Below are 226,579 nucleotides of genomic sequence, written 5' to 3'. Positions count from 1 at the left end.
GGTCCACACGATCCCAGGATTCAGCGTGAGTCGTCCTCCGCTCAGTTCAACGGCGTCCGTGCGACCGAGCAGCGATCTCAGCCGGTGCAGCGCCGCGGCGAACGCCTTGTGCGCAAGATCTGCTTCTTCCTCTGGCCACAGACAGTCCAGGACAGCTGCTTCGGGAACGCCTTCTTCGCCCAGCGCGATCAGCAGACGCAAAGAGTTCCAGGGGGCCGCCTCGGCGCCTTCCTGCCGTGACGGGGCACTTCTCCGCCCACCCGCAAGGTGAATCGCCCCAGCGCATGGATCTGACCGGCCACGGCCAGCATTCCGAACAGCCCGGTCCGGCCTGCCAGCCGTGGCGGTGGATCAGCCTGACGACATACGTGGTCTCCACGTCTTCCCGTAGCGCGAGATCGGCAGCGGACAACCCATGGCTTGACCCAATGCAGATAGTCGCCGTGTCCCGTCGATTCCGCACACCGCCACATCGCCCGTACCAGAACGATCGATCTGTCGACATTTCCGTCGAGTTCCTCGATGCGCGCTTCCACCGCCAGAAGCAAGGATCGAAACACGTCAGCGCGGTGCCGGCGATCGCACGTCGCTGTTCCTCCAGCACCTCGCGCCTCGTTCAACGCGCCGGTCTCAGCCAGACCATAGACGAACGGAATGCCATAGTGGATGCGATAGGACGGAGCGCTGAGCGTTCTTGCAACGGACATGGCACGTTCGCCGCAACGCCGGGCTTGCCAGCCATCCTGGCGATACATCGCGAGCCACGCCGAACAGGCGCTGAGAAGAGCCACCTGCAGTGGTTTTGACGAGTCCACCGATGCTTCGGCACGAGCTTCCAGCGCGGCCGCAGCCTCGAGCCTTCCCCGCGAGGCTTCCGCGCCGCTGGCGAAGTACGCAGCCAGGAACGCGATCTGCCCGAAACCCTCCGCCGCCGCAATCGCATCGGCCTTTCCGCCGAATCGACAGCGTCGGCGTAGCGTCTCCGCGAGGCGGAGCATGCAGGCCTTCCAGAGGTGCCAATGGGCGCGGTCATAGGCTGTCACCTGCGCCTGACCAGCAAGGTGATCGCCCTGCGCTTCAAGCGCCGGCGTCAGATCGAACCGCCCCGCAAACGTTGCGTAGATGGTGAGATACACGGTCGCGAGCAGCCGCTGCCGCGTCGAGGCAGCAACGGGCAGCATCGCCAGCACTGCCGTCGCAGAGTGCTCCAGTTGCCGGTCAGGCCGGGCGAAGAGGCGCGCGATGAGCATCGAGGCGTGGCACCGCAATGTGAGATCGGAGTCGGTGGTTTGGAATCCATTTTCGAGTATCCGGGCGAGTTCATCGATCCAGGGAAGCATGGCCCCGTGATCGGCGGTTGCGTGAAAGATGATCTCGATCATCGCGCAGGCACAGCGCGCCCCGCCCGCGACATCTCGGATCTGCAAGTAGCCGCGATGCGCCATCGAAATCGACGCAAGGGCGCGCAGAGGATCGTCGATCGCGACGGCACTGCCTTCGGCATATTGAATGGTCGGCGAGTCCGCGGCGACCCCGGGGGGAATGCAGGCGATCCACTCGAGAAGCCGACGGTGTCTGCCTTGCCGCAGGCATTCCCGCATCACCGTTTTCGAGCGCCTCGATCGCCACCGGCCAGTCGCCCGAGTCCACGAAAAGATCGACGGCCTGTTCGGGATGGCCGTGGCGCATGCACACCACGCCTGCTGTCCGGCAGGCGTCCCGCCGCTGCTGCAGTGACTGCGTCGCTGCCACCCGGTGGGCGAGAAAATCCCGGAACAGACCGTGGTACTGGAAAATGGCGCTCGACCGCCCCCGTGGCGTGAACGAAAAGGTGCCGGCGGTAGAGAGACGAGATGATCTGTGCTGCGCGAGCGTTGCTCGTCAGGTCTGCAGCCATCGCCGCGCTGAAGAAAGGAAGAATGGCTGTGTCCAGGAGAAAGTCACGCTCTTCCGGAGGCATCTGCTCGAACACTTGAGTCGCAAGATATCCGAACAGTTCCTCGCTGGCAGAGGCGTTACGCCCTCTTGCCGTCTGGTCCTGTCGGCTGGCGCTCTCCAACAACAGGGTTAGGCCGGCGGCCCAGCCGTCAGCCCGTTTCACCACTTCGGCAAGCGCGTCAGCCGTTCCCGTGAAGCGTTCACGCGCGACTGCATGTGCCTCACCGTCTGTCAGGCGAAGGTCGGCGGCATCGATGCGCATGAGGATTTCCTCGGCCGCGGCGCGTGCGAAACAGGGCGGCGGTTCTTCCCGCGAGACGATCACCACGATCGATCCGCCGCAGACTTCCGAAAGGAGGTCCGCCATGATCGGCGCCATGACGGCATCACTGCCGATGTCCTGGAAGTTGTCGAACACGAACACGGAGCGGTCGGGCACGTACCGGAACATGTTTCGGAAGAAGCGCCGCGCGAAGCCCGGGATGTCGGATCTGTACTCTGGGGTCAGATGCGGAAAGGCGTGCCGCAGACGGCGGGAACGACCGAGTACGGCCTCCCTCAGGTAATGAAAGAACGCTGCCGGATCGCGGTCCGCCGGGTCGACGCGGAACCACAGATTTGCCGTCTGGCGAACGTCCAGCCAGGAGGCGACGAGTGTCGTCTTGCCAGCTCCGGGAGGACCGGCCACGAAGATGGATCGCGATTCGGCAAGAGCGCCGTCGAGGCGCTCGAACAGTTGCAGACGGCTGACGGGCCGCCGCAGCCTGGGCTGCATGAGCTTGGCGAGCGAATGGGACGGTCGCACCATGTCTTCCCCGAGGGCACGCGAATGCCGTTGCCGCCGTTGCCCGACGGTAGGCGCGATTATTCCACGCGATTCGAGGCGTCTCTCAAGTGAAGAATCGAGATGAAGAGGAGGGATTCGGCGAGTCTGCGAAGGAAGCGCGGCGTTGCTGGCCGCACTCGTCGTTCACGCCATTCTGTCGATCACATCCAGCCGGAAGCTGCCGTTGGACTGGTACCAGCCCGACGGCGGCAACAGGATGTCGCCCCCGCCCTGCACGCCCAGCACCTGCGTGAGATCGAAGCGTCCCGTGGATTCGTCCACGCCATGGAGAGGCCCGGTCCCGGTCGCTTCGGCGAAGGTCTGCAGGAGCGCCGCCAGTTCGGGATCGTGGAAGTGCCCCAGCCGCACCTGCGCCGGACCGGACGGAAGCGCGACCTGGAACGACTGGACGCGGTAGTTCATCTGGATCCAGTCACGCAGCGGCTCCAGCCCGTCCGGACGCGGGGCACAGGCGGCGCTGGATCATGCCGAACTGCTGCCCGCCCAGGCTGAACCAGTGCCGCGCGAACTCCCGGCGGAAGCCGGCGCGGGTGAAATCGTGCTGGCCCCAAGGCAGCACGCCACCGCGATGCCTGCGGCTTCCTGCGGACGATGCCACCGGCCCTGATGGGCAGGAGTCTGGGAATGCTCGAACGAGAAGATCGAGCCGAATGACGGCTCGTCCACCGTGAGCCGCCGTTCCGTCGTGCCATCGAACGCGGTCTGCGTACCGGAGACGAACTGCGCGATGCGCTTCCACAGTCCGAGGACTTCGCGGCCGCTCACCATGGACGTCCAGTTGTCCACGAACAGGAACGGGCAGAACACCTGCGGCGCCTCGGCGGCGTTGCTGTCCTCCTCGGTCTTGCCCACGAGGATCCGGATCGCCAGTTCGTGCTGCGTGGTGTAGTCCTCGGGATTGCGCCACTCGGTCGGCGGTCCCACGGACCGCATGGCGCCGTAGCGGAGCCACTCGATCACCACCTCGGCCGTCGCGACGCGGTAGCGGAAGTACTGCCGTGGCTATCCCAGTTCCTCGCAACTGTTGAGCAGCGCATCCACCAGGAACTGGAGCCGCTCGGGATCGGCCGTCACCTGAAAGCCGGTGATCGAAACGTCCTCGAACGCAAAGGGAGCAGGTGCGCGCGGATCGATGCGAGGTTCGACGAAGGGCACGGGCTGCGGAATCGGCGGCGTCGCGGCGCGCAGGTCGTAGGGGCCTGTGCAGAGGATCCGTTCGGCGCCTCCGAGCGCGCACGTGTCCGGCGCGAGCGCCTGGGGGCCGGAGGCGAGTCCCAGGTCGGAGGCGAGGTCGATGTTGCGGAACCCGGGAACGGCCGTGACGTTGATGTCCGACGATTCCTCGTCCGAGGCGACGTTGCCTTCCCAGGACAGATACACCGGCGAGTGCAACACGGCCCGGTCGGTCGTGGAGCTTTCGCGGAACTGCAGCAGTCCCGTGGTCGGGTACTGCCAGGACAGCGTGCGTGATCCGGCCGCGGGATGGCGCGCGAAATCGAGGGTCAGGATCTCCGTGTCGAAGTGGGGCGCCGGGTCGCCGGCCGAATAGACATCGGTGCGGACCACGATCCGTGTGCGGCCTGCGGCGTGGGTCACGTCGATCTTCCCGCCCCAGGCCGGATAGCCGAGATCCTGGCGGAAGCGGGACAGAAGCGCGCAGTTGCGGTCGACGAAGACATAGGGGCAGTACATCGCATCCTGTCCGTCCGACTCCCGGCGGACCGGGATGGCCACGAACAGCACCCGGCAGGACGCATCCGGCCAGCGCGGTCCGCTCTCCACCGTGCCGTCCACGTAGTGCAGCCAGACGTCCGGCGAGGGAACGGCCAGCCGGCCTTCCATCCGGGCCGCATTCACCGACCGGTCCACGAGCGTCTGCAGGGCAGCGGCAGTCCCCGCCACACGAAAACTGTTCACGGCGACCGAGCGCAGCTCCAGCAGCGTGGCCATCGCGCCGGATTCAGCCATGGGATCTCGCGCCCATGCCGCTCTCCAGTACGTCGCCGACGATGGCGCAGTCGCAAGCGCCCATGGCCTGCGCGAGTTCGTCGAAGAACGTGCCGGCAGGCGTGCGAAGCCCCGGCGGCACCGAGCCCCGGTCGCGCAACGATCCGAGCACAGACTCGACCAGATGGACCGCGCTCCACGCGCTGAACGCATACGGGTCGGGCGCCTCGAGACGCGAGCGCAGGCGCAGGCCGCCGTAGCGGTCCTCGCCTTCCACCACCACGATCTGCGTGCGGTCCCGGCCCGCCGGCGGCGCCTCCGGCAGCAAACCGATCTGTGCCTGCACGATCTGCTTGAGCGGCCACGTCTGCAAGGGCAGCGCCGCGAGGCTGGCCGCCTGATACCAGGCTCGCCGCAGGCCCTCGGCCTCGGCGTAGGTTTCCACGTTCTCCAGCCTGGCCCCGCCCGCGGCGGCCGTGGCGACGGCCGTCAGGAGATCGGGCAGGCGCACGACCGTGCACGTGGCCGGGTCCGACCGGCCATCGGGCGAGAAATGAAACGTGCGCTCCATCTGTCCGGCCGCGACGGACACGAGCCGCCCCGCCCGGCGGACCGACATGCCTTCGCGCGTGGAATCGAGCAGCGTGGCGAACGAACCGCGCGAGAGCATTCCCGTGGCGGACAACGCCACGCGCAGGACATGCAGGCCGGGCAGCCGGCGAACGAGCCTCGCCGTGAGAAAGTCGGAGCCGGTGACCAGAAAGCCCGCGCCCGGCATCAGCATCACGCCACGCTGAACGGCGTCGACGTTGTAGTCGTCGACCTGCCGGAACGCACCGAACTCGCCGCACAGATCGAGGTAGTGGACGCGGTTGCGCAGACACGCCTTGACCATCTTCGAGGCGATCGTGCCGAAGGGGCCGGCCGCATTGACGACGACCGCCACGTCCGCAAGCGCGGCGTCCATCGCGGCATTGTCGTCGAGCGATGCGGCGACCCAGGGCAGATCGAGCGGCTTTGCCAGCGCCTCCAGTTTCGCCGCATCACGCCCGCCGAGACGGGGCGGCCGGGTCCAGGTGCGGGGCGAGGCGGAACCTTGATCGGCAAGCCAGCGGTCGCGCGCACGCAAGGCGATCAACCGGCCGGTGTAGCCGGTGGCGCCATAGATGAGCACCGCGTTCTTCATCAGTGCGTCCTCGCCAGCACCCACGTCACCATGCCGCGGACGAACTCGCGGTCACGCGACGGCGGCAGGGCTTCGAAGAGGGTCTGGTATTCGTGCAGCGCCGCACCGGCGAGCCCGCGAGCCGTGTCGCGGGCGTAATCGAGCGCCCCCGTGCGCTCGATCAGCGCACGCAGCCAGGACACCTGCTCCGCCGTGCGCCGTTCTCGCGGAACCGCCAGCATGTCCTTCACGGCGATCCGCTCTGCTTCGGTGCCGCGCGCAAGCGCATGCACGACCATCAGCGTGCGCTTGCCTTCCCACAGGTCGCCGTCGATCTCCTTGCCGTAGCGGTGGTCGCCCTCGAGATTCAGGACGTCGTCGGTGATCTGGAACGCCGCGCCCAGAAAGAAGCCGAAGCGGAAGAGCGCGTCGAGATCGGTATTGCCCCGCGTTCCGATCAGCGCGCCGACCCGGCACGGATGGATGGTGGCAAGCCAGCAGGTCTTCTTGAGGATCATCGTGAGGTAGTCGTCGTCCGTCACGTCCATCCGGTTGTCGTGGCGCCAGCCCAGCTCCAGTGCCTGTCCCTCGGCAGACTCCCACGCCATGCGCTCGGTTTCGTCGAAGATGCGCATCGCGAGCTGCGGCCCCAGCAGCCCGACGTTCTCGCGCAGGGGCTTCAAGCTCAGCAGGCTCAGCGAATCGCCGGCATTCAGCGCGAGGGGAAGCCCGTGCTTGCGGTGGAGGGCCGGCTGTCCCCGCCGCTCGTCGCTGCCGTCCTCGATGTCGTCGTGGATCAGCATGGCGTTGTGCAGCAGCTCGATCGCCACCGCGGAAGGCAGCACGTCCTGGATCCGTGCGCCGAAGGCCCGTGCGGTGGCGATGCACAGGCTGGACCGCATCATCTTGCCGCCGCGGCGCGGGTAATCGCAGAGGAGATCGTCGAGGTAGGGCCGGTTGCCGGAGCCGGGGAGGTACCGCTCCAGCGCGTTGCGCGTGAGCGCACCATAGTCATCCAGCACGCTCTGCACGAGTTCCGGCGCATCGCGCAGCCCGGGGTCGGCGATCGATCCCATGCGAATTCTCCTCAGCCCGCCTTGGACGGCTGCGGCGTGTCGCCCCGCTTGCGCAGAGTCACTTCCATCACTCCCACCGGGACGTCGCCAGCCACGACGACCCCGCGATACGTTCCGGGCGATGCCGCACTGCCGATCTGCACCGAGGTTTCCCACACGCCCTCGATGCTGCGTATCGGCGCGATCGTCGTCTCCAGCAGCACAGGCCGGCCGCGCGCGCCCTTGCCGAGCAGGCCATCGCAACGAAGCTCGGTGGCGTCGGTCCGTCCCCAAACCGTGAGGGTGCCCCAGCCCGCGTGCACTTCAGACGCGATGAAGATCCGACCGCCGCGGCCCGTCGCCCCGCCTGCCGTCTGGCTCGCCACTTCACCGAGCATCTTCAGGAATGCAATGAACTGATCGGTCGCCTGACGCAGGAGGGTCTGCAGCTGTCCGCCGGCGCTGCCGTCCGCATTGCCCGCATTCAGCGCTTCATTGAGACTCGAAAGCGAGCTTTGCAGTCCGTTCGCTGCCGCTCGAACGCCGGAGTCCGCCCCCTGTCCACCCATCCACTGGGTCCAGAGCTGCGAGCTGGCGAGCAGGGACTCGACGAGCTGCTGGAGCATTCCGCTCATGGTCCCTGCGGCGCGTACGCTCTGGTTGAGCGCCTCGCCCGCATCGCCGCGTCCCGCGGCCGCGGTGGCACTGCGAAATCCGGCGGCCGCCTTGCGCATCTGCTCTCCGGCCACCTTGTAGCCGCGGAGCACGGCCTGGGTGACCGCATCGTTGGACATGTCCGAACCGGACTCCGGCGCTGCGTCGCGCGGCCGGGACGCAGCCGTGTCGGCATCGGACGCCTCGGCGGGTCTGAAGTAGTTCGCACTCCCCCGGTTCGCCTTCTTGCGCTCCGCGGCGTGCCGCATGTTCCGCAGTTTGGCGCCGGTCGTGGACTTGCTGGATGCGGCCATGGTGGGTCAACGCCTCAGGGATGATCGAATGCGACGATGTCTTCGAGAAGGGGCAGGCCCGTCAGCGCGTGCGACGCGAGCCGCCCGGAAATGACGGCGGCCTCGATGCAGCCGCCGTGAAAGCTGCAGTCCGTCCAGTCGCCGGCGACCGTCAGATTGGCGTACGTGTCGTCCAGCGGAGAGATGCGATACGCAGTGCTGCCGGGAACGGTGAGCACGTAGCGGTCCGACGGATTGACGCAGGTGCTCCAGAACTGGGAGTCGAAGGCGCGCACCGTCGGATCCGGCTCGTCGGGATGCTTCGCGTCCACGAGCACCGACCAGTCGAAGCCGCCGGACCGCGTCCGGACTTCCGGCCACAAGTGATGCATGTGGGTCTCCAGGAACGCGATGGCGTCGTTCTTCAGCGCGTCGCGGAGGCGATTCTCTTCGTCGCGGATCTCCTGCAGGGCACGCGTGCGCTCCCGCGGTGCCATCGCCATGAGATCCGCCGAGCCGTACTTCTTCCAGAGCGCACTGTCCGCCGGATGCGGAAGCTCGGGCCGTGCGCCGCAGAGATAGGCCACCGACAGCGGCATCGGCGATACGGTCCAGTTCTCCGCAGGAACGATGTGCGTCATGTCGCACCAGGTATCGAAGGGCTTCGCGAAGCCGGACAGCGTGAGCGGCGGCTCGGTCCATCCGAGCGCGGCCATGTCCTTGCGCATCCAGAGCTGGAACGCCTGCGTCGCGACGGTCTTCACGTGCTGCTGCATGGCCTTCCACCGCGGCTGCTCCACGAGATTTCCCTTGAGGCAGCGCACCGCTCCCAGTCCCACTGCAAGGACCGCCATGTGGAAGTCCCTTCCCGCTTCCAGCACACGGGGAGCGCCGACGTACCGACGATCGAGCGGCGATTCGAAGTCCTGGTCCCGGTCGGTGTCGGCCGCGAGCTGCGCGTAGTCGGGCCGCGCGGGCCAGGCCCGGATCTTGGCGCCTTCGCCAGCACCGGTGCACGCGATGTCCATGAGCGGTTCGTAGGACGCGCGGCCGCGCGCGAGCGACGCCTGGCGGTGGAAGACGAGGCGGTCGACGAACGCGTTGTCCGGATCGGCCGTGTCGACGTGCACTTCTTCCAGCCGGTGGAAGAACTCGAAACGCACCCCGCGCGCCTTGAGCAGGTCGTACATCGGCGCGAACACGACATCCGCGAGCGACGACCGCATCCGCCAGAACAGGGCGCCGCGGTAGGTGTAGAACATGCGAAGAGCGCAGCGCAGCGCCTGGCCCGCAGCAAGACCCTGCCTGCGGCCGTCCACGGGAACGTCCGCGAACGCCATGTCGTACAGCCCGCGCATGATGGGCGAATCGAGCGACGAGCGCGTGGCGCCGTGACGCTCCAGCCATTCACGTGCATCGAAGTCGTTGATCGCATCCAGGCCCTCCGGCTGCGTCAGCAGGCCGTCCCGGACGATGCCGACCACGGTGGTCATGACCAGATCGATGACCTCGGTCTTGCGCCGCAGCCGCGGATCGATCCTCACGACATCCTCCAGCTGCCGCCGAACGCTCGATGCGAGCGCGTCGACGAACTCGAGCAGGAGGTATTCCTTGCCCGGCAGCGACGCTCGCGCCTTGAGCGCCGTCTCCAGGATGAGCAGTGCCTGCATCGCTCCCGCCGCCGTAGTGAGCGCACCGACGCGCAGGAGGTTCATCATCGATTCCACCAGCAGCCGGGGGCTCAGCTTGACCAGCTCGTCTTCGCCCTTGTCGAGCGCTTCGTCCACCGGCGAACGCCTGCCCGCCGAGGAATCTCCCGCCGACCGGAGCGTGCTGAGCATCAGGGTGCGCAGAAGCAGGAGCGTGCGCGACAGGTAGTTGGGCAGCGTGAACGGGTTGTGGCGCGGATCCAGTGGATCGCCGGGCAGCCCTTCCATCGGCGGAAACCAGGCGGTCCAGGCATCCCACTCGCCATGTCCGGCATCGGAGGCCACCCCGATGTGGGAGTCGGCAAAGAACGCATCGGTCCAGTGTTCGAACACCGACGGCGGGGGGACCGGCGCGCCGGGATACTTCCGGCGGCGGGGGAGGACGGGTGGCGTCCTCACGGCGGTCCTTCAGTTCGGCATAACAGGCCCGCAGCATGCGGAAGGCATTCTCGTAGAAGCCCATCCACACATGCAGGCCGTGTTCCTCGATGCGGTTGGCGGCATCGAGGTTGTGGCCTGCGGCCCCCTTGCCACCCAGTCTGAAGCCTAGCTGGTAGACGGTGATTTCGTATCGGCCGCGATGCTCCGGGCCGGACAGCTCGTAGGCTGCCGTGAGACCTCCCACACCGCCCCCGACAATGGCGATGCGGATCGGCGAGGGGCTGGATGCGGTCCCGCCGGCAGCGGCCATGCGTCAGGGCAACAGCACGGTGGAACCGGTGGTCTTGCGGCCCTCGAGCTGACGGTGCGCATCCTGCGCATCCTTCAGCGCGAAGGTCTGGTTGATCTCGATCTTGACCTTGCCGGACATGACGACCTCGAACAGCTCCTGGGACGCGGCCAGCAGATCGCTGCGCCTGGACACGTACGACTGCAGGGTCGGCCGGGTGACGTAGAGCGATCCCTTCTGCGCCAGCAGGCCGAGATCGAAGGCAGGCACCGGACCCGAACCGTTGCCGAAGACGGCCAGCATGCCCAGAGGCTGGAGGCAGTCCAGGGAACCCATGAAGGTGTCCTTGCCGACCGAGTCGTAGACCACGGGAAGCTTGGCGCCCGCGGTGATCTCCTTCACACGCTCGACGAAGTTCTCGCGCGTGTAGACGATCGTGTGGTCATATCCGTGCGCCTTCGCCAGCGCGGCCTTCTCGTCCGATCCCACCGTGCCGATGGTCGTTGCGCCAAGAGCCTTGAGCCACTGGCCCGCGATCAATCCCACGCCCCCCGCCGCCGCGTGGAACAGCACGGTCTGGCCGGCCTTGACGGGATAGGTGCGGCGGATGAGATAGTGGGCCGTCAGGCCCTTCAGCATCATGGCGGCGGCCTGCCGATCACTGATGCCGTCGGGGAGCGGCACGAGGCGGTCTGCCGGAATCAGGCGGACTTCGGAGTAGGCCCCGGGAGGCCCGCCGCAGTAGGCGACGCGGTCGCCGGGCTTCAGGTAGTCCACTCCGGGACCGACGGCCTCGACCACGCCCGCCCCTTCGAGCCCGATGCCGCTGGGCAGGGGCAACGGGTACAGGCCCGATCGGTGATAGGTGTCGATGAAGTTGAGTCCGACGGCCGTGTTGCGCACCTTCGCCTGGCCTTCGCCAGGGGCGCCGACATCGACGTCTTCGTAGACGAGCACTTCCGGCCCGCCGGTCTTGTGGAATCGCACTGCCTTGGTCATGAATCGCTCCTGTCGTCTCGCCGTCCCGGCGTCTTCAGCGGATGAACTGATCGACGTAGCCCGCGCCGAGTCCGACGGCTTCGTAGTGCTTGCGGCACATCTCGATCTTGGTGAAGACGTCTTCGTAAGCCACCGTGTCGCCCTTCTCGTCCACGTAGATCATCGCGCCGTTCACGTTGAACATGGTGATCATCTCGGGGACCCCCTCGTCCACCGTCAGCGTATGAACCTCACCGGGAGGTTCGTACACGAAGCCGCCTTCCATCGCGACCCAGTCGTGCTCGAGGTAGCGCCAGCTTCCCTTGATGACGTAACCGAATACCGCCATGGGATGACGGTGGCGTGACAGGATGCCGCTCCTGCGCACGCGCAGCAGGTTGAACCAGCCGCCGGTGACGGTGTTGAGCATGAGGGGACGGAACCACACGTCCTTTGCCTGGGGTACCCACACGCGCTCGTCGGTGGGGACGGCAAGGGTGACGATCTCGGATTGCATGCCCGCTGCAGACAGCGGACTCACGATCATCGGTGCATTCAATTCGAACTCCTTGGCTGGCCGGGGTGAAACCCGCAGGCCGGGGATTCTAGCGTGAAGCACCGATGCAGCGCACAACCTTCCCTGCGCGGAGACTGCCGCGGCCTCGCGCATCGACAACGGCGGGTGGCTCTTCGACCTGCGGCCTTTCGCAGCCCCGACTTTCCCGAGCCCGGGGCGAAACGGGTTCAATGGCCGCGGGCGAGGACCCGCCTGCGCAGCCGCATGAACAGGGGCACCAGCCACAGCAGCAAGGTCATGATGCCCAGGGTGCCGGCGATGGGCCGCTCGAAGAACGCCTGGACGTTGCCATCGGCCTTGATCATCGAGGTGATGAAGTTGTCCTCGAGCATATGGCCCAGCACGGCGCCGAGAATGACCGGAGCCACGGGAAACCGGTTCGCCTCGAGGAACCAGCCCAGCACGCCGAAAGCCAGCATCACGCCGATGTCGAACACGCTGTTGTTGATGGCGAAGGCACCCACCATGCAGAAGAGCAGGATGAGCGGCATCAGCACGTTGCGCGGGACGCGCAGCACCTGCTTGTAGGTCTTGATGGCGACCCAGCCCAGCGGAAGCATGAGGAGTTGCGCCATGAAGAACACGATGAACACCGCGTAGATGTTCTCGGGGTTGTTCATGAAGATCGTCGGGCCCGGGTTCATGTTCTTGAGGTACAGCACCCCGATCGCGATGGCCGTGATGGAATCGCCGGGAATGCCGAACACGAAGGCGGGAATCCAGGCCCCGGAAAGCGCGCTGTTGTTGGCGGCTCCGCTTTCGACGACGCCTTCCACGTGGCCCGTGCCGAACTTCTCCGGCGTCTTCGAGAACTTCTTCGATACGGCATAGGAAATCCAGGCGGCGATGTCGGCGCCGGCCCCTGGTAGCGCTCCGATGGCCGTACCGAGCAGGCTGCCGCGGATCGTCGCCATGGGATAGCGTTTCAGAAGCTGCCACTGACCGCGGAAGATGGCGCCGAAGCGATCCTGCTCGAGCCGCATCGGGGGCTCGCGCGAAACGACGAAACGGAAGATCTCCGACACGGCGAACAGGCCGACGAGCATGGGAATCAGAGTGACGCCCCCCGCCAGTTCGGGCCGGTCCAGGGTGAAGCGGGGAAACGCCGCGGGGTTCTCCATGCCCACCGTGGCGATGAAGAGCCCGAGCATCAGGGACACGAGGCCCCGCACGATGCCTCCGGCGGAAATGAAGATGGCGCATGAAAGGCCCAGGAGCACCAGCCAGAAGTACTCGAAGCTCGAGAACTTGAGCGCCACCTCCGCGAGACTCGGCGCCGCGAGCACCAGGATCGTCGTCCCGATGAGCCCGCCGATCACGGAGAACACCAGCCCCGCGCCCAGCACCAGTTCGGCCTGTCCGTTGCGGGTCATCGCGTAGGCCTCGTCGGCGTAGGCGGCCGACGCGGGCGTGCCGGGAATGCGCATCAGCGCGCCTGGAATGTCGCCCGAGAAGATGGCCATCGCCGTGGCCGTCACGATGGCCGCGACGGCCGGCACAGGGGGCATGAAGAACGTGACCGGGACCAGCAGTGCCGTGGCCATGGTGGCGGTCAGTCCCGGGATGGCGCCGATGAACAATCCGTAGAAGGCCGCGCAGGCGATGACGGCGAGGACGTACGGATCGAAGACGAGACCGAACGCGGTCGCGATGTGCTCCATGCCGGTCACCAGGCCCAGGCTTCGAGCAGACCCCAGGGCAACGCCACCCGGAGACCTGAATAGAAGATCGCATGCACCAGCAGCGTCGCGCCGATCGACACGGGAATCGCGACGACGGTCCGGACGCGAATCGCGAGCATCAGCGTGATCAACATCACCGGTGCACAGACGAAGTATCCGAGCACTTCCATGAATCCGGCGCAGACGGCAAGGCCGATGACGATCACGAGAACTGAGAGCAGACGCCGCGGATCGCCGATCCAGTCAGGCCATTCCGCCCAGGTTCCGCGGCCGGAATCGCGCAGACCGTGGACCATCAGCGCAATTCCGCACAGCATGAGCCCGACGGCGGCGGCGCGAGGGAACAGCGAGGGTCCCGGCTCTCCCGGGATCTCGGGAAAGGTCCCGGCGGTTGCGTAGATGGCTCCACCGATGGCAGCAGCAACAAGTCCCGACACGACGTCGTTGACGCGGATCATGCGGGCCTCGATGGACACGCGCCTGCCACCGGCAGGTTGCCCCGGATAGCAGACTGCGCGCGGAGCGGCAGGAACATGAACGGCAAGGGATACGGGGTCGGTGATCCGCGCGGGTACGTGCCCTACTTCGCCAGCCCGGTAGCCTTCATGAGCGCGCCGGACTCCGCGTCCGCTTTCGCCATGAAGTCGGCAAACTCCTTTGGCGCCTTCCATGCCTGACCGAAGCCGCGCGACTCCATGAACTGGCGGTACTCGGCACTGTCGTAGGCCTTCTTCGTGGCGGCGATCAGGCGGTCCTCGATCGGCTTGGGCAGTCCCTTGGGCGCCGCCAGACCGCGCCACACGCCGCTCTCCCACTTGGAGCCGGTGGCGGTCTTGAGCGTGGGCACGTTGGGGAAGAGCCTGGAGGGCTGCTCGTCCATGATGGCGAGACTGCGGACCTTGCCCGCCTCCATCAGCGAACGTGCTTCGGGATGCGAGCCGCACACGACGTCCACACCGCCCGCCACCAGATCCAGAAGCCCGGCGTTGTTGCTGACACTGGGCACCCAGGGCAAGGTCGTGGGATCGACGCCGAGGTCCTTGAGCATGCCGTACATCGACAGATGCCAGGATCCGCCACGAGCGGTGCCCGAACCCTTGAGCTTCCCCGGGCTGGCCTTGATGGCGGCCACCAGGTCGCTCACCGACTTGTAGGGCGAATCGGCACGCACCTGGATGGCGGCCGGATCGATGTTCACCAGGCCCAGTGGCGTGAACGACGCGCCGGTCACCTGCGTGAGGCCCTGGTGATGCATCATCGTGATTTCGGTGGTGATGAGACCGATGGTGTAGCCGTCTGCAGGCGCGGTGGCGATCGTCTGGTGCCCCATCACGCCGCTTCCACCCGTGATGTTCACCACGTTCACCGGTTTGCCGAGATCCTTTTCCATGAGCGCGGCCAGCATTCGCGCCACGGCGTCCGTTCCGCCGCCTGCGCCCCACGGCACGACCAGCTTGATGGGACGCTGCGGATAGTTCGCCTGCGCATGGACGAGCGGCGCGGCGAGAACGAGCACACAGGCAACGAGCCGCGTGAAGAATCGGGCCATCGGAATTTCCTCCCGCAGAAACGAAAAGCGCGCTTCACGAGCGCGCTTTTTCATTCCGCCGCGCGGCGATGCCGCGTCGTCTTGTTTATGAATGCTTGCGAATGAACTCGCGGATGCGGGGATAGATGCTCTCCCGGTACCGGCGCCCACTGAAGATACCATAGTGACCCACGCCTTCGACGAGATAGTGATCCCTCTTGCCGGCCGGAATCTTCCTGCACAGATCGTGCGCCGCCTGCGTCTGGCCCACACCGGAGATGTCGTCCAGTTCACCTTCGATGGTGAAGAGCGCGGTGCGCGTGATGTCTGCAGGCTTCACGAGTTCTCCCCGCACCGTCCACGTCCCTTCCGGGAGCGCGTGCTCCTTGAACACCACACGCAGCGTTTCGAGGTAGTACTCCGCCGCCATGTCCAGAACGGCGTTGTATTCGTCGTAGAAGCGGCGGTGCGCCGCCGCGCTGTCGCCATCGCCGACGATGAGGTGCTGGAAGAATTCCCGGTGCGCATCGATGTGCCGGTCGGCATTCATCATGATGAAGCTGATGTGCTGCAGGAAGCCCGGGTAGACGCGCCGGCCCATGCCGGGATAGTTCGCGGGCACGCGCTGGATCACCCGGCTCTCGAACCACGACAGCGGCCGGCCGGTGGCGAAGTTGTTCACGACCGTGGGACTGCGGCGGGTGTCGATCGGCCCGCCCATCATGGTCATGGTCAGCGGCGCGGTCTTCTCCTTGCGCGACGCCATCAGCGACACCGCGGCCATGACAGGCACCGTAGGCTGGCACACCGAGACCACGTGGACGTCCGGTCCCAGGTGACGGATGAACTCCTGGATGTACTCCACGTAGTCGTCCAGATGGAAGTGCCCCTCGTGCAGCGGCACCATGCGGGCATCCACCCAGTCGGTGATGTAGACCTCGTGTTCCGGCAGCATGGTGCGGACCGTGTCGCGAAGCAGCGTCGCGTGATGCCCCGACAAGGGCGCCACGACCAGCACGACCGGATCCCGGCGTCCCCGGACTGCGCGCTTGAAGTGAAGCAGCTTGCAAAAGGGCTTGACGACGGCTTTTTCGATGGTCACCGGCACGGTCTGGCCGTCCACCACCGTCTCGCCGATGTGCCACTGCGGCTTCTCGTAGCGCTGGACGAGGCGCATGACCAGTTCGTTGGCAGCGGCCATGGTCCGCGAATACGGGGTGTGTGCCCACGGGCTGTGCGGCTGCGAGAACAGCGCGTGGTTGGCGCCGGCGAGAGCTGCGAACGGGGTGAGCAGCGCGTGCTGCCACTCGTGCATTGCATAGAGCATGTATCCGTGACCTCCGGCGTGAAGTCGGTTCCGCGGCCGCATGACTCCGCGGCGACGTATTGCAACGTGTTGTTTTGTCGGAAAGCCGACAGCGCAGCAATGTAGGACCGCCGCTATGGGACGTCAAGATGCTGCAGCGCAGAACAAGCGAAAGCCGGGCCCGGATGGCCGGAAACAGACGGGAACAGACGAGGCAATGCGCAGACCGGCCCGGCAGTGTCCGGGCCGGGCTGGAGCGGTTACTTCTTGTAGGAGTCGTTGGCCTTGCGGATGTTGCCTTCGAGGTCAGCCATGAAGAGCCACTTGACCTGCTCGTTGCTGAAACAATAAGTCTTGCCGTCGGGCCCCATCTGGGTCACGGCGCAGTCGGTCTTGACCTTCTTGCCGTTGACGACGCCCCATGCGCAGTTGTCCCCGAGTTCCCCGGCCGCAACGGCGGTGGATGCGCCTGCGAGCGCCAGGGCCGCGGTGATGACGATTGCCTTCATGTTCTCCCTCCTGAAAGTGACGGATGTTCTGCGACGAAAGTCGGCCAGGCCCCGGGAGGTCATTCCTGCCAGAGGTCCGGCACGACGGCAAGAGTGCCCGGGAAACCCGCGCGAACCTCCGGGAAATTGTCTTGATGTCCCAGGGAAGGGCTCATCAATGTGCGGGCGTCGCAGGCGAGCGCGGAACAGGAGGAGACAGGACGGGACGCGGGACGTCGATTTCCGGCGTGGGCCGGTCAGACCGTGGCGAGCACCGGATCGTCCATGGCGCCCACCTGTTCCCTCAGTTCCAGGATGTGGTCCTGCCAGTATCTTGGCGTGTGGAACCAGGGGAACGTGACCGGAAAGGCGGGATCGTCCCAGCGGCGCGCGAGCCACGCCGCGTAATGCATGATGCGCAGCGTCCGCAGCGCCTCCACGAGGAGGAGCTCGACGCGGTCGAACTCGCGAAACGTCTCGTAGCCTTCGAGCACGGCCGCGAGTTGCGCCTCGCGCGCTGCCTGGTCGCCCGAGAGCAGCATCCAGAGGTCCTGGACGGCTGGCCCCGTGCAGGCATCGTCGAGATCGACAAAATGCGGTCCGTCGTCGGTCCAGAGGATGTTCCCCGCGTGGCAGTCACCGTGCAGCCGCAGCGTGCGCACCGGGCCCGCGGCATCGAAACAGCGTTGCGCCGCGTCGATCGCCATGTCGGCAACGCTTCGGTACGACGGTTCGAGTTCTGCCGGCACGTGCTTGCCCGCCAGGAGGAAGTCGCGGGATTCGCGGCCCAGTCGATCCACGCTGATCGCGAGGCGCGATCGGAACCGTGCACGCCCTCCGACCTGATGAAGACGCCCGAGGAAACGGCCGATCCAGCGGAGCACATCCTCACGGTCCAGTTCGGGCGCTCGCCCTCCGGCGCGCGGAAACACGGCGAAGCGGAATCCGCCATGCCGAAGAAGCGTCTCGCCCTTGGGATCGGCCAAGGGCGCGATGACGGGCACTTCGTCCTCGGCCAACTCGCGTGCGAACGCGTGCTCCTCGTGGATCTGTGCATCGGACCACCGTCCGGGACGGTAGAACTTGGCGACCAGCGGGGCGCTGTCCTCGATCCCCACCTGGTAGACGCGGTTCTCGTAGCTGTTCAGGGCCAGCAGACGACCGTCGCAGCGGGGTCCGGTGGATTCGACGGCGTCCAGGATGATCTCGGGCGCCAGTGTGGCGAAGGGATGAGCGGGTGCCTCCATGACCGGATTCTATGGCGTGCCGGTCCATCTATCGAGTGGAGGGGTCTCGCCAACCCCTTGGACGGCACGCGGCGGGCGCTCGATCGCTCGCGGCGTCCAGCATGCGGACGATCCGGATGCCGCGACGCCGCCGCTTGCGATATCGGTGCAGCGGGCCCCCGGCGGGTGGCTGCCCGGTCGCGTGCTACATTCGAAACGAAGCGGCCTCCGGCCGCGTCCACTCTGCGACGACCCGCCATGCGACTGCCCAGCATCCTTGCCTTCCTCGCCGTCTTCTCCCTCGCCCTGCCCGGATTCGCTCACGGCGACGACCGCTGCAGGCCCGGCATCGTGACCGAGGAGTCGTGGATCGACTCGGACACGCCCGGCATTTCGCTGTATGTCCGCAACAAGCACCCCGGATGCATGGACGTGCGCGGAACCCGCCGCGTGCTGCTGTACGTGCACGGTGCGACGTACCCTTCGGAGACGGCGTTCGATCTTCCTCTGGACGGGTTGTCGTGGATGGAATTCATCGCGCGGGCGGGATGGGACGTGTGGCTGGTGGATCTGCGGGGCTACGGACGGAGCACGAGGCCTGCGGAAATGGAGCGGCCCGCCACGGAGAATGCACCCATCGTGACGACGGATGTCGCCATCCGCGATGTCGGAAGCGCGGTCGATCACATCCTGGCCCGCAGGGGGGTGGACCGTATCGCTCTTCTGGGATGGTCGTGGGGCACGGCCATCATGGGCGGCTACGCGGCCGCACACCCCGAGAAGGTCTCCAGGCTGGTGCTCTACGCGCCCGTCTGGCTTCGCACGACCCCCTCCCCTCTGGCGGGCAGCGGACCCTTGCCGGCTTACAGAACCGTCACGAAAGATGCCGCGCACAAGCGCTGGCTGGCTGGGGTTCCGGAGAACAGGAAGGACGATCTGATCCCGCCGGGCTGGTTCGAGGCCTGGGCCGACGCCACCTGGGCCACGGACCCCTCGGCCGGTTCCGGCCAGTTGCGGGCGCCCAACGGCGTACTGAAGGATCTGCGGGAATACTGGCTGGCGGAGAAACCCTCCTACGATCCTTCCCGCATCACGGCACCCACCCTGCTGACGGTGGCGGAGTGGGACCAGGACACACCGCCCTACATGGCCCAGACCCTCTTCGCAAAACTGACGTCGGCGGCCACAAAACGACTCGTCATGTTCGGCGAGGGCACCCACACGATCATCATGGAACGCAACCGGTCGCAACTCTTCCGGGAGGTTCAGCTGTTTCTCGACGAGGACTTGCCGCGCTGACGCGTACGCCGGCGGAGGTCTGTCGACGGACCTCCTTCGCCACCGCGACCGTTGATCAGCGCCGCTGCCCGCGCGCGTAGAAGAAGAGTCCGACGCCCGCAAGCACCGGCCACAGGATCAGGGGGGGAACCGCCTGCCATGCGGTTGCGCGCGCCAGATCCTGGTTCTGCTGCAACTCGTTGCGGCGGACGGTGGCGGGACCCACCGCATCGCAGCTCTTCGTTTCCGGATGCTCGACGATCACCTCATCGGTATTCACGTCGGCGAAGACCTGGCCCGTGGTCTTTGCCGCGGCGTCGCGCTCCTGCTTGCAGGCTTCCTCGAGCGCATGGACGGTCGACGCTGCCTGGAAAAGAGGCGTCTCGAACGAATCCGCGCCGCGTTTGGCGTAGACCCAGTAGCCGACGTTGACGGTCGCGCCGAGGAAGGCCGCCACGATCAGGAGGACGGCGCCGACCGGAAAGGGATGTTCATTCTTCTGCATGATGCTGTACATCGACTCGCTCGTGCGCAGTGGGCAGCGCATCGGCTCGCCTATCGAGTGTTGACGGCATCGCACAGCGAAAAGGATGCCATGCGATGTTCCCTCGCTCAGGGATCGGAGCGGACCGATTGTCTCATCCCCGCAGGGTCCAGGGGAATTGACGGCTGAGACGCGGGATGACCGGCGCACAGCTCGACGGCGGATTGCCGTTCCTGCCGTCGACGTTTCTTACAGGCGCTCCGGCCTCATCGGTGCGCAGACGCTCGACCCCGTTGGCGGCTCATGCCCGTTCAATGCCCGTGCACCCTTGCGGGTGATGTCCCATACAGGAGAAGACACCATGCCCCGTCCCACCGGATCGCAACGCCGGTTTCCTGCCGTGCACTGCGGCGTTGCGTTCATGACCACCGTTGCGTCCCTGCTGTGCTGCGAGGTGCCCGTGCATGCGGAGAACATCGCCAACGCGCTCACCATCTACAGCAGTGCTCCCGCCGGGGCCGTTCCGGTCGACGCCTACAGGTCAGGAGGACAGACCGGCCATTCCGTACCCGGCTACGCGGTCGTGCGCCACGAACGCGGGATCGACCTGTCCGGGGGCAGGAACGAGGTGCGGTTCAGCGACGTGGCCGGCCTGATCGATCCCACCACCGTGTCGTTCCAGTCCTTGACCGACCCGGCGTCGACACGCGTCATCGAGCAGAACTTCCAGTTCGACCTGGTCTCCTCGGAAAAGCTGCTGCAGAAGTTCGTCGATCGAGACATCGCCGTGGAACAGGTGCGGGGCGACAAGGCGGAGAACTTCCCCGGCACGCTGCTTTCCACCCAGGGTGGACTCGTGCTCAAGCAGGCGGACGGAAGCGTGCGCACGTTTGCGCACAACGCTTCCGTCACGCTGCCCGAGCTGCCTGGAGGGCTCATCACCCGCCCCACGCTCGTGTGGGACCTCTACACCGAAGTGCCGGGCACCCATCGTGCGCGCGTCGCCTATCAGACGGCGGGAATCACCTGGTGGACCGACTACAACCTCGTGTACACCGAAGGCCGGACGGCCGGCGAATGCCGCCTGGACGTCGGTGCCTGGGTGAGCATCCTCAACCGATCGGGCGCATCCTATCCCGATGCCCGCATCAAGCTCATCGCCGGGGATGTGCACCGTGCGCCGGCGGCACCTGCCCCTTCGGCGAAGATGCTGATGCGCGCCGACATGGCGGCCACGGCGGAAGCGCCGCGCGGCTTCGAGGAGAAGTCCTTCTTCGAGTATCACCTGTACACCCTCGGCCGCCCGAGCACGCTGCCCGACAACTCGACCAAGCAGATCGAGCTCTTCCCTGCGGCCAACGGCATCGCCTGCGAGAAGACGCTGGTCTACTACGGCGCGGCCGATTACGGCTACGGCGGCGAACCCTACGTCGACCGCAACTTCGGCGTGGCCTCGAGCCGCAAGGTGGACACCTATCTCAGCTTCCGCAACGGCAAGGAGAATGGCATGGGGGTGCCCTTGCCGGCGGGCCGCGTGCGCGTGAGCAAGCTGGACCACGCGGACGGCACTCTGGAATTCATCGGGGAAGACCGCATCGACCACACGCCCCGCAACGAGACCGTCCTCCTCAAGCTCGGCTCCGCGTTCGACGTGGTCGGCGAACGCCGGCAGACCGACTTCAAGCTGGATACCTCACGCAAGACGATGACCGAGGAATTCGAGATCAGGATCCGCAATCGCAAGGAGGAGCCTGTGCGGGTCGTCGTCCGGGAAACGCTCTACCGATGGAGCAGCTGGAGGATCGTCTCTTCCACGCACACCGCGGAAAAGCAGGACGCCCGCACCGTGCATTTTCCGGTGGACGTGGCACCGGACAAGGAGGTCATCGTCCGGTACGCGGTTCGCTACAGCTGGTAGGCGCGGCCCCTTGCGCGGCGGTCTGGTGCGTGACCTTGCGCCAGACCCAGCCGCCCGGAACGTCCCGGCCGGTGAGCACGTAGCGCAGCACGTTGTCGTTGCGCAGGGTGAGAACCTGCTTGCGCCGCCCGCGGCCACGTCCACAGAAGAGAATCCGGTCTCCCGGCTCGAGCGCCGTCTCCGCGGGCGGCAGCAGAACGAGGCTCCCGTTGCGTTCCAGCGCGAGTGCCAGGACCGGCAACAGATCGTCGCGGAACTGGGGATCACGCACGACTGCATCCAGCGTCACCGCACGAACGCCGAGAATACCCAGCACGGCGGGCGCCTCCGAGGCATCCACCGTGGCGGACCAGATTTCGGGCACCCGCTCGTCGGTGATGCCGGCGATTCTCGCGAGCAGTTCGTTGGCCCAGGCGTTGTCGTGCGCGGACGCGGCCTCGAGGAACCGCGCAAGTGCGGGCGCCATGAGATGGGCGATGCAGGCGTGCACGACAACCATGGCCGGTTGCACGGCCACCGAGGCCCCGGCGGCCTCGAACAGCATGGTGGAGCTGCGCTGGTTGCTCCGCACCACCGTGAAGATGCCCGGAGACATCTGCCGTGCGATGCGGACGATGGACAGATTGATCACGTCGCTGCCGGTCCCGGCGATGATTCCCACGGCGCTGCCCACTCCCGCATGCTCGAGGACCGAGCGCTCCGTCCCCTGGCCGCAGATGGCACCGGCCGCCTGCGCGACGTCGGGCTCGGCCTCCACGATGGTGACGGCGTTGCCTCCCGCCGAAAGACTGCGCGCGGTGCGCGCGCCGAAGCGGCCGAATCCGCACAGGACCCAGTTGCCCACCGGTGGGAACAGGGGCTCGCGCAACGTCTCGTCCGGCGCAGCGGTGAGCCACTCGCGCAGAAGGTAGTGTCCCGGCTTCTTCAGGGCCATGGCGAGATGCTCGCCGAACAACGCGAATGGATCGACGATGTGATCCGTGTCGAACGCTTGCATGGACGACGACGCGAGGTCGGATTCGCAACGGCAGATGACGGGCAGGCCGGGCCGCAGCAGCTTCACCGTGGCCGCCACCGAAAGATTGGCGTGATCGTCGTTGGTCAGCGCCACCACACCGGCGCAATGCGAATGGTCAAGGCCGGCGAGCGCGAGCGTTTCAGGCAGGCGGACATCGCCCACGAGCGCGGGGACGTCCATCCGCAGTGCCGCCAGCTCGGCCTCTTGCACCTTGGCGGCGTTGAGATCGACGATGACGCAGCGCACGCCGCGGTGGTCGAACGTGTCCACCAGTTCGCTGCCGGTTTCTCCATACCCGCAGACCACGAAGAACGGCTCCTGGAGTCGTGCCACCGCGCGGCCGAACCGCTGCGTGGCGAGCACCTGCTGGAAGCCCGGATCCTGGGTGATCTGGATGATCTTGCCGATGGCGTAGAACCAGGACACCACCGTGAGATAGATGGTGAAGATGACCCACATCCGCTGCGCGTCGGTGAACGCGTGCGGACTTCGCCAAAACCGATGGTCGTCGCGGTGTAACTGAGGAAATAGAACGCGTGGAAGAAACTCACCCGCCAGGGCATGCCCTGGCCATCGGCACCGGGAATGAGGACCATGCCCAGGATCGACACGGCGTAACTCACGATGAGCGTAAGCAGCGGCGCGCGCATGCGCCGCAGGGCGAGGAACAGCGCACTGTTCACGGCGGTGCCGGCCTCAGCGCCTGAGCTGCGCCGTCTCGATGATGAGCAATACGGCGGACACGATGTTCGCCACGAACGCGCCACCGGACAATGACACGATGCTCGCCATGGTCTCGGGCCGCAACCCCCCGGGTGCCGCGTGTTCCGCGTAGGCCCAGACGATCGCACCCGCGATGAGCTGAAGGTCAGCGACGAGGCTGGTGGCAAGGTGCAGGGCGCCGACCTGGGTACGATCGCCGAACTTGAGCACCGTCGCGATGAGATTCACCACGATGGCGGCATACATCTCGTAGACGTTGTGCTGGAGCGGATCGTCGATGTCGCCCACGAAGAAACCGAAATTGAGCGTCATCGCGAGAATGATGAAGAAACCGAAGACCACTTTCTCGAGATTCAACTGAGCCCCCTGGAACCGGGATCGCGACCGCTGATTCTCCCACGAAGCATCCGCGAAACGACAGCATCGCCGTCAATGCACGCTCGTGTACGGGGCGATACACTGCACCGGTGAATACAGCTCGCCCGCCCGCATTCGATCTTCGCGCCCTGCCCGACGGATTCCTGGAGGATCCCTACCCTTGGTATCGGCGCCTGCGCGAGCAATCCCCCCTGCTGCAGTTGCCCGACGGATCCTGGTTCGTCACGCGCTATGCGGACTGCGAACGGATCTACAAGGATCCGAAGACGTTCAGCTCCGACAAGACGGAGGAGTTCCGTCCGAAGTTCGGCAGCTCGCCGCTGTATGTGCATCACACGACGAGCCTCGTCTTCAACGACCCGCCCTTGCACACGCGCGTGCGCCGGCTCATCGTCGGCGCGCTCACCGCGCGCGCGATCTCCGACATGGAGCCTGGCCTCGTGCGCCTCGTGGACGGGTTGCTCGACGGCATGCAGGCACGCGGAACGGCCGACCTCATCGACGATTTCGCCTCGGCCATACCGATCGAAGTCATCGGCAACCTGCTGGGCGTCCCGCGTGAAGAGCGAGGCCCGCTGCGGGAGTGGTCCCTCGCCATCCTCGGAGCGCTGGAGCCGCGGCTCACGCAGTCGCAGCTCGACCGCGGCAACCGGGCCGTCGAGGAATTCACGGTCTACCTGGAGTCCCTCGTCCGCCGCCGCCGCGCGGCGCCCGGGGATCCCGAGCGGGACGTTCTCACCCGGCTCATCGCAGGCGAGTCCGGCGGCGAACGGCTTTCCGAGACCGAACTCCTCCAGAACTGCATCTTCCTGCTGAATGCGGGGCACGAAACCACGACCAACCTCATCGGCAACAGTCTCGTCCTGTTCTCGGTCTGGCCGGAGGAAAAGGCAAGACTGATCGAGCAGCCGGACCTCATCCGGTCCGCGGTGGAGGAATGCCTGCGATTCGAAAGCTCGAATCAGATCGGCAATCGCCGCGCGCTCACGGACGCATCCGTAGGGGGGGTGCCCCTGCCGGCAGGCGCGCTCATCACACTTTGCATCGGTGCCGCCAATCGCGATCCGGCACAGTTTCCGGACCCGGAACGCTTCGACATCACGCGCTCGCCCAACCGCCATCTCGCCTTCGGATCCGGAACGCACCTCTGTGCGGGGCACGCGCTCGCGCGGCTCGAGGGCCGCATCGCCATCGGCCGGTTTCTCGCACGGTTCCCCAGGTTCCGTCTCGAGGGTCCGCCGGTGCGCGCGGGCCGCGTGCGCTTTCGCGGATTCCGGTCGGTGCCCTGCGTCCTCGACTGACCCGCCTCCCGCGGGAAACGCCTCAGGAGAGCAAACGACCTGCGAGGCCGGCCGGATGCAAGGGAAGGGGTGCCGCGATTTCCGGCGACAGGCGCACATCGTCCAGGCGGCATTCCTTCAGCAGATCGACGATCGAGCGCTCGACACGGTCGAGATCGTGATGCGCATGGAGCGTCCAGACATGCGACCGCGCCTCCATCTCGTCGAATGGCGAACGAAGATCGATGCGAATCGTCCCGTCGGAACAGGAAGACACGACCGCGAAGGGATCGCCGGTGCTCGAGCGAATCTGCCGGATCGCGCTCGTCGCGAAGAGATTGAAGGACGCTTCCTCGCGGGCGAAGGTGCCTTCCGCCACGGCGCAGTACCAGGACATGGGGGCGCGCGGAATGGCGAGCAGCGAGACGCCGGCGGGCGTCAGCTGCCGTGCAAGCAGGCGCGCCATGGTCATGCCCCAGCGGCCCACTCCGCCCGCAGTTTCCAGGAATGTCGGCGCGTGTCCTGCGGTCACCGACATACCTGCGAGGAAACGGATGTGAACCCTCTCGTCCGCGGAATCGATCTCGACGGGGGCAGGGTGCAGCAGTTCCACGCCGCCCTCGGCTGCGCCTGCGCGGACGAACCGGTGCAATGCGGCCGGCGACTTTCCCGCCGCCTCTTCGCCGGCCCCCCAGTGCCCCGGAGAGGGCGAAGCTCTCGACCGGTCCCAGCGCACCGGCAGCGCGCATGGTTTGCACGATCTCCCCGGTCTCCGCCACGGCCCCGGGGACGACGGCAGGGAAGGCTCCGGCCGTGACGACGAGAACCGGCATCAGGAAGACGCGGGCGGCAAGCGCGAGATCCTCTTCGGTCCCTATCCCGTTCACCGCATCGTCGACTGCACGCGCAGCCAGCAAGGCGGCCCCGGGGACCGTCCCCCTCAGGAGCGAGACGACATCGTCGTCATCACCTCTTTCCAGCGATCTGCGGACGCCTCGGACGAGTCCGGTCCACGCGTGGGAAGACCGGCCCTGGGCACGCGCGTCCCACGCCGATCGCAAGCGGTCATGCAGGGGTTCTGCCGGAAAGTCGGATGCGGGTCTAGGATCGGGAAGCGACGGCATGGCAGCATGAAAGGACGAGGGATCGAGAGACTAGCGCGGATCGACGTTTCGCAGAACCCGAGGGCGCGTGATTCCGCGGAGCGGCCATTGACGGGTCGCGGTGCGCCGGTGACACTCGCCCTGTCTCCTTGCCCACGCCGATACCGCCATGCTTCGCACCTTCTTCGCAGGGACACTCCTGCTCGTTGCCGTTTCGCCCGCGTCGGCCGCGTCGCTCCAGGACGAATTCGATGCGCTCGCCGACCGCGTGGAACCCAAGGTGATCGCCTGGCGCCGGGACATCCACCAGAATCCGGAACTCGGCAACCGCGAATTTCGCACTGCGAAACTGGTGGCGGATCATCTGACATCGCTCGGATACGAGGTCCGCACCGGGGTCGGGAAGACAGGTGTGGTGGCGGTGCTCCGCGGAGGGCTGCCCGGACCGGTGGTGGCGCTGCGCGCGGACATGGATGCGCTGCCCGTCACCGAAGAGGTCGATCTGCCGTTCGCATCGAAAGTGCGGACGACCTATGCAGGCAAGGAGACGGGCGTGATGCACGCCTGCGGACACGACACCCACGTGGCGATGCTGATGGGGGCCGCCGAAGTCCTCGCCGGCGTGCGCGATCGACTCCCCGGCACGGTGAAGCTGCTGTTCCAGCCGGCGGAGGAGGGTCCTCCGCCCGGCGAGGAAGGCGGCGCCGCATTGATGCTCAAGGAAGGCGCGTTCGACGAGCCCCGGCCCGAAGTCGTCTTCGGTCTGCACATCGGCTCGATGCTCAACGCGGGAGAGCTGGGTTACCGGCCCGGGGCGACTCTGGCCGCTGCGGACGTGCTCAAGATCGTGGTGAAAGGCCGGCAGACGCACGGTTCCGCCCCGTGGGGCGGCGTCGATCCGATCGTGACCGCGGCCCAGATCGTGATGGGCTTGCAGACCATCGTGAGCCGGCAGGTCAACATCGCCAAGGAACCTGCGGTCGTGACGATCGGCGGCATCGACGGCGGCATCCGCTTCAACATCATCCCGGATAGAGTGACCATGGTCGGCACCATCCGCACGTTCGACGAAGCGCTTCGGGACGACATTCACGCACGGATCCGGCGGACTGCCGAGAACATCGCCGAGGCCGCCGGCGCGAGTGCCGAAGTCACGATCGAGAAGCCCTACGCCGTCACCATCAACGACCCGGCTCTGACCGCACGCATGCTGCCGACGCTTCAGCGGGTGGCAGGCGCAAGGAACGTCCAGTTGCGCGATCGTCTGATGGGCGCGGAGGATTTCTCGTTCTTTGCACAGCGGGCGCCGGGGCTGTTCGTGTTCCTCGGCGGCACGCCCGCGGGCCAGGACCCCGCGAAGATGGCCTACAACCACTCGCCACGGTTCTCCATCGACGAGTCGGCGCTCAAGCTGGGCGTGCGCACGCTGCTGCACCTCACCGGCGACTACATGGGTAGGCAGTGATCTCCGGCACCCGCCGCCAGGACGGGTGCATTCGTCCGTGGCGGGCGCACGGACCTGCCGGGCGGTCCTTTCGCCGGCGCCGCTACGGGCCGGCCCGGTGAACTTCCTTGCCCATCTGTACCTGTCCCCTCCCGGCGCGGAAGGCCGGCTGGGCAGTCTGCTGGGCGATTTCGTCAAGGGACCGATCGTGTCGAGCGGCTACGAAGGCGAGGTGGCACGAGGCATACGCCTGCACCGCGCGATCGACACCTTCACCGACACCCACCCGGTCGTGCAGGCTGCCAAACGGCTGGTGTCGCCGCAACGAAGGCGCCACGCCGGCATCCTGGTCGACCTCTTCTTCGATCATTTTCTGGCACGTGACTGGCGCCGCTGGCATGAAGAACCGCTTGCCGACTTCGCGGCGCGAACCTATGTGGAACTCGCCGCCTCACCGCAGCCGGTTCCCGAACGCTTCGCCCGGATGCTTCCGGCCATGGCGAGCCAGGACTGGCTCCGATCGTACGAACGCCTGACCGGGGTAGGCAGGGCTCTCGACTTGATGGCGCGACGGTCGGCGGCCGGACTTCCCCTGGCGGGCGGCGTGTCGGAGTTGCATGGCAACCTTCGGGCATTCGAAGAAGCTTTCGAGCGGTTCTTTCCCGACGTCATCCGTCTGGCGGCCAGCCACGGTGCCGGACCGGGCGCTCCCCGGCTTCCCTGACGGATCCGATCCCGCCTCTCCGCGAGCCGGTGCCGGCCGTGGTCCTCACCCGTTCGACCGAGCCGCCTTCCGCCGTGGCACGAATCCGGCTTGGGGTCCCCAAAATTCTTCCATTTTGTTAATTTTGGAGATCCCGCCGTGAACCGCATCACTCAAGTCCTGGGCACTTCCCTGCTGCTTGGCGCCTCGCTGTGCCCCTGGGAAGCCCAGGCCATCTCCCTCGATCCGCCCATGAACCTGGTCTACAACGGCAGTTTCGAGGACATCGAGTCCACATTCATCGGGGACAGTCACGTGAACATGTCGCTGTTGCCCGGCTCCATGACCCTTCCGGGCTGGACGGTGTTCGGCGCGGAACTCGGCTGGGTGGGCATGGGCCAAGGTGACTGGGGTGTCGATGCCAAGGACGGGAACAAGCTGGTCGACTTCACCGGCTATCACAACGACGGCGTCTACGCCGGCGTGACTCAGGACATCCTGACGGACGTCGGTACCGTCTACGAGGTCGTATTCCACATCGGTCGCGGGGGAAACGGCGACGCGAACTATGCCGGGCCCAATGCGGTCCGCGCGATGGCCGGGGATCTGTCCGGCGTCTATCACGACGAGGTTTTCACCAGCTCGGGAGGCACGAGTGATCCGACGGCCTGGGAGCGCTTCAGCTTCCGCTTCACCGCACAGGACATGGTGACGACGATCTCGTTCCAGGGTGCCGGAAAAGGAGGGTGCTGCCTGGTCGGACTGGATGACGTGGCCGTGACGGCAGTGCCGGAACCGGGCACTTATGCCCTGATCGCGACGGGCGCACTCATGGTCGGTTGGCAACTGCGCCGCCGGCCGCGCCAGAACTCCAGGATGATCTGATCCGCCGGCGGGGCATCCGCCCTCCCCTTCAGGAGGCGGCGAGCACGGGATCCTGCCGATTGCCGTCCGGCTCGTCGGCGAAACGCAGGGCAATTGCCTTGAACGCATCGGCAACGGCCAGGAAAGCATCCACGAGTCCGGGCTCGAAATGCCCGCCCCGGCCCTTGACGATCATGTCGATGGCCTGCTGGTGCGAGAAGGCGGGTTTGTAGACCCGCCGCGAGATGAGGGCATCGTAGACGTCCGCAACGGCCATGATCCGGGCAGACAGGGGAATCGTATCGCCCGCCAGCCCCTGCGGATAACCGGTGCCATCCCACCGTTCGTGATGCCCGTAGGCGATCTCGCGGGCATACCGCAGGAAAGAACCCTCGTCCTCGCCGAGCGTCTGCTCGGCAGACACGATGGCATCGCGCCCGTGGACGGTGTGCATCTTCATCACCTCCCACTCCTCCGGGTCGAGCTTTCCCGGCTTCAGCAGGACCGCGTCCGGAATCGCCACCTTGCCGATGTCGTGCAGGGGCGCGGACTTGTACAGCAGATCGATGATCTCGTCCGAGAGCTGACCCTTGTACTGCGGCGTGCCCTGGAGCTTCTGGGCAAGCAACCGGACATAGTTCTGCGTGCGGCGGATGTGGTTGCCCGTCTCGTAATCCCGCGCTTCGGCCAGTGAGCAGAAGGCCATGATCGTGGCGTCCTGGGATGCCACGACCTGCTGGCCGCGTCTTACCAGTTCGTCTGCCTGTGCCTGGATTTCCCGCGTACGTTCGGCGACGATGTACTCGAGATCGAGATTGCGTTCCCGCAACATGCGAGTCGCCCGGCTCAGCTTGAGATGATTGCGCACTCGCGCGAGGGCGACCGGCGGGGAGAACGGCTTGTGAATGAAATCCTCGGCCCCCAGAGACAGACCACGCTCCTCGTCCGCGGCGCTTTCGAGGCTGGTGAGAAAGATCACCGGGATGTCCCAGGTCTGGGGGTTCTCCTTCAGCCGGCGGCAGACCTCGTAGCCGTTGAGCCCGGGCATGACCACATCCAGCAGGATGAGATCGGCAGGCTGCCCCCGGTTGAGGTAGTCGAGCGCCTCGTCACCGTCGTGCGCCGTGTGCACGAAATAGTGGCCCTCCAGGAGGTCCTCGAGCAGGAGCAGATTGTCGGGCTGGTCATCGACGACCAGCACATGAGTATTGCCGTGTCCCATCGTTTCCATGTTGCGTCAGCTCTCGGGAAAACCCGGGCGACCGGCGCCAGCCGCCTTGGCGGGATCTCCGATCTCGCCTCCCGCGCCGCCTTGCCGTGGTCCGGCTCCTGCCGGAATGCGATCCGTATCCTTCAACCCGTACTTTCTCCCCGCTTCCTCATCGCTTGCAAGGCGGCTTCCAGACAGATCGCCAGATTTTCGGCCAACGTCGCGGAAAGCGGATCCTGACTGCGGGCGGCCGACTCGGCCTCTCTCGCCATCGCCTGCAAGGCAGACGCCTTCATGTTGCCCGCCATTCCCTTCAGGCTGTGCGCGATGAATCCCATCGCCTCCAGGTCTCCGTCCTGTCCGGCGGTACGTAACTTTTGCGGCGTGGTTTCGTGAGTCTTGAGCACTGTCGAAACGAGCCTGTCGACGAATTCCCGCCGGCCCTTGAAGTGGGCCTCGAGTGCAGGCCAGTCGATCGCCGGGACTGTTCCCGTATGGTCTTCTTCCGTCCCGGCGCCCGAAGCGGGTTCGGCCTCTGCGGGGAAGGGTGTCCGAAGGGCAGGCTCGGGGCGTTCCGCACTTGCCGTCGAAGTCGGGGCAGCGGGCCGGACTGTCCGACGCGCGTGGCGTGACAAGGCGTCGACCAGCGTCTCGAGGTCCACGGGTTTGACGAGCTGTTCGACCATTCCGGCCGCCAGACAGCGCTCGCGTTCGCCCGGCATTGCATTGGCGGTGAGACCGATGATCGGCAGCCCGGGCGCCACTTCGAGGGCCGCACGCGCGAACCGGTAGCCGTCCATTTCGGGCATCTGGATGTCGGTCACGACGACATCGAAGGCTCGGGGTCCGGCTGCCTTCAGGATGTCGAGCGCCTCGCGGCCGTTCTCCGCCAGTGCAAGCTTGACGCCCTCTCCAGCCAGCATCTCCTCGAGAACCAGACGGTTGACCTCGTTGTCTTCCGCCACCATGAGACGGAGCCCGGCCAGCCTGTTCGTGATGTGCTGGGAAGTGACGGATTCGTCCGACCACCGGCGCGCGGCCAGAAAGAGCCGTGCCCGAAGCGGCCGTTCCAGCGGGGCGGCTCGTGAGCGAAGCGGTTCCGGCACCTCCGTGTGCCGCCCATGCCCGCTGACCACCGCGATCCGTCTTCCTTGCTGGATCTGCCGTGCAAGCCAGGCGGCGAGTTCGGCATCGATCGTCGAGGCGTCGATCGCGAGCAGATCCGACTCGCGATCGAAGGCCGCGGCGACGTCGGTAACGACAACGGTGGCACCACGCGACTCCAGCGCGGGAACGAGGAATTCGAGTTCCTCCTGCGGAAGGCCGACGAGCGCCAGTGTGACATTCTCCGCGGCCGCCGGCCCTGAAATCACCTCCAGCGGCAGCCGCACGTCGAAGCGCGTTCCCGTCTGGGTCTCGCTCCACACCGAGATGTCCCCCTTCATGGCGGCGACGAGGCGGTTGCTGATGGCGAGACCCAGGCCCGTGCCGCCGAAGCGCCGCGTGGTCGAACTGTCCGCCTGCTCGAACGGGCGGAACAGCCTCTCGGTCTGTTCCTTCGTCATCCCGATGCCGGTGTCCATCACGGAGAACTCGAGCGCGCCCGGAACCGTCCGCACCGAGAGCGCCACATGGCCATCGGATGTGAACTTGACGGCGTTCGTGAGGAGATTGACCAGCACCTGCGAAACGCGCAGGGCGTCTCCCCTGACGATCGACGGAAGGTCGGGGGCCTCGGTCACTCCGAAGGTAAGGCCCTTGGCGTACGCCGACTCGGCCGTGAGCGCGACGGCTCGATCGATGACCGTGGCCAGATCGAAGGGCGCCTGCTCGAGGTCGAGCTTGCCGGCCTCGATCTTGGAGAAATCGAGGATGTCATTCACCAGCCCCAGCAGCAACTGTCCGGAGTCCTGGATGCGGCCGAACGTCTCGGCCGTATGCCGGCCGACGTTGTCCCGCAACCCGACCTGCGTGAACCCGAGAATCGCATTGAGCGGTGTGCGGATCTCGTGGCTCATGTTGGCCAGAAAGTCGCTGCGCATCCTGGCGAGACGATTCGCCTCGGCCAGCGCCGCCTCGCGCGCGACCTCGCCCGTCTTGCGCGCGGTGATATCGCGCGCGAATCCGACAGTGCCCAGCACCTGCCCTTCGTGGTCCACGACGGGCGCCTGGTACGTCTCGATCCAGATAGGCTCCGCATCCCCCTGGAGAAGTTCCTCGCGGGTCTTGCGCGACCGCGTGGCGATCACTTCAGCCTCATCCGCAAGGTACCGCTCCGCCACGTCCGGCGGCCACAAACCCAGTTCGAGATCTGTCTTGCCGATGATCTCCGCCACGGAGATGCCCGCCTGCTCCGCAGCGGCGCGGTTCGCGGCGAGATAGCGCCGGCCGGTGTCCTTGAGCCAGACCCGGAAAGGGAAGTTGTCGATGAGGGCGTACAGGTAGCTCGCCTGCTGCTCGAGCTCTGCCGTCCTGGCAGCGATAAGGCGCTCGAGATCCGCCTTGTGTGCCTCGAGTTCGGCCCGGGCCCGCCTCGCTTCGTCGACATCCTGGAGCGTCCCGACCACGCGCAGCGGATTGCCCGACCCGTCGTAGCGGGCGAACGCCGACGTGGCGATCCACTTGGGGCGGTCTCCCGGAACGATCGCGCGGAACTCCGCGTGCATCCGGGTGCCGGTCGCGATGGCATCCTCGATCCGGTTCCAGACGTCCAGCATGTCCTCGGGGTGCATCATGGCCCGGAAATGCTCCATGCGCCCGCCGAACGAATCGATGCCCATGATCGCGTAGCACCGATCCGACCAGAACAGCGCATCCGAGGCGATGTCCCATTCCCATACGCCCATGTGCGCCGCACTCAGGGCGAGGTCGAGCCGCTCGCCGCGTTCGCGCAGATCGAACTCCGCCTGCTTGCGCTCCGTGATGTCCTGCGCAAAGCCGTGCCAGAGGGTACTGCCGTCGGGAACGGACTGCGGCACGGAATGGCCTTCGACCCACACCTCTCCGCGAACCGGATGCCGGAATCGGAATTCCTGGCGCCAGGGCGTCAAGGTGCTGGCGGACAGATTGATCGAGGTGTTGAACGCGGCCACGTCGCCGGGATGGATGAGTTCGAGGAGCCCGGAGGCGTCGTCCTTCAACAACGTGAAGTCCGCTCCGAAGATGTCCTCGGAGTTGGTGCTCGTGAACGGCATCGCCGTACGCCCGTCCGGCCACCGCTGGAACTGGTAGATCATTCCAGGCACGGTGGCGGCAATGCGCGCCAGCTGGTCCTGCAGCCGCAGCTGTTCCTCGCGCGAGCGCTCGCTCGACTTGCGCTCGGTGATGTCCTGGGTGATGCCCACGATGGCGGTCGGCCGGCGCGAATCGCCGGTCACCTCCATGTGCGTCGCCGCCAGGAACGAGATCCAGCGCAGACTGCCGTCGCGGCAGACGATCCGCAGTTCGACACCAAGCCTGCGCGGGCGATCCTCTCCCGGGCCCGGTGCGGCGCACATGCCGTCGAAGTGCGCAACATCCTGCGGATGAACGCGTCCCCTCAGGTCGGCGAGATCGGCGGTGAGCGTCTCGAAGTCGAGGTGGCGCGCGCAGAAGGCATCCATGACAGCATGCCGGGTCGCGAGATCGATCCGCCAAGTCCCGAGCGCGGCCGCGTCGAGCGCCAGCCTGTGGCGCTCCTCGCTTTCCCTGAGCGCTGTCTCGGCCACCCGCCGGGCCTTGCGGTCTTCCGCCTCGCGCAGGCTGCGGCGAATCGAAGGCGCCAGCTTCGTGAGACGGTCCTTGAGGACGAAATCCGACACGCCCATCTTCAGCGACTCGACAGCCTGCTCCTCGCCGATGCTGCCGGAGACGAGGATCACGGGAACGTCGGGCAGACGCGATCGAACGAGTTCGAGCCCCTCCTGGAACGTCATGCCCGGGACGTAGTAATCCGAGAGCACCACGTCCCACCGGTCCTCGGACACGGCGCGCTCCAGATCGTCTCGCCTTGCCACGCGCAGGCATTCCGGCTCCATGCCATCCGCGCGCAGCCTGCGGGAAAGGAGGATGAAGTCCGGTTCGGAGTCCTCCACGACCAGGCAGCGGATGCGTTCCATGGCCAGGCCGCTAGCGGAGGGCCGCATGAAGGCTCCGCGCATCGGCAACGCGCAAAGGGTCGGGCGCGCGGAAGGGTCCCTCGGATCGGGACTCATCCGGCGCAAGCCGGCGACGCAAGGGGAACAGGATGTCTTCGGCCGGATATCCGCACGTCGCCTCCGAGGCCTCGACACCTTTCCGGGAGCCCGTTTTCGGGGCCCCGGACATGAAACGGGTCGAGGTGCTTCCAGACGTCATCGAATTCAGCCTTGAGGCGGTTCGTTGGTCGCGAGCCAGTACACGCCAAGATTGGCCACCTTCTCGGCAAACTCGGAGAACGCGACCGGTTTCCGGACAAAGCTGTTGGCGCCGTCGCGGTAGCTGCGCAGCCGGTCGCTCTCCTCGTCGGACGACGTCAGCACCACGACCGGGGTGAGTTTCGTGCGCTCGTCCGCCCGCATGCGGGCGAGCACCTCCAGACCGCCGATCTTCGGCAGGTTGAGGTCCAGCATCACGATCGCCGGCTGTCCTGCAGCCGAACGGTGGGCGAACTCGCCTTCCCCGAACAGATAGTCCAGGGCCTGCTGACCATCGCGGACCACCTCCACGCCATTGGCGAGATTGACCTTGTTGAGCGCTCGTAGGGTGAGCATTTCGTCCTGCGGGTTGTCCTCCACGAGGAGAATGGTGTGGCGGCTCACGCAGCCCCCCCTTCCTTGTCGGTTATCGGCAGCGACACCCGGAACCTTGCGCCCTTTCCCGGCGCGGATTCGGCAAGAATTGTCCCGCCGTGCCGGTGCACGATGCGCTGCACGGTCGCCAGACCGACACCGAGGCCGGGAAACTCGTCCTGCCGGTGCAGACGCTGGAACGGCTGGTACAGCTTCTTCGCGTGTGACATGGAGAACCCGGCGCCGTTGTCGGACACGCAGAAGAACCGCTTGCCTTCGATCTCTTCCGACGTCACCTCGATGCGAGCCTCACGCGTGTGCGCCGAGTATTTCCATGCGTTGTCCACGAGGTTGCGAACCACGGAATCCAGCATGCGCGGGTCGCCCTCGGCAACGAGGCCGGGTTCCACCCGCCAGTCGACGTTGCGTGCCGGGTGAGCGCGGACCAGTTCCTCCAAGGCACGCGTCGCAAGGCGGGTGATGTCGACACGTTCGCGGCGAAGTTCACCGCGAGTGCTGCGGGAGAGGAGCAGCAGGCCGTCGATGAGATCGCCCATCTGCCGGCTCCCAGCCACGATCTGTTCCAGGTAGTGCCGGGCCTCGTCCTGCAGACCGTTGCCGTAGTCCTCCACGAGCGCCTCGCTGAAGCCGCTCATTGCCCGCAGAGGCGCCCGAAGGTCGTGAGAGACGGCATAGGCGAAGCTTTCCAGCTCCTGGTTCGCGGCGGTCAGTTCGGCCGTCCGCTGTTCCACGCGTTCCTCGAGTTCGGCATTGAGCGCGCGGATGCGGTCTTCGGCTTCGCGCCGGACACTCATGTCCCGCAACACGCCCAGCACGGCCGGCCGGTTTCCGTAGCGGATGCGGCTCGCCCGGAGCTCCAGCCAGATCCGCCGCACCCCATCCTTGCAGACGAACTCCAGTTCGTAGGACGAGGGCGGAGAGCCGGCGCCGGCGATCCGCTGATCGAAGCGGTCGGTCCATATCGTCAGGTACTCGGGCGCGACCACGCGGCCGAAGGGGAGGTCGGCGAACTCCGCAAGCGTGTATCCGAGCATGTTCACGAGAGCGGGATTGGCGAACACGAAACGATGCTCCTGCGCGACGAAAACGCCGTCGGCGAGTGCATTCAGCAAGGTGCGGTTACGCAGTTCGCTCTCGGCGAGCGCCTGCTCGGCCAGCTTCCTTTCGGTGATGTCGATGGAGACGATGCACAGAAAGCGCGCCGCGCCCGCAACGTCGGAGACGGGAAACTTGTGCGACAGATAGTACCGGCGTTCGCCGCGGAAACTCGCCGTCTCCTCGACGACGAGACGGGTGCCGGACTGCATCACGTGAACGTCGTTGGCACGGAACTGCGAGGCTTCTTCCGTGGAAAAGAATTCGAAGTCGGTACGGCCGATCATCCGATCTCGCGCCACGCCGAACTGGGCCTCGCACTGGGCATTGACGAGCACGTAGTGGCCCTCGGGATCCTTGAGAACCAGGATGGCGGGAAGATTGTCGGCGATGGCGAGCAGCCGGTGCTCCTCGTCGCGCAGGCGCGCCTCCACCCGCTTGAGGTGCGTGATGTCTGCGCAGATGGCGCCGAGACCGCTGAGACGCCCGGCGACATCGCGGATCGGAAAGCGGGTGGCGAGGTGCATGGCCCCGTCCGCGGGATGAGTCTGCGCCTCCTCGACCGACGTGGCCGTTCCGCTCTGCACGACGGCCCGGTCCTTGCGCGCCAGTTCTTCCGCGACAGGCCGCGGATAGAGGTCGAAGACCGTGCGCCCCAGCACGTCCTCCGGCGCCCTGCCGAGCGTCTTCGCGCCATGGCCGTTCACCAGAAGAAAACGGCCGTCGAGGTCCTTGACCCAGATGGTCCCGTTCGCATTGTCGACGAGCTGACGAAGGAGCGCCTCCGACCGCTTGATGGCCTCTCGATCACGGACGCTCTGCGTCACATCGTGGATGATGATCATCGCGCCCGCGATGCGCCCTTCGCCATCGTAGTAGGGTTGATACGTGTTCCGCTGCCACAGCACCGAATCGGGATCGAGCTGCCCGCTTTCGGAAGGCGACACCGGATGGCCTCCGCGAAGCCGGGGAATGAGCTCCTCGACCCGGACGGTCTCTCCCTCGAAGACGCGCTGCAGGATCTGCGCGAGGCCGTGCTCCTGCAGGCCCGGCGACAGATCGAACATGTGCCGGCCCAGGACCTCGCTCGATGGCACCCCCGTGTAGCGATCCATGAAGGGGTTGCGCGCAATGCACACGAGGTCACGGTCGTAGACGACGATCCCCTCGCCGATGCTGGCGACGATCTGCTGACTGAGATTGGCGGACTCTGCCGGCGCGAGGTACCCCGGGAATGCGCGTGATCCGCGGCGGGGGCCCGGAGAAAGGGCGGATGCGGGGCCGTCGGCAGGCGCCGTCATGGAAGATTCACCAGTGGCGAGGGACGAGCCAGCCGGCGGCGCACACGACGGTGCACCCGAGGTTCCGCATCCGCAAGCCGTCCGCGAAGCGCTCGCATAGAATGGATCGTCACGATCCCGAACACGGTGAATGAATTCATGCCCGCGACCCAACACGTCTTCGCCATGGGCGGCGCCTTCCTTGCCGACCCGGAGAACAATCTACACCTGGAGCGGTACTTCAAGGAACTCACGGGGCGCGATGCGCCGAGAATCCTCTTCGTCCCGACCGCCAGCGGCGACAACGAGCCCTACCAGCTCCGCTTCTACCAGGCATTCACCCGGCTGGGCTGCACACCTGCCGTACTTCCCTTCTTCAAGCGCACTCCCAGGGATCTCGAGGATTTCGTGCTGGGCTTCGATGCCGTTGCCGTAGGAGGCGGCAACACGCGGACGATGCTCGCGATCTGGCGCGACTGGGGCCTCGATGCGGTTCTGGCGAAAGCATGCGCCCAGGGCATCGTGCTGGGCGGCTCGAGCGCCGGGTCCATCTGCTGGTTCGATCAGGGTATCACCGATTCGATCGCAGGAGCGCTCACCAGTCTTCGTTGTCTGGGGCTGGTGGGGGGCAGCAACTGCCCGCACTACGACAGCGAGACGGATCGCCGTCCGGCCTATCGGGGAATGGTGGCCTCCGGCGAGGTCGCAGATGGTTACGCTGCCGACGACGGGGTGGGACTTCATTTCGTAGACGGCGTCTTTCACCGCGCCATCGCCAATCGTCCCAAGGCGATGGCGTGGTCGGTCCGGCGTACGGCAGACGGCGCCACCGAAACCGCGATCGAACCGGTGCGGCCCGAGGGGTCCGGCGAGGCGATGCCCGCTTAGCCGGTGATGTGTTGCGTTCGGGGCTTTCCCTTCCGGCCCCGCGCGTAGTAACGTGCCCTGCAGGCAGATTCCAAGGGGAACCTCCCCGGGCCGGCCCGCTGTCGAGGGCCCGGCAGCCTCGGGTTCCGGCGGGTCCGGCGTCGCGTCAACGCAACCATGGGAGGGGGCATGGCGCAGTACGATTCCGATTCGATTCGGACGGTGGCACTCGTCGGCCACGGCGCGTCGGGCAAGACGACGCTGGTGGAAGCACTGCTGCATCAGGCAGGCGTGATCCCGAGCCGAGGCTCGGTCGAGCGCGGTTCCACGGTCAGCGACTTCGATCCGCTGGAAAAGAGCTATCAGCATTCGCTGCGAACGTCCGCGGTGCACCTGGACCATGGGGACATCCGTGTGCACGTTCTCGATACGCCCGGCTTTCCCGATTTCGTCGGCCAGGCCATGGGCGCTCTGGACGCGGTGGAGACCGCCGCGATCGTCGTGAGCGCGCAGTCGGGCATCGAACTGGTGACCACGCGGATGATGGAGTGGGCGGCGCAGAGGAAATTGTGCCGCCTGCTGATCGTCAACAAGATCGATGCCGACAACACCGACCTGCCGAAGCTGCTCGAAGATCTGCAGGCCGCCTTCGGCAAGGAATGCCTGCCGATCAATCTGCCCGCCGCCAATGGGACCCGGGTGGTCGATTGCTTCTTCAATCCCGCGGGCGAATCGGATTTCTCGTCGGTGGCCGAAGCGCATCGCCGGATCGTGGACCAGGTCGTGGAGGTCGACGCCGATCTGATGTCGCTCTATCTGGAACAGGGCGAGGTCGCCCCGGAGCAGTTGCACGCCCCCTTCGAGGCCGCGCTTCGCGAAGGACATCTGGTGCCCATCTGCTTCGTCTCCGCGCGCAATGGAGCGGGCATCGCCGACCTGCTCGACATCTTCGAACACCTGCTTCCCACACCCGCGGAAGGCAATCCACCGCTGTTCGTGAAGGGCGAGGGCGAAACAGCCATGGAATTCCGTTCCGATCCGGATCCCGCGAAGCACGTGCTGGCCCATGTGTTCAAGGTGGTCGTCGATCCGTTCGTGGGCAAGCTCGGGATCTTCCGCGTCCATCAGGGCACGGTGACCAAGGACACCCAGCTGTTCGTGGGTGACGGCCGCAAGCCGTTCAAGGTCGGCCATCTGCTCATGATGCAGGGCAAGGACCATGTCGAGATCGACCGCTGCGTCCCCGGCGACATCGGCGCGGTCGCGAAGGTCGACGAGATCGAATTCGATTGCGTGCTGCACGATTCCCACGACGAAGACCACATCCACATGCGGCCACTGGAGTTTCCCACGCCCATGCATGGAATCGCGATCTCGCCCAAGCGCCGCGGAGACGAGCAGCGGCTGTCGGATGTGTTGCACAAGCTCGCGGCGGAGGACCCCACGTTGCGTGTGGATCACGACCCGGTCCTCAATGAAACGGTCCTTCGCGGCCTCGGAGAACTGCACCTGCGTGCCGTCGTGGAGCGCATGGCACAGCAATACAAGATCGAGGTGCAGACCCGGCCGCCGCGCGTACCATACAGAGAGACCATCACGTCGGCCGCGGAAGGCCACCACCGTCACAAGAAGCAGACGGGAGGCGCCGGTCAGTTCGGTGAGGTCTTTCTGCGCGTCGCGCCGTTGCCGCGAGGGACGGGATTCGAATTCGTGGACGAGGTGAAGGGCGGCGTCATTCCCAACCAGTTCATCCCGGCGGTGCGCAAGGGGGTGGAACAGGTCCTGACTTCCGGTCCGCTGGCGGGATACCCCATGCACGACGTCAAGGTCACGGTTTACGACGGAAAGCATCATCCCGTCGATTCGAAGGAAGTCGCCTTCGTGGCGGCGGGCCGGAAGGCATTCCTGGACGCGATCTCCAAGGCGCATCCCATCGTGCTGGAACCGGTGGTCTCTCTGGAAGTGGTGTGCCCCGAGGCGCACATCGGGGAAATCACGGGCGACCTATCGGCGCGACGCGGCCAGGTCACCGGAACCCTCGGGCTTCGGCTCGGTACGCTTGCAGTCACGGGCATGGTGCCGCTCTCCGAAGTGGAGGACTATGGATCGCGGCTCAAGGCGATGACCGGGGGGCACGGCTCCTATGGCCTCACGCTCAGCCACTACGAGCCGGCGCCGCCGGCGCTTCAACAGCAACTTGCCGCCGAACACCGGCAGCACCGCGTCGAGGAAGAGGAATGATGGAGTGCCAGTGGGCGGGATGCGGCTTCCCGGCCCCAGCCGAACGGGGACAGACCCTTCCGGTCAGCCACACGTAGAGAGGTAATGCGGGAGAGCGTGCCCCCCGAAGCGGTATCGGCGAGCTCGCTTTCCGACGCCGGTCACGCAGACACGGCCTTGCGCTGTAGTGGAATCCGACGCGGTTGGAGGATCAGGAGGCGGCCGTCTGGAGCATCCACTCCCAGACCTCGCCTTCATCGGTATCGTGTCCGCGGCCGGTCAGGTGGAACCCGAGCTTCGAGAGCACGGCGGTGGATGCGCTCTCCTCGGCAGGCGTGTGGGCGATGAGCCGGATTCCGGGTTGCACTTCGAAGGCAATCTGCATCAGCGCGATCGCCATGGACGTGGCATGACCCCGGCCCTCGTAGGCGGGGAACGTGTAGTACGCGATCTCGACCCGGTTGCCTTTGGGCGGCGCCTTGAACGCACACGTCCCCACGCAGATGTCGCCCATGAAGGCGAGATACCCTGTCCAGGGGGGGACGAAGCCCACCTGACCGTAGAGTTCGGCCGAGGCGTCGCACGCGTCCTTGGCTTCTTTCGGCAGGCCGGGCACGGGTCCGTCGGGCCTGCCGTTCTGATCGATGGGAACCAGACGGAAACCGTTGGCCGGAGGCACCACCGGTTCGGCCGGACGTCCCGCCGTGTCCGCACCGGCGGCCGGCTCCAGCGCGCCGAACTGGACGACGTCGGTCTCCTGATGATGTCGGTAGAGGCGGCGATGCTGCCTCGGATAGTCGATGACATCGTGGTCGAGCCGCTGGCCGACGACCAGAAAAATGAGCGGATCGCTGCCCTCGTTGATGATTTCGTGCGGGACCCCGTTGGCCGGGTAGGCCAGAAAATCACCCGGACCGATCAGGATCGTCCGGTCCCCCAGGATCGCCGTTCCGCGCCCCGCCAGCACGTAGACACATTCCTCCTCGAAGCTGTGGGCGTGCAACTCGGTCGACCGGTGCCCCGGCTCGACGACCACCATGTGCACACCGAGGTTGCGCAGGCCTGTCACGTCACCCAGCGACTTGTCGATGCAGATGGCATTCGGATTGAGGAAATGCTCAAGGCGGATGCCTTGCATGTTCTGGATATCGAGGGCCGACAGGTACATGGCGATGTGTGGTGGTTCGATTCGAGAGTCTGCCGCGGCAGACCGCCAGACAACGGATGATGCCTACTGCCGCTACAGCCCGGCAGTCGTGCGCCTCATCCGCAAGCGCTAAACGTACCATGACTGCGGCTTCTCCCGCATGCGCATCTCGGCTGGAAATCCGCCGCATCGGCAAATGCGATTCCCTTTGCCGGTCCAGGGTCTATGGCGACGTCTCCGGATTCGCCGAGTACGAGGCCGGCGGCGAAATTCCCCTCAAGTTGCCCGCCACCATGCCGATTACCCCGGCGATGCACGCGCAAAGAGCGGTCGCCCGCTGGTTCGCGACTGCAGTGCCCCGCACGTTTCAAGGAATCGCCATGAGCAACGCCCGCCTGTCCTGCACCGCCCCCGTTCCCGAGAACGCCGATTCGTACGCCCGCCAGCCCGACGGGTTCGTCACCGGCTGGACCGTTTCCGTCGTCTTCGTGCTCGCGCTTCTTGCCCAGAACCCCGTGCTTGGCGCGCTTTTCAGCGTCACCCCCTGATTCGCCGAGAGGAGAGGCGAACATGACCGTCCGCTTCGTGGTGTGCGAGAACCCTTCCCCGGCTCTGCGGAACCCCGGAACCGATCGGGAGCCGATGTCCGGGTGGACTCAAGCAGGCGTCGATTTCAGGCGGCTCACGCTGCCCACTGCACGGACTGCCCGACCCGCAGGCCAAGCGTCGTGGCAGCGTTCGCCGCAGGCATGGCGACCTCTACTAAGCCGAGGCTGTTGACGTACCAGAACGCCTTTCCGGGAGGAGCGTCACCGAAGACGCGCGCATGCGGAATCCGCATGCCGACGAGGCAGAGTTCGCGCGCTTCGGGCAAGTCCTGCCCGCGCAGTCCGGTAAAAGCGTTGCCATAGTGGTCGAGGTAGATGATCTCCGCGAGATCCTCGCCCGGGAGCAGGACCTCGGGCGCGGGTATCTGCTTCACGTTCTCGTTGGGAAATTCCCCGCTTGCCACGGCCGCGGCCATCGGCGCGAACACGTCCCGGCCGTGGAAGGAAACCGAGACACCCTGGGGGTGATCGGCGATGCGCCACACGCTGCGCATGGCGCTCCTGTGCCACAGGACCGAGAACAGCCCATTGTCCGGTCCGACGAAGGTGCGCCCATCTATCCGCGCGACCAGTCCGCTGCGGCGCGTTCCCACCCCCGGATCCACCACCGCGATGAAGACATGGCCCCGCGGCACGCGGCTCGCCAGGGCGGCCAGCAGGTGAGCGGATGCCTTGACGTCGAACGCAGGGGCTTCGTTGAGCAGATTGATCACGCGCACGCCCGGCGCGTATCGGTCCAGGACGGCTTCGACCTGGCCGACGTAGAGGTCCGTCGCGCCGAAGTCGGAAAACAGCATGAGAGCCATGGAAGAACGGTGACGGATGACGACGTGTGAATGGTAACAGGCAGCCATTCGGCGCCCACGTGTCATACCGGCGGAATTTCCATGAATGACGGGCCCCGTCCGCGAGGTACACTTCCCCCCACATACCGGTCGCCCCCGCACCGTGTCGACGGTGCACCGTTCTTGCCGGACGGTACGCGATGGCGGCGTGCTGCACAGAGCAGTCCGGATTCCCCGGCAGCAGCAAAGACGCATGCCGCCGCCTTGATTCAGGGCCTGTCCCGCTCAACGGTCGGGCACCTGCTGCTCACGAGAGAAGGATCTTGATCGAATCCATCATCCGCAGCGCGCTGCAACAGCGCGCCATCGTCATCGTCGTTGCCGTGATACTGCTCTTCTTCGGCCTGGACGCGGCGACGAAGTTGTCCGTGGATGCGTTTCCCGACGTGACCAACGTGCAGGTGCAGATCGCCACGGAAGCCGTGGGCCGTTCGCCTCAGGAGGTCGAGCGCGCGGTGACGATCCCGGTGGAGATCGCCATGACGGGATTGCCAGGGCTCACGGAGATGCGTTCGCTCAATCGGCCTGCGCTGTCCCTCATCACACTCGTGTTCACGGACAAGACCGACCTGTACCTTGCGCGCCAGCTCGTGATGGAACGGCTGATCGAGGTGCGCGATCGCCTGCCGGACGACGTCACGCCGGTGCTGGGCCCGGTCTCATCGGTCCTGGGCGAGGTCTACCAGTACACGCTCGAACATCCCAAGGACGGCAACCGCGCCCTGACCCAGGAGGAGCTCACGCACCGCCGCACCATCCAGGACTGGGTCGTGCGTCCCTACCTGCGCTCCATTCCCGGCGTGGCGGAGATCAATTCCACCGGCGGCTACGTGAAGCAGTATCAGGTACAGGTCGATCCGGATCGCCTGACTCACTTCAACATCCCGGTGAACGCGGTCTACGACGCGCTGAGAAACAACAACTCCAACTTCGGCGGCGGCATCATGCCGCACCATGCCGACCAGTACCTCATCCGCGGGGTGGGTCTGATCCGCACGATGGACGACATCCGTTCCATCGTGCTGAAGGAGGTCAACGGTACACCCGTGCTCATCCGCGACGTGGCCGATGTGCGCATCTGGCACCTTCCCCGGGTGGGCACGATGGTGAAGAACGGCAACACCGAGGCTGCCGGGGGCATCGTGATGATGATCGCGAGCGGCAACGCCAAGGACGTGGTGTCGCGCGTGAAGGCAAGAGTCACGGAACTCAACTCCACGGGCGCGATTCCGGACGGACTTCAGATCGTTCCCTACTACGACCGGTCGGAACTCGTCGATGCCGCGCTCGCCACCGTGGTGAAGGTGCTGATCGAAGGCGTCGTGCTGGTTGTCGTGGTGCTGTTCCTGTTCCTGGGGGATGTCCGCTCGTCGGTGATCGTCGTGGTCACGCTCGTCCTCACGCCGCTGGTGACGTTCATCGTGATGAATCAGGTGGGACTCTCCGCCAATCTCATGTCGCTGGGAGGAATGGCGATCGCGATCGGACTCATGGTCGATGGCTCCGTCGTGGTGGTGGAGAACGCCTTCTCGCATCTCGGCCGGCGAAGCGACGGCTATGTGTCGCGTTCCGCCGTGATCCTGGGCTCGGTCCTGGAAGTGGCCACTCCGGTGCTGTTCGGTGTCGGCATCATCATTCTCGTCTTCCTGCCGCTGATGACGCTCACCGGCATGGAAGGCAAGATGTTCTCGCCCCTGGCCTACACCATCGCCATCGCTCTGGGTGTCTCGCTGGTGCTCTCGCTCACGCTGTCGCCCGCGCTCGCGGCCATCTTTCTCAAGGGTGGCGCGGACCACGACACCAGACTGATCGCGCTCATCAAGAAGCCGTACTTGGGCCTGCTGCACAACACGATGAACAACCCGGTGCTGACGACCGGGATTGCGGTCGCTCTGTTCGTGGGTGCGTTTGCGCTCGTGCCGTTCCTCGGCACGTCCTTCATCCCCGAGATGAAGGAGGGCTCGGTGTCGCCCAACATCATGCGTGCCCCCAACATTTCCATCGAGGAGTCCACGCGCATGGAACAGGAGGCGATGCGGCGGATGATGGAAGTGCCGGGCGTCAAGCTGGCGGTCTCGAGAGTGGGCCGGGGCGAGTCGCCCGCTGATCCGGCCGGGCCGAACGAGGCGGATCCCATCGTCACTCTGAAGCCGCGCGACGAATGGCCTTCGGGCTGGCTGCAGGACGACATTGCCGAAGCCATCCGGCAGAAGCTCGAAGGCCTCCCCGGTGTGCAGATCGTCATGGCGCAACCGATCTCGGATCGCGTGGACGAGATGGTGACGGGCGTGCGGTCCGATGTGGCCGTCAAGATCTTCGGAACCGACATGGACGAGCTTCGCCGCTACGCGGAGCAGGTGGCGGCGATCGCCTCCGGCATCCGCGGCGCGCGCGATTTCCGCATCGAGCGGGTCTCGGGCCAGCAATACCTGCAGCTGATCGTGGACAGGCAGGCAATCTCCCGGTTCGGACTGAACGTCTCCGACGTGCGCGACTTCATCGAGATCACGCTCGGCGGCCGGGTGGCGACGGAGATCTTCGAAGGCGAAAGACGGTTCCCTGCCTCCGTGCGCCTGCCGCTGGACTTCCGCAACGACGTGGCGGACATCGAGGAAACGCTCATGCTCACCTCGGGCCATGCTCGCGTACGCATGAAGGACGTTGCACGCATCGTCGTGGAGGAAGGTCCCGCGCAGATCTCCCGCGAGACGGGCAGAAGGAGAATCGTGGTGGGAATGAACGTGGCGGGCCGGGACCTGGGCGGTTTCGTCGCCGAACTGCAGGAGAAGGTCCGCAGTTCCCTGCCCCTGGCGCCCGGCTATTCCTTCGAGTGGGGCGGGCAGTTCCAGAACATGGAAAAGGCGCTCAAGCACCTCACGCTGATCGTTCCGGTCACCATCGGCGCCATCTTCTTCCTGCTGTTCCTGCTGTTCCGTTCGCTGCGTTACGCGACGCTGATCATCACCGTGCTGCCGTTCGCCTCGATCGGCGGCGTCGTGGGACTGTTCATCACCGGCGAGTACCTGTCGGTGCCCGCGTCCGTCGGCTTCATCGCGCTGTGGGGAATCGCCGTTCTGAACGGTGTGGTGCTGGTCAGCTACATCGAGTCACTGCGCCAAGCCGGCCACACCACGCAGGAAGCCATCGTGGAGGGTGCACGCATGCGGCTTCGCCCCGTTCTCATGACGGCCACGGTGGCGATGCTGGGCCTCATACCGTTTCTCTTTGCCACTGGGCCGGGCTCGGAAGTGCAACGGCCGCTGGCCATCGTGGTGATCGGGGGTCTGCTCACCTCGACGCTTCTCACGCTGGTGGTGCTGCCGACGATCTACCCCTGGTTCGTTCCGAAGGCGCGGGGCAACGACAACGACTGAGACCGGGAAAGGGCCGATCGCCGGCAGCCCAGGCGGCCGGCCCCGGGTCGCGACCACGTGCCCGATCATATTGTCCTCAGGGCGGACCGCCGCCTTCCTCGCGGGCCCGCATCTTGGCCGCGACATAGGCGCCGTGCGGGACGTACAGCAGGTCTGCCACTTTGCGCACGAGATGTTGCTCCCATGCGCTCAGCGCCGTGTCTGCGTAGGCCACCCGCCACATGGCCTCGATGACCTTCTCCTTCTGCTCGGCGGAGAAGTGCCGGTTGAGCAGCGACGTGAACTGGTAGTAGTCCGTGGATTGACGCGCTTCCTGTTCCGCGAGCCTCACCAACTCGTCGGCTTCCTCGGCCGCAAGCCCGAACTTGCCGCGGACGGCCGCCATGATGGCGGCACGTTCGGCAGCGTCGATCTCGCCGTCCATGCGGACCATTTCCACGAGCAGTGCGGCAGTCGCCAGCCTGATCGCATGCGTCTCGTCCGCCTGGCGCGAACCGGCATCCATGCGGGTCTCGAAGAATTCGCGAATGGCCTTCAGCATGAGGAATCCCGACGCCGCTGCTTCGGCTACCGGCGGCGGCGGACCTCGTAGCCGACTTCGCAGTCCTCGTGCGCCTCGATCTTGGCGATCTGCAGATGCACGGCGCACACTTGCGCGTAGTCGAAACACATGGCGAGCACGCGCTGCCCCAGTGTTTCCAGAAGATTGATGTGCCCGGCCCCCAGAATGTCCAGGATGCCCTGCCGCAACTTGTCGTAGTCGAGCACGTCCTCGAGACGGTCGTGCCAGTCGAAAGGCGGTGTGAGATAGACCGCGAGATGAATTCGCAGAGGTTGCCGTCGGGTGCGCTCGCTGTCGTATACGCCGATGTCCGCGTGTGCCACGAAGTTGCGCAGAAAGAGCGTGCGCACGTCATCGTCTTCGCCACGCCACGCCGGCGGCTGGATGTGCAGCAGCGGTTCGTTCATGTCCATCGTCGCCCGTCTCGGCCGAGAGGATGTTGCAAAGGGATGATGCTACACCAATCACCGCTCGCGCCAGCGCGTCGGGTCACTGTTCCGCGACGCGGGTTGCGCCCGTCGGCTTCCTCTACACTCTCCTTACCCCGAACCGATCGCCATGGAGGCCACCATGAACGAAACGAAAGCCGGCTATTCCGACAGTGAGGTCCGCGAAAGACTCGAACGGGACCTGCCTCGGTGGCAGTTCGACGACGGCTGCATCACCCGGAAGTACCGCACCGAAGGTTGGAAAGGCGCCTTGATGGTCGCCAACACCGTGGCCCACCTGGCGGAAGCGGCATGGCATCACCCCGATCTGGTGGTGACCTATGGCGGCGTGGAGGTACGGCTGCACAGTCACGACGCGAACGGAATCACGGCGCGGGATTTCGAACTTGCCCGCCGCATCGAGGACGTCGTTCACTGGCAACCCGCCCGGGAAAGCGGGGCACTCACGGGGACGCCGGTGGACGATCCGCGGTTCCGCTACATCGTCTACGACTGACGCACAAGCCGCCGGTTCTGTCCCTCCGCACCGCGGCACAAGTGGACAGCGATCGGAACCGGCGCGAAAGTGCGGCGGAAACGCATGCATCACGCCGCGTCAGAAGAACTGGCGCCGCAGCCCGCGCCGGTCGCTCGACACGTGGCCGGCAGATCCTCCGCGAGGTCAATGCCGCCGCTGGAAGAAGACGAGTCCTCGCCACAGGGTCAGCAGCCCCACGAGCGCGAAGCCGGTACCGTAGCCGAACCCGATTGATACGACGAACCAGATGACGAGGGGAGAGACGAACACGCCCAGATACGTGAGCGCAAACGATGCGCCGGTGACGGCTGCTTCGTACCCCTTGGGGGCAATGCGCGATACCTCGGAGATGTAGACGCCGTTCCACCCCACTGCAGTGGCTCCGAACACGAACGCCAGCCCCGACACGAGCGCCCAGGGCGTCCGTGCGTCGATCCAGCCGACCGAGAACGCGCAGAGGGACATGCCGATCCCCAGCATCCCCAGCAGCCTCCGGGGCCTGACGTAGTGGTCGGCGACGAAGCCCCAGAAGAGCCGGCCCAGCACCCCTCCGGCCATGGCCACGGACAGTGCAGCGCCTGCGGCCGCGACGCTCACCTTCGCGAGCTCGTGCAGGTAGACGACGAGATAGCTGCCCAGGCACATCTGCATCCCGGAGTACCCGAACGAAGCGAGCGCCAGGTCTCGCAACGGGCGCTGCGCCCACAGCATGCGCATGGGCTCCGCAAGGCGGAGATTCCACAACGGCGCGTCCTGCCGCCGCGCCTTGTCGATATCGGCACGGCCTTTCTGCACGATCGTGGCAAGTCCGATGCATCCGGCCGCGACGCACAATGCCGCGGCTCTCCAACCCGCGGCCGTCAGGACCATCGGGACCAGTGCGCCTGCCAATGCACCGCCGATGGGTACACCGGTCTGTTTGAGCGAAAACACGAAGGCTCGCCATCGTGCGGGAGTTCTGTCGCCCAGGATCGCCGACGACGACGGAGTCACCGGACCGTACCCCAGGCCGATGAGCACCGCACCCAACACGATGCCCGCGATGTGCCCCGTGACCAGCATCGCCGATCCTGCCGCGACCAGCAGCAGGGCGATCTGACTCACGCGCATGGGGCCCAGCCGCACGATGAACCCGCCGCTCAGGAGCGCCGCCGCGGCGGACGCAAGGTAGATGATGGAAGTGACCATGCCTACCGCGGAGGCATCGACGCCCATCTCCACACTCGCTGCGGGTGCGAGCACCGGCGGCGTGAATACGGCGCCGGAAGCAAGCACCTGGATCGCCAGCGTGAGGACGATCGGCAGCACGATGGCTTTCAGAAGGGGCTCCTGTCCCGGCACGGATAACCCGCTACACCAAGCCGAGGGGAAAACGGACGAACGGCTGCGGCAATCCCGGCCCGATGCGCTTACGGCGTTTCACTCTGCCGGCACCAGGCAGAAGAGCCGGAATCGGCACGGGCATGCACACGCATTGCGAACAGGTGCGCGCAATTCCAGCCACCGGCGAATCGCGCCGGAGAGCGACCAAGCCTTCCCGTTCACTCGCCCTTCGATTTCTCCAGGGCCTGGCCGATGTCCCAGAGAATGTCGTCGATGTCCTCGATGCCCACGGACAGCCGGATCATGTCGGGCGACACACCGGCCTTCAACTGCTCTTCCTCGGAAAGCTGGCGGTGCGTCGTGGACGCAGGATGGATCACCAGGGTCTTGGCGTCGCCGACGTTGGCGAGGTGCGAGAGGAACTGGCAGGCCTCGATGAATCGTTCGCCCGCCGCAACGCCCCCCTTGATGCCGAACGTCATGATCGAGCCGGTCCCCTTGGGGAGATACTTCTTCGCGAGAGCACGATAGGGACTCGACTCGAGCGATGGAAAGTTCACCCAGGAAACCTGCGGATGCGATTCGAGGAACTGCGCGACGCGGTTCGCATTGGCCACATGCCGGTCCATGCGCACGTGCAGCGTCTCCAGGCCCTGAAGCAGGAGGAAGGCGTTGATCGGAGAGAGGCATGGCCCCAGCGTGCGCAGCGTTTCCATCCGGCATTTCATGGTGAAGCCGAAGTCACCGAACGTTTCGTAGAAGCGGACACCGTGGTAGCCACGCGAAGGCTCGGTCATTCCGGGGAACTTGCCGTTGTCCCAGGGAAACTTGCCGGATTCGACGATGACGCCACCCATCGTGGTTCCGTGACCGCCCATGAACTTCGTGGCGGAGTGCACGACGATGTCGGCGCCGAAATCGATGGGCCGGCACAGATAGGGCGAAGCAAACGTGTTGTCGATGACCAGCGGAATGCCCGCCTCGTGGGCGATCCCGGCCACCGCCTCGATGTCCAGCACGTTGATGCCGGGATTGCCCATGGTTTCCGCGTACAGGGCCTTCGTCTTCGGGGTGATGGCCTTGCGGAAGTTCTCGGGGTCGTCGGGGTGCACGAACTTCGTGTCGATGCCCATGCGGCGGAAATTCACCTCGAACTGCGAATAGGTGCCGCCGTAGAGAGTGCTCGCCGACACCAGTTCATCGCCTGCCTCCAGCAGCGTGAGCAGCGCGGTCATCTGAGCGGCCTGGCCCGAGGACAGTGCGAGAGCCGCGCGTCCGTTCTCGAGCGCAGCGACGCGTTCCTCGAACACGGCGACGGTGGGATTCGACAGGCGCGAATAGACGTTTCCGAACGTCTGCAGGTTGAACAGGCTCGCCGCATGCTCGGGCGTGTCGAACACGTAGGACGTGGTCTGGTAGATGGGCACCGCGCGGGCACCTGTGGCGGGGTCCGGAATCTGTCCGGCGTGCAGGCAAAGCGTTCCGAAACCGAATTCGTGATCGGCCATGGAGAATCCTCGGTCTGTATCGATCGTGAAGCCAAGCGGGGATTGTAGCGGCGCCCCGCAGCCGGAAGGAGCCGTCAGTAGGGCAACCAGCGGGGCCGCTTGCTGGAGATCACCTTGGTGTTGACGCCGATCCAGTTCAACCCGCCGAACAGACGGGCATGTTCGATCTTCACGCAGCGGTCCATCACGACATCCTGTCCCGCTGCCAGCGCCTTGCGCCTGGCTTCGTCGTTGATCACGCCCAGCTGCATCCAAAGGACCTTGGCCCCGATCGCGATCGCATCATCGGCGATGGGGCCGATGTCCTCGCTGCGCCGGAAGCAGTCCACCATGTCCACGGGAACCGGAATGTCCCTGAGCGACGGATAGCATTTCTGTCCCAGAACCTCCGGATACGAGGGATTGACGGGTATCACCGTATACCCGTGATCGAGCATGTATTTCGCGGCGAAGTAGCTGGGGCGGTACCAGTTGGCGGACAGGCCCACCACGGCGATCGTCTTGCAGGTGCGCAGGATGCGCCGCAGAGTGTTGATGTCGGTATCGTCGGCCATGGTGAGCGGGTGTGGTTGATCGTGAAGCCGCGTTTGTATCAGATTTGGACCGACCGCAGGCAGTCACGAATCATCTGCCCGCCGACTTCACCGGCAGGTCCAGCACCCTTGCGCGTTCCGCTGCATCCGCTCGGGCGAGCCGCCTCGCTTCCTCGTAGAAGCGAGGCAGATCGCCACCCAATGTCTCGAACAGGCGCTCGAACGCCGGCACGGCATCGGCGTAGGTGGCCACGGACGCCACATGCGCATTGGTCAGGGGCTTTGCGAACCAGCGATCGTAGCCGGCGAAGCCGCCCCACTTCCGCTTGAGTTCCTGGTAACCGGCACGAGTTTGGTCGAACACCTTCGATTTCGCGCGCCGCATCTCGTCAGGAGGCGCCGAGCCCGCATAGACCCTGTCCAGTTCCGCGCGCGCGTCCAGGATGAGACGGATGAAGTCTTCCTTGCGACGGTCCATGGACTCGAATTCGATCCGCTCCTGTTCCGTGCCGTTGCGGTCGAGCCACCGCCGCACGCCGATCTGCTCGACGCACGTCGCGAACGACTCGTTGAAGGTGCTGTCCCCGGACACGTAGGCCACCTGGTGGGATGTACGTGTTCAGCACGGGGTCCGCGAACCAGCCCAGTGTCGAATATGCCGGCACGCCGTAGACGAACACGTCGTAACCCTCGGCCCGGATCTGTTCCCCCGCCCGATCGGCCGCCTCGGCGCTGAACCAGCCCTTGTAGCTCACGCAGCCTGCGAAGGGAAAGCACCATTGCCTGGGATGGGTGGAGAATTCGGGCGCCGCAACGACGTTCCAGACAACGAACGGCCGGTGAAGGTCCGCATAGGCCCGGTAGCTGGCATTGTCCGGCAGGCCCAGTTCGCGGCTCGCGAAGGCGCGGATGTCGCGCACTGCCTGCAGCCGGACGCGAAGCTCCGCCGGCGTCCCGGGATCGCCGACCCATTCCTCGATGGGCCGCGCCGCGCGCATCAGCTCCCATTGACCGGCTGCGGCCTGGTAGTAGTAGCCCACCGACGTACAGCCCGGCGACAGCGAAGCAAGCCCGACAAGCAGTGTCCTTCCGATCCAGCCCCGTGACCGCAGGCCGGCTGTGCGCCATGCAGACATGACCATATGGCGGGACGAGCATTCAGGCATCGGTGCACGCGTGTCGGTGGAAGTGGCCATCACGCAGGAAATGACAGATCTGGGTGGCGACGGTTCGCGAAACCAAGAGCCCCGAATGGGTCACGGGCAGTACGAGGTGGTCCGCCAGCAGTGGCGCACGAGTCTCGTCGACTGCCACGGTTCCATCGTGCGGCAACGGAAGGCGGGCGATGGCGCAGCCGAGGCCCAGGCCCGTGCCACCGGCGATCACGCCGATCTCGAGCCTCGGAACTCCGGTCAGAGCATCGCGATGCCACTGCAGGATCGACCTGCCGAGCATCGAACGCGTCCAGCGCCATCGGGCCATGGAGTCGACCGCACGGCTGCCGCCAATGGGGCTTCCCAGAAGCACGGCCCTGCCCGGCGGCAGCCGCGAGCCGGATCGAAGCATCGTGAGCAGCACGAGGCCGCCGAGGCTGTGTGCCACGAAGTGAAGACGGTCCCCCTGCTGTCCGGTCGCGAACCGTGCGAGAGCGCGAGCATTGGCATCCAGATCCACGCTGACGGTGGGATAGGAAAACACCTTCACGCGGTAGCCCGCGCGAAGCAGGCGGTGGCGCAGCAGGCTCATGCTCCAGCCGGAGAACCACAGCCCGTGGATGAGAACGACCGTTTCCACCTTCTCGCTGTCCGCGCGCAAAGATAGGCGATTCTAGGGAAGGTCCTATCGATGTGTGCGGTCTTGTGGCAGTCGAATACGGCGGCTCGCAAAGCGGGAGGCGACGAGACCGGACGTTTCCCGTTGCGGGCGAAGGCGGCGAACGCCGGGCGTCAGCGCGATCCCAGGGATGGGCGATGGGCCATGCACATGCCCCGTCGTTGCACCGTGACGGGACCCTCGCGGCCGATGCCCTGCCTCGAGGACCGCTTGCTACACTCCCGCAGATGCCCTTCGATCCCGCGACACTCGTCGCCGGGCCGGTCATCATGATCATCGCGTACGCGGTGTTCGGCATTTCCGGCTTCGGCTCGGCACTCGTTTCCATCCCCTTGCTCGCGCATTTCCTGCCGCTGAGGACGGTCGTTCCCGTCATCCTTCTGCTGGATTTTTCAGCGGCAATCTATGCGGGGTGGCATTTTCGCCGGGAGGTGGACATCAAGGAAGTTCGGTCCATGGTGGTGGGTATCGTCGCCGGCGCCCTGCTGGGGGTCGCCCTGCTTGCGTATGCACCGGGCGACCGGCTGCTCCTGCCCCTGGGCGTATTCGTGGTCCTGTACGCCACGTACAACCTGTTTCGTCACGACAGGCCGGTGGTGGTGTCGGCAAGGTGGTCCCAGGGAGCCGGCTTTCTGGGAGGGCTGTTCGGTGCCGTGTACGGGGTGGGCGGCCCGGTATATGCCACTTACTTCTCGGGCCGGATACGCGACCCGCTGCGGCTCAGGGCCAGCCTGTCGGTCGTCTTCTCGCTGAGCACGAGTCTTCGGATCGTGCTGTTCTTCCTGTCGGGGCTGCTGCTGGATTCGCGAATCTGGATGACCGCTCTGTTCCTGTTCCCTTGGACGCTGGCAGGCACCTGGATCGGCCGGCGAGTTCAGCCCCGCTTGCCGTCAGCGATCGCGGCACGCGCGGTCGGAGGGCTGCTGGTTCTCAGCGGCGCCTCCCTGATTGCCCGGGCCCTTCAGTAAAACACTGAGTTTGGCCGGATACGCGCTGATCGAGCACGGTCGGGCGTGACTTCCACCGCGAACTCGCGCTCCGCTCGAGAGTCCGCGACGTTCGCAGGACCCGCCGTCAGGCGCCGCGGCCGCTCGCCGGGCAGGTGTTCAGCCCGACGATCGAATATAGCGGACAGAAGCGGAACAGTCCGGTGAGCAGGGGAACGATCCCGATGAGTCCGACGTACTTCAGCGTGCCTTCGGCAACGAAGAACATGGCCAGGAGGGCAATCCCCACCACGATACGCAGCAATCGATCGATACCGCCGACGTTGGACTTCATCGTTCATCTCCTTGGATTGAGTTTCGACACGCGGAATGCGCGCTGAACCTGCCGATGCCGGTTCACCTGCCTTCACGCCTTGGAACATCGCGAATCACGGCATCAGTATCGATTCATCCCGGTCGGGGGTCTGTGACTCAGGTCACCTGCGGGGCGTGAACGGTGCGGCCGACGCCATTACACTGTCCATTCCATCCCTGCCAGAGACGACCATGAAACACATCAAGTGGACCGACATCCCCTACGAAACGGTCAACGACCACTTTCGCCGCAAGCTTGCCTACGACGGCAAGGTGATGATCGGATTGACCGAGGTCGAAAAGGGCTACGTGGTGCCCGAGCACAGCCACCCCAACGAGCAGGTGACGTGGGTGATGAGCGGAACGTGGCAGTTCCGGCTGGAGGGCCGAACGGTGAACGTGGGTCCGGGCGAGATGATCTTCATTCCGGCCGATGTCCCGCACACCGCGGAAGCCGTGGAAACGCTCGTGGCCTACGACATCTTCACCCCTGCCCGCGAGGACTGGCTCACGGGAAGCGACGACTATCTCAGACGCTGATCGACACGTCCCCCGTCGGGCGGGTCTTCGTCATGCAGGAGCCGCGATGCGGCGAAGTCCGCCCGCATCCACGATCTCGATGTTCTCCCGCGACAGCGAAACCAGCCCCTGCTCGGCGAAAGTCTTGAGCAGCCGGCTCACGATCTCCCGCACACTGCCAAGCTCGTCTGCCAGCGCCTGATGCGTCGTGTGCACCACCTTGCCCTTGCCCAGCAGGAGCGCCGCAAGCCGCTGATCGAGCCTCTGGAATGCGACCGCCTCCACGAGTTGCATGAGTTCCGCGATCCGCTCCGAGAAGAGGCTGAAGACGTAGTTGCGGAACGGCTCCTGATCGGAGATCAGGCGGCCGAACACGGGCTGAGGAAGGGCAACCGCCACGACGTCGGTTTCCGCCACCCCCCTGGCGTTGTACTGGACCTTGCCGAGAAGGCAGCTCGTGGTGAGGATGCAGCTTTCTCCGGGCACTACGCGATACAGCTGCAATTCGCGGCCGTTGGCGCCCACTTTCGATACCCGGATGGTGCCTTCCACCAGCATCGGAAACGCCTGGCATGGACTCTTGTCGTCGAACAGGACCGTGCCGGCCTTGACTTGAACGATGCTGCCTTCCTCCAGGAGACGGTCGAGCCGTTCCTCTGGAACGCTTTCCAGCGCCGGGTACAGCGTGCGCAATCGCTGCTTGATCGTGGTCCGGTCGAGTGTCGTCATGGCTCACAAGGCAAAGCGCAACGAGGCACCTGCAAAGCGTCCATCACGCCCGCAACGGCCGGAAGAACTCGCGAATTTCCGCAGCGAGAGCAGCGGGCTGTTCCATGGCGGCGAAGTGCCCCCCCTTGCCCATGACGGTCCATCGCTGGATATTGCGATACAGGCGCTCGGCAACGGAACGGGGCGGACGCAGAATCTCCCGGGGAAACTGGCAGTACCCTGTGGGAACCCTGACCCCATCTTCCGGAATGGGCCACGGTCCGTGCATGCGCGCATAGTATGGCCAGAAGGAGGAGCCGATGGCCCCGGTGAGCCAGTACAGAGTGATGTTCGCCAGCAGATGATCCTTCGAGAACACCGATTCCACGTCGCCGCCGCAGTCCGACCAGGACCGGAACTTCTCCACGATCCAGGCGGCCAGTCCGGCGGGCGAGTCGGTCAATGCAGCCGCGAGCGTTTGCGGACGCGTACCCTGGATCCACTGGTAGCCGGTGTTCTCCTTCAGGAAATGCTCCAGTTCCTGCACGAAAACCTGCTCCTCAGGAGTGGGCGACTGCATCATTCTGGGATCGCGCCGGACTGCCAGCAGGTTGAGGTGGATCCCGCACAGCAGGTCGGGATGGGCGTACCCGAGGCGAGACGTCACGAACGCTCCCCAGTCGCCCCCCTGGGCCGCAAATCGGCGGTACCCAAGGACTTCGGACATCAGCGCGGCAAAGCAGTCTGCGATGTCCTCCAGCGGGAACCGGCGCTGGCCCGGACTGAACGACAAACCATAGCCGGGCAGGGACGGCGCGACAACGGTGAAGGCATCAGCAGGATCGCCGCCGTGGGCCGCGGGATCCGTCAGCAGCGGGATGATGTCCAGGAACTCGAAGACGGAGCCCGGCCAGCCATGGGAAAGGAGCAGCGGACAGGGGTTCGGACCTTTGCCTGGAACGTGCAGAAAATGAACGTCGATGCCCGACAGAGGTACCTTGTACTGGGGAAACGCGTTCAGACGCGCTTCGGCGGATCGCCAGTCGAAACCCGTACGCCAGTAGTCGACGAGTTCGCGGAGGTACGAAACGGACGTGCCGTACGCCCACGGATCTCCGGGGGCCTGGTCGGGATAGCGGGTCAGTGCAAGTCTTGCACGCAGATCGGCAAGCGCCTCATCGGGGAAGCGGACCTGAAAGGGAGTGGGCGTCATCCAGGCAGCAAGCGGGTGTCGTGGGGTTACCCTCCCTGTGCTTTCATCCGCCCTCTCCGTCCAGCGTGCCGACCGAAGCCCGCCGCCTGCCTCAAGCGTCGTTCGCACCTCCGGACATCTTCTTGTTGAACCACACGGCGAACCAGCCGCCCATGACCAGCACGCCCACGATCACCACAAGGCTCATCAGTCCGTAGTCGGTCGACAGCAGATTCTGGAGCATGACCATCGCAGCGCCCTCCTCTTGTTGGAAAGTTCATGCTGCCACTGGCAGAACCGTATCCGTTGTCCTAGATCAAACTGCAATCACCCCCCCGAGAGGAGCGCCATGTTCATACGATTCGATTCCGATGCCGGCACGTTCATCATGCATGCCGAGCATGCCGAACCTCTCATCCGCATGATGGGACACAGCGGCGAGGTGCCTAGCGCACTGCTGGCGAAGGACGTGCCCGCCGCCCTGGATACGCTCCTGAAGGAACTTGCCCGCGCACCGAAGCCGCCCGCACCGGCGGCCGAAGACGACGAGGAGACGTCCGTCACCCTGGATCGCCGTGCGTATCCGCTCATCGAACTGCTGAAACTCGCCGCGAAGAAACGATGCGATGTGCTGTGGTCCGTCGAGCCGGCCGGCTCCATCCGGTCCTAGGGAAGGTCTGATCAATGGTCGCCGATCGCGTGGCAGTCGGACACGGGGCGATGGCAAGGCGGGAGGTGAAAGCGAGATTGGACATCTCGTCGAGCCGACCCACGCCGCCAGCGCCCGTTTCCGTCGCCACCCGAAGGGACGGGACCGGCTACCGGAGGAGTGTATGCGGGTCCGCGAAAACGAGCGCGTGCGGCCCCTAGGACTCGGGCGGCTCCGACCACAGGCGGCCCGCCGTTGCCCAGTCACACTTCCGGACGTCCTCGTAAACGATGTCCACGGCGTCGGGTGAGCACCCCAGAATGCGCTCCGCTTCCCGCGTCACCGCCTGCGCGAATGCGCGCTTCTGTTCTTCACTCCGGCCCTCGAAGAGCCGCACGTGTATGAATGGCATGGATCCTCCCACGATTCGACGCACCTGCTTGCAGGCGCCGGCCGGAGTGTAGCCCGGCGCGTGGGCCGGCGGGTGCTGCACGTCGCGAGGGAGGGGCCGCAAGGGCGGGCGAATTGCCCGCCCCGATACCCGCGTGGGCGGCAGAAGAGACCTGCGCGTGAAGGACGCGCCCTGTCCCTGGACTCCCGGCTGCCGGCAGCGAGGATTTCGATCGGTGTGTGCGGAAGACGCGACACCGGCTTCTCGGGCTTCGGGCGGCGGAGGTCCCGGAAGTCCTCGAGTTCCCACGGGCGCAGTGCGAGCAGCAGCGTGACGGAACGGCGTTCTCCGAGCGGCAGCCGCTTGTGATCTTCGTGAAGTTCTGCGAATTCGTTGGCGAGGCGCCGGAGCTTGGATGCGACGATGCCGACCATGTTCGTCGGCAGCATCGCGTTGATCAGCAGCATGGTTTCGTCGGACTTGTCGAAGTTGGCCCTGAAGTACTCGTTCTGCGCCTTGGCCTTGAAATACTGCTGGATCGGACCGTTCGGCAGCCACGTGAAGGCGTGGGTGACCCGAAGGCGGATGCGGTTTTCGGGGAGCAGTTCAAGGAACCGGATCCGCTCGAGATCGAGAAGCAGGCGGATGCAGTCCGCCTTGGTCAGATCGTAGAGTGCCGTGATCTCGTCGATCGAAAGATGATTGAGCGCGCACACCGCCACGAGCAGCAGCTTCCTGTCGCGCATGATCGCGCGTTCCTGTTCGAGCGTGAGCTGGGAGACCGCATCCTTGCCGCTGTCGGATTCACGGGCGAGTTCGACGAGGCTGGTGCCGGCGAGCAGGCACACCTGTTCGAACCGCTCGAGGGTGAAACCGCCCTTGGAGAAGAGCCGCTTCACGCTGGCTTCGCTCAGTTCCAGACTCTGGGCCACCTGCGCGTAGTTGATCCTCCGGGCGCGCAGCGCGCGCTTCAGTCCGTCGATGAGTGATGTGGTGTCTGCCATGGTCTCGCCGCGTCTCTTTTCGTTCTGATGTGGGGTAACCCACGCCGCGACCGAGCGTTCATCGCCATGCCACTCCCGGACGGCCCGGTGACGGGTCCACGGGATTCGCCGAGCATCCGGGGCTGAAGCGGACGACATCCGCCCATCTCCGGAGGAAATACCTTGCGATCCCGAAATCTGGAAGAGGCATACCGCCTGGCACTGCGTCAACGCTCGGAGGCGAGAACGCGGCTGGCCGCAGCTTGTGTTCCGTTTCTCGTCGACAGCACGTTCCGTGCACGACCGCCCGACGCACCCTGTGCCGGGGGAGAAGCCCCCCCGGAAATCATCGCAGAGGGTGGGAATCGCTGAATGAAAGTAAAGAAACTCGACAATGCCAGGGCCGGTTCGAATCCAGCCGGAACTGCCCGGCCGCGCGGCCGGTTCGTCACTCCGCTCGACCGTCGGCCCGGGCGCGTCACACCGTCCCTACAAGCCCCGTTCCGAGAACCGGGCACGAATGGCTTCGACCCGGCGCCGGTTGACTCCCAGGTCCGAGTGGCCAAGTCTCGACGCGGACCTCACGTGAACGACCTTGGTCTCGGGCGGGGCATAGAATTCCACATCGTCGACGAAGCCCAGCCAGGCAGTCTCGAACTCGGCGTAGAGATAGTCGTCGGATCGCGCGACGATGCGGGCACCCTTCATTCCCGCCACGATCTGGGCGATCGCTTCCATCGCATCGTGGCGGCTCGCCCTGTAACCGAACGGCTCGATGGCGTGAACGCCGCCCTTCACCTGGCTGTGGACGGCATTCGGCGTGGAGGGTGCCGGTTTGAGGCGTCCTCCTCTCACGCCAAGATCCGTGGGCCGTTTGCCGGCCAGCCATCCCATGATCGCGATGGCCTCAGCCTGCGGGGGACATTCCCTTCTGCACGCCCGGACGCGCAGCCATGGCGGTTCCCCAACGATGCAGGTTGGCAAAGCCCCCTGCCGCATCGATGAGCGGCTTGCGGGCCGCGTAGTTGGGATAGAGCGCGAGATCGGCGACGGAGATCTCTCCTGCGAGAAACTCCCTGCCCTCCAACTGCCGGTCGCAATCGCCGAAGAACGTGAGCAGGCGCTGCTTGAAATAGTCGGCATTGGCGGCGCTCTTCTCGGGCGCGGTGTTCTCCAGACGGAAGATGGTGCCGCTGGTTCCGGCCACGTCGCTCGCCAGTTGCAGCATCCACTGCATCGCCACCATCCTGCGCGCGCGTGCGGCAGGGAGAAAGCGACCGGCCCTCTCGGCGGCATAGAGAATGATCGCGCACGACTGAGTCAGAACGAACGGCTTTCCGTCCGGTCCGTCCGGATCGACGATGGCGGGGATCTGTCCGGCCGGGTTGATGGCCAGGTATTCGGCGGTACGCTGCTGTCCCTTCGTCAAGTCGACCCTGTGCAGCCGATACGCAAGACCGCATTCTTCCAGCGCCAAGGAAGCCCGTTGTCCATTCGCGGTCGGCGCAAAGTAAAGATCGATCACGTGCTTCCTCCGGTTGTGCGGAAAGAGGCAAGAGTACACGAGCCGACCACGGGACGCCCTGCCCCGCTTCCGCCGCCATTCGGGCCTCCCGGTCGTCGTGAGCCAAGTATCATTCGTCCGTCTCATCGCCCGCGGACATTCCCTTGCCCCCGACCACCCAGGCTCTCATCGGTCTGAACATCATCGGCTTTGCCCTGCAGCAGATGCTGGGCCCCTGGTTCATGACGATGTTCGCGTTGTGGCCTCCCATCTCGTCGGCGCCGGCCGGTGAGGTGCCATTCCAGATCTGGCAGCCTCTCACGTATGCCTTTCTCCACGGCAACCTGACCCATCTGCTGTTCAACATGCTGGGCTTCTGGATGCTGGGGAGGGACGTGGAGACGGCTTTCGGGTCCGCTCGCTACCTTCAGTACTACCTCGTCTGCGTCGTGACGGCAGCGATGGCCCAGATCATCGTCGTCGCGATCATGGATCAGCCGCCGTTTCCGACGGTGGGCGCCTCCGGCGGGGTGTTCGGACTGCTGCTCGCCTACGGCATGTTGTTTCCCCGTCGCAAGCTGCTGCTCCTGTTTCCGCCGATTCCGATGCAGGCACGCACATTCGTGACGCTGTACGGCCTGGTGGAGCTGGTGCTGGGGGTCACCGGAACCCAATCGGGTGTTGCCCATTTCGCCCACCTGGGCGGATTGGTCGGAGGATTCTTCCTCCTTCAGTACTGGCGTCGGCGTTGGCCGTTCGGATGAGGCCTGCGCCACGGTGGCAGCGCCCTGGGGGCGCTCGCGCGCCGGCCGCGGCAGCCCCCCACGAGACAGGCCGTGCCGGCGTTCGCGCCGTGGGGAGGATTCGCGGTTGATCGTCACAACCGAATGAGGCACTCATCTTGCCTGATGCCGTGGCTTTGCCACGGACCCGGACGAAGACCGCATCGTTCACGGTGACTTTCGGGTGGCCGGACCGCAAGGTACCGGCGCCCGCATGAGAGGCCCGGGGCTTTCGGTCAGACACCAGAACAATCGCGGCCCGACTCACGACGCATGCTGTTCAACTCGTTCGCATTCATCTTCGGCTATCTGCCGCTGACGGCGCTGGGCTTCTTTGTGCTCGGACGACGGTCACCCAGCCTTGCGGCGGCGTGGCTCGCGGTCGCATCCGTGGCTTTCTACGGAATCTGGGACTACCGGTACGTTCCCCTTCTGCTCCTGTCCATCCTGTTCAACTTCGGCGCAGGACACGCCATCGGAACCAGCGGTGCCGGCCGACGCAAGGTCCTTCTGACGTTCGCGGTGGTGGCGAACCTGGTGCTGCTGGGTTACTTCAAGTACGCGGGCTTCTTCGCCTCGAGCCTCGCACAGCTGGCAGGCCGGGAGCCGGTCTCGCTGGACATCGTCCTGCCCATCGGCATCTCGTTCTTCACCTTCACCCAGATCGCCTTTCTCGTGGACACGAGCCAGGGCAAGGTGCGCGAGTACCGGTTCACCCACTACCTGCTGTTCGTCACTTACTTCCCTCATCTCATCGCGGGACCGGTGCTGCATCACAAGGAGATGATGCCGCAGTTCGCGAACGTCGCGAACTACCGGCCACGTGCGGAAAATTTCGCGGTCGGTCTCACTGTCTTCACCATCGGCCTCGCCAAGAAGGTGCTGATCGCGGACAACGTGGCCCCGCTTGCCAATCCGGTCTTCGCCGCAGGCGCCCACCCACCTCTCGTGGAAGCCTGGATCGGCAGCGTCGCGTACGCCCTGCAGCTCTACTTCGATTTCTCCGGGTACTCCGATATGGCCATCGGCCTGTCCCGCCTCTTCGGCGTCCGGCTGCCCCTCAATTTCAACTCACCCTATCGATCGGACAACATCGTCGAATTCTGGCGCCGCTGGCACATGACGCTCTCGCGCTTCCTGCGCGACTACCTGTATATCCCGCTCGGAGGAAACCGGCGCGGCGGTCTCAGCCGGTACCGCAACCTCATGATCACCATGGTGCTGGGCGGCCTGTGGCACGGCGCGGGGTGGACGTTCGTGGTCTGGGGCGCGCTGCATGGCGCCTATCTCGTGGTGAATCACGGGTGGCAGTACGTGAGGCCCCTGCTGGGACTCGGCAGGTCCTTCGGAATTCCCGGCACCGTTCTCGCCCGTGCCGTCACGCTGCTGGCCGTTCTGGTTGCCTGGGTGTTCTTCCGGGCGCCCGACATGGCCACTGCGGTGGACGTACTGAAGGGCATGGCGGGCCTGAACGGCATCGGCCTTCCGGGTTGGGCTGCGCCGAAGCTGCAGTGGCTGGCTCAGAGCGGCCTGCACGTCCGGTTCGACGGCATACAGTGGATCGATTTCGGTTCTGTCGCTGTTCCCCTGCTCATGGTCGCGACCGGGATCGCTCTCTTCGCTCCGAATACTCAGCAGATCGTTCGGGACGCGGCACCCGACGAATTGCGTCCTTCTGCATCATCGCGCATCGATTGGCGACCCTCGCCGCTGTGGAGTGCAGCCGTCGGCATCACCCTGGTGGCGTGCGTCCTCAGCCTCAACAACGCCAGCGAATTCCTCTACTTCCAGTTCTGACCGCCATGGATGCAAGGAACTATCTTCGCTGGCTTGCGTGGTTCACCGTCCCGATTCTGCTGCTGGTGGGCTTGACGAACTACGTGATCGATCCCGAATCGAGCCACAGCCTGCCTGACGAGAACGGTCTGCTGCCAAGATCGACGCACCATTCGGGACACTCGAAGCTGCACTATCTCTATCACCGCAATCCCGAAGTCCTCTACTTCGGGTCATCACGCGTGGTGATCGGCATGCCGCCGGATCCTGCGCTGGTCCGCAACGAGAGCGTCTACAACGCGGCCCTGGCCGGAGCCACGTTCGGCGAGTTCGCGCGCATGGCTCAGCACGCGATGTCCACGGGCACTCCGAAGGTCCTCGTCATGGGGCTGGAGTTTCCACTCTTCCACGACGATGCGGGCGATTCCGGGCTGGATCCGGGTCTCATATCGGGCTCCCGTGCCGAGTACCGCGTACGCCGCATCTTCGCCGACGTGCGCGAAGCGCTGTCCCTCAGCCAGACACGGCACACCCTGCGGTCCGTGCAGGCCCATTTCGCCCATCAGGGCTACGATCCGGACGAACCGCCCGGCCAGCGCACCTCGCACCTGGGGCAGAGCACCGATCACTTCATCGAGCGGATCACGTTGGCGCGGGGCATGTTCGTGCACGCGTTCCAGATCAAGGTCGCGCTGGCCTTCCGGGCACCGCCGTCCGCGGCGAGGGTGAGCGCGGCCATGCGGCGCCTCGACGACGTCCTGAGACAGGCGTGTGAGAGAGGAATCGTCGTGAGGGTTTTCGTGAGTCCGGTGCATGCACTGGCTGAGGACGCCGTTCGTCTCAACGGCGAATGGCGCCGCCAGGAAATCTGGAAGGAGGATCTGGCCCGTTTCGCTTCGCGCTATGGGAAGACCTGCGACCTGAGGGTGGTCGACTTCTCCGGCTACAACAGCGTCACGACGGAACCGCTCGTCAATCTCTCGCCCAAGACGAGCCTCGAGCACTACTGGGAAGCGTCCCACTTCAAGTCCTCGGTCGGCGCCATGATCCTCGGGAAACTGCTGTGGGCGGACGCTCGAGGACCCGAGGATTTCGGGCGCGAACTCCGGGAAGACACCGTCGACGCCGTCAATGCCGCCATCCGCGCCGAGCAGGCCCGTTACCTCGCTCGGAATCCCCACGACGTGGAGACCGCCCGCCGCTGGGCGGCAGAGGGCGTTCCTCCGCGGAAGTAACCCCGGCTCGTGATGATCAACCGTGCTGGAAGGGGGTGCCCATGGGGCTTACGCGCATCCCCCGTGCGAGGCGCTGCCACGGAAGGTCTCCCGGGTCGGCCAGCATCGGCCCTGGCGCCTTGCACACCAGGATCCGTTCGGCGATCGGTGCGAAATCCGCGCGGAAATGCACCGAGCTCTTGTTCACCAGGATCGCTTCGCGTGTCGGCTCGATGCCGATGAAACGATACATCTCCTGATCCGCGAGTTGCGGCTTCTCGCACGACACGATCACCCGGACGCCGCCGATGCGCAGGCACGCGGAGGGGCCGATGTTCATGCGTGCTCCCCGGTAGAAAGGGCCGGTGCAGGTGAAGCGGCCGTCGGACAGCCTCTCGACCGCGAATCGCCCGAAGAATGGCGAGTCTCCGGGAATGCGCGACTTTCCTCCGAGACCGATTTCCATGACGGCGCCCTCTCCGGCCGCGTGCGCGGCGCGAGCGCATTCCGGATCGGCGATCAGGCCCAGGGAGGCCCGCTGCGCGTTGGCGGCCACGAGCGCGCGGAGCATTCCGGTCGTGTCCGAGTTTCCACCGGCACCCGGATTGTCCTGAGTGTCCGCGATGACGACGGGCCGCGACGCGTGCGAAGCAATGGCCATCGCCTGCCGCACGCCGTCTTCGGGAGAAAGGACGTCCACTTCGAAGAGCGGCTCGCGCTCGGCCACCTGCTGCAGCATGGCATCGGCCGCACGCGCGACCGCCTCGCCCTCATCGCCCCAGGCCAGCACCACCGGACCGCACTCCGGAAAATCCGCCGCGGGAAATCCCGACGCGAAGGAGACGCTGGTCACGTGCCGGTTCTCCAGACGGGGCAGGCTTGCGTACACCGAAGCCATGGGATCCATCATCGTGCATTGCGATCCCAGGGGAATCAGGAAAGGCACCCGGCGCGCTGCCACGACGGGACGGCGCTCCCCGTCCAGCCGGCGCTGCAGCAGCGCTGCTGCGCGTTCACCGGTCTCCGCCATGTCAACGTGCGGATAAGTCCTGTACGCGACCAGCGCATCCGCGTGGCGAAGCATCGCCGCCGTCACGTTCGCATGCAGGTCCAGACTTGCCACCAGAGGTACCCGATCTCCCACCACCGCCCGCACCCGCGACAGCAGTTCCCCCTCGCCGTCGTCGAGATGCTCCGTGACCATGGCTCCGTGCAGATCCAGATAGACACCATCCACGTGGCCGGCACGGCGCAGCGGTTCCACGATCAGGGAGACGATCCGCTCGAAGGCATCGCGCGTGACGTGCGCCGAGGGACTGGCCGCTGCCCACGCCGTGGGTACCAGCGCATGACCTGCCCTGCGCAGCGCCGCGACCGCCCCCGCGATGGGCAGATTGATACCTGCCGTCCCATCGAACACGTCGTCAGCCTGCAGCAGCGGCGGCCAACCGCCTCCCGCGCGAACGCATCGAAGTCCGCCTTGCTCGGAGCGAACGTGTTCGTCTCGTGCTGAAACCCTCCGACCGCGATGCGCATTCCGGCTCCGATGGCGTGGTGGAAACGCGCGCATTATCTCCTGCATGCGGCACGCCCTTGCCATTGACGCAACGGGCGGCCGTTTCTGCAAGAATCGCGGCCTCGCACGCGAGGCATCCCTCGTGCGTGCCCGTCTTTCAGCACTGAAAGAAGACCATCGAAACGAACAATGATGCGAAGCGCGCCTCTGCTGGCAGCCCTGTTGACTGCCGCCATGTCCCGTCCGTCCGCGGCCGACACTCCGTCCGACCTTCTCAAGCGGCTCGATCCCACCGACTTCCGGACGCGTTTCGAGACGCGCGTCGAGCACCAGGAAACCCAGGACGGCGGACACCGGGACCTTCTGGTCCCCGGCTCGATTACGCCGTGAGCAAGGCGTTCTCCGTGCGGATCGAGACTCCGGTGCTCCGTTACGATCCTGACACCCGGGCTGCATCCACGCAGCGGGGCTTCGGCGATCTTCTGGTGCGGGGCGCCTGGCGCGTCGCGAGGACGCCCGGGCTGGCGGTGGTCGCCGGGTCCGAGTTCATCTTCGATACCGCCACGGAGCCTGCGATCGGCTACGGCAAGCACGTGGCTGCACCCTTCGTGTTCGCCGCCTGGGACGTCCCCTCCTGGCAGTCCACGATATTCCCGGGCATCCAGCACTACGAGTCCGTCGGCGGACAGGCCGGTAGAGCGCATGTCAGCTACACCCAGGTGCGGCTGTTCATACTCACCCGCTGGCCCAACCGGTTCTACACCGGCATCGAAAATCAGTTCACGATCGACTACGAGCGAGGCAGCCGGGTGGGGTACACCATCGAGACCGAGCTGGGGCGTTTCCTCGACCGGCATTGGGCTGTCTGGATCCGTCCGGGTTTCGCCTTGCTCGGGGACCGCATTCCCTATGTCTACAACTGGAACATGGAACTGGGCCTGCGCTATCTGTTCGACTGACCCGCGCTGCAAGGGGCCTGTTGTCCAAAGGTCAGACGGCCGGATGCCGCCTGCTTCCCCACACCTGCCACAGGGCCACACGGCGGGGCCACCGCAGACCGAAACCACTGCCATCGCCCCTTCCCGCAGGAACATCCGAATGACTCACTCCGACGTGTGCAAGGCCGGACGCACGGAGTGCGCGTGACAGACGGGTCCCGACATCGGATTCGGGTCCGAGGGCATCGCATCGGGCTGCGTCGATGCGAACCCGGCCGGGCAGCGTGACAGGACCCGACGGCACGGTACCCAGCTCGTCCCACACGAGCGTGCCTCCCGGTTCGAGCAGTTGCACGAGTTCCTCCAGCGCGTCCCAAGGCCGTGCGAGCCGCGAGAGCAGGCAGCGCGCGTAGACGAACTGGAAGGACGCGCGCGGCAGGCCCGTGTCGTACGCCGATGCGGCGGCGAACCAGAGATTGTCGAGGCCGGCTTTGACGGCCGCATTCCGGCCTGCCTGCAGGCGCATTTCCTGATCGTCGACACCGACCACCATGCCGGATGCCCCCACTTCGGCCGCCAGGCGCAAGGTGGAAGCCCCCGTGCCGCATCCGATGTCCGCCACACGCATTCCTCGACCGAGTCCGTTACCTCGAAGCAGGCTCATCGTCCGGCCCGCGAGAACACGATCGGAGAGCGCACTGTCGTAAGGAACAGGATCGATGGCGGGCAGAGGAACGTCTTCACCGGCCGTGTCGAATGCACAGAATTTCATCGCAGCTCCACGTCGCTTGACGAACGCCCCGGACAATTCCGGTGCGAACTCGGAGATCCGGACCGGGCATCGCGGCACCGGCTTACGATCGTCCTGGAATGCAGTGTTCCGCCATGCGCCACGCGGAGCCATACCCGGATGCGCATATGCGTGCACGCAGCCGGACCCGCGCTTCACGACGTATCGGAAGCTCAAGTCGGCGGGAGTCGAACCGATAACACCGTGGTGACACGCCGGAATCTGCAGTGCCTCCGGCGAAGACCCTCTAGGAAACGCAGCGTGGACCGTCCCGATGGAAGCATGTTCGGAATCGCCAGGGCCAGCGACGTGCTGTTCAGGGCCGGGCAGGTGCTTGCGTCCGAGTGCGACGCGGCCCGCTCGCTGACGGGACTGGTGGACCTTGCTCGCGAACTGCTGGGCGCTTCGCGGGCGACGCTGATCGGCGGCGAGCCCGACGACCCCCGTGTTCTCGTGGCCGTGCCGGCTTGCCAGGACACGCACCCGACACCGGACATCCGGCGGCGTGCCGAACCTGCAACGCGGACAGAACACCACTCAGGCCCGCTTGCCGATTCCGGAACAGTGGATCGCGTCCCCGTTCAGGTCGGTGGCATCGTCGCGGGAACTCTGGTTCTCGAAAATGTCACCGAGCGAGCGGATGCCGAACCCGTCTACTCGGCATTGCGCGCGCTGGCTGCCCAGATCGGCATGCAGATGTGCCTGATGCGTCACGCAACCGGAACTCGATCCGCAACCGCCCTGTCGCCGGATCCGGATCGCAACGATCGCTTCCTCGTCGAGCTCATCGATACCATTCCGCAGATCATCGTCGTCAAGAACCTGGATGGCCGATGGGTGCTTGTGAACAAGGCGGCCTGCGAGTGGTACGGGAAACCCCGTGAAGCGCTGATCGGCCATACCGACCACGAGCTGCACAGTCCCGAGATGGCCTCCCGCTATGTCGAGGAAGACCGCCAGTGCATCGGCGCGCAGCATCCCACGACGTTCGACGATCAGCGTGCCGATACCTCGGGAAAGATCCACTGGTTCATCAAGACGAAATATCAGCTGACGTTGCCGGATGGCCATGCCTACCTCCTCACCCTGCTCACGGACATCACGGAGCGCAAGAGTGCCGAGGAGCGCGTTGCACGGCACGAGCAGTTCCTGGAAAGCCTGATCGATGCCGTGCCGCAACCCCTGTTCGTCAAGAACGAAGATCGTCGCTATACGCTGGTGAACGCGGCGTTCTGCGACGCGAACGGACTCGACCGCACCCGCGTGCTCGGTGCGCGGGACGAGGATTTTCTTGCCCATGACCGTGCAGCGAGGACGCGCAATCAGGACGAATCCGTTCTTGCCACCGCGAGCCCGGTGGTGGTCGAGGAATCGGAATCCATGGATGGCGATGCGGAGGTTCGTTGGACCCTCATGAGCAAGGCGCTGGTCCGCACCGCGCAATCCGAGCGCTTCGTCGTGGGAATCACCACGGACATCAGCGGACTCAAGCACGCGGAGCAGTCCGCGCACAAGCTCCTGAGAGAGCTGGAGGCGAGCCGCTTCTATCTCAGAACCATCATCAATGCGATGCCTCATCCCGTTTTCGTCAAGGACGCGGCTCTGAGGTGGGTCCTGGTCAACGACGCCTGCTGCCGGCTGCTCGGCAAGCCGCGGTCCGGCCTGATCGGCAGAACCGACAGGGAGATCCGGGGCGATGCCTACGGGGCGGAACGCGAGATCGAGGATCGGTGCGTCTTCGCCGGAGAACCGGGTCAGACTCACGTGTTCGCCGGCGAACTCGAGATTGCGGGACGCAGGAGGTGGTACCTGCGCAGCAAGTCGCTCGTGGAACTGAGCGACGGCACGCGCCTGCTGGTCGGTGTGACGACCGACGTGTCGGGCCTCAAGAATGCCGAGGATCGCCTGCAGGCCGCCCTGCAGGAGAAGGAGGTTCTCCTCAAGGAGATCTATCACCGGGTCAAGAACAATCTGCAGGTGGTGGCGAGCCTGCTGCAGATGCAGAGCCGGTCTCTGGCGGACCCTCGTTTCTCCGCCGCCATCGATGACAGCGTGCGGCGCGTCAGCTCCATGGCGCTGGTGCATGAGCAGCTCTACCGGTCGCGCGATCTGGCGCTCGTCGACTTCGGAGAGTACATGCACACGCTGGTGGAGCATCTGGCCCAGTCGTGGCACGCGCATGCTCGAGGCATCCGGATCATCGCCGACATCCTCGAGGCACCCTTGGGAATCGAGACAGCCATCCCCTGCGGCCTCATCGTGAACGAACTGGTCTCCAATGCCTTCAAGCACGCGTTCGAGGGACGGGCCGGAGGAACGGTGATGGTGCGCTTCCGGGCCGGAGCGGATGCGCGCTCGTGGGTGCTGACGGTCGGTGACGACGGCAATGGCATGGATGCCGCGCTCGACATGGCCCGCAGTGCGTCGCTCGGGCTCAAGCTCGTCGCCACGCTTACCGAACAGCTCTCCGGCGCCCTGGAGATCTCGCGCGAGCGCGGAACCGTTTTCACCATCACGTTTCTCGACGAGGACAAGTCCAAGTGAGCCGGGCACGCATCCTGGTGGTGGAAAACGAAGACGTCATCACGCTGGACATCGAGCACCATCTCACGAGTTTCGGATACGACGTCGTCGGCATCGCCAATTCCGGGGCTCGAGCCATCGAGAAGTGTTCGGAACTCCGGCCGGACCTGGTGCTGATGGACATCGTGATCAAGGGGCGGATGGACGGCATCCAGACGGCTGCGCAGATGCGGTCAAGGCAGGACGTTCCCGTGGTCTTTCTGACGGCCCACAGCGACCGGCTGACGGTGGAACGTGCCGGCGAAGCCGCGCCACACGGCTATCTCCTGAAACCCTTCCGTCCGGATGAGCTGCGTGCCGCCATCGAGGTGGCGCTGGTCAAGCACCGCATGGAGCGCAAGGTTCGCGAATCGCGGCAGTGGCTGGAGAAGACCCTGCATTGCATCGGCGACGGCGTGATCGCCACCGACCAAGGCGGGTGCATCCGGTTCATGAATCCGTCCGCCGAATCGACTCTGGGCCGATCGCGACATGACGTCATCGGGCTGACGTTGAAGGAGGTCTTCGCGCCCCGGGACGAACGCTCCGGCGCACTGCTCGCCGACCCGGTCGAAACCGCGCTGCGCACCCGTGAGGTCGCCACGCTGGAGCGCGACGCGATCGTCGTTCGGCCGGACGGGCGCACCGTCCCTGTGGACGACAGCGCAGCACCGATCCTCGATGACGATGGAAGCGTGATGGGAGCCGTCCTGGTCTTTCGCGACATCACGGACCGACGCAACGCGGACCAGGCTCTCAGGGAGAGCGAAGAGCGTTTCCACAGCGCCTTCGAGCATGCGGCCATCGGCATGGCGCTCGTCTCTCTGCAGGGCCAGTTCCTCCAGGTGAACGAATCCGCCAGCCGCATTCTCGGGCATTCGCGTGAGCAGCTGCTCCAGGGCAATCTGCTCGCGGCAGGCCATCCGGAAGATGCGTCGGGTCTGCGGGAAGACATGCACCTCATCTGGAACGGGCGCATGCCGACTGTCCAGGTGGAACAACGCTTCCCCGGCCGCGACGGCGCCATGGTCTGGACCCAGCTGAGCGTCTCGCCGGTGCGGGACGCCCATGCCAGACCGTTGTATTTCATCGTCCAGATCCAGGACATCACCGCCCGCAAGAACGCGGAGGCACAGCTTGCTCATCTGGCCAACCACGATCCGCTGACCGGCCTGCCCAATCGCAATGCGCTCTCCGAACTGCTTGCGAACGCCATCTCCTCGTCGGAACGGCACCGTCATCGCCTGGCCGTGGTCTTTCTCGACCTGGACGGTTTCAAGCTCGTCAACGACACCCTGGGCCACGATGCGGGCGATCATCTGCTTCGGGTGATCTCCGAACGCCTGCGGTCGCAGTTGCGGGGCAGCGACCTCGTCGCCCGCCTCGGGGGCGATGAGTTCGTGCTGGTGCTGCCGGAGATCAGCCACGCGGAGGATGCAGGCAGGGTGGTGCAGAAGTGCATACGCACCATCGCTGCCCCGTCGATCACGACGGTCATGAACTGAGCGTGAGTGCGAGCGCCGGCATCAGCGTGTATCCGGAAGATGGTGCGAACGTGCAGGCGTTGCTCGTGAATGCCGACAACGCCATGTACCGCGCCAAGGAGCTCGGCAAGAACACCTATCAGTACTACAGGCCGGAGATGACCACGCGTGCCGTGGAGCGCCTCACGCTGGAGCGCGATCTGCGCCGTGCGTTGGGCGCGGGAGAGTTCGAACTGCATTATCAGCCGATCGTCGAACGAGGCCGCTTCGTCGCCATGGAGGCCTTGCTGCGCTGGCGGACTGCCACAGGCCGCCTGGCGGAGCCGGGCGATTTCGTGTCGACGGCGGAGGAATCGGGATTGATCGTTCCGATCGGCGAATGGGTTCTGCGCACCGCCTGCGGACAGGCGAAGCAGTGGCGGGACACGAGCGCACCCGAACTGCGCATCGCGGTCAATCTCTCCGCGAAGCAGTTCCAGGCGCCGGATTTCCTCGCCATGACCCGGTCGATCCTGGACGAGACAGGGCTTCCGCCGGCAGCGCTGGATCTGGAGATCACGGAATCGTCCATCCTGCGGGACGTCGATCATGCGGCGGACACCCTCCGGCAGCTCGGGGCGCTGGGCGTGCGCGTATGGATCGACGACTTCGGCACGGGCTATTCCAGCCTCAACTACCTGCGCAGGTTGCCGCTCCACGGATTGAAGATCGACCGCTCCTTCGTCGCGGGTGCGCCCGGCAACGGAGACGATGCGGCGATCGTGCGCGCAATCATCGCCCTGGCGCACAGCATGCGCCTCAACGTGGTCGGCGAAGGCGTCGAAACCGAGAGCCAGTCCGAGTTCTTGCTTTCGCACGGCTGCGAAACGATGCAGGGGTACCTGTTCAGCCGGCCCCTGCCGATGAGCCGGGTGGGCGATGCTCTGGAGAACAGTAGCCACGTGCTCGCTGCGTGAGCGCCGGACACGTCGACGGCGTGCCGCATCTCATGCCGAGCGGCCGCCCTCGGCAACGGCTCCTTTCAGCGTCACCCTGAAGATGGACCCTCCCCCGGGACGAGGCAGGCACTGCGCTTCGCCGCCATGGAGCCGCGCGATCTGCCGGACCAGCGCGAGTCCCAGTCCCACACCCTCGCCCGACTCCACCGTGCCGGCCGCGCGGTAGAAGGGTTCGAAGATTCTGTCCCGCTCCGCCTCGGCAATGCCGGGGCCCCGGTCCGCTACCTCGATACACGCCCCTTGCGGCGGCCATTCGCCCACGCTGACGTCCGGAACCCGTCCGGGCGCATAGCGCTTGGCGTTCTCGATCAGATTGCGAACCAGCCTTCCGATCGCGCGGCGATCGCCCCTCACGGCAATCGGAACGCCCTTCGCCTGCAACCCATGGGCGGCAGCCTCCTCCGCGACGACGGCCAGCAGATCGAGCGCCTCCGCGTCCGGCACTGCTCCGCGGGCTTCGATTCGGCCGGATTCCAGCAGATCGCCCACGAGATGGTCCAGTTCCGCGATGTCGCGTGCGATGCGCTCGAACAACTCGTCGCGCGGCTGCGTGCGAAGCAGTTCGATGGCCATGCGCATGCGTGAGAGCGGGCTGCGCAACTCGTGAGAAACGTTGGCGAGCAGTGAGCGCTGCGACTGGACGAGACGCTCGATGCGCTCCGCCGTATCGTTGAAACTGCTCGCCAGCCTGGCCACCTCGTCCCGACCCTCCACAGCGACGCGGGTCGACATGTCTCCCTGGCCGAGCGCCTCGACACGGGTGCGCAGCACCTCCAGCCGCCGTGTGAGCCGGCGCACGACGAAGTACGCGCCGGCCGCAGTGGTGACGAGAAGCAACAGCAGCGGCAACAGCAGTCGGTGAGGATGCGGGCGGTGGGGCCCCTGGACGAACACGGTCCGGCCGTCGTCGAGCTTGAGCGCGAAGACGGGGCCATGCCGCTGTCGATGAACGACCCCGCTCGACCGCACGCCTCCTTCGGGCCACGGCAGCGCTTCCCCCTTGACCGCGATGACGCGCCCCTCGGCCGAACGCACCGTCACGTCGCCACGCATGTGCTTGCCGATCCGATCGAGACGGGCCTGCTGCTCCGAATCGGGCGTGAGGGCAGGGCCGAGCGCCTCGGCAACCAGGGCAGACACGCCCTCCGCGAATCTCGGCGCATCCTCTTCGTTCGGCAGCATCCACCAGGCTACCGCCACCAGAGCCGCGAAGAGTGCGAGGATGCCCAGGAGGGCGAGCCAGATCTGCAGATAGAGTCGCGACATGGTTCAGCGGTGTCCGTGGAGCGGTATCACTTCGGTTCGGTCGCAGGTCGCAGGATCCCGGGACAGGACAGATCCAGGTGTGCCGATCCCGCGGCAGTCGGAAACGGGCGATGGCAAGGCCGAAGCCAAAGGCGACATGGAAGCCCCGTTCGTACGACTGGCACGTCTGGTCGCACCGTCTCGCGGATCACCGCCCGCGTCTCGGTCCGGGCACCCCGCACGTCATGGACGGATCGACCCGACTCGGGCAGCCGGCCGATCGGCGCCGGATCCGGCACGATGGCGAAGCGCACCCGTGTCAGTCCTGCGTCCGCGTGAAGACGTATCCCGCGCCGCGAACGGTCAGTATCCGGCGCGGATTCTTCGGATCGTCTTCTATGGCCGAGCGGATCCGCGACACGTGCACGTCGAGGCTCCGGTCGAACGCTTCCGTCACATGTCCCTTCAACTGGTCCATCAGGGCATCGCGCGACATCACGCGGCCCGCGTGCGTCGCCAGGATCCAGAGCAGTTCGAACTGGTGGCTCGTGAGGAAGCGCTCCTCTCCGTCGATGTGTACGGTCCGCGTATCTCGGTCGACTTCCAGACGCCCGAAACGCAGACTCTCGCTCGCCGCCGGAACCGGACGGCCACGGCGCATCACCGCCCGGATGCGGGCGAGAAGCTCGCGCGGTTCGAAGGGCTTGGGCAGGTAGTCGTCAGCGCCGAGTTCCAGTCCGACGATGCGGTCCGCCGGATCTCCCCGCGCCGTGAGCATGAGTACCGGCACCTGCGACCTCGACCGTAGCGACCGGCATACGTCGAATCCGTCGATGTCGGGAAGCATCACGTCGAGAATGACGAGATCGAAGGTGCCGGCGGCCGCCTGGCGCAGCCCCTCCGCACCGGTGCTTGCATGGGTGACGGCGTATCCGGCGGTCCCCAGATACTCCGCCACCATCGCAGCGAGCGCCGCGTCGTCCTCGACGATCAGCAACCGTTCGTGCATGAATCAGGAACGTCCGGGGTCATGCCGGCCGTCGTGCGGGTCCGGCGGAATTCCCGGACCGAAACCCAGTGGACCCCGCATCCTCCGGAGGACGTCGACGAGCGATCTGCGCTGCTCCGGCGTCAGGACTTCGGCGGCGTCCGCAAGCATGCGTGCCATGCGGACCGACGCTCTCTCGGCGATCTCGATCTCGGATCGCCGTGCAGCCTCCAGCCGATCCCGATCCACCGTCTCGCCTGCAAGACTCAGCAACATCGTCTCCCGGTTGGCCACGTGTGTCTCGCGCATGCTGACAATGTCGGCCATGCCTTCCTTCATGATCGTCTTGACCTTCACGCGCTGCTCGTCTGTGGCATTCACGCGGGACAATGCGCGATCCACCCCTGCGGCCATGCGCTCCTTCATCGCTTCGGGTGACGCCGCACCGTGCATCCGGTGCATGCACCTGCCGCCCCATCAGGCACCGTCGTGCCCGTGCGCGAACACAGCCGCGCTGGCTGCCATCATGCCTCCCAGGATTCCGCCCGTCAGCAGGCCGGCGAAGAGACGGCGCCTGGAACGGGGCTGCGGGTGGCTGGAAGGATCGGGTGAACGATCGTCGGTCATGGCAATCTCCTTGTCGATGGTCAGGTGCAGCCGTTGCCGACTGCATGGATTCCATCTTCGACGGGCCCCGTTTCCCGTCTGTGTGCCCAGGGTAAAGTTTCGTGAAGCGCCGCAGGACAGCGTTCCGTGCAGGATGCTCAGAGACGCATGGGCCGCCAGTATCCGGTGAGCTCCAGATACCCTTCTCCCGCCTCCACCCCATCCCGCCACACCCGCACGGCACCTTCCCAGTACACCGTGCCCACGCTTGCCCGCGAATCGAGTTCCTGATCGTCCATCCACGGCTTCAATTGGAGACTCACGGTCGGCAAGGCGATGCGCCATTCCACCGGATACCGCGTACCGGTCCGAGGACTCGTCCATTCGCGCAACGGCTCGAAAACGACATCCGCCGGCCCGAAGACGCGCACGGTCCCGTCCGCGAAGTGGTGATTTCCTCCGGACCAGATCGTCCTGCCGTCCTTGCCGCGGATGCGGAAGGCCATCAGCGCCGATCCATCGTCGAGCCGGACCCCGATCCAGTCCCACCCCGCCGCGTTCTCGCCGAGGATCTCGCTGGACCATTCGTGATCCAGCCACGCGCGGCCCGTCACGGCGTCGGGACTGCCGCCGGTGCGGAGGGTCCCACGGACCTCCAGCCGGGGCCGGCTGTAGTAGTAGCTGGCCTGCGCAGCGAGCGCGCCCTTGCGGCTGTATCCGTTCTCGCCCTGGAGAACCGGGCCGCCCGCCGCACGGAGGCGCAGGTCCAGCTCGAAATCGCGAGCGCGGATGCGGGCCCGATAGTCGTCATCCTGGAGCTCCAGCATCCAGTCGTCGATGTGAACGGCGGTCGTGGCGGTGGATGCCTCCGCAAGCCCGAAGCCCGCTCTGGCGGCCCGCTGGTCGTGCCGCAGCTTGCCGCGAAGCGGGTCTGCAATCGCTGCATGTGCGAACAGCAGCTGAGTCGGCGCGAACCGGCTCGGATTGTCTTCCTGCAACCCCGGGCGGTTGCGGAAGAAGGTGACCTGGAATCCCGACTCGTGTCCGCCGGTGGTCCGGACAATTCCGGTGACGTACCACCATTCGGTGCGGAAGCCGGGATGAGCACCGTGGTCGCGGGGAAACTCGAAACGCCGGCCGGGAACCACACGCTCGTACCGAACCGCCCAGGCGGTTCGCGGCCCGAGGAGAATCAGAGGCAGAAGCAGGGTCTGTCTTCGCCGCATCTCCGGCGGACTCGACCCGTCGGACAACGACGGCTTCGGGTCGATCCCGCCTCGCGACCATGGCCTTACAGTGCCGCCCGTCACGAATTCACAAGTCTTCACGCACGGCCCGTACCGCATCCGTGCCCAGTGCCTGGCGGCCGCTCGCCACGGCCGTGGCCGTGGCGTGGGCGAGCATGGCTGCCTGGAAGGCCCCCAGTCCCAGCCACGGCACGCTCAGCTCCATGCTCCAGTGGAACGATTGCGGATTCACCACATGAATCAGGACGAGGCTCATGGCGAAGCCAAGCAGCGATCCGATGAGGAGCCCGATGAATCCCATGAGGAAGCCTTCGGCCGCCAGGACGCGGCCGATGTCACGCCGCAGGACACCCAGGTGGCTAAGCATGCCGAACTCGCGGCGGCGACCCAGCACCTCGCCGCCGATCGCGCTGGACAGGCCGAGCAGGCCGATGCCGATGGCCACGGCTTCCAGCGCGTAGGTGATGGCGAACGTGCGATCGAAGGTCTGCAGGGATACGGCACGCACCTCGTCGAACGTCGCGACCTCCGCGCCGGGAAGCAGTCGTTCGAGTTCGTCGCGGACTTGGACGAGATCCTGCGGCAACCCGAGCCACAGGGCCGCATCGTTCGCCTGGACATCTCCCGTGAGGGTGACGAAAAGGTGGCGATCGATGAGAATGGCGCCGTTCTGGCGCGCGTAGTCGCGCCATACGCCAGCCACGATGAAGCGGTGGTTCCTTCCGGACAGAGGAATTTCGATGTCCTGGCCCGGCCGCCAGCCGAACTGCGCTGCGGCCGCCTCGTTCACCCATGCCCGCGGCGCATCCGACGATTCGTTGCCGCGCTCGGTGAGGGGCAGTCTGCGATCCGCGTTCTCGGCCGCACCGTCACGGGCGAGCAATGTCACGCGGGCCGCGCCCCCGTTCAGCTGCAGATGGTCCCAGCGCTGGAATTCCGCACGCCGCACACCCGGCATGTTCCGCAACCGCGCTTGCGCCGCCGGAGACAGAAGTGTCGAGTCCCCTCTGCCGGAGCCACGCACATACACGTCCGCCGGCAGGGCGGCGCCGAGCCAACGATCCAGCGAATCGCGGAACGAAGTCACCATGATCGCCATGGCCACCATCAGTCCCACCGCTGCCACGATCGCGGCCAGTCCAGCCGCAGCGCGCATGGGATAGGCCTTGAGTCTCTCCACGGCGAGCATTGCGGCCACGGGCATGCGCCGCGGCATGCACCCAGCGACGATCACGACGATGTGAGGCAGAAGAAGCAGCGTTCCCGCGAGCATGAGTGCCATGGCGCCATAACCGAACAGGGGCAGTCCTCCCACCGGACCCTGCCGTACCGCAAGCGTTGCCGCTGCCCAGCACGCCAGGCCCGGCCACACGGGCGGCATCCGGGAGTACGCCCGCGAATCGTCGCCGCTCTTCAGCGCCGGGGCCGGATCGGCAGCGGCGGCTTCGATGGCGGGGGCAGCGCTTCCTGCAACGGCCGCAGCGAGCCCCACCAGGCCGAACAGCGCCACTCTCGCAGCGTCGATCTGCAGTTCAGGACGGGTACCCGCGAAGAAACCCGCACCCAGATCCGCGCCCACGTAGTGCAGGACAAGGGCGGCCAGGCCGGCGCCACCGAACAGTCCCGCGGCGGTTCCCGCCGCTCCGATGCAGGCGCCTTCGGCCAGAACCATCACCCGGATCTGTGGCCTCGTCATGCCGACCACGCGGAGCAATGCGAGTTGCGAGCGCCTTCTTGCCACGGAAAGCGCCTGGGTGGAGAACACCAGCAGAGCACCCGCGAACAGGGCGACCAGAGCGAGCACGTCCAGGTTGATCCTGTAGGCACGGGTGAGGTCGATCGAAGTCCGGTCCGATCCATCCGTCGGCTGCGCGACGACACCCGCCGGGAGGTCGAGGCCCTCCAGGAACCGGTCGCGGTCGAGGGCCGGATCGATCGAGATGTCGATCCGGGTGATCCTGCCGTGCCGATGGAACAGCGACTGGGCGGCACCGATGTCCATGAACGCCGCGGCGGTGCCGCTCGCCTGGGCGCCGGCATATCCTCCGACGCGCAGCACTCTGGGCCCTTCGCCCGTTTGGACGGTCATCGTATCCCCTGGCTTCAGATCCAGCGACGCGGCCGCGGCATGCGTGAGCAGAACGACATCGGAACGGAGAAGATCGAGGCCGTCGGAAACCGGGCCCGCCGGGCCGGAACCCAGGAGCGCGGCGCGGAACACGTCCACACCCTGGAGTTTTAGGGGGACGTCGGATCCGCTGACCGTCGTTTCCACCTCCAGTACCGGGCTGGCCAGCCGCACCCCGGGCAGGACAGCCATCGCTGGGTAGAGCGATTCATCGAACCCCGAGCGGGGACCCCGGACGACGGCATCGGCGCTGCCCGACAGTCGGCGGGCCGAAGATGCCAGTTCGGAAACGGCAGCCGTGTTGACGAGTTCCACCGCGAGCCCCATGGCCACACCGATGGCAATCGCCAGCACCGAGACTGCGGATCTGCCTGGGTGCTGGCGCAGTGGCCCGATAACCAGGGAGGGCCGCAGGGCCAAGAGAAGATCCCGCACCGATACGTTCACGCCGCCGCCAGCCCGGAGGGTGTCAGCCGGTACACGCGATCGGCGCGGGCAGCGGCTTCCAGCGAATGAGTGACGAGAATTCCGGCCGCACCCTGTGCTCGCACGGCTCTCGCCATCAGGCCGGTCATCTCTGCAGCCGTGGCCGGATCGAGATTTCCCGTCGGCTCGTCCGCCAGCAGCAGGCCGGGTTCATGCACGAGTGCACGAGCGATCGCCACCCGTTGCAATTCGCCCCCCGACAGTTCGCGGGGCATGCTTTCCGCCCGGCCCAGCAGCCCCACGGCGGCCAGCATTGCGTCCACGCGGTGGCCGCCGGGCGAGGGCGCTTCGAGCAACATGAGGGGTAGTTCCACATTGCGGCGCACGCTGAGGTACGGAAGAACGTGAAACGCCTGGAAGACGAATCCGATGCGTCTGCGGCGTAAGCGGGTGAGGCTGTCGTCGTCGAGCGTCGCCAGATCGTGTCCATCGACAAGGATCGAACCGGAGTCCGGGCGGTCCAGCCCGGCGACGAGGTTGAGCAGCGTGGACTTGCCCACACCGGATTCCCCCAGGATGGCGACATACTCGCCGGCGCCAAGTTCCAGGGAAACTTCGTTCAGAACCAGCCGCGGAACGGAGCCCGCGAAGACCTTCCGGACACGGCGGATAGAAAGCATTTCGGGGAAATGAACGGTGGCCTGAGACTCGATCTGCAGTTTCGCACAAGAAATGTGTTGCAATTCCCCTCGGCCCCGATTACTCTCATGGCTCGCAGGATCTCACCGAATATCTCGCTCGTCCGCTGTGCCCCCCCTTGTTCGGAATATCAGTTCGACCAGCAGTGCTGGCTTGATCCGCGCCCGCTCGGGAACCAACCCGACTCCTCAATAGTGTTTTCTGGATGACTCATTAAATGGCAACTGGTACCGTCAAGTGGTTCAACGACTCCAAGGGTTTTGGCTTCATTTCTCCCGATGGAGGCGGCGAAGATGTGTTCGCGCATTTCTCCGCGATTCAAGCTCAGGGCTTCAAGACCCTGAAGGAAAACCAGAAGGTTTCCTTCGACGTCACGACCGGCCCCAAGGGCAAGCAAGCCGCGAACATTCGTCCCATCGAGTGATCGTCGCGTAAGCTGCTTGGAAGAACGCCCGGGAAACCGGGCGTTTTCTTTTGTGGAATCCAGGAACCGGCCGCTTCCCATCGACCCGGCATTGTCCGCGGTCCTGGCGGAAGAGACGGACCGGACCCGGACGGGGCTCATGGCCGTTCACGCCATGTCGAACACGAGCACTTCCGCGTCGCTGGCCTCGCCCAGACACAGTTCCGATTCCTCCGACACCTTCATCCCGTCTCCTTCACGCATCGCCTGGCCGTTGACAGTCAATGTGCCTCGCACCACGTGGACGTAGGCGCGATGAGCACCGGGAAGTGAAAGCCGGACGGCATCCTCGCCGTCGAGAACCGTGACGTAGACGCGGGCGTCCTGATGAATCCGGACGGAACCCTCCGCTCCATCCGGGGACGCGATGAGACACAGGCGCCCTTTCTTCTGTTCCGGTTCATATCGCTTCTGCTCGTAGCCAGGAACGACACCGCGAACAGCAGGCTGGATCCATATCTGCAGAAAATGCACGGGATGCCTGGCCGACGGGTTGTACTCGCTGTGGGTGACACCGGTCCCGGCGCTCATGCGCTGAACGTCCCCGGGTCGGATGACCGATCCGTTTCCCATGCTGTCCCGGTGCTCCAGTTCACCCTCGACGACGTAGCTGATGATCTCCATGTCACGGTGGGGATGGGTACCGAAGCCGCTGCCCGGTGCGACCCGATCGTCGTTGATGACGCGCAGACTGCCCCAGCCCATTTGCGCGGGATCGTGATAGCTGGCAAAGGAGAAGGTGTGGCGGCTGTCCAGCCAGCCGTGGTTGGCGTGGCCGCGATCGTCGGCACGTCTCAGGGTGATCATGGGTTCTCCTGTTCGAGTTGACTGCACGTCGGCTTCCCGTGCATGCGAACACTGTAGGAGCGCAAGGGCAGACTTCCTAGCGAAACGTTCTGCACCGTTCGTTCACGAAATTCGAGCACTCCGGCGGGTCAGCACAGGCGCAGGTTGCCGAACATGATGGCGGCCTCGGGCGAGAAGTAACCGCTCAGAGCTGCTGCCGCGATGAGCGCAGTCAAGGCCACGATCGCGATCCAGCGCAGAAGCCGATACGTACCGGATTTCATGTCGGCGGCTCGAAATCGCCGGCGAGCCGGAGGGGCACTCGTCCTAAGACCCGGCCTGGCCGGCCGGGCGGCAGCCGAGGATCACCAGATCCCGCTCCTCGGCATCGAGGACAGCCACACCGGGGAGCGTTCCCCATGTCTCGAATCCATGGCGCTGGAACAGCTTGAGGCTCGGAGCGTTGTGCCCGAACACGAATGCCAGCAGCGTCCGGATCTGCAGGGCCGGAGACTCCCGCATGGCTTCCGTCAGCAGATAGCTGCCCAGTCCGCCACGCTGATGCGGGTAGTCCACGTAGAGGCTCACTTCCGCCGTGCCGTCGTAGGCTGGACGGCCGTAGAAGGACGAGAAGCTGAGCCACGCAGCCACGTGTCCGTTGAGCTCGCTCACCCACAGGGGACGGAATCCCGGCACGTGCAGGGCGAACCACGCCTCCCGGCTTTCCACGCTGACCGGTTCCAGATCAGCGGTCACCATCCGGGTCGGGATTGTCCGATTGTAGATCTCGACGATCCGGGGAAGATCCGCTCGTGTCGCCGTTCGCCAGGAGAACGCCTTGGTCATGGGGCCTCGCAGACAAAAAAGCCCGGGATTTCCCGGGCTTCGAGTGTGGCAGAAGGGATCAGGGCAGCTGCTCGCTGAGCGACTGGGGCGCGTGCTCGTGGTCGTCCTCGAGCTCTCTGCGCTGCTCTTCCGTCGTCTTCACCTTTCGCACGAGCACCGAATACACCGTCGGAATCACGAAGAGGGTGAGCAACGTGCCCAGCAGAAGTCCGCCGACCACCACCCAGCCGATGGCCTGCCGGGATTCGCTGCCCGCGCCGTGCGAAAGAGCGAGCGGGATCGCCCCGAGCACCATCGCGGCCGTGGTCATCAGGATCGGCCGCAGTCGCAGCGTGGCGGCCTCGACGATGGCATCCATCTTGGCCATGCCCTTGGCGCGAAGCTGGTTGGCGAATTCCACGATCAGAATGCCGTGCTTCGTGATCAGGCCGACCAGCATCACCAGCCCCACCTGGCTATACACGTTCAACGTACCGCCCTTCTCCAGCAGCATGTTGATGTACATCGTCAATGCGGCGCCGGTCATCGCCAGCGGCACGGTCACCATGATCACGAGGGGACCGACGAAGCTCTCGAACTGCGCCGAAAGAACCAGGTAGATGAACACCAGCGCCAGCCCGAAGGTCATCCACAGCTGCCCGCTCGATTCGCGGAATTCGCGTGACACGTTGTCCAGATCCGTGCGGGTGTCCGGTCCCAGCTCGGACTTGACCAGCCCGTCGATGTGATCCAGCACCTGCCCGAGACTATAGTTGCCCGCGACGTTCCCGTTGATGATGGCGGCACGCAGCTTGTTGAAGTGGTTGAGTTCCTTCGGACCGACGGTCTCCTCCAGCATCACCAGGTTCGACAACTGATGCAGCGAACCGTCAGTACCGCGCACATAGATGGCCGTGAGATCGCTGGGCTGCCGGCGCTTGTCGTCCTCGAGCTGCAGCACCACGTCGTACTGCTTGCCCTCATGCTTGTAGCGCGTGACGTCGTAGCCTCCCAACAGGATTTCGAGGGTGTGGCCGATCGTGTCCATGGAGACGCCTAGCGCGGAAGCCTTGTCGCGATCGATCTTCACCGATAGCTGCGGCTTGTTGAGCTTGAGGTCGGTATCCAGGCCGGTGATTCCCGGAAAGTCGCGAAGCTTCGCCATGACCTTGCCGACCTTGCCCTGAAGCTCCTCGTAGCTGTTGCCATAGATCACGTACTCGACCTGCTTGGCGAGAAAGTTCTGGCCGAGCGAAGGCGGATTGAGAGCGAAGGACAAGGCGCCGGGAAGGCCGCCGAACAGCTTGGGTGTAAGTTCCTTCGTGATCTGCTGCTGCGAGCGTGTACGGTCGTTCCATGGCTTCAGCACCGCGAACGCAATGCCGAGATTCACCGGGTTGGGACGTTCGAGACCCGGTGCCACGACCGCGAACATGGTGTCGATCTCCGGAACGTTCTTGGCGATCTCCTCCACGGCATGCACGTAGCCGTCGGTGTACTGCATGCTGGACCCTTCCGGCGTGACGACGAACGCCAGGAAGAGGCTGCGGTCCTCGACCGGAGAAAGCTCCGCCTTCAACTGCGTGAACAGCCAGTACATTGCCCCGATCACCGCAACCAGCACCACCCCGATGACCCACCGATGGCGCAGTGTCGCCTTGAGCATGGAGCGGTAGCCTTCGGTCATGCCGGTGTAGAAGGGTTCGGTCTTGCGGTAGATCCAGCTGTGCTCGTGCTTCAGCATCCTGGAGCACATCATCGGAACCAGGGACAGCGCGACGAAGCCGGATACGATCACCGACGTTGCCACGGTGAGAGCGAACTCCGTCATCAGCTTGCCCGTGTTCCCCTGCGCGAAGGACAGCGGGGTGAACACGGCGGCAAGAGTGATGGTCATGGCGATGACCGCGAAGCCGATCTCGCGCGTTCCCTGAAGCGCCGCCTTGAACGGCTTCATGCCCTCTTCGATGTGCCGGTGCACGTTTTCCAGGACGACGATCGCATCGTCCACCACCAGGCCGATGGACAGCACGACGCCCAGGAGCGTCAGGGTGTTGACCGAGAAACCGAGTACCTTCAGGAAGGTGAAGTGGCCGATGATGGACACCGGAATGGTGATCGCGGGAATGATCGTTGCGCGGAATTCGCGCAGGAAGAAGAAGATCACGAGCACCACGAGCACCAGCGCTTCCATGATGGTCGTCTTCACCGCCTCCACGGAGGCCTCGATGAACTGGGAGGTGTCCACCGCAACCCAGACCTTCATGCCCGGCTGCAACGTTCCTTCCAGCCTGGGGAGGAGCGCCTTCACCGCCTGCGCGACCTCCAGCGTATTGGCAGTCGATTGCTTCACGATGCCCAATCCGAGCGCCTCTTCGCCGCGGACCCGCACGACCTTGCGGTTCTCGTAGGGCCCGGGCGCCGCACGCCCCACATCGCGCAGGCGCACGGGATAACCGTTCACCTCGCGGATGATCATGTTGTTGAATTCCTCCGGCGATCGGAGATCGGTGCGGGCCAGGACGGTGAACTCGCGCTGGGTGCTTTCGATGCGTCCGCCGGGAGAATCCAGGTTCTGCCTGCGCAACGCTTCTTCCACGTCCTGCGCAGTGAGGCCCTGCGCCGCCATGCGTTCGCGGTCCAGCCAGACCCGCATCGCGTACTTGCGTTCGCCCCCGATGATGACGGAGGCCACCCCGGGCAGCGCCTTCAGCGGATCGGTCAGGTACCGATCGGCGAAGTCCGTCAGTTCCATCGGCGTGTGGCGGTCGCTGGTGAAAGCGATCCATACGATCGGCTGTGCGTCGGCTTCGATCTTCGACACCACAGGATTGTCGGCCGCGGCGGGGAGATTCTTGCGGATGCGGGCGACTCGGTCCCGAACGTCGTTGGCCGCGCCGTCGATCTCGCGGGAGGTCACGAACGTGACCGTGATCTGGCTGACCTCTTCCCGGCTCTGCGACTTGATCGTCTTGATGCCTTCGATGCCGGAGAGCGAATCCTCGAGCGGCTGAGTGATGGAACTTTCCATCACCTGGGCCGTCGCCCCCTTGTAGACGGTACGCACCGATACCGTGGGAGGATCGATGTTCGGATACTCGCGAACGGCCATCCGGGTGTACGAAAGATACCCGACGAGCACGATGATCAGGCTCATCACGATCGCCAGAACCGGCCGCTTGATGGAAATGTCCGATAAGACCATGGCTTCGTTCCTCCTGGGTGCCGGCGTTTCAGCTTCCAGCCTTGGGCGAGGCAGGAGCGCCTGCCTTGCCCGCAGCCGCACCGCCAGGTGCCGCGGCAGCGGCCGCAGGCGCCGCAGGCAGCACCATCACCGGCGCACCATCCTTCAATTTCAGTTGACCATCGGTGACGACCATGTCGTCGGGGCCCAGCCCCTGAGCCACTTCCACCTCACCCGGGCGGCGAATGCCCATCTGGATCTTCGTGAGCGTCGCCTTGCCGTCCACGACGCGGAAGACAAAGGTATCGCGTCCCTGCGGCCAGATGGCCTGTTCGGGAATCACGATGGCGTTGGGCCGGGACTCGAGCAGGATGGCGACGCGGCCGAACATGCCGGGACGAAGCTTGCCCTGCCGGTTGGGGATCTCGGCGCGGGCCAGAACGGTCCGCGTCTTCTCGTCCACGGCCGGTTCGAGGGCATAGATGTGCCCTTCGAAAACATCGCCCGGATAGGCATCGGTCCTGACCGTCACCGTTTGCTTCGGATGGATCTTGGACACGTACACCTCGGGCACGCGGAAGTCGAGCTTGAGAGTGCCGGTGCTTTCCAGACGTACGATGTCATCGCCCGCCTTCACGTAGGCGCCCGGGCTGACGTAGCGCAGCCCCACGTTGCCGCTGAACGGCGCGACGACCGTCGTCTTCGCCAGCAGCACCTCGTCGGCCAGGCGCTTCGCGGCTGCCCGCTCCATGCCGCCCTTGGCGAGATCCACGGCCTCCTGGCTGACGAACTTCTGCTCGAGCAGGTCGCGGGCGCGCTGGTATTTTTGCGATTCGGTGCGCGCGTCTGCGGCGGAAGCCGCGAGCTGGGCCTGGTATTCCGCGGGATCGAGCGTGACCAGCTTGGCGCCCTTCTGGACCGGCTGACCTTCCGAAAAGTGCATGGAAACGATGCGGCCGGCGATTTCGGGCCTCACGACGATGGACTCCGCCGCCATCAACGTTCCAACCGCGTTGATCTCGTTCTGGACGAGATCCACCTTCACGCGCTGCGCCTTCACGGGAAGACCCTTGGGCGGTCCGCCGGCGGCGGCAGCCGGTTTGCCATCCCCGGACTTGGCGGCCGCTGGGGCGCCATCGGTCTTGGACCCGCAGCCAGCCAATGTGAAAGAAAGAAGGGAAATACCTACTACGGCGGCACGCAGCGTCATCGGGCCCGACCTCGAACAGATGAATTTATGGAAGGTACCGGGCGCGTGGCAGCGAAAGGACTCCCCCGTATTCGCCATGGCGAGAACCCCGCGCCGGACTAGCTGACTAAAGAGTCAGTTACTCGCCATATGATACTGACTCTTCGCGCCTACCACCATGCGAATCTCTCTGGAAGCACTGCAGACGCTGGACGCCATCGTGCGCAACGGCAGTTTTGCAGCCGCGGCGAGCGAACTCCACAAGGTTCCCTCCGCCGTGACCTACGTGATCCAGAAGCTGGAACAGGATCTCGACGTTCAGCTGTTCGACCGGTCGGGCCACCGCGCCAAGCTCACCGACGTCGGCCGCTCGCTCCTGGAAGAAGGCCGGCACCTGCTGCGTGCCGCCCGCGAAGTCGAAGCGCGGGTCCGCAAGGCGCGCGATGGCTGGGAGCCGGAAATCGCCATTCATGTGGATGAGGTGATTCCGCTCGAGCGGGTGTTTCCCATGCTGGAGCGGTTTTACGCCGAGGGCGCCGTGACGCGCGTTCGTCTGGGAGAGGAGATTCTTGCCGGCACCTGGGACGCCCTGCTGACGGGCCGCGCGGACCTCATCATCGGGGCAACGGGCGATCCACCCAGCGAAGGCGGCTGTTCGCTGCTGCGATTGGGCTCGATGGAATTCGTGTTCGCCGTTTCGCCGGATCATCCGCTCGCCAGCGCGCCCCTGCCGTTGGCTCCCGCGGACATCCGGGGACACCGTTCCATCGCGGCTGCAGATTCCGCCCGCTTCCTGGGACCGCGCACCACGGGCGTGATGCCCGGGCAGGACACGCTCACGGTTCCATCCATGGCTGCGAAGTTGCGCGCGCAGGAACGGGGATTGGGCGTGGGCTATCTTCCCCGGTTGCTGGCCGCGCCATCCGTGAACGCTGGTCGGCTGGTCGTAAGGGAGGTGGCCGAAACAAAGCCTGTGGCGACCGTCCACGCCGCCTGGCGCGGCCGGCCCACGGGCAAGGCGCTGTCCTGGTTCGTACGCACGCTTGCCGAGGATTCGGTGCAAGCCGAACTCCTCGGCTGATATCGGGTACGGCGCTGGTGAAGTCTCGGTAGGTTGTCGGCGTTGCCGCAGACAAGCGATGGCAGGAAGAGGAAACGGTCCCTGCCACCGAGTGCCGAGGTCCGCAGGACTGCAGCGCTTCCACCAGTTGCCGATGGCCGGACGACGCGTGCAGGTCGACCAGACCTTCCCTACGGAAACTCGCCCCGCTTGGTCATGGGGCATGCCCGTGATCCGCTCACGGACACCGAAGCCGAGCGGCTGCGGTCCATCTCGCGGCGCACCTCATCCATGTCGAGCGCCAGCGCCCGCATCAGCATCGCCTCGAGTTGCGCTTCCGGGAAATTCGCAGGACCCGCGAACAATCCCACTCCGCTCCTGAACAGGACGAGAGACGGCGCGCGGTCGATGCCCAGAAGCGACGCGACATCCCGGCCTGCCGCCATGTCGATGCGAGCGCAGCCGACGCCCGGATGGCGTCGAACGAGAGTTTCCACCATCTGGGAAAAACGCACCGATTCCGGCAGCCCGGCGTCGGCGACATCGATGAGGAGATCCCCGCCCGCCGCGACCAGCCGGTCGAGATCGCTTCGCTGGACGATCTGCTCCATGGCGCGCCTCAGTTCGCGGCGGCCGGCTGTTCGGTCTCCTGCGCCGCGATCTCTGCATGGACCTTGGCCATGTCGACCGCCTTCACCTCGGTCACCAGCTTGTCGAACTGGCCGGCCGGCATCGAGCCGGGATTCGAGAACAGGATGACCTTCTCGCGGAACACCATGAGGGTGGGAATCGAACGGATCTGGAACGCCTGGGCGATACCTTGCTGCTCGTCGGTGTTGAGCTTCGCGAAGACCACGTCGGGATGCTTTTCCGAGATCTGCTCGAACACGGGCGCGAACTGACGGCACGGACCGCACCAGGGTGCCCAGAAATCGATGATCACGATGGGGCTGTCGGACACCACCGTATCGAAATTCTCCTGGGTAAGTTCCATCGTGGCCATCTGTTGTCTCCTTCGCGGGGCTCGGCACACCGATCGGGGCAATCGGTAAACCCGATGATACAGCGCAGATGCCACCGTCCAAGATGACGGGGGACACCGACGCCTGCTCTCACCCCTTGTCCAGCGCCCGCTGCGGGACCCGCGTGCCGCAAGGTTCAGTTCGATGCTGCCGGCTTCGTTTCGAACCTGCCGAATCTCAGCAGGACCGCGGGAAGAATGAGCAGGTTGAGGACCGTCGAGGTCACCAGACCGCCCACGATGATCATGGCCATGGGGCCCTCGATCTCGCGGCCGGGCTGGCCGCTGCCCAGTGCCAGGGGCATCAGACCCAGGGACGTCACCAGGGCCGTCATGAGAATGGATGGCAGTCGCTCGGCGGCCCCCTTCAGCATGGTGTCGGCATTCCAGGGCAATCCTTCGTACTCGACGAGATGCTGGTAGTGCGACACCAGCATGATCGAGTTGCGCAGCGTGATTCCGAACAGCGTGACGAAGCCCACCAGCGAACCGAGCGTCATCCACCCGCCGTTCAGCAGAACGGCGGCAACGCCCCCGACCAGCGCGAAGGGGAGATTCAGGAACGTGAGCGAAAGGTTGCGCAGATTGTTGAACGCGAGATACAGCAGAACGAAGATACCGGCGCCCGCCAGAAGGGAATGGAAGACGAGACGCCGGCGCGCTTCCACGGAGGCTTCGGCCTCGCCCTCGATCACCAGATAGTTGCCGGTCGAAAGCCGGAAGTTCTCCGAAAGTGCCTTGCGCAAGTCGTGGTCGAAAGCGTCCAGGTCGCGCGCCTCGATGTTCGCGGTCACCGTCTGGATCCGTTTGCCCCCGTGGTGCAGGATCTTGTAGCGGCCGGCCCCCATGCCGACGTCGGCGACGTCCTTGAGCCGGACCACGGACCCGGATGCGGATCGCAGCGGCAGGTCGCCCACCTGGACAGGCGCCCGGCGGTATTCCGCAGACAGGATGGCCACCACGTCCACCGGGTGGCTCCCGCTGTAGATCTGACCGACGCGCGCTCCTTCGTAGGCGGTCCGGACGGCATCGAGCACCTCGATGGCGGTGAAGCCGTAGGCCGTGAGCCGGTCCTGCTTGAACCGTACCTCCAGCTGAGGCGTTCCGACAAGGGCCTGCACCTGCACATCGCGCGCACCAGGAATAGCCGCCAACCGCTCCGCGACTTCCGCGGCATCGTGGTCCAGCGAATCCAGGTCGGCGCCGAAGATGCTGACCGCCACATCCGCGGGGAAACCCGAGATGGTCTCCTCGATGCGTTCGGTGAGGAACGTGTTCACCGAGAAGGTGACGCCCGGGAAGGCTCCTTGATGCCCGGCAAGAATGGCGCGTATCTCGCTCAGGATGCGCGCCTGCTCGTCCCCGTCCAGCGCGCCGACCTCGACCTCCATTTCGCTGTAGTGCGGGCCGAACGTGTCGGCGCCGTTCTGCGACCTGCCGACCCACTGCGCCACCGATTTCACCCCCTTCACGCGCAGGAGCACCGCGGTGAGCCGGTTGCCGATGCGCAGGACCTCCCGCTCGGACGTTCCCGGAACGGCCGTCATGTGCACGACGTAATGGCCTTCCTTCAACGACGGAACGAACTCGCCCGAGAACAGCGTCACCGCGGAAAGGCCCAGCACGATCACGAAACCAGTGACGCCGATGACGCGGCCGGCATGCCGTTCGATGGCGCGCAGGAGGCTCGCGTAGCCGGGCTTGATACGCCGCACGAACGGCGGATCGGCAGTCTGCAGGTGGCCGCGTCCCAGGAGGAGGTAGCACAGGGCGGGCGTCAGGCTCGTGGCCACGAACAGCGAGGCGAGGATCGCGAGGATGTACGAGAGACCCAGCGGCGAGAACAATTTGCCGCCGATGCCGCCGAAGGTGAGCAGGGGCACGAACACGAGCGCGACGATGAAGGTCGCGTAGACGACCGACCCGCGCACTTCGACCGACGCGTCGAGCGCGACCGTGGCCGGATCCAGCGGCGATCCTGCCAGGCGGTTTTCCCGCAGACGACGGAAGATGTTCTCCGTATCGATGATCGCGTCGTCGACCACCTCGCCCAAGGAAATGGCGAGGCCCCCCAGCACCATGATGTTGATGGGCTGGTCGAGTGCCGCGAGCAGCAGGACCGCACCGAGCAGGGAAACCGGAATGGCGGTGGTACAGATGAAGGCCGTTCGGGCATTGAAGAGAATCAGGAACAGCACGACGACCACCAGGCACGATCCGATCAGGATGTCGAAGCGGACGTTGCGCACGGCGGTCTCGATGAAGTTGGCGGGCCGGAAAAGATCCGCGTGCAGCGTCACCTTCTCCCGGTCCAGCAGCGGCCGCAGGTCGGCGAGAGCCGACTCCAATCCCCGCGAGACGGCGAGCGTGTTGCTGCCCAGCTGCCCCTGGACCATGACGAACACGCCGGATTCTCCATTGATGGCGGCGGCGCTGATGGGCTCGGCGGCACCTTCGACGACCTTCCCCACATCGCCAAGGAGCAGCGTCCGTCCGCCGTCGAAGCGAAGCAGCGCCCGGCCCAGAACCTCGGGCGTCGCGGGCTGACCGGTCGTTACGATGGCGATTCGCTGGTTGGGGCCGGGGATGAATCCGGCGGACACGATGCCCGTCGCCTGCCTTGCGGCCGCGAGGACGTCGGCGAGCGAAATCCCGAGCCGATTGAGCCGCACAGGATCGATCTGCAGTTGCCACTGCCGGACCTGCCCGCCGAAGACGTTCACCTCGGCCACACCCTCGACCGACATGAGGTGCGGCCGCATCACGGTGTCCGCCAGCGTCCGCACTTCGGTGAGCGTTTTCGTCTTCGAAGTCAGTCCGACGCCCAACACCGTGCTGGCCGAGGACGTGAGAGGCGTGATGACCGGAAAGCTCACGCCGGCCGGCATCAGCGGAGCGACGCCCGAAAGACGTTCGGCCACGACCTGACGGTTGCGGTAGATGTCCGAGCCGTCCTCGAACACGACGGTGACCACCGACAGACCGGGAATCGATTGGGACCGGATCGCTTCCAGGCCGGACACGCCCAGCAGGGCATCTTCCAGACGCTGGGTCACGAGCGCCTCGACCAGTTCCGGCGAGAGTCCGGGCGCCTCGGTCTGGATGACCACCTGGGTGGGAGAGAACTCCGGAAAGACGTCCACACGGGCGCGACCGAGCGTGAACAGACCGGAAACGACCAGCATGAGCGCGAACGCGACGATCACGCCCGGATAACGGATCGAAAAACGGACGAGGGACGCGATCATGGAACGGTACGCACCGGCGCCTCAGTCTTCGTTCTCGTTCCGGATCTGATACTCGAGTTCCTCCGACAGGAGGAGCTGAGCACCGACCACCACGACTTCCGTGCCTTGTTCCAGGCCGCTTGCGTTGAACCAGCCGCCGGGAACCAGCCGTGTCGCATCCGCGGGAACCCGTTCGAAGATGTCCTGCTCCTTTTCATCTCGGGCGTAGACCCACGACCGGCCTGCGAACCAGACGATGGCGCTTTCCGGAACCACGACCCCGGCAACTTCGGCAGCGTGCGTCACTGTCTGGCCGGTCACTCGCGAGCCGGCGCGCAGTTCACCCGCGAGTGTCCGGTAGTAGAACGTCGCTCCCGGCAGCCCGGCCTGCACGTTCGGCGAGGGCCCCACGAGGTCTGCCTGCCGGGGTCTGCCGCCTCCGGCCACCTCGACGACGACGCGCTTCGGCGGGTGGGCAGCGTCCACCTCGGGCGGCAGCGTGACGAGAAGGAGCACATCCTGCTGCTCGAGCAACCTTCCGAACATCCGGCCCTCCACGTTGAGCGCCATCTCGGCCACGGCTCTACCCCACTCGGCTGCGAGACCTTCCATGGCGGCACGAAGAGAAGCCTCGGCGGCCGCCAGGCGCTCCTTTGCCGTCTTCCATTCGGTCTCCGCCTGCGCTACCGCCCGTTCCGACACATTGCGATCGTCGGCAAAGAGTTCCCGGGCCCGGCGATATTCCTGCTCGAGCGCGGCGGCGCTCGCGCGGAGCGCGCGGATTTCCGCGGACTGGGTCCGGTAGCGGCCGCGTGCGTCCACGAGCGGGCGGATGTCGAGCACGACACCCTGGAGCGCAGTGGCGCCGCCCGATTCGGCGCCGTGCAGTTTCGCCGTCTCGATGCCACTCGCCTTGCGGATGTCTTCGCCGATGCGCAGGCGTCCCGGGCCGACCTTCTCGTCCAGCGTCGTCTGGGTGCCGATGGTCTCGCCCCGTTCCCGAGTGAGCTGCTGGTACTCGTCCCGGCCGAAGTACAGCGTGGTCCCGGCGAGCAGCAGTACCAGGACGGCAAGCACGATCAGCGGTAGAGCGCGGCGGCGGTCAGTCATTGTCGAGAAGGGCAGGATTGAGAGAGGGATCGGGCTGCGCTGGCACGGCACTCGGAACCGCGAGCAGATCCGGGTTGTCCAGAGGACGCTGCACGGCGTCCTCGAGCGCGGAGAGACCCTGCTGCATTTCCAGGGTGGCCACGATGGCCGCTCGCTCGGTCACGGCAGTCTCCAGGGCGGCCGTGACCACGTCCACACGATCGGCGTAGCCCCGCTCGAACTGCCGGTCGACGCGCCGTTTGCGCTCCCGCGCATCGTTGACCAGTTGCTGCGCCGCTGCATGAGCGGCGACCGCGTGCCGGTAACGCGAGGCAGCAGCCTGAGCCTCGGCGAGGATCGCCGACTGTATGGCGACGAATGCCTTCGCCTCGATCTCACGCCGCAATTCCGCCTCGCGGATCAGCGCGCGCGTTCTTGCAGTCGGCGGCACCACGCTCAGGACGGCCACGGACCAGATGCTCTCGTCCGCGTCCCAGAAATAGCCGGGGGCGAGTGTGATGTCGGGATACTGCCGGGCCACCTCCAGTTTCACCGCCGCCTCGGCGGCCGCGTAGTCCGCAAGCTTGCGCCGCAGATCGATCCGGTGGGTAAGCGCGGTTCGCTGGAGCCCCTCGCCCTCCGGAACGGGGAGCAGGCTGCGAAACCGCCGCGAAGTCGAACTCGACCCGTTCGAGTTCGGCGAGCGGCACGCCGACGGCCTCGGCAACGCCTGCCAGCGCCTGATCCTGGCGCACCGCCGCTCGCTGCAGAGCCAGACCGCTCTCCGCCTGACGGATGCGCAGTGCGGAAACGTCAGCCGCGGACACCATGCCCGCCGAAAGCCTCTTTTCCATGAGGGCGAGAAGCCGGCCGCGCTCGCTGTGTTCGGCATCGAGCGCCTTGCGCGTGCGGTCCGCCACATAGAGATCCACGAAATGCCGACGCAACCGGCTGCGTACCCGCCATGTCGCGACGGCGACCTCGAGCTTCGCCGCTTCCTCGATCCGTTCGAGTTGCTCGGTACGAGCCTGCCGCTTTCCTCCCGTGTCCAGAGGCAGCCCCACCAGCACTCCCATTCCCCAGGGCGTGTCGCCGCCGGATTCCTTGTCGTTGAATTCCGGCCGCGCCGTCAGCGTGTACGGCAGGCGTGTCTTCGACGTGTCCTTCTCCGCTGCGGCAAGGCGGGCGCGCGCCCTCGCGACCTCGATTTCGGGATGATGAAAAACGGCAGCGAGCGTAAGGGAAGAGAGGTCCCAGGACTGCCGAGGCCACGACTGCTGAGACCTGCCCTGCGCATCCAGATAGCGGCGCAGTTCGCCCGAGGCGAGCGAACGCACGGCCAGAGCAGCGGCCGAACCATCGGGGTCCGGGGGCTTGGGGCGGTAGGATTCGCGTGCACACCCTGCCAGCATCAGTGTCACAGCCAGCGCGGTCACGGCGACGCGTTTCATGCCCGTGCCGCTCATGAGACTGTCGTGGCGTGCATGGCCGCCCGAGTGTAACGGCCCGGAGAAACCCGACGCAACGAACTTTGCACAATCGCCGAACGCAGACTTCGAGCGATGACATCGCTGCGGTGCGTCATGCACAATCCGCAAAGCGTCGGCCTCGCCGGCTCACGTACGTTCGAACCGTGCACATCCACTGTCTCATCCTTCCCCGCGGGTTTCCGAAGTGACGGGAACGCTGCTGAACGTTCTGGGCACCCCGCTCGCGGCGTGCAGCTTCGATCCCCTCACCGGATACTTCCGGGACGGATGCTGCCGCACGAGCGCCGACGATGACGGCACGCACGTGATCTGTGCGCGGGTCACTGCCGAGTTCCTCGAGTTCAGCCGAAGCCGCGGCAACGACCTGTCCACCCCGCGCCCCGAGTGGCGCTTCCCCGGACTCGTACCGGGCGATCGGTGGTGTCTGTGCGCTCTGCGCTGGCTGGAAGCGCTGGAGGCCGGTGTGGCTCCCCCGGTCATTCTCGAGGCGACGCACATCGGAGTACTCGCCTACGTCACGCTCGCCGATCTGAAGTATCACGCCTACATCGGCCCTAACGACCCGAGCCGCTGACGATACGAAGGGGCGCGCGGCGCGAGGGCTCGACGTCAGTGCAGTTTCACGTGCGGCTCGGTGCGCCGCGTGATGAGGCGTGCCAGCGTGTCCAGGAAGACCTTGGCGAATCCGTGCAATGCCAGTTCGTGCATCTTGTACAGGGACACGTACATGAGGCCCGCGAAATAGCCTTCGATCATGAGGCTTCCACGCGTGATGCCCCCCATCAGACTGCCGATCGTGCTGTAGTCCCCGAGCGAGACGAGCGATCCGAAATCCCGGTAGCGCCATGGCCGGATCTGCTGTCCCGACACGTGAAGGGGCAGATTGCGCACGAGATGGCTGGCCTGCTGATGCGCCGACTGCGCACGTGGGGGGACCCAGCCCTTCTTCTCCGGCCAGGGGCACGCGGCACAGTCTCCAAGCGCGAAAATGGAGGGGTCCCGCGTGGTCTGCAGGCGGTCGTTGACCACCAGCTGATTGAGGCGATTGGTCTCGAGGCCGGCGAGGTCCTTCAGGAATTCGGGCGCCTTGATGCCTGCAGCCCAGACGGTGAGCTCGGCCGGGACCTCGCGGCCGCTCTGCGTCCTGACGCCGGTCGCCGTCACCTCGGTCACGCGCTCCCCCGTGAGCACGTCGACCCGGATCTTCTTCAGCAATTCGAGCGTCGCCTCGGACAGTCTTTCGGGGAGCGCGGGCAGGACACGCGGCGCCGCCTCGATGATGGTCACACGCAGGTCGCGCTCGGGGTCTATGTTGTCCAGGCCGAAGGACACGAGTTCACGGGTCGAATTGTGCAACTCGGCGGCCAGTTCCACGCCGGTTGCGCCAGCCCCGATGATCGCGACGTGGAGTTGCCACGGATCGCGCGGACCGCCCTGCGCATTGGCCCTGAGGCAGGCATTGAGCAGGCGCGAGCGAAACCGCTCCGCCTGCTCCGGCATGTCCAGCGCGATGGCGTGTGCCTGGGCGCCCGGAGTGCCGAAGTCGTTTGTCTGGCTGCCCACGGCGATGACCAGCGTATCGTAGGGCAGGGCTCGGGCCGGAAGAACCTCTTCCCCCGTTTCCTGGTCCAGCAGCGGCCCGAGCAGAACCTGCTTCCCGCCACGGTCGAGGCCGGTCATGTGGGCCAGCTGGAAATGAAAGTGGTGCCAGCGCGCCTGCGCGAGGTAGTCGAGCGCGTGGTCATCCATGTCCATGCAACCGGCGGCGACCTGATGCAGCAGGGGCTTCCACAGGTGCGTGCGGGCACGGTCCACCAGCGTCACATGTGCCCGGCCGCGGCGGCCCAGCGTGTCGCCGAGGCGGGTGGCCAGTTCCAGCCCTCCCGCTCCGCCCCCGACAATGACGATGCGATGCGGTGCGGCCGCCGCGGTGGGTGATCGGTTCATGGAAAAAGTCCGTTGAAATAACGGGAGCATAGTCCTGCCGCGCGCTCTCTGGCGCGAATCCTGCCTCGGCAGGCGCTTCACTCCCGGGACACGGCCATGGAAGAACGCATCGGCAAGTATCTGCTGCGCAAGGAACTGGGCAGAGGCGCGGCCAGCGTGGTGTACCTCGCCTTCGACGAATTCCTCAACGCCGACCTGGCGCTGAAGATCTATCTGCCGGTGCCGGGCAGCGAGTTCGAAACGGCCGCCGCCGTGCAGTTCGTGAGCGAGGCGTCGCTCGCGGGCAAGCTCGTGCATCCCCACATCGTCACCATCGTCGACGCGGTGGCAGAGCCCGGGCGCCGTTACGTGGCGATGGAGTACGTGGAAGGCGGCAGCCTGCGCCAGTTCACCCGTCCGGACACTCTGCTCCCCGTGTCCGATGTGGTCCAGATCGCGTTCAAGTGCTGCAGCGCGCTTGAATTCGCCTCCCGGCTGGGCGTGGTGCACCGGGACATCAAGCCCTCGAACATCCTCATGGATTCCGGCGGCGACATCAAGGTGGCGGATTTCGGCGCCGCCTTCATCCGCGGAGTGCGAACCACCGAGGAGTTCCAGCTTTCATCGCCTTCGTACTGCCCGCCGGAACAGATCCAGGGTCAGCCGCCGAGCGCTCAAGGGGACATGTTCTCCTTGGGCGTGATGCTTTACGAGTTGCTGACCGGGACGAAGCCGTTCCGGGGCCAGAACGTCGAGGAAACGCTCCGGCAGATCCGCACCGCAAGCCCGGTGCCGCCTTCGGTGAAGCGGCCCGACCTGCCGCCCCTGCTGGATGCCGTGATCGGCCGGTTCCTCAAGAAATGGCCAGGGGACCGGTACGCCAACTGGGCCGAAGCCGCCCTCGATCTGGCGAACGTCGGCCGGATGAGCGTGTACCGCCAGTCGATCCCCGACAGCGAGAAGTTCACGGCGCTGAAGAGCGCCTCGCTCACTGCAGGGTTCGACGATGGCGAGCTGTGGAACACGGTGCGCCATGCGCGCTGGCAGCGCGTGCCGGCACAGCACGTCCTCGTCACGGAGGGGGAACCTGGCGATACGTTGCTGCTCATCGCTCAGGGGAGCGCGAAAGTGATGTCGCAGGGGCGGCTGCTCAACGTACTGCACACCGGCGACTGCTTCGGCGAGATGGCGTACGTGCAGGGCCCCGGGTCCACGCGCAGCGCCACCATCCAGACCACCACCGACACCATCGTGGCCGAATTCTCCCGCGAGAGCCTGAGCGGACTGTCCGCCGAAACGCAGTTGAAGCTGGCCAACACCATGCTGCGTGTTCTGGCCGAGCGCCTCGCCTTCGCCAACGCCCGGATATCGCGGCAGTAGGTCCACGACCAGGCATCTCGACCGCCGACGTCTTGCCGCCACTCGCGACAGATTCGAAGCGGGTGACGCGGCACATTTCTGGGGGCGAGTGCAGGAAGCGTGCAGCAGGACCGGGGCGTCTTGCTGCCGGCAGAGCGGGCTGACCATACGTCCATCGCAATCCCGGAGCCCCGACTTCGAGCGGCCAAGGAGGAAGGACGCATCGCGAGACGTGCGCCACTCGAGCACATCCCCATGCAGACGGGACGCTATCGAGCCGAGCAGTGGTGCCTGAAGAAGTTCACGAGGCGATCGGGACAGATTTGGTGAAGGGTCGGCTGGCCGGTCGTCCCGCGCGCGCCTGCCTGCGATTTGAGGAAACCGTACATCAGACGGTCGTCGTTGTAGTCCCTTGTTTCGCGATACAGCTGCGCCGCGACCACCCCGAGTTCGCGCCTGAACATCATGCAGTTGTTGTCGAGCATCTCCTCGGGGACCTTGCGCCCGGGGTCGTCGCCGACCGATTCGAACCGGTCTACGCCGATGAAGCTTCCATCGGGCGCCCAGATGTTTCGCAACGTGGAAGACCAGTTGAGCGATCCCGCGGCGTCCAGAAGACGCTGGACGTGATCCGGCTCCCACCGGACATCGTCGTCCGCGAACGTGACCCAGGGCGTGGGCGCTGCCATGAGCGCCACCGCCCGCAGCGCCGAGCCGGGTGCCTCACCCTGCCGGCCCAGCCCCCAGGGCAGGACGAGGGCTCTTCGATGGGGTCCATTGTAGGTTTCCGGCGCCGGCGCGCCTTCCGAGCGCGTTTCATCGAACAGCAGCAGATGCAGGATCCGCTCGCCGACCGTCTGTCCATCCACCGAAACGATCAGGTCCTCCAGACTGCCCTTGCCTGTGGTGGGCGTGATCACCGTCACCCAGAACTGCGCAGGATCGATGCGAACGGCGTCCGCGGCGTCGGTGCGGGCCCGGCGGCCGAACAGATCGATCATGAATGCTGCAGAAGAGCGCCGGAACCCCGGCGCGGCCCGAAGAGGCCGCCGCGCCGGGGTCGAACGTCAGACCTGCGGATGTGCGCGTTCAAGTTTGGAATGCAGCTTGTTCAGCGCGTTGATGTAGGCCTTCGCGGATGCGACCACGATGTCGGTGTCCGCGCCGGCTCCATTGACGATGCGGCCCTCCTTCTTGAGGCGCACCGTCACTTCACCCTGCGCATCCGTTCCGCTCGTGATGCTGTTCACGGAAAAGAGCTGGAGTTCCGCCCCGCTCGTGGCGATCGTCTCGATGGCACGGAAGGTCGCATCCACGGGACCGCTGCCGGCTGCCTCGGCGCGTTTCTCGTCGTGCCCTTCGGCCATCACGACCTTTGCCGTGGGCGTTTCGCCGGTTTCCGAGTGGATCATCATCGAGACAAGCTTGAAATGCTCGGCGTCCTGGGCCGCCGCCTCGTCCGAGACGAGCATCTGCAGATCCTCGTCGAAGATCTCGGATTTCTTGTCGGCCAGGTCCTTGAATCGTGCAAAAGCGGCATTCAGGCCTTCCTCGCTGGAGAGTTCGATGCCCAGTTCCTTCAGGCGCTGCTTGAACGCGTTGCGGCCGGACAGCTTGCCCAGGACCAGCTTGTTGGTGGTCCAGCCCACGTCCTCGGCCCGCATGATCTCGTAGGTCTCGCGGCTCTTGATCACGCCGTCCTGATGGATGCCGGACTCGTGGGCGAAGGCGTTGGCGCCGACGATGGCCTTGTTCGGCTGCACGGGAAAGCCGGTGATGCCGGACACGAGCTTCGACGCGGGAACGATCTGCGTCGTGTCGATGCGCGTGTCGCAGGGGAAGTAGTCCTTGCGGGTTCGCACCGCCATGACGATCTCCTCGAGCGATGCGTTGCCGGCACGTTCGCCAAGACCGTTGATCGTGCATTCCACCTGGCGTGCGCCGTTCATCACGGCAGACAGGGAGTTGGCGACTGCGAGGCCGAGATCGTTGTGGCAGTGAACCGACCAGACCACCTTGTCTGAATTGGGAATCCGCTCGCGCAAAGCGCGGATCAGACCGCCGAACTGTTCCGGCATGGTGTACCCGACCGTGTCGGGAATGTTGATCGTCGTGGCACCGGCACGGATGACGGCTTCGAGTATCCGGCACAGAAAGTCGACTTCGGAACGCCCCGCGTCCTCCGGCGAGAACTCGACGTCATCACGAAACGATTTGGCGAGGGTGACCGCCTTGACGGCGGTCTCGATGACCTGGTCCGGCTGCATGCGCAGCTTCTTTTCCATGTGGATCGGGGACGTCGCGATGAACGTGTGGATCCGCCCCGAGTTGGCCTCGCGCAACGCCTCTCCGGCACGCCTGATGTCGTGATCGTTGGCGCGGGCGAGTCCGCAGACCGTGGAATCCTTGATGATGCCCGCGACGGCTCGAACGGCCTCGAAGTCCCCGTTGGACGCAGCCGGAAAACCGGCTTCGATCACATCCACCCGAAGTTTCTCCAGCTGGCGCGCGATGCGAAGCTTCTCTTCGCGGGTCATGGACGCGCCCGGGCTTTGTTCCCCGTCACGAAGCGTCGTGTCGAAAATGATGAGACGGTCGGTCATGGTGTTCTCCTGATCGGTTCCGCGATACCGGGGCGCAGGCCGGCACGAGCAGCGCGAAAACTACAAAGGGACATCGGACTGGTCAAGTCCGGCGACGGGGTACTACGGGGAATGGGGTAGGTTTAGTGTGCGCTTGCGCGCAGCAGCAGCAGCCCGGCCAGCAGGGCGCTGGCGGAAGGAAGAAGGGCAAGTTGGGCGGCTGTGTTCATGGCTGGGGACTATATGTCACTTCATCGGCAGCCCGCAAGCGGATCTTGAGGCCGCACCGTTCGACGGCGGGTCCGCAGGATGCGCGGCCGTCCTTCCGGGAACGGCCTTTGCCATCATGGCGACGGCGTCGGATGCCGGCCTGCGAACCCGGCTCACTCGGCCGCGGGCGGCTCCTCGTGCGAGGGTCCCGCGGGCGGAGGCGGCCGGAAGAAACCGACGGCCGCCATGACGTATCCCGAACCGGCGTACAGAATCGCGATCGTGAACAGCATTTCCGGGAGATTGTCGGACAGGAAGAACACCGCCGCTACGACGAGGGGCACGAGGACAACCTGCCAGAAAGGCACGCTCTTGCGGATGTTGATGTCCTTGCCGCTGTAGAACGGGACGTTGCTCACCATGGTGAAAGCAGCGAAGACCGTGATACCGGCGGCGTACCAGTCCAGTCTGGGCCCCGTGTAGTCGAAGGAATCCATGGCCCACACGAAACCGGCGACGACCGCGGCGGCAGCAGGACTCGGCAATCCCTGGAAGTAGCGCTTGTCGACGACGCCGATGTTCGTGTTGAAACGAGCCAGACGCAGGGCCGCGCAGGCACAGTAGGCGAACGCGGCCGCCCATCCGTACTTGCCCAGTCCGCGCAGCGCCCATTCGTAGATGACCAGGGCCGGGGCGGCGCCGAACGCCACCATGTCCGAAAGCGAATCGAGTTCGGCGCCGAAGGCGCTCTGGGTTCGCGTGAGGCGGGCGACGCGTCCGTCCAGCCCGTCGAAGACCATGGCGATGAAGATGGCCGCCGCCGCCGCGCTGTAGCGGTTGTTCATCGCCTGCACGATGGCATAGAAGCCCGCGAACAGAGCGACTGTCGTGATGGCATTCGGCAGCCAGAAGAACCCCGGTCGGAACTTGCGACGCATCAGCCAGCGGCGCCGAGCGCGAGTTTCATCCATGGAGGTGTCCCCGTCCGTATGCTGGAATTGCCTCGAGTGCGGCCTGTCTGGCGTCATCGCCGGTGGATGTCATGAAGAAGACGGCTCGCTCCCCATGCGTTTCGTTTCGGTTGCCTGTCCCGGCACCGGCCACGAGCAGTGCGGCGGCCCGGACAGGATCAGCGTGTCGCAGACAACTCTGCCACGATCGTGGAGGTGGCGTAAACCTTGTCGCCCACGGCCACACGCGGCGCGGCATCGGCCGGAAGGTACAGATCCACGCGGGAACCGAAACGGATGAAACCGTATCGCTCGCCCCCCTGCCCAGGGCATCGCCGGGCTTCACGTAACAGAGAATGCGCCGCGCGATCAATCCGGCAACCTGTACGCACGTGATGTCCAGATCGTCCGCTGTGCGCAGGTGCAGGGCATTGCGCTCGTTCTCCACGGATGCCTTGTCGAGCGCCGCATTCAGGAAACTGCCGGCGTTGTACCAGCCCTGCACAACCGTGCAATCGACGGGGCTGCGGTTCGAATGCGCATTGAACACGTTCATGAACACGCTGATCTTCAGTGCGTCGCGCTGCAGATAGGGATCGCGAGCCTTGGCAACGACCACGATGCGTCCGTCCGCAGGCGAGAGAACTGCGCGGGCATCGGCGGGGACGGCGCGAGGCGGGTCGCGGAAGAACTGCAGAACGAACACCGCCACGAGCCAGAACGGAACCGACCACGCGCCCAGGAACCAGGTCGCGATCGCCGCCGCGGCGATCGACGCGGTGAGGAAGGGCCAGCCTTCACGAGCGATGAGCGGGTGCGGATAGTTCACGATCGACATTGCGGGCTGAGTGGGCGGCGACCGCGACGCGGTGGAACGCGCCGCGGCCGATTCGATGCGGTAACGTCAGCCGGCCGGATGGCCGGCGTCCCGCATCAGTTGCGGCTCGTATCGACGAGACGGTTCTTCTTGATCCAGGGCATCATGTCCCTGAGCTTGCCGCCCACCCGCTCGATCTCGTGCTCCCGGCCGATACGGCGCATGGCGTTCAGCTTGGTCGCGCCCGTCTGGTTTTCCAGAAGGAATTCCTGCGCGTAGGCGCCGGTCTGGATCTCCTTGAGGATGCGGCGCATCTCGGCCTTGGTCTCCTCGGTGATGATGCGGGGACCGCGCGTGAAATCGCCGTACTCGGCATTGTTGGAGATCGAGTAGCGCATGTTCGCGATACCGCCTTCGTACATCAGGTCCACGATGAGCTTCAACTCGTGCAGGCACTCGAAGTACGCCATTTCCGGCGCATAGCCGGCTTCCACCAGGATCTCGAATCCCGCCTGGATGAGCGCCGTGGTACCGCCGCACAGGACCACCTGTTCACCGAACAGGTCGGTTTCCGTTTCCTCGCGGAAGGTGGTCTCGATCACGCCCGCCTTGCCGCCGCCGATGGCCGCAGCGTAGGACAATGCCAGATCCCGGGCCTTCTTCGTGGAATCCTGCGCGATGGCGATCAGGCAGGGAGTTCCGCCGCCCTGAGCGTAGGTGGCGCGGACGGTATGCCCCGGAGCCTTCGGCGCGATCATGACCACGTCGATGTCGGCTCGCGGCATCACCTGGCCGTAGTGAATGTTGAAGCCGTGGGCGAAGGCCAGCGTGGCCCCCTTCTTGATGTTCGGCTCGACTTCTTCGCGATAGACCTTGGCGATGTGCTCGTCGGGCAGCAGCATCATCACGAAGTCGGCACCTTTCACGGCGTCGGCGACTTCCTTGACACCCAGACCGGCCTTCTTCGCCTTGTCCCACGAACTGCCGCCCTTGCGCAGGCCCACGGTCACCTTGACGCCGGACTCGTGCAGATTGAGCGAATGGGCGTGACCTTGCGAACCGTAGCCAATGATGGTGACCTTCTTGCCCTTGATGAGAGAGAGGTCGGCATCCTTGTCGTAGTACACCTTCATCGTTTTTTCCCCTTTGGTGATTTCGACCATGAGGCGTCGGTAACCGGTGCGTGCGGTCACGGGGGATCGGCCCCGGCCTCCACCATCCACGTCGTCCAACCCTAGATCTTCAGAATGCGCTCTCCGCGGCCGATCCCGGATGCGCCGGTACGGACCGTCTCGAGGACTGCGCCGTCCTCGAGTGCGTCGAGGAAGGCATCGAGCTTTTGGCACGTGCCCGTCAACTCGATCGTGTAGCTCTTGTCGGTGACGTCCAGAATCCGGCCACGGAATATGTCCGCCAGCCGCTTCATCTCCTCGCGATCCTTGCCCGAGGCGCGCACCTTCACCAGCATGAGTTCGCGCTCTATGTGCTCGCCTTCGGACAGGTCCACGACCTTGACCACGTCGACCAGCTTGTTCAGCTGCTTGGTGATCTGCTCGATGATGTCGCCCGAACCGGACGTCACGATGGTCATGCGCGAGAGCGTCGGATCCTCCGTGGGAGCGACGGTCAGCGATTCGATGTTGTAGCCTCGGGCGGAGAAGAGCCCCGCGACCCGCGACAGCGCGCCCGATTCGTTCTCGAGCAGCAAAGCGATGATGTGTCTCATGTTCTTTCCCGGGGCGCGCCTAGACGAGGATCATTTCCGACAGACCCTTGCCCCCCGGCACCATCGGATAGACGTTCTCGGTCTGGTCCGTGATGAAGTCCATGAACACGAGCCGGTCCTTCATCGCGAACGCCTCGCGCAGCGCGCCTTCGATGTCCGAAGGCTTCTCGATCCGCATGCCGACGTGACCGTAGCTTTCGGCGAGCTTCACGAAATCCGGCAGCGCGTCCATGTACGATTCGGCGTAGCGGTTTCCGTGGAAGAACTCCTGCCACTGGCGCACCATGCCCATGTAGCGGTTGTTCAGGTTCACGATCTTGATCGGCGCGCGGTACTGCTTGCAGGTCGACAGTTCCTGGATGCACATCTGGATGGACGACTCTCCCGTCACGCAGGCCACGGTCGAATCCGGGTTTGCAAACCATGCCCCGAGCGCGGCCGGCAGTCCGAAGCCCATCGTGCCCAGTCCACCCGAGTTGATCCAGCGACGCGGCTTGTCGAAACGGTAGAACTGCGCCGCCCACATCTGATGCTGGCCGACGTCGGACGTGACGAACGCGTCTCCGCCGGTGATCTCGTGCAGCTTCTCGATGACCATCTGCGGTTTGATGATGCTGCTCGTGCGGTCGTACTTGAGGCAGTCCCGCGCCCGCCACAGCTCGATCTGCGTCCACCACGCCTTCAGCGCCGCGGCGTCCGGACGTTGCGAACTGGAGGCCACCTGCCGGTTCATCTCGGACAGCACTTCGCGCACATCGCCGACGATGGGGACATCGACTCTGACTCGCTTCGAGATGGACGACGGATCGACGTCGATGTGGATGATCTTGCGTTCTTCCTGGAAGAAATGCTTGGGATTGCCGATGACCCGGTCGTCGAAGCGCGCTCCGATGGCGATGAGCACGTCGCAGTGCTGCATGGCCAGATTGGCCTCGTAGGTGCCGTGCATGCCCAGCATCCCCATGTACAGCGGATCGGATGCCGGGAAGGCACCGAGCCCCATGAGCGTGTTCGTGCAGGGGAAACCCAGGGACCGTACGAATTCTGCGAGTTGGGCCGAGGCACCGCCCAGCACGACGCCACCGCCGCTGTAGACCATGGGCCGCTTCGCATCCAGGAGCAGTGCGAGCGCCTTCTTGATCTGCCCGGAATGCCCTTTGAGCACCGGGTTGTAGGAGCGCATCGACACCGAATCGGGATACGAGTACTCGCACCGGGCCATCGTGACATCCTTCGGAATGTCCACGAGCACGGGTCCCGGCCGCCCGGTGGTGGCGATGTAGAACGCCTTCTTGATGGTGGCCGCCAGATTCCGGACGTCCTTGACGAGGAAGTTGTGCTTGACGCAGGGGCGGGTGATTCCCACCGCATCCACTTCCTGGAAGGCGTCCTGGCCGATGGCGTGGGTCGGGACCTGGCCCGAGATGATGACCATCGGGATGGAATCCGAATAGGCGGTCGCGATACCCGTCACCGCGTTCGTCACGCCGGGCCCGGAAGTCACGAGCACCGCCCCGGGCTTTTCGCATGCGCGGGCGTAGCCGTCAGCGGCGTGCACCGCCGCCTGTTCGTGCCGTACCAGGATGTGCTTGACCTTGTCCTGCTTGAAGATCTCGTCGTAGATGTGCAGTACCGCACCGCCGGGGTAGCCGAACAGATATTCGACCCCCTCATCGGCAAGGCAGCGCACGGTGATTTCGGCGCCGGTCAGTTCCATCGTCGTTGCGGGGGGGTCCCCGACGTCTGCAAAAGGGAACCGCGAAAGATACCGGCAAGGGGTACGCCGGTCAATTCGGGCAGAAATACCGGAAATTCAGGCCGTCAGGGGGACGGCGGGCCGGAGTGTTGCGTCGATCCACTGCCGCCACGACGCATAGAGGGTGGGGTGACGCGCCGCCACGACGGACCGCCGCCACGGGGCGGAAGCCCAGAAATCCTCGTGTTCCAGGGTCCCGACCATGCCTCCGGCTTCCTCCAGCATCAGCGTCCCGGCAGCGTAGTCCCACAGTTTCTGCCCACCGTGCACGTAGATGTCGAGCCTGCCCGCGGCGAGATAGCACCACTCCAGGGTGGCCGCGCCCAGGCTGCGATGCGAACAGTACGGTGTTCCGGCAACGAGTGCGGCACCGAGAGGCTTGGGGATGCGCTTGAAATCGACATTGGCCATGGCGGACCGCAATTCCGGAGCACCCTGCCCGGCGTGGATGCGCTCCCCGTTGAGATAGCTCCCGCCACCACGGTGGGCGGTGAACATCTCGTCCGTCACCGGCGCGTATACGACACCCAGCACGGAACGCCCGGCGCGCATGAGAGCGACCGAAATGGCGAAATAAGGCACTTCGTGAACGAAATTGGACGTACCGTCGATGGGATCCACGCACCACAGGCCTTCAGCGCCGCGATCCCATGCCGCCAGCTGGTCCCCGGCGGTCATCTCCTCACCCAGGACAGGATAGGGAGCAATCGCCTGCAGACGCTCGATCAGCGCCCGCTGCGCACCCATGTCGGCTTCCGTGCAAAGCGTGCCGTCATCCTGCGCCGGTGCGCAACCTTGCGGTATCGCGGCATCACCTGCTCTGCAGCGACAGCCCGCACGACGGCTGACGCCTCGGCCAGAAGGGCGGCCGTGGCGACCTCCGGTCCCGCGTGGTTCACCGAACCCCCGCGCAGCTCGTGGCGACGCGGCCAGCAATGCTCGATACAGACATCATCAGCTTCGTGGATAACCCCTCGGTCGATGGTAGCATGGGGCATACCATGCCGACCGACACGCCCATCAAGAGCGGGGCACGCTTCCACGTGCCCGATCGTCTTGGCCCTGGAGCCGAGCTGCAACTCCCTCCGGTGGCCGCCCATCACGCCCTGCGCGTCCTGCGCCTCGCCGAGAAGGACCCGGTCGTGGTGTTCGACGGCAGCGGCGGCGAGTACCTCGCCACCATCACCCATATTGTGCGCGGGGAGGTCCGGATCAAGACCGGGCGCTTCCGCGCCGAAGGCCCTGAATCGCCCCTCCCCGTCACTCTGGTGCAGGGCGTTTCGTCGGGCGACCGGATGGACTTCACCATACGCAAGGCGGTGGAACTGGGCGTCGAACGCATCGTTCCCGTGTTCACCGAACGCAGCATCGTCAAGCTGGGCGCAGACCGGGTCGACCGCCGGCGGTCCCACTGGCAGGGAATCGTCATCTCCGCCTGCGAACAGTCGGGCCGGAATCGTGTTCCCTGGGTGGAGGAGCCCGCCAGATTCGAGCATTGGTTGGCAGCCCTGTCACCATTGCCCGCCTCCGGGGAGGCGCGCATCTTCCTCGCGGTGGAGGGAAGCAAGAGGCTCGCGGAGCTCTCGCGACCGGATGGGGAAGTCTGGCTGCTGGCGGGACCCGAAGGCGGATTCTCCGCAGCCGAGGCCACCAACGCGGCGCTGCGCGGATTCGTCCCCGTCCGGCTGGGGCCGCGGGTGCTGCGAACGGAAACGGCGGCACTGGCGGCGCTGGCATCGATCCAGACTCTTTGGGGTGACTTCTGAAGGGGCAGACGAGCCCACCGTGCATGCCATCGACCGGGTGCGCCTCGCGAGCAACCCTCCTCTGACGACGGTGGTTCCGGCACGACTTCCTTGGTGTGGAACGAAAAGCCGCCCCGGCCGTCTCGCCCTCGGTCCGAGTGACCTGAGTCACACGCGTGCGCGTTGGCCCGCCCCCCCTTAAACTCGCGGTTCATTTCTCAAGCGCAGCATCAATTCAGGACATATCCATGGACATCCGCAACAGCGTTTTCGTCGTCACCGGGGGCAGTTCCGGCCTGGGAGAAGCCACCATTGAAATGATCGTCGCCGCCGGCGGCAAGGCGGTGATCGCCGACGTCAACAAGACAGCGGGCGAGATGCTGGCGGCCCGCCTCGGCGCCGCCGTCCGCTTCGTGGAATGCGACGTCACTTCCGAGGAACACGCGAGGCGCGCCATCGACACCGCTGTTTCCGCCTTTGGTGGACTGCAAGGTCTGGTCAACTGCGCCGGTGTCGGTGTCCCTGCCAAGGTTCTCGGCAAGGAGGGCCCGCACCCGCTCGACCGCTTCATGAAGATCGTGAACATCAATCTGGTCGGCACATTCAACATGATTCGCCTGGCGGCCGACGCCATGGCGAAGGGTCAGCCCAACGACGCAGGCGAGCGCGGCGTGATCGTCAACACGGCCTCCGTGGCCGCGTACGACGGTCAGATCGGCCAGCCCGCGTACGCTGCGTCGAAGGCGGGGGTGGTGGGCATGACCCTGCCGATCGCCCGCGAACTCGCCCGGTACGGTATCCGCGTGGTCACGATCGCCCCGGGGTTGTTCGAGACGCCCATGATGGCCGGCCTGCCCGAGGAGGCGCAGCGCTCGCTCGCCCAACAGGTTCCTTTCCCATCCCGCCTCGGCCGCCCGTCGGAGTTCGCCCAGCTCGTGGGCCAGATCTGCGCCAACCAGATGCTGAACGGCGAGACCATCAGGCTCGACGGCGCCATCCGCATGGCGGCCAAGTAGCGCCATCCTCGCCTCGAGACCGTCCATGGACCCCAAGTCGCTCGAGAACTTTGTCCCGTGGTTCCGCGCATCGGCGCCGTACATCCACGCCTTCGGCGGTCGCACCTTCGTGATCGCGTTCGGCGGAGAAGTGGTGGCCGACGGCAAGTTCGTCGGCCTGGTTCACGACCTCAATCTGCTCGCGGCGCTGGGCGTCAAGCTCGTGCTGGTGCACGGAGCCCGGCCGCAGATCGAAGAGCGGCTGCGGCGCCGCAAGGCTGACATCCGCTACGTGCACGACATGCGGGTGACAGACGAGGCCGCGTTGCAGGACGTGAAGGAAGCAAGCGGCCGGCTGCGGACCGAGATCGAGGCGCAGCTCTCCGTGGGACTGCCCAGCACGCCCATGGCCAACGCGACCATCCAGGTCACAAGCGGCAACTTCGTGATCGCCCGGCCGGTCGGAGTGGTCGAGGGCGTGGACATGCTGTTCACGGGGGAAGTCCGCAAGATCAGGGCCGATGCGATCCAGCGATGCCTGGACGACGAGGATGTCGTCCTCGTCTCGCCTCTGTGTTATTCCCCGACGGGAGAGATCTTCAATCTCACGCTGGAAGACGTGGCCGCCCAGACTGCGATCGCGCTCAAGGCGGAAAAGCTGCTCTTCCTGATGAACGAACCGGGCATCGGCGCGGGCCGCGGGACGATGCGTACCGAGCTCACGGTATCGGAGGCGGAGCAGATGCTGGGAGAGAGTCGCGGACCGAAGGGCGATGGTGCGATCTACCTGCCCTTCGCCATCCGTGCCTGCAAAGGCGGAGTCAAGCACGTGCATCTGGTGTCGCGGCACGTGGACGATGCATTGCTGCTGGAGCTGTTCACGCACGCCGGCATCGGCAGCATGGTTGCCAGGACCCGTGGGCAGCTGCGGCGGCGACCATCGAGGACGTGGGCGGCATTCTCCATCTCGCCGAGCCGCTGGAAGCCGGTGGCCGCTGGTCAAGCGCTCCCTGCGAGTTGCAGGAGATCGGATCGACCGCTTGTCATCCTGCAGCGACGACCGGATTATCCGCTGCGCCGCTCTCCTCGCGAAGGACAGGCGGGAGAGCTGGCCTGTCTCGCGATCCACCGACTACCCAACGGCGGTGCGGGGGAGAGGCTTCTGCAGTTCATCGAGGCCAAGGCGCGCAAGGCGAAGTTCAAGCGGCTGTTCGTGTTGACGACGCGCACCGCGCACTGGTTCGTCGAGCAGGGCTTCACGGAGGTCCCCGTGGCGGACCTGCCACCTCAGCGCCAGGAGTTCTACAACTATCAGCGCCGATCCAAGGTGCTCGTCAAGACTGTCTAGGAAAGGTCCTCTGGAGTTTGCCGGGCCGCGGCACGCGCAGGCGCGACTCCGCAGCTGTCATCCGGCCGGCGCCCTCCTTTCCCGCGGGCATCCTGACTGAAGCGGGCCCGATCGCCGCCAGCCGATCCAGTAGGCCCAATGCGCGGTTTACGCTCTCCCGGCCTTTCAGGATAATGGCCTGAATACATGGCGCATGTCCGCCATGGTCCGGAGGGACTATTCCATGGCACGCATGGTTCACTGCATCAAGCTCGGACGGGAAGCGGAGGGTCTGGATCTTCCCACCTATCCGGGACCGTTGGGCAAACGCATCTTCGACAACGTCTCCAAGGAAGCCTGGAGGGCGTGGCTGGAGCAGCAGAAGATGCTCGTCAACGAAAACCGCCTCAACCTCGCCGACATCAAGGCGCGCAGGTATCTCGAGGCACAGATGGAGAAGCACTTCTTCGGCGAAGGTGCGGATGAGGCGGCGGGATACGTTCCGCCTTCCAGGTAGGCCTACCGTGAAACAGCCGGAAGTCTCGGTCGCGGATGCTCGACCCGGAGCGCAGGCTGAGGGAACCATCGCGGCCGCACGCGTGCGGCCGCCAGGAGAGCCGCGCTACTTCCTTAATCGCGAACTGGGTCAGCTGGAGTTCAATCGCAGAGTTCTGGCACAAGCGCAGGATCCTTCCGTGCCGGTGCTGGAGCGGCTGCGCTTTCTCTGCATCGTGGGGAGCAATCTGGACGAGTTCTTCGAGATCCGCGTCGCCGGTCTCAAGGCCCAGATCGAGATGGGAGCCGTGGCGGCCGGCCATGACGGCGCATCGCCGCGGGACGTGCTGAACGAAATTGCGGTCAGGCGCACGAAATGGTCGGCCGGCAGTACGCCATCTTCAATGACGAGATCCTTCCGCCCTCGCCCGCGAAGGGATCCGTTTTCTGAAGCGGCGTGAGTGGAACGACGCAGCGGGCATGGATTCACGACTTCTTCATCAGGAGGTGATGCCGGTTCTCGCCCATCGGCCTCGATCCGGCACACCCGTTTCCGCGGCTGCTCAACAAGAGCCTCAATTTCGCGGTGGAACTGTCCGGCAAGGATGCGTTCTTGCCCAATTCCGGCAAGGCCATCGTGCAGGCGCCACGTGCCCTGCCCCGGTTTGGTAAGTCCTCCGGCCGAAATCGCCGAGGTGCGAGTACGGCTTCGTGTTCTCTCCTCCATCCTGCACGCGCACGTGAACGAACTGTTCGCCGGGGATGGAAATCAAGGGCTGCTACCGGTTCCGGTGACGCGCAACAACGACCTGTTCGTGGACGAGGAGGAGATCAAGAATCTCCGCACCGCGCTGCAGGGAGAATTGCCGCAGCGGCATTTTGGCGATGCGGTCCGCCTGGAAGTGGCCGATCTGTGCCCGCCGCACATGTCGGAGTTCCTGTTGCAACAGTTCGGCCTGGACGGGCGCGACCTGTACCAGGTGCGCGGGCCAGTGAACCTCGTACGGCTCATGCAAGTACCCGATCGGGTCGACCGGCCTGAGCTCAAGTTCAAACCTTTCGTCCCGGGTCTGCCTCCGCGTCTCGCCAAGGGCCAGCATCTGTTCGCCGCGATCCGCAAGGGCGACATCCTCCTGCACCACCCGTTCCAGTCCTTCAAGCCGGTGATCAGCTTTCTTGCAGAAGCCGCCGTGGATCCTCAGGTGGTCGCGATCAAGCCAGACCGTCTACAGAGAACCGGCGCCGATTCCGAACTGATGCGCCATCTCATCACCGCGGCCCGGAACGGCAAGGCCGTGACGGTGGTCGAGCTGCTTTACGCTTCGACGAAGAAGCCAACATCAACTGGGCATCGCGCCTCGAGAGGTCGGCGCCCGTCGGTATGGAGTGGTCGGTCACAAGACGCACGCCAAGATGTCCATGGTCGTGCGGCGCGAGGGAAGGAGGCCTGCTTCGCTACGTCCATCTGGGCATCGGCAACTACCACTCCCGCACGGCGACGCTTTATACGGATTTCGGCCTGTTCACGTGCAACCCGGCGGGGTCACGGCAGATGTGAACGATGTCTTCATGCAGCTGACCGGCCTGGGCAAGGCGGGCCACCATGTCCATGTATGGCAGTCTCCCTTCACTCTGCATGCTCGTCTCCTCGAAGCCATCGCGCACGAGGCGGAGGAGGCGCGCGCCGGCAAACCCGCCGGCTCACTGCAAAGATGAATGCCTTGCTGGAGCCGGAGATCATCTACGAACTCTACGAGGCCTCCCGGGCCGGCGTCCGGATCGACCTCATCGTTTCGCGGCGTGTGCGCGCTGCGCCCGGTATTCTGGGGCTTTCGGAGAACGTCCGGGTCCGTTCCGTGATCGGCCGGTTCCTCGAACACAACCGCATCTTCCACTTCCATTCCACCGATTCCGTCTACCTTTCCAGCGCCGACTGGATGGACCGGGAACTTCTTCCGCCGTATCGAGGTCTGTTTCCCCGTCCTGGAGGACAGGCTCAAGCGCAGGGTGATCGCGGAAGGACTGCAGGTCTATCTGGAGGACAACACCCAGTCCTGGATCATGGATCCGGATGGCCAGTATCACCGCAGTGCCGCCCAACAGGGCGGTGAACGCTGCGCACAGATGGAACTGCTCGCGCAGCTCGTCGCCAAACCGGGCGCTCCCGTCTAGAGCGCGGGTCCTGAAGCCGGACTCGCGCCATGGAGATCGAACTCAAGCTGGTATTCGACCCAGGCCGCCCGGGACATCGCGCAGCCCCTGCTCCGTGGTCGCAGCGCTCCCGCCCGTCACGCGTACGCCGCACAGCATCTATTTCGATACGCCCGATGCATCGCTCGCCGCCGCGGGCATGGCGCTCAGGATACGCAGGTCGGGACGCCGCTGGATCCAGACATTCAAGTGCGGGGGCGGCGTCGATTCCGGGCTGCACAGGCGCGAGGAATACGAGGCTCCGGCGCCGGCTGGCATCCTGAATCTCCCCGCGCTTGCCGATACGCCGGTTGCCGCGATGCTGAGCAAGGCGGATTTCATCGATCACCTGCAACCGGTCTTCGTCACCCGCTTCCGCCGCACGACCCGTGATGTGGATTCACCCGCGCCAAATGGCCGAGTTCGCGATGGATCTCGGCGAGGTGATGGCCGGGGAGCGACGCGCCCGATCAACGAGGTCGAGATCGAGCTGCGCAAACGGCAACGTCCGGCACCTCGTGGAGTTCGCGCGGCGTCTGGCGCTCGAGGTGGATCTGCGCCTGGAAAACGTGAGCAAGGCGCAGCGGGGTTACCAGTTGCTCTCTCCGTGCGGAAGTCATGCCGCTACGCGGCAGGCACACCTGCGCTCCACCCCGGCATGTCCGCCACTGACGCCTTGCGCACGATCGTGGAAGTTGCTTGACGCAACTGCAGGGCAACGAGGCGGGCGTGCTGCATTCCCGCCGATCCCGAGTACATCCATCAGGCCCGCGTTGCCGTCCGCCGTCTTCGATCGGCGTTCTCGCTGTTCCGTCCCCTGGTGCCCAGGGAACACGTGATTCGTGTCATGGACCCCCTCCGGAAACTCGGGTTGTCTCTCGGTCAGGCCCGGGACTGGGACGTTTTCGCCAGCACCACCTTGCCACCCGTCCAGGAGGCGCTCGGCCCCGATGGATCCGCCCTGGACGGTCTGGCCGCTCGCGCCGCTTCTCGTCGAGAGGAGGCCCGCGAGCACGCGAGAGCAGCGCTTTCTCCCCGTCTCTACACGCCACTCCTGCTGGACGTGGCCCTGCTCATGCACGAGGCGCCGTGGCAGGCGGACCCGCAGAATCCGTCCGCCGTGCCACCCTTGATCGGCGCAATCGCTCCCGTCCTGCTCCGGCGACAGTGGCGCCGCGTGCACAAGGCGGGCCGTACCGCCGATCGCACGGACGATGTGTCCCCGCACGCCCTGCGCATCGAGATCAAGAAGCTGCGATACGCACTGGAATTCTTCGCATCGCTGTATCCACGCAAGAATGTCAAGGCGCTGGCAGCGGGCTGCGCAGAACCGCAGGAGATCCTCGGATTCTGAACGACGAGGCGGTCTGCGTCCGCCTCCTCGCAGCCTTGAATTCAGATGACGCGCCGTTGTCACATGGGACGGGGATCATCCGCGGCTGGGCGCGGCTCGGGCGCTGACGGCGCTCGATCACTTCGATTCCGCCTGGCACCGGTTCGCCAAGCTCAAACCTTTCTGGTGAAACGCATGCATCTCATTCTCTGGCGCCACGCGGACGCGGTGGATGGCGTGCCCGACCTGGCCAGGCCACTCTCGGCCAAAGGGCACAAGCAGGCGCATGCCATGAGCAAGTGGCTTCGGCCGCGGCTTCCGCGCGGCACGCGCATTCTCGTGAGCCCGGCCGTCCCGACCCGGGAAACGGTCGTCGCCCTGACGCATGAATTCGAGACGGTTCCGGAGCTCGTGCGCGGGGCCAGCCCCGAGGCGATCCTCGCCGCCGTCGACTGGCCGGCAGGCGGCAAGTCCCTCCTGGTGGTCGGACGTCAGCCTCACTCGGAGAAGTCGCCTCCATGCTCCTGGCCGGAACGCCTCTTCCGTGGAGCATCAAGAAGGGAGGCGTGTGGTGGCTGTCCCATCGTACCCGTGGGAGCGAACCCGACCTTGTCCTGAGAGCTGTGATGAATCCGGATTTGCTGGTCTGAAGTGACCTGCAGGCGACCTCAGGGACGATCGGGACGGCGCAACTGCACGGCCCGCGTCCTCGCACGCATCCGGATGTTCAGCATCTCCACGACCACCGAGAATGCCATCGCGAAATAGATGTAGCCCTTGGGAATGTGGAATCCGGCGCCGTCGGCGACGAGCGCCACACCGATGACGATGAGAAACGACAGGGCCAGCATCTTGATCGTGGGGTGACGGTCGACGAATTCTCCGATGGGCCTGGCCGCGAAGAGCATCACGCCAACAGTGATGACGATGGCGAGCACCATCACCGCCATCTCGTCGACCATTCCCACGGCCGTGATGACAGAGTCGAGCGAGAAGACGATGTCGATCACGGCGATCTGGGCCAGCACCCCGCCGAACGAAGCGGCGATCCGCGCAGGCGCGTCGTGGTGCTCCTCGCCCTCCAGTGAATTGTGGATTTCGTGGACGCTCTTCCAGAGCAGGAACAGTCCTCCTCCGATCAGGATGAGATCGCGTCCGGAGATCTCCTGGCCCAGAACGCTGAACAAGGGAGACGTCAGCCGCATGATCCAGGCAAGGGTGAAAAGCAGCGCGAGACGGGACACCATGGCAGCCGCCAGCCCGAGCGTCCGTGCGAGGTTGCGCTGCTTCTCGGGCAACCGGCCGACGAGAATGGAGATGAAGATGATGTTGTCGATCCCCAGCACGATCTCGATGGCCACCAGCGTGACCAGAGCAAGCCATGCTTGCGGATCGTCGATCCAGCCGAACCATTCCATGTGCCGATCCTCGTCGAGTTCGCGCCAGTCTGCCGTCGCCGCGACGGTCGTCCGGGCAGCAGGGCGGACTGCGCGAGATTCGGTTGTCAGGAACCAGACGCGTCGCGCTTCGGACCACGTCGGAGCAATTTGGTTGCCGGGAGGATGACCTTCACGGCTCGATCGGGCCGGTCACTCCGCGGCCGGGTCGACGTCGATGTCCATCTCGTCCAGCGACGGAATGCGCAGTTCGAAGCCCACGCCCTTCCACTCCTTGATCTCGCTCTTGAGCGCAGCCGCCGTCAGGGGATAGCGCTTCAACCACGCCGCGGGAAGATGCACGTCGAAGCGCCTTTCGCGCTGAATGGCTTCCAGGACCGGGACCTCGAGCGGACCGCGCGTGCGGTGGAACAGGCACGCGAGGCGAAGCGCCATGATGAGCGGCCAGTTCGAACTGTTGCCCACCAGCGCCCTCACCTTTTCGAGAGTGCCACGGTGGGCAAGCACCAGCAGTGCGAGCTGCGCCTGTTCCATGCGCGAAAAGCCCGGCATGTCAGCATTGCCGAGAATGTAGGCCGAATGCTTGTGGTAGCCGGTATGGGCCACGGTGAGACCGATCTCGTGCAGCTGGGCCGCCCACGACAGGCGCTGCCGGATGGATTCCTCCGTGGCGAGATTGCCATCCAGCGCCACCAGCAGTTCCAGCGCCAGTGCCTCGACCCGGCGCGACTGCACCGTGTCCACGTGGTAGCGCTTGGCGAACTGGCGCACGGTGGTGTCGCGCATGTCCCGGTGATGGAACCGGCCGAGCATGTCGTAGAGAATGCCCTGGCGCATCGCGCCGTTCGCGAGGATCATGCGGTCGACCCCGAGCTCGGCGAAGATCCCCGCCATGATGGCGAACCCGCCGGGGAGGACCTGAGCGCGATCGGCCTTGAGTCCCAGAGAACTCACCTTGTCCACTTCGCCCACCTTGAGAAGCTGGGTGCGCAATCGGTCCAGGCCCTCCAGCGTGATCTGGCCCTCGCCCCAGCCATTGAAGGCAATGAGGTCCGCGATCGCGCGCGCCGTACCGGACGAACCTACCGCCTGTTGCCAGTGTCCGCGCGAGAACTCGTTCTCGATGGTCTGGATCTCGATGCGCGCGGCCAGTTCCGCCTGGCGCAAACCGCTCTTGGTGATCCGCCCGTCCCCGAAATAGCGCAGCGTGTAGCTGACGCAGCCCATGTAGAGGCTCTCGAGTTTCTGTGGACGATAGCCGGACCCGATGATGAACTCGGTCGAGCCTCCTCCGATATCCACCACCATCCTCTTTTCGGCGGTCGGCGGGAGGCTGTGCGAGACCCCCAGGTAGATGAGCCGCGCTTCTTCCTTGCCGGCAACGACCTCGATGGGGAAGCCCAGGGCATGCTCCGCGCGGATCAGGAACTCGCGTGCGTTCTTGGCAACCCGAAGAGTGTTGGTGCCGACGGCGCGCAGGCGCCGGGAGGGAAACCCCGGAGCCGCTCGCCGAAGCGCTTCAGAGCGGCGAGGGCGCGTTGCTGGGAGGTTTCATCGAGACGCTTGTCGGAGGATAGGCCGGCCGCCAGCCTCACTGCCTCGCGCAAGGAATCGAGAGGGTAGATCTGGTCTTCCACCACCCGTCCGACCTGCAGCCGGAAGCTGTTGGATCCCAGGTCGACCGCGGCGAGCACATCGTGCTCGATGGCGTGTTGCGCAGTACGGGCTTTCGGTACCGCGGCGCTGTCCCCCATGTGGCGTGGCCTCGACGCGGACCGCTCAGGTCATGATCTCGCGTTCGATCTCTTCCACGCTGACGTGGCGGACGTCCTTGCCCTTGACCATGTAGATCACGTATTCGGAGATGTTCTTGGCGTGATCGCCGATGCGCTCGATCGCCTTGGCGATGAACAGGATCTCGATGGAGGCGGAGATGGTACGCGGGTCTTCCATCATGAAGGTGATGAGCTGCCGGATGACCGACCGGAACTCCTCGTCAACGAGCTGATCTTGCCGGACCACCTCCCCGGACGCGGACAAGTCCAGGCGGGCGAATGCGTCCAGGGCCTTGCGCAGCATCTCAGTGGCAATAATGCCCATGCGGCGGATCTCGCCGAACTTGGGATGCAGCAGCCGGTCGGAGGCATGGACGAGCTTGGCCATGCGGGCGATCTTGGCCGCCTCGTCGCCGATCCGCTCGAGATCGGTGATCGTCTTCACGACGGTCATGATCATCCGCAGATCGCTCGCGGCTGGCTGCCTGCGCGCGATGATGGTGCTGCAGTCCTCGTCCAAGGCCACTTCCATGCCGTTGACGCGGTGATCGTTGTTCTCGACGACCGTGCAGAGATCGAAATCGCCGTTCACGAGCGCATCGAGGGCCAGCCGTATCTGGTCTTCCACCAGCCCGCCCATCTGCAACACGCGCGCACGGAGCGCCTCGAGTTCAGCGTCGAACTGCTTGGAAGTGTGTTCGCTATTGGTCATGTGGGGAGCGCCCTCCGTGTACGACAGTGCCTGTACGCCCCATAACGGCAGGACGGTAACGGCTTTCGATGACGATTTCGTGGCAGCGTGCGATGGAAAGGCAATCGGCGACCCCGGCGGGAAGGAGTTCGGCACCGCGAGCAGCCCCAGCGGTCCGGACCTGCAGGCTTCGGGCACCGGATGTGTTCGTGCTTGCGGAACCCCGCTGCTCGCCCGGACGAGCGGAATCTGCGAGGCAGCTGTTCATTGCCAAAGGATCAGCGAGTCCGGGTGACGACGCCATCGTCGGTACCAAGGAGCAGCACGTCGGCGGGCCTGCGGGCGAAGAGGCCCACCGTCACCACCCCGGGAATCTGGTTGATCTCTGTTTCCAGCGCGACCGGGTCGGCAATGCTCAGCCCGTGCACGTCGATGATCACGTTCCCGTTGTCGGTCTGGAACCCGCCTCTCAGCACGGGCTGCCCACCCAGCTTGACCATCTGCCGGCCCACATGCGAGCGCGCCATGGGGATGACTTCGACCGGAAGAGGGAAACGGCCCAGCAGCGGAACCAGCTTGGACTGGTCGGCAATGCAGACGAACTTGCGGGCGACCGCGGCGACGATCTTCTCCCGGGTGAGGGCGCCGCCCCCGCCCTTGATCATGGCGAGATGTTCGGTCACTTCATCGGCACCATCGACATAGACAGGCAGATCGTCGACGTGGTTGAGGTCCAGGACGGGGATGCCGCGGGCAGCCAGGCGCGAGGCGGACGCCTCGGAACTCGCGACGGCGGCGTCGATGCGCGAACGGATGTCGCCCAACGCATCGATGAAGTAATTGGCGGTCGAGCCGGTCCCCACGCCCACGATGCACCCGGCGGGAACATGGGTGATCGCGGCCTGCGCCACGGCTTTCTTCAGTTCATCCTGATTCATGATCGACGGCTCGAAGCGAGCCGCGTGCCACTTGCTAGACCGGAAGCATAGCCCCAAGTTAGTATGCACTCAATGAAGTTCCCTGGGCCGGGCGGTCCGAAACCGGTTTCGCACGCGGGAGACCGAGCTGCGGCGCCGATCGCTCCGGACCGGTAATTCCGCGTCGCGACGGCGCGGTTCGATGCACGGCTGGCGCCCATGAAGTCCGACTATCTCACCCGAATCCTGAACGCTCGCGTCTACGACGTCGCCGTCGAGACACCGCTGGAAGCCGCGCCGCTGCTTTCGCGGAGGCTCGGGCACACGCTGCTGCTGAAGCGCGAGGACCTGCAGCCGGTCTTCTCGTTCAAGATCCGAGGGGCCTACAACAAGATGGCCGGGCTGTCCGCGGCCGCACTCCAGCGCGGGGTCATCGCCGCGTCCGCCGGCAATCATGCCCAGGGAGTCGCGCTGTCCGCTCAGCGCCTGGGGTGCCGTGCCGTCATCGTCATGCCGGTCACCACACCCGGCATCAAGGTCGATGCGGTCGCGGCCCGTGGCGGAGAAGTCCTCCTCGCAGGCGACTCCTACGACGATGCCTACGCGAAGGCGCTGGAGGTGGGGCGCAAGCAGGGACTCACGTTCATCCATCCGTACGACGATCCGGAGGTCATCGCCGGACAGGGGACGGTCGGCATGGAGATCCTGCAGCGGCATCCGGGGCCCATCGACGCCATCTTCGTCGCCGTCGGCGGGGGCGGGCTCATCGCCGGCATCGGCAGCTACGTGAAGAGCCTGCGTCCCGGCATACGCGTGATAGGCGTCGAGCCCGCCGATTCGGACGCCATGACCCGATCGCTGCGAACCGGACGCCGCGTCCGGCTGACAAATGTGGGGTTGTTCGCGGATGGGGTGGCGGTGAAGCAGGTGGGGCGAGAGACGTTCCGGCTGGCGCGGGAAGTCGTGGACGACATGGTCCTGGTGGACAGCGATGCCATTTGTGCGGCGATCAAGGATGTCTTCGAGGACACCCGGACCGTGCTCGAACCCGCCGGAGCGCTGGCAGTTGCGGGCGCCAAGGCCTGGAGCGAACGCCAGCGCAGCCAGGGCAAGACGCTCGTCGCCGTCGCCTGCGGCGCCAACATGAACTTCGACCGGCTCCGGTACGTTGCCGAACGGGCGGAACTGGGCGAACGACGCGAGGCCATCATCGCGGTGACAATCCCCGAGAGGCCAGGCAGCTTCCGCCGTTTCTGCGAGGTGCTGGGGCGCCGCAACGTCACCGAGTTCAACTACCGCTATGCCGATGCCGATGAAGGCCACGTGTTCGTCGGCGTGCAGACGGCCGGCCGTGACGAAATCCGTCAGCTTCTGCGAACACTGGACGGTGCGGGTTTGAAGGCACGGGATTTCAGCGACAACGAAATGGCCAAGCTGCACGTGCGGCACATGGTCGGCGGGCGCGCCCCCCGTGCGGCACACGAGAGGCTGACCCGGTTCGAATTCCCGGAACGGCCCGGTGCACTGATGCAATTCCTCGATGCCATGAGTCCGGAGTGGAACATCAGCCTCTTTCACTATCGTAACCACGGCGCCGCCTACGGGCGGGTGCTGTGCGGAATGCAGGTTCCCCCCCCTGCGCGCGGGGCATTCCGCCGGTTCTTGCGCGATCTCGCCTATCCGCACTGGGACGAGACGGACAATCCGGCGTTCCGCCTGTTCCTCTGATGCGCATCCTCTGGCTGCTCGCGCTCGTCTTTCCGCTCCGGCTTTTCGCCGCTGCCGGCGATGCGGAGTTCCTCGATGCGCGCGATGCGGTGCAGCGGGGGCAGTGGCAGCGCGTCAGCGAGCTGGTCCCGTCGCTGCGGGAGCATCCGCTCTATCCCTATGTGGAACTGTGGCAGCTGAAGGCCAGGCTCAACGAGTTCCCCCGGGACGATGTCAGACAGTATCTCGAGCGTTACTCGGGTCAACTGGTGGCGAACCGCCTGCGGGCCGACTGGCTGCGAGTATTGGCGAAGGCGCAGCAGTGGAATGCCTTCGAGCAGGACTGGAACGCCCTCGTCGACCCGGACACGGATCTCCAGTGCCTCCAGTTGCAGGCGGCTGTGCGGCGGGATAGCCGGGTGCTGGAGGCGAACAAGGCGCGGTGGTTCGCGGGCCGCGATCTTCCGGAGTCCTGTTCCTCCGTGTTCGAGGCCATGTTCACGTCAGGCGTGCTGAAGGACGCCGACATCCTCGCCCGCGCCCGCCTCGCATTCATGGCAGGCAACACAACGCTCGGCAAGGCAATGCTCCAGCGCGCATCCGCCTGGTCCGCGGCCGACGCGAAGCGCCTCGACAGCGCGATCCGCAATCCGGACCGCTACCTGTCCGACAAGCGCCTCGGCACGCGCACCCGTGCCGAACGCGAAGTGGCTCTGTTCGCCCTGAGCCGCGTGGCCTCCAACTTTCCCGAGAACGCGGCGTCTTCCTGGCAGCGCCTGAGCGGTTCGTTCTCCAGGGACGACCGCGAAGCCGGCTGGGGTCTCATCGCCGTGGCTGCGGCACGCAGGCATTCGGCGCAGGCGCTGGACTGGTTCCGCAAGGCGGCCGACACGCGCCTGGACGCGTCGCAGCTGGAATGGCGTGCGCGTGCAGCGCTGAGGGAGCAGAACTGGGAGGAAGTGCTGCGCAGCATCGAGTCGATGGAGCCGGAGTATCGCGACAGGGCGGTGTGGCGCTACTGGAAGGCCCGCAGCCTGCGCAGGCTGGGACGCGAGCCCGAGGCCATGCCGATTCTGGCCGTGCTGGCGGGAGAGCACCACTTCCACGCACAGCTCGCGTCCGAGGAACTCGGTCCTTCGGTCGGCCCCGCTCCCACCTACTACAAGCCCTCGGAAGACGACGTGCGCAACGCCTCGCGCATCCCAGGGATCGCACGCGCATTGGCCTGGTACAGGCTGGGCATGCGATACGAGGGCAATCTGGAATGGATCTGGACCGTGCGGGACCTGGATGACGTCTCGCTGCTCGGCGCGGCGGAACTGGCGCGGCGCGAAGGGTGGTACGAACGCGCGATCGCCACGGCCGACAAGACCAGGAAACTGACCAACCTCGAACTCCGCTATCCCACCCCGTTCCAGGAACAGCTCCGGGCACGGGCTCGCGAGTTCGAGGTGGACGATGCATGGTTGTACGGGCTCATCCGGCAGGAGAGCCGGTTCAATGCGGCTGCACGCTCCGGGGTCGGCGCGTCCGGTCTGATGCAGATCATGCCCGACACGGCCCGCTGGGTCGCCCGCAAGCTGGGCCTGAAGGATTGGCGTTCCGCCATCGACAACACGCCCGATGCGAACATCAGTTTCGGCACCTTCTACCTCAAGCACGTGCTCGTGCAACTCGACGGCAGTCCGGTTCTCGCCTCGGCCGCATACAACGCCGGACCGCGGCGTGCCCAGGTCTGGCGCGCCGCCGCACCCATGGAAGGCGCCATCTACATCGATACGATCCCTTTTCTCGAAACGCGAGAGTACGTCCGCAAGGTCATGGCGAATGCCGTCCAGTATGCGCGTCTGTTCGGGAGGCAGATGGAAACGCTGACGGAGCGGATCGGAACCGTGCCCGCCCGGTCCCCCGGGTCCGATGGCGGCTCCTGACCGACGGGCAGATCGATTCCGCAGCACGATTCCCTCGCGCATCGCGCGGACCTTCCCTAGAATTTTGACGTTCGCCACCCCGTCCCGTCGCGCCGCGACCAGTCCCCGAACATGAACATTCGATCTGTCTGCCTGCTGGGCGGCAGCGGCTTCCTGGGCCGCCACCTCGCCGAGATCCTGACGGCTCGCGGCATCGCCGTCCGGGTGCCCACACGCAATCGCGAACGGGCGAAGGACACGCTGATCCTGCTGCCCACCGTCGAAGTGCTGCGTACGGACATCCACGACCCCCGCGCGCTGGGGGAAGTCGTGCAGGGTTGCGATGCGGTCGTCAATCTCGTGGGAATCCTGCACGACTCGCCGTCTCGCGGATTCCGGGAGACTCACGCGCAGTTGCCGGCGCGAATCGTCTCCGCGTGCCGGGACGCGGCAGTTCCGCGCCTCGTCCACGTGAGCGCACTGGGTGCATCGGACTCGGGTGCCAGCGCCTATCTCCGTTCGAAAGCAGCGGGTGAGGTCGAGATTGCCAGGGCCGAAGACCATGGCATTGCCACCACCGTGTTCCGGCCTTCGGTCATGTTCGGCCGGGGCGACCGGTTCCTCGCCATGTTCGCGGAACTCGCAGCACTTTTTCCCGTGCTCCCTCTGGGCCGCCCGGATGCCCGGTTCCAGCCCGTGTTCGTGGAAGACGTCGCTCATGCGATCGCGTCGTGCCTCGACGACCCGGCCTGCCGTGCGCAGCGCTACGAGTTGTGCGGCCCCACGGTCTACACCCTGCGGCAATTGGTTCAATACAGTGCGGACCTGCGGGGCCTGCACCGCACGGTCATCGGGCTTCCGGATTCCCTCGCAAGCCTGCAGGCGTTCGTACTGGAGCATCTGCCCGGCAGACTCATGTCGCGCGACAACCTGAAGTCGATGCAGACAGACAACGTCTGCGGATGCGCCTTTCCCGCGGTCTTCGGTCTCACGCCGACACCGCTGGAAGCGGTCGCGCCTCTCTACATCGGCCAACGCACGTCGCGCATGCGCTACAACGGACTGCGATCCCGCGCGCGCCGATGAGGACGCGGGGGACGATGCGGTGAAGATCTATCGTGTGGGCGGCGCGGTCCGCGACGAGCTGCTGGGCCGGGAAGTGCAGGATCGCGACTACGTGGTCGTGGGCGCCACCCCCGAGCAGATGATCGAGCTGGGGTACGAACCCGTCGGGAAGGATTTCCCTGTCTTCCTCCATCCCCGCACGCACGAGGAACATGCGCTTGCGCGGACGGAGCGCAAGAGCGGACGTGGCTACAAGGGGTTCTCGGTCCACGCCTCTCCCGACGTAACCCTGGAGGAGGACCTCGCGCGAAGGGATCTCACCATCAACGCAATGGCGCGCGGAGAAGCCGGGGAACTCATCGATCCATACGGTGGTCGCCGCGATCTGGCGGCCGGAGTGCTGCGTCACGTCAGCCCGGCATTCGTGGAGGACCCCGTGCGCATTCTGCGGGTCGCGCGATTTGCCGCCCGGTTCGGGTTCACGGTCGCCGAGGAGACGCTGGTTCTCATGCGCCACATGGTCGACACGGGCGAAGCGGACCATCTCGTTCCGGAACGCGTCTGGCAGGAGATCTCCCGCGGGCTGCTGGAGGATCGGCCTTCCGTCATGTTCGAGATCCTCGCCGAATGCGGCGCCCTCGCCCGCATCGCGGCCTCCTGGTCCGCACTCCTGGACCCACGCAGGGAGAGAGGGCGCGAGATCCTGAACCTGCTGGATCTGGCCGCCGACCAGCGAGGGCCCCTCACGGTCCGTTTCGCCCTCGCGGCCCACCCTCTGGGGCCCGCGCTTCCTGCACTGTGCGCATCACTTCGGGTGCCCAACGACTGCAGCGAACTGGCGGGGCTTTGCACAAGGCACCTGGCGAGCGCTCGTCTGGCGGACCGGCTCGACGCCGAGTCGATCGTGTCCCTGCTCTATGGCGCCGATGCGTTCCGGAGACCAGGCCGATTCTTCGAAATGGTATGGGTGGCGGCGGTCGAGGACGGCAAGAAGCCGGCAAGCTTCCCTCCTGACGCGGCACTGAGGAGGGCGTTGACGCTGGCCCAGACCGTGGACGCGCAGTCCGTGGCGCGTCGACACGGCGGCCAGGACATCGCCGAGCATCTTCGTCGCGCCAGAGTGGACGCCGTCAAGGCCGGAACCAGATGACCCCGCTCCGGGACGGAGCGCTTGAACAGCCGGCACGCCGGCCCATTGGAGGAAGGAAGATGATCGATCTCTACACGTGGGGCACTCCGAACGGCAGGAAGGTTTCCATCATGCTCGAGGAGTGCGGACTTCCCTATCGCACCCACGCGATCAACATCGGCAAGAACGAGCAGTTCACCGCGGAATTCCTGGCCATCAATCCCAACGGCAAGATTCCTGCGATCGTCGATGACGACGGCCCGGACGGCAAGCCGTTCAACCTGTTCGAATCGGGTGCCATTCTCGTGTACCTCGCGGGCAAGACAGGACGATTCCTGCCGGCCCAGCCAGGCCCCAGATGGCAGGCCCTCCAGTGGCTGATGTTCCAGATGGGCGGTATCGGGCCCATGTTCGGCCAGGTTCACCACTTCCTGAGGTCGGCTCCGGAACCGGTGCCTTATGCCATCGAGCGTTACACCGGGGAAACGCGCCGTCTCTACGGCGTGCTGGACAGGCATCTCGGAAGCCATGAGTTCCTCGCCGACGAGTACTCCATTGCCGACATGGCGACCTATCCGTGGGTGGCGCGGCACGAATGGCACAAGGTGGATCTGGCGGACTTCCCCCACGTGAAGAAATGGTTCGACGTGATCGGTGCGCGTCCGGCGGTGGCAGCCGGGATGAAGGTCCCCTTCCTCAACTGAGCCTGAACCTCGCAAAACCTCAAGTTGCCCGGGGAGACGCCGTAAGCCTCAGGGGTTCCCGCTGCGATCGTGGCGGGCCAGAACCAGTGACGGCATGTCGGAAAAGCTCCCCGAAACCATCGGCAAGTACCGGGTGATCCGTGAACTCGGACGGGGTGCGACGAGCTGCGTCTACCTCGCGGAGGACGCCTTTCACGACCGCGAAGTCGCCATCAAGGTCGTGAAGTCTGCCGGAGCGGTCGAGAGCGACATGAACCGCCGTTACCGGCGCGTCTTCATGAACGAGGCCGCACTGGCCGGCAAGCTGAATCACCCGCACATCGTGGCCATCTACGATGCCGCGACCGAGGAATCCATGAGCTATCTCGTCATGGAATGCGTGGACGGCGGTACGCTGGACCAGTACTGCACCCCCGATGCCCTCCTGCCGCTCGACCGGCTCGTGGAGATCATCTTCAAGGCGACGGTGGCGCTGGATTACGCCCATCGCCAGGGCGTGATCCACTGCGACATCAAGCCGGCGAACATCCTCATCCGTGGCGACACGGACATCAAGATCTCCGATTTCGGCGCGTCCTACTTCGGCCAGGCCGAACACACGTTCCTGACCGGGGTGGGATCTCCTGCTTACATGTCACCCGAGCAGGTACAGGAGAAGCAGGTATCGCATCAGACGGACATCTATTCGCTCGGCGTCGTCATGTACCAACTGCTGACCGGGAAGCTGCCGTTCCAGGGGTCGAGCCGCGCCAGCCTTCTCTACCAGGTCATCAACATCGAACCCACGCCGCCGTCGGAACTTAGGCATGGAATTCCCGACGCGCTCGACCAGATCGTTCTGCGGGCGATGGCGAAGTCCCCGGCCCAGCGCTACGGATCCTGGATGGAGTTCGGCCGGGATCTCGCGCAGGCATTCAAGCACCTCACGCTGCCCGACGAAGCGGTATCGGATACCGAGAAGTTCACAGCCATACGCGCGCTGCCATTCTTCCGCGATTTCCGCGACGTGGACGTATGGGAGGCCATGCGGATCGGCCGATGGCATCGCATCGAGGCTGGCACGACGGTGCTGAGCGAGGGCGAGACCGCCGAAGGCTTTTTCGTGCTCACGAGAGGCGAAGTCGAGATCTCGCGCTCGGGCCGCCTGCTGGACACCCTCAAAGCCGGGCAGTGCTTCGGCGAGATTCTCTACTTCGAGCCGGAACCGGCTCCGCGAACGACGACCGTGAAGGTGCGTGAGGTCTGCGTGGCAATGGAACTGCGGGCGCGGGATCTCCGCGCGTCGTCGGATTCCCTCCAGATGCAGTTCAACCGTGCCTTCATGCGGCTGCTGGTCGACCGCCTCGAGAGCCGCGAGTCCCGCATCGTCGCGGAGCAGCTACCACCCTTCGCTGCCTGAACCGCCGTCGGCAGCGGCGCCTGATCACTTGACCAGCAGGACAGGCCGGTCGGACAGGTGGATGACCTTGGTGGCGACGGAGCCCAGCAGCACGCCGGTCACCGTACCCAATCCCCGCGTCCCCATCACGATCAGATCGCACGCCTGTTCGCGTGCCATTTTCGCGATGGTCTCGGCCGGGTCGCCGACCAGGATGTGGTGTTCCATGGCGAGGCCCGAGGCAGCAGCCACGTCACGGGCGGGCGCCAGCGCCGCTTCACCCTCCTCGCCATAGAAGTCGTCCAGCTGTTCGCGTGCCAGAAACATCTTCACGGCACCGGATACGATGGGAGCCTGCACGTTGACGAGAACGAGGTGTGGGGGTTCCCGGCAGACGTCGCGCTGGGCGATCGCGTACTTGAGCGCCCGGAGGGCATTCTCGGAACCGTCGATCGGGACCAGGACTTTTCGCATGCTTCGTCGCCCTGCCGGTCGCTCAGAGAATGCTCTTCAGCAGACTGCCCATCTCGGCGGGATTGCGGGTCACCCTGATGCCGCAAGCCTCCATCACCTCGAGCTTTTCCTTGGCCGTACCCTTGCCTCCGGAGATGATGGCTCCAGCATGGCCCATCCGTTTTCCCGGAGGAGCGGTGACGCCTGCAATGAATCCCACGAGCGGCTTCTTCATGTTGTCCTTCGCCCACAGCGCAGCGGCTTCCTCGTCCGAACCGCCGATCTCGCCGATCATCACGACGGCGTCCGTATCGGGGTCGTCGTTGAAAAGACGCAGGACATCGATGTGCTTCAGACCGTTCACCGGATCGCCTCCGATCCCCACGGCAGTGGACTGGCCGAGGCCCAGCTCCGTCAGTTGCGCAACGGCCTCGTACGTGAGCGTTCCGGAACGGGACACCACGCCGATCCGGCCCTTGCGATGGATGTGACCGGGCATGATGCCGATCTTGATTTCGTCAGGCGTGATGACGCCGGGACAGTTCGGACCGACCAGAACCGTACGGCGGTTCTCCTTGCGCATGCGGTCGCGCACTTCGATCATGTCGCGGACGGGAATTCCCTCGGTGATGCAGATCGCCAGATCGAGATCGGCCTCGACAGCTTCCCAGATCGCGGCGGCCGCCCCCGAGGGGGGAACGTAGATGACCGAAGCGTTCGCGCCGGTCTTCTCCTTCGCATCGCGCACCGAAGCGTAGATCGGAATTCCCTCGAGATCCTGGCCTGCCTTGGTGGGATGCACGCCGGCGACGAAGCAGTTCTTGCCGTTGGCGTAGTCACGGCACATCCGTGTGTGGAACTGCCCGGTCTTGCCGGTCATGCCCTGGGTGACGACGCGGGTGTTCTTGTTGATCAGGATGGACATACGCGGATTCCCTCAGTGGGCCTTGGCAGCGGCCACGACCTTCTCGGCCGCCTGCGCCATGTTGTCTGCGGTGATGATCGGCAGGCCTGACTTCGCCAGGATTTCCTTGCCGAGATGCTCGTTCGTGCCCTTCATCCGGACGACCAGGGGAACGCCGAGCTTGACCTCCTTGGCCGCCGCGACCACGCCTTCCGCGATGGTGTCGCATTTCATGATTCCGCCGAAGATATTGACGAGGATCGCCTTCAGATTCGGGTTGCGCAGCATGATCTTGAACGCCTCGGTCACCTTTTCCGTCGTCGCGCCACCGCCTACATCGAGAAAGTTCGCCGGGCTGGCGCCGTACAGCTTGATGGTGTCCATGGTGGCCATCGCCAGGCCGGCTCCGTTCACCAGGCAGCCGATGTCGCCATCGAGGGAAATGTAGGAGAGGTCGAACTTGGAGGCTTCGATCTCGGCGGGGTCTTCCTCGTCCAGGTCGCGCATCGCCACGATGTCGGGGTGGCGATACAGTGCGTTGGAGTCGAAGTTCATCTTGGCGTCCAGCGCCAGAACCTTGCCGTCGCCGGTGAGAATGAGCGGGTTGATCTCCGCCAGGGAGGCATCGGTCTCCCAGAATGCCTTGTACAGCGCCTGAAGAATGCTGCGGGCCTGGCCGACGGAGGCCTGCGGGATGCCGATCTTCAGCGCCACATCGTCGGCTTCCGCATCGGTCAGTCCGGCCACGGGGTCGACGTAGACCTTGTGAATCTTCTCCGGTGTGTGAGCGGCGACCTCCTCGATGTCCATGCCACCCTCGCTGGAAGCCATTACGCAGACCTTCTGGGTCACCCGGTCCACGACCATGCCCAGATAGAGTTCCTTGCGGATGTCCGCCCCTTCCTCGATCAAGAGGCGGCGCACTTTCTGACCTTCGGGGCCGGTCTGATGGGTGACCAGCTGCATGCCGAGGATCTTCGACGACCACTCCCGCACTTCATCAAGGGACTTGGCGACCTTCACGCCCCCGCCCTTGCCCCGGCCGCCGGCGTGGATCTGGGCCTTGACCACCCAGACCTTTCCGCCAAGGGTCTCTGCGGCCTTGACCGCTTCGTCGACCGTGAAGCACGGAACACCGCGAGGTGTCGCGACGCCGAACGAACGCAGTAACTCCTTGGCTTGATATTCGTGGACTTTCATGGGCTTCTCGGAAATGCCGCAGCGGGTGGCGGCGGGAGGTTGAAGGGGCGAGTATAGCCGCTGCTCCCCCGGGCAGGCACGGGTATGACGCAGTGCAACGACCGCCGGCCGGGGAAGGACAGACGTTCATTTCATTGGGTTTCGGCAGGCGGCGCCGGAACTTCACCCCCGAAATTCACTTCCCCCCTTGTCCGGCCGCGGGCTCGTCCCCATAATTAGCAGCCTCGGCCGGCGAGTGCTAACAACTTGCCGGTCATCAGCCAAACCGCCGACTTTCTAGGAGATAGGCAAATGAAGATTCGTCCCTTGCACGATCGCGTGATCGTCAAACGCCTCGAAGAAGAGCGCAAGACCGCTTCGGGCATCGTCATTCCCGACAACGCCGCCGAGAAGCCCGACCAGGGCGAGATCGTCGCCGTGGGCACCGGCAAGGTGCTGGATGACGGCAAGGTGCGTCCGCTGGAGCTCAAGAAGGGCGACCGCGTGCTGTTCGGCAAGTACTCCGGCCAGACGGTCAAGGTCGACGGCGAAGAACTCCTCGTCATGCGCGAGGAAGACATCATGGGCGTGATCGAGGCCTGAGAGGTTTCGGCCCTTCCGTTCGCACCAGTCAAGCCTTAGGAGATTCCCAAAATGGCAGCCAAAGAAGTCAAGTTTCACGATTCCGCCCGTCACCGCATCGTCGCCGGCGTCAACATCCTGGCCGACGCCGTCAAGGTGACCCTCGGCCCCAAGGGCCGCAATGTCGTTCTGGAGCGCTCGTTCGGCGCCCCGACGATCACGAAGGACGGCGTCTCCGTCGCCAAGGAAATCGAACTGAAGGACAAGTTCGAGAACATGGGCGCCCAGATGGTCAAGGAAGTCGCGTCGAAGACCTCCGACGTGGCCGGTGACGGCACCACGACCGCCACGGTGCTGGCCCAGGCCATCGTCCAGGAAGGCATGAAGTTCGTGGCCGCCGGCATGAACCCGATGGACCTGAAGCGCGGCATCGACAAGGCCGTCGGCGCCGTCGTCGAAGAGCTCAAGAAGATGAGCAAGCCCTGCACGACCAGCAAGGAGATCGCGCAGGTGGGTTCCATCTCCGCCAACTCCGACCAGGACATCGGCAAGATCATCGCCGACGCCATGGAAAAGGTCGGCAAGGAAGGCGTGATCACGGTCGAGGACGGTTCTGGCCTCAACAACGAACTGGAAGTCGTGGAGGGCATGCAGTTCGACCGTGGCTACCTGTCCCCCTACTTCATCAACAATGCCGAGCGCCAGATCGCCATTCTGGACAACCCCTTCGTGCTGCTGCACGACAAGAAGATCTCCAATATCCGTGATCTTCTGCCCGTGCTGGAGCAGGTGGCCAAGGCCGGCCGGCCGCTGCTGATCATCGCCGAGGAAGTGGAAGGCGAAGCACTGGCGACCCTGGTGGTGAACAACATCCGGGGCATCCTCAAGACCTGCGCCGTCAAGGCTCCCGGCTTCGGCGACCGCCGCAAGGCCATGCTGGAAGACATCGCGATCCTCACGGGCGGCACGGTCATCGCCGAGGAAGTGGGTCTTTCTCTCGAGAAGGCGTCCCTGACCGACCTGGGCCAGGCCAAGCGCATCGAGATCGGCAAGGAAGAAACGACGATCATCGACGGTGCCGGCGACGCGAAGGGCATCGAAGCCCGCGTGAAGACGATCCGCACCCAGATCGACGAAGCCACCAGCGACTACGACCGCGAAAAGCTGCAGGAGCGCGTTGCGAAGCTGGCCGGCGGTGTGGCCGTCATCAAGGTCGGTGCCGCGACCGAAGTCGAGATGAAGGAAAAGAAGGCCCGCGTCGAAGACGCCCTGCACGCGACCCGTGCAGCCGTGGAGGAAGGCATCGTCCCCGGCGGTGGCGTCGCTCTGCTCCGCGCCCGTTCGGCTGTCGCCGTGAAGGGTGAACATCACGATCAGGACGCCGGCATCAAGATCGTGCTGCGCGCCCTGGAAGAGCCCCTGCGCGCGATCGCCGCAAACGCTGGTGCCGAGCCTTCCGTCGTCATCAACAAGGTCGTCGAGAACAAGGGCAACTTCGGCTACAACGCGTCCAACGACACCTATGGCGACATGGTGGAGCAGGGCGTGCTGGATCCGACCAAGGTCACTCGCTGCGCACTGCAGAATGCCGCGTCCGTGGCCGGTCTGATCCTCACGACCGATGCCATGGTGGCCGAGCTGCCGAAGGAAGACTCCCCGATGCCTGGTGGTGGCGGCATGGGCGGCATGGGCGGCATGGACATGTAATTTCCAGCGGTCTGCTGTACCGGATGCCCCGCCTCGTGCGGGGCATTTGTTTTGTGGGACGCGCAACGCAGCACTCGCGCTCTGTCCGTCGCACAACGCGGTCCTCGATGCGATAGAGTCGGCCCATGGAACAACCCAGCCGAAGCGTGTCCGGCCCGCTGATTGCGATCGTTGCCGACGAACTCCGTCGGCATGCCCCGTTCGACCGCATGTCCATCGAGCATCTCCAATGGCTGGCGGGCGAAGCGTCGATCGTCTATTTCCCGTCGGGTGCCACGATCCTGGAGCCGGGCCAGGGCGTCCCCCGATACTGCTACATCGTCAAGCAAGGTGCGGTCGCGGGGTTCGGGCCCGATCAGACGGCCACCGAAACACCGCAGTGGCGCGTCTCCGCCGGGGAGTGCTTTCCCCTCGGGGCGCTCGTCTCGGTCAGACCGGTGACGACCGTGGCGCGCGCGGCCGGCGACGCCTTCTGTTATCGCATCGGCGCGAAGGCCTTCGACGACCTGATGGAGAAGAGCATCCCGTTTCGCGACTTCGCGACGCGGCGGCTCGCCCGGCTGATCCTCGACTCGCGTCTGGCGCAACGCGTGGATGCCACCAGCGCATCCCGGCAACCGCTCGAGCGCCGCCTCGAGGACCTCGTACCGGGCCAGGCAACCCTCTGCAGTCCCGATGAATCGGTCCGGAACGTCGTCTCGAAAATGCGTTCGGGGCGCGCCGATTCGGCGCTGATCGTGGATGAACGGCATGCGGCGCTGGGCATTTTCACGCTGCGGGACCTCCGGGATCGCGTCGCCCTGGAACCCGCCCGCCTGGAGCAGGCAGTGGCGGAGGTGATGACCCGGAACCCGACGACATTGCCCGCCGATGCCATGGCGTTCGAGGCTGCGTTGCTCATGGCCGAACGTGGCTTCCGCCACGTCATCGTGACGCGAGAAGACCGCGTCATCGGCGTCGTATCCGAAAGCGAGCTTTTCGCCGCTCAACGGATCGGCATGCCGGCGCTTTCCGCGGCCATCCGGTCGGCTCCGGACGTTGCAGTTCTCCGCCGCGCCGCGGAGGACGTCCGGACCCTCACGCGAGGCCTGGGCGCGGAAGGCATGCCCGCCGAGCAGATCACCAGGATCGTGGCCACGCTGAACGATCTCATCACCATCCGCGTGATCGAGCTCGAGTGCGCGGCGGCTGACATCGACCCGTCCACCTTCTGCTGGCTGGCCTTCGGCTCGGAAGGCCGGCACGAGCAGACGTTCGCGACGGATCAGGACAACGGCCTGCTGTTCCCCGACCCGCCCGACGGCGATGGCGAGACGATGAGGCAGCGCCTCCTGCCCTTGGCCCGGCGCGTCAACGCTTCCTTGGCGGAATGTGGCTTTCCGCTGTGCAAGGGAGACATCATGGCCGGCAATCCGCGCTGGTGCCTGAGTCTGTCCGAATGGAAGAAGGCGTTCGCCGACTGGCTGCGCAATCCCGACGGCGAAGCTCTCCTGCACGCGGCCATCTTCTTCGATCTGCGCGCCCTGCATGGGGCCGTGGAACTTGCCGCGGATCTGCGCTCGTGGCTTGCGGATGCCGCCAAGGGCAACAACGTGTTTCTCCGCATCATGGCGGAGAACGCCCTGAGGAACGAACCGCCGCTGGGCCTGCTCAAGGATTTCTCGCTCGCCGAGCACGAAGGTCGCCCGGACACGCTCGACCTCAAGGTCAACGGCGCGGCGATCTTCGTCGACGCGGCACGTTTGCTGGCACTCGCCGCAGGCGGCACGCAGGCCGGGACGGCGGATCGGCTGCGTGGCGTGGCCCTCGCAAGGGGGTTCGACGAGAACGAAACGCAGGCGTGGCTGGAAGCATTCCACTTCGTGCAACAGATCCGGCTCAATCACCAGCTGCGCTGCATCGAGGAACGACGCCCCCCGGACAATTTCGTCGCGCCCGAGACCTTGAACGCCCTCGACCGGCGCATCCTGAAAGAGTCCCTGCGCCAGGCGCGCAAGCTGCAGACCCGCCTGAAACTCGACTACCGTCTATGAGGCTGTTGCGCTGGATCGGCCGTCTGCCCCTCCTGGACCGGACACCCCGCGCATCGGCGCTGCGCGAATGGCGCACCCTGACAGCCCAGGCGCCGGGCACGCCACTGGAATTCGCACGTTTTGTCGTCGTGGACACGGAAACCTCGGGACTCGACCCGCGGCGTGCCGAATTGCTGTCGATAGGCGCCTGCAGGGTGGATTGCGCAACACTGGGCGTGGACTCCGGACTGGAACTGCAGGTCGCCCCGCGAACGCTCAGCGCGCACGAGAATGTGCTGGTGCACGGAATCGGTCACGAGATGCAGAGCGCAGCTCAGCCCCTGGAGGGGGCGATGCTGCGATGGATCGCCTACTGCGGGCGCTCCTTTCCGGTGGGATTTCACGCCCTGTACGACGCCACGATCCTGGCCCGGCACGCGCGGGCTGCGCTGGGTGCCAAGCTCCCGCTGGACTGGCTGGATGTGGGCGTGTTGCTCCCTGCACTTCACGGCGAGAACCGCCCTGACTTCGGATCTCTCGACGAATGGCTGGACCGGTGCGACATCCGCTGTCCGGTGCGGCACTCGGCGCTCGCGGACGCGTACGCCACCGCGCAACTGTTCCTGCGCGTGCTGCAGATGGCGAGGGATCGTGGAATCCTGGACGTCCAGTCCCTTGTTGCATTGCAAAAGCGCCATGTCGACAACCAACTGCGCCCCGCCATTGCCCCGGTAGGTGCCTGATCAAGCGATCCGCCCCGGGGTCCCGCTTTCGTTCACGTGCATGCGCAGCCTCGCGACATCCCGACATCGGCATCGCTTTTGACTTTTGACAGGACGGCTAATATCCTCGGCCGGCCATGCGGGCGCGCTCGCGCACAGTTCAAGAACATGCGGGCAGTTTGGGAGTTCGGGAGTTGCGGCGCTCCGTGCGGGCCGGAACAAAACAGCGGTTCACATTTCCAGACAGAGGAGGAAGCCCATGGCCGACAAGCCGATGGACTGGGTCGCGATCGACCGGGATCCCCGATTCCAGGCACTGCACAACAAGAAGTCCCGGTTTCTCTGGGGCCTGATGGTCTTCTCGATCGTCTACTATTTTCTCCTTCCGATCGGCGCCGCCTACTTCACTGACCTCTTCAAGGTGAAGGTGTGGGGGCCTGTCAACGTCGGTCTGCTGTTCGCTCTTTCCGGAATTCATCGTCGCCTGGGGCATCGCCTGGATCTATGCCCGGCGGGCGAACAGCGAGTTCGACACGATGAACGAAGAAATCAACCGCATCGCGCACACGCTGGGAGGCAGCAAGTGAAGCCATTCGCAAAGCACCTGCCCGCATTCGCATCCACGGCCCTTGGCCTGTCCGCCCTGTCCACGTCCGCTCTGGCCGCCGACACGAGCGCCGTGAGCGACAAGTTCCGTTGGCTCACGTTCCTGGTGTTCGGCCTGATCATCGCTCTCACGATGTACGTCACCTACCTGGCTGCGAAACGCGTCAAGAGCGCAAGCCAGTTCTATGCGGCCGGACGTTCGGTGAGCGGCATCCAGAACGGCTGGGCGATCGCCGGAGATTACCTCTCGGCCGCCTCTTTTCTGGGTATCGCCGGACTGATCTCCCTCTATGGCTACGACGGGTTCATGTATTCGGTGGGCTGGCTGGTGGCCTACATCACCGTGCTGCTCGTGATCGCCGAGCCTTGCCGCAACATCGGCAAGTACACGCTGGGCGACATCCTCGCCTTCCGCAATGATCCGAAGTCGGCGAAGACCGTTGCCGCCGTTTCGACCATCACGGTCTCGATCTTCTACCTGACCGCGCAGATGGTCGGTGGCGGCGTGCTGGTGAAGACGCTCGTGGGCATCGACTACGAGATATCGGTGATCGTCGTGGGCGTACTCATGCTCGCTTACGTGCTCTTCGGCGGGATGGTGGCGACCACGTGGGTTCAGATCATCAAGGCCCCTGCTCGTGATCTTCACCTGGGCTCCCTATGGATTCTCCTTGCCGGGATTCCTGCAGGCCGCCGTCGATTCCGTGAACGTGCAGGGCCAGGTCACCAAGCTGATCGGCGATGCGGCGAAGAACATGACGCCGCAGGAACTCGGCCAGCGGTTCCTCGAGCCGGGCCTGTTCCTCAAGAATCCGATCGACCAGATCTCTCTGGGGATGGCGCTGGTTCTCGGAACCGCGGGGATGCCGCACATTCTCATGCGGTTCTTCACCGTGCCTACTGCCAAGGACGCCCGCACTTCCGTGATCTGGGCCATGGCGATCATCGGCGGCTTCTACGTGCTGACTCTGTTCCTCGGACTCGGGTCGGCAATCAACGTGGGCCAGGCCGAGATCACCCGCATCGACAAAGGCGGCAACATGGCGGGTCCGCTGCTCGCCCAGTTCCTGGGCGGCGGTCCCGACAGCATGCTGGGCAATCTTTTCCTCGCATTCGTCGCCGCCGTCGCCTTTGCCACGATCGTGGCGGTGGTCGCCGGCCTCGTGCTCGCATCGGCCTCGGCCATGTCCCACGATATCTACGTGGGCGTGGTGAAGGGCGAACATGCCACGCAGGAACAGGAGGTTCGAGCCGCGCGGGTGTCGTCCATCATCGTGGGCATTGCCGCCATCCTCATCGGCATATTGGCCAAGGGGCAGAACGTGGCGCACCTGGTGGCACTGGCCTTCGCGGTCGCGGCGTCCAGCAATCTGCCCTGCGTGCTGCTCACGCTCTACTGGAGACGCTGCAACACCGGCGGCATCGTGACCGGCATGATCGTCGGTGCGCTGTCCGCAATCGCACTGGTGATGGTTTCGCCGAACATGACCTACCCCACGGTCGTCAAGGCCAACAGCGAAAAGGCCATCAAGGCGGCCGACGACAAGCTCGTGGCATTGAACGCGGATCTGGCCGCTGCAACGGACCCCGCTGCGCAGGAAAAGGTGAAGACCGCGATTGCCGCTCAGGAGAAGGCCAAGAAGACCGCGCAGGATGCCGTCACGAAGCTCGGTGGTGCCACGACGAGCCTCGTCGGCCTCGAACAGCCGCTGATCCAGCTCAAGAATCCCGGCCTCATATCGATTCCGCTGGGTTTCCTGGCGGTCATCATCGGATCCCTCCTCTACCGTGACAAGCGTGCGGACGAGATGTGGGATGAACTGTACGTCCGGCAGAACACGGGCATTCATGCCGAGGGCGCCGTGGCTCACTGACGCCCCTGCATCCTTCGACCTCGAACCCCCGGGCTGACCCCGGGGGTTTTTTGTTTTGGCGACGTTTTTGCCCGCCTTCGGGGCGGATTCGCCGTTCCGTCCACGGGACTGCGAATAGCATGAGAACTCAAGATGATGCGCGGGGAAACCCGGGGAATCGAGGATGAATCGGGCTAGAATCGTGGTTTATTCGATTCGCCCTCCGAGCCGCGGTCTGGCGCCGGACAGAACATGCTCACCTTCCAAGACCTCGTCCTGACGCTCCAGTCCTACTGGGGCAGACAGGGCTGTGCACTGCTCCAGCCATACGACATGGAAGTCGGGGCTGGAACCTCCCATACCGCAACGTTCCTGCGGGCGCTGGGCCCTGAACCGTGGCGCGCAGCCTATGTACAGCCCTCGCGCCGTCCCAAGGACGGCCGGTACGGCGACAACCCGAACCGGTTGCAGCACTACTATCAATACCAGGTCGTGCTGAAGCCCTCGCCCGAGAACATTCTCGATCTCTACCTCGGTTCGCTCGAGGCCATCGGCATCGACCCGCGGCGCAACGACATCCGCTTCGTGGAAGACGACTGGGAAAATCCGACGCTGGGCGCCTGGGGACTCGGGTGGGAAGTCTGGCTGAACGGCATGGAAGTGACGCAGTTCACCTACTTCCAGCAAGTAGGTGGGCTCGACTGCAAGCCCGTACTGGGCGAAATCACCTATGGCCTGGAACGGCTCGCCATGTATATCCAGTCGAAGGAGAACGTGTTCGATCTGGTCTGGACACCCGGAATCGCCTATCGGGACGTATACCACCAGAACGAAGTGGAGCAATCCACCTACAACTTCGAGCATTCCAACGTGGCGTGGCTGCTGCAGCAGTTCAACGCCTTCGAATCGGAGGCCAAGCGCCTGATCGAAGCCGGTCTGCCTCTGCCGGGATACGAGATGGTGTTGAAGAGCGCTCACACGTTCAATCTGCTCGATGCGCGCGGTGCGATTTCCACGACGGAACGCGCCGGATACATCGGCCGCATCCGGGCACTCGCCCGCATGGTGGCGCAGGCCTACTACGAATCGCGCGAGCGCCTGGGCTTTCCCATGCTGAAAGCCGCCTGACGAGAACCAAGTCGAACGAAAGATGACGCAACAGCCCCTCCTGGTCGAACTGTTCACCGAAGAACTCCCCCCCAAGGCGCTCTCCACGATCGGAGACGTCTTCGCGCAGAAGATCGCAGAGGGTCTGAGGAAGCGCGCAATGGTCGCGGAGGGCGCACGGACGGACGCTTTCGCCACTCCTCGGAGGCTCGCCGTGCGCGTGGACGGCGTGCTTGAGAAGTCGCCGGATCAGGCGCGACGCGAAAAGGTGCTGCCCGTCTCCGTCGCATTCGACGCGCAGGGAACCCGACGCAGGCCCTGCAGAAGAAACTGGCGGCGATGAATGCCTCGCATGTCGATCCGGCATCGCTCGAACGGGCATCGGACGGCAAACAGGACACGCTCTACTACAGCTTCGTCGCGCCGGGTATCACATTGTCTGCCGCCCTCCAGTCGACGCTGGACGAAGCGATCGCCCAGTTGCCCATCCCCAAGGTCATGCGCTACCAGCGGCCCGACGGAACGGACGTGCACTTCGTCCGTCCGGCGCATCGGCTGGTAGCCCTGCACGGTTCGACTGTCGTCGCCGTCCGTGCCCTGGGGCTCGATGCGGGTCGCGAGACCTTCGGGCACCGATTCCTGAGCGAAGGCCCCATTGCCATCGAGTCCGCGTCGACCTACGAAAGACAGCTCGAGGCGCAGGGCGCCGTCGTGCCCGGATACATGCAACGCCGCGGGAAGATCCATGAGGCGCTCAAGTCCGCGGCGGAACGACAGCACGCCTGTCTTGCCGAGCACGACGCGCTGCTCGACGAGGTGACGGCCCTCGTGGAGCACCCCGTCGTCTACTCGGGAAAGTTCGACCCGGCCTTCCTTGCTGTGCCGCAGGAGTGCCTGATCCTTTCCATGAAGCAGCATCAGAAGTACTTTCCCCTGGTGGACAGTGCCGGAAAGCTGCTCCCGACATTCCTCATCGTCTCCAACCTGCGTACCGACGATCCCTCCGACATCATCCGGGGGAACGAGCGCGTATTGCGTGCCCGGCTGGCAGACGCGAAGTTCTTCTTCGACCAGGATCGCAAGGCACCGCTCGAAAGCCGCGTGGAGAAGCTCGGCGCAGTCGTCTATCACAACAAGCTCGGCAGCCAGCTCGACCGTGTGAAGCGCATCGCCAGGCTTTCCGCCGAGATCGCCTCGCTGCTCCACGCCGATGCCGACAAGGCGGAACGTGCGGCCCGTCTGGCCAAGGCCGACCTGGTGACCGACATGGTCGGGGAGTTCCCCGAGCTTCAGGGCATCATGGGCATGTACTACGCACGGCACGATCGCGAGGACGACTCGGTCGCCGCGGCCATCGAAGCCCACTATCACCCGCGATTCGCCAACGACACACTCCCGGCAGACAACATCGGGGCCGCAGCGTCGCTTGCCGACAAGCTGGATACGCTGACCGGCATCTATGGCATCGGCCTCGTCCCCACGGGAGACAAGGATCCGTTCGGACTGCGCCGCGCGTCGCTGGGCGTCCTGCGGATGCTGGTGGAGAAGCCGCTGCCGCTGGACCTGGTCGAATTGCTGAATCTCGCGCGAGCGAAGTTCCAGGGCGAAACCGTGTCACAGAGCGTCGCGACGGACCTGCACGGGTTCATGCTGGAGCGGTTGCGCCACTACCTGCGCGAACGCGGATACGATGCCGGCACGGTCGACTCCGTGATTTCGCAGTTCCCCACCCGGATCGATCTCGTGATCCCCAGAGTCGAGGCGGTCCGGCAATTTCTCGCGATGCCGGAGGCGCAGAGCCTCGCGGCGGCGAACAAGAGGATCAGGAACATTCTCAAGAAGTCGGACGGTGTGCCGGGAGAGCCCGACCCTGCCCTGATGCCGGAAGCAGCCGAGAAGTCGCTCTTCGAATCGGTGCGGTCGTTGGAGCCGTCGGTTGACTCCTTCGTCAGGAACGAGGACTACACCGACGCTCTCAAGCTGATGTCCGGCGTTCGTCCGGCAGTCGACGCATTCTTCGATCAGGTGATGGTGATGACGGACGAACCGCTCATCCGCAACAACCGCCTGGCGCTGCTGTCCCGCCTCGAACGACTGATGAACCGCGTGGCGGACATCTCCCGCCTGGCGGCCTGACCGGCTCACCATCAACGCGGAGGGAACGTGCGCCTTGCCATCCTCGATCGCGACGGCGTCATCAACTACGACAGCGACCAGTTCGTCAAATGCCCGGAGGAGTTCCGCCTCATTCCCGGCAGTGCCGAAGCAATCGCGCGGCTGAACCACGCCGGCTACCACGTCGTGGTGGCCTCCAACCAGTCCGGCGTGGGTCGTGGGCTCTTCGACATGGCGACGCTCAATGCCATCAACGAAAAGATGATCCGGCTTGTCAGTCAGCTCGGCGGACGCATCGACGCCATCTTCTACTGTCCCTGTGCGGCCGATGCAAACTGCGAATGCCGGAAGCCGCGCGCAGGCATGTTCCATGAGATCGCCGAACGTTTCGGCGTCGACCTCACCGGAGCTCCCAGCGTCGGAGATTCCTTGCGTGATCTTCAGGCGTCCGCATCCGTCGGTGCGAAGCCGATCCTGGTACTTACCGGCAAGGGAAAGAAGACGCGCGATGCCGGAGGCCTGCCGGAGAACACCGCGGTCTATGCCGATCTGGCCGAGGCGGTGGAACACCTCATCGGCTGATTCGCGGGCGATGCGGCAGCCAGGCGGCGAAGGCAACCCATGATCGTCGTCCGCTCGACCCTCTTCTTTCTTCTGCAGTCGATGCTGACGGTGGTCTTTTCGTTCATCGCGCTGCTGACGTTTCCGTTGCCGCTCATCGCCCGCTACCGGATCATCACGCTCTGGTCCCGCCTCGTGGTCAGGCTGGCGACTGCCATCTGCGGCATCCGGTATCGAGTGATCGGGGGCGACAATCTGCCCTCCTCGCCCAGCATCGTGCTGGCCAAGCACCAATCGGCCTGGGAAACGCTTGCCTTCCAGGTGCTCCTTCCGCCCCAGGTGTGGGTGCTCAAGCGGGAACTGCTGAGCATCCCGTTCTTCGGGTGGGGACTCGCCATGACGAACCCCATCGCCATCGACCGGGGTTCCGGTCTGCGAGCCTTGAAACAGATGCTGGAGCAGGGTCGGGATCGCCTCGCTCGCGGCTTCTGGATCGTGATGTTCCCCGAAGGCACGCGCGTGGCACCGGGCGAGCGGGGGCAATATTTCGTCGGAGGGGCCTGGCTGGCCGTGCAGACGGGAACCCCCGTCGTGCCTATCGCTCACAATGCGGGAACGGTATGGCCCAAGGGCGCCTTCCTCAAGCGTCCGGGCACGATCGTCGTGAGCATCGGCCCCCCCATGGACCCGAGGGGATTGAAGGCCGAACAGTTCAACCGGCAGGTGGAAACGTGGATCGAGACGGAAGTCGAACGGCTGGGCTCCGCGCGGGCGTGACCAACAACAGAGACTGCAGTTTCCGCTGCTACCGAAGGCGGTCAGCCTTGTCTGCCTGACAAGACCGTGCACGTGACAGGGCATTGTTGGCTGTATTGCGGCAAGTGGCTCTCGTTGTGGTCCGGGTTTCCCGAGTAAGAATTGTCACATTTGAGAGGCACCTAGCCCCATCCGCCATCCCTGAAGGTGAAAGCCGACATGCCGGCCCACTCCGACTGCTTTCACCTCTTGGACTACTCACCCAAATGGCACCCGGTTTGCTTTCAGAGACCTTGTTTTTGCGTGATCCAAATGGCCGCTCGTTGTCCCGCCCCTCCGGGTAGTGTGTGCGGCCCAGCCGCCGTGAGAATTGGACGGCCAAGTAACAAACCAAGCAACGGATTCCACCAGCTCGCCAATTGCGGCCAGAGAAATGTTCCGGCTTCGATCATGGGGTTGGCCCTTCGATTCCGTTTTCAGTCGCAAGTCACACGCAGACGAGGAGTCGCACTTGCGTAGGATCGCACCGAGACATCTGTTCGTACTTGCAATCTGCGCGATCGTTACCTTGATCTCTCAAGGCTGGATCGGTGCCGAGACGATCTATTCGAAAGAATTGGCGGTAAAGAGATCGGAATTGCACTTCGCCATTCTTAACAACACCCCGCCAGAAGGGAAGACTTGGTCAGAAATTGGTGCACGCCGCACGAACATCCGAATTGCTTCCATATTCGCGGCAGAGTTTCTCCGAAAGTCGATTGGCGCGGATGTCGCGCAAGCGTATTTCCTGCTTGACTCGGCGTTTCTCTTTGTAGCCCTTGTCGCTCTTTACGCCTATCTGCGGTTCTGGTTTAGTCCACAATGGGCGTTCGGTGGTCTCCTGGGCATGGCCTTACTTCTGCCGCTTACGTACTTCCTTCACTACTTCCATCCTTGGGATCGCCCGGGTCTACTTGCCTGGATCATTCTGCTTCATCTGGTCAGAGCATTCCGCCTGCTGCCTTTGCTCGTTGCTCTGCCGGCCAGCATTCTCATCAAGTACGACACTCTCGTGATGCCAGCACTGTATTTGATCGCCGGACTGCGCACAGAGCGAAAATGGTCGGCCGTACTTGGCGCAGTCTTGCTCGGTGCAGCCGGGTTAGCCACATATTCCCTGCTATGCAGATATTTTCCGAACTCAGGCCCATCCGACCCAACGTTCTCTATCGTTGCCCAAACAATCAAGAATGCCAAGGATGCACTGGAATCGGGGTTGCGATATCCACCTTTGTTGGCGGACATCCCATTGATCCTGCTCGCGATGGCTGGGTGGCGTGACAGCGATCAATTTCTCAGGAGCTGCGTTATCTTCTCCTTGGTGCCCTTAGCGGCATGGTCCACGATGTCCAACCTCCAGGAGGTCCAGTGCGCACACACCACTGTTCGTACTTCTTCTGCCAGCGGCAATTCACGGGGTACGCCGCCTCCTGAACGACGCCACGGCTGAGTTGACACCGGGAGCAAAAACATGAACGCGGACATCCACCCGGGTCCTCGTGTAGTCCATCGATAAATATTGGCACAGGGGTACCAAGGCGTGACGTTCGCATTGACTGAGCCGGTTAGACCAGATCCGACGCCTCCCGTCGTCAGCGTTGTCTCGACCTTGTACAAGTCGCGCGCCTACCTGCCGCAATTCCTTGATCAGTGCATTGATGCGCTCCAGGCGGCAAACGTCGAGTCGTTTGAGATCATTCTTGTCAACGATGGATCGCCAGACGATTCTCTGGCGTTCGCACTCAAACGACAACGCGACATCCCCTCAGTTGGTCGTGTTAGATCTATCGAGGAACTTTGGCCATCATCATGCACTTCAGGCCGGCATGGTGCATGCCCGAGGTCAACTCGTCTTCCTGATTGACTGCGATCTGGAAGTGTCCCCGAGCGTTTTCTCCGCGTTCTATAGCAAGATCCTGGAAACCGGGTGCGACTTGGTATACGGCTACCAGGAGTTCCGCAAGGGAGGTCTCTTCGAACGCTCGTCCGGTGGCTTGTTCTGGAAGGGGTTCAACCTGTTGAGTGAGATCAGAGTTCCGGAGAACATGACCACCGAACGGATAATGAGCAGACGATTCGTGGACGCCCTGTTACAACTCGGAGACAGGAATCTGTTCTTGGGCGGCATGATGACCTGGACCGGATTCGATCAGATCGGCATCGCGGTGCCGAAGGGGTTGCGCGACGGAACGAGCACTTACACTCTGATGAAACGGGTCCGGCTGATGGTGAACGCCGTAAGCTCCTTCTCGTCACGGCCACTTGTTCTCTTGTTCAACTTCGGGATCTCGATCACCGGCCTCAGCATTGCGTATGTCGCGTACCTTCTACTCCGCAAGCTCATGTTCGATGACACCTTGATCGGCTTCACTTCCGTCATGGCGTTGGTCGCTCTGAATCTGGGCATTCTCACCACGTCCATCGGTCTTGTCGGCATCTACTTGAGCAAAGTCTTCAATCAGGTTCAAGCTCGGCCCAATTTCATTGTCAAACAGATCTATCGCTAATTCGATGACGTCACCACTTCCAAGCCAACTCGACAGTCACGCCTCGTCTTACGAAAGTGTGTTTCCTTATTTTCGTGAGAACATCATCGTTCACGCCGCCTACGGCGATAAGGTTGCCGGGTACGTCGAGACAAGTCGCGCGAGATCTGTGCTCAGTCTGGGTATCGGTCATATGGAAGTCGCGTCTCGAATTCTCCAGCAGTTGGGGAACGGCCAATTTGAAGAGTATGTGATCGTCGACGCTTCTCCGAAGATCATCGATGTATTTTCTTCGACCATAGCACCTTGTCCTCAGGGATTGCGAATCATCGAGGGATATTTCGAGACGTTCGAGTACGCCGGTCAATTCGATGTCATAGAAGCCGGTTTCGTCCTCGAACACGTGGATGACCCTGGAGTCGTTCTGCATCGCATGCGCTCGCTCCTGGCGCCGGGAGGAAGATTGTTCGTGGCAGTGCCGAACGCTCGATCGCTGCACCGAGTGATCGGACACCTCAGTGGCATGCTTCCCGACGTGTACGTGCTCTCCGAGTCTGACCGATCACTTGGTCACAAGAGATACTTCGATTCGGAATCGGTACGCGACCTGATCCAAAGATGCGGTTTCCAGGTAAGAGTCGAGGAAGGCATGATGCTGAAGCCGTTCACCACCGCGCAGTTGAATGCACTGAATCTATCCAATGCCGTTTGGAGTGCACTCTTGACGATGTCAAGAGACTATCCAGAGATTTCGAACGCGATCTATCTTGAAGCGGTTGCCCAACCGCCTGGCAGCGCCTAGTCGCTATTCTTGAGCCCGTCCAAATGCCGCATGGTGCCGACGTAACGCGTACGGCGCCGTCACGTTGACCAGAGGAATAGGCGTCATGACTTATCCTCGTGAGGAAGTCCGTCCGCCCAACATCCGCAGACGTTCCACTACTGTTCTGGTGCTCTCGGGTGGAGGCTTTCAGGGCTTGTCCGTAGTGAAAGCGTTGCGACAGCTCTCCGCAGTCAGGGTGATCGTGGCTGATTGCCATGTCGAGAATGTCTCAAGGTACTTCTCCGACGCTTTCTTTGAGGCGCCGCTGCTCAATGAACCGACCGCTTTCGTCGAGTTCGTAGCCGACCTCTGCGTCTCGCAGGGAGTGACGGTGATCTTTCCATCCACAGATCATGAGCTCGATCTTCTCTGCAAGAACCGGGAACGGTTTGCTGCCATGGGAATCACGACATACGTATCGAGTGCACGAGTGCTTTCCTTGAGTTCGGACAAGCGCCAGTTCTACGATTGGCTCGACCAGTGCGGCATTGCCAGACTTCCAACGTATAGCTCTCCTCTCTCCCCGGATGCAGCGTTTCCTTTGATTGCCAAGCCACGGCGTGGTTGGGGTGGCCAAGGGGTGCACGTGGCTGCTACTGCGGCCGACGCCGTTGCCATAGGCGCTTATCGTGACGATCTAGTTTGGCAGAGCTGCCTGGACAACTTCGACGAGTACTCGGTTGACTTCGCGATCGACGTCGACGGCCGCATGTCAGACATGGGCTTTCGCCGCAGGGTTCGTACGCTCGGCGGTTTCGCGATATTGGGGGAACCTGGGGCACCCCAGCCTGTGCAGGAGGTGGCGCTCGCCACCATCAGTAACTTGGCGCGTCGAGGAGCCTTGGGCCTGATGAATCTTCAGGTCCTGCATACGGATTCCGGGAGCTACGTCTCGGATCTCAACGCACGAGCAGGTACTTCGCTCCCTCTTACGCTAGCGACTGGTCTCAATCCTGTGCGTTTCCTGCTTCACGGCAACGGCGCTTCTGACGCTGATCATTCAGACTCACGCGCGACTCGAACGATTCGCTATCTTGCAGAACGTGCCGTGTCGAAGGTGAATCTCACCGGGATTCGGGGATCGTCTTCGATCTGGATGACACTCTTCGACCAGAAGCGCTGGATGTGGGGAAAGCTCGAGATCACTTGGGAGCAGGCAAAGACTTTCCTGCCCGCCCGCAACACCTTTGTCGCGCTCGCGCTGCAGATCATCGAGTAAGGGAACCGTTCCCATCTTTTTGATGCGCTCTGCAGCCAGCTCAACCTGGGAGAAGAGTCGCGGGCGTCGTTGATGGATTTCTACCGGGGCGCCCGCCCCACCGGCGATTTCCTCTACCCAGATGTGGTGTCGACCCTGGAACAGCTGGGTTTCTCTGGGCTGCGACTCGGGATTCTTTCGGACAACCCGCCCGCCTCGCAGCGGTTGAAGCTCCTCGCATCTGGCTTGGACTCCATGGTAGATGCGATCGTGCCCACAGGCGACCTGGACACGAGCAAACCTGATCCCAAGGCATTCGGAGCAGTCGCCGACGCGATGTGTATTCCCGCCCACGACTTGGTCATGGTAGGTGACAACATCTTCAGGGACATCGATGGTTCGCTCAGTGCAGGCTTCCGGCACGCGTTCTTCATTCGAAGAGAAGGCGGCTTCTTCAATTTCAGCCAGTCACTGGTACGCCGTGCCCTGGGTCGGCCACTGACCGTGACACACTTGGAGACCCTCTCTGAACTTCAGTGGTACTTGCCTCTCCGAGGGGGCCGGCATGACTGATGTTGCGCCATCTCGGCGCGTGGCGATTCTCCAGTCGAACTATGTTCCGTGGAAAGGATACTTCGACATCATTCATGACGTGGATCTGTTCATTTTCTACGATGACAATCAGTACACGACAGCAGATTGGAGGAACCGCAACCAGATAAAGGCAGCAGGCGGCGTCGACTGGATCTCCATTCCTGTGGGGGAGAACCGAAAACGCCTCATTTGCGATGTCACCATCCCGGATTCGCGTTGGCAGGCGAAGCATTGGCGCACGATCACGCAGAACTACGGAAAGTGTCCGTACTTCGACCGGTATCGGGATGCAATGCAGGAGATCTATCTTGGAAGGACTTGGCTCAATCTATCCGAACTCAACCAAACGTTGATCCGCTTGATCTCGACGGAATTTCTCGGAATCTCGACACAGTTCGCGGATTCTCGCCAGTACGCAGCCGTAGGGCAAAAGCTGGACAGATTGGTTGACCTCGTCCAGAAATCGGGGGCGACGACCTACGTATCCGGTCCATCTGCGAAAGACTACATCGTTCCCGAACGCTTCCAGGATATCGACGTGGAACTGAGGTGGAAGGACTATTCGGGTTACCCGGAGTATCCTCAGAGGTTTCCTCCGTTCGCGCACGGAGTGACAATTCTGGACCTACTTTTCAATGTCGGAGAGCGCGCGCCGTGGTACATCTGGGGTTGGCGTGACGAAGTGCCAACATCGTCATGAACAGGGTTCCGCTGGTGCACGTTCTTGGCGCGGGCCCATGGCAAATCCCGACGATCCGAAGGGCGAAGGCCATGGGATGCCGCGTACTGGCGACAGATGGTCTTTCACACCGGCCTGGTTTCGAATTGGCGGATGAGTATGAGATCGCGGACATCCGCTCCCCTGACGAAACGTTGGCCGCGGCTCGACGTCACGGCGTCGACGCCATCGTTTGCGACACGACAGATACCGGAGTTAAGACGGCTGCAACCGTGGCGGAGGCTCTCGGTCTGGTCGGGATCGGAAAAGCAGCCGCCGTGAACTGCACCGACAAGTCCCGGATGACCGATTGTGCCAAGCGGGCGGGGCTGCATGTGCCCTGTCAGAGACTCTTGTCTGACGAAGCCTCGATCGACGATGCAGTAGCGGCTCTGCAACCACCTTGGATCGTCAAACCAGTCGACTGTCAGTCTGGGCAGGGCGTTAGTGTCGTACGTGATCGCGCGCAACTTTCTGTTGCGTACCAGTATGCTCTAGGGCGTAGCCAAAAGAAACACGTCTTGATACAGCAGTTCATTCGTGGGGTCGAGATCATCGTCGATTCCATCGTGATTCACGGCCGAGCTCACTGCCTCGGTATCGCGGTGAAGACTCCTTACTTGGATAACCCGACCGTAAGCGAAAGAATCACCTACGGATGCCTCGACTTGCCGATGTCCGAACAGGCTATCAAGGAGTGCAATGACAAACTCATAAAGAGCCTTGCTGTCGAGTCTGGATTGGTTCACGCTGAGTACATCATTTCCGAAGGCGTCATGACACCTATCGATGTCGCAGCACGAGGCGGAGGAGTTTGCATCTACCAGCGTGTGCTGCCACATGTCAGTGGAGTCGACACCGTGGGCACGCTGATAGAACTCGCTCTCAATCGTCGACCTGAAGTGCAGGTATTGCCTGAGTTTCGTGGCGGCAACATCGAGTTCATTCGCGTCCCACCTGGACGGATCGAATCCATATTCGGAGTCGAAGAGGCACAGTCCGCTCCAAGTGTGGACTGCGTTCATCTGTTTCACGACGTCGGTGACTGGGTGGGTTCCCTACGACAGAAGGAAGACCGGCTCGGCTTCGTCGTCTGTCTCGCGAATCGCGCTAGGGACGCAATTGTTGCATCGATGTCAGCAGCAGCACTCATACGAGCGAAGACAACGACGGTACAGAGGCGCGAATCGAGTGAGATTCTTTGATTCCCCTGACCCACGTAACCCGGGATGGCCGTTGGTTCGGGGGAGACTAGCTGCGATGCATCCGTCGGAAGCCTGATTGGTGCAATGGATGCCGTTGGCTCGCCGCGCGCGTGCTTGGTGGCGATTGCCGATTTCGTGGACAACGAAATCGTCATGTCGACTGCGAGAGCCTACCCTGGGCGCTTTGTTCCGATAGCAGGACTCAATCCCCACATTCACGCCACGACGAGACGGGTCGAGGTCGCCGTCAGAAAAGATCAAGGCTCTGGGGTTTGCAGGCATCAAACTGCATCCTCGTCTCAATGGCTACGATCCACTCGATCCAAAGATGATCGCTGCGCTCGATGTCGCTGGCGAAGTAGGGCTAGTCGTCTTCTTGGATACCCTATTTCGCCAGCGAGGACGTGCAACCCGCCACGCGCCCGACGTAGTCGACTACCTAGCTTCAGCCTGCCCAGATACCAAGATGCTGTTGCTGCATGGTACCGGGCCAACAATGATGGAACTGTACGAGATCGTACGCTGCAACGACAACCTGCTCTTGGATCTCTCATTCACTATCTTGCGGTACAAAGGCAACAGCAGACTCGACTGCGACATGAACTTCCTCATGAAAAGCACCGACAGGCTCATGACCATCGGCTCCGACTTTCCAGAGTTCAGCCTCGCAGAGACACTTCGACGTTTCGAGGATTTGGCTATAGACGTCGATTCGGAACGTCGGGATAACCTTCTGTTCCGCAACCTGGAGAAGCTGTTTGCCGGATACGCTCTCCCTAGAGAAGGAAACGAATGAACAGAATTGCCACAACAGGATTCGATATCGTCGGTCATGCATTTATCGCTTTGACGCTAGCCTTTACGATCTATGGGCAGCTGGTCCTAAAGTGGCAGATGGGAACAGCAGGCTCTCTACCTCCGGGGACAACCGAGAAGATCGTTTTCCTGCTGCGCCAGTTCCTGAATCCATGGATCCTCACGGGTCTTTTCTCGGCTTTCGTTGCCTCGCTGGCATGGATGGCCGCGATGACGCGTTTCGATCTCGCATACGCATATCCCTTCATGAGCCTCGCGTTCGTTATCGTGATGTTGTTTGGAGTGGTCTTTCTCGGAGAGTCCTTGAGTCTGGCCAAGCTGAGCGGCACGCTTATGGTGGTGGGGGGCCTCACGATGATTGCGAGAGGCTAGCTCGCTCTCCCCCATTGCGCGAATTCCCTGGAGAAAATCCGAAATCATGACTTGGATCCCTTTCAACAAACCTTACATGACGGGAAAGGAGCTTTGGTACATCTCCCAGGCCCACGCGAGAGGACAACTGGCCGGAGATGGGGAGTTCACCAGAATGTGCAACGGCTGGCTCGAATCGAGAACAGGAGCTCACCGTGCCTTGCTCACGCACTCGTGTACGGCGGCTCTCGAGATGGCGGCCCTACTTCTCGACATCAAAGATGGGGACGAAATCATCATGCCGTCGTACACGTTCGTTTCGACGGCCAATGCATTCGTGTTGCGCGGTGGTCGCCCAGTGTTCGTAGATATTCGCCCGGACACACTCAACATCGACGAATCCAAGATTGAAGCAGCCGTCACCGAGCGCACCAGAGCCATCGTGCCCGTACACTATGCTGGCGTTGGCTGCGACATGGACTCCATAATGTCGATCGCCAGAAAACACGGTCTGTGGGTCGTTGAAGACGCGGCACAGGGTATCCTGTCATCCTACAAGGGTCGCCCTCTCGGTTCTATAGGGCATCTGGCTGCGTTGTCCTTTCATGAGACCAAGAACATCATCTCAGGCGAGGGCGGTGCGCTGCTGGTCAACGACCCTGGACTCGCCGAGCGCGCAGAGATCATTCGGGAAAAGGGTACCAACCGGGCGAGATTTTTTCGAGGCCAAGTCGACAAGTACACGTGGGTAGATGTTGGTTCCTCATACTTGCCTTCGGAGTTGGTAGCAGCGTTTCTGTGGGCGCAAATGGAGGAGGCCGACACGATTACTCGTCGGAGGATGGAACTGTGGGGTGTCTACCATCAGATGCTGGCTCTCGCCGAGACTCAGGGGCGTCTTCGGCGGCCTGTTATCCCTCCCCATTGCACCCACAATGCCCACATGTATTACGTCCTTCTCCCGGATCTCGATCGGCGGACCCAGTTCATAGACACGCTCAAGAGAAAGGAGGTTCAAGCCGTGTTTCACTACGTGCCCCTTGATGGATCTCCCGCAGGGCAGACTTGGGGGCAGGTACGGGACGATCTATTGAATACTCACTCGCTCTCATCTCGCCTCGTCCGACTTCCTCTTTGGATCAACCTGGAGGTCGAGCAACCACGCGTAATTCAGGCTGTGTACGAAGCACTAGAGGCCGTGGCCTAGCGGCGCTTTCGGAGTCAATTTGAATTTCTCGTTTGAATTTTCGAACATCGCAGATATGCGCGTGAATCACCGAGGTCGGAGAGAACGCACGACCGCGAGAAGCCCGAGTGGGTGGGCCGCGATCCCACACTCGAATGCCTCTCATGTCGTCGCGCACTGAGGTGAGCTTCACCTTCAAAGACAAGGCGTAACCAAATGGAGGACATGTTCCCGGTCACCCACCTCGACGAGCCTGGCCATACCTACTTGAACGGGGTACAGGTCTGTTTCGTACTAAGGCGTTCCAGGAGGATCCGCCGAATAACGCTGTTGGTGGATGAGAGTGGACTCATCGTGCGTGCACCCTGGACCGCATCGTCCGCAGCGATAGAGAACGCCATTGCAGCCACTTCCCGGTGGATCTTACGCAAGCTGGACGAATGGCGGCAGAAGCCTGCAATCCGAAGCCGTAAGTGGTGCTCCGGAGAGACTGTCGACTATCTGGGGCTGCCTGTCACGCTGACTGTTGTGGAAGACCGTTTGCTCCCGCTTACCGAACTGGGCGAGGATCGCATCCTGCGCGTCGGCACGCCGCCCGGAGGGGGTGCGAAGTTCGTCCGCTCGGCTGTCGTGGCCTGGTACAGGCGACACGCACGTCGGCACTTTCCCGGCCGGGTGGCCCACTTTGCAGGAGCACTAGACGTAGCGCTGCCCACGATCCTTGTCTCGGACGCATCTTCGCGCTGGGGCAGCTGCAACTCGAAACGGGAGGTCAGGCTGAACTGGCGGTTGATGCAGGCGGCACCCCGACTCGTCGACTACGTCGTCGCCCATGAAGTCGCACATCTGCTGCACCTCAACCACTCAGCGAGATTCTGGCGTGCCGTGGAACGAATTCTTCCTGACCACGAATCTGCCCGCTCCGAACTGAATGCGGTCAGTCGGCACTATATGTCGCTGTGAGATACTGTTTGCCGTCGTTCTCAGGCACCGCGATGCCGGCTTAGGCGATCCGTCTGTCCTTTCGATGCGGGCTTTTCGCCTGAGCGGCCCATTGTCCTCGTGCGAGTCCTCTCTGCATGCTCCGATGAAACTCGTCCTGTCATCGCTTCTAGTCGTGCTCTCGATCAGCGCATGCGGTCTCAAGGGACCGCTGTACCTTCCCCCTACTGACGCTCCCCCTGCGGACGCGAAGGCAAAAGCAGAAGAGAAAAAGTGATCCCGTTCCACTTCAAAGACGGCCAGCTCCACGCGGAGGACGTGCCGCTCTCCGCCATCGCCCGTGACTTCGGCACTCCGTGCTACGTGTACTCGAAGGCGGCTCTGGTCGCGTCGTACGACGCTTTCGAGCACTCACTGACCGGTAGACCCCACCTGATCTGCTACGCGATAAAGGCCAATTCGAATATAGCGATCCTTGACCTGTTCGCCCGACGCGGCAGCGGCTTCGACATCGTGTCAGGGGGAGAACTGAGGCGGGTGCTCGCGGCAGGAGGGGACCCGGGAAAGGTGGTCTTTTCGGGGGTCGGCAAGTCCGAAGCCGACATCCGGTTCGCCCTGTCGCAGCGGATACTCTGCTTCAACGTCGAATCGCGCAGCGAACTCCTGCGCATCTCCGGCTGGCGGCAGAGACCAGGAATCTCGCGTCGGTGAGCCTCCGTGTCAATCCGGATGTGGATGCGGGACGCACCCCTACATCTCCACGGGGCTCAAGGAGAGCAAGTTCGGCGTTGCATTCGAAGAGGCCTACGAGCTCTATCGCGAAGCCTCGCATCTGCCAAGCATTCGGGTTCTGGGCATCGATTGCCACATCGGTTCCCAGATCCCCAGAAACAGCCCCTTTCGTCGATGCGCTGGATCGCATCTTGCGGCTCGTCGACAAGCTTGCCGCTGCCGGGATCCACGTGGAACATCTCGACCTCGGGGGGGGACTGGGAATTCGCTACACCGACGAAACCCCGCCCGACCCAGGACGGTACGTCGCCGCATTGCTCGAGAAGCTTGCCGGCAGGTCACAGACGCTGCTTTTCGAACCTGGACGTGCTCTGGTGGGGAACGCTGGTTTGCTGCTCGCACGGGTCGAATATCTCAAGCCGGGCGAGGCACGCAACTTTGCCGTCATCGATGCCGCCATGAACGACCTCATGCGGCCTTCTCTCTACGATGCCCACCACGACATCGTTCCCGTGACGCCACGTGCCGCGGAACCGCGCCTGTACGAAGTGGTCGGCCCCGTCTGTGAAAGCGGGGACTTTCTGGGACATGACCGGGAACTCGCACTTGAGGAAGGCGATCTGCTGGCGATTCTTTCCGCGGGCGCGTACGGCATGTCGATGGCGTCGAACTACAACACCCGGCCCCGCGCAGCGGAGGTGATGGTGGATAGGGCCTCCGCGACTTTGATCCGGCCTCGGGAAGAGGTGGATTCACTGTTCGAACTTGAACTGTGTGTGCTGAAATGATGTGATATTCGGAAAGTTTTTGGGGCTTAGGTATGCCAAGCAGAACGGAGTTGGAGCAAGCCAGACAGCCCGTTCATGGGGGGAGGAAGAACAGATGAGTGAAAGCGTGAAGTATCTGCTGGACGAAACCAGGATTCCCAAGACCTGGTACAACCTTGCCGCGGACTTGCCCGTGCCATTGCCGCCGGTGCTGCACCCGGGAACGCTGAAACCGGTGGGGCCGGACGACCTCGCGCCGCTGTTCCCGATGTCGCTGATCATGCAGGAGGTCACCACCGAGCGTGAGGTCGAGATTCCCGGACCGGTGCGTGACGTCTACCGTCAATGGCGACCGTCTCCCCTGTACCGCGCCCGCCGCCTCGAGAAGGCCCTGCAGACACCCGCCAGGATCTACTACAAGTACGAGGGCGTAAGCCCGGCCGGCAGCCACAAGCCGAACACTGCAGTGGCGCAGGCTTTCTACAACAAGGAAGCCGGCATCCGGAAGATCAGCACGGAGACCGGCGCCGGTCAGTGGGGATCATCGCTGGCATTCGCTGGCGCCCTCTTCGGCATCGAGGTCCAGGTGTTCATGGTGCGGGTTTCCTACAACCAGAAGCCCTACCGGCGCGCCCTCATGGAATCGTATGGCGCGCGATGTGTGCCCAGCCCTTCCATGGAAACGAACTTCGGTAGAGCCCTGCTGGCCAGGTCGCCGGACAACAACGGCAGTCTCGGCATCGCCATCTCCGAAGCGGTGGAGATCGCTGCCACCCGAAGCGATACGAACTACGCGCTGGGATCGGTCCTCAACCATGTTCTGCTTCATCAGACAGTGATCGGGCAGGAAGCCATCGAGCAGCTGGCAATGGCAGACGACTATCCCGACGTGGTGGTCGGCTGCACGGGAGGCGGGTCGAATTTCGCCGGTATTGCGTTTCCGTTCATCGGCGCCGAGCTGCGAGGAGGGCGAAAGGTGCGTGTGGTGGCCGTCGAGCCCGCTGCCTGCCCCAGCCTGACCAGAGGCAAGTATGCGTACGACTTCGGTGATACCGGGCACATGACGCCGCTCGCCAAGATGCATACGCTCGGGTCCTCGTTCATGCCTCCCGGTTTCCACGCGGGCGGTCTGCGATATCATGGAATGGCTCCGCTGGTGTCCCACGTGAAGGAATTGGGACTGATCGAAGCGCGGGCCTATCATCAGACAGCTTGCTTCGAAGCAGGTGTGCTCTTCGCGCGAAGCGAAGGCATCCTGCCGGCTCCCGAGGCCAATCATGCAGTCCGGGGAGCGATCGACGAAGCCATACGCTGCAAGGAAGAAGGCGTGTCCAGGGCCATCTTGTTCAACCTTTGCGGACACGGGCATTTCGACATGCAGGCGTATATGGATTACTTCTCGGGCAAGCTGACGGATCAGGACTACGACGAAAACGAACTGGCCATGGCGCTCGCGGGTCTTCCCTCCGTTCCGGAGCCGGCGTGACATGATCCACGACGTCCTGTCTCAAATCGACTATCTGGCGGTTGTCTTTGCCGCCGTGGCAGGCGTCATCGTCGGTGCCATCTGGTACTTGCCAGGGACGTTCGGAAACGCGTGGAAGACAGCACTGGGCGTCGGGGCTCACCGGCGCCCGGTGGACCCGAAGGTGGTCGTCGTCGTGCGTGGGCTCGCCACCGTTATCACTGCGTTCAGCCTTGCCTTGCTTCTGGTCGGCAGCGGGGCAACCACTCTGGGCGGAGCGTTGCGGCTTGGTCTGGTAGTGAGCCTGGGCGTCGTCGTCACCACGGTGGTTTCGGACTACCTTTTCGCCGGTTGGTCACCCAGGCTGATCGCCATAACAGCCGGCCACCGGTTCCTGCACATCATGGTGATGTGCGCCGTGCTGGGAGCCTACAAGTACGTCGGCTGAGCCATGCTCAGCCGAGCTTTGCATCCACGAATTGCTGCATGCTGCCGAGCGTTTCGAACACGGATCCATCGATCTCGTCGTCATTGACCGTGAATCCGAAGCGCTCTTCCAGCGCAGCGATCACGGTCACGACGGCCATGGAATCCAGCTCGGGCAGTTGCCCCAGCAGCCTGGTTCCACTGGTGAACGTGCTTCCTCGACCATTGAGATTCAGCGCTTCATCCAGGATCTCGACAATTTCGTCTCTCGTGCTCACCGCGTTCGGCCTCGTCAAAAAGGGGTGGATTCCAGTTGCAAGCATCGCGCCCGCCAAAGCCGGACCTACGGGAACATCGTAGCCTCGCCGCGTCGTGTCCAGGTGATCCCGTCGACATAAGGGGGAATTCTCCGGTCCCTCCGCGATCTCAGTTCGAGACTTAGGGAACGGATGTTGCGTGCAGGCCTTCCGGCCGCACTGCACATTCTGCGCGACCGACGGGAACTGGCGCGTTCTGCCCTTTTGCAGAATCGCGCCCTCCCAGCCCTGACATCACCCAGACCAGAAAATGCCCGATTCGTATCTGTTGCACCATCTTGTGGAGCATTCGGCGTCCAAGGATGCCGAGCGCGTCGCACTGACATTCCAGGACACGTCCCTGACCTACGGAGAACTCGCCGCCCGGATGAGGGAATTCGGTTCCGCAATGCTGGAACTGGGGTTGAAACGGGGTGAACGGGTCGGTATCTGGCTGGACAAGCGCTTGGAAACGGTGGTCGCGTCCTTCGGAACGTCGGCGGCGGGATGCACGTTCGTTCCAATCAACCCCCTGCTCAAGGCGGAACAGGTCGCCTACATCCTCCAGGACTGCAACGTGCGGGTCATGGTGACGACTGCGGAACGCCTGGCTTTGCTCAAAGGCGTACTACCCGGCTGCCCTGACCTTCAACATGTCGTCCCTGACGGGGATACCCGGGACATCGGCCCCGGGAAGAGTCGAGGTCATCGGGTGGAACGACCTGCCTTCGGCGTCTCGCTCTGTCTCCCATGGCATGACCGACGGCGACATGCTGGCGATCCTGTACACCTCCGGGAGCACAGGACGGCCCAAAGGGGTCGTGCTTTCCCATCGGAACATGGTGACCGGGGCCAAGAGTGTCTCGAGCTACCTTCGAAACGTGAAGGAAGACACGCTGCTCGCGGCCCTGCCCCTTTCGTTCGACGCAGGGTTCTCTCAGCTCACGACGGGATTCCATTCCGGGGCACGCGTGGTCCTGCTCAACTACCTCATGCCACGAGACGTCGTGCGTACGATGGAAAAGGAGAGGGTTACCGGACTCACTGCGGTACCGCCACTGTGGATCCAGCTGACGCAGATCGAATGGCCGGCAAGCATCGGGGAACACTTGCGCTATTTCGCCAACACGGGTGGACGCATGCCGTTCGAAACCCTCAAGGCGCTCCGCGCTCGGCTGCCTGTCACACGTCCATACCTGATGTACGGTCTGACCGAAGCCTTCCGCGCGACTTATCTCCCCCCGGAGCAGGCCGATCTCCGCCCTGATTCCATCGGCAAGGCCATTCCCAACAACGAAGTCATGGTGTTGCGCGAAGACGGGAGCCCGTGCGCGCCTAACGAGCCGGGAGAACTGGTTCAGCGTGGGCCGCTCGTGGCGATGGGCTACTGGAACGATCCGGAGAAGACAGCCGAGCGATTCCGACCGCTGCCCCGCAACGTGGGAGGCCGGCATTCGGGTCTCGTGCTGGACGAGATCGCCGTGTATTCGGGGGATACGGTCCGAATGGACGAGGAAGGCTACCTGTACTTCATCGGCCGGCGCGACGAGATGATCAAGACCTCAGGCTACCGCGTGAGCCCGACGGAAGTGGAGGAGGCCGTCTATGCGACGGGTCTGGTCGCGGAATGCGCGGCGTTCGGGATCGACCACGACACGCTGGGTCAGGCAATCGTTCTGATTGCGACGGCGAAAGGGAGTGTGCCCATTGACGGGAACATGGTTCTCGCAGCTTGCCGCAAGTCGCTTCCCGCCTATCAGGTTCCGTCTGTCGTGGAAATTCGGGAAGGTGTGCTCCCGCGCAACCCGAACGGCAAGATCGATCGCAAGCTGCTGTCGACCGAGTACGTGGCCCGCAAGAGCGAGGCCGCAGCCGCATGAGTGACACTCGCATGGCGCCGCGGCACGTTCCCATGGATCAGTTCCCCATAGAAGATGGGGAACTGATTGTCGGTGGCATCAAGATTTCCCGCCTGGCCGACGTCGTCGGACAGACACCGTTCTACGCATACGATCGAAAGCTGCTCTCGGAACGGGTCTCCGAGCTGCGAGGTGCATTGCCGGCTCAGGTGGAACTGCACTACGCGATGAAGGCGAACCCCATGCCGGTGCTTGTGAATTTCCTTGCGGGCATGGTGGACGGTCTCGATGTCGCGTCCGGGAAGGAAATGCGGATCGCCCTGGACACCGGAACCAGTCCCTCGGACATCAGCTTCGCCGGACCCGGCAAGTCAGTGAAGGAGCTCACTCAGGCAGTGGCCGCGGGTGTGCTGCTCAATGTGGAATCTCGCCGCGAAGTCGAGGAGCTGGCGGCGATCGCGGAGAGGCTTGGCTACCCGGCACGTGTCGCCGTGCGCGTGAACCCCGACTTCGAGCTGAAGTCCTCCGGCATGAAGATGGGCGGCGGTCCCAAACAGTTCGGTGTCGACGCGGAGGCGGTGCCCGAACTGCTGACATTCATAGGCCGTCTGGGATTGGGATTCGAAGGGTTTCATCTTTACGCCGGATCCCAGAATCTGAAGGCCGAATCCATTGTGGAGGCTCAGTGCAAGTGTTTCGAACTGAGCCGCCGTCTGGCCGAACACGCACCGTCCCCGGTTCGAGTATTGAACCTCGGCGGAGGATTCGGCATCCCTTACTTCCCCGGCGAATCGAGGCTGGACTTGAGCCCGATCGGCGCAAATCTGGATAACCTCGTCTCCCAGGCCGAACGGGACTTTCCGTCCTGCCGGCTCGTGATCGAACTGGGGCGATACCTTGTGGGCGAGGCTGGCGTGTACGTCTGCCGGATCGTCGATAGAAAGGTCTCACGCGGCCACACCTTCCTCGTTGCCGATGGCGGACTGCACCACCATCTCGCCGCATCGGGGAACTTCGGTCAGGTCATCCGCAAGAACTATCCCGTTGCCATCGGCAATCGAATGGGCGGTGAACCCATGGAAAGCGCATCTGTCGTCGGGCCACTGTGCACACCGCTGGATCTGCTCGCCGATCGCATGGAACTCCCATCCGCCCGGGAAGGCGATCTCGTCGTCGTGTTCCAGTCAGGGGCCTATGGCTTCACCGCAAGCCCCCGCGACTTCCTGAGCCATCCCGAACCCTTGCAAGTCCTGGTGTGACAAGATGATCCGAGCAGACGTCGAATTCGCGCGCGCGTTGCAGTCCCCTGCGCGCGCCTTCAGCAGGAGTGCCGAGGGGTTCATCGAAGCCCCGGGAATCCGCATCGAACTGGATGCCAATGCGGACTGCTGGAACGATCAGGAATTCCTGCTGATGCTTCGCGGCGAACCTTACCTGGCTGAGGCGGGTCGAGGAGAATCGGCGGGATCGCTGGCTGGCACGTTGGCAGCGAGTCTCCGCGCAAAGCCGGAGGCCACTCTCCGGACCCTTCGCGGAAGATTCGCCGCCTTCTGGGTCGATCTGCGGGCGATGACCGTGGGCCTGGCCTGCGACCGCTTCGGCACCTACAGTCTCTGCTACTCGTATCGCGACGGCCGCATGCGTATCGCGGAACGGGCGGACATCGTGGCTGGTCCCGATGCCCAGATGGACCCTCAGTCCATATTCAACTACCTGCACTTCCACTGCATCCCCTCTCCGCGCACCATATTCTGCGATGTGTTCCGTCTGGAGCAGGGCAGCATCCTGAGCGGGGACTCCAGGGGGTGCCGGTCGGTGTTCTGGTGGAAGCCCGAGTTCCGCGAGGACACCCCAGCGGACTTCGACGGTCTCCGCGATGAGTTCCGCAGCATCATTCGCTCATCGGTGGAGAGAGCGGCGAGCGGTCAACGAACAGCCGCGTACCTTTCCGGCGGAACCGACAGTTCCACGGTGCTCGGCATGCTTCGCGACGTGACCGGTGGAGCGCCCCGGGGCTATTCGATCGGATTCGACGCTCAGGGCTACGACGAGATGGAGTACGCGAAGATCGCAGCGCGCCATTTCGGAGCCGACCATCGCGCCTACTACGTCACACCGCGTGACCTGGTGGACGGGATCCCGACGGTCGCCTGCCACTACGACCAGCCATTCGGCAACTCTTCCGCATTGCCCGCCTACTACCTGGCGAAACTCGCCAAGGCCGACGGGTATGAGCGGCTGCTGGCCGGCGACGGTGGCGACGAGCTCTTCGGAGGCAACTCGCGATACGCGAAGCAGCGGGTATTCGGTTGGTACGACGCGATTCCGCCGTTCGTCCGCGCGTCGATCATGGAACCGCTGCTGTTGGGCTCGTCGGCTGCAAGGCGCCTTCCGCCGCTGCGCAAGGCAGCGAGCTATGTGGAGCAGGCGCGTGTTCCCATGCCCGAGCGACTGGAGATGTACAACCTGCTGACCCAGCTGACGCTGGCCAGGGTCTTCGATCCGGATTTTCTGCAAGGTGTGGACTCGCACGTGCCGGTGCGGGAGCAGCGCATTTGCTGGGACCGTGCCCTCGCGCAGTCGCAGATCAACCGGAATCTCGCCTTCGACTGGAAGTTCACGCTTGCGGACAACGATCTTCCCAAGGTGACCGGGACCACCGCCCTTGCGGGCATCGAGGTGTCGTTTCCGCTTCTCTCGGACGAGCTGGTCGATTTCTCTCTCAAGGTTCCTCCGCACTACAAGCTCAGGGGCCTCAAGCTTCGCTGGTTCTTCAAGGAGGCACTTCGCGGCTTTCTGCCCGACGAGATCCTCACGAAGAAGAAGCACGGATTCGGCCTTCCTTTCGGGCATTGGGTCATGAAGGACGCTGATCTCGGCGCCATCGTCGACCGCAGCCTGCAGGGCATGTCGGGACGCGGCATCGTCCGTCCCGATTTTCTGCGAGAGCTCAGGAGAGACCTTCTTCCTCAGGCCCCCGGATACTATGGGGAGATGATCTGGATTCTCATGATGCTGGAGCAATGGCTGGAGGGGCGAGCCCGCTCGGGTTCAGCATCCACCAGCGAGCCGGCCATCATCCCCCCCATCAGAACTGCGGCCGCTTGAGTGGACGAGAGCGCGCTCACACGCCAGGTGACGTCGCAGGTACCGACCGCCGGGAGTTCCGGCTCCCGCATGCAGGGCAGCATCAAGCTGGAGGCCGTGGACGCCATTCGCGGCTGGGCGATCTTTCTGGTGATGGTGGCGCACGTCGGCAGTCTCTTCCCCGAACTGCCCTATCCCGTGAAGCGGGTCACCAACTTCGGCTGGTACGGAGTCCTGCTCTTCTTCATCGCAAGCGCATTCACGTTGATGCTCTCGTGGAATCGGATGAAGGGAGATACGGGCACCCGGACCTTCAACTTCTTTCTCCGAAGATTGTTTCGCATTGCACCGGCCTTCTACCTGGGCGCCCTCCTGTATGTGTTCGTCAGACCGCCCGCGAGCCATTTCGACGTGTCTCAGCTTCTGGCGACATTGCTGTTCGTGAATGCGTGGTCACCGGATTGGATGACGACCGTTGAGGGACGGTGGCAGGTCGTTCCGGGAAGCTGGAGCGTGTCCGTGGAATTCTGCTTCTATTTCGCTTTTCCGCTGATCGCACTGTTCGTGCGGAACGCGCTGCAGGCCTGCGCCTTTGCCCTGGGCGCAATGTGCCTGATGGTCATCTCTCCCTCCCTTGGCGTGCGGCTGCACGGGAGTGCCGAATCGACGCCTGGCCTGGACAACTTCCTGTTCTTCTGGCCACCCAATCAACTGGTTGTATTTTCGCTTGGCCTCGTTCTCTACTTTCTTGTGGCAGGAAGCAACGGCATGTCCGGAGTGCGTCGCATATTCGAGCGATCAGCAACGCCCATCCTGGTCGCCGGCGTGATGGCCATCCTGTTGCTGACCCTCATTCCCATCCGGAAGACCGCACTGGCGACGACGGTTTCGTACCCTCTTCCCACTCACGTCGTTGTCTCCGCGGCGTTCGCGGCGATCTGCGCGGCGCTCGTTCTTTCGCCCGGCCGCTATCGCCTGGTCACCGGACTGCCATGGCGAAAGCTCGGAGAGGCCAGCTTCGCTGCGTATCTCCTGCACTGGACAATGCTCGATGTCGCGCACGCGGTGCAAGGGACGCTTCACTTGAAGTCCGAGGGATGGTGGGCGATCGTCCACTACTCGATGTTCCTCGCCGGCGTGACGGCGTCCACGTTCGTGCTGTCTTCCGTTGCACACTCCATGATCGAGAAGCCGATGATTGCGCTGGGCCGCCGGCTGGAACGGCGTCCGGCGTTCGCGGGCCCGTCACTGAACGCAGGAAAGCACGGCGCATAGCCGGTTCCCCGCTTCCATGGCTACGATCGTCGTCGTCGATCCATTCAACAGAAGTGCATCGCATGCACCGTTCAACTCCGCTTTTCTGGAGGTCGTGCGGGCGGCATATCCCGACGACAGGCTGATATTCGCCGCTGAACCAGGTCATCTCGAGGCAGTTGCCGAACTCGTCGACGATTCGATCGATACCGAGACAGTTGCCATAGAACCGGCTCCACGCACGGCCGGCTTCTGGAGCCGCCTACCGCGGGAGATCAAGAATCTGAGGATCGCATTGAACCGGTGTCCGGAGGGTCCGATCGTGCTGATCGTTTGCGACATCACTCCTGCGACCCTGTACGCCATCCGATGGGTGCTGGGATCCTGGAGCAGGAGGGTTCGGACCGCCCTCTGCATCCTCCATAGCAATGCCAACGAAATCGTGGCGTGGCGTGCTCGCAATCCCCTCACCCGGCTGCGCCAGCTGCGCGAAGCGATCCTGCGTACTCTGCATCCCAACCTTCACTACCTCGTGCTGGAAGAGGTCATCCGCAAGACACTGCTGCGGGAACTCCCGGAACTCGCCGGAGCACTTCACGGGCTTGCCCATCCCATCGCGTCCAGCGAACCCGCCGCCTACGCGGGACTGGTGGCTCCTGGACAGTGCGAACCCCCGGTGCAGGTCTGTTTCCTAGGAGCAGCCACGGAAAGGAAGGGCTTCGGAACATTTCTGAGGATCGCCAGGCGCGTGGCATCCGGCTCTGATGGCGCCATCCGATTTCATGCACTTGGGTGGAGGCCAGAATCCGAGCCCGACGAAGATCTCGGCGTGTTGACCACGTTGCCGCAGACCACCTATCTGCCCCGGGAAGAGTTCCGGCGCAAGCTCGCCCGTATGCACTATGTGGTGCTCACGCTGCCGCCGGAAATCTACGGCCTTTCCGCGAGCGGCACGCTGATGGACGCCATTGCCGCTGGAAAGCCTGTGCTGGCACTGCGCGCGAGAATGCTGGAAGAGATATTCAACTCGACGAATGAACCCGCGGGCTTCCTCTTCGACAGCGAAGCCGACTTGGCCGGGTACCTCTTGTCCCTCTATAGGATCGAAGGCCTGAGCGAAACCTGGCTTCGGCAGGCTGCCGCAATGCGAACACTTCGGGCAACACGCATGTCGAGCGAACTTGCGTCCGAGCTCAAGAGGATCCTCTCGAGGCGGTAGACTGGTGAGCCGGCCGTCACAATGTCCGACCCGCTGCTTCCAGACGGCGCTTGAGGCCCGGCAATGCGAATCCACCTGCGTAGGCCCTTCTGGCGCGTTCCAGTGCGTCGTCGAGCTTGCCCATGTCGATGAGCAGCAGTCCTATGTTGTAGTCCATCTGTGCAGACTTCTGACCGTAGGACTCAGCGTTCTCGTAAGCCGTGAGAGCCTCTTCGTATCGTTTCTTTCGATGAAGGACCAGCGCATATATCGCCCAGACTCGACCATCTTCCGGCCTGAACGTGAATGCTCTTTCGAAGAAGCAGTCGGTCGTTATTCTGGGTGAAGCGGAATGGCCGGGCAGCTTCCCATGAAAGTGCTCCTCGAGCTTGGCCAGGGAGAGGAGTGCGCGGGGATGATTGGGGAACGCCCGAAGCGTATAGACAATGTCTTGGGCAAGAAGGTATTTGTCCCGAGGTTTCAATGCCTCGATGATTGGCGTGAAGTGGGCGTTTTCCACAAGCTTCGCCCGTCCCTTGGGAGCCTCCCCGTTCGGGATGTGGTTCCGCGGGTCGTGGTAGTCCCAGGGGCCGATCAGGCCATTGTCGAGTGTCCCGCATTCGTACTCGTCTGCTGCTGCTTGCTGGAACGTTACCAGCACGATGGCGACAGCGACACACAGTTTGCCGCTCATTCGACGGATGTGTACGGCCGCGCGAAGTCCGTTCGACAAGGTGGTCGACCAGACACGGATCAAGTAGGTCAGCAAGGCCTGCCTCATGGTCGTCTCAAGACTCAGGGTTCAGCGTGGGATCCCGCATTGGATTCGATTCGTGCCCACCGCGCCTCTCTCCATCACTTCCGTGCGAGCACCACATGTTGGTCGCACACTTGCGCAAATGCGTTCACGGAGAGGGGGCTCGCAGCATGGAACAGCTTGCCTGCCAAGCTGGTTGCGTGAGGATTGGACACACGCCCCACGATGAAGTGCTCGGAAAATGTGGATCGTACGATGGATTCCAATTCATTCAGCGAGAGCAGCCTTTTTCCGACGTAGGGGCCCTTCCCGAGCATTCTGCAAACTGGATCGAGCCAACTGCGCGGCAAGTACGTCAGAAACCAGATCCCTACGTGGGGCTCCGGGCACACCACGGAGTAGCGATTCGGGGAATTGAGCAGAACCTGACCACCTGCGCGCAACACACGTCGCGCCTCCTTGAGGTAGCTTCCTTGGTCCGTCACATGCTCGATAACGTCAGGAGAGAAAACGAAATCGAATACGGATTCCTCGAAAGGAAGGGCTTCAGCGCAACCGGCAACCAGCGTTGCCTCGATTCCGCACTCCTCGAAAAGCTTCTTGGCCAGCACAAGCTCGACCATGGAGATGTCGATACCCACGACTTCACCAGCCCCCATCCCGCTCAGCGCTACAGTCGCCTCACCGGAGCCGCATCCCAGGTCGAGAATTCGTCCTCCTTTGGGGACGTCAGCTCTGCCGGCCCGGTCAAGCAGCTCCCGCAGCCGGCTCGGTGCACGTTCCCTGAGGGCCATGCGATGCTGCAGACTCTTGCGCTTGGCGGCGTCAGGACGATCGCCTGCCAGATCCAGTTCGAGATACTGGAGCACCTCGGCATACGTGTGATCGCGGGACTTTTCCACGAGTTTCCCGCAGATGGCGAACTCCTCCTCCCGCGACATGTAAGGAGGGTCGAAGAGCCGGAAATCCGGGATTCCGTGAACGACCCCGTAGCTCCTCGACCCATCCGCTGTCTGGAGGTGTCCGGGATCGATCTGGACGAGCCGTTGCCTGGTCACCGGGCAACGGCAAATGGTGAGATCCTGCATCTGCTTCAACAGCCGAATCCTCTTGAACGTATTGGGCAAAGCCTGGGCGAAGCAAGTTCACTGCCGGAAACACGCCGGGGATGCTGCCGATGAACGTGCGCTGCCCCTTGAAAACCCTCTGGCCGAAACATCATTCCCGTCTGCGCTCTATCGCCACCAGACCCTTTTCGGCATCGAGACGCGTAACGGACAGACCTGGAATCTCCATCTGCCAAAGTTTCACCATTTCCATCTCGTCGTTCCGGTCGGCATCGTCCAGGAGCATGAGGCCGCCTGGATCAAGTCGAGGGATCAGCAGGGGACCGGCCGGATATCGCGCCAGCTTGGACGTCGTGCCCGGAGGACCGTCAACCACCACCATTTGCAGGGTCTCCGGAAGAGCATCCAGACCCGAGTACCAGAACCCTGCGCGACTTCCCGCCCGCGTCTCATGGAGCGGAGCCGTAATGACCGTTGCGAACGCCTCAACACCATGCTCCTTCAGGAGCCTCCTTGTCTGCTCGGCATAGTGCGCTTCATGCTCGAGGCTGTAGACATGACCTCTACCGATCCGCCGAAGGCACTTGGCAATCACCAGCGTTGATGTACCCGAACTGCATTCGACGACGTTGTCTGGTTTTCGCTCAAGAACCTGGCGAGCCAGTTCCGCGAGGAAATCAGGCGACCCTGCCCATCCTCTGAGGGCCGGCAGCCCCACTTGCGGACTCAGTGTGGCATAGAGCGCATGAAGACCCTCCACTTGACGATAGGCATGGTGAAAATGCCGATTCAGACACTCATCCGTCCACTGTTTGAGTGCCCAGACTTCCCTTCCGGTACGTGTCACCTTTCTGAGCATGAGTGCCACGACAACCAGCGTACTCGCCGAAAGCACCAGCACCGCATATATAGCACCCGACATCTCGTTCAGTTGTTCCTGGTTGAATTGCGTGCGTTTGCTGTTCCGGGTAGCGGCCCATCGCGAACGATTGCTCAGCACTGAATCCCGAAAATCGACTCCGCACTCGAGCCCCCCTACGTCGGCCATTGCGCTTGATGGCGACGTGTCCCCGCGCTCCCCATCGGGTCGTCCAAGCTCGCGGCCAAGGAAACCGGTCCACGGCAGTTTCCCGTTTGACATGGGCGACTGCCGGGTCAGCACCGCATACCCTCGCACGATGCATGGTCCTTACCTCATTTCGGATCCTCCGGATCCCCGCTTCCTGTCCTTGACCGAGGAAACAGTACGTCGAATCTCCGCGGCCAAAGGGTGGCCGGCATGCATCAGCAGTGTCATGGAGAGAGCGACTGATGCGACCCCTCCCACGCCCAGCACCACCCAGTCGTTGCCGAGACCCAGCAACGGCATGCCCACAACTCCGATCAGGGCTCCGATTCCCGCTCCGGCCGCCGGCCACAGACTGGTACGCATCTCCCGATACACCTCGAGAATGCCCACCCTCACGTGGTGTCGCAATGCGGTTCGCCAGATGGCCACTCCTGCAGCCGAGGTCACGATGGTTCCGACGGCAACGGCGTCGAGGCTGATGAACGCTGCCGAGAGCAGTACCCCCACACGTACGGTGAGCGCCACGATTTCATTGCGTAGATTGGTCTTGGCGTCACCGGTCGCCAGGACGAACTGCGCACTGACCCAGAACGGCAACCCGATCACTGCCGCCAGGCAAAGGCACTGCAGCAAAGGCACTGCCAAGTCCCACTGAGGACCGTACAGAACCCTGATGGTCGGTTCGGCCAATATGGCGAGAGCTGTGAAGAACGGCCATCCGAGGCCGCTCAGCATCCTGCCCGCCGCGAGAAAGTCTCCCCGCAGCGAGACACCCTCATTGTGCTTTCTCGAAAGGTGCGGCAAGGCAACTGCCGTAACGGCACCCATGACGATCTTCTCGAAGACTCGCCGCAGTCCCATGGCCCTGCCGAACAGTGCGACGGATTCCATCCCCTGGACCTTACCCAGAATAAGGTCTGCCGAAGCTCCATTCAGATAGGCACTCATGGAGGCGCCGGTGACGCGCGTACCGAAGGACATGACTCTTCTTGTTTCGCTGAAGGACGGCAGCCATGACCATTCCTTGGGGCGGTATCTCGTCGTGACGGCGACCGTAAAGATGGTGCAGGCAATGAGTGCCCAACCGAGACTCGACGTGCCAAAGCCCGCGAATGCGAAGGACACTGCGACGACAGAATTCACCACCGCGCTCCCAACCTCGATCATCATCCTCGACCCGAACATCATCTGCCTACGCATGTAGCAGAAGGTCACCGTACCGAAAGGGACGATCATCATGTTGAGAGCCAGCAGCCACATGATGTCCCGCACCTCCGGCTCGCGGAAGAAGGCGGCTGCAGGCCAACTGAGAGCAACGAAGAGTGCCGCGAAGATCCATGAAGAGAGAAGCACGAGACCGAAGGCCGTTCTTATCCTTTCCGTCGTCAAGTCCTTTTCCTGGACGATATACGTTCCCACGCCGAAATCGCGAAGCAGTTCGGGGATCCCTACCAGGGCCATTCCGAGAGAGAACACGCCCAGTTCCTTGGGAGTCAGCAGGCGCGCCAGGAATATCGAACTGACGAGGGCGATGAACGTCGTGCCATTGTTCGAAACGAACGCGAGACCGAAGGCGCGCCGCAGGCTCATCGAAGCACTCCATCCTGCTGCGCGTTGCCGCCGTTCGAGTCCCCGCGAGGAATCGGATCCAAACTTCGCTTTCGGACCGGACCGGATGTGTGCGCGATGTTCACGATCGCCTCTCGGTGCAAGCCCGGCTGGAGAGGGAATCACGTCCATCGATGACGTCGAGAAGCACGTCCGACAACCGATCGGACAGACGAGCGCGCGAATACCCCCCAACGAACTCGTTCGGTGTCAATGATGTGTTCCGTGTTCCGGCCTTCCAACAGTCGAAGGCGCGCTGCAGTTCAGTTGCTGCCCCTTCCGCGTCTCGTGGATCCACGACGACCCCCGCGGAGGCGCGGCCTAGAAGAGAGGAAACGCCACCATCCAGATGTGTGAGCGCCAGTACCGGTACCCCTACCCGCAGAATCTCGTAGATCTTGCCGCTCATGACGTGCTTCTTGAAACTCATCGGCTGAGCGAACAATTGAAGATGAGACCGCATTCGGATTCGAATCGAATCGCGATGGGAGACGTAGCCAAGATCGCGAAAATGAATCGGCAATCCGGAGAGTCGAGCGAGCAACTCGCCATTTCCTCCCGCGTATTCGAAAAGGACGTGCGGCAACGTCTTCGGACTGCGCCGTGCCCAGGCTTCGAAGATGCCGACCAGATTGTTCGCGTTCTCCTGGCCGTATAGGCCGCCGACGTAGCTGATGCAGAAACGATCCTGGTCAGGTGGAGATCCGGATTCCAGCCCGACGAAGTCTTCCTCGTCGTATCCATTGGCAATGCTGACGATCTTTCGACCCACTTGCTCATCGTGATCGACGAAGTAGTCGCGCACATATTCGGGAGGGTCGACCATCACGATCCTTGCACTCGTCCTCAGAACCGCTTGCTCCAGCCACTGATTGAGCTTTCTGGAGATCGGATTCCGAAGTACCCACTCCACGTCGATCTTTGTCCATGGGTCGCGAAAGTCCACTACCAGCGGGACGCCCGTCTCCCTGGAGGCAACAGCGGCCGCGACTGCATTCGTATAGGGAGGGACGGTCGCCAGAATGACCGAGACGTTGCGAGAGCTGCAGATTTCTCGAATCTTTCGGCTGGCTTCCGGCACCCAAAGGAGAAAGTGATCGGGAGGTATCAGTCCCTTGCGCACAAGGGGGTGATAGCGCATCGCGGGCATCCTGCACACTTCGACCGCATCGGATAGCGCCTCACCGCTGGCATCCACTTCGTCGGCATTTCTGGGTTCCGTGGTGAGAAAGACGACCTTCCACCCCTGCGCCGACAGATACTTGGCGAACTTCGAGATCCTCTGCGTGCCGTGAATGCTCCTGTAGGGGGGAGCGTAGTAGCTCACGATCAGAACCGTGCGCGTTGTGCCCGGCATCGCAGAGACGTGCGCACCTGTGTTTGACCGGCGCGGCGGCAGAAGAAGCAGCCTTGCGAAGACCCTCACCAGGATGCCCGTGGCGCGCAGCGCGACTTCTGCCCTCCATCGCGCAACCCTCGTGGCCTCTGCCAGAGTTCTGATCGGGTTCACCGGCTTCTAATCGAACGTGACCGACGAAGACGGAGGGCATTGAGCCGCGTGCCTGCCACGGAAGGCGGGTCCCGATGCGGTTCTGTGGATGTCCACGTCAGCGCAGTCACTGGATGGTTCGGTCCATACATCCCGAAAGCGGCTGGAAACCTCATAGATAGTGCCTCAGAAGTCGTAGATGAATGCGCAGGGACATCTTAGGCGCGAACGTCGACAGCCTTTTGCCCACTCTGAAGCACTCGGACAGGGACAGCGGGCTGGGCCCGGTCCAATAGCGGTCGAAGAACCACGCGACACCAAGCGAGAGAAGCTGTTCCCTGTCCGACTGGCACCGCAGATCTCCGCTTCGCATCCGCTGGCCCAGCCAATCGAGGAACAAGCTCATCGAAATCAGTTTGGTGCGTCTGAGTTGCGGTATGTCGCTCGAGATGTTCAGACCGCTACGTCGCCACGATGCCAGTGGCCCGGGAACGGTCCGAAAACCTGTGCGGGCCGAAAAGGCGATCCATGAGGCGTCATCGGAACACCAGGCAAGAGGGAAATCCACGAACCCTCCTGCGCGGCGATAGGATTCTCTGGAAAAGACGTGATCGCATGTGAAAGTGAAACGTCGGTCACGAAACCGCTCTGCCAGGTACTGGAACCACTGCTCCTCCAAGGGAGGAGGATCGCTCACCCGGGTCGTCTTTCCGTCTGCATCGATCCAGCGGGACTGGAACCGATAGACGTCGAACGATGCGTTCGTCTCCTTGAGCGTTCTCCTGAATGCCGCTACGAATTCCGGGTCGATGGCATCGTCATCGCCCAGGAGGAGAACCCACGCGCCTGAGCTGAGGTCGACGCACCGATCCCACTGGGCGGTGAGAGAGGTTGCTCCCTTGTTCTCTCGAAAGCGATGATAGGTGAGATCGAGAGCCGGCGAGTAGAGGCTGCAAATCGATCGGATATCGTCAGGACTCGCGTCGTCACCAACAATCACCTGAAAGCGTTTGTCTGTCTGGTCCGCCAGAGAATCCAGTGCGGTCGCGAGATAGGCCGCACGGTAAGCCGGGATGACGATACTCAGGGTGTCATCCATACAGGCACGAAGCAAGGCAATTCATGGTCGTAGTCAGAGTGCCCGCCCCTGATCGGCAGCGGAAATGCGTCTCGCGAGACAAATGGTTTCTTCAAACGGGGGCTGGCGCCGTTGTCGTGCTTGCGCCAGAACCAGTCCGGATTTCGCAGGATCGCCCCCGGCTGTGGCGACTTCATCGGCCCACTGGGCACCCCGGCGATGGAAGCAGGATCCGGGCCGAACTTTTCGTTGGCGCAAGGCCTGACATTCGCGGCAGACGTGGCACCATTCATGCTGCCTGGCAGTGATCGAAACAGACTTCAACTTATGAGCGCTTCATCTTCACACGCACGCGTCGGCGTTGTCATTCCGTTCTTCCAGCGTCAACCTGGACTGCTGCGCCGCGCTCTGGATTCAGTGAATCGCCAGTCCATCCTCGCCAACGAGGGTTTCCGTATTCTCGTCTGCGTGGTGGATGACGAATCACCCGTGAGCGCCAGGGACGAGCTGATCGCATTCGAGGCTCCAGCCAACGTCGAGTTGATCGTCCATAGACAGAGCAATCAAGGAGCTGGTGGTGCGCGGAACACCTGCCTCGAACTGCTCGAGGGGCGCGTGGACATCCTGGCGTTCCTCGATTCCGACGACACCTGGTCGCCTGATCACCTGCTTCGTGCGGTGACCGCCATAGACGCGGGAATCGATTTCTACTTTTGCAATGCGTTGCGCGAGGGCAGTACTCAGCCCGAGAACCGGGCGCTCCCGTCCTGGTTCGAATCGAATCTCCAGCCCTTGGATGGGATGACGGACGTGTTCGCATATCGGGGACCATGGGACTTGCCCGTCGTTCACGGAATGATTCCGACAACATCCACCATCGTTCACAGACAAAGAGGGGACCGCATACGTTTCCCTCGCCGCTACTTTCGGTTCGGGGAAGACCAGTATTACTGTCTGAGCCATCTGCGCTCGGGATCCCAGCTGGGATACTCGTCACGAACCGAGATCCTCTGTGGCCGAGGCGTCAATATCTTTGCCGGCAATGCACCTCTGTCGGAGGGACAACGCCTGTGCTGGCTCGATGAGATTTCGTATCGCCAGCATGCACTCCAGACCCTTCCGCTTTCAGACGGGGCGAGACGGCATCTGGAACAAAAGCTCGTGGACGCGCAAAAAGCTGTCGTCAAGCAGGGAATCTGGTTGGCCGCGTCTGGAAAACCGGGATGGCTGATGAAATCGCTGCTCCATGCGCCAGGCTTGCTGTTCCGAACACCTTCCGCAGCTTCCGAGGTGTTGAAAGAACGCGCTTCGGCCAATCATCCCAGCCAGCCGACCTGATCTTCAAACACGCCCCCCACGGACTCGTCTGTCATCCATCGGATTGTCTGCGGAGGAGTTTCACGCTGCCGAACGTGAAATGACGTACGGAATGCCACCGTTGTTGGCCATGTCCAGCATGAGCGCATCCGCAAAGAACTTCGTGGCCCAGTTCGGGCATTGCCAAGGGTGATAGGAGCCATCGATCGGATGCGATCCCTTCACCGCCCCCATCTCTTCGGGTATTCCAACGAGCTTCTGCGTCTTCTTGACGAATCCGATCACCCGGCCTGCGGCTTCCAGGTACTTCCGTTCGCCGGTGATCTGATACATGCGTCCCCAGTTGATACCGATCTGCGCATCTCCGGTCAGGCATGACCACTTCACCGTCGGACGCCAGCGCTCGTCGAACCTGCCTGGGAGAAATCCGTCCGTGGGCAACGCGGCCAGCACGGCGTCACCCATCACGCGCGCCGCACCGATAAGATCGTCCCGCTTCGCGTAGGTTCCGATCTCCATGAAGCCCCGCATGGCGTAGGCGATGGTGTGCACGAAGGGTTGAGCATTGTCCTGGAGGCAATTGTTCATCAGCCAACCCAACGGATTGCGCTGTGTCAACGCCCATTCGCAGTTTTTCACGGCGGCGTCGAGAAACCGCCGCTCTCCGGTGATCTCGTGCACCCGGGCTAGGCCCCAGGCAGAACGCGTGTTGTACGTGTTGATCTGCTTCCCGGTCATCGGCGAGCCCCACGTACGCCAGCATCCGTCGTCGTCCATGACATCGCACAGCCACGTGGCGGCCTTGACTGCAGCCTCTCGGTAGCGTTCATCGCGCTCTTCCTCGAAGGCGCGCACCCAGCCAAAAAGCACTTGTCCGGTGTTGAATATGGTCGGCTGATCGGAATCACCCAGCGCGCCGGCCAGAACTCCTCCGGTCGGATGCTGGATCTCGCATTCCCAATCGGCCATTTCCCGGGCACGGACTCTCGCATCGTCGTCTCCCGCGACCGCGCTGTAGCGGTAGAACGTCGGAATGATGTATCCGGTCGTTTCAGGGTACGACGGCGCCCACTTCTTGAGCCGCACGAGCCACGTCTGGGACACCCCCCGATCGGCTGTGGCATCTTGTGCGCGCTTGAGCCAATCCATCGCCGCCTGGAGATGGACTTGATGCTCCCGGGGAGTGGTTAGCCCGATATTGGCACGGTCTGCCAACTGGCGCAGTGTGTGGCCTACGTTCTTCACGAATGTCATGGACGAATGTGCTGAGATCGATGAGGGTGTCGACGCGGCCCGGAACGGGTGGGTCCGGACTCCGGGACTCGTCTGCCGGCTGGAAGCACAAGTCGCACCCAGCGAGGGCCTGCCTGCGACGAATCAGGGCGCAGTCCCAAGGATGACGAGTTTGAACGACCTGTTCCGGTAGAGGACGCCACCGTCATCCTCCGCGGCAGATGGCAACACGGCATATGTGGCTCCATACTTCTGACCGATGCGCCGTCGTTCCGCGGCGTCCAACGAGGCGAAGCGTTCGTTCAGAAGCGTTTCCATTTCGAACCCCCGTCCTTTGGGTAACGCGCCGCCGGACAGATCTGCGAGCCGCGCGGTCCACTCTGTCAATAGGCGACCCCCGTCCGGGTTCGTCTTGAATTCGACCACGGTCGAGCGATTCGAAAGATACGTGAACCCCTCCTTTCCAGGAGGGGTCAGGTACGTTGCCTCAGCCGGACCGAATCGCGCGATCCATCCGCACATGTCGGTCCAGTCATCGGGGTCATCCCATGGCGTCGTGACCGCCCATGCCCAGTGTCGTTGTACGGAGTGCAGGGTCCCGGGAAGAGAATGAAACAGCCCGAGCGCTGCCCATCCCATTCCCAGTAGTGCAACCTTGGACCCAGGCAACCTCCGAGACCGATAACCATCGATGGTGACAGCAAGCAGGGCCACCAAACCGAATCCGGTCACGAACGGTGTCAATCGCAAGAACTGGAGCTTTGCGATCCCGCCCCAGCGTACCCAGTAGTAGTCCAGAAAGTGAAGCGAGCTGGCAAGGGAGATGGCGAGCGCGAAATAGAGTGAGAGCCTCCATACCGACCGGGCCCTTTCGCACCGGCGGTCGAACCAGAATGCCGCAAGCGCGACGAAGCTCAGGTGGAACAGATACCAGATCAGAGCGCCCATGGAGGCGAGCTCCATATGATGTGGCATGCGCAGGCTCAAGTAGTCCACGTTCCACGCGGCATGCTGCCCTCCCTGATGCAGTGCCACGGCCGCGATCGCGACACACGGAGACGCCGGAATGGCCCACAAGAGGAGCGACTTCACGACAGCGCCTCGACTGAGAAGCGGCTTGTCGCCACTGATCCGGTAGACGAATGCGGGAGCCAGGAAAGCTGTCGCAAGGATACCGATCTGCAAATGGCAAAGCGTCGCTAGCCCAAGGGATGCGGCGGCCGCGAGGGGTCGCCCCGTCGCGATGGCCGCCAGCGCCCCCAGCACCGCACCGTGGGCGAAGATGGGCGGCTGAATGACTCCGTTGCCCAGGAGCGTGTTGATCTCCAATCCCTCACCTGCGTGCAGAAGCGTCAGGCCCAGACCCACGGCGCACCCGGCGAACGCCCAAGGCCGCATCCCGAGCACCCGGCAGAATGAAAACAAGCCCCCGAGAAAGACGACTCGCCCAGCGAAGGACATGATCACCACCGCGGTGTTCTCGCCAAGCAGCGCCGACATCCAGCCAAGCATCACCGCGAAGGGAAAATGGTGGTACCAGCGGAGCGAGATTCCGAAGTCGTTTGGCAGGTAGCCGGGATCCACCATTCGCCTGACGACGGGAAGCAGGCCGACGTGGTTCGACTCACCTATGACGATCCCGCCAGCGGCGCAAACGAGGATGACGGAAAGGACGGGTACGAGTGCGAGAGCCACGAACACGTCGTGGCTGCGCTGCCTCTGGTTCGACGCGATTTCTGGTGCGGATGGCATCACGAGTCAGGCGCCCCCCGGCGACGTGCTACATGTCGCGAATCTCGAAGAAATGGGTACCGCGAGCTACCAGGCGTTCTGCCGCGTCGAGAACGCTTCGGGCCCGGACAAGGATCAAGCCGGTGTTGCCCACGCGCTGACGCACGAGTGCGCCGGCGGCTTCCAGCTCGGAGATCAACCTCTCTTCGCGCCGGGCTCGATTTGCCCGGGCACTGATCACCTTGACCGCGCAGTCGATCCTCTCGCCCTCATATCCGATCGTTACCGCGGAGAGCGGCTCGGGATCGTAGAACGCGAAGGGAAGCGCGTTCGCGGTCGCGGCTTCGACGTAGTGAGTGAAGGTAAAGCTGGAGAAAGGAGTGTCGACACCCAGGATCCAGGCATTCCGATCCACAAGGCGGGCGAAGGGAGACAGGCGGCCGAAGGGTTCGTCCGTACGTTCGTGATGCTCGAGGAAAGCGTCCCGATCGGCTCCCCAGGCGACGAGCGGATGAGTCGGTGAGAGACTCCGGCGCACGCCATCGCTGCGGCGGAATGCTTCCGACAGCATGCCCATCATCGAGGGCGTCTTGCGGACGTTCATGGGCCGTGCCTTGGCCAGATACTCCGCCGTGCTCATGTTGTGGTACGGCAGGGAAGGCATGACAAGAAGGCCGGACGGGCCGACGACGCGTTTCAGCGAAACCACGGCATCGGAGGCCTTGCCGCGGAATCCGTTGTGGGCGAGCCAGGACGAATGCACCATGAGCGTGTCTCCCGGCACGACTCCCATTCGTGCAAGCGTGCGCGCGAGAGCCTCCCCGTCATAGGACCATACCGTTCGAGCCAGCAGGTCCTTGATGGAGGTCTTCAGCTTACCGGCGGAGGCCATTCGCTACCTGTCGGCGATTCATAGTGCTTGTCCACGACCTGCGGATGCCACGGTCTCGTCGAGGAGCCGGGCAAACCGCCCCGTAATCACCTTCCGGTCGAACTGGGCCAGGTAGTCATCGTCTGCCTTTGCGACTCGCGGCACCGGCTTCGAGAGCCAGTCCCGCAGGAGCACTTCGCATTCGTCGACGGACTCGGCATGAACGGCGTGCCCGAGACCTGCGCGCTCGATGATCTGCTGCGTCGCGCCTGGATCGCACAGGGCGAAGATGGGTCGTCTCGCCGCCACATACTCGAAGAGCTTCCCCGGTATCACTCCGTCCGAGGTCTCTCCGGTGTCGACGATGAGCAGCAGAAAGTCGCAATTGACCTGTGCACTCATGGCTGACTCGTAGTCCACGTCACCTGCGAACTCGTAGAGATCGGCAGTACCGTCGCGGGCCAGGATCTCGTCGTAGCGGGCGCGGATGGAAGGCTCAACGCCTCCCAGGATGCGCACCTTGACGCGGGCGGCCAGCGAGGGATCCGTACGCTTGAGCCGGCCGAGCGCCTCTGCGAAGGCATAGCCGCGGCGGTTCTTGAACAGCCGCCCGGTATAGACGAACTCGATCTTCGCATCATCGAAGGGCCGGGTCCGCTGCCTTCCGCCGTAGAGTTCGACGTCATAACCGTTCGTCAGCGTCTCCCACCGCGCCCGGATGCGGGGATGCAGCTTCTGCATGTAGGCCGTCTTCGGCTCCGATACGGTGATGACAACGTCGGCGCGTTCCAGGAGCCTGCTTTCCATACGGAATTCGAGCTTCGTTCGCCAGGCAGGCAGCCATTCCCTGAGGACATCGCCGTACCAAAGGTCCCGATAGTCGACAAGCCAGGGGATTCCCGTTTCGAATCGAAGCTGATGTCCGACGAAGATGCTGGAAAAAGGTGGCAGCGTCGTATAGATCGCATCGATCTTCTGTCGCCGGCAGATCGCTCGCGCCCGTTCCAGGGCTTGATTCGCCCAGGGGCGATAGTCGTCCGGAATGTAGACGAAATTCTTGAGAAGGGTTCGGGTGAACGCGTGAGCGCGATGGATCAGACCGCCCGGAGACTTCGGAGGAGAAGCCACCGTGGCCGCCACACTCTCCGACGGCGGCGCTCCGGTCATCAGGTTGGAGGTCGCTTGCTGTACCGGCCCTCGCCCGAGCATGCGCTTGACCGCATCCGCGATCTGTACCTCCACGTCCACGAACGGAGCGCGTTCGAGGGTCACGCCTTCCGGGATTTCGCCGTTCAACCTCGGATCGTAGTTCGGTTCTCGGCCTGATGGATCCAGAGTGAGGACCACCGAGTCCCAGCCGTGCGCCCGCAGGTGCTCCACGAACTTCACGGTGCGGATCCGGCCGATCGTCTTGAGCGGCGGAAACTCCCCGGCGACCACAAGCAGCGTCTTGCGGCCTTCCGTCATGGCGCGCCTCCGCCCACCAGCCGCTCGCACATGCCGCGAAAGATCCTGGCTCTCGCCCGCCAGTCATTGGCCCTTGCGTGTTCCAGCCCGCCCTTCTCCAGCGACGATCTGAATGCGTCGTCGGTGAGAATGGAGATGAAGGCGTTTGCGATATCCTGGACGTCCTCTCCATTCACGAGCAGTCCCGTCTTCCGGTCGACGATCGCGTCGACCGCACCCCCCCGCGCGGCCGCCGACCACGGTACGTCCACATGCATTCGCCTCAAGAAAGACCAGTCCGAATCCCTCCGTATCGCCATCGGGCATGGTCCTGTTGGGCATCGCGAAGAGCGCCGAGGCACGATAGGCCCGAACCAGATCTTCCTGGCTGACAGGGCCGGTGAAGCAGACCTTGTCGGCAATGCCTTGCGACGCGGCAATGCCTTTCAGTTCTTCCATCTGGTCACCTTCCCCCACGATCACCAGTCGCGCGTCCGGAACACGTTGAAGAACGGCGGGCATGGCGCGTATGGTCTGATCGAAACCCTTGCGCGGCACCAGTCGTCCGACGCAAAGAATGATGGGCCCGCTGCCGAGGTTGTAGCGGTTGCGAAGGACCCCATCGTCGGAACCGCTGGTGAACCGCTCCGTGTCGACGCCATTCGGAATCAGGAAGATCCGGTCGCGCCGGACACCGAAGTCCTTCTCGAGCGTATCGGCCGTGAATCGGCTGACCGCGACGATGGCATCGGCGCCTCGCAACGTCTTCAAGCGTCTGGCTCCGAACGATCCGGTCGCATAGCGGGTGGTGATTTCTTCGCCATGCACATAGAAGACGAGCTTCGATCCAGTCACCCTCCTGAGGAACTCACCGATCCAGGCACCCGACACGAGTTCGCCGATGCACACGACACCGATCCGGTGTTCTCTCACCAGTTTCAACGCACTGGCGGCCACCTTCAGCTTGAGCGGGATATCGGTGGCAAGCTGCCGCCAGGCGGAAACCAGCTTGTTTCGAGGAGGAGGAAGCATGCGGGGCCGGAGCAGTTCGAGTCGCGATACGGGATATCCGCACCGGGCGTCGTGTTCCCGCCATCCATCGATCTCCATTCCCGTACCGTAGTGTCGCCAGGTGGCAAGCACGGCTGCGCGGCCATCTCCCGAAAGTCTCGCGATATTTTCGTAGACCGTGGCAGAACCGCCGCGTATCGGAGCAAAGATGCTCGCAACGATGAGGCAATTGGATTCCTTCATGCTTGCTTCACTGAAGAATCCGGTTGAACCACTTCGGAATCACGATCGTCTCTTCGGCCGGCGCGGCCTTGATCGCCAGCCTTCTCAGGCACACACAAATGACGATCAGGTTGTAGGGCAGATCGAAGTAGGCAAGGCTCAGGAATGTTCCCCCGATGAGATAGCCGATCAGGCTTACCTGACACAAGGCGGCAAGATCGGCCATCCATTGCTTTTCCGGGTCGCCTTTCACGCTCCGTCTGACGCTGCCGAGATCCAACCAGAGGAGGCCCCACATGGTCAGGTAAAGGAACAGGCCGATGAAACCCAATTCCCCCAGGACCTGGAAGTAGATGCTATGGGCGACGACGACCAGCCGCGCCATGGGGTAGTACTCGGCATAGGTCGCCGGCGACCACATTTCGAAGCCGCCGCCAAAGACGTTGTTCCGGGCAACATTGAACGCCATCGTCCATGCATCCAGGCGGCTCATGGCGGACGTGTCTTCCTCGTACGTCTGAATGGTATTCATGCGCGACATCCATTCGGCAGGCATGAAGCTGACGAGGAAGAATGCCGCGACACCTGCGAGGACCAACAGACCGAATCGGTTACGGCTACGCACGATCAGCAGACCTGTCATGGCGCCGATGGCCAGGAGTGCGCCTCGCGAATGGCTTCCGACCGCGGAGGCCGCCATCAGGAACATGGCTCCGCTCCACGCATGGCGCTTCCAGACGATCTTCGTCTGCAACTGCAGGTAGCGCATGAGGGGAATGACGGTGATGAGGGCCAGGGCAAGCTCGTTGTTCCCTTCGATGAATGTCCCCGACGGCCCCCACACGCGATGGCCTCCACCCGTCATGATCGTGAACAGACCGCCCTTGATGCCGTAATAACCCAGTGATGCGACGATGGTGAGCACGAGTAGTTCGATCTGCTTTCTCTCGTAGATCAGCGCCATCGCAACGAAGATCATCAACTGGATCTTCAGGATCTGCGAAAGCATCGGCCACGCGGCATCGCGATAGAAGGAAAACGGCCAGACGATGACCATCCACAGGATGAACACGATCAACATCGAAGAGGATGGTATGAGGAGCCCTCCCCGCTTGTCCTTCGTGGCAATGAAACCAGCAAGGGTGGCGCCGCCGACGATCGCCGCCACGGGGAGGCTGGCGGCGAAGCCCCATGCCTGCTTGTGCGGGTTCATGAGACCCACCCATGTCCAGCCGATGATCCCGATCCAGGGCCGGCGAAGTGCGGAGAGGGCGATCGCACCGACCAGAATGACGACGAGTATGTCTCTCATTGACGAGGCCGCCCCGAGACTATGTTTTCCGGGGTCGCATCATCGTGCGACATGGCTCACGACATAGCGGAACTTCCCCGACTTCTCGGCCGGTATGCGGTCGATCCGCTGAACCTCGATCTTCACTCCCTGCCCCAGCCGCCGCCGTAACCCGTCCTCGATGGTCTGCAGGCACCGATCCTCGAAGTCCGGTCCCGGGACAACCAGCACGCGCGTGAACTCGAGCGATTCCTGCACGATCTTGAATGCGGCGATTCCCGGGAGATCCCGAATCACGTAGATGAGCGCCAGGCCGTGCATGATCGTGCCGTCCGACGCCACGACGAAGTCCGTCGTCCGTCCTTCGACACTTCTCAGCAGCGGGAGGCCCCTGCCACATTCGCAGGCCCTGTCGTCCATCACGCCGACGTCCCCTGTCCGATACCGGATGAAGGGAAAATCGCGTGAAGCAAGGTGCGTGACCACGATCTCGCCCGAGTGCCCGGGCGGTAGCGGTTCACCGCCAGGCGAAACGATCTCGATGATGACGTCTTCTGCCGTCACGTGCATTCCACCATGCGGACATTCGTGGGCGAGAAACCCCGCGTCCCTGCCGCCGTATCCATTGGCGACAGGACAGCCAAACGCGCCGGAAATGACCTTCCTCTGCTCGTCATACAGCCGTTCCGAAGTGACGAACACGACCTTGACACCGAGGTCGTCCAACTTCACCCCTCGACTTGCGGCATGCTGGGCAATCAGAGAGATGGAGGACGGATAGCCGAACAGCATGCGAGGTCGCCGGTCCCGGATGCGGGCCACGAAGCCGTCAAGCTTCTGCTCGGACATCTCGAAGGCAGGAAGGAGTTCGGTGCGGAAGACAAAGTCCCGTAGCGCCCGAACCCTGTCCTGCGCGCCGAGTTCGATTGGCGAGCCCCAGACGACGATCTCCGGATCGCCGATGTCGACGCCCCACCAACGCGTAGCCCGCCACTTTGCCGCGACGTCGTGACTCACGCGCTCCGATCCGAGATAGAAGATCAGGGGTTCACCGCTGGACCCTCCCGTATTCGAGCGTGCAAGCTTTCCGGCGACGTCGGACTTCATTTGCTCGCTGCGTTCCCGGATGAGTGCCTTGGTGAGGAACGGCAGCTTCGCAACGTCGGAAGGCCGCCTGAAGTCTGCGGCTGTAAGACGGAGATCCGCGAGCAGGCCGCGGTAGTAGGGTACATGCTGCTCGGCGTGCGAAATCATCGAGTGCAGACGCTCCCCTCTGAACTCATCCAGCTGCTCCGCACGCCACCACTGCGACCGATCCAGAACCTTTCGGACGGCTACCGTGCTGTGCCCTTTCATCATCTCCTGCGCGGGAAAGACCACATCCGCGATGATGCGCGTGGCAAGACTCATGAGCGATCGCTCCCTGTGACGGGCCAGCAGACAGAGGGGCTTCCGTGCACGGAGCAGGCATCGTAGGCGGACAGAAGGGACTCGCGTACGTTCTCCCACGTGAATCGGCTCGCCTCGCGCAGACCGTTCGAAATCAGAGTCGCCCGCAGCCCGGGATCCATCAGGATTTCGATTGCGGCGTTCGCGAGCGCCTCATCAGACCTGACAGGAACCAGCATCGCGTTCACCCCATGCTCGACCAGGTAAGGAATACCTCCAGCGTCGGTGCTCACTACCGGAACTGCCGACGCCAACGCCTCCAGGATCGCATTGGGCGTGTTGTCGGCAATGCTGGAATTGAGCATGACATCGGCCGATCTCAGCAGTGCCGACATGTCGTCCGGCGTCAGGCGCCCCGTGAACGTCACGGCATCCTCGACATGCAAGGTTCGGCAGAGATTCGAAAGCGTGTCACGTTCCGGCCCTGTGCCCGCCACCGTGAGGCGAGCGTCTGGAAAGCGGCTCCTGATCCGGGCGAAGGCTCGCACCGACGTTCCAACATCGTAGATCGCCTCAAGGTTACGGGTCACCACGAGGTGCGGCGCACCACCCGCATCCCTTGCCACCGGAGGACGGAACCGTGTCAGGTCCACGACGTTGGGAACGATGCTCGCGTTCATTCCGAACTTTGCAAACACCGTCTGCAGAAAGCGCGAAGGGACAGCGAGAAACTGTGCCCTGCGCATCGATAGACGAACCAGGCGGGAGGACCGACCGAGGAAATGCTCGGCTTCGCCGCCACGGTAGTTGACGAGCACACGTGCACCGCGCGCCCGGGAGACCCAGATGGCCGGAGCCGCGAAGAGGTGCCATGACCATCCGGAGTTCGCCATGACGTGCACGACATCGCCGGCACGGATGGCCGCTGACAATGCGCGGACGTACGAGGCGAGGCGCCAAACGGCCCGCAGGACCTTGATCCGGGCGACCCACGCGGGCCTGTACGGCTCATTCGTGCGGACGATGACGACGTCCATTGCCTCGCCGCGAAGCAGCCGGGCGAGCTGTTCCGTCTGATTCGCCATGCCTCCCGCGGGGGGCGGGAGCGGACCTACGAGTATGACCCGTCGTGTCATTTCAGGCCGTCAAGGATCCGGTCACGCTGTATCTGCAGACGAAAGCCGGCATGCTCAAGCCGATCTGGCCAATGCAGGGAAGGCCTGCTGGGAAATGCCCGCGACGGCGCCGCTGCCACAACGGCTCTCGAGCTTGCGCAGGAAGCCTTCGAACATCAGCAGCGTCCACAGGGGCGCACTGTAGTCGCGCCGTCCCGACTGGTGGTCGTCGACGAGTTCGGTCAGATAGCTGCGGTTGAAATAGCCGGTCTTCAGCAGTTCCCCTTCGAGAAGACGGGTGCGCACGGTCGAACGCAGCGGACCGCGGAACCATCGGGCCAACGGCACCGCGAACCCCATCTTCCGACGGTACAGCACGTCATGCGGAAGATGCGGCTCCATGGCTTTCTTGAGGAGCCACTTGCCTTCGCCGTCACGCACCTTGAGGGACGAAGGAGTGCTGCAAGCCACTCGACGAGAGGGTGATCCATCAGCGGCTCCCTGACCTCCAGCGAGTGCGCCATGCTCGCACGGTCGACCTTCGTGTTGATGTCCCCGACGAGATAGGTCTTGAGGTCGAGATACTGAACGAGGCCGAGCACATCCTCGGACTTGTAGCGCGCCGCATGTCCGCGAAACACTTCCACCGCGTTGTAGCTTCCTGTCTGCCGCCGGAATGCATCCGAGAAGAGGCGCCGGCGCATAGGATCGCGAAAGATCGAAACGCTGTGAAAGTACCCTTGGACGGAGTCCCGGGCCAGAGATTCGAACGTGCTCTTCGCGCGTAGAACGCGCGGAGCCCAGTCGAGCTTGGGGTACGCCGAACCAAGGGCACCGAACAGCGGGCGGCGTACGGTCAGGGGCAACATGGAACGGATACGGTCCTCGTTCATGTGCATTCGATACCGCCTGTAGCCGCCGAAACTCTCGTCCCCGCCGTCTCCGGACAGTGCCACCGTGACCCGGGTCCGCGCCAGCTGACAAACGCGATACGTCGGAATGGCGGAACTGTCCGCATACGGCTCGTCGTACAGGCCGACCAGTTCGTCGATGAGCGAGTAGTCGTCGCTGTCCACCTGTTCGACGAAGTGATCGGTGTTGTACCTTGCTGCCACCTCTCGCGCATATGCGGACTCGTCGAATGCCGGATCGGCGAACGAGATCGAGCACGTCTTGACGGGTGACGCCGATTGCGTGGCCATGGAAGCGACTACGGCACTGGAGTCGACACCACCGGAGAGGAATGCGCCCAGCGGCACCTCCGAGATCATGCGAAGTCTCACGGACTCCCGCAGTCTCCTGACGAGTTCTTCCTGCGCCTCGTCATCGCTGATCGTGGAATCGAGCGTGAACTCCACGTCCCAGTAGCAGGCGGGCGGAGGCAACGGCTTGCCCCTCCGGATGGTCAGCGTATGTCCCGGAGGAAGCTTGTGGGTGCCGACGAAGATCGTTCTCGGTTCCGGCACGTAGCCGAGCGCGAAGTACTCCTCGATCGCGTGGGGATCGAGCGCCGTCGCCAAGGCACCGTGAGCGATGAGCGCCTTGAGTTCGGATCCGAACAGCAGCATGCCGTCCGGCAGAAGGCTGTAGAACAGCGGTTTCACTCCGAGGCGATCCCGGGCAAGGAAAAGCGTTTCGCTGGATCGGTCCCAAAGCGCGAAGGCGAACATGCCCCGGAACCGCTCCACACAGGCCGAACCCCATTCTTCCCACGCGTGCACGATCACTTCGGTGTCACTGCGCGTCTTGAATACATGTCCGCGCCCCGCCAACTCGGGAATCAGTTCCTGGTAATTGTAGATCTCGCCGTTGAAGACGACGGCCACGGAGCCGTCCTCGTTGAACAGGGGCTGATGACCCGCAGCGACATCGATGATGGCGAGACGCCTGTGTCCAAGACCTACGCCCGGCTCGAGATGAAGGCCGCCACCGTCGGGCCCACGATGGAGCTGGCTCTCGTTCATACGGTGCAGGATTTCCCGGCCCACGTCACGACGGGAGATTGAATCGAAGACTCCAACGAGACCGCACATGTCGAACCTACTCCATTGAACGGCCGGAGGCCGCGCATTCGCTGCGTTTTTGACGGTGACCTGTCGGCCCCTTGTTCAACAACACGGCCGCGCCTCCGGAATCATCTGTCGACGGCCACGAGCGGCCCGTAGACGTCTTCGTAGCGGCTCACACTGTTTTGCCACGTACGCTCCTTCTCCACGAAGGTCCTGGCCTTGCGCCTCAGGAGCGGCCACCCGGCCGGGTCGCTGAGCAGCTTTTCCACTGCGCCGGCGAGCGCCGATGCAACGCCCGCCTTGAAGAGAATCCCTGTCTCGCCATCCCGAATGAGTTCCCGGTGACCACCGACATCGGAGGCGATGAGAAGACGGCCCTGGGCCATTGCCTCCAATGGCTTCAGCGGAGTGACAAGCTCGGTGAGACGCATGGGGTAGCGGGGATAGACGAGCACGTCGACGAGATCGTAGTAGAGCCCGATCTCGGCATGCGGAACTCTGCCCAGGAAGATCACCGCGTTCTCGATGCCCAGCTGACTGGCCTTGGCCTTCAGCTCCATCTCCTGCGGACCGCCACCGACGAGCAGGACCCGCGCCTTCGGCTGCTTGCTCAATATCATGGGCATCGCATCGAGGAGCAACGCCAATCCCTCGTAAGCGTAGAAGGATCCGAGGAAACCGAGGACGGTGCATCCCTGCAATCCGAGCCTGCTGCGCAACCCTTCGTCTCCGGGATGATCGAACTGGAACTTGTCGACATCGACTGCGTTGGGTATCACAGTCACCTTGGCGGCGGCTATGCCACGGGCAACGATGTCGCCCCGCAGCCCCTCGCAGATGGTCGTGATCCGGTCGACGCGCCTGAGCGCGTACGTTTCAAGGGCGCGCGTGAGCCGATATCTGAGACCCCCCTCCCTGGCGGTGCCGTGGTCTACCGCAGCGTCTTCCCAGAAAGCGCGCACCTCGTAGACGACCGGTATGCCGAGACGGCGAGCGACACGCAACGCCGGTATGGCATTCAGGACGGGAGAATGGGCATGAATCACATCCGGTTTGACGCGCATTGCCACGTCATGGACGCGGCCGGTCAACTGCCGCATCAGGGCGAATTCGCGCAATCCAGGCAGCGAGTCGACAGATCCGGAGGCGCCGCGAGTCCGGAAGAAGTGCCAACCGTCGATGTCCTCCTCGTCCACCGAGGCGCCGGGATGTTTCGGGCTCGTGACGTGAAAGGTCTCCCACCCGCGCTTGCGCTGCTCCTTGAGAATGGAAAGAGTCCTGAACGCATAACCGCTATGGGAGGGAATCGAGTGGTCGAGTACGTGAAGTATGCGCATCGGTCCGGATTCTGACGAGGCTATTCGCGGATGCCGGGGCGGGCCGGGACAAAGCATGAATCATTGGCGGCCATGCCGGACCGGGCCACTTCAAGGGTGGGAAGGCAAGTGTGCACGGAGGTCGGCAAAGACGGAGGCATATCGACAACCGCATAGGCAAGGGCAATGCCAGACACACGGTCACCATCGCAAACGCAGACGCAGGCCCGGAGCTGGTCCGCCGAACGTGCTAGCGAGGCGCACCGTGCCCCGACTGGAATCCCTCGAGTGTCCCGAAAAGCGCTTGCAGGCGAAGTTGGGCGAATGTCGCGAGACTATCGGCCAGCTTGGCGTCGGTCGAGCGCTCGAAGGTCTGGGTCCACAGAATGATCGCCGAATCGTCCCCTCGACCCATGACGCGCGCCAAACCAAGCAGAAGCTTTGCCACTATGTCATGAGTGGTCGTCCAGCCCGCCACCCAGTAGAGGCGCCTTGTCACCACTCTCCGCTCGCCCAGTTGGAACTCCTGCTCGAGCACGGTGCGCGCGACACCGCCGTCAAGGAGTTGCTCGGCCCTGGCGGGAGGCTTCGTCCACCACCGATCGGACACCAGCAAGCGGTTCTCGTAGGCGTTCAGTTCCTTGCCCTTGACCTGATTCCTGTACCACGCGATCAGGACCCCGACTCGGGTGCCGTCACAATCGTACTCACCCTCGATCCGTATCACCGCATTGGCGTACTTGGGAGCGATGGGCAGCTTGCCGGCAACGAGGGAGCACCCGGTCAGGAAGGATTCCAATTCGGCCTTGGTGGGGAACGCCCGCCCGTCGTTGCCGTCCGACTCGTTCATCGAGACGAGCCTCCAAGGCACCACGCAGACAAGCACCAGTAGCAGCGCTACCGCCACGCGCGAGGTACTGACCGCGTCCGGCCTTGTTCCCTCGGTCGCGACATGCTGTGGAGAAGGGTCTCTCCACCGCGCCCCCACACTGAAGATTGCGAAGACCGCGATACCGAAGATGATCCAACCCAGCGTCAGGTGTCCGACCACCACGCCGTACTTGTTGCCGGAGAGGTGGGCAACCACCACGATCGTGTAAGCCCTGACCCAGTTGGCGACGATGGGCAGCACGACCGATATGGCAACGAAGACCACGCGCTTCTGCCACGACGTGAACGTGAGATAGGCGAATACCGAACCCGCGAAGGTCGACACCGACAGATAACGAACGCCGCTGCACCACTCGATCACCGACCACTGTCCGGTGGGTATGACGAAGTTCGTGCCTTCCTGCCACACGGGTATGCCGGAGAGCCGCAGTCCGGCGACGACGGAACTGGCCGTCCACTCCATGAGGATCGGCACCATCGACGGTCCGAGAGGGATCGCGAAAAGAAGAAACGACAGCGGCCCCATCATGGAACGAAACACCCGATCGCCCAGCACGGACCACAGCGCTCCGTAAACCATCCCGACCAACGCGAACTGGGACACCACGGACGCGCCGGCGAAATTTCCCGCAAGCCAGGCAAGGCCTGCGGCGAATATCAGAAAAAGACCCTTGGGTGTGGGACGCGCAGCTTCCGATGCGATGCGGTCACGGTTCCGCCAGAGGAGCCAAAGGCAGACCAGGACGGCGAAGGGACCGTGGGAAGAACTCGCGGATTCTTCCCAGAGCGACACGATCTCCAGCGATGTGGGACCGTACAAGCCGAAGATCCCCGCTGCCGCCGCGATCGCGGCAATTCGCGCCGGCGATCGGACACCGGAGGCAACGACACCGCCCGCGCTAGTTCCGGGCGCCAACGAACACATCCGCAAGACCTTGCCTTGTGCTGTCGCCCTGGTCGTTGGGCGCTCCTTCGAGCATTGCCTCGACGCCTTCCACATTCGTGACCCAGTCGTAGAACCGGGAGACATAGTCGCGCGGAGTACCAAGATCATTGCGCGCCACCTTGTCCAGGCCTTCCAGGACAGCCTCTGCGAATTCGTGCGCCGTATCGGCTTGGCGAAGTCCATACCGACTTGCGTCGACCAGGGGCGCGGCGCACTGCGCGTGCGCGACGACCTGCTTGTCCATGGCCATGGCTTCGAGAATCTTGTTCTGGATGCCGCGGGCCACTCTCAGTGGCGCCACGACGAGCCGTGCATGCTGCAAGTATGGCCGGACGTCCGGAACGCTTCCCGTCACGACGACGCCGTCGATTTCCTGGAGAGCCTTGACAGTTGGCGACGGATTCATCCCCACGACGTAGAACCGAAGGGCGGGGTGACGGCTTCTCACCAGAGGCCATACGTCACGCGCGAACCAGGAAACGGCATCGATGTTCGGCCAATAGTCCATCGCACCTGTGAAGACGATGGCTTCCACGCCCGCGAAGGGATCGGCCAGGGAAGAATCGGGGCAGAAGAACCCGCGATCCACACCGTTGTTCACCACCTTGACCCTGCCGGTCACCGCGGGCGAGAGACTTTCGAACACTTTGCGTTCGTGGTCGGCGACCAGCGTCACGACCTCGCACCGCATGGTGATTCGCGTTTCATACTGCAGCAGCTTCTCGCCTTCCCGCCGATAGATCCAGGACGTGATACCGCCCCGGCGCTCGGCGTATTCCATCCATTTCGCGGAATCGACGTCGCAGAAATCGATGACTCTGCGCATGCCCGCAGCATTCTCAACGTACTGCGCCATGGAGGACGAGAAGACGAAGCAGCGGCGGACGTTCCCCCCCTTCTTCATTTCTTCCACCCAGTCGCTCATTCTCCGGGAGCGGTAGTAGGGCAGCGTCAACGCCTCGCCGGTCATCAGCCCTCTCAAGGAAAGGACCCTGTCTTTCCGCGGACGCAGAGGCAGGAGAAAGACGGTCTCGCACCACTGCTTGAGTTCTTCCGCGCGCGCCCAGTCTTCCGGCTGATCGACAAACGCACCGAGATGAATGCGATAGCGTCTGGCCAGGTTCTTCAGGATGTTGAACGACCGGACCTTGTCTCCTTTGTTCGGCGGATAGGGAATCCGGTGAGACAGGAAGAGCAGTTCTTCCATCGACGTCAGCCGAGATTTCGAACGATGCGAGGCCCCAGGAAGTTCACGACGGGCCGGGGCAGCCGTCGCCATGCCTCGATGAAAAGCCGGTACTTCGGATTCCTCGGGTTGTTCTCCGGGATGCGATCCACCGTCAGAAGGCAGTACTCATAGCTGAGTGACGCCGGTTCGAATCCCCAGTTCTTCTTGAAGTCGTAGGAGCCCGTGCCCTTCTTGCTGCGGCCATAGTCGAAGATCCGGCAACCTCGCTCGCAGGCGCGCCGCATGAGTTCCCAGTACTTGAAGTCGTTTGCGGCGAGATCCCGCGCCGCCGTCAGATCGCCCGCGTAGTAAGGCAACACCTCATCCTTGAAGTAGAAGGACATCACCCCTGAAACGGGCGTCCCGTTCTTGTCCACCACGATGAGGCATTCGCATGCATCGCCAAAAACCCGCTTCAACTCCTGGAAGTAGCGCTTGGGAAAGGGCGGTGTTCCGTGGCGATGCACATTGTCCGCGTACAGTTCGAAGAACCGGTCGACCGACTCGTCGATCTCGCTGCGAAGCTCCGCCTTGATTCCTTTCCGGACCATGGCCCTTTGCTTGCGCGGAATGGCGAGCATGTTGGCCTCGACATCCGGCAGCAGTTCCTTCCGGAAAGTCACGTAGAGATCCTGTACCGGCCAGCTGCGCTCCCTGACACCGGTATTGCGCAATTCGAGGTAGGAAGCTCCCACCTCCCTTGCGAATGCGACGCCTGCTTCGTGCAGAGAGCGCTGCGCCCCTTCGTCTGCCGCGACGGCCCCACCATAGACGCAGAAGGGCAGCGAACTCACCGAGTGTCCGAAGATCCGGCTGCGAACCTCCGCCAGCGGCAGCACTCCGACAATCCGGGCCGTCCCGCTCCGCCAGAAGGTAACGTGTCCTGTGCCCGAACACGGATTCGATGATGCCCTTCCACGACGACAGGTGAAAGAAGGTGCCATTCGTCATCGACAGGACGAAGGAATCCCAGGCCTGCCGGTCGGCCGCCCCCAGTTCACGCACTGTTGCGATGTCTCGCATCTCGCGCGTCTCGGCTTCGTAGTGCATCATGTCTGCGGGAGAAAAACGTGGTCAACGCGATCCCAGCGGAAATCCGCCAGCAGTTGTCTGAGTCTGGGCACTGTTCGACGCAAGTTCACGTAGTGGCGGAAACGAGTCTTCGCATTCACGCCGTGGACCCGGGGCTGATCGGGATCCACCTCCCACGGGTGCATGTAGAAGATCGCCGGCTGCCTGTCCAGGCGATTGACCCGCCGTATCAACCAACGGGACAAGCCATAGGGGAGAAAGCGGAAATAACCCCCGCCGCCAGCCGGCAGATTGGTGCTGAGGACTCTCGACGTCGTCACCGGAATCTCCATCAGCCCCGGCCGTACCTCGTACGTGAAACGCGGCGCGTCCGGAATGCCGTAGTGATCATGGCGAATGGGATAGATGCTGGAACTGTACCGGTACCCCGCCTCGGCAATGCAATCGAATGCCCACTGATTGTTCAGTCCGATGGAGAAGCTGGGTGCGCGGTAGCCCTTGATCTCGTTGCCCGAGAGATCCTCGAGAATGGCCTTCGCCTTGCGAATGTCCGCGGAGAAGCGTTCCCTGTCCAGATCGCTAGCCCGTTCATGCCCGAACCCATGGCTTGCCAGTTCATGCCCGGCCCGGACGATCTTTCTGATGGCTTGAGGATGTCTTTCAGCAATCCATCCCAGGGTGAAGAACGTTGCCTTGTTTCCGCTCTGTTCGAGAAGTCCCAGGATGATGTCCAGGTTTCTCTCGACCCGGCACGGAATGCTGTCCCATGAGGATCTGGGTATGTAGGGAGCGAGTGCGGACACCTGGAAGTAGTCCTCGACATCGATGCTGAGAGCGTTGGGCCGCAACGCCGTGGTCGATCTGGTCATGCGAAGCGCTCCTCAGTGCCGTACCTGGGGACCCTGCTTGGCGATCGGTTCGATGACGTGCACCATCTTGCGAAGCATCTGCAGAAGTGAGGAAAGGGTCCTTTCCAGACGCGCGACCCGGCCGTGCAGGCTGGGATCGCCCAGTTCATCCAGGGCGTTCTCGACCGAGCCGATACCTTCGCTTGCGCCGATATGGCCGCCAGGTTCGTCCAGACGGTTGTCGACGCTGTCCGCCGCGGGTCCGGAACCTTCGCTGGTCTGCATGACGGCGCCCAATTCCTCCTGAGTTCCTGGGCAACCACCTCCACGTCGGCGGCCGTCAGACTGTGCGCATCGCGAAGGAAGCCGGCGAGCATCAGCCGGTTGCACACGAGGTTGATACGGCGGGGAATACCGGAGGTGAAAGCGTAGATCGCCTCGTAGGCATCACCCTCGACTTTCGGGTCGCCCTTCCACCCGACATGCTTCAGGCGATGCTCGATGTATCGCTCCGTCTCGTCCCGGTCGAGAGGGCCCAGGTGATAGGACGCAATGACTCTCTGACGCAACTGCTGCATCGTGTGGTGCTGCATGATGCGACGCAGTTCCGGCTGCCCGACGAGAAAGCTCTGCAACAGTGCGCGATCGCCCACCTGGAAGTTCGAAAGCATTCGCAGTTCTTCGATGGCCCGGGGCGAAAGGTTCTGTGCCTCGTCCACGATGAGCAACGCGCGTTTCCCCTTCGACGCGATCGACTTGAGATACTCCTCGAGGTCGGCCAGCAGAGATCCCTTGTCGGTTCCCTTGGTCGGGAGTCCGAACGCGGCGCACACCGATCGCACCAGATCGTCGGCGTCGAGCATGGTACTCACGAGGTGAGCCGCGGCGACCTTGGTCTGATCGAGATGCGCGAGAAGGTTGCGAACCACCGTGGTCTTGCCTCTGTGATGACGATGAAACCCTCACCCTGATAGAGCCCGTACTCGAGATAGGCATAGGCACGCTTGTGGACCCTGCTCTCATAGTAGAAGTCCGGGTCCGGGCTCAACTGGAACGGCTTTCCGGATAGCCGATAGAACGACTCGTACATGAAGGATCCTCAGTAGAACGTGTGCGTCAAATCCGCCAGCACCGCCTTCTCCTGGAAGTCGTTGGCCTGGTTGGACGTGAAACGCTGATATCGGATTCCGCCGGACAACCGGGTGCGGGGCGTCAATGCATAGCTCGTGGTCAGGCGATAGGAATCCTGAGAGGCCTCCACGCCCGCCTGTTGCCCCGTGGTCGGTGGCGAAGTCGTGATCGTGTGCGAATATGCACCGACCACGGTGATCTGCTGCGTCAGCTTGTGACTCTCACTGATGCTGAATCCGCGCCGGAATATCACCCCGGCGTTGGTGAAGGGATCGGTAATGCCGGTCGCCACGGCGTCGCTCAGCGACTCCAGCCGCGACCATGTGTATCCGATGGAGAGGGTGTCTCGCCTGCCCGTCAGCACAAGATTGGGATTGATGGTCTCCACCAGCGTGATCCGCGTCGTCAGCAACCCCGAGGAGAGACTGGTGTTCTCGGGCAGTCCTCCCTGGAGCATGAGCCGATCAACCTCGGCCTCCCGGGCAACCGCATCCGGAATGGAGGCCAGGAGCGTCTGATCCAGGAGGTCCCGGGTGCTGACCGCCAGGTTGCTCCCTCCGAGCCCAGGAAGAATCTGTTCCGCCTTGGATGCGCGAAGACCGAAACTTGCCCGACTCCAGCGATGATTGGCATCGATCTGATAGCTGGTGCCGAAGAACCGCTTCTCGATGTTGGCCGAGACACGTGTGCGTTCGGTGGGTCTCCACGAGAAACCCCCGCCGTAAACCGGACCCGAAATCTTGGACAGTCGATATTCGTTGTCTTCGTATCCCGCGTGGACGTAGGGCGAGAAGACCGGGCTCAGGCCGAATGTCGCACGCAGGCGCGCGATGTCCGAGGTGGCGACACGCGTCGAGGCGAAATCGCGCGTGGAGTGGGAGTACTCCACCGAGGGCACCACGAGCGTTCCGGGAGCAGTCTGGGCTCTCGCCGTCGTGGTATTGGACGTCGAATCCGAGAATGCGCCTGTGGAGAAAGTCGAGTACTGAAAGTTGTGGCGAACCTGGTACTGCCCGCCGCCGGGAAAACGTCCTTGAATGTAGGGCGACAATCCGAGCGTTCTGGATTCGACCCGGTTGACGTTGATCAGCGCCGCGTCATTGGTGCTTCCGCCGAACGGTGACACCTCCGTCTGCACGATGGACGCACGAGCATCGACGAACATGAAGTTCTCGACGGCTTCCAGGCGCGCTGTGGCATTGAGATTGTTGACAAGTGTTTCCGGAGCGGACTCGTTGATGAACCCTCGCACGACAGGACTGTACAGTGCGGAGAGTGTCAGCCGCCGCCCTTGCCCTCTCAGCCCGATGGTCGGAGAGGTGGTGAGGATCACATCGCTCCCGCCGCCACCGGCCCCGCCCACGCCCCCGAGACGAACGTTGTCCGTGATCACCACTCCCAGATTCAGGCGCGCGATGGGCTTCCACTCGGCGCCGTGCGCAGTTGCGGCCGCAGCTGCAAGGGCAGCGGCGCCGGAGGTGAGGGCCAGAATCTGGATTGCCTTCGCGCAGCGCGTCTGTGGAAACGGAACCTGACCGCCGGCACATGACCCGCGCGGTACGCACCCCGCCTCGACCCCTCCGGTCTGGAAGAGCTTCACGATTCACTCAGCCGAAGAGTAGTAATAGGAGTAGTAGTACCCTTCGTCCCTCGAGGACGACTTGTTCAGCACAGCCATGACGACCGGGCACGCCTCGATGCTCGCAAGAGCCTCCGATACGGTGCTCTGTGCCGTCTGCTCGGCTTCGACGACGTACACGACCTGCCCCATGTGCTGGGCAAGCACCCGCGGCTCCGGGGCGGCCAGCAAAGGCGGAGAGTCGAAGAGAATGATGCGATCCGGATAGCGCTCGTAGAGCTGTTCGACCAGCTTCTCCATCACGGAACTGGCGAGCAGTTCCGTCGCATGTTCATGCCGGGTGCCCGCGGGTATGAAGGAAAGCCGCCCGAGGTTCGTCCGCATCATGACATCCGAAACATCGAGCTTCGGATCGACCAGGAGGTCCATCAGCCCCCGGGACGGCGGAATGCCCAGCATTTCCGCGAGTGCCGGACGCGTGGGATCTCCCTCGACCAGCAAGACCGTGCTGTCACGTTCCATGGCGATGCTCAAGGCGAGATTCATGGATATGAAACTCTTTCCTTCGCCAGGCAGCGCGCTGGTGACCATGATGCGTCTTGCGAACTTGACTGGCGTGGCCCCCTTGGCGGCGCAATTGTTGATGATCGGACGCTTGATCACTCGCAGTTCGTTCGCCAGTCTCGACTGAGCCTGATCCGGAGTCAGAAGTCCTTTCTCTCGGATCCGATCGAAGTCGATCTCCACAGCACGCGATTTCTTTCCGGAGCCGGCTCCGTCCGTCGCTTCACGCTTGACCGCTGGCGAACTCGGCGTCTCGGAAGACGGTGCAACGGTGCGCACCTGGATGGCTTGTTCCGCCGGGGTGACTGCAGCCGGAATCGAAATCGCAGGCTCGGCCGGGATGTTCGGCCTCGCATTGCCGACGGGTGATTCGGCGGGTTCGCGTTCGCGCAGCTCGCGCATCTTTCGCGCGGCTCGCTCGATGATGTCGTCTTCGGCGTGCTCGGGACCGGATTCGGCTTTTTCGGCAGGATAAGCGAGGCTTCCGGCCACCTGGCTTCCAGCCTCGCGGAGCTGTTCGAGCCGGCGTGCGGCTTGTTCGATGAGGCTCATCGGAATCTCCTAGACTGCCCGGACCACGAACATCAGGAAGACCAGGGCCGAACCAAACGCCGCGAACAGTCCTGCCAATCCGCCGAAGAAGACGACATTGGACACGCGGCGGCGACGGCGGCTGGACGGGCCATCCTGCATGGATATCGCTCCGAGCACGGGGCGCTGGAGCGCCTTCCTCAAGCCCTTCAGCGAATGGAATACCGGGAACAGCTGGCTGTACGCCAATGCGGCAACGGCTCCTGCGCCGAGGGAAACGCCCACGACCGCGCCAAGCAGAAGCAATCGATTGGGCGCGACCGGCTTGTTCGATACGCGGGGGGGATCGATGATCCGGAAGTCGGCGACGGAAGCGCTCTGTTCCAGTTGACCGGTCATCATCGCCGATTCGCGCCGCCCCAGAAGATTGTCGTAGTTGCTCTTCTGAACGTTGTAGTCCCGATTGAGCTGCACGAGTTCTTCCTCGAGTTCGGGCCGCATGCGAGCACGGGAACGAACTTCTTCGATGCGCCGCTGCAGTTCATCCGCCTTGCCCCTCAATGCGGCAGCGTTTGCCTCGGCATCCGCCAGAGACACCTTGAGTTGCTGGTACACCGGATTGCGGTCGGGATTGAAAGTCCTGGCGACAGGCCTCTTGCCGCTCTGGGCAGATTTCTTCCGCTCTTCCACGATCTGCTCGCGTTCACGTTCAAGGTCGGCCAGCAGCCGCTTGGTGCTGACGACATCCGGATGCTGCTCCGTGAAATTCCGCAGCAGCTCATCCAGCTTGCTCTTCAGCGAGGAAATACGTCCGTCCACTTCGGGGATGGAGATGGTCGATCCGGACTTTGCGTTCGTATCGAAATCCGGGTCGCCCATGAGCACAGGCTCTTCGCCGGCAAGTTCCTTCTTGAGCGCGTCTCTCGATTGCATTGCCGCCCGCAGGTCGATCTTCGTGGTAGCGAGCTGCGCCTCGAGACCGCCGATGGTCTCGATCGCGTTTCCTCCCCCCATCTGTTCGAGGTTGCGAAGCTTGAAATCCTTGAGGCGACGCTCGGCCTCCTGCAGCTTGCGCTCGTATTCCTGGATCTGCTGCTCGATGAACTGCTGCGCTTTCTGCGTGTCGCGGCGATTCCCGCCCAGCCCCGACTCCACGAAGATCGTCAGCAGCGCGTCCACGACCCGCTTGGCACGCGCGGTGTTCTGATCCACGTACTTGATCGTGTATAGGTTGTCGCCAGGGGAGCCCGAAATGCTCAGATTCTTGATGAGGCGTTCCACCAGCGCCTCCCGCTGCTCGGGTGTCTTCACGTCCAGATCCAGATCCGCCATGCGGATCAGCTTGTCGACGTTGGGCCGGCTGAGCAGGGTTCTGCTCAGCATGCGCACCTGCTGCTCCACGTTGGGCTGTACGGCGAGACCGGACATCAGTGGCTTCAGCACGGACTGCGTGTCCACGAATACACGAGCCGAGGCTTGATACTTGTCCGGCGCCACGGCCAGTGCCACGAGTCCCGCGATGGCCACCACCCAGGCCGCAGCCAGTCCGATCAGACGCCGCCGCCACATCCCGCGAAGATAGTCGAGGGCTTCCTGAAAAATCACGTTCACGGTCGATTCACCCTGACGTTAAGGGAATTCCGGTCCGACAGCATCCCAGGTCAGAACCAGCTTTGAGGAATCACGAGGACGTCACCTGGCTTCACATCGACGTTGGCGGACAGATCGCCACGTCGGACAAGATCCTTGAGACGCACGTTGTAGAGCTTGCCTCCGTCGGAAGTGCGCAGAAGCACGGCACGATTGCCATCGGCAAAGTCGGTGATACCCCCGACCATGATCATCAGATCCAGCATGGTCATGTTCTGGCGATACGGCAGGGCTTGCGGCCTGGCGGCTTCCCCCACAACACGAATCTGCTCGCTGTAGGGCCCGACGAAATTCGTCACGATCACCGTGACGATGGGGTCGCGAATGTACTTCGAGAGTGCCTTCTCCATGTCCCGCGCCAATTGCGTCGGCGTCTTGCCCAGGGCGGGAAGGTCTTCCACGAGGGGCACGGTGATGCGGCCATCGGGACGCACGGGGACAGCCTGCGAGAGATCGGGATTTCGCCAGACAATGAAATTGACGTTGTCTCCCGGCCCGATCACGTAGTTGTAGTCGGGGGATGCTGCAACGCGAGGCGCAGGCGGATACTTGGGCCCGGTGGCGCAACCGACCAGGGCCGACACGACCGCCATGCCGGCGACCAAGAGGGACAATGAACGAATCCAGCCGTCACGCGACATGTCTTGCCTCCAAGATTTCGTTTCTGGAACTCATGCTCTCAATGTTCGATCGTCGATCGGATTCCCGCCGATTCGCAGGATCTGGATGGACCGGTCAGGCAGTTCGGCACAGTGGCACACCGCAGAGGGAGATGGAACGCGCATCGGACTCGAGCCTCACCCAGAAAGCAACGCATATGCCACGAAACTTTCCAGCAATCCCCGGCACATATTGATTTTTTTGCGAATTGACCGATAAGACCTCTATGCAGGCGCGTACATTCCCGGCTGTCCCTGCTCCGATGTCTCGAAGCACAGGAAATCGCGCATCGCGGGACGCTCGCCGATCAGGAACTCGCTGCGCCTGTGCATTGGAGAGATAATCCGGCATGGTGCTCAAACAGGAGATTGCCCCGTCCCAGCTGGAAGTGGTTGACGCAGAACAAGCGCATGGAACCCTCGATTCGAAAGACCATCGATTCCCTTAGGCAGGAATCGGCCACCCAGCCCGGCCGGGAACGGACGAGCGACCCGGACACGCCCGCCGGGTTGATGGATGACAACCGCCTGATCGTTTTCGACGGAAAACCGTTTCCGGTGGGCGAACTCGCCACGGAACAGCTTGACCGCCGCCTTGGCGAACGAGCCGATCCGAGTGTGTTCAAGGTGCGGCTGGCTCGGTCCAGGGCACTTTATGACGCCGGAGCGCTGGTCCAGCGGCGGTACAGCCATCGCGGATACGAGACGCCGAGCACGCCCACCGAAGCAGACCCGCAACTGACGACATTTGTCGCCTATAGTCAAGGAGTTGTGGTCGGCACCGTAGGCATCAGACTGGATACTTCCGAGTCTGGCAGACTCGGCGCCGACGATCTCTACGGAGAGGAACTCGAGAAGTTGCGGGATGCCGGCGCCAGGATCTGCGAGTTCACACGGCTTGCCGTCGATACGGAGGCCTCCTCGAAACCCATTCTGGCTGCGCTGTTCCACACGGCGTACCTGTTCGCCTACAAGGTACGCGGCTACGACTGTGCCGTCATCGAAGTCAATCCCAGGCACGTCATCTTCTATCGCCGGGCGCTGAAGTTCGATGTCATCGGCCCGGAACGCCTCAACCGGCGGGTCAACGCTCCGGCCGTGCTGCTCTGCGTCAGTTTTGAATCGATTTCCGAGGGGCTTCACCAGTACGCGGGAAAGCTGGACCTGACGAACAAGACCCACACGCTGTTCCCCTATGGATTTCCTCCCGAGGAGGAAGCGGGCGTTCTGGGGCGGCTGCGGTCGCTGCAGGAATCCGAACTGGTCTGATCGTCCCGCTCGGCACCCGGCTATCCCGGGACCTCACACCAGTCTAAGAGTGCCAATTTTCGGCATGGGCGCGCCCTGCCCCATGGCGACCTTGACGTCTTGACGGACTCACAGCAGGAACAGTGTTGCCAGGCCCAGGAATATGAAGAACCCGCCGCTGTCCGTGATCGCAGTGATGAGCACGCTCGATCCTACGGCCGGATCACGCCCCAGCCTGTGCATCACGACCGGTATGAACACTCCGAACAACGCCGCGACCACCAGATTGAGTGTCATGGCCGCGGTCATGACGAGTCCCAGAGGCACGCTGTGGTAGAGCATCGTGGCAAAGAATCCGAAGATTCCTCCCCACACCACGCCATTCAGCAGGCTGATGGCAATTTCTTTCTTGAGCAGCGCCTTTGCGTTGGCACGATGAATCTGGCCCAGCGCCATCGCGCGGACAATCATGGTGATGGTCTGATTCCCTGAGTTCCCCCCGATCCCGGCGACGATCGGCATCAAGGCTGCCAGGGCGACCAGCTTCTCGATGCTGCCCTCGAAGATGCCGATGATGCGGGACGCGATGAATGCGGTGACGAGATTCACGGCGAGCCAGGTCCAACGGTTCTTGGCGGATTTCCACACGGACGAGAAGATGTCCTCTTCCTCTCGGAGACCCCCGAGGTTCAGCATCTCGCTGTCGCTCTCCTCGCGGATGTAGTCCATCACCGATGCGACGGTCACCCTCCCCACGAGCTTGCCGCGATCGTCGACCACCGGGGCGGACACGAGCTCGTATCGATCGAAGGCCTGCGCGGCTTCCTCGGCGTGCTGTCCCGGTTCGAAGCGCACCCTGTCTTCCACCATCACCTCGGCAACCTGCCGATCGGGGTCGTTGACCAGGACCGTCCCGATCGGCAGAACGCCCTTGAGTATCTCCGAGCGGTCCACGACGAACAGCTGGTCGGTGTGGTCAGGGAGTTCATCCAGGCGCCTGAGGTACCTGAGGACGACCTCAAGGGAAACATCCTCGCGAATCGTGACCATCTCGAAGTCCATGAGCGCGCCGACCGAGTCCTCCCGGTACGACATCGCCGCACGAAGCTGCTCCCGCTCTTCCGTGGACAGGGACTCGAAGACGCCCTCGATGACGTCCTCGGGCAGATCAGGCGCCAGATCCGCGATCTCGTCCGCATCGAGCTGTTCGGTCGCGGCAACGAGTTCCTCGGGCTCCATGTCCGCGATGAGCGTCTCGCGTACCGCATCGGACACTTCCAGCAGAATCTCACCGTCCCGCTCGGCCTTGACGAGGTTCCAGACGATGAGACGTTCTTCCAGAGGCAATGCCTCCAGGATGGTGGCCACATCCGCCGGGTGAAGCTGCTCCAGCTTCTTCTGCAGTTCGGCGAGATTCTGTTTGTGGACGAGGGACTCGACCAGCTCGTGCCTGCGCATGTCCTGTTTGTGAACGAGCTGCTCGACGATACGATGCTTGGAAAGCAGCGCGAGAACCTGTTGCAGGCTCTCCTGTACGCTTTCCTTGTGCTTCGATTCGTCGGCGTCAGACATGGTGGGGGACGCTCAAGTGAGATCTGATCAATGTTCGCGGCTCGCATCGCAACGGGGTTCGCCCTCTGCAGGGACGCGATCCTGCAGGACATGCCCACGAATCCGCGCCTTCCTCAAGCCACGAACTCTCTGCTGCATCGGCCAGAGGGCTATTCTAGGGAAGCTCCGTCCGATGTGCGCGGATCACGTTGCCGCCGCAGATCGAGAAGGCAGCGCGGAAGCCGCCATCGGACCTCCGCCGGGCGGCCGACGCATCCGGCACCCATGTCCCGCACCGCTCCCGGGCAACGGAAGTGGCGGGCGTCTCACCTTGTCGGCCCGGCCTCGTGGGCTGCAGCACATGGTCGGCCGGGCCTTCGTATCCCCCAGGTCACGAGTCCTGCACCGCGACCTCGCCGACCGGACCGACCTTTCCTTCGAGATGGATCGAGTGCGAGAGAAGAAACGACACGCGGCGATGGCATTCGCCACCGCCGCGTGTCTACGCTGTGCGCCGAGTTTCGATATTTCGCAGGAATTCTGGTGGCTTCCCACGCCACCATCTGCCACCCGCCATCGCGCTTGACCCATACGTTCGTGAATCTCAGCGGTACTTCGATGTCCTTGCCATCCAGCGTCACCTTGAAGTCGCCGCGGCCCGTCATGACGCCGGTGCAGCCATAGGCCTTGATGCGGATGTCGCTGCGCTCGGTCTGGCGGTACACCACCCGGCCGGACCGGATGGAATCCAGGTAGGACTCCTTGGAATCCACGACGGACGACGAATGCGTGTAGATCAGATCGTCTCCCAGATACTTGCCGACCTTCGCGAGGTCCCCCGTGACGAGACCCTTGTACCGATCGGCATCCGCTGCGAGCACCTCGTCCGCGACGCTGGCCGCGTCGCATGCAAGCGCGGAGCCGGCGTGGGCGAGCACTCCCGCCATCAGCAGCCCTGCGAAGTCACCAAAAGTCCGTTTCTGCATTTTTCACCTCCCGTCGTTGTAATCCAGGGACATGCCGGCATTGCGCGGCAAGGCTTCGACCTAGGGCGATTGCGGTGTCAGCACGGCCAGCGGCTTGGTGGAGCACCGCAGGTTCTCGGGCTTTCTCGCATCGACCTCCAGCAATTCCAGTTGATTGCCTTTCCGGCGAAACCCCAGCCTCTTGCGCGGAGGGCCGCCGCCATCATCCGGAATCTCGACCACGCTGCACTCGGTGCCCTTCGGCGACAACCGCAATTCGTACTTGAACTTTCCTTCGGGCAATTCCGCCTCTCCTTCCTTGGAGAACCGATAGGTCGCCCCACCGGCGTCCGTATAGGCTCCTTCGATCACCATCCGGTTCACGAACGGAGCGAGGCCCTCTTCCAGATGAATGTAGTCCTGCATCTTCTTCCGGCCGAAGGTGGGCTCGGCGATGGAGAGCTTCTCGAACCGGCCGGTCTCCGCCTTCTGGCCCCGGAACGACATTCTCGTCACGTCAGACTCCGAGACCGGACGCATGTCGTCTTCGGCCATCAAGAGCCGGAAAGTACCGGGCTTTTCTTCCGGCTGCAGGTCTATCACGCGAAGCAGTATTGCGCGATCGAAATCCGTTCTCGCGACCGCGTATCCGTGCCCTTCCTTCTGGATCTTGATCACGATGGGCGGCGCCTTCCTCGATGCTGCCAGCGGATCTCGCGCGTTCTGCAACGCATCCACATAGCGCTGGTTGATCCAGAGGCCCTCGATATCCTTCACGAAGATCCGGTCGGTCCGCCGGGGACGCTTCGTGGCGGGCTTGTCGTCGGGCTCTGCCTGCCGCTGAGGTTGCTGGGCCAGCGCCCCTGCGGGCCCGAGGAGAGCCGGGCAGACGAGCGAGGTGCAAAGAATCAGACCGAGACGACCGAGAAAAACGAGAACCACTTTTCATTTGACCGCGGAAGCTCCGTTGCTTGTCTGTTGGACGAATGCCCGCCAGAGGCGGGTCCGGCGCCGAATCATACATAACCGGACGGTCCCGATGGGCTCCACCGGTCACGCGCGTCGGTTGATCACCCGGCTGACCGTCAGACGCACACTGGCGGACGGCGATCACCATGACGGGTCGCCTGTTCGAACGCATGCCCGATCTGCAGGACGCCGAAGTCGTCCAGATGCCGCCCCACGATCTGCAGCCCCACCGGCAACCCCCCCTTGCTGAATCCGGCCGGCACCGAAAGGGCGGGCAGAGTCGTGGCCGATATGAGGTAGCAGGACTTCATCCACTCGATGTAGGAACCGAGCCGGTGTCCATCGATTTCCATCGGGTATTCCGACTTCACATCGAAGGGCAGGACCTGGGTCACCGGGCATATGAGAAAGTCGAAACGTTCGAAGAATGCCCGCATGCGGTGGAACAGTTCCGTGCGTTTGCGCTCGGCCCTCCCCACGGCGGATCCCGAAAGTCTCGCGCCTTCCTCGATGTTCCAGATGACCGTCTGCTTGAGCTTCGACCGGTTCGACCTGAGCAAGTCTCCGTAGGAGGCTTCGAAGTGCCAGGCGCGCAAGACCTCGAAGATCTCGTCGGCGTCGTGCAGGTCCGGATCGGCCTCTTCGACCTCGCAACCGATGTCACGAAATGCGCCGATCGACTGTTCGAGGGTCTCGATGATCTCGCGCTCGATCGGCAGCCCTCCCAGCGACTTGCTCCAGGCGATCCGGGTGCCCCGGAAGTCGCGATCAAGCGGTTCGGCGAACCTGGCGGCAGACTCGTTCAAGGACACGGGAGACCGGGCATCGGGGCCGGCAATCGCGGAAAGCATGAGGGCGAGATCAGCCACGGTCCGGGCCATGGGCCCAGTGACAGGAATCGGAAACCAACCATTCAGGGACGGCCAATTGGGCACGCGTCCCGGCGAGCAGCGGAAGCCCGCGACATTGCAGAAGCTCGCCGGATTGCGAAGCGACCCACCGAAGTCCGACCCGTCCGCCAGCGGCACCATGCCCGTGGCAAGCGCCACGGCAGCGCCACCGCTGGATCCGCCGCAGGTCCTCGTCGTATCCCAGGGATTCAGGGTTGCCCCGAAGACAGCATTGAACGTCTGCGAACCCGCGCCGAATTCTGGCGTGTTCGTCTTGCCAACCGTGATGGCTCCAGCTGCCTTGAGCCTTTCGACGATCAGGCTGTCCACGTCCGGTATGAAGTCCTGGAACAGGGGTGAACCGAAAGTTGTCCGGACACCCTTCGTCACGGCCAGATCCTTGTGGGCCACCGGCAACCCGGCCAGGAGTCCGACCGGATCACCCTTCCTGAGGCGCGCATCCAGCGCTGCCGCATCCTTGCGCGCCTGTTCGAACGTCTGGGTGACGATCGCGTTCACGATCGGATTGAGACCTTCGATCTGTTGCAGATGTGCCTCCAGCACCTCCGAGCAGGACAGTTCGCGGTGGCGAATGGCTTTGGCCAGCGATGTGGCAGAACGAAATACGATCTCGGTCATGTCAGTTCCGGAAGATGAAGTACACAGCGCCGAGGATGCACAGCGCTGCCCACAGGTAGTCCCACTTGAGCGGCTGCTGCATGTAGCAGCACGAAGGGGACGAAGACCGTCAGCGATACGACTTCCTGGATGATCTTCAGTTGCGGCAAGGTCAGCGTGCCGTAACCGATCCTGTTTGCGGGCACCTGGAGCAGATACTCGAACAGGGCGATGCCCCATGAAACGAGAGCTGCGATGAACCAGGGCCTGTGTCCGAGGTTCTTCAGGTGCGCGTACCACGCAAAGGTCATGAAGACGTTGGATGCGGCGAGCAGCAGGATGGACTGGACGACGGGCGGCATGGATCGGGCGGCGAGAGCGCCGTGCGGCTCTCGAGGATATGTCGTTCGAAGCCGCGATGATACGGCGAACGACCCGCCGAGATATCCCGGACGCGGCCCTGTGGCAACGCGTTACGGTCGTGAAGCCAGAAGCTTCTCCGGAGTCCTGTAGGGGCCCGGCGCCATGATGGCATCGCGAATACCGACGAGGGGAGCCTCCGGCCTCAGCGTCAATTTGCCCCCGAGCGCGTCGAGACCCAGCAATGCATAGAGCTCCCTCAAGTCGGGGAACGTCGGGGAGTTCACCTCGCGGGCGTACAAGGTGGCGAAGATATCCGTTCCGGAAATCGCATCGAACTTCTCGAATACCTTCCGGGCAGTCCACTCGACATCGGGATCGAGACAACAGTGACCGAAAGCCTCGAGCACGGTGTCCAGGGACTGCTCGCCCCCGGAGCGCCGGCGGAGTTCCACATCGGCCTGCAACAGGATGGCGGTCCCGTGCCAATAGACACGCATGTAGCCGCCCTCCCGGAACATGCGCTCCGTCGCCATCGCGAGCGTCTGTTCCTTCACCCCCTTGTCACGTCCCCGCTTGAACCCGGCATGCATCCTTTGCCAGGCCTCCGCCGGAGCCACGGCGCCGCTGCGAGCACGCGTGACATTCTGATAGTACGTGGCCAGTCCTTCGGACAGCCAAGCGTCCGACGAGTTGATGTAAGGAAGGAACAGATGGGAAAGCTCGTGAGGCGGTCCAGTCTTCCACGTACTCGGACAGGGGACGTCGTTGGTTCACGAAGAAGTGGACGGCCGCCTGCCCTCCCCGCAGAACATAGGCCCATGGGGTGGGCTCGGATGCCCGCGCCCCCGGCATCACCAGGACCTGCGGACTGGGAACGGGAAATCGGCCATAGATCGCCGCCACGGACCGAGCCGCATCTTCGATCCAGACGCTCAGCGCCTCAGGGTCCGCCCGGGGATTGCCGTCGAGGATCGCGACCCGGAGCGTGGAACCCGGCACCTCGATGAGCCGTTCCTTGAACTTGCCGAAAGCTACCGCAGCGGGACGGTCATAGGCACCGCGCCCGACCCGATAGGTGGGGATTGCATCGCTGGAAGCCACGGGCCTCCAAGGAGTGGAAACCGAGTAGCCTTCAGGCATCCTGAAGGAAATCTCGATGTCCTCGTCCGGGCCAAGTTGCGCGGGCCGCCAGAACCACAGGCCCAGCTCGGTAAACAGGTCCTGACCGACTTTCCTGGTGCTGTTGCCCGAATGATCGTGCCGGGTCTGGTTGCCGACCAGACTGACGCGATACTGGATGCACCCATTCTCGCCGACGTCCTTCAGCTTGAGTTCGGTGCCATTGGGCGCAAGCGGCTTGCGGGACTGGGACACCGCCTTCCCTTCCACGAAGGCGCCGGGAGCATCGAGCGATTCGACCACCAGCATCTCAGGCGGGGTCCCCGCGAAGCAGGCGTCGGTCACGAGCCCGCGCAGTTCGGGCTCCACGGTCACCGTGTAGCGATGGACTCGTTCCACCGCTCCCGCGAGTCCCGTAACGGCAGCGACCAGCGCGCCCATGACCCCACGCAAAACGTATCTCACGACCTTGTTCTCCGCTCGCGCGTCCTCGCCCTTCGAAAGCCCGAGGGGGCCCCCTCGAATGAGTGTTGACTGCCTTGACGGTACCGGCCCGTATTGATCGATTGCCGCGTCATCGTCACTGCTTGCGTAGATATCGGCCGTCGTCGAAGGTTCCAACCCAGGTGGGCCTGTAAACCACCATGAGTGTGATCACCATGCCTGTCAGGGTGGCTTCCGCAAACGAAAGCAGCAGGCAATAGGGCAGGAACTGCTCCGCCATGCCTGCCGTCAGCGGATCCCCGAACGCAGCCACCAGACTCACTGCGGCGCCACCGCTCAACGCCAGGGCAATGGCACCTCCGAGAAACGCCGGCACGAAGATGAAGACGAAGATGTTCTGCGGAAGAACGCGGTCCGAGACCACGTGCACGCCCCTGCTCACGAGCGTCGGCAGCACCGCCAGAACCAGGACATTGATCGAATATGCGGTCCACTCCGTGTGCCCGGCAAGAGCGAGGCCAGCCACCACCAGACCGAGCGCGGCAATCGCCAGCTGCGGGCCGAACATCAGCGTGAGAGCCGTCGCCCCGAGAAAGTGGAATTCGATTCCCCGAAGCAGCGGCGGCCGGATGCTCCAGAGCACCAGGAGCGACACGACCGACCCGAGGAAGAGGTGATTCTGCGCATTGTCCCGCAGACGCGCCCAGGGCGCCGTTCGAAATACCCAGGCGGCGACTGCCGCGAGAACGCCATGGGCGATCCAGTACCAGTCCCCAGGCAACAATGCAGCCGACAACTTCATCGGTGACTCCATCACTTCGAACCCCTCGAGCGGGCCGGATCATTCTGAGCCCGATCCGGAGGCCTCGCAAGGCGCCCCCGGGCAGTGGGGCTGCATCAGGGTTCGAAGGCCAGCACGGGCGCCAGCAGACGCTGCGCGTCCTCCATGGAAATCCCTCTGCGCGATGCGTAATCCTCGACCTGATCCCGGTCGATGCGGCCGACGGCGAAATACCGGGCATCCGGATGGGAGAAGTAGAACCCGCTGACGGCGGCGGCGGGAAGCATCGCGAACGACTCCGTGAGGCGGATGCCGGTTCTTTCGGTGGCCTTCAGGAGTTCGAACAGAAACACCTTCTCGGAATGATCGGGACAGGCGGGGTATCCGGGAGCAGGACGAATGCCGCGATAGCGTTCCCCGATCAGATCCACGACCGACAGACTCTCGTCGGGCGCATATCCCCAGAACTGCCGCCGGACCCGCTGGTGAAGCAGCTCGGCGAAGGCTTCCGCGAGTCTGTCCGCGAGTGCCTTCAACATGATGGCGCTGTAGTCGTCGTGTCTTGCCTCGTAGTCGGCCACCCGGTCGTCGATGCCGAGACCCGCCGTCACTGCGAACGCACCGATCCAGTCAGGCACCCTGCTCTCCTTGGGAGCGATCAGGTCCGCCAGGCAGTGATTCGCCCTGTCATCCGGCTTGACCATCTGCTGACGGAGAAAATGGAAAGCGCCCACCGTTTCGGTGCGCTCTTCGGTCGCATAGAGTTCCACATCGTCGCCATTCACGCGGTTGGCCGGGAACAGCCCGACGATCCCATTGGCCGTGAGCCACTTCTCGTCGATGATCCGGTCGAGCATCGCTCTGGCATCCGCGAACAGATTGCGGGCAGCCTCCCCGACCACCCGGTCTTCCAGGATCGCGGGATAACGTCCAGCCAGCTCCCACGTCTGGAAGAAGGGTGTCCAGTCGATGAGTTCCGCGATCTCCCCGAGCGGATAGTCCTGCAGCACACGCACCCCTGGCTCGCGCGGGGCCGGAGGGCGGTAGCGTGTCCAGTCGGTCTTCAAACCGTGCTCGCGGGCGGCGGCGATCGAGTGATGCGGGCCCTGTCCTTTCTTGCCCTTGTGCTGGCTTCTCGTCTTCTCCGCATCCGCCTTGACCTTGTCCACGAAGGCGGAGCGATGTTCGACGGAAAGCAGGGAAGTGCAGACCCCCACGCTGCGGGAAGCGTCCGGCACCCACACGGTGGGGCCGCGATAGTTGGGCTCGATCTTGACGGCCGTGTGGACCCGGGACGTGGTGGCGCCACCGATCAGGAGCGGGATGTCGAACCCCTGCCGGTCCATCTCCTTCGCGACGCTGGCCATCTCTTCGAGAGACGGAGTGATAAGGCCGGAGAGACCGATGATGTCCGCTCCGACTTCGCGCGCCGTGTCGAGGATCTTCTGTGCCGGCACCATGACTCCGAGGTTGACGACCTCGAAGTTGTTGCATTGGAGAACGACGGCGACGATGTTCTTGCCGATGTCGTGCACATCGCCTTTCACCGTGGCGAGCACGATCCTGCCCTTGGCTTCTCCCCCGGTCCCCGATCTCGCCTTCTCCTCCTCGATGAACGGCACGAGGTGGGCGACGGCCTCCTTCATCACCCTCGCGGACTTGACCACCTGGGGAAGAAACATTTTGCCCGCGCCGAGAAGGTCGCCCACGAAGTTCATGCCGTCCATGAGCGGGCCTTCGATCACCTGGATCGGCCGGGCGTACTTGAGCCTCGCTTCCTCGGTGTCCTGCACGACATACTGATCGATCCCTCGCACCAGTGCATGCTTGAGCCGCTCTTCGACGGAAGACTCGCGCCAGGCAAGATCCTCGACCTGGGCCTTGCCCGTGGCCTTGTAGGTTTCCGCGAACGTGACCAGGCGCTCGGTGGCATCGGGACGCCGGTCGAACAGGACATCCTCCACGCGCTCGAGCAGATCCTTGGGGATCTCTTCGTAGACGCCGAGTTGCCCGGCGTTGACGATGCCCATCGACATTCCAGACTTGACCGCGTGATAGAGCAACGCCGTGTGAATCGCTTCGCGTACCGCGTCGTTGCCCCGGAACGAGAAGGAGATGTTGGAGACACCGCCACTGACATGCACGTGCGGCAGGGAGCGCCGGATCGCTTTCGTCGCCTCCATGAAGTCGATTCCGTAGCATGCGTGCTCCTCGATCCCGGTCGCAATGGCGAAGATGTTGGGATCGAAGATGATGTCCTCGGGCGGGAAACCGGCCTCCTTGACGAGAAGATGGTAGGCGCGTGTGCAGATCTCGATCCGGCGATCCAGCGTGTCGGCCTGACCGCGTTCGTCGAAGGCCATCACGATCGCTGCCGCCCCGTAGCGGCGCACCAGTCGTGCCTGTCTGAGAAACGCCTCCTCGCCTTCCTTCAAGCTGATCGAGTTGACGATTCCCTTACCCTGAACGCATTTCAATCCCGCCTCGATCACGTCCCACTTGGAGGAATCGAGCATCAAGGGAACCTTCGCAATGTCCGGTTCGCCCGCCACCAGATTGAGGAAGGTGACCATCGCCTTCCGCGAATCGAGCATCGCCTCGTCCATGTTGACGTCGACGATCTGCGCCCCGTTGTCCACCTGCTGCCGGCCCACGGCCAACGCGTCGGGAAACTGGCCATTGAGAATCATGCGGGCGAAGGCCTTCGAACCGGTGACGTTGGTGCGCTCGCCCACGTTCACGAAGAGGGAATCGTCACCTACGTTGAGCGGTTCCAGGCCCGACAGTCTCAGCTTCTTCTCGAGAACCGGCGGCTTGCGGGGCGCCACTCCGGCCACTGCCTGCGCGATGGCACGGATGTGATCCGGCGTCGTGCCGCAGCAGCCACCTGCGATGTTGATGAAACCTGCTTCGGCGAACTCCCGCAGGATCGCCGACGTGTAGGCCGGCGTTTCGTCGTACTCGCCGAATGCGTTGGGCAAGCCGGCATTGGGATGGATGCTGACGAAGGTATCGGAAATTCTCGACAGTTCCGCGATGTAGGCCCGCAGATCCTTGGCCCCCAGCGCGCAATTGAGCCCCACCGCAAAGAGGTGCGCGTGGCGGATGGAGTTCCAGAAGGCCTCGGTGGTCTGGCCCGAGAGCGTCCTTCCGGAAAGATCCGTGATCGTGCCGGACACCCACACCGGAAGGTGACGGCCCGTGCGTTCGAAGTACTCGTCGATCGCGAAGAGTGCGGCCTTGCAATTGAGCGTATCGAATACGGTTTCCACCAGAAGCAGGTCTGCACCGCCGTCCACGAGTCCGTCGACCGACTCGGTATAGGCCGCGACCAGTTCGTCGAAGGTGACATTGCGTGCACCGGGATCGGCCACGTCGGGCGATATCGACGCCGTTCTGTTTGTCGGTCCGACCACGCCTGCGACGAATCTGGGCCTGCCGGGGGTCTGGCGGGAGTAGTCGTCGGCGACTTCCCGCGCCAGCCGGGTCGCTGCCACGTTGAGTTCGTGCACGTGAGATTCCATGCCGTAGTCCGCCATGGCAATTCGCGTGGAATTGAACGTGTTCGTCTCGACGATGTCCGCACCGGCGTCGAGATACGCGGCATGGATGCCCGCAATCACTTTCGGCTGCGTGAGCGTCAGCAGATCGTTGTTGCCGGTCTGTTCACAGTGGTGATCATGGAAGCGATCGCCGTGAAAGTGCTGTTTGCCGAGCTTGTGGCCCTGAATCATGGTGCCCATGGCGCCATCCAGGATGAGGATGCGCTGGGCGAGAAGCTCGCGGAGGAGTCTGGTTCGGTCTGGATGCAAAGCTGATAGCCCGCTGAAAATGAAAAACCCGCCCGCTTAAAGCGGCCGGGTCGGGCAGGCGCTTTAGCGGAATTTTTAACGCGCCCGCAAGCTGCTGCTCAAATCGGCGCCACCGAGAACAAGCTACCCATGTCGCATTGCTGTGTCAATCGCTGCGTCGGGTGCCGGCCGGTGGAATCCGCGTCGCCCGGCCTGTTCCATGCCGTTGTCCGGCCACGCTCAAGTGTCGAAGCCGAGCCTTCGGTACTGCACGGCCTCTGCCAGGTGGGCGGCCGTCACCCCTGAACTTCCGGCCAGGTCGGCAATGGTGCGCGCCACTTTCCTGACCCGGTGGTAGGCGCGGGCCGAGAGTCCGAGCCGCTCGATGGCTTGGCGCAGAAGTGCATCACCTGCCCCATCGCTCGCGCAGTGGCGGTCGACATCGCCAGGTTTGAGCGCCGAATTGGTGCTCCCCTGGCGTTCGAGGGCCATGGCGCGGGCGCGGATCACGCGAGCGGCGATGGCCGTGCTCGGCTCGGACGGCTGCAACCTGTCGGTCAGTTCCTGCGGGGGGATGGCGGCCACTTCGATCTGGATGTCGATCCGGTCGAGCAACGGACCGGAGATCCGGCCGCGGTAGCGTTGGACCTGATCGGGAGTACACCGGCATTTCCCGTTCGGGTGTCCGAGAAAGCCGCACGGACAGGGGTTCATCGCGGCGACCAACTGGAATCGGGCCGGGAACTCGGCCTGGCGCGCAGCACGGGAAATGGTGATCCTGCCGGATTCCAGCGGTTCTCTGAGAACCTCCAGAACGTTCCTGTCGAACTCCGGCAATTCGTCCAGGAAGAGAACGCCATGCAACGCCAGGGACACTTCGCCCGGGCGAGGATTGCCCCCTCCCCCGACCAGCGCGACTGCGGAGGCCGTGTGGTGCGGCGACCGGAAGGGTCTCCGCCGCCATCGTCCCGGCTCGAAACCGCTCGTTGCCACCGACTGGACGGTCGCCGACTCGAGCGCCTCGTCCATGGTCATGGGCGGCAGGATTCCCGGAAGGCGCTCGGCCAGCATCGTCTTGCCTGTGCCCGGCGGTCCCACCATGAGGATGCTGTGGGCACCCGCCGCCGCAATCTCCAAGGCGCGCTTGGCCGCGGCCTGCCCTTTGACCTCCGCCATGTCGGGATACGAATGGCACTCCTCTTCTTCCAAGTCCGCAGTCCAGGGAGACAGGGCGGCGCGTCCGTTCAGATGGGCGCACACCTCGAGAAGCGAGGACGCCCCGAAGATTCGTGCGCCGCGTACCAGCGACGCTTCCGGGGCACTCATGGCCGGCAGCACGAATCCTCGCCCTGCAGCGTTGACCCGGTGGGCCATGGCCAGTGCGCCGCGTACGGGACGTAACTCGCCTGTGAGCGCCAACTCTCCAGCAAACTCGAGCCCGGCATGCGCCTTCGAATCGAGCTGACCGGATGCGACAAGAATTCCGAGCGCAATGGGAAGATCGAATCTGCCGCTTTCCTTGGGCAGGTCGGCAGGCGCCAGATTCACGGTGATGCGTCGAGCAGGGAACTCGAAGTGGGAAGTCTGTATGGCCGCGCGGACGCGGTCCTTCGCTTCCTTGACCTCGGTATCGGGCAATCCGACGATGGAAAACGAAGGCAGTCCATTGGCCAGGTGTACTTCGACCATCACCTCCGGCGATTCCATGCCCGCGAGCGATCGGCTGCGGAGAACGGCGAGCCCCACGGCGTGACCTCGCGTCAGTCGGCTGGACTCTTGGCCCCGGCTGCAGTTTCCATTTCCTGGACTCGGCGCTCCAGCGCCTCGAGTTTTTCCCGGGTCCGGGCCAGGACGCGTGCCTGGGCATCGAATTCCTCGCGCGTCACCAGATCCAGCTTGCCCAGAACGTTCGTGAACAGTGCCCTCGAGTTCTTTTCGATATCCGCGAGAGGAGAGTTGGCGCCTGCCTCGCGCAACCGCTGTGCGAGTTCGTTGAGCGGATCGGGAATGGCCATGAGATTCGGATCGGTCGGAGTGCGATGTTGAAGAGGATCGATCGGCAGCGGAAACGCCGGAAACAAATGCCTGGCGCCTCGCGGTCGCGACGTTTTCGAGTCTAGCAGATCACTGCGATCCGTCGCCGCGCCAGACGTCTCCGGCCATTCGACCGGGGAGCGCACGGCCATGGTGCGCGAGAATGGGCTGAAAGCACCAATGTGGTGCACATTACCGATTGTCGCGCCGCACCAATGCTTCAATATATTGATATATATGTTTATTTTTCGTGGCATGGGCCTTGCGCTCAGCACCTTTGTGCGGACTGCCGCCCAAACTGTCACAACTCTCTCTAGAGGAACTCGTATGAAGCTTCGAAAGACTGTCATCGCAATCGGCCTTGCATCACTGGGCGCGTCGGTCTCTCTCGGGGTGCAAGCGGATGAGGAGAAGTCACCCCACAGCGTCACGGGCAACTTGACGCTCACCACCGACTACATCGTGCGTGGCCTTTCCCAGACCGGTCGCAAGCCGGCCGTTCAAGGAACGCTCGAGTACGGCCACGCATCGGGTCTGTACGCGGGCACATTCTGGTCCAACATAAGCTTCCCCGGGGACTTCTTCGGCCGGGCCGCTCCCGGCGTCAACGGCGCCGTGTATGGCGGCAACTCCGACATCAGCGCGAGCCTCGAGATCGATCTTTACGGGGGGTTCCGCAACAAGATCGGTGAGGACCTCGGCTACGACGTCGGCTATGTGTATTACTACTACCCCGGCCGCTACAAGCTCGATACCGGCTTCACCAATGGATTGAAGACTCCCAACACGGCTGAGGTGTATGTGGCCGGCAGCTGGAAGTGGATCACGGCCAAGCTGTACTGGGCAGTCACGGACGGCGTGTTCATGATCGGGGACGCCAAAGGGACCTACTACGCGGATCTCAGCGCGACCTACCCCATCGCCGAGGGGATCAATCTCGTTGGCCATATCGGCACGTGGCGCTTCAACGGAGAGATGCAGGCCTACAAGAACCTGGGCCTGAAGAACGACGTCTTCAACGTTGTCGACTGGAAAGTGGGTGCCACGGCTGATTGGGGCGGCATCACCTGGGGTGCGTACTACTGGCGCAGCAATGCCAAGGAGACTGTCACCGGAACTGCCCCCGTCGCCGTCTGGGCGGATCGCTTCGGCGAAGCTGTGGGCGACGGTCAGTTCTTCGTGACCGCCACCAAGGCGTTCTGAGTCCTAGACCAGGAGCAGGCGACGGCCTGCTCCACCAACTGGAATCCGGGTACCAACATGAAACTCGTCACCGCCATCATCAAGCCGTTCAAGCTCGACGAGGTGCGCGAAGCCTTGTCAGCCATCGGCGTCCAAGGCATCACGGTCACCGAAGTCAAGGGCTTCGGACGACAGAAGGGTCACACAGAGCTCTACCGCGGCGCGGAGTACGTCGTGGACTTCCTGCCCAAGGTGAAGATCGAAGCTGCGATCAAGACCGAAATGCTCGACCAGGTCATCGAGGCGATCGAGAAGTCGGCCAACACCGGAAAGATCGGCGACGGAAAGATCTTCGTCTTCGAACTGGAGCAGGTCGTGAGAATCCGCACCGGCGAGACCGGCGCCGAGGCACTTTGATCAGTCAATCGGGGAGAATCCCATGAAGAAGTTTCTAACCCTGCTCGTCGTCACGGCCGCCCTAGGCTGGACCGGCATGGGGATGGCACAAGACAAGCCTGCAGAGCCGGCAGCAGCGACGGCGGCCGCGGCGGATGCTGCAAAACCGGCGGCACCGGCAGAGGCGCCTGCTGCCGCTGCCACTCCGGCAGAAGCGGAAGCGCCTGCGGCTGCACCAGCACCCAAGGTGGACAAGGGTGACACGACGTTCATGTACGTCGCGACCGTGCTCGTCATTCTCATGACGATCCCGGGGCTTGCCTTGTTCTATGGCGGCCTGGTTCGAACCAAGAACATGCTGTCCGTGCTGATGCAGGTGCTCGTCACCTTCTCTCTGCTCGCCGTGTTGTGGTCGATCTACGGGTACAGTGTGGCGTTCACGGGGGGCAACCCCTTCTTCGGCGGTCTCTCCAAGGCATTCCTGAGCGGAATCACACCCGACTCCCTCGCCGCGACGTTCTCCAAGGGAGTGGCCATACCGGAGATCATGTTCGTCGTCTTCCAGATGACGTTCGCCGCCATCACGCCCTGCCTCATCATCGGTGCCTTCGCCGAGCGCATGAAGTTCAGCGCCGTGCTGCTGTTCATGGTGATCTGGTTCACCTTCTCGTATCTGCCCATGGCCCACATGGTCTGGTACTGGGACGGTCCCGACGCCATCACCGACGACGCATCGCTCGCACAAGTGACTGCCAACGCGGGATGGCTCTGGGCGAAAGGGGCGCTGGACTTCGCTGGCGGCACGGTAGTGCACATCAATGCGGGGGTGGCAGGTCTGGTCGGTGCGTACCTTGTGGGCAAGCGGATCGGTTACGGCCGTGAAGCGCTGACTCCTCACAGCCTGACCATGACGATGATCGGCGCATCGCTTCTGTGGGTGGGCTGGTTCGGCTTCAACGTCGGATCCAACCTCGAGGCGAGCGGCGTTGCAGCGATGGCGTTCCTCAACACTTTCGTGGCAACGGCAGCGGCGACTCTGGCGTGGACGTTCCTCGAGTGGGCCATCAAGGGCAAGCCTTCCATGCTCGGTGCAGCCTCCGGCGCCGTCGCGGGACTGGTGGCGATCACCCCGGCCTGCGGATTCGTCGGACCGATGGGAGCCATCGTTCTTGGTGCGGTTGCAGGGGCTGTCTGCCTCTGGGGCGTGACGGGACTCAAGCGTCTGCTCGGTGCGGACGATGCGCTGGACGTGTTCGGCGTCCATGGGGTTGGCGGCATCGTAGGCGCCCTCGGCACCGGCATCTTTGCATCGCCTAGCCTTGGCGGTTCCGGGATCTGGGACTATGTGAAGAACGCCGCGAGCCCCGATTTCTCCATCGGTGGACAGCTCGCGACCCAGGCCACGGCCGTCATCACCACGGTCATCTGGTCCGCGGTGGTGTCCTTCATCGCCTTCAAGATCGTCGACATGCTGATCGGACTGCGGGTTTCCGAGGAGCGTGAACGTGAAGGTCTGGACGTGACGGAACACGGCGAAAGCGCCTACCACTACTGATCCTCACGACGCGGCCGGCTCCTCACCGCCGGCTCGCTGCAACTTCGACGGGCGCCTGCAGGCGCCCGTTGTCTTTTGCGGAACATGAATCGCTCCCAAGACAGGGGGACGTTCGGACTGTCTCCCGCGCGACGACCGTGCCCTCAGGGAGGACGGAAAGGGTCACCCGCTATAATCCGTCGGGCTGTTTGCCGATCCATGCAAGTCTTCCCCGCGAGCATTCACCGATGACCGTTCCGCATCTCACGACGGCCCTGTCCGGCCCTCTTCTATCTCTCGAACGCCAGCTGCTGGAGGCTCAGCCCGTGATCGAGCACTGGCTGCGCGGGAAGTGGCTCGAACATGCCGCACCGTTCTATGCGTCCGTGGATCTGCGCAACGCCGGGTTTAAGTTGGCTCCGGTCGACACGAACCTTTTTCCAGGAGGCTTCAACAACCTCGCCCCCGAGTTCTCCCCGCTGTGTGTCCAGGCGGCCATGGTGGCCGTGGAGAAGGTCTGTCCGGAGGCGAAGGGCATCCTGCTCATCCCGGAGAACCACACCCGCAACACCTTCTACCTGCAGAACGTGGTCGCACTGCAGTCGATCCTGCGGCAAGCTGGCATGAGGGTGCGGGTGGGGAGCCTCAATCCAGAGATTGCGGCGGCAACGACGCTGGACCTGCCAAGCGGCGCCAAGCTCACGCTCGAGCCCGTCGTCCGCAACGGCCGCCGTGTGGGCCTCGACGGTTTCGATCCCTGCACCATCCTGCTCAACAACGATCTGTCCGCCGGCATTCCCGACATCCTCCGGGACATCGACCAGCCGGTCCTTCCGCCATTGCATGCAGGCTGGGCCACGCGACTCAAATCCAATCACTTCACCGCGTACGACGAAGTCGCCGGGGAATTCGCCCGGTTGATCGGCATCGATCCCTGGCTCATCAATCCCTATTTCGGCGTTTGCGGAGAGATCAATTTCCACGAACGCCAAGGGGAGGAGTGCCTCGCGCGGTGGGTGGATGGCATCCTCGAGCAGACGCGGGAAAAGTACCGCGAATACGGGATCCGGCAGGAACCTTTCGTCATCGTGAAGGCAGACGCCGGAACCTACGGAATGGGCATCATGTCGGTGAAGAGCGTCGAGGAAGTGATCGGCCTCAATCGGAAGCAGCGCAACAAGATGGCGGTGGTGAAGGAAGGGCTGGAGGTGAGCCACGTCATCGTTCAGGAAGGCGTGCCCACCTTCGAGAATGTCAACGACGCCGTCGCGGAGCCTGTCGTCTACATGATCGATCATTTCGTCGTCGGCGGCTTTTACCGGGTGCACACGAGCCGGGGGCCGGAAGAGAACCTGAATGCACCTGGGATGCAGTTCGTCCCGCTCGCGTTCGAGTCGCCATGCCAATCTCCCGATTTCGACGGCCAGCGGGGCACCGGGCCCAACCGTTTCTACGCGTATGGCGTCGTCGCCCGTCTGGCTCTTCTGGCGGCATCGCTCGAAATCGAGCGTACCGAACCGCAACCGACCGCTGCATAGGCACGCCGAATGGACATCGCCTTTCTCATTGATCCCATCGACTCGCTCAAGGCCTACAAGGATTCGTCCGTGGCGATGATGCGGGAGGCGGCGCGCCGCGGCCATGCGGTGCACTGCTTCGAGCAGAACGCCCTTTCCTGGAGGCAGGAACGAGTCGTGGCCCGGTCGCGGCGCATTGCCGTGACCCAGGACGACATGGCCTGGTTTTCTGCCGGGGAAGACTCGGACGGCGAACTGAGCCGGTTCGATGCGGTGCTGATGCGAAAGGACCCGCCGTTCGACATGGAATACGTGTATGCCACGTACCTGCTCGAGATGGCGGAACGGGGCGGAGCCCGCATCCACAACCGCCCACGCTCGTTGCGTGATTTCAACGAGAAGCTTGCCATCGCCAGATTCTCCCGCTTCATCGCGCCGACGATCGTTACACGCAACGAAGACGATATCCGTTCGTTTCTTGCCGAGCAGGGCGAGATCGTGCTGAAGCCGCTCGATGGCATGGGCGGCAGCTCGGTGTTCCGGCTGGGAGGTTCGGACCCCAACATAGGGGTTGTCATCGAGACACTCACCGCGTTCGGACAACGTACCGTGATGGCACAGAGATATCTCCCCGATATCCGTGCTGGCGACAAGCGGGTCCTTGTCATAGACGGGAAACCCGCGCCCTACGCCCTCGCGCGCATACCCAAGGAAGGGGAGTCCCGCGGCAATCTGGCAGCGGGAGGCCGGGGTGTGGCTCAACCGCTTTCCGCGAGAGACCGCGAGATTGCCGAGGCGCTGGGTCCGGAGTTGAGGGCCGCCGGTCTGCTGATCGTGGGGCTGGACATCATCGGAGATCACCTGACCGAGGTGAACGTGACAAGCCCCACCTGCATGCGCGAGATCCTCGATCAGACCGGCTTCAGCGTGCCCGCCATGGTGCTCGACGCTCTGGAGACAGGCGGCGTCTGAGCACGCCCGACCGCATCACGCGGCGTTTCTTGCGGCCGCTGGTCCGAGGCGCACGTCCCGGCGGAGCAGGTCTTCGAAATCCTCTGCAGGCACGGGCTTGCTGAACAGGAAACCCTGAATCTCGTCGCAGCCCAGCTCGCGCAGGAATGCGAGCTGTTCGTCGGTCTCCACGCCTTCGGCCACCACCTTGAGCCGCAGGCTGTGGGCAAGTGCCACCACCGCACTCGTGATCGCAACGTCGTCCTGGTCGCCCGGTACATCGCGGACGAAAGAACGATCGATCTTCAGCGCATCGAGAGGCAATCGCTTCAGATAGCCGAGGGAGGAATAGCCCGTCCCGAAATCGTCCACGGAAATGTGCAGCCCGAGCAGCTTGAGTTCCATGAGCAGGTCCGCCACGTGCTGCACGTTCTGCATCATCATGCTTTCCGTGAGCTCGAGCTCGATCGCGCCGGGACGCACTTCGGACTCGGCCAGAATGCGGCGCACGCTGTCGATGAAGCCCGGGCTGTAGAACTGCCGCGCGGAGAGATTCACCGCCACGCGCACGGGTGGCAGCCCCTTCCGCACCCAGGCCGCGGCCTGCCTGCACGCCGACTCCAGGACCCACTCGCCAATGGAGGAAATGAGGCCCGTTTCTTCGGCGATGGGTATGAACTCGTTCGGCGGCACCAGGCCGCGGTCGGGGCTCACCCAACGCACCAGTGCTTCCGCCCCGATGATCCGTCCTTCCCGCACGGACACCTTCGGCTGGTAATGCAGCACGAACTGGGTTTGCTCCACGACGGCCTTCTTCAACTGGGCCTCGAGGGACAGGCGGTCCACGTTCGTCGTGTGCATTCCGGAGGAATAGAAGGCAAAACGGTTCTTGCCTTGATCCTTGGCCCGGTACATCGCGATGTCCGCGTGCTTGAGAAGCGACTGAAGATCGCGCCCGTCCTGGGGATAGGTGGCGATCCCCACGCTGGCCGTGAGAGCGAGTTCCTGCGCCTGGTACACGACGGGCTGCTCGATCACGGTGAGCAGCTTCTGGGCGATGTCCGTTACCGTTTCGATGTCTTCGAGTTCGTCGGCCACGACCACGAACTCGTCTCCGCCGAGCCGCGCGACGAGATCGGACTGGCGCATGTTCTCGGAAAGCCGGCGGGCCATGGCCTTGAGGACCATGTCGCCGGTATCGTGGCCGAGGGTGTCGTTGATGTTCTTGAACCGATCGAGATCGACGAACAGCACGGCGAGATGCTTCCCGTAACGCTCTGCGCGGGCGATCGCGTGCATGAGATGGTGCGTGAAGAGATTGCGGTTCGCCAGCGACGTGAGCTCGTCGTATTGCGCGAGGCGGCGTATCTGTTCATCGGCACGATGCCGGTCGGTGACGTCCTGGTAGGAGCCGGAGACCCGAAGCGGCAACCCCGAGGGTCCGGCGTCGGAATGCCCGGTCACGCGCACCCAGATCCGCCGCCCCTGCGCGGTGACAAGTTCCAGATCGGCGTCCCAGGATTGCGCCGACTGCACGGAACGTTCTACGGCCGACCGTAACGTCTCCCGGCTCTCGGGCGTGCAGAAGTCGAGCGCACCTTCGAGCGAAGGGGTGTACTGGCCGGGCTCCGTCTCGTGGATCCGGTGAGTCTCGTCGGTCCAGTAGAGTCCCCCCGTGACCGTGTCGAGTTCCCATCCACCGACCCGCGCGGCGCGCTGAGTCTGGTCCAGCAGTGCTGCCTGGCGCTGGATCTCGGTCTCCTGTTCGCGCAAGACCGTTTCAGCCACGTCACGCTCGGATTCGCGAGTCCGCTGCTGCCGATGCGACCATGCAGCTGCGAATACCAGCCCGGCCAGCGCCAGCGCAAACAGCGCGATGGGAAGCTGCACGCGGTCCAGCCAGGTGGCCCAGAGGGAATGGCGGGGAACGGCAACGAAAGCCGTCAGCGGATACCCCCCCATGCGATGGAAGAGATACCCCTCCCGATCACCTGAGAAAACTCCACCGTTGCGGAATTCGCCGGAAGCGGGAAAGCCCGCATCGCGCAGCCTCTGCCAGAAAGGGGAATTGCTGTGGGCGCCGCCCGCGGACTCCGCCTGTTCCGCCGGCATCCTCCAGACGGCGTCGCCCGAGTCGGAGACCAGTCCAAGACGCGTGTCCGCGGGAAGCTGAAGATGTCCCCAGAGCGATTCCAGCCGCCGTGTGTCCAGGAGCGCGCTCACGATGAATTCCGGTTCGTCCGATCCCGATCGCGATCCGGCGACTACGCGGACCGGCAATGCCCAGCCGCTGCCGTTGGACCACCAGACGGGCCGGCCGGGAACGAGACCCTGGCGCCGAACCAGGCTTCGATTGCGCGCTCGGCCGTGGAGATCAACCGTTCTCTGCTCGAACGCGGGGGCGTCCTCTGCGGCGTCCGAAGTCACGTGGGTGCCGTCGAGCTTGAAGAGATCGACCGCGATCACGCCCGGCAGCGCCTGCCTGTAGTCCGCAACGTGCGCCTGCACCTGTTCCGTGTCGCGTGCCTCGCGAAGACTGCCCGCCAGAACCGGAAGAAGTTCCTCGTAGCGCTGCAGGGCCAGTTCGGCCGAGCGCGAGGCCAGAGCCACCACATTCGCCAGTTCGGTGGACCGCTCTCGCTGGACGGATTGCCAGACATGCATTGCGTAGAACAGGGCAAGGGCGAACAGAGCTGTGGCGAGCAGGCCGAAGGCCTGAGCGACGGGACGGGTTGGTTCGCGCCACGGGGCAGTGTCGGAGTGGTTGGTGTTCATCAAACGGAATAACGGTTCGCCGCCCCGCAGATTTAGCGCGGCAGACACCAGGTGGCAATTGCCGCGTGGCGCACAGAACTGCCTGGTACCGGAGCGGCCCTGGGCGTCATGCCAGAAGCTGCATGCTACGACGGCCTTGCAGCGTCAGGCCTTTCTCTTGCCGGCAATCGCCCAAGTCACGGCCGCAATCGCCACGATGCCGATGAAGGCCACCAGAGACCACTCGGCAATGGACAGATTGAGCCAGGTCCACTGCACTTTCGAGCAGTCTCCGGACCCTCTGAAGATCATGGGCAGTGCCTCGCCCAGGGGAAACGATCCGACCATGAATTCGAGGTCCGGTCCGCAGTCCGCTATGGCGGGAGGGTTGTGTTCGAGCCACGTGTGGCGGGCCGCCACTCCTCCCCCTGCCAAGCCTGCCAATGCGACCAGCACGGCATATGCACGCCGTCCCCAGCCCGCCGGATTGTGAATGGCGGCGACGAGGCCAATGATCCCCACGGCCACGAACGCATAGCGCTGAAGGATGCACATCGGGCAAGGCTGGAGATCGAGGGCATGCTGCAGGTACAGCCCGAAACCGAGCAGTCCCGTGCAACCCACGAAGATCGCCGCGAACAGCAGCCGCGGCCTCAGGATCGTGCGAGCAAGCATGGTCGGTAGTCGATTTCCTCGCGGGGATGCGGCCGTGAAGCGGTATCAGATGGCGCTGAACGCGGCCTCGAGATCTCGTTTGAGATCCGCGGTGTCCTCGATGCCCACCGAAAGACGCACCAGATTGTCGGTCAGGCCCAGCGCTGCGCGGCGCTCCGCCGGCAGCGACGCATGACTCATCAGTCCGGGGTGACCCACGAGGCTCTCGACACCCCCCAGGGATTCCGCGAGCGTGAAAAGTTCACAACGCTCCAGAAACCTCTTGGTCCCGGCGAGATCGGTCCGCAGAAACACGGACACCATGCCTCCGAATCCTTGCATCTGTGCGGCCGCGAGACCGTGCTGGGGATGTTTGGGCAAACCGGGATAGAGCACCTTCTCGGTTCTCGGATGCGCATCCAGCCAGTGAGCGAGTTCGAGCGCATTGGTGCAATGACGTTCCATGCGCAGCGGCAGCGTCTTGAGCCCGCGCAGCACGAGGAAGCTGGTGAAGGGATCCATGATGGCGCCGACCGCGTTCTGCATGAACGACAGGCGCTCGTTCAACTGCGCGTTGTCACCGATGACCACCACGCCACCGACGGCGTCGGAATGGCCATTGATGTACTTGGTGACGGAATGCACGACGATGTCGAAACCCAGCTCGAGAGGCCGCTGCACGTAGGGCGACGCAAAAGTGTTGTCACACACCGTGAGGATGTTCCGGGCCCGCCCGATGCGTGCCACGGCTCGCAGGTCGGTGACCTTGAGGAGCGGGTTGGAAGGTGTTTCCACCCAGATCATGCGGGTCTCGGGGAGAAGAGCGCGCTCGATCGACGCGGGATCGTCCGGATTGCAGTACGACACCTTGAGACCCATGGACCGCGCACGCACCCGTTCGAACAGGCGCCAGCTGCCGCCATACATGTCGTCGACCGCGACGATGTGGCTGCCCGCCTCCAGCACTTCGAGCACGGTTCCCATGGCGGCCAGACCGGACGCGAACGCCCAGGCCGACGATCCGCCTTCGAGGTCCGCGATGCACCGCTCGAACGCCATGCGCGTCGGATTCTGTGTCCGCGCGTACTCGAAGCCCGTGTGTTCGCCAGGCGAGCGTTGCTTGAACGTGGACGTCGCATAGATGGGAGGCATCACCGCGCCCGTGCTGGGGTCGGGTGACTGGCCGGCGTGAATCGAACGGGTGTTGAAACCTGCAGGGATCTTGGGCTGGCTCATGTGCGAAACGCCACGCTGACTGGGCTTTCGAGTTTACACGGGTCCGCCCGTTCCGGTCTCGAGCGTGAGGTCTGCAGCGAACCGCGCGAAAGCGGCGGGGGGAAGCGGCCTGGCCACACAGTAGCCCTGGACGAAATCGCAGCCGTGGGCCGCCAGAAACACCAGTTGCCGGGGAAAATCCACGCCCTCCGCCACGACACGAAGCCCGAGGCTCCTGGCCAGCGCGAGGATGGCTTGTGCGATGGCGGCGTCCTCCGGGTCATCCGGCAGGCCCTGCACGAACGACCGGTCTATCTTGAGGGTAGCCACCGGAAAGCGCTTGAGATGCGCGAGCGACGAATACCCCGTTCCGAAATCGTCGATCGCCACGCTCACGCCAAGATCGTGCAGTTCCTTGAGCGTCCGTGTGGCGAGATCGGGATTGGACATGACCGTACTTTCCGTGAGTTCCACCTCAAGGTGCCTCGGCCGCAGGTTCGCGGCCTGGAGCGCAGCCGTCACCTGTCCCAGCACGTGGCCCTGCAGAAACTGGCGTCCGGACACGTTCACCGCGATGGAGAGATCGGTGAGTCCCGCCTGGTGCCAGACGCTCAGCTGGCGGCAGGCCTCGCCAAGGACCCACGCCCCGAGTTCGTCGATGAGACCGCTGTCTTCCGCGATCCCGATGAACTGGGCGGGCAGGAGCATGCCCATTTCAGGATGCTGCCACCGCAGCAGCGCCTCGGCCCCCGCGACCAGACCCGAGGCCAGTTCCAGCTTGGGCTGATAGTGAAGCCTGAGCTCGCCCCGATCGATGGCGCGCCGCAAGGCGGCCTCCAGCGACAGCCGCTCCACCGAGTGGGTGTTGAGCTGCGGCGCGTAGAACTGGAAGGTGTTGCGGCCGGATTCCTTCGCCCGGTACATGGCGATGTCCGCCGCCTTGAACAGTGATTCGATGTCCGCGCCGTCGTCGGGAAACGTACTGACGCCCACGCTCGCCGACAGTGCGTATTCCCTCCCGCCGAGGACGAAGGGCTGACTCGCGGCATCGAGCACCTTGCGCGCGACACCGATCAGGTCGAGCTGCGACTGGAAGTCTTCGACAAGTACGACGAATTCGTCGCCCCCCTGGCGGGCGATGGTGTCGGAAGCTCGCAGCACATGTCTCAGGCGATGCGCCGTCTCGCGCAGCACGAGGTCGCCCGCGCCGTGTCCCAGGGTGTCGTTGATGATCTTGAAACGGTCCAGATCCATGAAGAACAACGCCACGCGCTCGCCGGTTCTTCTGGCGCGCTCGACCGCATGCGCCACGGCCTGGTGGAGATACGTGCGGTTGGGAAGATCGGTGAGGGCGTCGTGCTGCGCCAGATAGCGGATCTGGTCTTCGGCCGCCTTGCGTTCCGTGATGTCGGCGACCCGCACCACGTAGGCGCGCTTGCCTGGCATCTCGAGCCGAGTCGCAAGCATCTCGGCCCAGAACCTGCGGCCGGTGCGGGTCCGGAACTCCAGATCCTCGCGCACGGCTTCACCGCGGTCCAATCGCGCGAGACGGGACGCAAGTTCGCCGCGGGAAAGCGGGTGCCGCAGCAACGCGTGGCCGGGCCGGCTCAGGATGAACTCGCGCGACCCCGCCTCGAACAATGCGATCGCACGGGGATTGCAGTCGAAAATCGTGCCGTCGGCGATGTTGCCCAGGAACAGGGCGTCCCGCGAACTGTTGAAAACGGCGCTGAAGAGGGCTTCACTCGCACGCAGCGCCCCTTCCGCGTGGCGGCGCTCCGTGACGTCGCGCCCGACACCTTCATAGCCCAGGAACTGGCCCTCCTCGCCGAAGCGTGGAACGCCGCTGACGGATACGTAGCGATGATCGCCAGCCGGTGTCAGCCGTTCGTACTCGAAATCGCGGAATGGCAAGTGCATGGCGAGCACCTGCTGGTGGCGTCGCAATGCATCGGGGTCGATGGTGATGCCGGGAAGCTCCCAGCGTGTCTTGCCCACGTAGTCATTGCCGCCCAGTTCGTTGACGATCGGATGCAACGGATACTCGCGTTGCGCCAGGAACCGGTGGTCCGGTCCGGATTCCCAGAACCAGTCGGAAGAAAGCTCCGCCAGCCGGCGAAATCGCGCCTCGCGCTCACCGAGCTGCGCCACGGCTGCGGACCGCTCGCGTTCGGCCTCGTAATTGCGAAGAACCAGCCCCACCTGGGCTGCGATCTCCCGCATGGTGTCCACATCGTCTTCGTTCCAGTAGCGAGGCTGAAGAGCATCCAGACAGATGACGCCCATCGTGTCATCGGCGCAGGAGAAGGGCACATCGAGGCTCGAACGGACGCAGGCGCACGGACTCGAGTCCCGGAACGCCGCCACCCGTGCGTCACTGAGCCAATCGACGACGACGACGGGCAGTTCGGCACGCAGCGTGGCGGTATATGCGGAAGCGCCGGAGCAGTCGATCGAGCTGTGGGCCATGGAGGCGAGTCCGGGTACATCGATCGAATCCCGGAACCGCACGACTTCGTCATTGCCCAGGACCCCGTACGAGACGCGCAGACCCGGAAAACGGTGATGCAGTTTGGCGAGAGTGCGGTGGATCACCTGGTCGAAGAGCAGGCCACCGACGGCGTCGGTCGTGATTCCGTTCAGCAGTTCCAGGCGGATCCGGCGTCTTGCCACCTCTGCCGTGAACAGCTCCTGCTGAGCCGTATTGCGCCGATAGACCCAGAGGCTGCCCAGCGCGATGAGTCCGAAGAGAAGGAATGGCCACCGCACGCGATCGAGCCATGCCGCGAGAAGGCTGTCGCGCGGCACGGAGACGAGCATCGTGAAGGGATAATCCGGGACACGGCGGAAGGCGTAGAGGCGTGCTTCACCCGTCGTCGGGCTCGCCCCCGCGGTATAGCCTTCCGTGAGATCCGGCTGCGCCTTGAGAGCCACTCCGACCGGGCCTTCGAATTTCCGGGCGAACAGCCGGCCGGCGTCCGAAGGGGCCGGCCAGCGCCCCTGAATGAACCCGTCTTCACGCTGAAGCGCCAGAACCCAGTTGGGGGGAATCCCCATCTCGCCGACGAGTTCCCATTGGCTCTGCACCGTCGCGGTGACCACGACGCTGTAGGGCCCCACACCGGGGGATTCCCCCAAGGCGATACACATGGGAACGATCCATTCCTGCATGGAAGGTTCGCGGACCGGACGGCCGATCTTGACTGATCCGCCGGTGGATTCCAGGCTGACGAAGAACTCCTTCGCGAAGGCCGGTGCCGAGGAGGGCGCGGAATCCGCGAGGATCCGGCCGCCGGGCGCCAGCAGCAGCATCCGATGGATGCCGGGCACCACCGTGGCCATCCGCTGAAGGACCCCCCTGGCCTTGTCGGCGTCGACGATCGCGTCTTCTTCATGGAGTTCGGCCGCGGCGCCCTTCAGTGCGCTGACGAACCTGTCATGGAAGTGGCCCGCGGACCGGGCTCCCAGCCGCGCCAGTTCGCCCGCCCGCTGGTGCAGTTCGTCGCTGACCGACTGCCATGCGGCGAATCCGAACAAGCCGACGGACAGACCCGTGAGAACGGCGACGCCGGCCAGCAGCCGGCCCAGTCGGCGGCCGCCGTCGTTGCCTGCGGAAGTTTCTCGTGGGTCGGTCTGCTGCATCCGAGGTGCCGCCGCCCCCGAGCGCGATCAGCCCGCCGACACCGCGCCGCGATCGATCGTGTAGATGCTGTCCAGCATGTCCGCGGAATGGGAGAGATCCGATTCCGTGAGGATGATCGACAGACCTTCGGACTTGAGTCCGGAAATCACCTCTGCGAGGCGGCGTGCCAGGACGGGCGCCACGCCTTCGAAGGGTTCATCCAGCAGCAGCATGCGCGTGCCCGACATGAGCGCCCGGGCGAGCGCCACGAGCTTCTGCTGGCCGCCGGAGAGTTGGAGGGCCTTGCGCGCCTTGAACGTTTCGACTTCCGGAATCATGCGGTAGACGCGGGCCAGGCGCTCGTTGGCATCGGAACGGTTGCCTGCCCACGCTGGAACCAGCACGTTCTCCTCCACCGTGAGCGTCGGCACCAGTCGCCGGTCTTCGGGCATGTACCCGATCCCGTTGCGGGCGCGCAAGTGAACGGGCATGCGATCGATGACCTGCCCCTCGTACTGGATGGAGCCGCTTCGGGCGGGCAGGATGCCCATGATCGCGCGCATGAGCGTCGTCTTTCCCGCACCATTGCGGCCGATGAGACCGACGAACTGCCTTTCGCCCACGGTCATGTCGACCCCTCGCAGAATGCCCACGGGACCGATGGAGACGTCGAGGTTGCGGATTTCAAGCATGGGCCGTGTCTCCTGCGGCCGGCACGTGCTCTCCGATCACGTAGCGACGGACCTCGACGTCGTTCAGAACGTTCGCGGGCTCGCCGTCGGCGATGATGCGCCCTTCGTAGAAAGCCAGGATTCGGTGCGTGTACTTCTCCACGACTTCCATGTCATGTTCCACGAACAGCACCGTCACCTTGTTTTCCCGAACCGCATTCATGACCATGTCCATCAGGCTGAACTTCTCGTCGGCCGACACGCCGCTGGTGGGCTCGTCCAGCAGCAGGATGCGGGGCCGGACCACCATCGCCATCGCGATATCCAGGAGCTTTCGCGTGCCTTCGGGCAGCAGTCCCGCCTGGCGGTCCCGGTAGGCGCCCAGGTTGAACTGCTCGAGCATCGCATCGACAGCCTTCACGGGATCGTCGTAGGCAGCATTCCTGGTACCCCATCGATTGCCCGCCTGGATGACGATGCCCACGCCCACGAGCAGGTTCTCGTGGACCGACATGGAATTGAACAGCTGAGGGATCTGGAACGAACGGCAGATTCCCATCTGCGTGATCTGCCGCGGCTTGAGGGATGTGATGTCACGTCCGTCGAAGGAGATCGTGCCGGAAGTCGGCGTGAGGTAGCCCGTCACCATGTTGATGAACGTGGTCTTGCCCGCTCCGTTCGAGCCGATCAGGCCCACCACGGAGTCCTGCTCCACCGCCACGTTGATGTTCGAGGCCGCAGTGACGGCACCGAAGCTCTTGTTGAGCCCCTTCGCCTCCAGAATCACAGCCATGTCACAACTCCCCAGTGGCGTCCGCATTCGCGCTGCCCGTCCCCGCGAACGCCAGGAATTCGAATGTTCGGCACGGTGTTCCCCGGCTTCAGGCGGCAGCCTTGCGCCGCACGAAGAGCGACCACAACCCGTCCGGGAGGAAGATCATCACGATCAGCATGGTGATCCCCAGGACCATCTGCCAGGTGTTCGGCGAATACTCGTACGCAAAGCTTCGCACCGACTCGAACACCAGCGCGCCGCCGAGCGGAGCGAAGACGCTCCCCGTTCCCGACAGAATGGCGATGAACACGAACTCGCCCGACTGCGGCCAATAGGTCATCTCCGGATCGATGTGACCGATGTTGATGGCCATGAGCGCACCGCCCACCCCGGCGAGAACCGCCGAGAACACGTAGTTGAGGTGGACGGTGGAGCGCACCGAAGCCCCCATGTACTCGACGCGCAATTCGTTGTCCTTGATGGCCCCGGCGAGACGCCCTCGATGGGAGGAGAGATACCAGTGGAGCAACACGGCACAGACCAGCATCACCACCACGGACAGGCTGAATACCGTGATCCGGAGCGATTCGCTTTCGATGGCCATGCCGGCGATGGACTTCGCGGAAACGTTGAAGCCATCCGTGGAACCGAACGATGCGCTCTTCACCAGCGTCCCGTAGAGAATCATCGAGAACGCGAGAGAAAGCATGGCGAAGAAGATGTCGCGATACTTGGCGAGCAGCAGACCCAGCAACGCGGCGACCAGCCCCGTCACCAATGCTCCCGCCAGCATCATGACGAGCATGTCGGAGATCTTGGCGAGCTGATCGAGAACGCCGGCCGCATACGCACCCAGACAGTAGTAGAGGCCGTGGCCGAACGAGACCAGTCCCGTGCGCATGAGCAAAAGCATGCCCAGCACCACGATGCCGTAGCACATGGCCACGTTCAGCAGGGACACGAGCCATTTTGGAAACATCGGGCCGCCGACAAGAAGA

General features: G+C 63.9%; 180 protein-coding genes and 17 pseudogenes (1 of these 197 only partly in view). 77 read left to right on the top strand and 120 right to left on the bottom strand.

Features of this window, described 5'->3' with window-relative positions:
* Positions 1-188: 188 nt before the first annotated feature.
* The 17 genes from IPK20_08025 to IPK20_07945 form a co-directional block, all read right to left on the bottom strand.
* Entirely contained in the window at positions 189-1,601 is a 1,413-nt protein-coding gene (locus IPK20_08025) for a hypothetical protein (GenBank protein ID MBK8016675.1), read from the bottom strand.
* Positions 1,601-2,746: a hypothetical protein gene (locus IPK20_08020; GenBank protein ID MBK8016674.1), complete on the bottom strand. Its 1,146-nt coding sequence runs from the start codon at positions 2,744-2,746 to the stop codon at positions 1,601-1,603. Before IPK20_08020 ends, IPK20_08025 begins: the two co-directional genes overlap by 1 nt.
* A gap of 162 nt (positions 2,747-2,908) precedes the next feature.
* The gene (locus IPK20_08015; protein MBK8016673.1) at positions 2,909-3,187 is read right to left on the bottom strand and encodes a hypothetical protein; all 279 of its coding nucleotides are present in this window, start codon (positions 3,185-3,187) and stop codon (positions 2,909-2,911) included.
* Between the two features lie 60 nt (positions 3,188-3,247).
* Positions 3,248-3,745: a hypothetical protein gene (locus IPK20_08010; protein ID MBK8016672.1), complete on the bottom strand. Its 498-nt coding sequence runs from the start codon at positions 3,743-3,745 to the stop codon at positions 3,248-3,250.
* 42 nt (positions 3,746-3,787) lie between these two features.
* Positions 3,788-4,753 (bottom strand): hypothetical protein, encoded by a 966-nt coding sequence (locus tag IPK20_08005; GenBank protein ID MBK8016671.1) that lies wholly within the window; start codon positions 4,751-4,753, stop codon positions 3,788-3,790.
* On the bottom strand, positions 4,746-5,918 hold the full coding sequence (locus tag IPK20_08000; GenBank protein ID MBK8016670.1) for a saccharopine dehydrogenase NADP-binding domain-containing protein: 1,173 nt from the start codon (positions 5,916-5,918) through the stop codon (positions 4,746-4,748). The genes IPK20_08005 and IPK20_08000 overlap by 8 nt, the downstream gene beginning before the upstream one ends.
* On the bottom strand, positions 5,918-6,973 hold the full coding sequence (locus IPK20_07995; GenBank protein MBK8016669.1) for a polyprenyl synthetase family protein: 1,056 nt from the start codon (positions 6,971-6,973) through the stop codon (positions 5,918-5,920). Before IPK20_07995 ends, IPK20_08000 begins: the two co-directional genes overlap by 1 nt.
* An 11-nt stretch (positions 6,974-6,984) precedes the next feature.
* Positions 6,985-7,920 (bottom strand): hypothetical protein, encoded by a 936-nt coding sequence (locus IPK20_07990; GenBank protein MBK8016668.1) that lies wholly within the window; start codon positions 7,918-7,920, stop codon positions 6,985-6,987.
* 1,386 nt (positions 7,921-9,306) lie between these two features.
* Positions 9,307-10,299: an NAD(P)-binding protein gene (locus tag IPK20_07985; GenBank protein ID MBK8016667.1), complete on the bottom strand. Its 993-nt coding sequence runs from the start codon at positions 10,297-10,299 to the stop codon at positions 9,307-9,309.
* A gap of 3 nt (positions 10,300-10,302) precedes the next feature.
* Entirely contained in the window at positions 10,303-11,277 is a 975-nt protein-coding gene (locus tag IPK20_07980; GenBank protein ID MBK8016666.1) for a quinone oxidoreductase, read from the bottom strand.
* Positions 11,278-11,311: 34 nt separating this feature from the next.
* Positions 11,312-11,803 (bottom strand): 2,4'-dihydroxyacetophenone dioxygenase family protein, encoded by a 492-nt coding sequence (locus tag IPK20_07975; GenBank protein MBK8016665.1) that lies wholly within the window; start codon positions 11,801-11,803, stop codon positions 11,312-11,314.
* Positions 11,804-12,000: 197 nt separating this feature from the next.
* Positions 12,001-13,494, bottom strand: a complete 1,494-nt coding sequence (locus IPK20_07970) for a tripartite tricarboxylate transporter permease (protein MBK8016664.1) — start codon at positions 13,492-13,494, stop codon at positions 12,001-12,003.
* Between the two features lie 5 nt (positions 13,495-13,499).
* Positions 13,500-13,991, bottom strand: a complete 492-nt coding sequence (locus IPK20_07965) for a tripartite tricarboxylate transporter TctB family protein (protein ID MBK8016663.1) — start codon at positions 13,989-13,991, stop codon at positions 13,500-13,502.
* Positions 13,992-14,095: 104 nt separating this feature from the next.
* Complete coding sequence (locus IPK20_07960) at positions 14,096-15,064, bottom strand: tripartite tricarboxylate transporter substrate binding protein (protein MBK8016662.1); 969 nt, start codon at positions 15,062-15,064, stop codon at positions 14,096-14,098.
* Between the two features lie 85 nt (positions 15,065-15,149).
* On the bottom strand, positions 15,150-16,370 hold the full coding sequence (locus IPK20_07955; GenBank protein ID MBK8016661.1) for a polyhydroxyalkanoate depolymerase: 1,221 nt from the start codon (positions 16,368-16,370) through the stop codon (positions 15,150-15,152).
* 239 nt (positions 16,371-16,609) lie between these two features.
* A complete protein-coding gene (locus tag IPK20_07950) occupies positions 16,610-16,858 on the bottom strand; it encodes a hypothetical protein (GenBank protein MBK8016660.1) in 249 nt (82 codons plus the stop codon).
* Positions 16,859-17,094: 236 nt separating this feature from the next.
* Positions 17,095-18,084, bottom strand: coding sequence for a serine/threonine protein kinase (locus tag IPK20_07945; GenBank protein MBK8016659.1), 990 nt, complete (start codon positions 18,082-18,084; stop codon positions 17,095-17,097).
* Positions 18,085-18,321: 237 nt separating this feature from the next.
* Here IPK20_07945 and IPK20_07940 point away from each other — a divergent pair, with 237 nt between their 5' ends.
* Positions 18,322-19,362, top strand: coding sequence for an alpha/beta fold hydrolase (locus IPK20_07940; GenBank protein ID MBK8016658.1), 1,041 nt, complete (start codon positions 18,322-18,324; stop codon positions 19,360-19,362).
* Between the two features lie 55 nt (positions 19,363-19,417).
* Here IPK20_07940 and IPK20_07935 read toward each other — a convergent pair whose 3' ends face one another.
* Positions 19,418-19,798, bottom strand: a complete 381-nt coding sequence (locus tag IPK20_07935; GenBank protein MBK8016657.1) for a hypothetical protein — start codon at positions 19,796-19,798, stop codon at positions 19,418-19,420.
* 388 nt (positions 19,799-20,186) lie between these two features.
* Here IPK20_07935 and IPK20_07930 point away from each other — a divergent pair, with 388 nt between their 5' ends.
* Positions 20,187-21,743, top strand: coding sequence for a DUF4139 domain-containing protein (locus tag IPK20_07930; GenBank protein MBK8016656.1), 1,557 nt, complete (start codon positions 20,187-20,189; stop codon positions 21,741-21,743).
* On the opposite strand, the gene IPK20_07925 is transcribed toward IPK20_07930, so the two are convergent.
* Complete coding sequence (locus IPK20_07925; protein MBK8016655.1) at positions 21,709-23,031, bottom strand: NAD-binding protein; 1,323 nt, start codon at positions 23,029-23,031, stop codon at positions 21,709-21,711. The genes IPK20_07930 and IPK20_07925 overlap by 35 nt on opposite strands.
* 426 nt (positions 23,032-23,457) lie before the next feature.
* Entirely contained in the window at positions 23,458-23,841 is a 384-nt protein-coding gene (locus IPK20_07920; GenBank protein ID MBK8016654.1) for a hypothetical protein, read from the bottom strand.
* 110 nt (positions 23,842-23,951) lie between these two features.
* Here IPK20_07920 and IPK20_07915 point away from each other — a divergent pair, with 110 nt between their 5' ends.
* The gene (locus IPK20_07915) at positions 23,952-25,163 is read left to right on the top strand and encodes a cytochrome P450 (GenBank protein MBK8016653.1); all 1,212 of its coding nucleotides are present in this window, start codon (positions 23,952-23,954) and stop codon (positions 25,161-25,163) included.
* Positions 25,164-25,185: 22 nt separating this feature from the next.
* Here the strand turns inward: IPK20_07915 and IPK20_07910 are convergent, their stop codons facing one another.
* Positions 25,186-25,755 carry a hypothetical protein gene (locus IPK20_07910; protein MBK8016652.1) on the bottom strand — a complete coding sequence of 190 codons (570 nt, stop codon included), beginning with the start codon at positions 25,753-25,755 and terminating at the stop codon, positions 25,186-25,188.
* Positions 25,756-26,414: 659 nt separating this feature from the next.
* Here IPK20_07910 and IPK20_07905 point away from each other — a divergent pair.
* From IPK20_07905 to IPK20_07895, 3 genes are all read left to right on the top strand, one after another.
* A complete protein-coding gene (locus IPK20_07905; GenBank protein MBK8016651.1) occupies positions 26,415-27,710 on the top strand; it encodes an amidohydrolase in 1,296 nt (431 codons plus the stop codon).
* Between the two features lie 97 nt (positions 27,711-27,807).
* Positions 27,808-28,413, top strand: a complete 606-nt coding sequence (locus IPK20_07900) for a DUF479 domain-containing protein (GenBank protein MBK8016650.1) — start codon at positions 27,808-27,810, stop codon at positions 28,411-28,413.
* 138 nt (positions 28,414-28,551) lie between these two features.
* On the top strand, positions 28,552-29,277 hold the full coding sequence (locus IPK20_07895; GenBank protein MBK8016649.1) for a DUF642 domain-containing protein: 726 nt from the start codon (positions 28,552-28,554) through the stop codon (positions 29,275-29,277).
* Positions 29,278-29,305: 28 nt separating this feature from the next.
* Here IPK20_07895 and IPK20_07890 read toward each other — a convergent pair whose 3' ends face one another.
* The 4 genes from IPK20_07890 to IPK20_07875 form a co-directional block, all read right to left on the bottom strand.
* Positions 29,306-30,487, bottom strand: coding sequence for a two-component system response regulator (locus IPK20_07890; protein ID MBK8016648.1), 1,182 nt, complete (start codon positions 30,485-30,487; stop codon positions 29,306-29,308).
* Positions 30,488-30,609: 122 nt separating this feature from the next.
* Positions 30,610-34,590, bottom strand: coding sequence for a response regulator (locus tag IPK20_07885; protein ID MBK8016647.1), 3,981 nt, complete (start codon positions 34,588-34,590; stop codon positions 30,610-30,612).
* A 216-nt stretch (positions 34,591-34,806) separates the two neighbouring features.
* A complete protein-coding gene (locus IPK20_07880; GenBank protein ID MBK8016646.1) occupies positions 34,807-35,244 on the bottom strand; it encodes a response regulator in 438 nt (145 codons plus the stop codon).
* A complete protein-coding gene (locus tag IPK20_07875; protein ID MBK8016645.1) occupies positions 35,241-37,631 on the bottom strand; it encodes a PAS domain-containing protein in 2,391 nt (796 codons plus the stop codon). Before IPK20_07875 ends, IPK20_07880 begins: the two co-directional genes overlap by 4 nt.
* 165 nt (positions 37,632-37,796) lie before the next feature.
* Here IPK20_07875 and IPK20_07870 point away from each other — a divergent pair, with 165 nt between their 5' ends.
* Positions 37,797-38,498, top strand: coding sequence for a peptidase E (locus tag IPK20_07870; GenBank protein ID MBK8016644.1), 702 nt, complete (start codon positions 37,797-37,799; stop codon positions 38,496-38,498).
* A gap of 168 nt (positions 38,499-38,666) precedes the next feature.
* A complete protein-coding gene (locus IPK20_07865) occupies positions 38,667-40,718 on the top strand; it encodes an elongation factor G (protein ID MBK8016643.1) in 2,052 nt (683 codons plus the stop codon).
* 190 nt (positions 40,719-40,908) lie between these two features.
* On the opposite strand, the gene IPK20_07860 is transcribed toward IPK20_07865, so the two are convergent.
* A complete protein-coding gene (locus IPK20_07860) occupies positions 40,909-41,865 on the bottom strand; it encodes a GNAT family N-acetyltransferase (protein ID MBK8016642.1) in 957 nt (318 codons plus the stop codon).
* Between the two features lie 359 nt (positions 41,866-42,224).
* Between IPK20_07860 and IPK20_07855 the strand changes: the two genes are divergently transcribed.
* The gene (locus IPK20_07855; protein ID MBK8016641.1) at positions 42,225-42,392 is read left to right on the top strand and encodes a hypothetical protein; all 168 of its coding nucleotides are present in this window, start codon (positions 42,225-42,227) and stop codon (positions 42,390-42,392) included.
* A 134-nt stretch (positions 42,393-42,526) separates the two neighbouring features.
* Here the strand turns inward: IPK20_07855 and IPK20_07850 are convergent, their stop codons facing one another.
* Positions 42,527-43,258 carry an SAM-dependent chlorinase/fluorinase gene (locus IPK20_07850; GenBank protein ID MBK8016640.1) on the bottom strand — a complete coding sequence of 244 codons (732 nt, stop codon included), beginning with the start codon at positions 43,256-43,258 and terminating at the stop codon, positions 42,527-42,529.
* 302 nt (positions 43,259-43,560) lie between these two features.
* Between IPK20_07850 and IPK20_07845 the strand changes: the two genes are divergently transcribed.
* The gene (locus IPK20_07845) at positions 43,561-46,671 is read left to right on the top strand and encodes an efflux RND transporter permease subunit (GenBank protein ID MBK8016639.1); all 3,111 of its coding nucleotides are present in this window, start codon (positions 43,561-43,563) and stop codon (positions 46,669-46,671) included.
* Between the two features lie 76 nt (positions 46,672-46,747).
* On the opposite strand, the gene IPK20_07840 is transcribed toward IPK20_07845, so the two are convergent.
* Positions 46,748-47,212, bottom strand: a complete 465-nt coding sequence (locus tag IPK20_07840) for a TerB family tellurite resistance protein (GenBank protein ID MBK8016638.1) — start codon at positions 47,210-47,212, stop codon at positions 46,748-46,750.
* Between the two features lie 26 nt (positions 47,213-47,238).
* Positions 47,239-47,640, bottom strand: coding sequence for a dihydroneopterin aldolase (locus IPK20_07835; GenBank protein MBK8016637.1), 402 nt, complete (start codon positions 47,638-47,640; stop codon positions 47,239-47,241).
* Between the two features lie 163 nt (positions 47,641-47,803).
* On the opposite strand from IPK20_07835, the gene IPK20_07830 reads away from it, so the two are divergent.
* Positions 47,804-48,178, top strand: a complete 375-nt coding sequence (locus IPK20_07830; GenBank protein MBK8016636.1) for a 4a-hydroxytetrahydrobiopterin dehydratase — start codon at positions 47,804-47,806, stop codon at positions 48,176-48,178.
* 165 nt (positions 48,179-48,343) lie between these two features.
* Here IPK20_07830 and IPK20_07825 read toward each other — a convergent pair whose 3' ends face one another.
* The 5 genes and pseudogenes from IPK20_07825 to IPK20_07805 form a co-directional block, all read right to left on the bottom strand.
* Positions 48,344-49,507: an MFS transporter gene (locus IPK20_07825; protein ID MBK8016635.1), complete on the bottom strand. Its 1,164-nt coding sequence runs from the start codon at positions 49,505-49,507 to the stop codon at positions 48,344-48,346.
* A gap of 233 nt (positions 49,508-49,740) precedes the next feature.
* Positions 49,741-51,030, bottom strand: a complete 1,290-nt coding sequence (locus IPK20_07820) for an O-acetylhomoserine aminocarboxypropyltransferase/cysteine synthase (GenBank protein ID MBK8016634.1) — start codon at positions 51,028-51,030, stop codon at positions 49,741-49,743.
* A gap of 74 nt (positions 51,031-51,104) precedes the next feature.
* Complete coding sequence (locus IPK20_07815) at positions 51,105-51,584, bottom strand: CoA-binding protein (protein MBK8016633.1); 480 nt, start codon at positions 51,582-51,584, stop codon at positions 51,105-51,107.
* Positions 51,585-51,654: 70 nt separating this feature from the next.
* Positions 51,655-52,699, bottom strand: a pseudogene (locus tag IPK20_07810) (aminopeptidase).
* 22 nt (positions 52,700-52,721) lie between these two features.
* Positions 52,722-53,357: an alpha/beta hydrolase gene (locus IPK20_07805; GenBank protein MBK8016632.1), complete on the bottom strand. Its 636-nt coding sequence runs from the start codon at positions 53,355-53,357 to the stop codon at positions 52,722-52,724.
* Between the two features lie 266 nt (positions 53,358-53,623).
* On the opposite strand from IPK20_07805, the gene IPK20_07800 reads away from it, so the two are divergent.
* Entirely contained in the window at positions 53,624-54,364 is a 741-nt protein-coding gene (locus IPK20_07800) for a sulfite exporter TauE/SafE family protein (GenBank protein ID MBK8016631.1), read from the top strand.
* Between the two features lie 106 nt (positions 54,365-54,470).
* On the opposite strand, the gene IPK20_07795 is transcribed toward IPK20_07800, so the two are convergent.
* Entirely contained in the window at positions 54,471-54,677 is a 207-nt protein-coding gene (locus tag IPK20_07795; GenBank protein ID MBK8016630.1) for a DUF2892 domain-containing protein, read from the bottom strand.
* A 212-nt stretch (positions 54,678-54,889) separates the two neighbouring features.
* Here IPK20_07795 and IPK20_07790 point away from each other — a divergent pair, with 212 nt between their 5' ends.
* Positions 54,890-55,237 carry a cupin domain-containing protein gene (locus IPK20_07790; protein MBK8016629.1) on the top strand — a complete coding sequence of 116 codons (348 nt, stop codon included), beginning with the start codon at positions 54,890-54,892 and terminating at the stop codon, positions 55,235-55,237.
* 30 nt (positions 55,238-55,267) lie between these two features.
* Here IPK20_07790 and IPK20_07785 read toward each other — a convergent pair whose 3' ends face one another.
* From IPK20_07785 to IPK20_07775, 3 genes are all read right to left on the bottom strand, one after another.
* Entirely contained in the window at positions 55,268-55,945 is a 678-nt protein-coding gene (locus IPK20_07785; GenBank protein MBK8016628.1) for a Crp/Fnr family transcriptional regulator, read from the bottom strand.
* Positions 55,946-55,988: 43 nt separating this feature from the next.
* The gene (locus IPK20_07780) at positions 55,989-57,137 is read right to left on the bottom strand and encodes an epoxide hydrolase (protein ID MBK8016627.1); all 1,149 of its coding nucleotides are present in this window, start codon (positions 57,135-57,137) and stop codon (positions 55,989-55,991) included.
* 91 nt (positions 57,138-57,228) lie between these two features.
* The gene (locus IPK20_07775; GenBank protein MBK8016626.1) at positions 57,229-57,366 is read right to left on the bottom strand and encodes a DUF3149 domain-containing protein; all 138 of its coding nucleotides are present in this window, start codon (positions 57,364-57,366) and stop codon (positions 57,229-57,231) included.
* A gap of 99 nt (positions 57,367-57,465) precedes the next feature.
* Here IPK20_07775 and IPK20_07770 point away from each other — a divergent pair, with 99 nt between their 5' ends.
* The gene (locus IPK20_07770) at positions 57,466-57,786 is read left to right on the top strand and encodes a DUF1840 domain-containing protein (protein ID MBK8016625.1); all 321 of its coding nucleotides are present in this window, start codon (positions 57,466-57,468) and stop codon (positions 57,784-57,786) included.
* 196 nt (positions 57,787-57,982) lie between these two features.
* On the opposite strand, the gene IPK20_07765 is transcribed toward IPK20_07770, so the two are convergent.
* The 4 genes from IPK20_07765 to IPK20_07750 all read right to left on the bottom strand — a co-directional run bounded on the left by IPK20_07765 (position 57,983) and on the right by IPK20_07750 (position 60,664).
* Positions 57,983-58,177: a 4-oxalocrotonate tautomerase gene (locus IPK20_07765; GenBank protein MBK8016624.1), complete on the bottom strand. Its 195-nt coding sequence runs from the start codon at positions 58,175-58,177 to the stop codon at positions 57,983-57,985.
* Positions 58,105-59,160, bottom strand: coding sequence for an XRE family transcriptional regulator (locus tag IPK20_07760; GenBank protein MBK8016623.1), 1,056 nt, complete (start codon positions 59,158-59,160; stop codon positions 58,105-58,107). Before IPK20_07760 ends, IPK20_07765 begins: the two co-directional genes overlap by 73 nt.
* A gap of 468 nt (positions 59,161-59,628) precedes the next feature.
* Positions 59,629-60,033 carry a DUF1499 domain-containing protein gene (locus tag IPK20_07755; protein ID MBK8016622.1) on the bottom strand — a complete coding sequence of 135 codons (405 nt, stop codon included), beginning with the start codon at positions 60,031-60,033 and terminating at the stop codon, positions 59,629-59,631.
* Between the two features lie 13 nt (positions 60,034-60,046).
* The gene (locus IPK20_07750) at positions 60,047-60,664 is read right to left on the bottom strand and encodes a glutathione S-transferase N-terminal domain-containing protein (GenBank protein ID MBK8016621.1); all 618 of its coding nucleotides are present in this window, start codon (positions 60,662-60,664) and stop codon (positions 60,047-60,049) included.
* Between the two features lie 203 nt (positions 60,665-60,867).
* On the opposite strand from IPK20_07750, the gene IPK20_07745 reads away from it, so the two are divergent.
* The 3 genes from IPK20_07745 (at position 60,868) to IPK20_07735 (ending at position 64,436) form a co-directional block, all read left to right on the top strand.
* Entirely contained in the window at positions 60,868-61,407 is a 540-nt protein-coding gene (locus IPK20_07745; GenBank protein ID MBK8016620.1) for a rhomboid family intramembrane serine protease, read from the top strand.
* A 291-nt stretch (positions 61,408-61,698) separates the two neighbouring features.
* Positions 61,699-63,222 (top strand): MBOAT family protein, encoded by a 1,524-nt coding sequence (locus IPK20_07740; GenBank protein ID MBK8016619.1) that lies wholly within the window; start codon positions 61,699-61,701, stop codon positions 63,220-63,222.
* Between the two features lie 5 nt (positions 63,223-63,227).
* Positions 63,228-64,436: a hypothetical protein gene (locus tag IPK20_07735; protein MBK8016618.1), complete on the top strand. Its 1,209-nt coding sequence runs from the start codon at positions 63,228-63,230 to the stop codon at positions 64,434-64,436.
* Between the two features lie 16 nt (positions 64,437-64,452).
* Here the strand turns inward: IPK20_07735 and IPK20_07730 are convergent.
* Positions 64,453-65,951 (bottom strand): annotated as a pseudogene (locus IPK20_07730) (M81 family metallopeptidase).
* A 214-nt stretch (positions 65,952-66,165) separates the two neighbouring features.
* Here IPK20_07730 and IPK20_07725 point away from each other — a divergent pair.
* Both IPK20_07725 and IPK20_07720 read left to right on the top strand, forming a co-directional pair.
* Entirely contained in the window at positions 66,166-66,321 is a 156-nt protein-coding gene (locus tag IPK20_07725) for a hypothetical protein (protein ID MBK8016617.1), read from the top strand.
* Positions 66,318-66,890: a hypothetical protein gene (locus IPK20_07720; GenBank protein MBK8016616.1), complete on the top strand. Its 573-nt coding sequence runs from the start codon at positions 66,318-66,320 to the stop codon at positions 66,888-66,890. The genes IPK20_07725 and IPK20_07720 overlap by 4 nt, the downstream gene beginning before the upstream one ends.
* A gap of 31 nt (positions 66,891-66,921) precedes the next feature.
* Here IPK20_07720 and IPK20_07715 read toward each other — a convergent pair whose 3' ends face one another.
* Positions 66,922-67,641: a class I SAM-dependent methyltransferase gene (locus tag IPK20_07715; protein MBK8016615.1), complete on the bottom strand. Its 720-nt coding sequence runs from the start codon at positions 67,639-67,641 to the stop codon at positions 66,922-66,924.
* Positions 67,642-67,920: 279 nt separating this feature from the next.
* Between IPK20_07715 and IPK20_07710 the strand changes: the two genes are divergently transcribed.
* The 3 genes from IPK20_07710 to IPK20_07700 are packed head-to-tail and all read left to right on the top strand — an operon-like array spanning position 67,921 to position 72,661.
* The gene (locus IPK20_07710) at positions 67,921-70,203 is read left to right on the top strand and encodes a PAS domain-containing protein (protein MBK8016614.1); all 2,283 of its coding nucleotides are present in this window, start codon (positions 67,921-67,923) and stop codon (positions 70,201-70,203) included.
* The gene (locus IPK20_07705) at positions 70,200-71,726 is read left to right on the top strand and encodes a PAS domain S-box protein (GenBank protein ID MBK8016613.1); all 1,527 of its coding nucleotides are present in this window, start codon (positions 70,200-70,202) and stop codon (positions 71,724-71,726) included. The genes IPK20_07710 and IPK20_07705 overlap by 4 nt, the downstream gene beginning before the upstream one ends.
* Positions 71,678-72,661, top strand: coding sequence for an EAL domain-containing protein (locus IPK20_07700; protein MBK8016612.1), 984 nt, complete (start codon positions 71,678-71,680; stop codon positions 72,659-72,661). The genes IPK20_07705 and IPK20_07700 overlap by 49 nt, the downstream gene beginning before the upstream one ends.
* Positions 72,662-72,691: 30 nt before the next feature.
* Here IPK20_07700 and IPK20_07695 read toward each other — a convergent pair whose 3' ends face one another.
* From IPK20_07695 to IPK20_07665, 7 genes are all read right to left on the bottom strand, one after another.
* A complete protein-coding gene (locus tag IPK20_07695) occupies positions 72,692-73,969 on the bottom strand; it encodes a HAMP domain-containing histidine kinase (GenBank protein ID MBK8016611.1) in 1,278 nt (425 codons plus the stop codon).
* A 298-nt stretch (positions 73,970-74,267) separates the two neighbouring features.
* A complete protein-coding gene (locus IPK20_07690) occupies positions 74,268-74,957 on the bottom strand; it encodes a response regulator transcription factor (protein MBK8016610.1) in 690 nt (229 codons plus the stop codon).
* A gap of 3 nt (positions 74,958-74,960) precedes the next feature.
* The gene (locus tag IPK20_07685) at positions 74,961-75,398 is read right to left on the bottom strand and encodes a Spy/CpxP family protein refolding chaperone (GenBank protein MBK8016609.1); all 438 of its coding nucleotides are present in this window, start codon (positions 75,396-75,398) and stop codon (positions 74,961-74,963) included.
* Positions 75,399-75,413: 15 nt separating this feature from the next.
* Positions 75,414-75,563 carry a hypothetical protein gene (locus IPK20_07680; protein MBK8016608.1) on the bottom strand — a complete coding sequence of 50 codons (150 nt, stop codon included), beginning with the start codon at positions 75,561-75,563 and terminating at the stop codon, positions 75,414-75,416.
* Between the two features lie 137 nt (positions 75,564-75,700).
* Positions 75,701-76,768: a carotenoid 1,2-hydratase gene (locus IPK20_07675; protein MBK8016607.1), complete on the bottom strand. Its 1,068-nt coding sequence runs from the start codon at positions 76,766-76,768 to the stop codon at positions 75,701-75,703.
* A gap of 88 nt (positions 76,769-76,856) precedes the next feature.
* Positions 76,857-79,271, bottom strand: coding sequence for an ABC transporter permease (locus IPK20_07670; protein MBK8016606.1), 2,415 nt, complete (start codon positions 79,269-79,271; stop codon positions 76,857-76,859).
* Positions 79,272-79,360: 89 nt separating this feature from the next.
* Positions 79,361-80,023, bottom strand: a complete 663-nt coding sequence (locus tag IPK20_07665; GenBank protein MBK8016605.1) for an ABC transporter ATP-binding protein — start codon at positions 80,021-80,023, stop codon at positions 79,361-79,363.
* Between the two features lie 236 nt (positions 80,024-80,259).
* Between IPK20_07665 and IPK20_07660 the strand changes: the two genes are divergently transcribed.
* A complete protein-coding gene (locus tag IPK20_07660) occupies positions 80,260-80,466 on the top strand; it encodes a cold-shock protein (GenBank protein ID MBK8016604.1) in 207 nt (68 codons plus the stop codon).
* A 147-nt stretch (positions 80,467-80,613) separates the two neighbouring features.
* On the opposite strand, the gene IPK20_07655 is transcribed toward IPK20_07660, so the two are convergent.
* The 4 genes from IPK20_07655 to IPK20_07640 form a co-directional block, all read right to left on the bottom strand.
* Positions 80,614-81,312 (bottom strand): pirin family protein, encoded by a 699-nt coding sequence (locus tag IPK20_07655; GenBank protein ID MBK8016603.1) that lies wholly within the window; start codon positions 81,310-81,312, stop codon positions 80,614-80,616.
* A gap of 306 nt (positions 81,313-81,618) precedes the next feature.
* Positions 81,619-82,137, bottom strand: coding sequence for an N-acetyltransferase (locus IPK20_07650; GenBank protein MBK8016602.1), 519 nt, complete (start codon positions 82,135-82,137; stop codon positions 81,619-81,621).
* A gap of 58 nt (positions 82,138-82,195) precedes the next feature.
* Positions 82,196-85,321, bottom strand: a complete 3,126-nt coding sequence (locus tag IPK20_07645; protein ID MBK8016601.1) for an efflux RND transporter permease subunit — start codon at positions 85,319-85,321, stop codon at positions 82,196-82,198.
* A gap of 28 nt (positions 85,322-85,349) precedes the next feature.
* Positions 85,350-86,510, bottom strand: coding sequence for an efflux RND transporter periplasmic adaptor subunit (locus tag IPK20_07640; protein MBK8016600.1), 1,161 nt, complete (start codon positions 86,508-86,510; stop codon positions 85,350-85,352).
* A 157-nt stretch (positions 86,511-86,667) separates the two neighbouring features.
* Between IPK20_07640 and IPK20_07635 the strand changes: the two genes are divergently transcribed.
* Complete coding sequence (locus IPK20_07635) at positions 86,668-87,570, top strand: LysR family transcriptional regulator (protein MBK8016599.1); 903 nt, start codon at positions 86,668-86,670, stop codon at positions 87,568-87,570.
* Positions 87,571-87,740: 170 nt separating this feature from the next.
* Here IPK20_07635 and IPK20_07630 read toward each other — a convergent pair whose 3' ends face one another.
* The 6 genes from IPK20_07630 to IPK20_07605 form a co-directional block, all read right to left on the bottom strand.
* Positions 87,741-88,160, bottom strand: a complete 420-nt coding sequence (locus IPK20_07630; protein MBK8016598.1) for a thioredoxin family protein — start codon at positions 88,158-88,160, stop codon at positions 87,741-87,743.
* An 8-nt stretch (positions 88,161-88,168) separates the two neighbouring features.
* The gene (gene trxA, locus IPK20_07625; GenBank protein MBK8016597.1) at positions 88,169-88,552 is read right to left on the bottom strand and encodes a thioredoxin; all 384 of its coding nucleotides are present in this window, start codon (positions 88,550-88,552) and stop codon (positions 88,169-88,171) included.
* Positions 88,553-88,707: 155 nt separating this feature from the next.
* Positions 88,708-91,818, bottom strand: a complete 3,111-nt coding sequence (locus tag IPK20_07620) for an efflux RND transporter permease subunit (protein ID MBK8016596.1) — start codon at positions 91,816-91,818, stop codon at positions 88,708-88,710.
* Between the two features lie 21 nt (positions 91,819-91,839).
* Positions 91,840-92,907, bottom strand: coding sequence for a hypothetical protein (locus IPK20_07615; protein ID MBK8016595.1), 1,068 nt, complete (start codon positions 92,905-92,907; stop codon positions 91,840-91,842).
* Complete coding sequence (locus IPK20_07610) at positions 92,900-93,292, bottom strand: hypothetical protein (GenBank protein MBK8016594.1); 393 nt, start codon at positions 93,290-93,292, stop codon at positions 92,900-92,902. The genes IPK20_07615 and IPK20_07610 overlap by 8 nt, the downstream gene beginning before the upstream one ends.
* Entirely contained in the window at positions 93,282-94,337 is a 1,056-nt protein-coding gene (locus IPK20_07605) for a TolC family protein (protein ID MBK8016593.1), read from the bottom strand. Before IPK20_07605 ends, IPK20_07610 begins: the two co-directional genes overlap by 11 nt.
* Positions 94,338-94,560: 223 nt before the next feature.
* Here IPK20_07605 and IPK20_07600 point away from each other — a divergent pair, with 223 nt between their 5' ends.
* On the top strand, positions 94,561-94,950 hold the full coding sequence (locus IPK20_07600) for a DUF2237 domain-containing protein (GenBank protein ID MBK8016592.1): 390 nt from the start codon (positions 94,561-94,563) through the stop codon (positions 94,948-94,950).
* A 35-nt stretch (positions 94,951-94,985) separates the two neighbouring features.
* Here IPK20_07600 and IPK20_07595 read toward each other — a convergent pair whose 3' ends face one another.
* Positions 94,986-96,323, bottom strand: coding sequence for an NAD(P)/FAD-dependent oxidoreductase (locus tag IPK20_07595; protein ID MBK8016591.1), 1,338 nt, complete (start codon positions 96,321-96,323; stop codon positions 94,986-94,988).
* A 96-nt stretch (positions 96,324-96,419) separates the two neighbouring features.
* Between IPK20_07595 and IPK20_07590 the strand changes: the two genes are divergently transcribed.
* On the top strand, positions 96,420-97,682 hold the full coding sequence (locus IPK20_07590; protein ID MBK8016590.1) for a protein kinase: 1,263 nt from the start codon (positions 96,420-96,422) through the stop codon (positions 97,680-97,682).
* A 248-nt stretch (positions 97,683-97,930) separates the two neighbouring features.
* On the opposite strand, the gene IPK20_07585 is transcribed toward IPK20_07590, so the two are convergent.
* The 8 genes and pseudogenes from IPK20_07585 to IPK20_07550 all read right to left on the bottom strand — a co-directional run bounded on the left by IPK20_07585 (position 97,931) and on the right by IPK20_07550 (position 106,514).
* Positions 97,931-98,662, bottom strand: coding sequence for a glycosyltransferase family 2 protein (locus IPK20_07585; protein ID MBK8016589.1), 732 nt, complete (start codon positions 98,660-98,662; stop codon positions 97,931-97,933).
* A gap of 66 nt (positions 98,663-98,728) precedes the next feature.
* Positions 98,729-100,264 (bottom strand): 2-isopropylmalate synthase, encoded by a 1,536-nt coding sequence (locus IPK20_07580; protein MBK8016588.1) that lies wholly within the window; start codon positions 100,262-100,264, stop codon positions 98,729-98,731.
* A gap of 362 nt (positions 100,265-100,626) precedes the next feature.
* Entirely contained in the window at positions 100,627-101,391 is a 765-nt protein-coding gene (pssA, locus tag IPK20_07575; protein MBK8016587.1) for a CDP-diacylglycerol--serine O-phosphatidyltransferase, read from the bottom strand.
* Between the two features lie 191 nt (positions 101,392-101,582).
* Positions 101,583-102,241: pseudogene (locus tag IPK20_07570) on the bottom strand (phosphatidylserine decarboxylase).
* 95 nt (positions 102,242-102,336) lie between these two features.
* Complete coding sequence (gene ilvC, locus IPK20_07565) at positions 102,337-103,353, bottom strand: ketol-acid reductoisomerase (protein ID MBK8016586.1); 1,017 nt, start codon at positions 103,351-103,353, stop codon at positions 102,337-102,339.
* Positions 103,354-103,454: 101 nt separating this feature from the next.
* Positions 103,455-103,946, bottom strand: a complete 492-nt coding sequence (gene ilvN / locus IPK20_07560) for an acetolactate synthase small subunit (GenBank protein ID MBK8016585.1) — start codon at positions 103,944-103,946, stop codon at positions 103,455-103,457.
* A 19-nt stretch (positions 103,947-103,965) separates the two neighbouring features.
* The gene (locus IPK20_07555; protein MBK8016584.1) at positions 103,966-105,663 is read right to left on the bottom strand and encodes an acetolactate synthase 3 catalytic subunit; all 1,698 of its coding nucleotides are present in this window, start codon (positions 105,661-105,663) and stop codon (positions 103,966-103,968) included.
* A 96-nt stretch (positions 105,664-105,759) separates the two neighbouring features.
* Positions 105,760-106,514, bottom strand: a pseudogene (locus IPK20_07550) (inositol monophosphatase family protein).
* A gap of 189 nt (positions 106,515-106,703) precedes the next feature.
* Here IPK20_07550 and IPK20_07545 point away from each other — a divergent pair.
* From IPK20_07545 to IPK20_07510, 8 genes and pseudogenes are all read left to right on the top strand, one after another.
* Positions 106,704-107,468 carry a 16S rRNA (uracil(1498)-N(3))-methyltransferase gene (locus IPK20_07545; protein MBK8016583.1) on the top strand — a complete coding sequence of 255 codons (765 nt, stop codon included), beginning with the start codon at positions 106,704-106,706 and terminating at the stop codon, positions 107,466-107,468.
* 227 nt (positions 107,469-107,695) lie between these two features.
* Positions 107,696-108,463: a 3-hydroxyacyl-CoA dehydrogenase gene (locus tag IPK20_07540; GenBank protein MBK8016582.1), complete on the top strand. Its 768-nt coding sequence runs from the start codon at positions 107,696-107,698 to the stop codon at positions 108,461-108,463.
* A 25-nt stretch (positions 108,464-108,488) separates the two neighbouring features.
* Positions 108,489-109,790 (top strand): annotated as a pseudogene (gene argA, locus IPK20_07535) (amino-acid N-acetyltransferase).
* 223 nt (positions 109,791-110,013) lie between these two features.
* On the top strand, positions 110,014-110,286 hold the full coding sequence (locus IPK20_07530) for an oxidative damage protection protein (GenBank protein MBK8016581.1): 273 nt from the start codon (positions 110,014-110,016) through the stop codon (positions 110,284-110,286).
* A pseudogene (gene ppk1, locus IPK20_07525) lies at positions 110,252-112,436 on the top strand (polyphosphate kinase 1). Before IPK20_07530 ends, ppk1 begins: the two are co-directional and overlap by 35 nt.
* 94 nt (positions 112,437-112,530) lie before the next feature.
* A complete protein-coding gene (locus tag IPK20_07520; protein ID MBK8016580.1) occupies positions 112,531-113,157 on the top strand; it encodes a CYTH domain-containing protein in 627 nt (208 codons plus the stop codon).
* 33 nt (positions 113,158-113,190) lie between these two features.
* Complete coding sequence (locus IPK20_07515; GenBank protein ID MBK8016579.1) at positions 113,191-113,808, top strand: CHAD domain-containing protein; 618 nt, start codon at positions 113,191-113,193, stop codon at positions 113,806-113,808.
* A gap of 174 nt (positions 113,809-113,982) precedes the next feature.
* Positions 113,983-114,437 (top strand): annotated as a pseudogene (locus IPK20_07510) (histidine phosphatase family protein).
* Between the two features lie 18 nt (positions 114,438-114,455).
* On the opposite strand, the gene IPK20_07505 reads toward IPK20_07510, so the two are convergent.
* From IPK20_07505 to rpiA, 4 genes and pseudogenes are all read right to left on the bottom strand, one after another.
* Positions 114,456-115,205: a TerC family protein gene (locus IPK20_07505; GenBank protein ID MBK8016578.1), complete on the bottom strand. Its 750-nt coding sequence runs from the start codon at positions 115,203-115,205 to the stop codon at positions 114,456-114,458.
* Positions 115,206-115,376: 171 nt separating this feature from the next.
* Positions 115,377-116,890, bottom strand: a pseudogene (gene ppx / locus IPK20_07500) (exopolyphosphatase).
* Positions 116,891-116,963: 73 nt separating this feature from the next.
* On the bottom strand, positions 116,964-117,671 hold the full coding sequence (phoU, locus tag IPK20_07495) for a phosphate signaling complex protein PhoU (protein MBK8016577.1): 708 nt from the start codon (positions 117,669-117,671) through the stop codon (positions 116,964-116,966).
* Between the two features lie 257 nt (positions 117,672-117,928).
* The gene (gene rpiA / locus IPK20_07490) at positions 117,929-118,588 is read right to left on the bottom strand and encodes a ribose-5-phosphate isomerase RpiA (protein MBK8016576.1); all 660 of its coding nucleotides are present in this window, start codon (positions 118,586-118,588) and stop codon (positions 117,929-117,931) included.
* A 198-nt stretch (positions 118,589-118,786) separates the two neighbouring features.
* On the opposite strand from rpiA, the gene ilvA reads away from it, so the two are divergent.
* From ilvA to IPK20_07460, 6 genes are all read left to right on the top strand, one after another.
* Complete coding sequence (gene ilvA, locus IPK20_07485; GenBank protein MBK8016575.1) at positions 118,787-120,295, top strand: threonine ammonia-lyase, biosynthetic; 1,509 nt, start codon at positions 118,787-118,789, stop codon at positions 120,293-120,295.
* A complete protein-coding gene (locus IPK20_07480) occupies positions 120,295-122,205 on the top strand; it encodes a lytic transglycosylase domain-containing protein (protein MBK8016574.1) in 1,911 nt (636 codons plus the stop codon). Before ilvA ends, IPK20_07480 begins: the two co-directional genes overlap by 1 nt.
* Positions 122,206-122,316: 111 nt before the next feature.
* Positions 122,317-123,270: a complex I NDUFA9 subunit family protein gene (locus IPK20_07475; protein ID MBK8016573.1), complete on the top strand. Its 954-nt coding sequence runs from the start codon at positions 122,317-122,319 to the stop codon at positions 123,268-123,270.
* A 19-nt stretch (positions 123,271-123,289) separates the two neighbouring features.
* A complete protein-coding gene (gene cca, locus IPK20_07470; protein ID MBK8016572.1) occupies positions 123,290-124,399 on the top strand; it encodes a multifunctional CCA tRNA nucleotidyl transferase/2'3'-cyclic phosphodiesterase/2'nucleotidase/phosphatase in 1,110 nt (369 codons plus the stop codon).
* Positions 124,400-124,458: 59 nt separating this feature from the next.
* Entirely contained in the window at positions 124,459-125,082 is a 624-nt protein-coding gene (locus tag IPK20_07465) for a glutathione S-transferase N-terminal domain-containing protein (GenBank protein ID MBK8016571.1), read from the top strand.
* A 94-nt stretch (positions 125,083-125,176) separates the two neighbouring features.
* Positions 125,177-126,481, top strand: coding sequence for a protein kinase (locus tag IPK20_07460; GenBank protein MBK8016570.1), 1,305 nt, complete (start codon positions 125,177-125,179; stop codon positions 126,479-126,481).
* Between the two features lie 24 nt (positions 126,482-126,505).
* Here the strand turns inward: IPK20_07460 and IPK20_07455 are convergent, their stop codons facing one another.
* From IPK20_07455 to sucC, 3 genes are read right to left on the bottom strand one after another with little or no spacing between them, the layout of a single operon-like run.
* A complete protein-coding gene (locus IPK20_07455; GenBank protein ID MBK8016569.1) occupies positions 126,506-126,934 on the bottom strand; it encodes a universal stress protein in 429 nt (142 codons plus the stop codon).
* Positions 126,935-126,956: 22 nt separating this feature from the next.
* Positions 126,957-127,838 (bottom strand): succinate--CoA ligase subunit alpha, encoded by an 882-nt coding sequence (gene sucD, locus IPK20_07450; GenBank protein MBK8016568.1) that lies wholly within the window; start codon positions 127,836-127,838, stop codon positions 126,957-126,959.
* Positions 127,839-127,850: 12 nt separating this feature from the next.
* Positions 127,851-129,017 carry an ADP-forming succinate--CoA ligase subunit beta gene (gene sucC / locus IPK20_07445; GenBank protein MBK8016567.1) on the bottom strand — a complete coding sequence of 389 codons (1,167 nt, stop codon included), beginning with the start codon at positions 129,015-129,017 and terminating at the stop codon, positions 127,851-127,853.
* A gap of 291 nt (positions 129,018-129,308) precedes the next feature.
* Between sucC and groES the strand changes: the two genes are divergently transcribed.
* The 25 genes and pseudogenes from groES to IPK20_07320 all read left to right on the top strand — a co-directional run bounded on the left by groES (position 129,309) and on the right by IPK20_07320 (position 154,787).
* Complete coding sequence (gene groES, locus IPK20_07440) at positions 129,309-129,599, top strand: co-chaperone GroES (protein ID MBK8016566.1); 291 nt, start codon at positions 129,309-129,311, stop codon at positions 129,597-129,599.
* A 51-nt stretch (positions 129,600-129,650) separates the two neighbouring features.
* Entirely contained in the window at positions 129,651-131,285 is a 1,635-nt protein-coding gene (groL, locus tag IPK20_07435) for a chaperonin GroEL (protein ID MBK8016565.1), read from the top strand.
* 125 nt (positions 131,286-131,410) lie between these two features.
* Positions 131,411-133,318 carry a CBS domain-containing protein gene (locus IPK20_07430; protein ID MBK8016564.1) on the top strand — a complete coding sequence of 636 codons (1,908 nt, stop codon included), beginning with the start codon at positions 131,411-131,413 and terminating at the stop codon, positions 133,316-133,318.
* A complete protein-coding gene (locus IPK20_07425; GenBank protein MBK8016563.1) occupies positions 133,315-134,040 on the top strand; it encodes a 3'-5' exonuclease in 726 nt (241 codons plus the stop codon). Before IPK20_07430 ends, IPK20_07425 begins: the two co-directional genes overlap by 4 nt.
* A 238-nt stretch (positions 134,041-134,278) precedes the next feature.
* Positions 134,279-134,606: pseudogene (locus tag IPK20_07420) on the top strand (DUF485 domain-containing protein).
* Positions 134,607-134,758: 152 nt separating this feature from the next.
* Positions 134,759-136,499, top strand: a pseudogene (locus IPK20_07415) (cation acetate symporter).
* A 231-nt stretch (positions 136,500-136,730) separates the two neighbouring features.
* Positions 136,731-137,606 carry a glycine--tRNA ligase subunit alpha gene (gene glyQ, locus IPK20_07410; GenBank protein ID MBK8016562.1) on the top strand — a complete coding sequence of 292 codons (876 nt, stop codon included), beginning with the start codon at positions 136,731-136,733 and terminating at the stop codon, positions 137,604-137,606.
* A 22-nt stretch (positions 137,607-137,628) separates the two neighbouring features.
* Positions 137,629-139,721 (top strand): annotated as a pseudogene (locus IPK20_07405) (glycine--tRNA ligase subunit beta).
* A 27-nt stretch (positions 139,722-139,748) separates the two neighbouring features.
* Positions 139,749-140,282: a D-glycero-beta-D-manno-heptose 1,7-bisphosphate 7-phosphatase gene (gene gmhB / locus IPK20_07400; protein MBK8016561.1), complete on the top strand. Its 534-nt coding sequence runs from the start codon at positions 139,749-139,751 to the stop codon at positions 140,280-140,282.
* Positions 140,283-140,321: 39 nt separating this feature from the next.
* The gene (locus IPK20_07395) at positions 140,322-141,038 is read left to right on the top strand and encodes a 1-acyl-sn-glycerol-3-phosphate acyltransferase (protein MBK8016560.1); all 717 of its coding nucleotides are present in this window, start codon (positions 140,322-140,324) and stop codon (positions 141,036-141,038) included.
* Between the two features lie 490 nt (positions 141,039-141,528).
* On the top strand, positions 141,529-142,506 hold the full coding sequence (locus IPK20_07390; protein ID MBK8016559.1) for a hypothetical protein: 978 nt from the start codon (positions 141,529-141,531) through the stop codon (positions 142,504-142,506).
* A gap of 259 nt (positions 142,507-142,765) precedes the next feature.
* Positions 142,766-143,563: a glycosyltransferase gene (locus tag IPK20_07385; protein MBK8016558.1), complete on the top strand. Its 798-nt coding sequence runs from the start codon at positions 142,766-142,768 to the stop codon at positions 143,561-143,563.
* Between the two features lie 4 nt (positions 143,564-143,567).
* The gene (locus IPK20_07380) at positions 143,568-144,344 is read left to right on the top strand and encodes a class I SAM-dependent methyltransferase (GenBank protein ID MBK8016557.1); all 777 of its coding nucleotides are present in this window, start codon (positions 143,568-143,570) and stop codon (positions 144,342-144,344) included.
* A gap of 85 nt (positions 144,345-144,429) precedes the next feature.
* A complete protein-coding gene (locus tag IPK20_07375) occupies positions 144,430-145,584 on the top strand; it encodes an ATP-grasp domain-containing protein (GenBank protein MBK8016556.1) in 1,155 nt (384 codons plus the stop codon).
* Between the two features lie 72 nt (positions 145,585-145,656).
* Positions 145,657-146,136, top strand: coding sequence for an HAD-IA family hydrolase (locus tag IPK20_07370; GenBank protein MBK8016555.1), 480 nt, complete (start codon positions 145,657-145,659; stop codon positions 146,134-146,136).
* Entirely contained in the window at positions 146,129-146,857 is a 729-nt protein-coding gene (locus IPK20_07365) for a WbqC family protein (protein MBK8016554.1), read from the top strand. The genes IPK20_07370 and IPK20_07365 overlap by 8 nt, the downstream gene beginning before the upstream one ends.
* Positions 146,854-148,080, top strand: coding sequence for an ATP-grasp domain-containing protein (locus IPK20_07360; GenBank protein MBK8016553.1), 1,227 nt, complete (start codon positions 146,854-146,856; stop codon positions 148,078-148,080). The genes IPK20_07365 and IPK20_07360 overlap by 4 nt, the downstream gene beginning before the upstream one ends.
* A 205-nt stretch (positions 148,081-148,285) precedes the next feature.
* Complete coding sequence (locus tag IPK20_07355; protein MBK8016552.1) at positions 148,286-148,876, top strand: amidohydrolase family protein; 591 nt, start codon at positions 148,286-148,288, stop codon at positions 148,874-148,876.
* Positions 148,873-149,268 (top strand): EamA family transporter, encoded by a 396-nt coding sequence (locus IPK20_07350; protein MBK8016551.1) that lies wholly within the window; start codon positions 148,873-148,875, stop codon positions 149,266-149,268. The genes IPK20_07355 and IPK20_07350 overlap by 4 nt, the downstream gene beginning before the upstream one ends.
* 46 nt (positions 149,269-149,314) lie before the next feature.
* The gene (rffA, locus tag IPK20_07345) at positions 149,315-150,454 is read left to right on the top strand and encodes a dTDP-4-amino-4,6-dideoxygalactose transaminase (GenBank protein MBK8016550.1); all 1,140 of its coding nucleotides are present in this window, start codon (positions 149,315-149,317) and stop codon (positions 150,452-150,454) included.
* 195 nt (positions 150,455-150,649) lie between these two features.
* Positions 150,650-151,396 (top strand): M48 family metallopeptidase, encoded by a 747-nt coding sequence (locus IPK20_07340; GenBank protein ID MBK8016549.1) that lies wholly within the window; start codon positions 150,650-150,652, stop codon positions 151,394-151,396.
* Between the two features lie 124 nt (positions 151,397-151,520).
* On the top strand, positions 151,521-151,652 hold the full coding sequence (locus IPK20_07335) for a lipoprotein (protein ID MBK8016548.1): 132 nt from the start codon (positions 151,521-151,523) through the stop codon (positions 151,650-151,652).
* Positions 151,649-152,895 (top strand): annotated as a pseudogene (gene lysA / locus IPK20_07330) (diaminopimelate decarboxylase). The gene IPK20_07335 and the pseudogene lysA overlap by 4 nt, the downstream one beginning before the upstream one ends.
* Before the next feature lie 94 nt (positions 152,896-152,989).
* Positions 152,990-154,360, top strand: a complete 1,371-nt coding sequence (locus IPK20_07325; protein MBK8016547.1) for a TrpB-like pyridoxal phosphate-dependent enzyme — start codon at positions 152,990-152,992, stop codon at positions 154,358-154,360.
* Between the two features lies 1 nt (position 154,361).
* Positions 154,362-154,787, top strand: coding sequence for a DUF1761 domain-containing protein (locus tag IPK20_07320; protein MBK8016546.1), 426 nt, complete (start codon positions 154,362-154,364; stop codon positions 154,785-154,787).
* Positions 154,788-154,794: 7 nt separating this feature from the next.
* Here IPK20_07320 and IPK20_07315 read toward each other — a convergent pair whose 3' ends face one another.
* Positions 154,795-155,088: an acyl carrier protein gene (locus tag IPK20_07315; GenBank protein MBK8016545.1), complete on the bottom strand. Its 294-nt coding sequence runs from the start codon at positions 155,086-155,088 to the stop codon at positions 154,795-154,797.
* A gap of 244 nt (positions 155,089-155,332) precedes the next feature.
* Here IPK20_07315 and IPK20_07310 point away from each other — a divergent pair.
* The 5 genes and pseudogenes from IPK20_07310 to IPK20_07290 all read left to right on the top strand — a co-directional run bounded on the left by IPK20_07310 (position 155,333) and on the right by IPK20_07290 (position 162,480).
* Positions 155,333-156,941: pseudogene (locus IPK20_07310) on the top strand (acyl-CoA ligase (AMP-forming), exosortase A system-associated).
* Positions 156,942-156,973: 32 nt separating this feature from the next.
* Positions 156,974-158,179 carry a pyridoxal-dependent decarboxylase, exosortase A system-associated gene (locus IPK20_07305; protein MBK8016544.1) on the top strand — a complete coding sequence of 402 codons (1,206 nt, stop codon included), beginning with the start codon at positions 156,974-156,976 and terminating at the stop codon, positions 158,177-158,179.
* Positions 158,180-158,333: 154 nt separating this feature from the next.
* Positions 158,334-160,028, top strand: a complete 1,695-nt coding sequence (locus tag IPK20_07300) for an asparagine synthase (GenBank protein MBK8016543.1) — start codon at positions 158,334-158,336, stop codon at positions 160,026-160,028.
* Positions 160,029-161,282: an acyltransferase gene (locus IPK20_07295; GenBank protein MBK8016542.1), complete on the top strand. Its 1,254-nt coding sequence runs from the start codon at positions 160,029-160,031 to the stop codon at positions 161,280-161,282.
* Between the two features lie 16 nt (positions 161,283-161,298).
* On the top strand, positions 161,299-162,480 hold the full coding sequence (locus tag IPK20_07290) for a glycosyltransferase (protein ID MBK8016541.1): 1,182 nt from the start codon (positions 161,299-161,301) through the stop codon (positions 162,478-162,480).
* 16 nt (positions 162,481-162,496) lie between these two features.
* Here IPK20_07290 and IPK20_07285 read toward each other — a convergent pair whose 3' ends face one another.
* From IPK20_07285 to IPK20_07260, 6 genes are all read right to left on the bottom strand, one after another.
* The gene (locus IPK20_07285; GenBank protein ID MBK8016540.1) at positions 162,497-163,153 is read right to left on the bottom strand and encodes a tetratricopeptide repeat protein; all 657 of its coding nucleotides are present in this window, start codon (positions 163,151-163,153) and stop codon (positions 162,497-162,499) included.
* Positions 163,154-163,314: 161 nt separating this feature from the next.
* Positions 163,315-164,157, bottom strand: coding sequence for a methyltransferase domain-containing protein (locus tag IPK20_07280; protein ID MBK8016539.1), 843 nt, complete (start codon positions 164,155-164,157; stop codon positions 163,315-163,317).
* Positions 164,158-164,434: 277 nt separating this feature from the next.
* Entirely contained in the window at positions 164,435-165,283 is an 849-nt protein-coding gene (locus IPK20_07275; protein MBK8016538.1) for a class I SAM-dependent methyltransferase, read from the bottom strand.
* Between the two features lie 189 nt (positions 165,284-165,472).
* Entirely contained in the window at positions 165,473-166,942 is a 1,470-nt protein-coding gene (locus IPK20_07270; protein ID MBK8016537.1) for an oligosaccharide flippase family protein, read from the bottom strand.
* A gap of 100 nt (positions 166,943-167,042) precedes the next feature.
* Entirely contained in the window at positions 167,043-168,317 is a 1,275-nt protein-coding gene (locus IPK20_07265) for a glycosyltransferase (protein ID MBK8016536.1), read from the bottom strand.
* A gap of 304 nt (positions 168,318-168,621) precedes the next feature.
* The gene (locus IPK20_07260; protein MBK8016535.1) at positions 168,622-169,548 is read right to left on the bottom strand and encodes a glycosyltransferase family 2 protein; all 927 of its coding nucleotides are present in this window, start codon (positions 169,546-169,548) and stop codon (positions 168,622-168,624) included.
* Between the two features lie 120 nt (positions 169,549-169,668).
* Between IPK20_07260 and IPK20_07255 the strand changes: the two genes are divergently transcribed.
* Positions 169,669-170,865 (top strand): glycosyltransferase family 2 protein, encoded by a 1,197-nt coding sequence (locus IPK20_07255; protein MBK8016534.1) that lies wholly within the window; start codon positions 169,669-169,671, stop codon positions 170,863-170,865.
* Positions 170,866-170,925: 60 nt separating this feature from the next.
* Here IPK20_07255 and IPK20_07250 read toward each other — a convergent pair whose 3' ends face one another.
* The 19 genes and pseudogenes from IPK20_07250 to IPK20_07160 form a co-directional block, all read right to left on the bottom strand.
* Positions 170,926-172,098, bottom strand: a complete 1,173-nt coding sequence (locus IPK20_07250; protein ID MBK8016533.1) for a hypothetical protein — start codon at positions 172,096-172,098, stop codon at positions 170,926-170,928.
* Positions 172,099-172,221: 123 nt separating this feature from the next.
* Positions 172,222-173,829, bottom strand: a complete 1,608-nt coding sequence (locus tag IPK20_07245; GenBank protein MBK8016532.1) for a hypothetical protein — start codon at positions 173,827-173,829, stop codon at positions 172,222-172,224.
* A 28-nt stretch (positions 173,830-173,857) separates the two neighbouring features.
* Positions 173,858-174,700 carry an AAC(3) family N-acetyltransferase gene (locus IPK20_07240; GenBank protein MBK8016531.1) on the bottom strand — a complete coding sequence of 281 codons (843 nt, stop codon included), beginning with the start codon at positions 174,698-174,700 and terminating at the stop codon, positions 173,858-173,860.
* An 18-nt stretch (positions 174,701-174,718) separates the two neighbouring features.
* A complete protein-coding gene (locus IPK20_07235; GenBank protein MBK8016530.1) occupies positions 174,719-176,146 on the bottom strand; it encodes a glycosyltransferase in 1,428 nt (475 codons plus the stop codon).
* 63 nt (positions 176,147-176,209) lie between these two features.
* The gene (locus IPK20_07230; protein MBK8016529.1) at positions 176,210-177,379 is read right to left on the bottom strand and encodes a glycosyltransferase family 4 protein; all 1,170 of its coding nucleotides are present in this window, start codon (positions 177,377-177,379) and stop codon (positions 176,210-176,212) included.
* 7 nt (positions 177,380-177,386) lie between these two features.
* Positions 177,387-178,670, bottom strand: coding sequence for a putative O-glycosylation ligase, exosortase A system-associated (locus IPK20_07225; protein ID MBK8016528.1), 1,284 nt, complete (start codon positions 178,668-178,670; stop codon positions 177,387-177,389).
* A gap of 39 nt (positions 178,671-178,709) precedes the next feature.
* Positions 178,710-180,059, bottom strand: coding sequence for a phenylacetate--CoA ligase family protein (locus tag IPK20_07220; GenBank protein ID MBK8016527.1), 1,350 nt, complete (start codon positions 180,057-180,059; stop codon positions 178,710-178,712).
* Entirely contained in the window at positions 180,056-181,174 is a 1,119-nt protein-coding gene (locus IPK20_07215) for a glycosyltransferase family 4 protein (GenBank protein ID MBK8016526.1), read from the bottom strand. The genes IPK20_07220 and IPK20_07215 overlap by 4 nt, the downstream gene beginning before the upstream one ends.
* A 54-nt stretch (positions 181,175-181,228) precedes the next feature.
* Positions 181,229-183,186 (bottom strand): annotated as a pseudogene (locus IPK20_07210) (amidotransferase 1, exosortase A system-associated).
* Positions 183,187-183,287: 101 nt separating this feature from the next.
* The gene (locus IPK20_07205; GenBank protein MBK8016525.1) at positions 183,288-184,499 is read right to left on the bottom strand and encodes a glycosyltransferase, exosortase A system-associated; all 1,212 of its coding nucleotides are present in this window, start codon (positions 184,497-184,499) and stop codon (positions 183,288-183,290) included.
* A gap of 229 nt (positions 184,500-184,728) precedes the next feature.
* Positions 184,729-186,285 (bottom strand): EpsI family protein, encoded by a 1,557-nt coding sequence (gene epsI, locus IPK20_07200; GenBank protein ID MBK8016524.1) that lies wholly within the window; start codon positions 186,283-186,285, stop codon positions 184,729-184,731.
* On the bottom strand, positions 186,269-187,522 hold the full coding sequence (locus tag IPK20_07195; protein ID MBK8016523.1) for a TIGR03087 family PEP-CTERM/XrtA system glycosyltransferase: 1,254 nt from the start codon (positions 187,520-187,522) through the stop codon (positions 186,269-186,271). The genes epsI and IPK20_07195 overlap by 17 nt, the downstream gene beginning before the upstream one ends.
* Positions 187,523-187,527: 5 nt before the next feature.
* Positions 187,528-188,566 (bottom strand): annotated as a pseudogene (locus IPK20_07190) (FemAB family PEP-CTERM system-associated protein).
* 26 nt (positions 188,567-188,592) lie between these two features.
* A complete protein-coding gene (locus IPK20_07185; GenBank protein MBK8016522.1) occupies positions 188,593-189,444 on the bottom strand; it encodes a DUF3473 domain-containing protein in 852 nt (283 codons plus the stop codon).
* Positions 189,441-190,513: pseudogene (locus IPK20_07180) on the bottom strand (AAA family ATPase). Before IPK20_07180 ends, IPK20_07185 begins: the two are co-directional and overlap by 4 nt.
* Before the next feature lie 9 nt (positions 190,514-190,522).
* Entirely contained in the window at positions 190,523-192,154 is a 1,632-nt protein-coding gene (locus IPK20_07175) for a TIGR03016 family PEP-CTERM system-associated outer membrane protein (protein MBK8016521.1), read from the bottom strand.
* 3 nt (positions 192,155-192,157) lie between these two features.
* Positions 192,158-193,099: a tyrosine-protein kinase family protein gene (locus IPK20_07170; protein MBK8016520.1), complete on the bottom strand. Its 942-nt coding sequence runs from the start codon at positions 193,097-193,099 to the stop codon at positions 192,158-192,160.
* Between the two features lie 159 nt (positions 193,100-193,258).
* Positions 193,259-194,797: a chain length-determining protein gene (locus IPK20_07165; GenBank protein ID MBK8016519.1), complete on the bottom strand. Its 1,539-nt coding sequence runs from the start codon at positions 194,795-194,797 to the stop codon at positions 193,259-193,261.
* 92 nt (positions 194,798-194,889) lie between these two features.
* Positions 194,890-195,519, bottom strand: a complete 630-nt coding sequence (locus IPK20_07160; GenBank protein MBK8016518.1) for a polysaccharide biosynthesis/export family protein — start codon at positions 195,517-195,519, stop codon at positions 194,890-194,892.
* Positions 195,520-195,948: 429 nt separating this feature from the next.
* On the opposite strand from IPK20_07160, the gene IPK20_07155 reads away from it, so the two are divergent.
* Entirely contained in the window at positions 195,949-196,806 is an 858-nt protein-coding gene (locus tag IPK20_07155) for a long-chain N-acyl amino acid synthase (GenBank protein MBK8016517.1), read from the top strand.
* 108 nt (positions 196,807-196,914) lie between these two features.
* Here the strand turns inward: IPK20_07155 and mgtE are convergent, their stop codons facing one another.
* From mgtE to IPK20_07105, 10 genes and pseudogenes are all read right to left on the bottom strand, one after another.
* Positions 196,915-198,357 (bottom strand): magnesium transporter, encoded by a 1,443-nt coding sequence (mgtE, locus tag IPK20_07150; GenBank protein MBK8016516.1) that lies wholly within the window; start codon positions 198,355-198,357, stop codon positions 196,915-196,917.
* A 305-nt stretch (positions 198,358-198,662) separates the two neighbouring features.
* Positions 198,663-199,322, bottom strand: coding sequence for a nuclear transport factor 2 family protein (locus IPK20_07145; GenBank protein ID MBK8016515.1), 660 nt, complete (start codon positions 199,320-199,322; stop codon positions 198,663-198,665).
* 60 nt (positions 199,323-199,382) lie between these two features.
* A complete protein-coding gene (locus IPK20_07140; GenBank protein ID MBK8016514.1) occupies positions 199,383-200,243 on the bottom strand; it encodes a hypothetical protein in 861 nt (286 codons plus the stop codon).
* Positions 200,244-200,386: 143 nt separating this feature from the next.
* Positions 200,387-201,799, bottom strand: a complete 1,413-nt coding sequence (locus IPK20_07135) for an amidase (protein MBK8016513.1) — start codon at positions 201,797-201,799, stop codon at positions 200,387-200,389.
* A gap of 1 nt (position 201,800) precedes the next feature.
* Positions 201,801-202,140, bottom strand: a pseudogene (locus IPK20_07130) (DMT family protein).
* Positions 202,141-202,251: 111 nt separating this feature from the next.
* Positions 202,252-202,851: a hypothetical protein gene (locus IPK20_07125; protein MBK8016512.1), complete on the bottom strand. Its 600-nt coding sequence runs from the start codon at positions 202,849-202,851 to the stop codon at positions 202,252-202,254.
* Between the two features lie 989 nt (positions 202,852-203,840).
* A complete protein-coding gene (locus IPK20_07120) occupies positions 203,841-204,506 on the bottom strand; it encodes an energy-coupling factor ABC transporter permease (protein MBK8016511.1) in 666 nt (221 codons plus the stop codon).
* Between the two features lie 95 nt (positions 204,507-204,601).
* The gene (gene metH / locus IPK20_07115; protein MBK8016510.1) at positions 204,602-208,297 is read right to left on the bottom strand and encodes a methionine synthase; all 3,696 of its coding nucleotides are present in this window, start codon (positions 208,295-208,297) and stop codon (positions 204,602-204,604) included.
* A gap of 219 nt (positions 208,298-208,516) precedes the next feature.
* Positions 208,517-210,022 (bottom strand): YifB family Mg chelatase-like AAA ATPase, encoded by a 1,506-nt coding sequence (locus tag IPK20_07110; GenBank protein MBK8016509.1) that lies wholly within the window; start codon positions 210,020-210,022, stop codon positions 208,517-208,519.
* Between the two features lie 14 nt (positions 210,023-210,036).
* Positions 210,037-210,291 carry an accessory factor UbiK family protein gene (locus IPK20_07105; protein ID MBK8016508.1) on the bottom strand — a complete coding sequence of 85 codons (255 nt, stop codon included), beginning with the start codon at positions 210,289-210,291 and terminating at the stop codon, positions 210,037-210,039.
* A 346-nt stretch (positions 210,292-210,637) separates the two neighbouring features.
* Here IPK20_07105 and IPK20_07100 point away from each other — a divergent pair, with 346 nt between their 5' ends.
* The 5 genes from IPK20_07100 to gshB all read left to right on the top strand — a co-directional run bounded on the left by IPK20_07100 (position 210,638) and on the right by gshB (position 215,911).
* The gene (locus IPK20_07100) at positions 210,638-211,513 is read left to right on the top strand and encodes a hypothetical protein (protein MBK8016507.1); all 876 of its coding nucleotides are present in this window, start codon (positions 210,638-210,640) and stop codon (positions 211,511-211,513) included.
* Between the two features lie 57 nt (positions 211,514-211,570).
* A complete protein-coding gene (gene glnK / locus IPK20_07095; protein ID MBK8016506.1) occupies positions 211,571-211,909 on the top strand; it encodes a P-II family nitrogen regulator in 339 nt (112 codons plus the stop codon).
* Positions 211,910-211,931: 22 nt separating this feature from the next.
* Entirely contained in the window at positions 211,932-213,443 is a 1,512-nt protein-coding gene (gene amt, locus IPK20_07090; GenBank protein MBK8016505.1) for an ammonium transporter, read from the top strand.
* A gap of 227 nt (positions 213,444-213,670) precedes the next feature.
* On the top strand, positions 213,671-214,960 hold the full coding sequence (gene gshA, locus IPK20_07085) for a glutamate--cysteine ligase (GenBank protein ID MBK8016504.1): 1,290 nt from the start codon (positions 213,671-213,673) through the stop codon (positions 214,958-214,960).
* A 9-nt stretch (positions 214,961-214,969) separates the two neighbouring features.
* Entirely contained in the window at positions 214,970-215,911 is a 942-nt protein-coding gene (gene gshB / locus IPK20_07080; protein MBK8016503.1) for a glutathione synthase, read from the top strand.
* A gap of 15 nt (positions 215,912-215,926) precedes the next feature.
* Here gshB and IPK20_07075 read toward each other — a convergent pair whose 3' ends face one another.
* The 7 genes from IPK20_07075 to IPK20_07045 form a co-directional block, all read right to left on the bottom strand.
* Positions 215,927-218,665 (bottom strand): EAL domain-containing protein, encoded by a 2,739-nt coding sequence (locus IPK20_07075; GenBank protein ID MBK8016502.1) that lies wholly within the window; start codon positions 218,663-218,665, stop codon positions 215,927-215,929.
* Between the two features lie 144 nt (positions 218,666-218,809).
* The gene (locus IPK20_07070; GenBank protein ID MBK8016501.1) at positions 218,810-219,319 is read right to left on the bottom strand and encodes a disulfide bond formation protein B; all 510 of its coding nucleotides are present in this window, start codon (positions 219,317-219,319) and stop codon (positions 218,810-218,812) included.
* 45 nt (positions 219,320-219,364) lie between these two features.
* Positions 219,365-220,534 (bottom strand): PLP-dependent transferase, encoded by a 1,170-nt coding sequence (locus tag IPK20_07065; protein MBK8016500.1) that lies wholly within the window; start codon positions 220,532-220,534, stop codon positions 219,365-219,367.
* Positions 220,535-220,567: 33 nt separating this feature from the next.
* Entirely contained in the window at positions 220,568-224,155 is a 3,588-nt protein-coding gene (locus IPK20_07060; GenBank protein MBK8016499.1) for an EAL domain-containing protein, read from the bottom strand.
* 27 nt (positions 224,156-224,182) lie between these two features.
* Positions 224,183-224,827 carry an ATP-binding cassette domain-containing protein gene (locus IPK20_07055; GenBank protein ID MBK8016498.1) on the bottom strand — a complete coding sequence of 215 codons (645 nt, stop codon included), beginning with the start codon at positions 224,825-224,827 and terminating at the stop codon, positions 224,183-224,185.
* Positions 224,820-225,599 (bottom strand): ABC transporter ATP-binding protein, encoded by a 780-nt coding sequence (locus tag IPK20_07050; protein MBK8016497.1) that lies wholly within the window; start codon positions 225,597-225,599, stop codon positions 224,820-224,822. Before IPK20_07050 ends, IPK20_07055 begins: the two co-directional genes overlap by 8 nt.
* A gap of 88 nt (positions 225,600-225,687) precedes the next feature.
* On the bottom strand, positions 225,688-226,579 hold the 3' portion of the coding sequence (locus IPK20_07045) for a branched-chain amino acid ABC transporter permease (protein MBK8016496.1). The gene runs 47 nt beyond the window's last position; only the last 892 of its 939 coding nucleotides appear in the window; its start codon lies off the right edge, out of view; its stop codon occupies positions 225,688-225,690.

Source organism: Betaproteobacteria bacterium, assembly GCA_016713305.1.
Classification (GTDB): Bacteria; Pseudomonadota; Gammaproteobacteria; order Burkholderiales.
Note: the sequence above shows the minus strand (reverse complement) of the source record. Positions and strands in the feature narration are given on the sequence as shown.

What these genes read in the sequence shown, in the direction of transcription:
- IPK20_07215 (MBK8016526.1), bottom strand. Translation starts at nt 181,174, where the DNA reads ATGACACGACGGGTCATACTCGTAGGTCCGCTCCCGCCCCCCGCGGGA.
- IPK20_07100 (MBK8016507.1), top strand. Translation starts at nt 210,638, where the DNA reads ATGAAGCTTCGAAAGACTGTCATCGCAATCGGCCTTGCATCACTGGGC.
- IPK20_07555 (MBK8016584.1), bottom strand. Translation starts at nt 105,663, where the DNA reads ATGGAACTGACCGGCGCCGAAATCACCGTGCGCTGCCTTGCCGATGAG.
- IPK20_07465 (MBK8016571.1), top strand. Translation starts at nt 124,459, where the DNA reads ATGATCGATCTCTACACGTGGGGCACTCCGAACGGCAGGAAGGTTTCC.
- IPK20_07245 (MBK8016532.1), bottom strand. Translation starts at nt 173,829, where the DNA reads ATGCCATCCGCACCAGAAATCGCGTCGAACCAGAGGCAGCGCAGCCAC.
- IPK20_07350 (MBK8016551.1), top strand. Translation starts at nt 148,873, where the DNA reads ATGAACAGAATTGCCACAACAGGATTCGATATCGTCGGTCATGCATTT.
- IPK20_07075 (MBK8016502.1), bottom strand. Translation starts at nt 218,665, where the DNA reads ATGAACACCAACCACTCCGACACTGCCCCGTGGCGCGAACCAACCCGT.
- sucC (MBK8016567.1), bottom strand. Translation starts at nt 129,017, where the DNA reads ATGAAAGTCCACGAATATCAAGCCAAGGAGTTACTGCGTTCGTTCGGC.
- IPK20_07250 (MBK8016533.1), bottom strand. Translation starts at nt 172,098, where the DNA reads ATGACATTCGTGAAGAACGTAGGCCACACACTGCGCCAGTTGGCAGAC.
- IPK20_07865 (MBK8016643.1), top strand. Translation starts at nt 38,667, where the DNA reads ATGGCGCAGTACGATTCCGATTCGATTCGGACGGTGGCACTCGTCGGC.
- groL (MBK8016565.1), top strand. Translation starts at nt 129,651, where the DNA reads ATGGCAGCCAAAGAAGTCAAGTTTCACGATTCCGCCCGTCACCGCATC.
- IPK20_07300 (MBK8016543.1), top strand. Translation starts at nt 158,334, where the DNA reads ATGCTTCGCGGCGAACCTTACCTGGCTGAGGCGGGTCGAGGAGAATCG.
- IPK20_07740 (MBK8016619.1), top strand. Translation starts at nt 61,699, where the DNA reads ATGCTGTTCAACTCGTTCGCATTCATCTTCGGCTATCTGCCGCTGACG.
- IPK20_07630 (MBK8016598.1), bottom strand. Translation starts at nt 88,160, where the DNA reads ATGGAGCAGATCGTCCAGCGAAGCGATCTCGACCGGCTGGTCGCGGCG.
- IPK20_07290 (MBK8016541.1), top strand. Translation starts at nt 161,299, where the DNA reads ATGGCTACGATCGTCGTCGTCGATCCATTCAACAGAAGTGCATCGCAT.
- IPK20_07595 (MBK8016591.1), bottom strand. Translation starts at nt 96,323, where the DNA reads ATGAACCGATCACCCACCGCGGCGGCCGCACCGCATCGCATCGTCATT.
- IPK20_07645 (MBK8016601.1), bottom strand. Translation starts at nt 85,321, where the DNA reads ATGGTCTTATCGGACATTTCCATCAAGCGGCCGGTTCTGGCGATCGTG.
- IPK20_07975 (MBK8016665.1), bottom strand. Translation starts at nt 11,803, where the DNA reads ATGATCGTGAGTCCGCTGTCTGCAGCGGGCATGCAATCCGAGATCGTC.
- IPK20_07940 (MBK8016658.1), top strand. Translation starts at nt 18,322, where the DNA reads ATGCGACTGCCCAGCATCCTTGCCTTCCTCGCCGTCTTCTCCCTCGCC.
- IPK20_07945 (MBK8016659.1), bottom strand. Translation starts at nt 18,084, where the DNA reads ATGGAGGCACCCGCTCATCCCTTCGCCACACTGGCGCCCGAGATCATC.
- IPK20_07860 (MBK8016642.1), bottom strand. Translation starts at nt 41,865, where the DNA reads ATGTACCTGTCGGCCCTCGATATCCAGAACATGCAAGGCATCCGCCTT.
- IPK20_07430 (MBK8016564.1), top strand. Translation starts at nt 131,411, where the DNA reads ATGGAACAACCCAGCCGAAGCGTGTCCGGCCCGCTGATTGCGATCGTT.
- IPK20_07680 (MBK8016608.1), bottom strand. Translation starts at nt 75,563, where the DNA reads ATGACCGACGATCGTTCACCCGATCCTTCCAGCCACCCGCAGCCCCGT.
- phoU (MBK8016577.1), bottom strand. Translation starts at nt 117,671, where the DNA reads ATGACCAATAGCGAACACACTTCCAAGCAGTTCGACGCTGAACTCGAG.
- IPK20_07685 (MBK8016609.1), bottom strand. Translation starts at nt 75,398, where the DNA reads ATGCACCGGATGCACGGTGCGGCGTCACCCGAAGCGATGAAGGAGCGC.
- IPK20_07385 (MBK8016558.1), top strand. Translation starts at nt 142,766, where the DNA reads ATGGATCGCCAGACGATTCTCTGGCGTTCGCACTCAAACGACAACGCG.
- IPK20_07800 (MBK8016631.1), top strand. Translation starts at nt 53,624, where the DNA reads ATGCCCTTCGATCCCGCGACACTCGTCGCCGGGCCGGTCATCATGATC.
- IPK20_07990 (MBK8016668.1), bottom strand. Translation starts at nt 7,920, where the DNA reads ATGGCCGCATCCAGCAAGTCCACGACCGGCGCCAAACTGCGGAACATG.
- IPK20_07365 (MBK8016554.1), top strand. Translation starts at nt 146,129, where the DNA reads ATGACTGATGTTGCGCCATCTCGGCGCGTGGCGATTCTCCAGTCGAAC.
- IPK20_07735 (MBK8016618.1), top strand. Translation starts at nt 63,228, where the DNA reads ATGGATGCAAGGAACTATCTTCGCTGGCTTGCGTGGTTCACCGTCCCG.
- IPK20_07785 (MBK8016628.1), bottom strand. Translation starts at nt 55,945, where the DNA reads ATGACGACACTCGACCGGACCACGATCAAGCAGCGATTGCGCACGCTG.
- IPK20_07950 (MBK8016660.1), bottom strand. Translation starts at nt 16,858, where the DNA reads ATGAAGGCAATCGTCATCACCGCGGCCCTGGCGCTCGCAGGCGCATCC.
- gshA (MBK8016504.1), top strand. Translation starts at nt 213,671, where the DNA reads ATGACCGTTCCGCATCTCACGACGGCCCTGTCCGGCCCTCTTCTATCT.
- trxA (MBK8016597.1), bottom strand. Translation starts at nt 88,552, where the DNA reads ATGGCCACGATGGAACTTACCCAGGAGAATTTCGATACGGTGGTGTCC.
- IPK20_07395 (MBK8016560.1), top strand. Translation starts at nt 140,322, where the DNA reads ATGATCGTCGTCCGCTCGACCCTCTTCTTTCTTCTGCAGTCGATGCTG.
- IPK20_07875 (MBK8016645.1), bottom strand. Translation starts at nt 37,631, where the DNA reads ATGACGGCGCCTGCCGACGGCCCCGCATCCGCCCTTTCTCCGGGCCCC.
- IPK20_07870 (MBK8016644.1), top strand. Translation starts at nt 37,797, where the DNA reads ATGGGCGGCGCCTTCCTTGCCGACCCGGAGAACAATCTACACCTGGAG.
- IPK20_07165 (MBK8016519.1), bottom strand. Translation starts at nt 194,797, where the DNA reads ATGTGGCGGCGGCGTCTGATCGGACTGGCTGCGGCCTGGGTGGTGGCC.
- IPK20_07795 (MBK8016630.1), bottom strand. Translation starts at nt 54,677, where the DNA reads ATGAAGTCCAACGTCGGCGGTATCGATCGATTGCTGCGTATCGTGGTG.
- IPK20_07530 (MBK8016581.1), top strand. Translation starts at nt 110,014, where the DNA reads ATGGCACGCATGGTTCACTGCATCAAGCTCGGACGGGAAGCGGAGGGT.
- IPK20_07335 (MBK8016548.1), top strand. Translation starts at nt 151,521, where the DNA reads ATGAAACTCGTCCTGTCATCGCTTCTAGTCGTGCTCTCGATCAGCGCA.
- IPK20_07605 (MBK8016593.1), bottom strand. Translation starts at nt 94,337, where the DNA reads ATGAAACGCGTCGCCGTGACCGCGCTGGCTGTGACACTGATGCTGGCA.
- IPK20_07695 (MBK8016611.1), bottom strand. Translation starts at nt 73,969, where the DNA reads ATGTCGCGACTCTATCTGCAGATCTGGCTCGCCCTCCTGGGCATCCTC.
- IPK20_07635 (MBK8016599.1), top strand. Translation starts at nt 86,668, where the DNA reads ATGCGAATCTCTCTGGAAGCACTGCAGACGCTGGACGCCATCGTGCGC.
- IPK20_07070 (MBK8016501.1), bottom strand. Translation starts at nt 219,319, where the DNA reads ATGCTTGCTCGCACGATCCTGAGGCCGCGGCTGCTGTTCGCGGCGATC.
- IPK20_07050 (MBK8016497.1), bottom strand. Translation starts at nt 225,599, where the DNA reads ATGGCTGTGATTCTGGAGGCGAAGGGGCTCAACAAGAGCTTCGGTGCC.
- IPK20_07980 (MBK8016666.1), bottom strand. Translation starts at nt 11,277, where the DNA reads ATGACCAAGGCAGTGCGATTCCACAAGACCGGCGGGCCGGAAGTGCTC.
- IPK20_07725 (MBK8016617.1), top strand. Translation starts at nt 66,166, where the DNA reads ATGTCCCGTCCGTCCGCGGCCGACACTCCGTCCGACCTTCTCAAGCGG.
- IPK20_07380 (MBK8016557.1), top strand. Translation starts at nt 143,568, where the DNA reads ATGACGTCACCACTTCCAAGCCAACTCGACAGTCACGCCTCGTCTTAC.
- IPK20_07055 (MBK8016498.1), bottom strand. Translation starts at nt 224,827, where the DNA reads ATGCTTGAAATCCGCAACCTCGACGTCTCCATCGGTCCCGTGGGCATT.
- IPK20_07285 (MBK8016540.1), bottom strand. Translation starts at nt 163,153, where the DNA reads ATGAGCGGCAAACTGTGTGTCGCTGTCGCCATCGTGCTGGTAACGTTC.
- ilvA (MBK8016575.1), top strand. Translation starts at nt 118,787, where the DNA reads ATGAAGTCCGACTATCTCACCCGAATCCTGAACGCTCGCGTCTACGAC.
- IPK20_07760 (MBK8016623.1), bottom strand. Translation starts at nt 59,160, where the DNA reads ATGGCAGACACCACATCACTCATCGACGGACTGAAGCGCGCGCTGCGC.
- IPK20_07425 (MBK8016563.1), top strand. Translation starts at nt 133,315, where the DNA reads ATGAGGCTGTTGCGCTGGATCGGCCGTCTGCCCCTCCTGGACCGGACA.
- IPK20_07820 (MBK8016634.1), bottom strand. Translation starts at nt 51,030, where the DNA reads ATGGCCGATCACGAATTCGGTTTCGGAACGCTTTGCCTGCACGCCGGA.
- IPK20_07580 (MBK8016588.1), bottom strand. Translation starts at nt 100,264, where the DNA reads ATGACCGACCGTCTCATCATTTTCGACACGACGCTTCGTGACGGGGAA.
- IPK20_07770 (MBK8016625.1), top strand. Translation starts at nt 57,466, where the DNA reads ATGTTCATACGATTCGATTCCGATGCCGGCACGTTCATCATGCATGCC.
- IPK20_08020 (MBK8016674.1), bottom strand. Translation starts at nt 2,746, where the DNA reads ATGGTGCGACCGTCCCATTCGCTCGCCAAGCTCATGCAGCCCAGGCTG.
- IPK20_07230 (MBK8016529.1), bottom strand. Translation starts at nt 177,379, where the DNA reads ATGAAGGAATCCAATTGCCTCATCGTTGCGAGCATCTTTGCTCCGATA.
- IPK20_07650 (MBK8016602.1), bottom strand. Translation starts at nt 82,137, where the DNA reads ATGACCAAGGCGTTCTCCTGGCGAACGGCGACACGAGCGGATCTTCCC.
- IPK20_07195 (MBK8016523.1), bottom strand. Translation starts at nt 187,522, where the DNA reads ATGGAAGAACTGCTCTTCCTGTCTCACCGGATTCCCTATCCGCCGAAC.
- IPK20_07995 (MBK8016669.1), bottom strand. Translation starts at nt 6,973, where the DNA reads ATGGGATCGATCGCCGACCCCGGGCTGCGCGATGCGCCGGAACTCGTG.
- IPK20_07830 (MBK8016636.1), top strand. Translation starts at nt 47,804, where the DNA reads ATGAACGAAACGAAAGCCGGCTATTCCGACAGTGAGGTCCGCGAAAGA.
- IPK20_07840 (MBK8016638.1), bottom strand. Translation starts at nt 47,212, where the DNA reads ATGCTGAAGGCCATTCGCGAATTCTTCGAGACCCGCATGGATGCCGGT.
- IPK20_07145 (MBK8016515.1), bottom strand. Translation starts at nt 199,322, where the DNA reads ATGCAGAAACGGACTTTTGGTGACTTCGCAGGGCTGCTGATGGCGGGA.
- groES (MBK8016566.1), top strand. Translation starts at nt 129,309, where the DNA reads ATGAAGATTCGTCCCTTGCACGATCGCGTGATCGTCAAACGCCTCGAA.
- IPK20_07340 (MBK8016549.1), top strand. Translation starts at nt 150,650, where the DNA reads ATGGAGGACATGTTCCCGGTCACCCACCTCGACGAGCCTGGCCATACC.
- IPK20_07460 (MBK8016570.1), top strand. Translation starts at nt 125,177, where the DNA reads ATGTCGGAAAAGCTCCCCGAAACCATCGGCAAGTACCGGGTGATCCGT.
- IPK20_07960 (MBK8016662.1), bottom strand. Translation starts at nt 15,064, where the DNA reads ATGGCCCGATTCTTCACGCGGCTCGTTGCCTGTGTGCTCGTTCTCGCC.
- IPK20_07660 (MBK8016604.1), top strand. Translation starts at nt 80,260, where the DNA reads ATGGCAACTGGTACCGTCAAGTGGTTCAACGACTCCAAGGGTTTTGGC.
- IPK20_07765 (MBK8016624.1), bottom strand. Translation starts at nt 58,177, where the DNA reads ATGCCATTCATACACGTGCGGCTCTTCGAGGGCCGGAGTGAAGAACAG.
- IPK20_07375 (MBK8016556.1), top strand. Translation starts at nt 144,430, where the DNA reads ATGACTTATCCTCGTGAGGAAGTCCGTCCGCCCAACATCCGCAGACGT.
- IPK20_07755 (MBK8016622.1), bottom strand. Translation starts at nt 60,033, where the DNA reads ATGGGATGGCTGGCCGGCAAACGGCCCACGGATCTTGGCGTGAGAGGA.
- IPK20_07905 (MBK8016651.1), top strand. Translation starts at nt 26,415, where the DNA reads ATGCTTCGCACCTTCTTCGCAGGGACACTCCTGCTCGTTGCCGTTTCG.
- IPK20_07640 (MBK8016600.1), bottom strand. Translation starts at nt 86,510, where the DNA reads ATGACGCTGCGTGCCGCCGTAGTAGGTATTTCCCTTCTTTCTTTCACA.
- IPK20_07540 (MBK8016582.1), top strand. Translation starts at nt 107,696, where the DNA reads ATGGACATCCGCAACAGCGTTTTCGTCGTCACCGGGGGCAGTTCCGGC.
- IPK20_07585 (MBK8016589.1), bottom strand. Translation starts at nt 98,662, where the DNA reads ATGATCGATCTGTTCGGCCGCCGGGCCCGCACCGACGCCGCGGACGCC.
- IPK20_07545 (MBK8016583.1), top strand. Translation starts at nt 106,704, where the DNA reads ATGCCGACCGACACGCCCATCAAGAGCGGGGCACGCTTCCACGTGCCC.
- IPK20_07135 (MBK8016513.1), bottom strand. Translation starts at nt 201,799, where the DNA reads ATGACCGAGATCGTATTTCGTTCTGCCACATCGCTGGCCAAAGCCATT.
- pssA (MBK8016587.1), bottom strand. Translation starts at nt 101,391, where the DNA reads ATGCGTCGCAAGTTCCGACCGGGGTTCTTCTGGCTGCCGAATGCCATC.
- IPK20_07780 (MBK8016627.1), bottom strand. Translation starts at nt 57,137, where the DNA reads ATGACGCCCACTCCCTTTCAGGTCCGCTTCCCCGATGAGGCGCTTGCC.
- IPK20_07155 (MBK8016517.1), top strand. Translation starts at nt 195,949, where the DNA reads ATGGAACCCTCGATTCGAAAGACCATCGATTCCCTTAGGCAGGAATCG.
- IPK20_07205 (MBK8016525.1), bottom strand. Translation starts at nt 184,499, where the DNA reads ATGCGCATACTTCACGTACTCGACCACTCGATTCCCTCCCATAGCGGT.
- IPK20_07815 (MBK8016633.1), bottom strand. Translation starts at nt 51,584, where the DNA reads ATGGCCGACGATACCGACATCAACACTCTGCGGCGCATCCTGCGCACC.
- IPK20_07690 (MBK8016610.1), bottom strand. Translation starts at nt 74,957, where the DNA reads ATGCACGAACGGTTGCTGATCGTCGAGGACGACGCGGCGCTCGCTGCG.
- IPK20_07890 (MBK8016648.1), bottom strand. Translation starts at nt 30,487, where the DNA reads ATGGAAACGATGGGACACGGCAATACTCATGTGCTGGTCGTCGATGAC.
- IPK20_07655 (MBK8016603.1), bottom strand. Translation starts at nt 81,312, where the DNA reads ATGATCACCCTGAGACGTGCCGACGATCGCGGCCACGCCAACCACGGC.
- IPK20_07970 (MBK8016664.1), bottom strand. Translation starts at nt 13,494, where the DNA reads ATGGAGCACATCGCGACCGCGTTCGGTCTCGTCTTCGATCCGTACGTC.
- IPK20_07665 (MBK8016605.1), bottom strand. Translation starts at nt 80,023, where the DNA reads ATGCTTTCTATCCGCCGTGTCCGGAAGGTCTTCGCGGGCTCCGTTCCG.
- IPK20_08025 (MBK8016675.1), bottom strand. Translation starts at nt 1,601, where the DNA reads ATGCGGGAATGCCTGCGGCAAGGCAGACACCGTCGGCTTCTCGAGTGG.
- amt (MBK8016505.1), top strand. Translation starts at nt 211,932, where the DNA reads ATGAAGAAGTTTCTAACCCTGCTCGTCGTCACGGCCGCCCTAGGCTGG.
- IPK20_07480 (MBK8016574.1), top strand. Translation starts at nt 120,295, where the DNA reads ATGCGCATCCTCTGGCTGCTCGCGCTCGTCTTTCCGCTCCGGCTTTTC.
- IPK20_07185 (MBK8016522.1), bottom strand. Translation starts at nt 189,444, where the DNA reads ATGACCAGATCGACCACGGCGTTGCGGCCCAACGCTCTCAGCATCGAT.
- IPK20_07505 (MBK8016578.1), bottom strand. Translation starts at nt 115,205, where the DNA reads ATGGAATGGTTCGGCTGGATCGACGATCCGCAAGCATGGCTTGCTCTG.
- IPK20_07715 (MBK8016615.1), bottom strand. Translation starts at nt 67,641, where the DNA reads ATGAAATTCTGTGCATTCGACACGGCCGGTGAAGACGTTCCTCTGCCC.
- IPK20_07955 (MBK8016661.1), bottom strand. Translation starts at nt 16,370, where the DNA reads ATGCTCTATGCAATGCACGAGTGGCAGCACGCGCTGCTCACCCCGTTC.
- sucD (MBK8016568.1), bottom strand. Translation starts at nt 127,838, where the DNA reads ATGTCCATCCTGATCAACAAGAACACCCGCGTCGTCACCCAGGGCATG.
- IPK20_07620 (MBK8016596.1), bottom strand. Translation starts at nt 91,818, where the DNA reads ATGATCGCGTCCCTCGTCCGTTTTTCGATCCGTTATCCGGGCGTGATC.
- rffA (MBK8016550.1), top strand. Translation starts at nt 149,315, where the DNA reads ATGACTTGGATCCCTTTCAACAAACCTTACATGACGGGAAAGGAGCTT.
- IPK20_07790 (MBK8016629.1), top strand. Translation starts at nt 54,890, where the DNA reads ATGAAACACATCAAGTGGACCGACATCCCCTACGAAACGGTCAACGAC.
- IPK20_07590 (MBK8016590.1), top strand. Translation starts at nt 96,420, where the DNA reads ATGGAAGAACGCATCGGCAAGTATCTGCTGCGCAAGGAACTGGGCAGA.
- IPK20_07475 (MBK8016573.1), top strand. Translation starts at nt 122,317, where the DNA reads ATGAACATTCGATCTGTCTGCCTGCTGGGCGGCAGCGGCTTCCTGGGC.
- IPK20_07315 (MBK8016545.1), bottom strand. Translation starts at nt 155,088, where the DNA reads ATGCTTGCAACTGGAATCCACCCCTTTTTGACGAGGCCGAACGCGGTG.
- IPK20_07325 (MBK8016547.1), top strand. Translation starts at nt 152,990, where the DNA reads ATGAGTGAAAGCGTGAAGTATCTGCTGGACGAAACCAGGATTCCCAAG.
- mgtE (MBK8016516.1), bottom strand. Translation starts at nt 198,357, where the DNA reads ATGTCTGACGCCGACGAATCGAAGCACAAGGAAAGCGTACAGGAGAGC.
- IPK20_07885 (MBK8016647.1), bottom strand. Translation starts at nt 34,590, where the DNA reads ATGCGGCCCTCCGCTAGCGGCCTGGCCATGGAACGCATCCGCTGCCTG.
- IPK20_07615 (MBK8016595.1), bottom strand. Translation starts at nt 92,907, where the DNA reads ATGACTGACCGCCGCCGCGCTCTACCGCTGATCGTGCTTGCCGTCCTG.
- glyQ (MBK8016562.1), top strand. Translation starts at nt 136,731, where the DNA reads ATGCTCACCTTCCAAGACCTCGTCCTGACGCTCCAGTCCTACTGGGGC.
- IPK20_07930 (MBK8016656.1), top strand. Translation starts at nt 20,187, where the DNA reads ATGCCCCGTCCCACCGGATCGCAACGCCGGTTTCCTGCCGTGCACTGC.
- IPK20_07745 (MBK8016620.1), top strand. Translation starts at nt 60,868, where the DNA reads ATGCTGGGCCCCTGGTTCATGACGATGTTCGCGTTGTGGCCTCCCATC.
- IPK20_07455 (MBK8016569.1), bottom strand. Translation starts at nt 126,934, where the DNA reads ATGCGAAAAGTCCTGGTCCCGATCGACGGTTCCGAGAATGCCCTCCGG.
- IPK20_07265 (MBK8016536.1), bottom strand. Translation starts at nt 168,317, where the DNA reads ATGCCGGGCACAACGCGCACGGTTCTGATCGTGAGCTACTACGCTCCC.
- IPK20_07280 (MBK8016539.1), bottom strand. Translation starts at nt 164,157, where the DNA reads ATGTCGCGGGAGGAGGAGTTCGCCATCTGCGGGAAACTCGTGGAAAAG.
- IPK20_07225 (MBK8016528.1), bottom strand. Translation starts at nt 178,670, where the DNA reads ATGAGAGACATACTCGTCGTCATTCTGGTCGGTGCGATCGCCCTCTCC.
- IPK20_07775 (MBK8016626.1), bottom strand. Translation starts at nt 57,366, where the DNA reads ATGGTCATGCTCCAGAATCTGCTGTCGACCGACTACGGACTGATGAGC.
- IPK20_07220 (MBK8016527.1), bottom strand. Translation starts at nt 180,059, where the DNA reads ATGAGTCTTGCCACGCGCATCATCGCGGATGTGGTCTTTCCCGCGCAG.
- IPK20_08000 (MBK8016670.1), bottom strand. Translation starts at nt 5,918, where the DNA reads ATGAAGAACGCGGTGCTCATCTATGGCGCCACCGGCTACACCGGCCGG.
- ilvN (MBK8016585.1), bottom strand. Translation starts at nt 103,946, where the DNA reads ATGAGACACATCATCGCTTTGCTGCTCGAGAACGAATCGGGCGCGCTG.
- IPK20_07060 (MBK8016499.1), bottom strand. Translation starts at nt 224,155, where the DNA reads ATGCAGCAGACCGACCCACGAGAAACTTCCGCAGGCAACGACGGCGGC.
- IPK20_08015 (MBK8016673.1), bottom strand. Translation starts at nt 3,187, where the DNA reads ATGAACTACCGCGTCCAGTCGTTCCAGGTCGCGCTTCCGTCCGGTCCG.
- IPK20_07235 (MBK8016530.1), bottom strand. Translation starts at nt 176,146, where the DNA reads ATGACGGAAGGCCGCAAGACGCTGCTTGTGGTCGCCGGGGAGTTTCCG.
- IPK20_07985 (MBK8016667.1), bottom strand. Translation starts at nt 10,299, where the DNA reads ATGGCCGCTGCCGGCGGGACCGCATCCAGCCCCTCGCCGATCCGCATC.
- IPK20_07305 (MBK8016544.1), top strand. Translation starts at nt 156,974, where the DNA reads ATGGATCAGTTCCCCATAGAAGATGGGGAACTGATTGTCGGTGGCATC.
- IPK20_07855 (MBK8016641.1), top strand. Translation starts at nt 42,225, where the DNA reads ATGAGCAACGCCCGCCTGTCCTGCACCGCCCCCGTTCCCGAGAACGCC.
- IPK20_07065 (MBK8016500.1), bottom strand. Translation starts at nt 220,534, where the DNA reads ATGAGCCAGCCCAAGATCCCTGCAGGTTTCAACACCCGTTCGATTCAC.
- IPK20_07270 (MBK8016537.1), bottom strand. Translation starts at nt 166,942, where the DNA reads ATGAGCCTGCGGCGCGCCTTCGGTCTCGCGTTCGTTTCGAACAATGGC.
- IPK20_07160 (MBK8016518.1), bottom strand. Translation starts at nt 195,519, where the DNA reads ATGTCGCGTGACGGCTGGATTCGTTCATTGTCCCTCTTGGTCGCCGGC.
- IPK20_07105 (MBK8016508.1), bottom strand. Translation starts at nt 210,291, where the DNA reads ATGGCCATTCCCGATCCGCTCAACGAACTCGCACAGCGGTTGCGCGAG.
- IPK20_07320 (MBK8016546.1), top strand. Translation starts at nt 154,362, where the DNA reads ATGATCCACGACGTCCTGTCTCAAATCGACTATCTGGCGGTTGTCTTT.
- glnK (MBK8016506.1), top strand. Translation starts at nt 211,571, where the DNA reads ATGAAACTCGTCACCGCCATCATCAAGCCGTTCAAGCTCGACGAGGTG.
- IPK20_07260 (MBK8016535.1), bottom strand. Translation starts at nt 169,548, where the DNA reads ATGGATGACACCCTGAGTATCGTCATCCCGGCTTACCGTGCGGCCTAT.
- IPK20_07240 (MBK8016531.1), bottom strand. Translation starts at nt 174,700, where the DNA reads ATGGCCTCCGCCGGTAAGCTGAAGACCTCCATCAAGGACCTGCTGGCT.
- IPK20_07370 (MBK8016555.1), top strand. Translation starts at nt 145,657, where the DNA reads ATGGATTTCTACCGGGGCGCCCGCCCCACCGGCGATTTCCTCTACCCA.
- ilvC (MBK8016586.1), bottom strand. Translation starts at nt 103,353, where the DNA reads ATGAAGGTGTACTACGACAAGGATGCCGACCTCTCTCTCATCAAGGGC.
- IPK20_07120 (MBK8016511.1), bottom strand. Translation starts at nt 204,506, where the DNA reads ATGAAGTTGTCGGCTGCATTGTTGCCTGGGGACTGGTACTGGATCGCC.
- IPK20_07850 (MBK8016640.1), bottom strand. Translation starts at nt 43,258, where the DNA reads ATGGCTCTCATGCTGTTTTCCGACTTCGGCGCGACGGACCTCTACGTC.
- rpiA (MBK8016576.1), bottom strand. Translation starts at nt 118,588, where the DNA reads ATGAATCAGGATGAACTGAAGAAAGCCGTGGCGCAGGCCGCGATCACC.
- gshB (MBK8016503.1), top strand. Translation starts at nt 214,970, where the DNA reads ATGGACATCGCCTTTCTCATTGATCCCATCGACTCGCTCAAGGCCTAC.
- IPK20_07835 (MBK8016637.1), bottom strand. Translation starts at nt 47,640, where the DNA reads ATGAACGAACCGCTGCTGCACATCCAGCCGCCGGCGTGGCGTGGCGAA.
- IPK20_08005 (MBK8016671.1), bottom strand. Translation starts at nt 4,753, where the DNA reads ATGGCTGAATCCGGCGCGATGGCCACGCTGCTGGAGCTGCGCTCGGTC.
- IPK20_07170 (MBK8016520.1), bottom strand. Translation starts at nt 193,099, where the DNA reads ATGCGCGAGCTGCGCGAACGCGAACCCGCCGAATCACCCGTCGGCAAT.
- IPK20_07675 (MBK8016607.1), bottom strand. Translation starts at nt 76,768, where the DNA reads ATGCGGCGAAGACAGACCCTGCTTCTGCCTCTGATTCTCCTCGGGCCG.
- IPK20_07360 (MBK8016553.1), top strand. Translation starts at nt 146,854, where the DNA reads ATGAACAGGGTTCCGCTGGTGCACGTTCTTGGCGCGGGCCCATGGCAA.